This is a genomic window from Psychrobacter sp. NPDC078501 (assembly GCF_044900935.1).
Lineage (GTDB): Bacteria > Pseudomonadota > Gammaproteobacteria > Pseudomonadales > Moraxellaceae > Psychrobacter.
The window spans coordinates 57,672-288,357 of the sequence record NZ_JBJDOS010000003.1 but is presented as its reverse complement, the minus strand read 5'-3'; the positions used below and the strand labels follow the sequence as shown (position 1 = coordinate 288,357).

The following is a 230,686-nucleotide window of genomic DNA, read 5'->3' as shown; positions in this document are numbered from 1 at the left end:
CGTGGCATGTGAGACAGATATTTGACCGCCATTGGCAAATGATGTCTGCATACCTGCTGCTGATTCTCGCTCAATCACAGTCACATCATAGCCTGCCTGACGTAGATACCATGCGGCGGTCACGCCCACCACTCCTGCTCCGAGTACCGCAATATGTGTCATAGGATTCTCTATGCTCATGTTAGTCATGACGGTCGCGCTGTATTGAACGACCATCACCTTCGCTACGTCGCTTGCTTGATTCGATGTGCTTTTATTTTGGACGCGCAACATCTACTTGTAGTGCGGTTGGTAAGTCCAATATGCTCAAATCACTTTCTGCCAATTGTTCAGGACGCGCCACGACCAAAGCGGTAAAGCCATCATCATTTTTCATCGCATTGACCACTTGGATTTTATCAATTTTGTCACCTGCGCTTGGTGCTTCACCGGTACCTTGCACATAGTGTAAAAATGCTTTGGGTGCAGATTTAAAGTAGATACGAGCGATGACTTCTTGGCCTAAGTAGCAGCCCTTATCATAGTCCATGCCGCCGCGCTGATGTAGACGCAGCTCTTGCGGTTGGAACTCACCTTGAGTCGCGGCCACAATCCAATAATTACCAGTGGCAATACTGTCTGCCATCCAAGCCTGCGTATCGTCAGCAGTATTATGGTCGTCTTTATGGCTAAAAGTTGGCTCATTTGCTAGCACGCAAGGATAGATCGCTGCTGGTGCACTGGTCTCGAATTTAGAAAACGCCCCGTACTTATTAAGGTGTGCCTGAAAAGACTTAGCACAGTCGCTACTTATGACCACATCATAATGTTTTTCTGCTTGTTTTTTGATCCAGATGCCAAACTCAATACGACCTTTTAGGTTACCGATAGCGGCTGCCTGATAGCTAAGCCCGAGCTTGGTAACGTCACAAGTCAATTGCCCTTGCAAGAATTTTTCGGCATCTTCGCCTTGGATAGTTAATTGCGAAAACTGCGGTACGGCTGATAAATTTGAAGACTGAGTCATTGTTATTATCCTTCTGGTGAGAGCTTACTTATTAGGGCATATCCCTAATTCAAATGTTTATGACTAAATGGGCTAAAAATGGATATATCTTTAGCAAACGGCGTCAAATAGCTGGCCAATAGCTCGATATTACCTGCGCTATTTTCCTTGTTTGCCTGCGATTTATCTCATTTTTAAAATAGGGACACGCCCTAATATAGAGGGTAAATCGAAGTGATAAAAAATTATATGGGCGCTTTTATCATTGACAGCATCTGTGCACATAAATCTAAATGAGGCTAAGAAGAGTACCACAAAAAACCCTGTCATAAAAAACGTCATCAGTAAGCGATGAGTTAAGTGTTAAATTGGGCATAGCGTTTGATTTTCAAGCGTACAAATTGGTTAAAGATGGTGAGTTACGGTACAATATCAGCTCTACAATTAACCTAATGTACGATGGCTGCCGAGGAAATAATGAGCTTACCAAATTGCCCTAAATGTGATGCTGAATATACGTATGAAGATGGTGCGTTACTGGTATGTCCTATGTGTGCTCATGAATGGACGGCGGCTGAGACTGATGCAGCGCAAGCTGAAGACCAAGACGCAGTTATTCGTGATGCTGTTGGCAATGAGCTACAGGACGGCGATGCGGTGACGGTCATTAAAGACCTAAAAGTCAAAGGCTCTTCACTCGTGATTAAAGTAGGAACGAAAGCGAAAAGCATTCGCCTGTTGCCAGATGCTACTGACGGTCATGATATCGACTGTAAGCTTGATGGCTATGGCCCGATGAAGCTTAAGTCTTCTGTGGTCAAAAAAGCTTAAATTGTAAAAACTTCTTGAAAGATTCGATAATAAACAAATATAAAGCAGACGTTTAATCACAAAACATTGTCGTTATAAATGTCGCTATAAGTAGAGAATAATTATGAGTACTAAAAACGAACAGCTCTTTGCACAAGCACGTAAACATATCCCAGGTGGTGTCAACTCACCAGTCCGCGCTTTTGCAGGGGTCGGTGGTACGCCAATCTTTATGCACCGTGCCAATGGCAGCAAAATTTACGACACTGAAGACAATGCTTATATCGATTATGTCGGCTCTTGGGGCCCAATGATTTTGGGTCATGCACACCCAAAAGTCATTGATGCAGTTAAAAAAGCTGCTGATGATGGTTTGAGCTTTGGCACACCAACGCCGTTTGAGACTACGGTTGCTGATAAGATTTGTGAAATCGTGCCTAGCGTTGAGATGATTCGTATGACCAGTTCTGGTACAGAAGCGACCATGAGCGCGATTCGTCTAGCACGTGGTTATACTCAGCGTGACAAAATCGTTAAGTTTGAAGGCTGCTACCATGGGCATTCAGACAGCTTGTTGGTAAAAGCTGGCTCTGGAATGCTTGATATTGGTGAGCCAACGTCTAAAGGCGTGCCAGCAGACTTTGCCAAGCATACGATTACGATTCCTTATAATGATCCGCAAGCGATTAAGGACTGCTTTGAGAAATGGGGTGAAGAAATTGCCTGCGTTATCTTAGAGCCTATCGCTGGCAACATGAACATGGTTATCCCAACACAAGAATTCCATGATACGTTGCGCGCAGAATGTACGTCTAATGGCGCAGTATTGATTTTTGATGAAGTGATGACGGGCTTCCGCGTTGGTCTTGGCGGCGCGCAAGCCCATTTCGGTATTGACCCTGATTTGACCTGTTTCGGTAAAATCATCGGTGCTGGCTTACCCGTTGGTGCTTTCGGTGGTAAAAAAGAAGTTATGTCTTGCATCGCGCCACTTGGCGGCGTCTATCAAGCTGGTACGTTATCAGGCAATCCACTAGCAATGCGCGCTGGTATCGCTATGTTTGAAGACTTAACGGCAGAGGGTTTCTACGATGAGTTAGCAGCGAAAGTTGATCACCTAGTGGATGGTTTCCAAGCAGCAGCTGATAAACAGGGTATTCATCTACGTACCAATAAGCTTGGCGGTATGTTTGGTATGTTCTTTGTTAAAGACGGCGCAACTGAAACACCAAAAAACTTCGATGACGTGACAGAGTGCGATATGGACGTATTTAATACTTTCTTCCACGGTATGCTAGATCGCGGTATCTATTTGGCACCGTCAGCTTATGAAGCAGGTTTTATGTCTATCAAACATAGCGATGAAGATATTGATGCGTCAATCAAAGCAGCTGATGAGATATTTGCAGAAATGGCAAAAGCATAGTTTATGCCATGTAAGTTATTAGCTAACTAAAAAGTTGAAGCTTAAAAAACCAGCGAGATCATCCTGTGGTCTTTGCTGGTTTTTTTGTTTATCAATATCTTATTTATAATCGTATTGGGAAGAATACAAAGTATTTTTGAAGATGGTTTGTATAGCCGTTAACGTGACTGATGCTTATACAGTTCTTGCCTGCGCATCCGAAAAACAGACAATAAGTTATGATATTCTGAGTTAACCCCGGACAATTAAGCAAGGATGCAAACGAATGAGTATCAGCACTTCTAGCAATACCGCGCCACTATGGCAAGCCACTTACGACCAATACGGCCTAGACAATCATTTGGATGTATTGGAAGGTAAGCACAACCTAATTGACTTACTGCAACCAAAGATTGAACAGCATAGTGAATTGCCAGCTTTTAGTATGGGTGCGGCGACGCTCACTTTTGGACAGTTAGACATTGCCAGTCGACGTTTCGCGGCTTTTTTACAAGCGCAAGGTATTGAGAAAGGCGACCGCATTGCGGTACAACTGCCCAATATACTGCAGTATGCCGTGGTGCTATTAGGTTGCCTACGTTCAGGTGTGGTATTGGTCAATGTCAATCCCATGTATACTCAATATGAATTGGCACATCAGCTTACTGACGCTCAAGCCTGTGGTCTAATTGTGCTAGATGGTATGAGCACTGCTTATGAGCAATTAGATGACACAGTCAAAGCGCAGTTGAAATGGGTGGTCAGATGTTCCATTGATCCTAGCATTGCTGATAACGACATTGCCTTGCTCAGTCAAATTGGCACAGCAAAATCTGCGAACACAGATGAGCAAACACATTCCTCGACCGAATTATCAAATGAATCATCACAGCACAACATAATGTTTGCACATATTATGCAGGCCTATGGTGCAGAAGCGTTCAAAACAGTTACGATTGAACGTGAAGATTTGGCGCTACTGCAATATACAGGCGGTACGACTGGCAAGCCAAAAGGCGCCATGCTAACTCATTATAATGTCATGGCCAATGTCTGCCAGTGCTACGCGATGTTTGGTAAAACGATTGAAGCCAATCGTAGCGAGCAGATTAAAATACTTAATCCCTTACCGCTTTATCATATTTTTTCGTTTACGGTCTGCGGCTTGCTAGGTCTTTATGGCGGCTGGGAAGATATATTGGTCACCAATCCACGTGATATCGATGGTCTAGTGAATACCATTGAACAGCACCGACCTCACGTTATACCTTCAGTGAATACATTATTCATTGGCATGTTGCATCATCCAAAATTCGCTAGTCTAGATTTTAGTCGTTTAGCCTTATCTATCGGTGGTGGCACAGCGATTATCAAAGCGGTTTCTGATCAATGGCAGCAAGTGACAGGTATGATTATTAGCGAAGGTTATGGAATGTCTGAGACGGCGCCTGTTATTTCTTTCAATCCGTCTGGCATTACAGAGTTCAATGGTAGCGTCGGACTACCACTGGCTTTGACAGATATCCATATCATTGATGAAAATGGGAATACTTGCCCAGTAGGTACAAGGGGTGAGGTCTGTATCAAAGGGCCACAGGTCATGCTCGGTTATTGGCAGCGAGACAATGCTGATACTTTTACCCCAAATGGCTATTTTAGATCAGGTGATATCGGCGTCATGAATGATGAGGGGTTTTTGACACTCGTCGACCGTAAAAAGGACATGATACTGGTATCAGGATTTAACGTATATCCCAATGAAGTAGAGGCTGCGCTGACTGAACATCCTAAAGTGCTCGAAGTCGCTGTAGTCGGGGTGGCAGATGACCATAGCGGGGAAGTGCCAAAAGCGTTTGTGGTCAAAAAAGACGCGGATCTCACCGTAGAGGAGCTAAAAGACTTTGCAAGCAAGCGTTTAACTGGTTATAAGCGCCCACAGTCCTACGAGTTTATCGATGAGCTACCTAAGACTGCTGTTGGCAAAATATTACGCAAATCCTTACGATAAAAAATGTGTCACTTTGCTTATAGAAATGAGCTGATATCAACGAAGCTATCAACATAATTAAAAACTGGGCTACTAAAATAGTAGCCCAGTTTTTTTTGTCATTTAATTTATATGACGACTAAACGTTATCGTGCTTTATCAAACTTGCGATCTCTCAAGCTTAGATTGCCTCGTAGCACATCGCTATACATACGAAAATCGCTGACAAAGCTTTTCAATGGAAACTTAAAAGAAGCGGGTTTGTTCTTTTCAAAGAAAAAGTGTCCAACCCATGCACAAGCATATCCAGCGGCAATGCCCTTTACCAAAGGTTTGGCTGACCCAGTTTTGACAGACTTTGCCAATCCTAGTAGGCCAAAGCTACTGCCTGCGAAATGTAGGCGGCGACAGGCTATGTTTTGATGCTCATCTAAGTAAAAATCATAAAATGCCTGTTTGGGCGAATTTTCAGTTTTTACCATGTCTTTTTTAGCGCTACTGATAGGGGTCTCAGTATTTTGGGTAGCGTCTTTTGTGGTAGTCTGTTTCATGTGACTAGCTTCCTTGCTGGTGGGGTTGATAACTACTAATTGCGGATGATTTTTAACCGATTAGCTGGTGACTTTTGAAGTAAATTATACGGATAAAAATTCTGTAAATAACGGTTTTTTATTATGATATTGATAGCTTTCAATGTAGCAAACCGATATGAGTAACACAAGCGTTAGATGCTGATCCGATACCTGTCAGCTCATAGGTTGGTCTTCGATGTTCCCACTACAGTTTTGCATCGCTTGCGAGTGTTTGGCATAAATGCTTTAATGACAAAATTGCCCTGATTTTTGTGGTTACTACTTTTTTCTATACATGTGATTTTATAACTATATAGCACGTGATTTTGGTAAACTATCCACTCTCTCTAACACGGTGACGACTTGTCCTATGCCTATTGACTACCTTACGAATCCGCCAATTGGCGATGATGAAATGATGGCAGCCATCGATATTGGTTCCAACAGTTTCCATTTAGCTATTGCTCGTCTTGACCATGGGGAAGTGCGAAAAGTAGTCTCGATGTCTGAAAAGGTACAGCTCGCCGCCGGTCTGGACGAAAATAATATTTTAAGCGCAGCTGCTGAACAGCGCGGTCTTGATTGTTTAAGCCGCTTTGTGGCGCGCTTGGATTCAGTACCGCCAGAGCGTATTCGTGTGGTCGCGACCAATGCGTTGCGTCAAGCCAAAAACGCCAACGACTTCATCTCCCGTGCCAATAAAATCCTGCCAAAACCGATTGAGATTATTGCTGGCCGCGAAGAGGCGCGATTGATTTATTTGGGCGTCTCACATACCAATGAGAGTAGTGATAAGCGCTTGGTCATGGATATTGGCGGCGGTTCGACAGAGTTTATTATTGGTCAAAATTTCGATCCATTATTGACTGAAAGTTTACAAATAGGCTGTGTTTCTTTTACCCAAAAATTCTTCGCGGACGGCCTGATTACTAAAGAAGCTTTTAATAGTGCGATTTCAGGTGCACGCAAAGAAGTATTAGCCATTAATGGTCGCTACCAAAAGACAGGCTGGAGCAGTGTGGTTGGCTCAAGCGGTACGATTAAAGCGGTGCGTAACGTCCTAGTGTCAAAGGGTTGGGCCGATGAGCAAGAACGCATCACTTACAAAGGTGTCAAAAAATTAGAGAAATTGCTGATTAAGATTGGCAATATTGATGATATCGAGTTAGAAGGCGTCAAAGAACATCGTAAAGCCGTATTTCCTGCTGGTGTGGCAGTGCTGCGCGCGGTAATGAAAGTATTGGGCGTTGAGACCATTACCTACTCAGATGGTGCGTTACGTGAAGGCGTTATGTACGATATGCTCGGGCGCTTTGCTAGTGAAGATGTGCGTGACCGCAGTGTATTGGCATTAATCAAGCGTTATTCAGGGGACAAAAAGCAAGCCAAGCAAGTGGTGAAAACCAGCCGTCATTTATTTGAACAAGTAAAAGATAAGCTTACGCTGTCCAATGATGATTGCGACTTGCTCAGACGTGCTGCTTTCTTGCATGAGATAGGACTGGCAATCAGTCACAGTAGCTATCACAAGCACAGTGCGTATTTGCTTGAATACTCGGATATTCCAGGATTCTCGCAAGTCGATCAGAAACGCATGGCACAGTTGATGCTCAACCATCGCCGCAAGCTCAAAGCCGATATGCTAGAGCAGACTTGTCAGATTGGTGGCGATCAGCTGGTTTATCTCTGTTTACTGTTACGCCTCGCCGTACTGGCACATCATAGCCGCAGTGATTATGCGCTACCAGAGCTAGAACTAAAGGTAGTCGCTGAAAACAGCTGGCAAATCACTTTGGCGGATAGCAGTGAGCATTATGCGTTCTTGCTCGCAGATTTACGTACGGAGATTGACCAGTTTGCTAAGTGGGGCGTGCAGCTTAGTGTGATTGAAGCCCAAGAGGTTGAGCAGTTACCATTGTAAGTATTGAGTTAAAGATTAACGTAACAAAAGCGGTGTTGTCGATAATGTCATGCTATTTAAGATGTGCTACTATAGCTCCTATTGAGTTTACAACTGTACTTTCATTATCTGAATACGGATAACGATATTATTCTTAAACATAAATACATTAAGTATAATTATTAAAGGGAAGCGTCTATGAGCACTGTCTGGGATAGTGTGCAGCTTGCACGACACGCCAAGCGTCCATTATTTATGGACTATGTTAATCAGCTTTTTACCGAATTTGACGAGTTGCATGGCGACCGTGCTTTTGCCGATGACAAAGCCATTCTAGGTGGTCTTGCACGTTTTGATGGTCAGCCTGTGATGGTAATTGGTCAGCATCGTGGTCGTAGCACCCGTGAGCGTATTGCTCATAACTTTGGTATGGCCAATCCTGAAGGCTATCGCAAAGTGATTCGTTTGGTCAAAATGGCTGAGCGCTTTAACATTCCTGTGATGACCTTTGTGGATACTCAAGGTGCCTATCCTGGTATTGGTGCAGAAGAGCGCGGACAAGCGCAAGCGATTGCAGAAAGCATCGCTGTATTTTCTAGTCTGAAAGTGCCTGTGATTGTGACTATCATTGGTGAAGGCGGCTCAGGCGGTGCATTGGCAATTGGTGTTGGTGATAAAGTAAATATGCTACAAAACAGCATTTACTCAGTGATTTCGCCAGAAGGTTGTGCTTCTATCCTATGGAAGACCGCTGAAAAAGCACAAGATGCTAGTGAAGCACTAAAATTAAACGCCATTAACCTTTATCAAATGGGTTTGATTGACGCTGTCATAGAAGAGGGCGAAGGCGCACATGTGCAGCCACAACCTGTGATGAATGCACTGAAGGCACTGATTACGGAACAGCTTGATGAGATCAAAGATTTAGATCCTCAAGAGCGTTGTGAGCTACGTTATGAAAAGCTAAAGTCTTTCAACTCAGAAGTGATGTTGCCTGCTTAATTGGTTGCTATGGCGCCTTTATTGTTAAGTCGCTATTATTAATAATAGGCTTTTCATATTAGAGTCTGAGTCTTAATGATAAAATAAAAACGTGTCATTTAATGGCGCGTTTTTTTATGGCTGTTAGTATATGAAGCATCTAACGTAACTAAAAATAAGGCTGAATATGACCAGCAGCGCAATCATCTCACATCCTATTAAATCAATTGCCAATTTGCCAGTTGATGAGACTCTGGCGACAGCTTTCTTGAGCAGTATGTCTGCGTATAGTGATCAGCTGCATGGTCGTCGTCTTTGGTTGGCATGTAGTGGTGGACGTGATTCATTGGCACTTGCGGCGCTGTGTGTGCAGCTCTACCGACAAGGTAAATTGCCATGTCTGCCGCAGCTGTTACATGTCGATCATGGCCTACAAGCGGATAGTCAGCATTGGGCTAAGCATGTTGCCAATTGGGCAGCGGCTCAAAAAATACCTTGTCGCATTTTACAGGCACAAGTGAATGGACATGATGAGCAAGCTGCGCGACAAGCACGCTATAATGTTATGCGTGCTCATATCAACCAAGACGATGTATTACTATTAGCGCATCACGCTGATGACCAAGCTGAAACGGTATTAATGCGATTGATTCAAGGAGCAGGAGTCAATGGTCTGTCTGGTATGCAGCCATGGCGAGTGCAAACGCAGGGCGCACAGCGTAATATCCTGTGGCGACCTTGGCTCACGATACGACGAGCCACTATTAGCGCCTATGCCAAGCGCTTAGAGTTGCCTTATATAGATGATCCTACCAATGACAGTGGCGACAACGTACGTAGTGGGCTACGCCGCGATATCATGCCAATACTGGCTACATACAATCCTAATGTCATTGATAATATTGCTCGCAGTGCGCAGCTGTTAAGTGATGCACAGGAAACAGTCAATGCTCAAGCTATGCAGGATATGCAGCAGACAGAAAATACAGACCTGCAACTTTCACCCGCACAGCGTGTATTAAATATTGATGCGTTGCAAAAGCTACCCATGTATCGTCAGCGGCAATTATTGCACTATTGGCTCGGTCAAGATGAGCCATTACCACCTGCTAAGCAACTCGTCGATGACGTACTAACTCTCAGCCAACGTGATAACCAAGATCACCAGACAGAACTGTTTTGGCAAGGTCGTAAGGCGTCTTATACCGTTCGCCGCTATCGTCAGCAGCTCTATCGTATGAGCAGCGAATGGCTGTCTTGGCTAAATGTACCACTGATCGAGCGAGTACTACCATTATCTAGACCGACTTTATCTAGTAACTCATCTAGTCGTTCAGCTAATAATTTAACATCACTCACCATGCGTAGCAGTGATCGTTATACTTGGCAGTTGCAAGTAAAGCCAGATGCGCTGGTACGATTGTTAGAAAATAGTACGGACGGTGTAGCACAGCAGGTAGTGTTAAAAATAGCGCCGTTAGATCGTAAGCAACGGTTAAAAACCGAGATGGCTACGCGCCCACAAGCAGGCAAAAAACTATATCAAACGCTTGGGATTCCACTATGGCTGCGAGACAGCTTAATGGTAGTTAGCATTACCTTTATAAATGAATCCGAAGATGGAAGAGACATACAAACTGATATTCCTCTATTACTAGCGTCGCCATTTGAGAGTTGGCTCTTGAGTTCTGAGCAAACGGATAGCGATGCTAAAAGCAATCAATTGGCTGAGTACATCAAAAGTGAGCTTAGTCTAAAATAGAAAGCATTAAAAGTTTAATATCCGTTGGCTGACTCATTGATTTTTATCAGGTTGATGTCAGGCGCGACATTTTGAATTTATCAAACGGTGATAGTGGCAGTATGATAAACTGAGTGTCGTTTTACATATCAGTATGTTAAGTTGAATACCTTTGAATTTTGTGACTAGGAGACAAGTATGTCGGTATTAGATAATAAAAAAATCAGTTTTATTGGTGGCGGAAACATGGCACAAGCGCTCATTAGCGGGCTTGTGGGTTGCGGCATCAAACCAAATCTAATCACGGTCGCCGATCCTAGCAGCGATGCACGTGAGCAATTAGCCGCCAAAGGTCTAAATACTGTTGATCCAATGGCTGATCCAAAGTCTGCTGTGATCGGTGCAGATATAGTGGTACTCGCAGTCAAACCACAAATGATGAAAGTAGTGGTAAGTGCTTTCGCTGATGTACTAGACAATCAATTGGTCATTTCAGTGGCGGCGGGCTTATCGACCGATCTTTTATCAAACATGTTGGGTGGCTATAGCAATATCGTCCGTGCAATGCCAAACACGCCTTCTATGATTCAAATGGGTGCAACTGGCCTTTATGGTACAGATAACATTTCAGCAGAACAGAAGCAGCTAGCAACGGCTGTTATGGAAGCCTCAGGTTTGGTCATGTGGGTTGATGACGAAGAGCATATGCATGCCGTTACAGCCGTATCAGGTTCAGCGCCAGCGTATATGTTTTACTTCATTGAATCGATGGTCGATGGGGCAGTTGCATTAGGGCTGGATAAAGAACAAGCCTCAGCGCTTGCTATGCAGACCATGTTAGGTGCTGCAAAAATGGCGATGAACAGTGATGATGCACCAGCTGAGCTACGCCGTAAAGTTACTTCACCGAACGGTACTACTCAAGCAGCGGTTGAGTCAATGCAAGCCAATGAGATTGGTCGTCAAATCAGCGAGGCCATGCAAGCTTGCTATGATCGTAGCCAAGCGTTAAGTGAAGAGATGAGCAAGTAAACACTGACAAGGTGTGCTGTGAGTCACCACTGACGACACACCTTATGTAATCATCAGCATCTGATAATGACATTTGTCATCCTAGAATCTGTTAATAATGTCACATTGAGTAGCACTTCATGAACAACATGTTATTTCAAATTTTTGATTTGGTCACCACATTCGCTATGATGCTGGTGTTTATTCGTTTTATGTTACAGTTTGCAGGAATGGATGCGAGCAATCCGATGATTGCACCTGCCTATAAGGCGACGCATATCGTCGATGTATTCGGGCGTATTTTCCCGACTGTTGCACAGGGTCGTATTAGTATTGCCGCTATCGTACTAATGTTTTTGATTCGTCTAATCGACATCTCTGGAAAGGCAGCATTAACGCATAAAGGTATTGCCCCTGTACCGCTATTCTTTACAGGTACCACTAGCTTACTGTTAGACTTTTTACGCATGTGTCGCTATTTAGTGATTGGTTCTATTATCGTTAGCTGGATTGTGGTGTTTACCAGATCTGAGCATCCGATTATTGGCATTATTATCAATTTGGCTGAGCCTATTTTGGCCCCTTTTCGTCGTATCACGCCGAATTTAGGTATGCTCGATTTATCGCCAATGGTTGCTTTCTTAGCATTTTATTTGTTGGAGATATTTATCGGTGGCTTGGCTGCGAGTGTGTTGCCAACCTTGGGTTAATCCTAATAGAATTAAATCTGAAAACTGTCATGAAAAAGGCGTTCTATAAAAATATAGAGCGCCTTTTTTGCATCTGTTACTTGGGTAAGCTATGGCTTTGTAAATATGCTAAAAACGAACAAAGCGATTAGGTATGAGCTGAGCTTGAGTATCATCAGGATGCGGTGCATCAGCTGCCCGCAATGTCTGGGTAATCCAACTATCTGCCGATTGCACAGCATCAATGAGAGCATCGCCCATTGCCAAGCGTCCAGCGATAAAGCTGGCGAGTGAACATCCTGAGCCATGGAACTCACCGTCTAAGCGCGGCAAAGTACTTTTATGGACCATTTCCCCCTGTATATATAAGTACTGCTCGATATCACCACTATCAAAATCATGTGAGGTTTTTACCAGTACGGCATGAGTACCTTGAGCACATAGCTTTTGTGCACCGACATGCAAGTCTTGCTCACCGCTAAGCGCTCGTAGTTCATGAGTGTTTGGAGTGATTAAAGTGGCGTAGGGCAGCAATTGTCTAAAGGCGCTAACCAGTGTTTTCTCATCGCCCAAGCTGCCACCGCTATTTGCAACTAGTACAGGGTCTAAGACAAATGGCGTGTTGTTATCGATAACTTGATCAGCAAATAGTTTGGTCAACATTGCGATATTATCAGTAGTGCCAAGCATACCTGATTTGATAGCACTAACAGGTAGATCATCAAGCACCGCAGTAGCTTGAGCTTTTACCAATGATGCTGCGCAAGCCTCAAAGCCAAATACCTGCTGCGAGCTTTGGATAGTGACCGCCGTACACGCGATGGCTGCATGTGCCCCTGATTGTCCAATGGCCTCGATATCCGCTTGTAATCCAGCACCGCCTGAAGGGTCTAATCCTGAAAAACACAGTACGACAGGTCGCATAATAGCTCCTTTTGAGATGTTTTGAAATAAGTGACAAATACTATAGCCACCTACTACTAAAAAATCTATCATAGTCTTATGCTTGTGGATGAGGTATAAGACGGTAGAGTGAGTAGGCCTAATATTAGTGAGCAGTTTGGTCGTTATATTTAGCGATGATATGTCGCAATTTTCTTTATAAAAATGCAATATAAGTACTTATATCTATAATTTTGATAAAAGCCGCATTAAATCTGTAGACAACGCTTGCAATTCGTTTTGGCTTTGTTATAATACTCGCCCACGACATGAGACGTATTGTTAGCATCAATACTATGTTTATAGATTTTTTATAAATGTCTTGAATCGTTAGGTGAAGTGGGTGAGTGGCTGAAACCAGTTCCCTGCTAAGGAACCATACGTGTAAGCGTATCGAGGGTTCGAATCCCTCCTTCACCGCCATTTATTCAGTTGTTATTAGAGTAATAACGCAATATACTGCGTTAAACATTTTAATAATTAATTCAAAAAATAATTTGTTTTAATTAAAAAAGATGTTGACACAAGCGATATTATCTATATAATGACCAACCTAATTTACTGCAAAAGATATTATCTTCGCAGTGGATAAAGTGCAAAATACGCGCCTGTAGCTCAGTTGGATAGAGCACTTGGCTACGAACTAAGGGGTCGGGAGTTCGAATCTCTCCAGGCGCACCATTTGCATAATAGCTTAATACAAGCTGATAAAACATTAAAATAATCGCCTGTCTTATGACAATTGGCGGTTTTTTTATGTCTGTAGCTTTTACCCTTCTACTTATTTATTCTACGACCATCTCTTGTATGTAGCATGATCGGATAGCCAACTAATAATATTAAAGAGCTATCTAAGATATTGAGGAGTAATCTATGATATTGGACAGTCATCTACGATGTTAGGCCATCTACGATGTTAAATAGTCATCTAGGATAATGTACGATAGCCCCACCATTTACGGTACAATAGCGTTACTATTCACTGCTTGCTATGAGCTTGTACCATGTCAAAAAGTCCATCTAAACGTCCGTTAAAAACGACTCAAAAATCAAAGCCTCAATCGAGTGCGCCTGTACAGCAAGATCCTAACGAAGAGCCAACCATCGCTAAGCCTATGATTCGTGTCGTGGCGATTCTCTATGATGGTATGCTGATTTTGGCGCTGTTGTTTTTGGTCGGGACGATACTAACCGTCGTTGGTACGCTGTTGACTATGGAGACGGGTACCGAGTCATCACAAGCTCAGTCACTGCCGCTTTGGTATCAGAACGCCATTATGACGCCGTCATTTGTACTGACACTCGTGGCATTCTATGGAATCTTTTGGCGCCGTGGTGGTCAGACATTGGGTATGCAGACATGGCGGTTAAAAACGATCAATGATGCGGGTCAATGGCTAACGTGGGGTCAGTCGTTTAAGCGTATTTTGGCCGCTTGTCTGATGCCGCTGATTTTTGGCATTATTGGTAGTCTTATTGATGGATCACGCGCCGCTTTATTGGCCAGCGCATTTCTTGGTTTAGTATTCAACTATGTGTTCTGTCTGTTCAACCCTCGCGGTCTGGCGGTACAAGATATGCTGTCCAACACCATCACCCTAAAGATGCCAAAAGTGGCACATGAAGGGCTATGGCGCGGTTTTAAAAATCGTAAGAAAAAATCGTAGTCTGATTTTATTGACGTAACAATTTTTATTGAACTAGTAACTCTTATCGACGTAATAATTTAGTTGTACCAATGCTCAGTTGGTTCAGTCTAAACAGTTACATACTAACGCTTTGGATCAGCCATGCGGTGTAGCCCATAAAGAACAACACTAATGTGGCACCTGACGTACGACCGAACTGGCGTTTTGTTTTAAAGGCAAATACGCATAGTGTCACTAGCAATATCGTCAAGACTCCCATTGCCATCACATCACGCGATAGAATCACTGGGTCGGCTGCGATAGGAGCAATGACGGTCGCTAAGCCGACAACTGCCAAAGTATTGAAAATATTAGAGCCGATGATATTGCCGAGCGCCATATCATGCTCGCCTTTACGGGCGGCTGATAAGCTCGATACCAGTTCAGGCAGTGAGGTCCCGACTGCGACAATCGTTAGACCAATGATAAGCTCACTAAGACCCCATAGCGTTGCTAACTCGACAGCGCCCCAAACAATAGCACGTGAGCTAGCTACTAGCATCAGCATACCGATAATTAAACTGACAAGACCACGCGTTACGCTTGGTTCTAGCTTTTCTAAGCTCTCTGAGTTATTTAAATGCTCTAAGTTATTTAAGTCCTCTGAGTCAGCATTAGCCACGACTATATCGTCTTCGTGCCCATGATAGCCTTCGCGTATACTCATTATGATCTGTAGTCCTAAAACTGCGACCAACAAAATCAACAATACGATACCATCAGCTTGGCTCAGTGTTCCATCACGTAACTGCCAAGCGGCGATGACAGTAATCAGTAGCAGTAAGGGTAAGTCGCGCTTTACGATGCCTCTACGGATGATAATAGGGCTAATTAATACGGTTGCACCAAGTACCAATGCGATGTTGATGATATTTGAGCCATAAGCGTTCCCTAGAGCCAGCTCAGGACTGCCTTCTATCGCTGCTAGTACTGATACCACCATCTCAGGCGCTGACGTGCCTATACCCAATATTAAGACACCAATTAAGAAGCTAGGCACACTAAACTTCTTTGCTAGTGCTGTCGCCCCATCAATAAAGACATCGGCACTCCAAACTAAAATTGCTAACCCAATCAGTATTGCAAGCGCGGCCAACCACATCAGTATGTTTCCTTGTATATGATGAAAAATGTGAATTTGATAAATAAAAGTGGCATAAAAAAAGCCGAATCTTGATTTAGATTCAGCTTTCCCTTTAGCATCGAGATTTTTAGTAATAATAGCAGCTAATTCAAAGATGTAACTTTGTGTTTATCTTAAATTTACCAAAACCTCACCATCCTGTCATATTAAGCAACTTGTACAGGAATGATATTTGCTGTGTCTTTTACGGTGTTGTCTTCGTTGCAATAGACCAGTTTTGGCTGATACGTTGACGCTTCAACTTCATCAAAATGCGCGTAAGCACAAATGATAACGATATCGCCCAAATCTGCCATATGAGCCGCAGCACCATTTAATGAGATAATACCAGAGCCCGCCTCAGCACGGATAGCATAGGTGCGAAAGCGCTTACCGTTGGTCACGTTATAGATATCAATAGATTCATTTTCGCGTAGACCAGCAAGATCTAATAGATCGCCGTCGATACCGCAAGAGCCTTCATAGTGAAGCTCGGCATGGGTAACACGGGCACGGTGTAATTTGCATTTAAGCATATTAAGTAGCATAGGTTGGTTCCTTGGCGTAACTGATATTAATTAACTAAATCAAAAGGTTAATGGGGATAAAATTACCAAAATAAAAGGTCATTATCATTGAACGACTATATTATTCTGGTAATTTAAAGCCATTAATTTGTGAACGTGCTTTTTCGACATCACCATCTAACAACAATGGGAGCGCTTCAAAAGCAGCTGTCAGCGCGCTATCAATCGCAATCTGCTCATCAGGAGATGCTTTAGAGAGAACGTGTCCACTAACTTTAGACTTGTGACCAGGATGGCCGATACCCACACGCAGGCGATGAAAATCATTGCCAATATGCGGCGTGATATCACGTAGGCCGTTGTGACCACCATGTCCACCGTCTGTTTTGAGTTTGATACTACCAGCTGGAATATCGAGCTCGTCATGAGCAATCAACAATTCATCATTTTTGATGCCATAGAAATTTACCATAGGCACCACTGACTGACCAGATTTATTCATAAACGTCAGCGGCATAAGTAAACGCACATCAGACCCATGAATTTGCCCACGCCCTGTCACTCCATGAAACTTCTTATCAGGGGAGAGCGTGATATTAAACTGCTGAGCCAAATGATGGACAAACCAAAATCCTGCATTATGACGCGTAAACATATACTGCTGACCAGGATTACCAAGACCGACAATAAGCTTTATGGCCATAAAAACACCCTGCTTGAGTTTGATAAATAGGGGTAAGGTGTGAAGTACTGATAGACAGTTTATTTTCAAACCTTACTTACAAAAACAGCAGGAGATTTTAATCACCTGCTGTCTTATTGACTAAACGAATGTATCACTAACCAGCACAAAATAATGCACTAGTTAGAAATAGTTATTACTCGCTGTCTTTGTTTTCTTCAGTACCGTCGTTTTGCTCAGTTGCTGGTACTTCATCAGCATCAACGTCAGCATCAGCATCAACTTCTTCTACTGTTGGTGGCTGCATGTTAACGATAGTACGGTCATGGCCGTCTTCTAGCTCAAGCTCATGAATAACAACGCCTTCAGGAAGTTTGATGTCTGATAGACGGAACAAATCACCGATTTCCATGCCAGATACATCTACTTCTAGGTATTCTGGAAGTTGTGATGGTAAGCAGATAACTTCGATATCAGATACTAGAGTAGATAGTACACCAGCAGCAGCAGTACCAGGCGCATCTTCACGACCAGTGAAATGAACAGGAACGTTCATGTGGATTTTCTGACCTTTTACAATGCGCTGGAAATCAGCATGCATTGGGAAGCCTTTAGCTGGATGGCGCTGCAAGTCTTTGATAACTGCTTGATGCTCTTCACCGTCAACGTTGATAGTCAAGATGTGTGAGAAAAACGCTTCGAATTCTAGTGATTTTACTAGTTCGTTAAGCTTAATAGAGATAGCTGTTGGCTCTTCGTTACCACCATAGATGATAGCAGGAACTAGGTTCTGCTTACGTAGGCGGCGGCTCGCACCTTTACCTTGTAGTTCAGCAGCACGATCAACGGCGTTTAGTTCAAAATGATTAATGCTCATGGATATAATCCTATAAAAAAAATGATGAAGTGTCTGGTCATAAAAAAGTGGATTTGCGACCAATCCACTAATACGTGATGATAGCTAATATTATCGTTACGAATAAAACTCGCAATGTCTAAGATTAGCCATTTGCTTATAGCAGCGCTCGCTACGATAATGACCATAACGATAGTTGCTGTTAAGCATGATCAGCACTTTTGATAGTGCCAGCCTAATAAAAACAACGAAAAGGTCAGCACAGGCGCGCATTATACGTGATTCTGTAGCAATAATAAAGACCTACGCAAAACGCCTACACAAAACAAAGCGCCAAGTAAGGATACTTGACGCTCTGTTTTTTAACTATTTGAGATGTCTTACTACAGTCATTGCTACTAAAAATTACCGCAATAGCTGTTTTAAAAATAACTGTATCAGATTAAGCGTCAAACATCGCGCTAATAGATTCTTCGTTATTGATACGGCGTAAGCTTTCGGCCAGCATCGGTGCAATGCTTACCTGACGGATTTTGCTACAAGCTTTGGCTTCAGCAGATAGTGGAATCGTATCGGTCACAACCACTTCATCCAATGCAGATTCGCTGATGTTTTTCAGTGCGTTACCTGATAGGACAGGGTGCGTGATATAAGCTAAAACGCGACGTGCACCATTTTCTTTCAATGCTTCAGCGGCTTTACACAATGTACCTGCAGTATCGACCATATCATCAACGATAACGCAATCACGGTCACGAACATCACCAATGATATGCATTACTTGTGACTCATTGGCACGAGCACGGCGCTTATCAATAATTGCCATGTCGGTATCGCCTAGCTGCTTGGCCATCGCACGTGCACGAACCACGCCACCTACGTCAGGTGAAACAACCATGATATTGTCATAGTCTTGCTTTTGTAGGTCGTTTAGCAATACAGGTGTGCCGTAGATGTTGTCTACAGGAATATCAAAGAAACCCTGAATCTGATCTGAGTGCAAATCAACCGTCATTACGCGATCGATACTGACGATGTTTAGCATGTCAGCGACCACTTTAGCCGAGATAGGTACACGAGCTGAGCGTGGACGGCGATCCTGACGAGCATAACCAAAATATGGCATGACAGCTGTGATACGACCAGCACTAGAGCGACGCAAAGCGTCAGCCATCATCATGATTTCCATCAAGTTGTCGTTGGTCGGTGCACAAGTAGGCTGCATGATAAACACATCTTTACCACGTACGTGTTCTTTGATTTCCACGGCAATTTCGCCATCAGAAAAACGCGTGATGTCAGCTTTACCAAGAGGTATGTGAAGATGATCGGCTACGGTTTTTGCTAATTCTGGGTGGGCATTACCCGTAAAAATCGCCAAATAAGGCATGACAGAAGTCCTATTGATTGACTCAAGCAGCGACCGCTAAGCAGTGTCAAACTGCTCAAATTAAGAAAAGAGTGGTGAAGGTGTTGAAGTATACTATTACAGTAAAAAATGGCAGGGGTAGCTGGACTCGAACCAACGGATGTCAGGATCAAAACCTGATGCCTTACCAACTTGGCTATACCCCTGTAATGTCTAGGCTATGAACAACCGATATATAATAGCGACTAAATAGTCGTTCTTAATATGGTGTCATGACCTGTCAGTTATCTAAAAAACGGATAAACCGTTTAAAACATAACTTTTCCCTAGCGGTGTCCATTGCGAACTATACCGAAACTGGGATAACGTTGTCAATGACAATAAGATAAGTGGCTGTCTATAAACCGCTTATACTCGATGTATCTCTAACGCTTCGTACTAAAAAATGGCAGGGGTAGCTGGACTCGAACCAACGGATGTCAGGATCAAAACCTGATGCCTTACCAACTTGGCTATACCCCTATTGTGGCGACCTATTATAAGTAAATTTTCAGATTTTGCAAGTCATTTGCGGCTTTTTCTGGTATTTATTCATCATAGGTTACTGCTGGCGCTATTTTAGCAAATTAAAATCGGCAATCCTACCGTTGTCATTATTTAGATGATAAGAAATCTAAAGGTTATATGTGCTATTTTAAGTTTCCAACGATATACCCTGCACAAGGCGCATTTGCAATCCACTTCGCCACAAGTTTTTTGTTAGTAGCCACACTCGCATCTAGAGGCAAAAATACCGCACTGCCAGAGCCAGTCATGCGTGCTATGCTCAGTGCTTGCGCTTCTAACCCCTGCAAATAATTCAAGGCATCTGTAACGGCAGGAGCGAGGCTAGTCACTACTGACGTAAAAACATTGTGATAGGGTGCATTGAGCGTTTGTACATAATTAGCGTATTGGTTTTTGATAGTTGCAACCGATAGAGGTGCGATATCTCGCTGTAGTTTAGGATGGGCAAATAGTTTGGCAGTATTTACATGAGCGTTAGGCGTTAAGATTAAATATTGCTGGTCAGGCAACTCAATCGTAGTCAGTTCTTCACCAATTCCCATGGCAATAGCGTCTTGCCCAAAGATAAATATAGGTACATCCGCACCCACAGTCGTGCCAATCTTTATGAGCTCAGCACAAGTAAAGTTAAGCTGCCAAATCTCATTGAGCACTAGCATAGTCGTTGCTGCATTAGATGAGCCACCGCCTAACCCTGCACCCATTGGCAAGTGCTTGTCTAAAATGATGCGCACTTGTGCTAATTGCTCAGGTAAAGTGTTTGACTGTATGGCAAATGCTAGCAATGCGCGTGCCGCTTTGAAAATTAAATTGTCTTCTATATTAGTAGTGATAGCCTCTGCACTATCTAGTATCAGTAGCTGATGACAGAATTGGTTAGCACTTAATTCACTAGCTATAGTAGAAATCACAGCATCATCACTGACCGAAAAATGCAAGTAATCGCCCCAGTTAAGCAGGCGAAAAACCGTTTGCAAATTATGATAGCCGTCGGTACGTTTACCCGTGATGTGCAAAAATAGATTGAGTTTTGCAGGTGATAAACGGGTAATCATAGAAACAGATGGTTCGGCTATATTTTCAGTCATATTTTTTTATCATAAGGTGCAGTTATAAACAGCTATCTTAATTAGCAATGATGGTTTTTAGCAGGCTTTCTGTTGTTAATGAAAGATGGATTAATGATTGATCGTCATTACAACTTTGTTGCCTTGTGGCTGTACTGCACTAATTTTACTAGGTAGCTTATCCGTACCTTTATAAGTAAAGCTGGCTGTCCACTCACCATTGACTGAGCTAACTAAACGGCTCTGATCATCCAGCTGTGGCGCACTATCTGAAGGCGCTGGGCGACCAGAAATCCAGTAAGGCATTTGTGAAATTGGGGCTTGCCAACCAGTGGCTTTCTTTAGCAAGGTTTCGGGATCATCAGCGGTCAATGTACCTGTCTTTTCGCTAACTAGAGTAGCGGTCTGACCATTGTATTCGATGTTGGTTTTACCAATACCAAGTGCGCCAATCAGCTCAATGGCAAATCGGTCATTTTGCTGACCCCATGCATAGAACGCACTACCACCTTGGGTACCGGTCGAATCATTCGCAGGTGTCGTCACTCCAATCTTGCCCGTGATATTAAAGCTCTCTAGCTTTTTGGGTTGATCAGCGTTTTGACCTTGTACAGTAGTCGTTGGCTGGTTGGTCGCGTTGGCCGTTTTTAATGACTGACAGCCAGAGGTTATGACCATTGCTGCAGTTATAGCAGTAAATAGAGCCAATTTATTTGGTTTAAAAGAAGTGATGGATGCTGACATAATAGTTTCTCAAAAATGGAAAGATGAACAAAGATATTAGCTTAAGCGTTATTTGTTGCTCGGTTATGCACGGCTGTTAGCTTCTTATAACGACCTTGTAATTTATAAATGCTTCGTTATTTATAAAAACCTTATCAACTATCATATCTCTGTGACTACAAAGCTCGAATAACATATCCAAAATCAGCGCTATTAATATAGCTGTATGCGGTCATTGATATTATGCTGTCCAAATGAGAAGCGCTGCTGCAAATCTGCGAGTAATGCCTCAACTTTGTCATTGTTACCTAAGCCTTGATAGGCGCGCAATAACAGCGTGCCTGAGCGCAGAGTTGGCAGCACATCATAAGGTGTCTGTAGATAGTCGATGACCTGCTGATAGTTCTCTTTGGCCAATGCATTGCCCGCCAAGACATTTAAGGCTTGCAGATGTAGGTCGTTATCATAACGTGGGTCATCATAGCGAATCTGAATAATTGCGGTAGCTAGCGCTAGACCTTGCTCTGAGCTGCGCTCATTTGCCAGCAGTAACTGTGCATAGCTCAACTGATAGGATAAATTGCTAGGATCTAAAGCCTGCAAATGGTTGAGCAGGGTGCGCTTAACAACATAGTCTTCTTTATCATCTAAAAGCTGAGCCCGTGCAAAGAGTAGCATCTCATTGTCAGGATATTTACGAGCGGCACGGGTTAGTAGACGCAGCGCTTCATCCGACTCGTTTTGTTGCCATAAGATATCGGCTTGCATGACAAAAGTGTCAGGCGCGAATACTGTGAAGTCTTTGCGCAGCTTCTCTAAAGTCGCGATTGCCCCATCGACGTCGTTATCGAGTAATTCAAACGCCACTACCTTTCTACGCGCTTCTAATACCAAATCCTCTTGCATGACGCCATTGAGATAGTATTTGGCTTGATCGAACAACTGCTGACGCTCAGCACTGATACCCAGATAATAATAGGCTTGATCAAGATAAGCTGGACTCTTAGCAAGCATATTGAGTAGCTCATCGGCACTAGCGTACTCTTCAATATCCAAGCTCACTAAGGCTGCGAGCAGAGTAATCTCAGAATCATCGCTGAAGCGGCTATGCGCTTCAAGTAGTAACTTCCAAGCTTGCTCGCTTTGCTTTAAATCTAAGAGATAGCGAATCTCATATAGATATAAGCTTTTACTATCAGGGTTACGTAGACGAGCTTGACTGACATAATTAATGACAGTTTCTGCGGTCACGATTTTACGCAATATATCGGCTTTTAAGGTAATAAAAGGCACATAGTCTGGCTGACGCTCTAGCGCTCGATTGATATGAACGATAGCCACTTCAGGTTCGTTAAACTGATAGAGTAAACCCGCTTTTAATACCGACAATGAGGCGTTTTGCTCACTATCTAATGGCTGCAACGCGGCAAGCAGCTCGCGCTTGTCATCATCATTATTTGGGTAAATACCTATGAGGATTTCGCTTAAGTCTGCGCGTGGGTCATAGCGCAAGATGCGGTTTAACGTTTCACCCGCTAATATATAGTCGTGGGCACGTAAAGCCAAATGCGCGACATAAAACCAAGCAGGTACGTGGTCAGGGTTTTGGTCTTGCCATGTCTTGGCAAACTGTAATGAATCTTCAACCCTTTCGTTACGCAAAGACAGGCTAAGCGCTCTCTCAAACACCGCTGTCGCATCTTCTTTAAAAGACTGTTGCTTATAAATAGAGACCGCACGTCGTTTGTCATCGCGATCAGCAGCAAACTCGGCATCCAGTAGAGCGTACAAGCTTGGTTCACTAAGCTCAGGTTGCCATAGACTGGCTGGCGCTAGGCCATTAATATTTTTTACATTCTCTATGGTGAGTGTATCTTCATTATAAGGTGTATCGAACAGAGTACTATCATTATTTACTTTATTGCCATTTAGCTTATTGTTAGCTGCTTTAGTATCGGTAGCAACGGCTACTTTAGGAATTTTTGTTTCTAGCAATACATCGGGATGGCTAGCATGAACAGGGGCTGCCAAACACAGGCACACGGCTAGAGGCAACGCTAGCTTATACCGTTGACACAGGCGCTCAATAGCGACATGCAATAAAGCACGGAAGCTAGAGTATTCGCTATAGGGATGTGGTGACCGAAGTAATGACCCAAAAAAAATCATAGATAGCCGTATTCGCCCATGGTTTACCTACACAGATAAGGCAAGTTTGTTTTAATCATTTCAAGTTAGTTATTGGCAATATGTACCCATGACAAACATTATAAGAGTAGACCGATGAGATAAACAATAGCATCCGTGTTACTCAGGTATTGGCATGTCTGGCTGTATGAATATGCTACTAGTAGCGAGCACGTTGCCAAAGAACGATACTGAAGATAATTAAATATAGATATGTTTGTCGAACTGAATATTATAGAAATATAACAAGTTAAGATAGAGTAAGCGAATGATTTAACATTATATTATTGACCATAAGTCAAAACCCAGCTATTGATTTTATAAATCGTATGAGTAGTTGATTTGTTACATTTGCGACCAGATACAGAGATATGGTTATCATAGATGGGTGAGTGTTAATTAAAGCCCGCAATAATGATATAATAGGCGGTTTTTAGGGTCTTCCTTTTTAGCGCTGTCGTCAAAAACTGTCTTTTAAAAATAATAAGATAGCGTAAGGGGCAACTGAGCGTCATGTTTATGGTCTATCGATAATGAGATTAGTGGTCATTGGGGTCAATCACAAAACTGCACCAGTCGCTCTGCGAGAGCGCTTGGCGCTTGTGGGTGACGATGTAAATGTCGCGCTCAAACAAATAGAAGCCTTTACTGATGGTAGCGTGATCGTCTCTACTTGTAACCGCACCGAAATCTATGCGCTAGTGCCACAAACGTCAACGTCGCAGCACGCTAATGACCAATTATCTGACTCACAATTACCCAATTTGCAAGATGTCAAATCTGCTGGCCAGTCATCCAATAATGCTTTTAGTAGTAGCATGAATATCTCGTCTGCTGCGATTAGTGCGCATATTACCAAAATAAAAACGTGGCTGGCTGACTTCAAGCAACTACCACTCGTTGATATTGATCCTTATCTCTATGTACATCGTGATACTCATGCATTGACTCATTGGTTAAGAGTAGCGGCTGGTCTCGACTCTATGATACTGGGTGAGCCGCAGATTCTCGGTCAAATCAAAAACTCTGTGCATCTGGCTCAAGACCAAAAAGTACTCAGTAATCAGCTAGGCTGGATCATCGATCAAGTATTCGCTGCCGCCAAACGAGTGCGTAATGAGACACAGGTTGGCGCACAGGCTGTATCGCTTAGTTTTGCTGCAGCTAAACTGGTCACACAGATATTTGATGATTTACCCAGTCGTACGCTTTTGGTCGTTGCGGCAGGTGAGATGAATCGCTTGGTTGCCACCCATATCGCAGGGTTAGGGGTCGGACGAGTCATTATCTGTAACCGTAACCCCGAACGTGCCGAAGCATTAGCGGCTGAACTACGTGGTGCTAATCGCCGCGTAGACGTTAGACCCTTACAAGAGTTGCCGCAAGTATTGGCGGAAGCCGATATCGTTAGCAGTTGTAGTGGTAGTATGGATTTGCTGATTGATAAGACAATGACTATACAAGCGTTAAAGCGTCGCCGTTATCAGCCAATGCTTATGATAGATTTGGCCGTACCGCGCGATATCGATTCGACTATTAGCCGCATTGATGATGTTTATCTGTACTCTGTCGATGACTTGCAGCATGTGATTGCAGGTAATATCGAGCAGCGTCGCCAAGCCGCAGTGGATGCTGAACTGCTAGTGAGCCAATTGGTGGTTGAGATAGACCGTCGCTTTCAGGTTCGCCAAGTTGGCAAAGACATTCAGCAGTATCGTGCGTGTACTCAAGGTCAGGTGGATAAGCTGCTGCATGAATCTATTGCTAAGCTGCAACAAGACGATGTCAGTCCAGAAGATATCATCACTGAGCTATCACGACGTTTGACTCAAACACTGACCCATGCGCCATCGAAACTGATGCGCAAAGCCGCACGCGAAGGCGACAGTGAGTTGCTAGACTTCGTGGTGTCAGGACTACAAGATGCTCATCGAGGGCACTGATGCTTTCATCGTGGCTTTATAAATCAAAATTTATCAATCAATACCTACCAATAAATGCTCAATAGCGCAAGTCATATCGTTGCCTGAGCGTATCGTTGTCAACCTTCAGTATCAGTGCTAATATCAAGCTCTCATGGATGGCTTAGGTCAAGATATGTGCTGGTGTTTGCTCGTAATATGACTATAAATATATTAACTTCACGTTAGTAGACTTCACCAGTGTTCTTTGGTTTTTATTTGTTTAAAAACAACGCATCTCTAGACAGCGCAAGACCTCACCATCAAGAATAATAGCACTTGATTATAGTGCTATCTAATCCATGTCGCATATTATCTAACCATACACTAGGAGTGTTCAATGCCTGCATTACGTCAAGATATCGATCCAAACGGCTTATTAGAGTATTCAGTGGTTTACACCGATCGTGCGCTAAACCATATGTCAAAAGCCTTTCAGCAAGTGATGAACGACCTATCTAGTGACCTAAAATCTGTGTATAACGCGGACGCCGTGGTGATCGTTCCTGGTTCTGGTACTTATGGTATGGAAGCAGTCGCTCGTCAGTTGGCAAATGATGAGGACTGCCTAATCATTCGTAATGGTTGGTTCAGCTATCGTTGGACGCAAATCCTAGAAAAAGGCAAAATCGCCAAGTCATCTACAGTCCTCACGGCCAATCGTGCTGATAATAGTGAGTCGCCAAAGCCGTTTGCTCCAGTCGATATCGACGTTGCCGTAGCCAAAATCAAAGAAGAAAAACCAGCAGTTGTATTTGCCCCGCATGTCGAAACCTCATCGGGTATCATCTTGTCAGATGACTATATCAAAGCGTTGAGCGAAGCTGTGCATAGCGTTGGCGGATTGTTAGTCATTGACTGTATTGCTTCAGGTTGCGTATGGCTAGATATGAAAGCATTGGGTATTGATGTGCTGATTAGCGCACCGCAAAAGGGTTGGAGCAGTACGCCGGGCGCTGGCTTGGTCATGCTAAGCGATGCTGCTGTCAAAAAAGTGGACAGCACTGAATCTGATAGCTTTAGTATCGACCTAAAGCAATGGTTGAACATCATGCGTGCTTACGAAAATGGCGGTCATGCGTACCATGCGACTATGCCGACAGACAGCTTACGTCAGTTCCGTGATGCTGTGAATGAAGCCAAAGCAATCGGTTTTGATAAACTGTGTGACGCGCAGTGGACACTTGGCAAACGTATCCGCGAAGTATTAGAAGCCAAAGGCGTTGAGAGCGTTGCTGCCGAAGGTTTTAAAGCACCTGGCGTTATCGTCTCTTATACTGATCGTGATGACATGCATAAAGGTAGCGCGTTCGCTGAAATCGGGGTGCAAATCGCGGCTGGCGTACCATTAAAAGTGGGCGAGCCTGATAATTTTAAAACTTTCCGTTTGGGTCTATTTGGCTTGGATAAATTGACTGATATCGATGGCACAGTAGCGCGTTTTGAAACGGCACTTGATAAAGTGCTGGGCCAGTAAAAATAACAATTAAGAGGGCTGATAAAGATAGTAATGTGATAGCTTATTAAGTCTTTTTCACTGCCTTTTTTGAAGCCTTTGCGGTACAGTCCTAACAGTTATAAAAAATACTGAACTATTAGCATTATGCTAGGTTCAGTATTTTTTTACCTTTTTATTATATTTTATAATATAATGTATTTTTATAAATTAAAACTCAAACACGTATTTAATAAACTTAATTAGGTAGTCCGTTATGAGAATACAAATAGACTGGCAAGCATTTACGCCGATCTCCTTAATTGGTGGTCTAATGCTAGGCGTAGCGACGGTTATCTTACTGCTAGGTATTGGCCGTATAGCAGGTATCAGTGGCATTTTTTCAAGCTTGCTAAAACCCAAGCGTGTAGAGATGTGGCAGGTGCTATTTATACTGGGTTTGGTCATCTCACCGCTGTTATATCAGTTGGCAAGACCACTACCTGAGGTAGCTATCAGTAGCTCTTTGCCATTATTGATTGGAGCAGGGTTACTGGTCGGTTTTGGCACGCGTTTAGGTTCTGGATGCACGAGTGGACATGGTATCTGTGGTAATGCACGGCTGTCTCCACGGTCATTGGCAGCGACTGTCACCTTTATGCTGTTTGGAATTGTGACCGTTTATATCGGTCGACACGTACTAGGCCTACTATAGCGAACTCATGGCATATTGCCAGATGAAGATTGATAGCTGGGCTAACGCGCTAACGACATATGATGGTTAATAAAAAATAATAATAGCGAGATACGACGATGCTAAAAAATATAATCGGATTGCTAGCAGGATTGCTGTTTGGACTGGGACTACTGGTGTCAGGTATGACCAATCCTGTTAAAGTACAAGGGTTTTTGGATATCTTTGGCGCATGGGATATCTCCCTTGCACTGGTGATGGGTGGTGGTCTGATCGTCGCTTTCTTCGGTGTGCGATTGGCAAAGCGTCAACAGAGCAGTTGGATTGGCACACCAATTGATATGCCGAGCAAAACTGTCATTAATAAAAAATTGCTTATCGGTGCGATGTTGTTCGGTATCGGCTGGGGGCTAGTTGGTATTTGCCCAGGACCAGGAATTGTGTTGCTCGGTACTGGTCAATGGCAAGCCTATGTCTTTATTCCTGCCATGATTATAGGAATGCTAGTTTATCAGTGGTTTGAGCCTAAGCTTGGCTAATATAGTCAGTTTTATATAAATAGACGAGCGCTCAAAAAAGGTCAGCTATATGTAGCTAACCTTTTTGATGAATGTTAATTGACGATATGACTTAACAAGTCGCCGCTCTATTTCGCACTGGCGGTTACTTTTGGCGTTTCGTGTGCCAATGATTTTGCTGCTTGGCGTAGCTCAAATTTTTGCACTTTACCAGTACTGGTCTTCGGTATTTCAGCAAAGACAATATATTTGGGCACTTTAAAGCCTGCTAGATGCTGACTGCAATGCTCCATCACCGTATCACGTTGCAGCGTGCTACCAGCGTGAATCTCGATAAAGGCAACGGGCACTTCACCCCATTTATCATGTGGCGCGGCGACGACGGCACAGCTCTCAATCGCAGGTAGTTTATACAAGACGTTTTCTACCTCGATACTAGAGATATTCTCACCGCCTGAGATGATAATATCTTTTAACCTGTCCATGATTTTGATATAGCCATCAGGGTACTTAACACCCAAATCGCCTGTGCGGAACCAGCCATCAGCGAATGCCTCTTCGGTAGCCTTGCGGCTTTTTAGATAGCCTTTCATCACCATATTGCCACGTAGCGCCAGCTCACCCATCTCTTCTCCGTCAGCGGCGACTGGCTCGGTAGTACCTTGTTTAAATACCTCAAACCCTGCCATCAAGTGAGAAGTCATGCCTTGGCGTGATTTCTTTTGGGCGCGTGTGGCTACATCAAGCTCATTCCATTCTTCCTGCTCAGCGCAGACCGTCACTGGCCCGTATACTTCAGTGAGGCCGTAGACATGCGAGATATGAAAGCCCATTGCTTCCATTGCAGCCAGCATGGTTTCAGACGGCGGTGCACCAGCGACCCAGCCTTTGACCGTATGGGTGATAGCGTCTTTATACTCAGGTTTGCCGCCTGCAATCATATTGTGTACCACAGGCGCAGAACAATAATGAGTGACCTGATGCTTGGCAATCAGCTGCAATATCAAATCAGCATCGATTTTTCGCAAGCACACATTGACCCCAGCACGCTCGGCAATGGTCCACGGAAAGCACCAACCGTTACAGTGAAAAAGCGGCAGCGTCCATAGATACATGGGGTGTTTGGGCATGTCCCAATCCAAAATATTAGAAACAGCATTGAGGGTCGCGCCGCGATGATGATAGACCACACCTTTGGGTTTGCCTGTGGTGCCAGAGGTATAATTCAGTGCAATCGCATCCCACTCGTCTGATGGTTTTTCCCAGTTATCCAAACTGTCTGAGCTGGCTACCAATGCTTCATAACTCATGTGTCCAAAACGCTCGACATCGACTGCTTTGTCCGTTGAATGAATGACGATTAAGTCTGGAAAAGTCTCATCGATAATCTCAGCATGCTCAGCAAATTCACTATCTAAAATTAATACCTTCGCTTCGGAATGCTGCAAACAAAAGGTAAGCGCATTGATATCGAGTCGGGTGTTCAAAGTACAGAGGACACCGCCTGACATCGGCACACCAAAGGCGCATTCGACCATCGCTGGCGTGTTCGGTAGCATCACGGCTACAGTGTCGTTTTTATCAATACCCAGTTTGCGCAGGCCATCAGCCAGTTGGCGACAGCGAGTATAAGTCTGTTGCCATGTCTGAGTGAGGTTATTGTGTTCTAGGTCGTCATAAATGATGGCAGTCTTATTAGGATAAACTTGCGCGCTACGAATGATGAAATCAATAGGAGTAAGTGGTTGATGGTTGGCGGCATTTTTGCCAAGACCTGTATGGAAATCTGTCATGATGATAGTCCTTTATCGTATTTCTATAATGCGTCAGTACATTAACGTCAGTATGTTCTTTAGTACAGTAATCTAGCATAGAAATTATAGGTATAAGTCGATATTTATCGATTTATATCTTAGTCTAATCTCTAAGTGACATTAAACTAACGGTATATAATCTACCTCAAAAGTTGGCTAGGTTTTGTGGTGTTTGCTTAACCATATGCCACAGTACCGCCTGATACACCGTCCCGCTCGTTATAGCAATTAATATAGTGCTCACTCATCAGTCGCTTGTCTGCATAGCTGACAATAATCGCGGTGTGTTACGATATCGATGATGCTAAACCCCTTAGGCCCACTAATTCTAAAAAGCCGTTTTTAAAAAGTAGCCTCATAAACTATTCATAAGGAAAATGATATGTCTGCCAGCCATAGTGCCAATACGATCCAAACCGCTAGCACCAATGAACACTATCCACATTTATTTGAGCCGCTAGATTTGGGCTTTACTACGCTAAAAAACCGTATGGTGATGGGCTCAATGCATACTGGGCTTGAAGACCGTTTTTATAATTATGGCAAGCTGGCGGCGTATTTTGCAGAACGTGCCAAGGGCGGCGTGGCAATGATGATTACTGGCGGTATCTCGCCCAATCGCGAAGGTTGGTTGTTGCCTGCTGGCGGAACAATGAATACTAAAGCTGACGTTATCAATCACCAGCGCGTTACCCGTGCTGTGCACAAGCACGATAGCAAAATCATCATGCAGATATTACACAGTGGTCGCTATGGCTATCATCCATTTGCCGTATCATCTAGCCCGATTAAATCTCCAATCTCACCGTTTAAGCCACGCAAGATGAGCATCAAAAACATCGAGCAAACGGTAAAAGACTATGCTCGCTCAGCCAAACTTGCCAAGCAAGCAGGCTATGATGGCGTCGAAATCATGGGTTCTGAGGGCTATTTGCTCAACCAGTTTTTATCAAGTCATGTGAATAAGCGTAAAGACATCTATGGTGGTGATATTCATGGTCGTATGAAGTTCGCTGTCGACGTGGTCAAAGCGGTACGTGAGGCGACTGGCGAAGATTTTATTATTCTATTCCGTTTATCAGTGATTGATTTGGTCAAAGACGGTAACGTCATGGATGAAGTCATCACCGTGGCTAAGGCACTAGAAGAAGCGGGCGTAACCATCATGAACACTGGTATTGGCTGGCATGAAGCGCGTGTGCCGACTATCGTGACTAGCGTACCACGAGCCGCTTTTGTTGATTTCACTGCTGAAATCAAAAAGCATATTAGTATTCCGATGATGGCGGCTAACCGTATCAACATGCCAGAAACAGCAGAAGAAATCGTTGCGACTGGTCAAGCAGATATGATTCAGATGGCGCGTCCATTCTTGGCTGATGCGCACTGGGTCAATAAAGCCAAAAACGGTCAGACAGATCGCATTAACACCTGTATTGCTTGTAACCAAGCCTGCCTCGACCATACGTTCGAAAACAAACGCTCGACTTGTTTGGTCAATCCGCAAGCCTGTTATGAGACTGAGCTGGTCTATAAAAAAACCAAAAAACCGAAAAAAGTCGCCGTCATCGGCGGCGGTGTCGCTGGTATGTCAGCCGCTCATGTGGCAGCCTTACGTGGTCATGACGTAACTCTGTTTGAAGCAAAAGACGTGCTAGGCGGGCAGTTTAACTACGCTAAAGTTATTCCTGGTAAAGAAGAGTTCTTTGAAACTATTCGCTACTATATCAATGAGCTTGAGCACTTGGGTGTTGAGATTAAACTGAATACCAAAGTCGATAAGGACATGCTCGAAAAAGCTAAGTTCCATCATGTCATCGTGGCAACGGGTGTCGTACCTAGAAGTCTAGAAGGTAAGCTCGAAGGTGCTGAGCTGCCACAAGTCATGAGCTATGCTGAGCTGCTGTCTGGCGAAAAAGCAGTGGGTAACACAGTAGCGGTCATCGGTGCTGGTGGTATTGGCTTTGATGTAAGTGAGTATCTGACAGCCAATCATGGTAAGTCACTGGATGAGATCGGTCCTGAGGGACTAAAAGATCCAAGCTATCGTCCTGAACCACAGTCTATCAGCGAGTGGCGCGAAGAGTGGGGTGTGACCAATGATACCGACTATCAAAGTGATGGTGGTCTGGTCAGACCACATGCGATCAAACCGATTCGCCAAGTGTATTTGATGCAGCGTAGCAAAGGCCGTTTGGGTAGTGGTCTGAACAAAACCTCAGGCTGGGTACATCGTGCGCATATTAAATCTCACGGCGTGATCCAAGTTGCTGGCGTGCAATATGACAAAATCACCAACGAAGGTATCTGGGTGACTAACCCACAAGGTCAAAGCCAGTTATTACGTGTCGATAGCGTCGTTGTCTGTGCCGGTCAAGAGTCAGTCGTTGAGCTGATGCCAAATGTTGGCGATGCGCCAGACGCGCAATATCACCTAATCGGCGGTGCTAAGCTAGCAGCTGAACTAGATGCCAAACGTGCGATTCGTGATGGTGCTGAAGTCGCCGCTCAGATCTAAACTCTTTAGCATGAATGTTAAATAATGGACGGCGAGGGTATATCTCTTGCCGTTCTTTTTTATTTAGATAGGCTGTATTTATATGTATAGCTCACCTGCTGATGCTAATACACTGAAATCAGCAGAAACAAAACTTTGCCATATTAAAAGGATTTTACGATGGCTATATTAAGAATGTTATTTAAATGGATAGTGCTACCTATCATAGGACTACTGATAGTTATTAGCCTAGGTTTAGTGGTGACTGGCAATGCCTATATTTTCCGAGGCATACAACTAACTTATTTCAAAGGTGAGACCACTGCTAATATAGATGATTACAAAGATTTCGATAATCGGATTATTAGCACAAAAGGTCCTATAGAGTGGGATAAGGATACCAACTTCGGCAATATCTCCCTGACACCTACCTTACAAAATGCCTTAGATACCGACCAAACCGTGGCCTTTGCTATTATCAAAGACGGCAAGCTACTATATGAGAACTACTGGCAGGGCTACAGTGGCGACTCGCACACCAACAGCTTTTCTATGGCAAAAACCGTCACCACCATACTGTATCTCAAAGCGGTAGAAGATGGTTATATCTCTAGTATCGACGAACCAATTACTAAGCTGCTGCCTGAGTATGCAGACAGTGAATATGCCCAAAACTGTACGCTTGCGGATTTATCGGCGATGACATCAGGCTATGATTGGACAGAAGATTATTATTTCCCAGTCAATCCCACAGCAAAATCCTACTATGGGAATGACCTAGTAAAGCATATTACCAGCCGACCTTTTGTAGAGCAGTGCGGTGGTCAGTTTGATTACTCCTCTGGTGATACTCAGCTGCTAGGTATTGCGTTATCACGTGCATTAGAAGCGCATGGCTATACGATTTCTAGCTATTTAGAAGAGAAGTTTTGGCAGCCGCTAGGTATGAAAGGTGATGCTTATTGGTCGCTCGATGGCTCACAAAATATCGAAAAAGTGTATTGCTGCTTAAGCGCTAGTGCACTAGATTTCGCGAAATTCGGACAGCTGCTGTTGAATGGTGGTGAGTGGCAAGGTGAGCAATTGCTGAGCAAAGCGCATGTTGATTTTATGGTTACGCCAAATGCAGCAGCATTCACAGAAGGGCAAGCGCAAATATACGGACACTCGGTATGGACGGATATGGACAGTCCAATTCCATTTTATGCGATGCTTGGTCACTTAGGTCAGCGAGTGTTGGTCTTACCCGAAGAGAATGCAATTATCGTTAGGCTAGGCAAGCAAAAAGGCTTACCTACGTCGGTAGCAGGTTTTCATTTAGAGCCGGACTTGGGTCAGTACGTTACCGAAGTCAAAGCTATTTTGGATAGTTTGGCTGATTTAGATGATTTAGAGGGTTCACCTAAGTTAGCTAATGAATAATGGATTGTTAAATAGAATGTTATTCGAGCAATCCGAACAGATAAGTCGTCTCTATTGCAAACACACTTACGAAGATATCAGGTAGCAAAACTATCAGGCAGTCAGGTTAGCCATTAATCCTGCTATCTTTTGTCTTCGCAAGTGTTCTTACAAGTTGTTGTTCTTAATTTTTGAATCAAAATTTTGCTATGTTTGAAGGCTAACTTTCCATCTCGCCAACCAACCACTGCTCAAAATCACTAACTTGCGCTGCCAACTCAGGTTGCGCTTTTGCTAATTCATCGAGTTTATCTTGAATTTCTTTCTTGTTATATTTAATACCAGTCAATGTATTCTTAAGCAGGTCGATAAGCTCAACATTTAGCGCGTCAGAGAAGATAACAACCTCTGTAATTATGGCTTGCTTCACATCCATATGTACATCCATCATGCCCCAATCAAAGCGCGTCTCGATATGATGGGTGAACTCAGGCGTTTTACCAAAGCGCCAATCCCAGTCTGCCATCTGCTGATAGTAAGCGTTTAGCGTCGGTTGCTTAGCAAGGCTGGCCTCATCTAATTGCTCGACCTGTGCAGTCTCTCCATGATATTCACAGAACGCTTCGATAATCGCATTAGACAAGGTCTCGTGATTGATAGCCTCATTAAAATCTACCAAGTTTGCCACGCGAGCACGCACAGATTTGATGCCTTTTGCTTTAAGCTTTAGTGGATGCGGGTTTAGATAGTCGCCAAGCTTTTGCATATTGGCATTGACCAGCAATGTGCCATGATGAAAGCTGCGATCGGCTGCATGTCTAAATGCGCTGCCCGATATTTTGCGGTCGCCGACCTGCATGTCATTGCGACCAGACAGCGTGGCGCCTATGCCGAGTTTCTGAAGCGCATTGATGATGATAGTGAAGTTTGCTTCTTGGTCGTAAGCATCACTGGGCGATAGAAAAGTAAAGTTGGTATTACCCAAGTCATGGAACACAGCGCCGCCGCCGCTCTGACGCCGCGCTAAAAATACATCGTCTGCTTCCATCTTATCGGTTTTGCACTCTACCCATGGATTTTGTGAGCGTCCAATAACCACGGTCTCAGAGTTACGCCATAAAAATAGAGTATGAGAGTCGGGATTGAGCGTATTAAATATCCAATCTTCGGTGGCAAGATTAAACCAAGGATTGGTCACAGCAGATTTTAGAATGCGCAGTTTCATGTATTTGACTCGTTAATAAACTGGGTTGGTGAGCAGGTTTTATGAATAAGTAACACCATTCTTACCGATGCAGGGTTGTAATTCAATGGCTGTCCAACAGGGAGGTTGATTTTACAATTTGAAGACGTTGAGCATATTTTTAAAAACTAAGATTTATAGCTTAACAAACTGGTAAAGTAGTTGAAAATTGGGCCTGACCTACTAACGTTAGCTTTTTGGAAATATTTTCATGCAAATAGAATGGGTGAATTGGGTATCTGTATTTATGGCGTTGATAGCAACAGCGTCGACTATTATTACTTATGCTGTATACCGCTCCTCAACTGATCCAGAAGTTATAGTTTACGCTGATACAGATAAGAAACGCCCATCAGTTATAATTCTAATTATTGAAAACATAGGTAAAGGCCCAGCAGAAAATATAAGTTTTAAGACATCAAGGGAATTACCTGAAAAAGCGTTCGGTATAAAAGAGCCTGATGATATGCCGAAGGCAATGAGTTCTGGTCCTATAACAACCGGAATACCCTATTTAGCTCCGAGTCAAAAAGTAATTATTACTTGGGGCCAATATGGAGGATTAAAAAAATATATTGGTAGAGACAACATTGTAGTCAAGGCTCAATACAAAAGAGCAAATTCTAAGTTTCGATTTAAGGAGTTAGATAGTTCATCTCAAATTTTTGTTGAAGCATTCTATCAGACAGATATTTCTGACTTGAATTGGGATAGGAAAATCTCAGAAACTCTAATAAAAACCAATGAGCAATTACAAAATATTGATAAGGCTATTAAGAAATTAGGTTCAGAAGAGGTTTGAATCTCGTCTATAAATGTCAGATATTTTGCACGAGTCATTGGTCATTAGTCATTGTCAACACTCATAACTACTATTTAGCACAAATCTCCCACTGCGATTTTGTACTAAGATAACATTGCATAACCGCTTTACCAGACTGCGCATAGGCATCACTGACAATACGCTGATTGGTTGGCAGACGATATCTGATGATCGCTGGCTCGTCATTGACAGTGGTCGTCCATCCAGTCACTTCATTACGGTCATTATAGTTTGCACTGGTAGAGGTTGCCATTTTGCCAAATCCTGGCAGGTTATAGGAGACCTGTCTAAAACTATAACTCATCGCTGCACCCTCAGCGCCCTCATACTGACAGTTTAGCTTTTTTTGCAGTTTATCTTGTTTATAAACATAGCAAGTAGTCTCATCTGAGAACTGACCAACCCCGCAAAAACCTGCCGTTGCAACTGATATCATACCGATAAATAACGCTATCCTTTTCATAATCATTCCTCAATAATTTATAAATCCTACTAATGATGTTTGTCATCTATTGTTTGTATTGCCAAATACTAACCAATACCTTTTAGATAGTAGAAAATTAGTAAACAAATATCAACTAATATATTTTAAGAAAATCTTGAACTGATGTATTAAAGCTACTTTTAACATCAGCATTATTAAGAATAGCTGACGTAGAACAGGGTTATGAGAAGGGTTTGCTATGACTGTAAGTCTGTTTTTATAGGTATTGAACGGATGACTTACTTAAGGATGACTTTGGAGTTCTTTAGTATGTGAATAGAAAGGTGCTGGAATAGGCTAAAGTATATGAATAATAGGATTAGCGCTGCTTGCTATATGCTGCCTAATAAAAGGGATTTGTCCAAATTTATAAATTATTAAAAGGTGAAAACCTTGAAACTGTGCTAGAAAAATTAATAAGTAGATAAAAACTGACTATAAATTTTATAAAAAATTACCCATCAAACAATTAAAAAGTTATCATCATGAGTTTTTAATCACATGATAATTTTCCCAACGCATCAGACGCTTATGACCGACACGAGTTGGTAAACGCAGTCTAAGCGCTTAATAGGATTACCCAATGACCAACCGTGACCTCATCATCTTTGTGACGCTCTCTTTTATGTGGTCACTCTCCTTCGTTTTTTATCGTATCGGCGTGCCTGAGTTTGGCTCATTGGCATTTGCCAGTTTGCGTGTGATATTTGCCGGATTGGTCATGTTGGTCTTTGTATTATTAAATAAGAAAAACAGAGTAGGCATCAAGGAGCATTGGAAAATGCTAGCGCTCGTTGGCTTGTTTTCAGCAGCGCTGCCTTTTGTGTTGTTCTCATTTTCCGCGCAATCAGTGAACGCAGGCGTGCTAGCCGTACTAAATGCCTCTGTGCCGATGATGAGTGGTTTTATCGCTAGAGTCTTCTTTAAAGATAGATTATCAAAAAAACAAGCACTTGGTTTGGTCATCGGAGTGATTGGGGTAATCATACTGATGAGCGAAAGCTTATTTAGTGGCGGTGAGCCAGGCAAAGGGTTGGTCGAAGGTCTATTACCGATGGGTTACGCGCTACTGGCCTGTGTAGGTTATGCGCTTGGGGCCAACATCACCAAAAACTATCTGTATGAAGTATCGCCAGTCGCTATCACCGCAGGTTCGCTCATTATCGGTAGTATCATTATGCTGCCTGTGGCTTTTAATGAGTTCCCTTATGGTAAAGATATCAGCATAAAGGCGTGGGTATCAGTGATATGTATCGGTGTATTTTCGACAGCCATTGCGCTTATCTTTATGAATCAGCTGATTAAAAATATTGGCCCGACGCGCGCCACCAGTATTACTTTAGTCATTCCGATTTTTGCCATCATTTTAGGGTATCTACTGCTTGGTGAAGCCCTAAATATCCAAGCCATCATTGGTTCAATAGTGATATTGTTTGGTACATATCTGTCATTAGAGCTGTCTATTAAAAAAATGCTACAACCAAAGAATCCCACGCGGACGACGTGAGTTTAAGCTACGGTAAACTGTCTTCGTAGCCTTTAATTATAAAGATTCGAATATCTAAATATTGGTGTTTCTGTTTGTAAATATTGCTTGGAATAATGGCATTTGCCCCCTATAAAGAACTCGGCTTATGAGTAGCGTACTTCGCAAATTATAGAACGATAGCTAAGTGCTACCTACTAATATAAGTGCTATTTATTACCAATAATAGTAAACCTGATAGTAAGGTTTAAAACAATAAACAGGGCTTTTTATGGCACACGATAATTTATTTGAAACCGTCAAAATGGGTACTCAAACCCTAAAAAACCGCATCATTATGGCACCGTTGACGCGTCTACGTTCGGTTGAGCCAAGTGATGTACCGACAGCACTTGCAAGCGAATATTACTCACAGCGTGCAGGTTCTGGTTTGGTAATCACTGAGGCAACGCAAGTATCTTTCCAAGCGAAAGGCTATGCTGGCGCGCCAGGTGTTCATACCAAAGACCAAATTACTGCGTGGAAAACCATCGTAGATAATGTCCATGCTAAAGGCGGCAAAATCGTCGTACAGCTATGGCACACGGGCCTAGTTTCTCATGAGAGCGTACAGCCAGACGGCAAAGCGCCTATCTCTGCTTCTAACGTTGATGTTGGTGTACGTACCTCGCTACGTGACAGCGACAACCAAGCCATTCGTGTAGATGCAACGCCGCCACGTCCAGCCACGCTTGAAGAAATCAAACAAGTTATCGCTGACTTTGGTCAAGCAGCTAAGAACGCTAAAGAAGCGGGTTTTGACGGTGTAGAAATCCATGGTGCCCATGGTTATTTATTGCATCAGTTTTGGGTTGAGCAAACCAACCAGCGTGATGATGAATACGGCGGTAGCCGCGAAAACCGTGCGCGCTTGACGCTTGATGTTATCGATGCGTGCGTAGACGCTTGGGATGCAGATCATGTCGGTATTCGTATTTCACCACTTGGTACGTTCAACAACGTAGAAGCTGGATATAACGAAGACGAAAATATCTGGATGATTGAGCAGATCAACAAACGCGGAATCATGTATCTGCATCTGTCAGAGCCAGATTGGGCAGGTGGTACGCCGTATAGCGAAGACTTCCGTAAGCGTGTGCGTGCTGCTTTTGATCAAATGATTATCGCAGCTGGTGGTTACACTGCCGAAAAAGCAGAGCAAAATGTAAAAGCGGGTTATATCGATGCAGTCGCCTTTGGCCGTGACTATATCGCCAACCCTGATTTGGCTGAGCGTATCCAAAAAGGCGCGCCTCTTAATGAGCAGCATCCAGAATCTTTCTATGGTGGCGGTGCTGAAGGTTATACCGACTATCCATTTTTAGACCAAGCGTAATAGTTAGATTTTTAACTAAATAACGCAACATAAAAAAGCCGCTTAACTATCAATAGTTGAGCGGCTTTTTTTATGCATAAATTTTCATTATTTGCCGAAAATACCTATTTGATAATCACGAAAGGTTTGACGTAGTTCTTCTTGAGTATTCATGACAAAGGGACCGTGACCTGCGACTGGTTCGCCGATTGGCTTGCCGCTTAGCAGTAGCAATTTGATAGGGGTATCGTCATCGGTAGTTGCAGGGTAGGTCAATTCGATAGTATCGGTCGTAGGTAATGATGAATGTTCAGATTGAGTGCCTACATGATTTCGAATAGGCGCTGAAAACTCAATTAGGCTGCCTGCGCTGATGGCTGTACCGTTGACCAATACTTGACCTTCTTGTACCAGCAGTAGAGTGTTGTGTGTTTTCGGTACTTGTAGCGTGGTTGTACCTGCTGTATGTAGCTCGATATCCCACATATTGACAGGCGTAAATGTCGTTGCGGCACCCGTTATTCCATGCCAGTCACCGGCAATAATGGCAGCTTGACCGATGATAGTTTGCTCGTCGCTATTATCTATCAGATCAACGATAGGCATGTCAGCACGTTTGATAGATTGATATTTGGGGTCGGTCAGTTTGTGGGCGCTTGGCAAGTTGACCCATAACTGCACCATACTAAATATACCACCACGTTGCCCAAAAGCTTCAGAGTGGAACTCTTCGTGCAGAATACCGCGACCCGCAGTCATCCACTGTACATCACCTTCTAAAATATCGCCGCGCCCACCTGTCGAGTCTGCATGACTAATCTCACCTGAATAAGCGATGGTTACGGTTTCAAAACCTTTGTGTGGGTGCAGTCCAACACCATGCGGTTGCAGCTTATAATCAGGATTGGGTAAAAAGGTCGTAGGCTTACCGTAGTCAAATAATAAAAAGGGATCGGTATGGCTATAGTTAAAATCAGGATTATTATCGAGATGATTGATTAGGGTTTTTACAAAAAAACCGTCACCTACCCAATGCGGCTTTTTATCACCATGAATATGCTTGATTGGACGCATGGATTACCTCATAAGTCTAAGTGGCATTACTATCAATAGGATGAATGCCTTACGTTAATTCTACTATAAAAATAGACTTATGTTGTGTTTATTCTCATCACTCTCTAATACTACTGTCTAAAACCATTCAACTATCATCAAACATACTGTCAGCCATTATCTGAGTACTGATCAATTATCCAAATGCTGACAGTCATTAAAGCCACTATTATCGCTATAGATAGGGAGGCTATTGAAGTTATTAAACGACTTCACCACTGACAAAACCACTGGCCCAAGCCCATTGAAAATTATAGCCGCCAAGCCAGCCAGTCACATCGAGTACCTCACCGATAAAGTACAAGCCATCTTGCAAGTTGCTTTGCATCGTTTTGGAGGATACTTCATCGGTTGTGACGCCGCCGCGTGTGACCTCAGCGGTACGGTAGCCTTCTGTACCAGAGGGCTTGAGCTGCCAGCCATTGAGCGTAGCACCAAGTTCTGTAAGGCGTTCGTCTTTAATGTTGGCCAGTTCTGTATCTTTGATGTCTTCCCACAGATGCGTCTGTAACGCTGCCAATAGCTTCTTGGGTAATGCGTTATCTGTATTTTCTGCCAATACTGTACGAATCAGTTGGCGTGGGTGTGATTTTTTGCGAGCAATCAACAACTCAGTGACATCAATGTCAGGCAACAGATTGATACTGATGGTTTCGCCAGTCTGCCAATAGTTGGAGAGCTGTAGCATAGCAGGGCCAGAGAGACCGCGATGGGTAAATAGGACAGGTAATTTAAAAGAAATCCGCTCGTTACTGGCGATAACTGGCAGACTAATACCAGCCAAGGCACGGATAAGCTCGCCTGTTTTATCAGTGAAGGTAAACGGCACAAGACTGGCATCAGTAGGCACGAGCGTATGCCCGAACTGCTGTGCCAACTCATAGCCGATACCACTTGCTCCCATGGTCGGGATAGACAGACCACCAGTAGCGACCACCAAAGACTCACAGCTATAGCGTGTCTGCGCAGATTGAGCACCGCTCGCGATGTCTTTTTTACCAAGCTTTTTGCTCGTCGTTAAATAAAAGCGTTCGCCGTTATCATGAGCGGTAGTTTTAACATGATCAATTTGAGCGTTAAGTTTTACTTGTACGCCTACGGCCGCGCATTCATCTAGCAGCATAGACAAGATATCTTGTGCCGAGTCATCACAGAACAGCTGACCATGTTCGCGCTCATGGTAGGCAATCTTATGCGACTCTACCATGCCGATAAACTCCCAACTCGGGTAACGACTTAGCGCTGATTTGCAGAAGTGGGGGTTGGCACCGATAAAATGCTCAGGCTCCACAAAGTAATTGGTAAAGTTGCAGCGACCACCACCCGACATCAAAATCTTTTTGCCAGCTTTATTGGCATGATCCAACACCAAGACACGGCGACCACGGCGACCAGCAGTCAGTGCGCAATACAATCCTGAAGCACCAGCACCGATGATAATGACGTCATAGTGGTTATCAGTAGATTTTTTGGCTGACGATGGATTACCCGCTGATGAATTGCTTGGCTTAACTGGCTTTGCTTGTTTTGGCATTTGGCTCATGATGATGACTTATAGAATAGGTTTGGATAGACGATATAAAGTAGCTAATTATACCATGGCAATAATGGCGGTGTTTTTAGGGAAGTAATATAAATAGCTTTTGCCGCTTGCTATAAATCATTGAATAACTTTGATTTTTCTATAGACAATAATTCGTAGTTGGTATAATGTGAATATATGAATATTATTCGCTACTACTGCTGCCATGTTGATTACTTACTAAAACGCTAGTCGTTTTGATATGAAGAAAATGAATTTCTTTACAAGTAGTTGATGAAAAAGTCAGTCGATTGAACCGCTTATTCAAACATTGTCACGGATGATAATGTTAAGACAAAAGGGACTTTATGGATATCCTACAACTGCTCATTAGCGGGATTGCTAATGGTTGTATATATGGGCTGTTAGCGCTGGGTTTTGTACTCATTTACAAAGCCTCAGAAGCGGTCAATTTCGCCCAAGGCGACATGCTTATGCTCGGTGCCTTTTTGGGCATATCTTTCATCAATGCCGATCAGGCAAACCTTCCCTTCTTATTAGGCATCACCTTTGCTGCTGTCATCATGGGTGCATTTGGCTACTTACTCGATCGCTTTATCCTACGTGGTATTTTTGGTCAGCCGCAATTTGCGATGGTCATTCTTACCATCTCGCTTGGATTTTTAATGCGTTTTGTCGCTGGTGTCATCTGGGGACATAGCCCAGTCTCACTACAGACGCCGTTTTCAGGCAAGATGTTGGCATTAGGCTCGCTCAGTATCGCTTATGTTGACATCATTATCATCATATCTACTATCGCATTAACCTCCATTTTGTACTTCTTTTTTGCCCACACGCGGCTTGGTATTGCGATGCAAGCCAGTAGTCAAAATCAAATGGCAGCCTACTATATGGGTATTCCTGTAAAGCGGGTCAACGGTATTGTTTGGGCATTGTCAGGGGTGGTTGCTGCGCTTGCTGGCATATTATTTGCGGCTAAAGGTGCGATCGAACCCTCTGTCGGATTACTATTCGGTATCAAGGCCTTTGCTGCTGCGGTAATCGGTGGCTTAGGCTCCTTGCCTGGTGCGCTGGCAGGCGGACTGCTAGTAGGGGTTATAGAGCCCTTTGCTGGTCGTTATCTACCGCTAGGTCTTAGTCAAATTGCGCCTTATGTGGTTATGTTGATCGTACTAATCGTACGTCCAGGCGGTATTTTTTCTCAGGTCAAACAGAAAAAAGTATAGAAGCTTTGATCCAAGGCAGCTTTGATTCAAGGATGACAAAGCGGCCTCCAAAAATTTTCAAGGATGAGTACTGCCCATGAAAGCTCAGTTTAAACACAGCTATGATCAAGATATCAATATCTTCGATGACAAAAGCCAACTCATAAAGTATGGCGTGCTCCTCTTGCTACTATTAATGGCGCCTTGGTTGTTGAGCAACTATTACATCAGTGAGCTTAGCGCCATATTGATTTGGTCTATCTCTGGACTGGGTCTGATGCTCTTGACGGGACATACCGGACAGGTCAGCTTAGGGCATGCCGCCTTTATGGCGATAGGAGCATTTAGCCATATGGCACTGATGGCTCGAGGGTGGAATTTTTTCCCTGCTTTGGTTGCCTGTGCACTCATCACTGGGGTTATCGGTGCGATCATCGCCAGACCAATCTTAAGAACCAGCGGTATCTACTTAGCCATCGCAACCTTAGCACTTAGTATTATCGTTGAGGACATCGCTATCGTAGCTGAGCCTATTACGGGCGGTATCTCTGGCACCTTTGCCTCTCCTATCAATCTGTTTGGCTACACCATCGATCGCTACATCACGCCAAAAGCCTTTTATTACTTGTGCCTTGCGCTCGTGGTGTTGGTGACTTTAGGGTATATCAACTTGCTCAGAAGCGGCACAGGGCGTTCGTTCTTAGCCATCAGAGACAGCGAAGTATCCGCCCGCGCGCTTGGCGTCAATGTACCGCAAGCCAAAACGCTAGCTTTTAGCATATCTTGCGCGATTACCGCTATTGGCGGCGCTATGTACGGGCATTTTGTGCAAGCGGTCAATTATGAAAGCTTCACCGTTATCATCTCTATCACCATCCTACTGCAAATTGTCATTGGCGGTTTGGGCTCCATACATGGTGCGTTTTTTGGTGCTGTCGTCGTTGTCTTATTGCCACAAGTGATTGCTATCTTGGGCGATATGGTTGGTCAAGGTGCGGGCTCTAGTATCACCAGTATTCCTGGTATTGATACGGCGCTGTTTGCCTTAGTCATTGTCATCATGATCATCTATGAGCCACGCGGTATATACGGTATTTGGATCAAGATACGGACTTGGTTTCAGATGTTTCCGTTATATCGAAAAGGACTGTTTCGCCGTTCTAAAACTTATCTTAAAACGGAGCGTATGCGATGAGCTTATTAAAAGTTGACTCCTTATCTATTGCGTTCGGTGGCGTCAAAGCTGTTGATGATATTAGCTTTGAGGTAAACGAGGGCGAGGTATTTACTATCGTAGGACCTAATGGTGCTGGTAAATCTACGATTTTTAACTTAATCAGTCGCTTGTACGAGCCGCTTAGTGGTCGTATTACTTTTGATGGCACTGATATTACCAAGCTACCTGCTCACGATATCGCAAAATTGGGTATTGCCCGTACGTTTCAAAACATCGAGTTGTTTGATCATTCAAGCGTATTACAAAACCTGCTTATCGGTCGCCATTCGCAGCGTAATACGTCATGGATACAGGACTTGCTGTTTTTACCAAAGGTGCGCCGTAGCGAGCGCGAGCATCGTTTGCAAGTTGAGAAAATTATCGATTTTTTAGAGTTAGCCCCTTATAGAGATAAACTAATCGCAGGTTTGCCTTATGGTATTAGAAAGGTGGTTGAGATTGCGCGTGCATTAGCTGCTAACCCCAAGCTTATTTTGCTCGATGAGCCGGCATCAGGCCTTAGCGTAGAGGAGACGTCCGAGATGGCATGGTGGATCGAAGATATGCAAAAAGATCTTGGTTTGACTATCTTGATGGTAGAGCATGACATGAGTCTTGTAAATCGGGTGTCAGATCGAGTACTGGCCGTCGCTGAAGGTAAGTTTTTGGCTCAGGGTACAGCAGCTGAGGTGCAAGCCAATCCACAGGTCATTGAAGCCTATCTTGGACAGGAGAGTGTGTAATGTCATCTATCAAAAAATCACTATCCTCTGCCGCGCCAGCTACTGAAATGAATTTGGTCGACTCTGAAGTAAAGAACAATGTGCTTGAGGTGCGAAATCTAGAATCCGCTTATGGTCCAGTGATGGCATTAAGAGGCGTGAGTCTAGAGGTGCCGGAAGGCAAAGTGGTCACGATTTTGGGCGCTAACGGTGCGGGTAAAACAACGTTAATGAAAACCATCTCGGGGGTTATCAATCCTCGCAAGGGCGCAGTATGGTTCCACGGAGAGCGTATCGATGGTACCGAGCCTGATCGCTTAGTCAAAAAAGGACTGTCGCACGTACCCGAAGGGCGCGAAGTGTTTCCCTTTTTGAATGTCGCCGAAAACTTAGCGATGGGCGCTTATACTCGGCGTGACAAGTCTGAGATACAGCGTGATGTCGAGATGATATATGAGTATTTTCCTATTCTAAAAGATCGCCGTACACAAGCAGCTGGCACGATGTCTGGTGGTCAGCAGCAGATGCTCGCTATCGGTCGAGGACTAATGTCACGACCCTCTCTCATGCTGCTCGATGAGCCGTCTCTTGGGCTGTCTCCACTATTGGTACAAGAAATATTTGCCATTATTCGACGATTAAATAAAGAGCAAGGCGTAACAATTCTACTGGTTGAACAAAACGCTAGAGTTGCCTTGGCAGCAGCGGATTATGGTTATGTGTTAGAAACAGGGCGTATTGTCATGGCAGGCTCAGCAGACAAACTGATGCACTCTGATGATATTAAAGAGTTCTATTTGGGACAAACCAAAGACAACACTGCGGAAGCCACTCGGTGGAAACGCAAAAAGACTTGGCGATAATAATCATGACGACCTCTATTGATATTGATGTTAATACTGAAAACAATACTTCACTTTCTCCTATTGATGCGGCGGTCACGAAAGACACATCTGCTGCGCCAGTATCGTCTCACGATCGCTCTGAAAACCATGCTAAAAGTTATGATTACGATACGGGTCGAAAGATACACAATGCGCCTTTCGATCATGCACCTCAAATCCTAGAAGGGTGTGATACGTTGAGCAAACTTTGGCGACAAGTTTGCTTGAGCCGAGGCGATAGGATTGCTCATCGCGAAAAGAGCTTTGGTATTTGGCAAAGTTATAGTTGGCTAGACTATTATCATCATAGCTGCGATATCGGCATGGCACTCGTCGAGCTTGGTCTGAATAAAGGCCAGACTGTTTCTATTTTGAGTGAAGATAATAAAGAATGGCTTTATTTTGATATGGGCGTCTGCGGCGTAGGCGGGATACCCAACGGTGTCTATACGACAGACAGTCCTGAGCAGCTTGCTTATATATTAAATGACAGCCACTCAAAGTTTCTGATTGTAGAAAACGATGAGCAATTGCATAAGTTTTTAGAGATTCGTGAGCAGACGCCTCATGTTAAAAAGGTAATTGTCCTTGACCGTAAAGGTTTGCGTAGCCTAGAGGATAATCAGGTTATTTTCCTCGATGAGCTATATACGATTGGTCGAAGTGTTGATAACGCAAGAGAGCGTTTTAGCGATCATATCGATCAAGGCACACCTAACGACATACGTACTTTAATCTATACCTCTGGCACGACAGGTAACCCAAAAGGCGCTATCTTAACGCACGCCAATGTCCTCTTTGAGCTAAAAACAAGTATTGATATCCTTCCTATTTTACCTACTGATGAGCAGCTCTGCTTTTTGCCTTTATGTCATGTACTCGAACGTCTAACGTCAGTAGATCTGCCTATCCATCGAGGCTGTATCGTCAACTTTGCTGAGAGCACAGAGACAGTATTTGAGAATATGAAAGAGGTATCGCCTGATACTTTTACCGCTGTGCCTAGACTATGGGAAAAAATGTATGCCTCTATCAGTAATATGCGGAGCGACGCCAGTGCACTCAATGGCTGGGCATTTGATCAGGCCATAAAAGCAGGCCATGACTATGCTGATATCGTGATGGCAGGCAATACTCCTACGACAGGTCAGCGACTGCGTTACGAGTTTTGGAACCGACTGGTGCTATATAAAATTCGTGATCTGATAGGCATGAGTAATATTCGCCGTGCCACTACTGGCGCTGCGCCCATATCGCTAGATATTATCCGCTGGTTTCATGCGATAGGGGTGCCTATCTATGAAGGCTATGGCATGACCGAAAGTGCGGGCGTGATATCGGTCAATACGCCTGAAGCACAGATGGCTGGCAGTGTAGGCAAGGCACTACCAGACTCTGAAGTCCGTATCGCCGACAATGGGGAGATACTCGTAAAAGGGGCTAACGTATTCGCAGGCTACTGGAATAAGCCAGAAAAAACGGCTGAGGACTTACGTGATGGCTGGCTACATACGGGTGATGTCGGCGAGATAAGAGACGGTTATATATTTATCACAGGTCGTATCAAGGACATTATCATCACCGCAGGCGGCAAAAACGTCACACCAGCTGCGATTGAAAGCAAACTTAAATTTTCACCTTATATTTCAGATGCGGTCGTCATTGGTGATAAGCGGAAGTATTTGACCTGTCTGATCATGATAGATCAAGAAAACGTCGAAAAATATGCACAAGACAATCAAGTGATGTTTTCTGATTTTCGCTCGTTGTGTCATGCGCCAGAAGTCATCGCCTTGATAGATGACGTCGTACAGTCTGCTAATGAGACCCTAGCTCAGGTAGAAACCATAAAGCAGTTCAGGCTTATTGATGTGCTGCTCAGTCCTGAAGATGATGAATTGACCGCGACGATGAAACTGAAAAGAAATTTGGTTGAGAAAAAGCATCATTCTCTCATCGACTCTATGTACTGATCTAGCTCTTTATCACAGTTTAGTTTAGCACCGTTCAGCTTTTTTGAAGTCGTCTCAACCTCGAAAGTATTAATCTCAAGAGCATCAAACTAACAGCGACGGAGTCGCAAGGAGAAAGGCAATGAAATGGACATTCAAGACCACGCTACTAGCACTCACAGTCGGTACGATGGGTCTAGTGGGGTGTAGTGATCCAGAAACGACCGCAGCGACGGGCACTGATACTGAGGCTGCTACATCTACTTCCACAAGCGATATGCCAGTACAAGGTGTGACCGATACTGAGATTATCTTAGGCGGTGCAAATGATTTATCGGGGCCGTTTGCTGGATTTGGTAATCCTGCAGTCGCCGCAGCCAATATGTATTTTGATGAGGTGAATGCCGCAGGCGGTGTCAATGGACGAAAGATTCGTTACATTGTCGAGGACCATTCTTATCAAGTACCAAAGGCCGTACAGTCTGCGAACAAATTGGTCAGCCGCGATAAAGTGTTTGCCATGCTGATGTCGCTCGGCACTCCGCACAACTTAGCGAGCTTCCCTATTATGGATCGCGCCAATGTTCCTAGTATCATGCCGCTCACCTTTGCGCGGGCTATGCAAGAAGAAGGGGATTTCAATCGTCGTTATACCGCTGGTAGTACCTATTATGATTCAATAAAGCTAGGTATGGAGTACCTTATTGCCGAAAACAAAGTTAGCAATTTATGTGTCATGTATATCCCATCAGACTACGGTGAAGAGACCAATGAGGCGGCTAAGGATATCAGCGATAGCAATCCTAACGTCACTTTAGTTCAGTCCAGCTCACATCGACCTGATGAAACCGACTTTGCTGGGGCGATGGCCAAGTTAAAAGACGCTAAATGTGAGCTTATTGCCTTATCTTTAACCATTCGCGGTGCTATCACCGCGGTAGGTACGGCAAATGCTATGGGCTGGAGTGATGTGAAGTTTATCGCTCCTGTCACTGGTTTCCATCCTGCAGTTGCAGCGGCACCAGGCGGCGCAAGTGAAGGCCTATACTCTGTGTCTTACTATAATGATTTGGCACTAAGAGCCAATGAACCTGAGACTAAAGCTTGGGTTGAGAAGTTCGAAAAAGCCACAGGAGAGGAAGTATCAGCAGGTGCTATTCTTGGTTATCTAGCCGCTAAAGTAACCGTTGATGGTCTAACCGCAGCAGGTCCTGACTTAAATGCCGACACTTTCAACAAGGGTCTAGAGACCGTTAGCTTTGTCGATGGCGTTACAGGATCTACAGTTGCCATCACGCCTGAGAGCCATGTCGCGATTAATGATATCTATTTATCGCAAGTACAAAATGGTCAGTGGAAAACGGTGACGCAGCTTAAATAATACATCCTAGATGTTTAGGGAGCTTTCGATAGCAGCAAGCCATACATAAGTATGGCTTGTGTCGTTTATAAAATATGGGTTTGACAATAATTTCATTTATATTTTAACCGTTTTACGATTATCCATAAGTCCAAAACCCTTCTCAATACAAAATAAGTCATAGACAATAAAAATTGACTAGAATGCTGAGTTAATTTCGCTTATAGCAACTAGATTATTTGTGCCTAAAGATACAGATGTACAGTGAAATTGTTATGTTTGGCTTTTGATGTCTTGCAACCGTCACGCTTATTTGTCAAACTAACGATGAGTGTCACACATTATGGAAGATGACTCTTATCGCTTACATGGGGCGCGTCATAGACGTTTATCCGTGTAGGTCATAATAATTAAAAGGGACCCAACACTATGACTCAGAAATCATTTCCTATCTCAGCCGAGTTTATGTCTGCTGCCAATACTACACCTGATAAGTACCTTACAGACTACCAGCAATCTATCGAGTCAGCCGAAGCAATTGATGCTTTTTGGGCGAAGCGTGCTGAGCTAATTGATTGGATAAAAAAGCCAACTAAGGTTAGTAACGTCAATTATGACTTAGATGATTTTCGCATCAAATGGTTTGAAGATGGTGAGCTAAACATTTCAGTCAACTGTCTCGACCGTCACCTCGAAGAAAACCCATACAAGCCGGCTATCATCTGGGAAGGTGATCACCCTTCGTTGCACAAAATTATTTCTTTTAAAGAATTGCATGAAGCTGTCTGCCGTTTGGGTAACTCATTGCGCAAGCTTGGCGTTGTAAAAGGTGATCGCGTAACTTTATATATGCCGATGATACCGGAAGCCATGGTAGCGATGCTGGCATGTGCGCGTATCGGTGCGGTGCATTCAGTGGTCTTTGGTGGTTTTTCTGCCGAGAGTCTGGGTAATCGCTTGATAGACAGTCGCTCAAAAGTTGTTATTACCGCTGATGAAGGTTTACGCGGCGGCAAGCACACACCGCTAAAAGCCAACGTCGATCACGCACTCGATATGGATGGTACTGAGAGTGTCGAAAAAGTCATCGTCGTTCATCGTACGGGTAACTCTATACCGATGAGTGGCCGCCGTGATGTTTGGTATCACAATTTGGTCGATGGTCAATCAGAGATCTGTGAGCCTGAAGTCATGAATGCTGAAGATCCGCTATTCTTGTTATATACCTCTGGTTCGACAGGTAAGCCAAAAGGTGTAGTGCATACTACAGGCGGCTATATCACCTATGCTATCTCAACGTTCCGTGATGTTTTTGATATCAAAGAAGATGACGTCTACTGGTGTACGGCAGATGTGGGCTGGATTACCGGTCACACGTATTCAACTTATGCACCACTGGCCAATGGCACGACAACGGTAATGTTCGAAGGTGTGCCAGAGCACCCAACATGGGCGCGTATCGGTCATATTATTGATAAGCATGACGTGACTATTTTATACACTGCACCGACAGCCATTCGTGCAATGATGAAAGAGGGCGATGCTTTTGTTCGAGAGTCGGATCGCTCAAGTTTGCGCCTGCTAGGTTCGGTCGGTGAGCCGATCAACCCAGAAGCGTGGGACTGGTACTACAATGTCGTCGGTGATGGTAAATGTCCTATCGTTGATACATGGTGGCAGACCGAGACTGGTGGTATCTTGATGGCGCCAATACCAGGGACGGTCGATCTCAAACCGGGCGCGGCCATGACACCACTATATGGCGTCAAACCAGAAGTCGTCGATAGTGATGGTGCGATTTTAGAAGGCCCTGCAGAAGGCAACTTGGTAATCAGTAGCGGCTGGCCGGGGCAGATGCGTACTATCTATAATGATCATCCACGCTTTTTGAAGACTTACTTTAGCGATTATCCGGGTCATTATTTCACGGGTGATGGCGCTCAGCGTGATGAAGATGGGCATTACTGGATTACTGGTCGTGTCGACGATGTACTCAACGTTGCAGGGCATCGCTTGGGCACAGCAGAGATTGAGAGCGCCGTGGTTGCGCATCCTGCAACTGCTGAAGCTGCGATTGTCGGTATGCCGCATGAGATACGCGGTACAGGTATCTGTGCATTTATCATTCTAAAATCGGGTGAAGAAAAGACCGACGATCTAAAAGCAGAACTAAAACGTCATGTGCGTGCTGAGATTGGACCAATTGCGACTTTAGATGCCATTTATATGGTTGATGCACTACCAAAAACGCGCTCGGGAAAAATCATGCGCCGTATCTTGCGTAACCTTGCAGCAGGTCAATATGTGGGACTGGGCGATCTATCTACGCTTGCCGATAGCTCGGTAATTAATGACTTGGTCGAAGTAGTAAAAGCAGGCCGTGGAGAGTAATTCAGCCTGATAATGAACCTGCAGAATTAAGGATAGTGACTCAATACTAGCCATCAATATTTGCATATCAAAGTTAAATAAAAGCCATGTTATCGAGAATAGCATGGCTTTTTTACGTAGACTATATTGATATTGAGTCACTTTGAAGGTTCAATAATACTAACAAGACAACATCGCTACCATTTTAATTGAGGATTAATTGACGAGTCACTCGGTACTTACTAGGCTAACTAATTAATATAGTAGCGACTCATAAATACTTTATAAGGTCTACTGTCATCATGACTGATCATGCTTTGTGCTCAACTGTTCTATCTGCTCCAAAAATTGCCATCATCGGTGGAGGCCTAACGGGTTTGCTCACAGCAACACTATTAGAGCGCGCGTCAAACCAATCAAGCTCGTCATCTAACACCCCGCAAATCACTATCTTTGAAAAATCACGTAGTGTAGGCCGTTTAGCGACCCGCTATCGTAGCGATAGTGAGACTGATAAAAACTGGCAATGGTCATTCGGAGCGCAGTTTTTTACTGCGAAAACTGCTGACTTTCAACAGTTTATCGCGCCTTGGTTAGATACAGGGATGCTACAGCCGTGGTGTGCCGAAGTGGTTGAATTAACACCTGCAGATGACAATGAGCAGTCGTCTAATATCCAAAGCAAAGAGCAATGGGACGCAGTGCATGCTCGCTATATCAGCACACCGAAAATGACCAGTTGGGGTCGTGAATTGGCCGCTGTGCTCAAGCACACGACCATAGTATTTAAGACCCGTGTTGCACCGCTCGCTCAGTATTTGCAGTCTCACAACCAACAGCAGTCTCAGAACCAGACTCATAATCAAACTTTTAATCAAACTTTTAATCAAACTTTTAATCAAACTTTTAATCAAACTTTTAATCAAACTTTTAATCAAAACAGCAAGCAAACTGAGCTGTTCGACGAAACTGGAGCCAGTCTGGGTTGGTTTGATTGGGTTATTTGCACAGCGCCAAATGGTCAGGCGATAGAGCTGATGTCAGATAGTGGCTTTGCTCAACAAGACAAAATTACTAAACCACGAATGCAAGCCTGCTATACGCTGATGCTTGGCTGGGATGATGTCCAAAAACTACCTGAGACATTAAAGGGTCAGCTAACACCGCAATGGGATGTCGCTTATTTAAATAGCGTTATTCTTGATAGGATATTTATTGAGCATCAAAAGCCTGCTCATGATGAGCTACTACCAAGTGTCACCATTCATGCACGTAATGACTGGTCAGAAGCCCACGTCGATGATGATATAGAGTTGGTAAAAGAACAGTTATTACAGGCGGCAAAACAAGCATTAAATTGGAATGAAGCTAGTGCACCTAGCCAAACAGACTGTCATCGTTGGCGCTATGCAGCTACTATCGTAAATAAGGATACTGAAGAGTTGGGCATCTTAATCGATGCAACTAAGCAGTGGATCGTCAGTGGTGACTGGTGTGCAAAAGGTAATATTGAAAGCTGCTATCGGATGGCCCAGCAAACCGTTAAGGCAATTATGCAAACGCAGTAAGCGGAATATCCATGCTCATTATTTTACATTGTTTAGAACTGAGGCTTATTTCAAAGCTAATGTTCGAGCGATATTTGGGAAGTATAAAAACTCGATATTTAGCAAAATGTAAGCAAAAAAAGGCCCACAGAGGAGGTACTGTGGGCTGAGGAAAACGGGTCATGTATTAGCTACACAGGCCGTGGTCAAGAGTTGTTGTAATTATTGGTGCTCTCTACTGTTATTTATAAGGGTAATAATTATCAATACAATAGGTGGAGATATTTACTTAGCTATTTACATCTACTGATTTAAGTGTACAAGTGTTCTGGTACAGTCGCTATGATAGCGCAATTGAGTGCTGTCTGGCGGTTTTGGTTACAGTATATTACGTTGTAAAAATCCAAAAGACGCAAAGACTGGTATGAAGCACTGATATTTAGAGTAAGTAGCGGAGCTTTATGGTGAAATCATTCATAAAGGCTCTCAATAATTTCAATACCTTATGTCGATAGGAGGGCATCTAGTCGATCTTGATACCTTTCTTGATATCTTTGATAACTTAATCGCTGCAGAGATGGCATGACGCCTTGTCCGAAAAATGCTAAGCTATCTGCCATTATTATGTTCATATTAAACTGGGTTTGCCATGACTGACAGCACGCATTTGCATACGCAGGAAGAACCGCCAAGTTCGCAAAATACCAAGAGTATTTTTAACTTGCCTAACAACCTTACGATTGCGCGTATCTTGATGATTCCGCTATTTGTTGCGATTGCCTATTGGCCGCCAGCCATGGGTATTGGTATGCCTGCGATTTCAGACAATGTCATTGCGCGGGTTGGGATGAGCGAGTTTAGTGATAGCTTGTTGCGCCATTTATTATTGACTGGCGTTTTTATCATTGCCGCAATTACCGATTGGCTTGATGGCTATTTTGCTCGTAAACTTAATGTCATGTCAGCCTTTGGTCGCTTTTTGGACCCTGTTGCTGATAAATTGATGGTAGCTGTAGCGCTCATCGTTCTTGTACAGTGGCATCCCAATATCATTATGGCGATAGCGGCTATCGTCATTATTTCGCGTGAAATCGCAGTATCAGCATTACGCGAATGGATGGCAGAGTTGGGCAAAAGCACTAGCGTCGCGGTATCTTATGTTGGCAAACTAAAAACCACGTTCCAGATGGTAGCGATTACCGTACTACTGCTTAATTGGCAGTCGCTTGAAACCATCGGTTATGTATTAATGGTCGCTGCTGTGATACTTACCTTATGGTCTATGATGATTTATCTAAAAGCTGCTTGGCCTTATTTAAAGCAAAGCGGATAATTCCATAAGACAAATACAATAAGCTCAAAATTTAGACAATAAAAACGCCAGTCGCATTAGCCACTGGCGTTTTTGTTTTTACTGCCTATAAATTAGACGACTTATAGTGTCACTGAGTTGTTTTCGCCTAAGTTGGTCGCTTTCTTACCGTCCATTACTGCAGCAGTAGTCATCTTAAACATATTAACTACTGAGCTACCGCTTAACCAGTATTCGGCACCATGTGGGACGACTTTGATTAACTGGACGTTTGGATCTTCTTTACCTTGCTCATAAAACGCATTGTAAATTGGCGACCATAGTTCATCTAACTTTTCTTGGTCTTCTACCAATTCTGCTTTACCGTTAATTGAGACATAATCTTTTGAGTCTTGACTGACATAGGCCAAGTTTACTTGTGGGTCTTTTTCGATATCTTTGATGGTTTCGGTAGTCTTATCGCCAATGAACCAAATTTCTTTTGCGCCAATGCTTGTCTCGCTAGTGGTCATCGGGCAGGCATGTAAATGGCCTTCGTGAGTACGAGTGGTCATCATAGCAAATTTCACTTCTTTTACCAGTGCTTGTACTTTATCGATATGGTCTTGCCTACTCATAATAAATTTCCTTTTTTATAGTGTTTTAATTGGGCTTATATAGCGTTGTTTTAATTAGCCGAATTGAACAGTTGATTATTTATAGTAATTTTTCTTTAGGCTAGATATGTCTAACTATTAAATAAATCTAAAAGTTAAACGTCATCGTCGCCTTAACAACTGAGACTAGAATACCTAGTTGTCACCCTACATTTATATAGGTTCCCAGTAATGCGATGTGAGTGTTTGTAAGGAATATGAAGGTTAGGTAAAAATTGTGACAGCGTAGATTTGAGCGTTCTATTTTTCGATGGATAATTCAAAAACGACTTAAAAAGATACTTTTTTGAATTATCGATTCGCAAATAGTAAGTCGCGATAGAATGCAACTTATCGGCAATTTATCTTGGTTTAGACCTGCTTATTATAGGTCTTCTTGTTATAATACCCAGACCATTTACTTAGCATGGCAGAGATGCCTTGATCTTACGGATTATGCCTTTATGATGACCATCGCCGGACAACCGTTTCTTACCGATTTTCAGACGCAGCAACTCATCAGTCAGTTCCAGCAAAAAACCGAGCTAAATGTTAGTCAAATAAGTACTCAGCAAGTCTATGTGCTATCTCGCGAATTGAGCGGTGATGAGCATAAAAAAGCGCTAGATTTACTGGCGGTTGACGCATCAACAACGCTGGATGCGCCGCAAGACAACCAACGACAAGTCATCGTTGCGCCACGTTTTGGTACCATCTCACCATGGGCAAGTAAAGCGACCGATATCTTTAATAACTGTGAAATCGAGATCAATCGTGTTGAGCGTGTGGTTGTTTATACGTTAACCCTTGATGAAAAAACAGACGGTGACGCAGGCGAAAAGCTACCAGTAGACGCTGAGCAGTTGTTGTTTGACCGTATGACTCAGAGCTTGGTTTATGACTTAAGCGATGTCAGTAAGTTGTTTGATGATCAAGCGCCAGCTTCATTGAATCATATCGATGTCATCGGACAAGGCCAGTCAGCGCTAGAGTCTGCCAATACCGAGTTCGGCTTTGCATTATCCAGCGAAGATATTGACTATCTAATGAATGCGTACGTCAATGAATTAGGTCGCAATCCAACTGACGTTGAGCTGATGATGTTTGCACAGGCAAACTCAGAGCATTGCCGTCATAAGATCTTTAATGCCCAATGGACAGTTGATGGTGAAGTACAACCAAAGTCACTGTTCCAAATGATTAAAAACACGTACCAGTCGAACCCACAAGGTATCTTGTCAGCGTATAAAGACAATGCTGCGGTCATGGCAGGGTCTGATGGCATGCGTTTTTATCCTATTCCAACCGACGCGATGGATGCCAATTCAATCCATCCTTACGACTTTCATCAAGAAAACATCGATATCTTAATGAAGGTTGAGACGCACAATCATCCAACGGCAATTGCCCCGTATTCGGGTGCGGCAACAGGTGCTGGCGGTGAGATTCGTGACGAAGGCGCGACTGGTCGTGGCGGTAAGCCAAAAGCGGGTCTAACAGGATTCCACGTGTCACATCTGCATATCCCAGAGCTTAGCGAAAAGTGGGAGCAGTCAGGTCAATTGAGCACGCAGGATTATGGTACGCCAGATCGTATGGCAACGAGCCTTGAGATCATGACCGAGGCGCCATTAGGTTCAGCTAATTTCTCAAACGAGTTTGGTCGTCCAAATCTATGCGGTTACTTCCGTAGTTTTCAGCTAGATACCTCTGCGGCAAAAGACGGTAGCGAGATGCGCGGCTATCATAAGCCAATTATGTTGGCAGGTGGTTATGGCAATATCAAACGCAACTTGATTGAAAAAAATGCAATCACAAAAGGTGATTTGCTCATCGTTCTTGGTGGCCCTGCGATGCAAATCGGTCTGGGCGGCGGTGCTGCATCGTCGGTCGATAGTGGTGACCTTGATGAAGGTTTGGACTTTGCCTCAGTTCAGCGCGATAACGCTGAGATGGAGCGTCGTTGCCAAGAAGTCCTTGATCGCTGCTGGGCACTAGCGGGCGATGATGTCGATGTAAGCAATAACAGTAAAGACGGCAACCCAATTGTCTCACTACATGATGTAGGGGCAGGTGGTCTGTCTAATGCGATGCCAGAACTGGTCAATGACCATGAAATGGGCGCGCATCTGAACTTGCGCAAGATTCCATCATTAGAAGCTGGCATGTCACCAATGGCCATCTGGTCAAACGAAGCGCAAGAGCGTTATGTGCTAGCGATTCGCCCAGAGAGCAAAGATCAGTTCGATGCCATCTGTGCCCGTGAGCGCTGCCCATATGCCATCTTGGGCGAGGCGACGGATATCCGTCAGCTAATCGTTGATGATGAGCTATTAACTGAGCAACCAGTCGATATGCCGATGCAAGTACTGCTCGGCGGCACACCAAAAATGCAGCGTAGCTTTGAGCGTACCGAGAGCACATTGCCAGCATTAGAGCTTGGCGAAGTTAATCTAGCTGAATCAATCACCGATGTATTGCGTCACCCAACAGTAGCGAGCAAATCATTTTTGATTAGCATTGGTGACCGTTCTATCACGGGTATGGTCGTGCGTGATCAGTATGTCGGTCGCTATCAAGTGCCTGTATCGGATTGTGCGGTGACTGCTTCTGGCTTAGTGGCGCTAGATGGTCAGCCAATGACTGGCGAAGCAATGAGTGTCGGCGAGCGTACGCCTGTTGCACTTATCAGTCCAAAAGCCTCGGCGCGTCTAGCGGTCGGTGAAGCGATTACCAACATCGCTGGTGCGCGTATCGCTCAGTTGTCTGATATCACGATGTCAGCGAACTGGATGGCCGCGTGTGGTGATGACGTAGAAGATGCGGCATTGTTCGACGCTGTCCATGCCGTTGGTGAAGAGTTATGCCCAGCACTCGGTATCGCTATCCCAGTCGGTAAAGACTCGCTATCGATGCGTGCTAACTGGACAGATAATGATAATGGTGAAAACCAAGACAAATCAGTCGTGTCGCCAATGAGCTTGGTCGTGACGGCATTTGCCCCTGTCGTTGACGTAGCAAAAACGCTAACCCCTGAGCTAATCAATGGCGATAGCGCGTTTTACCGTATTGACTTGTCTAAAGGCAAATTGCGTCTAGGTGGCTCAATCCTTGCGCAAACGCTTAGCCAATTGGGCAACGACTGCCCAGATTTAGCGCAACCAAGCGACTTGATCGACTTCTTTAACTTTATCCAAGCGGGTAACGCGCAAGGCGTCATCAGCGCTTATCACGATATCGGTGATGGCGGTCTGTTGGCAACTATCGCTGAGATGCAGTTCACCAGCCGTCAAGGTATCAAGCTGTCATTAAATGACGACAACTTACTCGGTCAGCTGTTCAGCGAAGAGTTGGGCGCAGTCATCCAAGTATTGCCAGAAAACGTTGCTACTTTGATGGAGCTAGCAGATCAGCATAACGTGAGCGACATGCTAAGCCTCGTTGGACAAAGCTCTGAAGAAGACAGCTTACTAATCCAAACGCCAACGCTCATGGGTGATGACACCTTACGCTTTAGCCGTGCTGAATTACAGCAAGCATGGACGCAGGTCAGCTATCAAATCGCGCGTCGTCGTGATAACCCAGCGTGCGTACAGCAAGAGTATGACTTGATTAGCGACGCGAGCCATAAAGGCCTGATCGCTGCGCCGAACTTTGATCTCAATCAAAAGGTCGAAGAACCATATTTAGCCAGTCGCGAGAATAAACCAAGAGTCGCTATCTTGCGTGAGCAAGGCGTCAATGGTCAGACGGAAATGGCAGCAGGCTTTACCCAAGCTGGCTTTGAAGCGGTCGATGTACACATGAGCGATCTACTGAATGGTCGCATCAATCTACGTGACTTCGACGGTCTGGTCGCTTGTGGTGGCTTTAGTTATGGTGACGTACTCGGCGCAGGCTCTGGCTGGGCAAACTCTATCTTGTTCCATGACGAGCTTCGCATGCAGTTTGTCCGCTTCTTCGCCCGTCCTGATACCTTCTCACTAGGTGTCTGTAACGGTTGTCAGATGATGGCTCAGTTAAAAGACCTCATCCCAGGTGCAGAAAACTTCCCACGTTTCGTCGCCAACCAGTCGGCTCGATTTGAAGCGCGTACGGTCAACGTAAAAGTCGAGCGTACCAAGTCTATCCTGTTCAAAGGCATGCAAGACAGCATCTTGCCAATCGCTGTGGCGCATGGTGAAGGCTATGCCACGCTAGACAACAACGAAATCGACGGTATGGCAAAACACGGTCAGCTTGCGATGCGTTATGTCGATAGCCAAGGCCATCCAACCGAGACGTATCCGCTCAATCCAAACGGTTCGCTTGGCGGTGTCACGGGTCTATGTAGCACCGATGGTCGCGTCACTATCATGATGCCGCATCCTGAGCGTAACCTAAAAGCCTATAACCACAGCTGGAAACCAGAAGAGTGGGACGAAGACGGCGCGTGGATGCGTATGTTCCGCAACGCTCGCGCTTGGTTGCGCTAGTCGCTACTCAGACCTCTAGTAATTGTTTATAGTTTGAGATAGCTGTTTTTTAAAATAAAAAGGTGGGCTTATGCTCACCTTTTTTGTGTTTAAGAGTTGAGTGTTTGGAAATAAAGACTAGCGTTTATACCGTGCTTTCACGAGTATAGGTAATGACGCCCATGCTAAAATTGTGGTTAACAAAGACTCAAATTAAGCAAAATAAGGAAGAATAAAATGTCAGGAATTACAGATATCAATGAGCTATTGGGTTCTATGCAGCCAGCACTGGTTGATGAGTTATTTGTGTTTTGTACTGTAAAAGGGGAACTAGCAGAATACGTAAACTTAGTGCCAATCGCGACGTTTATGGAGACAGAAGGGTTGACTCTGGTTTTAACAAAAGACAAAGCTGACGAGGCAGGTTTACAGTACGAGGGCGTGTTTCGTCAAATCACTTTAACAGTGCATTCAAGTTTAGAAGCGGTAGGTCTAACCGCAGCCGTGTCAACCAAACTGACTTCAAAAAGGATCAGCGCCAATGTGATCGCTGCCTATTATCATGACCATATATTTGTGTCGAACGATAAGGCGGAGCAGGCGCTATCGGCGTTAAAAGAGCTGAGTGATATATAAAGTTTTTGGCGTTTTCAATTGCTTCGCTAAGATCAACTGAGTTAGTTTGTAATACTGTTCTATATAACTGTTCTTTAAAATAAGAAGGTGGGCTTAGGCTCACTTTTTCTATGTTTGGGTTTCGGGTTTTTTACAAATAGGGAGCTAATCCTGCTTTTCGCTACTATCTTGGTCGTCCACTGGGCCAGTGGCTAAGGCTATAGGCATTCCAACATTCGAGTGACCACCCTTAGCCAAGCTCCCGAAACCCTGTGCTTCAACAAGTATGTCCGCTTCAACTAGGGTTGAACTGCAACATATATAATAAAATATTATTTAGATATTCTTTATTGAAATCAGCTAATGTTTTTATATCTAGTTTTGATATGATTGAGAGGTTCTTTTCTTTTAAAATATGTTAGTCAATTCGCTAAATATCGCTTACTTCATAATTTTCATCAAAATATGCTTTCTAATTTAAGGAAAATATAATGGCACTAACTACAGAATCTAAGGATTTAAATCTCTCTGATGTTATCGATGGCATTTTCGATGGTGACTACCAGCTCCCAGAGTTTCAGAGAGACTATGTTTGGAAGGATTCTAATATTAAAAGCTTATTTGAGTCAGTACTTTCTTCTCATCCAATAGGTACTGTACTACTTCTCGAGATTGAAAAAGAAAATCCTTTAATGGCATGGACTAGTTTTTCTGAAATTATCCCTACCGAAAACAGAACTCTGGATTATGAAGGTGAGGATAAAAATCCACCCCAATATTTAGTACTTGATGGCCAACAGAGGTTAACTTCTTTAAGTCATTTAACAAGGGGTACAAATAATCATATATGGTATCTAGACTTAAATGGCGTAAAGCAGAGGTGGGAGGAAGTTGAGGCACCGTCTAATAAGGACGAGATTAAAAACTTTATTGAACAAGATTTAGACGTATTTGCTTTTATCAAAAAGAAAAAAAGAACTGATGATCCCTTAAAAGATTTTAGAAGTAAAGCTAAGCTTCTTCCTTTAACGCTTTTAAAGGATAGGAATACTTTAACAAAAGCTATTACAGATGTAAGGGATGCTATTAGTGAAAAAATCCATGAGAAAAATTATGAGTTAAAGAATTATGAAAAATTAACTGTCAAAGAAAGTAAGGAAGAGCTAGAGGAAATTATAAAAGAGGAAGGAAAGTGGAAAACCTTCTTAGCAGAACTGTTACCTTTTATTCTTGATAACTATTTCGATTTCAAGCTTCCAACAGTAGTAGTGTCTAAAAAGATGGGGATAAGTGGGGTTTGTAAAGTATTTACAAAGATAAATACTACGGGGATTCAGCTAGGTGCTTTCGATTTATTAGTTGCAGTTCTTTATCCTAAAAGAATATCACTCAAACAAATGTTTGATGAAGTTGTATCAAATTATTCTTTAATTGATAGTTTAGACGGTAAGCCTAAAAGATACTTATTACAAACTTTAGCTCTTTATAATAAAGTTTCCCCTAAGACTTCCCACCTCCCAGAAAGCTTGAAAGCTGAGATGTTTGATGAGGGTTGGAATATTTGTGTTAAGAATTTGAATGAGGCATGTGAGCAATTAGATAGAAATTGTGGAAGTGCTTTAATAACAGGTAGCGATAAATATTTAGCATATTCACCACTTCTACCAATTATCGCAAATGTTATTAATGAACATCCTTTAGGTGTAAAAGACCATAGCTTAAGACTAATGAGATTAGATAAGTTAAGAGCTTGGTATTTTGGTGCGGGTATATCTTCTCGCTATGGTGAAGGGTCAGATAATAAGCAAGTGAAAGATTTAGCTGAAATGAAAAGATGGTTTTCTAGTCCTTCATTTAAAGAAGAAATGCCGACATGGTTAAATAATATTTATGGCGAAATTAATACTTCTAAAAGTGGGGCAGTAGGTAAAACAATTGTTTCACTGTATAATTTGAAACGAGCTAAAGATATATATCTGGATAATATGGAAGTTTGTGCAGAAGTCAATGGATGTGATTTACACCATATTTTTCCTAAAGCAGCTATGCGTAAAAAAGTTATGGAAGAAAATGGAATTAGAGATAAAACAATGGCTGATAAGCTTTTGAAAACACAGCATAATATTGACTCAGTATTAAATCAGACATGGTTATTATCTTCAACTAATAGAGATATAATTAGTGATAGAATGCCTTCTAATTATATACACGAGCTGATTCAAAAAAATGGCGGTGGTGGAAATGCTGAACAAAAAGTTCGAGACTTATTTAAACAGCACTGTATAAATGACTCAGCTTTTGATAAATTGATGAATGATGATTATTTTGGTTTCATTGAAGAAAGAAAGAAGAGTGTGCAGTTTGAGTTAACAACCACTTGTAAAATTCCAAACTTCTTAGAATCTGAGCCGGTCGACGACTAATTATTTGAAATTTTGATGCATTTGAACATTACTTATAAAGGATGGTTAGTAAATATGCTAACCATCTTCTACTGAATGCTTTTTAGCCTCAGCAATCAATTCATGAATCTTAGCACTTTCCTTTAGTACACAACCATCATAAGCAGAGAGCAGCTTAGGTTCTTGCTGCTTTTCCTGATCTTGCTTGGCTTTTTCTTCTAGATATTTTTGCAGATCGTCTTGCTTAAAATTATCCATCCTTTATCCATCTCATCACTCTTTATTATCCAAAAAAAACGGCACTGAAATCAGTACCGTTTTATAAGTCGTGACAATATAAAAGCTAACCATGACTTCTCAAATACTAAATCACCAAAATCAATCCCAGCTTAAAATAACCTTACCACATTGCCCACTTTCCATGATATCAAAGCCTTCTTGAAAGTCATCAATGTGCATGCGATGGGTAATGATTGGTGTCAAATCAATACCGCTAATCAGCATTTGCTCCATCTGATACCACGTCTCCCACATCTCACGGCCATAAATACCCTTTAGGGTTAACGCCTTAAAGATAATCTTGCTCCAATCCACCGTGGTAGTGTTAGGCAAAATGCCCAAGAGCGCGATTTTAGAGCCGTTATACATATTACTAATCATTGAATCAAAGGCCTGAGGCGAGCCTGACATCTCAAGCCCAATGTCAAAGCCGTGCATTTTTAGATCCTCGATAGCGCCTTCGATGGTTTCACCCTTGGCTGGGTTGATGGTCATTGTCGCGCCCATTTTTTTGGCAAGCTCTAGACGATAATCACTGATATCACTGACCACAATGTTACGTGCTCCGGCAAAGCGGCAAATCGCTGTTGCCATCGAACCAATCAATCCTGCACCCGTGATTAGCACATCCTCACCAAGGACAGGGAAAGACAATGCGGTATGAGTAGCGTTGCCAAAGGGGTCCATAATGGCTGCCATCTCATCGCTGATACGCTCATCGAGTCTGATGACATTATCGGCAGGTATCACCAAATATTCGGCAAACGCGCCATCGCGGTCGACGCCCACACCGATGGTGTTTTCGCACACATGTAGCTTACCACGGCGGCAGTTACGGCAATGCCCGCAAGCGATATGGCCTTCGCCTGTAACTCGGTCACCTATTTCAAGATGCTTGACGCCATCACCCATTTCACTAATGACACCGACGTATTCATGTCCGATAATCATCGGCGTTTTTATGGTCTTTTGTGACCACTCATCCCACTTATAAATGTGCAAATCTGTGCCACAGATGGCAGTTTTTTTAATTTTTATTTTAACGTCATTGATACCGACTGTTGGTTCTGGCATGTCTTGCATCCAGATGCCTTTTTCGGCATGAGCTTTAACCAGTGCTTTCATAGTTTTCTCTTATTTAACTGTATTTAATTATTGAATCTAGGGTGTGTCCTCATTTTAAAAATGGTGATAAAAATGAGATAAATTGCCGTCAAACGAGGAAAATAGTGCAGATAATATCGAGATATTGACCAACTATTTGACGATGTTTGGCAAAATTTAGCTATTTTTAGCCCATTTAGAGAACACTCGTTTGAATTGAGGACACGCCCTAGATAAATACCGAACGACGCTTAATCAATCACCTTCATTTGCTTGGCGACTTTGATAAAAGCGGCGATACACTGGTCGAGCTGCTCGCGAGTATGGGCGGCAGAGAGCTGGACACGAATGCGAGCCTCGTTTTTGGGTACGACAGGATAGAAGAAACCAATCACATAAATGCCTTCTTCAAGCAGTGCGTTTGCCATTTGCTGCGAGACATTGGCGTCATACAGCATCACCGCACAAATGGCCGATTCGGTAGGCTTGATATCGAAGCCTGCATCTTGCATTTGCTTCACAAAATAGGCGGTATTTTCATGCAATTGGTCTTGTAAGGTATTGTCTTGCGACAGCATTTCAAACGCTTTTACCCCAGCGGCAGCCACCATAGGAGGAATAGAGTTTGAAAACAGATACGGGCGTGAGCGTTGACGCAGCATCTCAATCATTTCTTTTTTACCCGTGGTGAAGCCGCCAATAGCACCGCCAAATGCCTTGCCTAATGTACCAGTGATCAGCTCAATATCGCCACGTAGATCATACAATTCAGTCACGCCGCCGCCAGTGCGACCGACCACGCCTGCTGAATGCGATTCGTCAATCATGACCATGGCATCATATTTTTGTGCCAACGCATAAATCTCATCCATTGGTGCCACATTACCATCCATTGAAAACACACCGTCAGTGACAATCAAACGAAAACGCTGTGCTTGCGCCGCTTGCAATTGCGTTTCTAAATCTTGCATATCTGCATTGGCGTAGCGATAACGCGCCGCTTTACATAGGCGCACACCGTCGATGATTGAAGCATGATTTAACGAATCAGAAATAATGGCATCTTCGCCAGTTAGTAGTGGCTCAAAGGCACCGCCATTGGCATCGAAACAAGCGGCATAAAGAATCGTATCTTCGGTATTAAAAAACTTAGAAATCGACGCCTCTAATTGCTTATGCAAATCTTGCGTACCACAGATAAAGCGCACTGATGACATGCCGTAACCTGAGTCTTCGATGGCTTTGATAGCCGCCTTTTTAATCTCAGGGTGATCAGACAGTCCAAGATAATTATTGGCACAGAAGTTAAGCATCTCACGGCCATCGGCGATCTTGATGAGTGCATCTTGCGGAGAAGTGATAACGCGCTCGTTTTTATACAGTCCTGCTGCGCGTATATCACTGATTTCTTGTTGTAGGTGTTTTTGAAAGGCTTGATACATAAATATTCCTTTTTTAGTATTATTGGTGTTCGTTTGATAATAGAGATATTGGGACTGGTAATAGAATCAAGTTATCAAAGCCAAGCTGTCAAATCTACGCAGCATCTTAGCCATCATTAAAATCAACGATAAAACTAAAGAGGCGGGAAGCCAACGAGATGGTGCGAGCAGTGATACTATCTATAACCCTGTGAGCGGTGATTTTATCATTAGCCTATCGCAATAAATAGCCTAAATAGCTGGTAGATAAGCCTTCTTTTATAAAGTGATATAGCATTGTTTAGTTGTGGTATTGGTTTCATAGCGGCTTAGCTATGTCTCAAAACATAAGACATCAACTTGCGCATCTTTATCATCTTGATTGTTAAGTATTGGTAAGTACCGCCTATCCAGTTAGTCATCTTTGGGGCGCTTCTGAGCTTCAGCGATCAACTCATGAATCTTGGCGCTTTCCTTTAGCACACAAACATCATAGGCAGAAAGCGGCTCAGGTTCTTGTTCATCTTTCTTTTCCTGCTCTTGCTTGGATTTTTCTTCTAGATACTTTTGTAGATCGTTTTGCTCATATTTTTGAGAGTTATTCATGGCTTATGTTTCCTGATAGTTTGTATTCTTTAATAAAAGTCATCCCGACCAGCATACTTTTTATTTAGTGCCTGCAATATCGCATAGGTTTCGCTATCCATATTACCCGTTGGCTGCTGCGCTCTAAAGTGCAGTTGAAACGCATAGATTACATCACGACTGGCTTTGTCCCACGTATCGGTATCGTTGATTTGATAGCCATATTTGCGAAACGCTTGCTTGATCTCAGGTATCGTGGCCGACGCAAATCCATCTTGATTCATAAAGAACTGCTTATCAAATTCATCATACCAAGCGCCGATACCGTAATCGAAATATAGTCGCTCCCACGGGAATTTGGCACCGGGGTCTATCTTGCGCGAGGGTGCCATGTCCGAGTGACCGATGATATTCTTTGGTGAAATGTCATAGCGCGCGGCGATATCTTGCACCAGTTGTGCGACTTTTTTAATCTGCAACTCATCAAATGCCACATAGTGCTCATAAGGATGATAGTCGAGCGTGCCATTTTTTAACGCGTCTCGATATTCAGGCTTGATGCCGCTATTGACGATCTCAATACCGATAGAGGTATCGTTTAATATCGTCCGTCCTGCAAAGCCGCCATCACCTGCATGCCATGCGCGCTCGCTCTCTGGTACTAGGTTATAGATTTTATTGTCATCATTGTCCAATACTAGATAGTGCGCGCTCACATTGCCCGTGGTCAATGTCTTTATCGAGCGCTCATTATCAGAGACTGTATAGTGCAAGACAATGGTTTTGATGCGTTCGCTTTTGCCAGTGGCTTGATAGCTATCGCTGTCGATGATATAACGCGGCGCTGTCGTTGATACGCAGCCAACGAGCGATAGCATGGAACATGATATTAATACTGATGCCAATGCAATCGAGGAAATGTTTTTTGCCATGAAATGCTCTGTGTGGGAATAGTTGCGGTTAATTAACGTTAGAATGAACTGCGATTTTTTTATAACCAATTGCCCCGAGCAGAATAAAGAAACCTAGCAAGACATAAGCATTGAACGACAGCGCCGCTGGTGAAAATGGTAGCAGCAATAGCGATATGAAGACCACACTGATCAATACAGAGAGATAATTTAGCAAGCCTGCTTGTTTCTTTTTTCGCTCATTGATAAGGTCGGCGGTCGTGACATAAGCAAAGCCAACGGTGATGCCCAAGGACGCCATTGTCACGATATCAAGTAGATAGTTTCTACCTAGCCAAGGAGAGAATAGACACACCAAGCATATCAATATAACGGTTTTTTTCTTACTGAATTGGTTGTATTTATCTGTAAATACGCTAGGCAATAACGACGTGTCACCCATAGATTCTAAGAGCTTAACTGATGACAATATAAAGCCATTGATACCGCTCATTATCGAGCCAATCATAGCGATTGACAGTAGCCAGATGCCGATACTGCCAATCCGATTGTCTATGCCTTCACCTGTTGCCCAGTGGCTGTCTTTAATCGCTTGATAGTCAAAGCTCATGTTTAGCGCGGTAAAGTAGTTGATTAAAAAGTAAAACAACACACCGGCGATGAGTGAAATTAGGATAATACTTTTGGTCTTGGTTTTTGAATCACTAATCGCCTTTGAAATCTGCGGTGTGGTCTCAAAACCGACATACGCCCATGGCATAACGGCCAAGATAGGTAACCATGCCAGACTGGTAATAGAGCCGCTAGACATATCAGTTGGCAAAAATGCTTGGTTCGTTGGTGTCATCCAAAGCGAGGCAAAAAACAGCGCGGTGACTGATAGAATCATAAAGAGGGCGATATAGAGTTGAATTTTTGCGCCGACTCGTACGCCTTTTAGGTTGATATAACTGAATAAAATAATAGCCGCGCTGCATAGGAAAACTTCACTGGCGTAGACTTCCCAACCAGCAATCGTATACAGATAGCCTAATTGTAAGCCGCTAGGTAACAGATAGCGCAGTAGCAAAGCGACGGCTGATATATTGAGCGCGATAATAGAAATATAGCCTATCGTGACACCCCAACCATAGATATAGGCATGCTTGCGATTGATGTATTTTTCAATCCAATAGATACCGCCTGACTCGTTCTCTGGCGTTTGAGTCAGCAAATTAATATAGGCACGCGCAACCATATAGATGGCTAAAGTACCGATAATAATAGCAACAGAAGAGCCTAATAGCTGTGACTGCGGCAAAAACAAATCGCCTGGCATGACATACGCACCCCAGCCGATAATCGCACCAACGCTAATCGCTATCGCTTGTAGGTAGCTGATACTTTCTGTCTTTTCACTCATGGAGTGCTCCTTCACGATCAAAAATGGAGAAAAAGAAGGAGAGAGTGTTTATTATGGAGCTGACATAGAACATGAAAAACCTTGTGACGCCATTACGCAAGGTAGTGGCTATCTTTTATAAATAGAAAAGTCATATTAAAGGTTTTTGTTGAGTGTTACCTTTTCAATCCTGTTGGATTTTTTTAGCCAGAACCTTTTTCCAACTGTCCTCTAAACAGTCAATCGCGAGCCACGGTTCAATCACATTAGCATCAAACTTTTCTTTTGAGTTTGCCAGTTGCCATAGCATCTCTAATGTCGCAAACGGATAAGGGCGCTCAACCAAATATACGGGTAAATCAGCGTCTATAACGCCATCACGTACAACTTGGAAATACCAACCAGAGATTCCTTGCTTGCTAACCCATGCTGCGATATTTGGTACTTTGGTAAATTGGCCGATTTGGTCGTTGATTTTGTAGCAAGGACGGCGTGGTTGGACGATACGTAGCTGAACGCTAGCACCATCATTACTAGTGTCTTGACCGTTTTCAAAATGTCCACCGTATTGAAAAATATCACCAATGCAAACCGTAGATTCGGTCATTTCAGGCAAACCACCGACAGCTTCAGTCGTAAGGTTTTCGCCCAATGTACCGACGCGAACTTTTAAACCGAACTCTGCATTAATTTTTGCATACGTCGCAGGCGCTAGCTGATGCACGGCTTTGAGTGGGCCACCATGATGCTTGCGATCAGCCTGTTCATCAGTGGTTAAGCCCATAAAGTTGACGGCGACAGGAGATTTGATAGGTGCTTTATCAATGGCGCTCATTTCTTCACGAGCAAATGGCATAGACTTACCAGCGCGAACACAAGTGAGGGTAGCGATATGTAGGGGCAAGTCTTGGTTAAAGTCTGTTGAAGTTTGCTCAGGTGATGACGTGTTCGATTCTGCGCTCATAAAGTTTCCTAATAGGTAGAATGAATAGGCTAAAGCGGTTTAATTTTAGTGGCTAATAAATATTGATACGAAATGAGCTTATCTGTACTCAATGATGTATCTGATTATACTGGTTCATCACCATAAAATTTACATAAAAAAAGACCAGAATAAGTATTCTGGCCTTTTTAGTGGAGCGTTTCTTAATTTTGAACAAATATCGTCACTGACGAGCTTATTTGTTTTTGTTACGACGACCCGCAGTTTTCTTTTCGCGCGGCGTAGCAACTAGCTCAGCCAACTGTTCAGGTGATGACCATAGGCCTTCTAGGTCATAAAACTCACGTGCTTGCGGCGTCATCATGTGGACGACAACTGCGCCCAAATCAATCAACGTCCAGTCAGAGTCGATGCCGCCTTCACGGCCAAGTGGCATAAAACCAGCTTGCTTAGCTTCAGCGCCGACGCTATCAGCCATCGCACGTACATGACGCTTTGAGGTACCATCAGCGATGATGATGCGCTCTGTTACGTCAGTCAAATCTTCTACATTCATTACAGTGATGTTCTTTGCTTTCATATCATCTAGAGCGCTTTGTACTAGGGTCAAGCATTCTGTTAGGCGTTCTGCAGTCATGGTGTTGGTCATAAATTTTAATCTCTTGAATCGTAAATATGTAAAATAAAGGGGTAAAACGTCAATTTGTCTTATCCGACTGATCATATGTTGTCAGTCACGTATAGAGACAGGATAGGCAAAATGACATAGATAAGGCGATTTTAACGGAATTGAGCAGCAGAATATAGCTGATGGGCGATAATATATTGATAAACAGCAGGATTTAGCCATTTAGCTAATGGATTAGATTCAGTATTGCTAATGATATCATTTATTGATGCTATAGATGCGATTTGCCTCTCAGCGACTGGCATTTTATTTGTTTGATCGTCTATTCTCTGTAGTTGTTCACGTATTTGTGTGCTTGATACCGCAGTAATAGGGCGCGAATCTATATAAATGCGTCCTTGATTGGCGTTTTTCAAGTCAGGGCTGTTTAAGTCAGGGCTAGTCGGATCAGTGCTGTTTGAGTTCGAGCTATCTGTCGAGTGATGAATTGTTGGAGTTAACAGCTCGATAGGTGAGTCTGTTATATGTGCTTGTAACGCCAACGGCAGTTGTGTCTTTAAGACAGCAAGATTTTGTACGGACGCTATTTTCTTTTTAGGAGAGAGAGTATTATCAGAAATGCCATCGCTAATACCATCACTCACATTGGTACTGCTCTGACGATTAAATACCCATAGGTTGACATGGTCAGTGAGACGTAAGCCATCTTTCCATTTATCCAAACTTTGGGCGCTGTCCATACCCATAATAAATATTAAATTATCATTAGGATATTGCTGTCTTAATGTGCGTACGCTGTCGATCGTATAGACAGGCGGCGCTTGCCACAGCTCCAGCTCATTAATCTGTATCAGCGTATTCTCTGTCGCCAGCTTTAACATCGCTAAGCGATGGTTAGGGTCTGTACTTTGTGTCTTAAATGGTGAGCGCGCATTGGGTAATAAAGACACATGCAGTGTGCGCTGTAGCCGCGTTGCAATTGGTAGTAGGTGCTGATAGACAGACATCGCTACTTCTAAATGACCATTATGTACTGGATCGAACGAGCCACCAAGGTAGGCACGAATGGCAGGTGCAGGTGTTTTCTCTTGAGGGCTGTTGCTCGTATTTGGCATAAATAAATGTATAAAAGTAGATAGGGCGCACGTGGTCGTTGATGCACCTTGCTCTTTTACTGTCTGGCCTTTTTAAGGTAAATAATTTGATGATAGCGCTATTGTAGAGGGCAGATGAGCATCTGTCACCACTGTCTGTCATAGAGCACCAATAAAAAACCGACCATCATAATGATAGTCGGCTTTGTATAGGAATTTAACGGTTAAGTCTTATAGCGATTAAATCAAATCGCTATACGCTTGGATAGCGGTTAACGCGATGGTATAGACGATATCGTCGACCAAGGCACCACGTGATAAATCATTCACTGGTTTATTCAGACCCTGTAGCATAGGGCCAACACTGACGACGTTGGCGCTACGCTGTACTGCTTTATAAGTGGTGTTACCAGTGTTGAGGTCAGGGAAGATAAAGACATTGGCTTGTCCAGCGACAGGTGAGTCAGGTGCTTTTTGTTTACCGACGCTCATGACAGACGCTGCATCATACTGTAGCGGGCCGTCGACTTTAAGGTCTGGTGCGCGCTCACGAACGATTTGGGTTGCACGGGCGACTTTTTCGACATCTGCACCTGCGCCTGATGAGCCAGTAGAGTAGCTGATCATCGCAACTTTTGGATCGATACCAAAGGCAGCAGCAGACTGTGCTGATTGAATGGCAATCTCAGCCAGCTCTTCAGCGTTAGGATCAGGGTTGATTGCACAGTCACCATAGACGACCACTTGCTCAGGCAACAGCATAAAGAACACTGATGACACGAGTGAGTATTGCGGTGCGGTCTTAATCAACTGGAATGCTGGACGTACTGTGTTGGCAGTGGTATGAATCGCACCTGAGACCAGACCGTCGACTTCGTCTAGTTGGAGCATGATAGTACCTAGATAGACCGTGTCTTTTAGGTACTCAGCAGCGACTTCTGCAGTGGTTTTACCTTTACGGCGCTCTACGACAGCAGCGATATATTTGCTCATATCGAGGTTATCAGGATCGATGATCTCTAACCCTTCAGGCAACGTCAAATCACGGTTTTTGGCCACTTGCTCAACTTCACTACGCTTAGCAAGTAGTACGCAGTTGGCGATACCGCGACTCTGACAGATACAGGCCGCTTCGACTGTACGTGGCTCCGCGCCTTCTGGCAGCACAATACGTTTTTTAGCATGCTGTGATTTTTTGACCAATTGATGGCGAAATGCTGATGGTGACAGACGCGGTTCATGATTGCGGCTGAAGTATTCTTTAATCCAGCTTAGATCCAAATGCGCCGCCACATAACGAGCGACTTCATCAGCACGTTCTGTATCATCACTTGGAATCTCAGAACTCATATGCATCAGGCTCTGTACCGTCTCGTAGCTGTCGCTTTCGACACTCATGACAGGGATGCCAGTTTTGAGCGCTGACTGCCAAAGCTCAGCAACTGTATCGCTTGGGGTAATGCCACCTGTTAATACTAGACCTGCCAATGGAATTCCATTGATACAGGCTAATCCCGCAGCCAATAGCAAGTCATCACGATCGCCAGGCACCACCATTAACGTACCACGCTTAAAGACTTCATTGACGCGCGCCACTGAACGTGCGGTTAGGCTGATACGGTTGATACGACGTGTCTTTGCTTCGCCAATATTTAGCCAAGTCGCATCAAGCTCCGTTGCGATATCCCATGTGCGTGGCACAGATAGAGAGTCACTAAAAGGGACAACCCCGATAAGGCGGAATACTTCGGTATTAAACGAAGGCGATAGACGCTGAACCTCTTGTAGGAAGTTTGGATCTAAGCTGACAACGGCCTCACCAGGCGCGACAGGTTGATTGTCAAAGGTGTTCGGCACGTCTTGTACCCGCATCAATATCACGCCTAGCGTACGTGAATCGATGACCCCACCAAACTCACGGGCATGGACATCCAGTTTGTCTGCTAAATAAGCAGGTTTACTGATGTCAGCAGTACTGACAAATATAATTTTGGCGTCTAGAGCGTGAGCAAGTGCACGGTTGATTTGTGAAGCATAAGAGGTCTCAGTGGTTGGCACCAGACCTTCACAGATAATCACGTCATGACCATCATCGATCGTATGAAAATTGGCAATCACTTCTTCCATCAAGTCATCAAGATTGTCATCGCCTAGCATACGCTCGACGTGTTGACGGCTGATAGAGTCAGGAGGATTTAGGCCAAATGCGTGCATGGTCAATGCGCTTGAGCTGTCTAAGCTATGCTGTTTGTCTAGCGTATCATCTTGCAAAAATGGCTTCATAAAGCCCGCTTTGATACCGTTGTAATCAAAGGCACGGATTAGCCCTAGCGCGGCTGATGTCACACCGATACCGCGACTAATGGGAACAAGTAAAATGGTTTGCATAATATGTCCTACAATTTATTTTATTTTAGACGTCGAGTCATTTTGAGCAGCATAAGCAGTGCAGTATAGAAATGCCAAGCGCTTTACCTTATTCGTTATCAGCTTTTTATAAGCGTCTAGAACGATAAGCGCTAGGTATTATAATCAATAGGCTTATACTAATTTCAATGCTTGACGAGTCTCTTGAGCGATGCGGTATTCTTCATCTGTAGGAATGACCCATAGCTCGACACTGCTACCTTCTGCTTGGAAGCTGCCTTCTTGGCCACCGTACAATCCAGCGTTCTTTTCAGCGTCCATTTTGATACCGAAATGACGCATGACGGCTAAAATACTTGCGCGCGTGGTGACAGAGTTTTCGCCGATACCACCAGTGAAAACAATACCGGTAAATTCAGGCAGTGCACAGCTTAAGCTGGCGAGGTATTTACCAGCGCGGTAGCAGAACATCTCGATGGCGAGCTGCGCATCTTTATGGCCTTCGCTCGCAGCTTGTTCAATAGTACGCAAATCATTTGATAGACCAGAGATACCAAGCAGACCGCTCTCACTATTCAGCATCTTATCCGTTTCTTCTAGACTAATACCGAGCTGACGCTTTAGATGCATATGTAAGCTTGGGTCGACATCGCCGCTACGTGTGCCCATCATCAGTCCCTCAAGCGGGGTCAGGCCCATGCTGGTATCAAGACTTTTGCCATCATATACGGCGGTTGCCGAGCAACCATTGCCTAGATGCGCGGTTATCCAGCCATGAGGACCTTTTACTTCAGTAACTTGGCTAGCACGTTCTGAGACGTATGCATGAGATGTACCATGGAAGCCGTAACGACGGATTTTGTGCTCTTCGTATAGATATTTTGGCAACGCATAGCGGAAGGCAACGGGTGGCATGGTCTGGTGAAAGGCGGTATCAAATACCACAACTTGTGGGATATCAGGATAAATAGCTTGAACCGCTTCAATACCCAAAGCATTTGCAGGATTATGGAGTGGAGCTAGTATCTTTAGACGCTTTACTTCTTCCAACGCATGCTGATCAACACGAACAGCTTGAGAGTATTCACGGCCGCCATGTACCACACGGTGCCCGACTGCGATGAAGTGATATTGCTCTAGTAGCTCTAGGATTTTTTGCAAGGCTAGTTTGTGACTACCACCAGGAATAGAGATCTCTAACTTATCGCCATTTAGCGTGGTGTGTTTGATACGGGCTGTATCGAGACCTAAGTTTTCGGCAAGACCGGTGATACGAGTAGAATTGTCATCGCTAATCAACGCGTATTTGATAGAAGACGAACCGCAGTTGAGGACTAAAGTGGGGCTGGTTAGGGTTGATGTTTCGCTATTCTTATCATCAAATGTGGTGCTTAGGTTGGCGCTCATACTCTATCCTTAGATTGGTTTTTATAAAGGGCAAATCAATTATATCGTTCGTTCGATACAAAAAAGACGTCTATTGCCACGTCCTGTTTTATTATCATCAAATGCTACATCGCTGATATCTCAAGTGCTGTAGTAAGGGTCACTGAGACATGATGTCATTATTATATGGAATTGATGAAGTCGATAACCGCCGAGTGAATGAAAATCAGCTATATATATGCCGATAATCTCCAGCAAATATATTGGCGATTTTGTTTATACTTGGGCTACTATTTCTGACATTGCTATGCATCCATGCTCATGAGGTAATGCGTCTGCATCTCAGGCTAGCATCCTATTGCTGCCGCAAACTGGGAATATAATGTAACACATTTTTGTTTCTACACCACGACAGGGGCAAGGTTTGAAATGTGTGATTAATAAATGGCTAAATACAGAATAAATCAATTATATTCAATGAGTTATAGAACTATAAATGGATAACTTATATGGGTGGCATAACAGCGCTATTGCTCACGAAATTGTAAGAAATATTGTCGAGACACCCATATGTCATACATTCATATCTAAGCTCGCAGACGATATTACTATAAAAATTCGACTAATGTTTTAGAAAATATCCAACATCACGCAAATTTATTCACCAATCATATTCAGTATCCGTACAGCTTTATGTAATAATGCTATGATTAAAATGGTCATAACGACAGTGCTTTCGCTGTCGGTTTGGCTGTCCACTTATTTTTTATTTATCACGATTTACTATCGCTATTATGCCGTCGTAAGCTCACAGGTTATCTATTATATGTCTACTATACACAGCCCCTCAGCAGCCAAGCATGCTAGCTCGTTCGCTCGTACCAGTCGTCAGGCTGTTGCCACTTTATTTATTGGCAGTGTGGTTATGCTAGGATTGTCAGGCTGCGGGCAAAAAGGAGATCTATATTTGGCAGACTCTAGTAGTCAAACGATAGAGGGCAGTGCGTCTGTACTCGATAGTACTAGCCATCCACAAGACGCAGCCTTTGCAGGTATCGATGATGATAACTATCAAAAAAACCGCTACCTAGAAGAGCAAATGGTGCTACCTGAGCCTAGTACTGATCCCAACGACTATTAATTGCTAGGCTATTAATTACTAGGCTAATAGTTGTTAAGCTGAGCCAATAGATAGTGGTCAGATGCTTTTTAATTGACTGTCTAACTAACTGTCGATTCTTTACTGCCTGATTGACTAAATAGCTTTGCTACCTAAATTTAATTTTCACCCTTGATAATCTGATTATATTAGAGATGTTTATATGAGTCATTCTGAACTACCTGCTGACTTAACCGATTCTACTACTGGCGAATCCGTTACTATCCAAACTGAGCAAGGGCTATATGTTGACCCGAAAGCGTTGAGTGCTCACTTGCCAGCGCTAAGCTATCGCGACGATACATTGTATATGGAGCAGGTCAGTATTGATGAGTTGGCAAAACAATATGGTACCCCTTGCTACGTGTATTCAAAGCAAGCAATATTGGACGTTTATCAAGCTTATACCGATAGCTTTGCCAGTCTGAATCATCAAGTATGCTATGCCGTAAAAGCAAACTCTAACCTTGCCGTGCTTGGTGTCTTGGCACAGGCAGGCGCTGGGTTTGATATTGTCTCTCGCGGTGAGCTTATGCGTGTGTTAGCGGCAGGTGGTGCAGCATCACGTGTGGTATTCTCAGGCGTTGGCAAAACATACAGTGATATCGAGTATGCGCTGACTCAAGGTATCGGCTGCTTCAATGTTGAGTCTATTAGCGAGCTAACCCTAATTAATGAGGTAGCAAAATCACTCGATAAGCCTGCGCCAATCTCGTTACGCGTCAACCCTAACGTCGATGCCAAAACCCATCCATATATCTCAACAGGTCTCAAAGACAACAAGTTTGGTATCACTCACGAAGACGCATTAGCGGTTTATCAGCAAGCGGCTGATTTATCACATATCGACATCGTTGGTATTGATTGTCATATCGGCTCGCAGTTGACTGAAGTAGAGCCATTTGTTGCAGCGTTAGATAAAGTGATTGAGCTGATACATAGCCTGCGTGACGCTGGTATTGAGTTGCAGCATATCGATTTGGGCGGCGGTTTGGGTGTGCGCTATATTGATGAGACGCCTGTATCTATCGATGAGTTTGCTCAAGCCTTATTGCCAAAACTTAGCGGGCTTGGTTTGACTGTGTTCTTTGAGCCAGGTCGTAGTATCGTTGCCAATGCTGGCGTACTTTTGACCAAAGTTGACGTACTCAAGCCGACTGAGCATAAGAACTTTGCTATCGTTGATGCCGCTATGAATGACTTGATTCGTCCTGCTTTATATCAAGCTGAGATGGCGGTGATTCCAAGTGTACTACCTAGTGCCGGTATCGATACAGATGGTACACAGCCATGGGACATCGTTGGCGCGATTTGCGAGACGGGTGATTTCTTGGCAAAAGACCGCCTACTATCATTGGCCACAGATGATGTATTGGCCATCACGGGCGCAGGTGCTTATGGTTTTACCATGAGTAGTAACTATAACTCACGCCCGCGTGCTAGCGAAGTGATGGTGTCTGGTGATAGTCATCAGCTTATTCGCAAGCGCGAAACGATTGAATCATTATATGAAAATGAAACATTGTGGCAGGCGCAGTAAGGTTATTAAAGACGAGCCAAAACTATCGCCGTATTTGATGATTGAAGAGAACCCATTGTGATAATGACAATGGGTTTTTTTATGACTGGATTTTGAGGAAAGTGTTTTTTAATTAAAGCTGATTCTTAATTGAAGGCATGCCTTTAGTTGAAGGCAACACCATTCACAAAAATTAGAGTAGCAAGGAAAACGAGGGCAAGTACTACTCACTGTAGACTAAACAAGTTTGACACCGCTAATCGTATTTTTTGGGATTGGTATTATTATGATTGTATCTGACAGCGTGCTAATATAAGGCATACATAAAAATAGGATAGGACATCAAAGATATGCTAATAGAGTTTACTAAAATGCATGGGTTGGGTAATGATTTCATGGTCATTGATTTAGTGACCCAGCGCTTAGATTTGACCAAGGATTTGGTGCAGTTATTGGGCGACCGTCACCTAGGCATTGGTTTTGATCAGCTGCTCGTAGTCGAGCCACCCATGCGCCCTGATGTTGATTTCAGTTATCGTATCTTTAATACTGATGGCACCGAAGTCGAACAATGTGGCAATGGCGCGCGTTGTTTCGCGCGTTTTGTGCAAGCACGTAAACTGTCATTTAAGCAGCGTCTACGCGTTGAGACGGCTAGCGGTATTATTTCTCTGACCACTGATCGCTACGGTTGGGTAGATGTCGATATGGGCAAGCCCAAGTTTGAGCCAGATGAGATTCCATTTAGTCCAAGAGCGACGACCAAAATCCAAAACACCTATCATCTTGATGTAAATGGTACGCCTGTACAGCTGTACGTTGCCAATATGGGCAATCCGCACGCTGTGATAAAAGTCGACGATGTACTCGATGCCGAAGTTGAGACTTTAGGCAAGGCAATTGAGTCGCATCCGGCATTTCCAGACCGCGTCAATGTGGGCTTTATGCAAGTGATGAATCAGCGCCACATTCGTTTGCGTGTGTACGAGCGCGGTGTAGGCGAGACGCAAGCTTGTGGTACGGGCGCGTGTGCAGCAGTGGCCGTTGGTATACGTGAGGGTTGGCTCGATGAAGGTGAAGAAGTTCGCGCGCAGCTCTATGGTGGTAGCATGATTATCAAGTGGCAGCCAGGTTATTCTGTCACGATGACGGGTCCGACCGCTTTCGTCTACGAAGGTGTATTTAGTCCAGATGGCCTGATGGCACAAGCGGGACTTAAACCCAATGCTGAAGGCTGATAACTGTTGTTAAGCCAATCGTATAAATGCCAAGGATGGTTCTAATATGGTTATGTCTACCAATAAAGACAGTCAGGCAGCGAACTCGGCACCTTGGCTGTCTATTGAGCTAGCCGCCACTATAAAGTCAGATGCTGCATTACGAGAGCTACTCGCACCTGTGCATCGTTGGCTCAATATGTTGTCTGTGCGCAACCATTCGCCGCATACTCTGACCGCTTATTTTGCTGGTTTAAATCAACTGGCGTTATTTTTACGTGGTAAGCGTCTAACGTGGACACGCTGTGATAAACGGCAACTTGCCCAGCATATCAGTCAACGTCTTGATGAAGATAAGTTGGCGCTTGCCAGTGTCCAGCAAGAGCTGTCTGCGATTCGGCATTTCTATGGTTGGATGATTGAAGAAGAGCTAGCACGTATCAACCCAACCACTGGCTATCAGCTTAAGCGTAGTCCTAGACCGCTGCCTTCTATCGCTGATGTCGATTTACTGACTCAGCTACTCGATCAAGAGATTCCTGATACACCAGAGCAAGCGCGATTATGGTTGCGTGACAAGGCCATGTTTGAATTGCTTTACAGTAGCGGCTTGCGTGTTGGGGAATTGGTCGCACTCGATATGGCAGATGTAGATTTATCTGAGTTACGGGTACGAGTCACGGGTAAGGGGAGTAAAACACGCCTAGTACCATTAGGGATAAAGGCAGCAGAAGCGATTAGTCGCTACCTACCGCATCGTAACCTGTGGGTAGAGCAGATGGATAGCGCATTTTTCATCAGTGAAAAGCTCGGTACCAGATTATCAACACGGGCAGTGCAGCAGCGTTTAAAAGTTGCTGCCACCCGCGCAGGTATTGCCCAAAACATGTATCCACATCTACTGCGTCATTGTTTTGCATCACATATGCTGTCAGGCAGTGGTGACTTGCGCGCCGTACAAGAGATGCTCGGGCATAGTGATATTAGCACCACGCAAATTTATACCCACGTTGATTTTGCAAAATTAACGCAGGTTTATGATCGTGCCCATCCACGAGCAACTCATGCTCAAAATGAAGACTTGTCCTAGCAGTTAGGCACGAAATCCACTGAATTCCATGATCTATGCCAAACGATGGCAATCAAAAATAGGTAGTTTTTGGCGACCTTGCTCTTGCGCTTGTTTGTCTAATGACGCCATGATGACGGCATATTGTTTATCCAGTCCACTATCGTCATAGCTTGCGATAACACTACTATCAAACGCTGTAATAGCTGCATGTCCCCATGTCTGACGGGTATTACCATCTTTGTAGAGATGATCGCCACCTTGCGCTGCGCCAATGACCATACATTGACTATCTAGAGCACGAGCACGTAACAACAACGACCAATGCGCTTGCCCAGTCAAGTAAGTAAAGGCAGAAGGTGCACTCAATAGTTCGGCACCTGCTTGTCGCAGACGCTGCGCCAATGCTGGGAAGCGCAAATCAAAACATACCATCATGCCGAGCTGATAGACTGTATTGCCTACTGCTAGTGGCGCAATTACAGTCTGCGTACCCGGCTCAAAGGTCGCTGCTTCGTTATAGCTGCCATGCTTATCAGCCACAGTTGCGGTAAACAGATGAATCTTATCGTAGCGTGCGACACGGGTACCATCTGGTGCAAACAGCTGGCTCACTTGGCGCAATCTACCATCAGGAACGACAGTTCCATCAGGGCGATAATGGCAGGGTAACGAGCCTGCTAGTACATGTATATCAGCAGTGCGTGCGTAGTCTGCTATCGTCGCTGATAAGTCATCAAAACGCTCAGCAGTAGCAAATTGCTGCCCCATACTACAGCAGTTCTCAGGCAATACAACAAGCTCAGCCCCTTGGCCTTGTGCGTCCGTGATGGCGGCTTTGATATCTGCTAGATTATCCTCAACATTCTGCTGACTGCTCATTTGAATAGCAGCGACGTTAAGTTGATGGTTACTTGAATTCATGACAATATTCCTATTGGGTGTGAGCTGTATTAGTCATTCACCGTAATTTATTTATTATAATATTTTCGCGGTAATAAACAGACTGCTCGTATTTATGGATTGCTCATCTTTGCCAAGATGATAGTCTGCTATCGATAGCAAACCAAACGTATCCGGACAAAACATAAATTATCATAGCAAAATTGTGGCAAAAAATGCTATCGTCATGTCCTGATAAGATTTATGTCGTTACCTTTACTGACAGAATAAACACAATATCACTAAGATCGGAGTGCAATAAGCCGCCCATGAGTATGTCGTTCGGATTGGCGACCACGCTGAGCAACTCACAAAAGCTAACCCCGCAAATGCAGCAAGCTATAAAATTGCTGCAGCTCTCTAGTCTTGAGCTCGCACAAGAGGTTCAGGCAAAACTAGATAGTAATCCATTACTTGAACGTATCGAAAATGATGACGAATACGACAGTGGTGATGATGAAATAGAGGAGTGGAGCGAGCCGCTGACGCTTGATAGCTGGAATCAAAGTAGCAGTGACTCATTCGACTCAGTGCCGAATACCAGTATAGAGTACAGCGGCGATAGTAGTGATAGCTTCAGTGATAGTTTGGATAAGCTTCAACAGCCTAATATCGATGATAGTGCAATAGATGTAGATAGCTACAGCAGTTCTGATGCCGATAGCTTTGATATAGGTAGCTTTGACACGGGTAACTATGCCTCTACCGCAACGGGCTCTGGCAATAGTAGGGGTGATGAAGATTTCGATAGTTATCAAGGCGGTACATCGTCCACCATTCAAGATCATGTGCGCTGGCAGCTGAACTTTAAGCGTTTATCAGAGGCCGATACGCTGATTGCAGAGTATTTAATAGACTCCATGGATGATATGGGCTTTATTCGAATTGATATAGATGAGCTGCTGCAGAGCTTTGATACGATGGCAAGTTTCTATCAATGGGATGAGCGCGTTGAAAAAGAAGAAGTCTTGACGGTATTACGTATCATCCAGTCCTGTGATCCAGTTGGCGTAGGGGCGCGTCATTTAAGCGAATGCTTATCGATTCAGCTATCCAAGTTAGATGCCCACACCGAATACCTACAAGAAGCTCAAGCGCTGCTATCAGCAAGTGAGCATTTAGTCAGTAATAACATTAAAGCACTGACTGAACGCACAGGGCTTGCACCAGAATACATCACACCTGCGCTTACGCTACTACGTACCTTAAACGCTTCGCCAGGGCTGCTGTTTCAGTCTAGCCAGCCTGACTATGCCCAGCCGCCTGAAAGCTACGATATTCCAGATGTGTTGGTCACACCTGTTAGAAACAATAAGGCGACAAGTAACTCTGAAGTAGAAGAGGATGGCTGGTATGTACGCCTCAATCCAGACACCTTACCAAAACTACGCGTAAACCAAGAATATGCCAACTTGGTCAAGCGTGGCGATGACAGCCCTGACAATCAATATCTACGCGAAAACCTCACCGATGCTCGACTGTTTATTCGTAGTATCGAAGAGCGCAATCAAAACCTACTCAAAGTAGCGACCAGCATTGTACGCTATCAACAAGAGTTCCTGCAGCATGGTGCAACCGCTATGCAACCCCTAATATTAAAGGCCATTGCTGAAGAAGTTGACTTGCATGAGTCTACGGTCTCACGCCTTACCACCAGTAAAACCATCTTGACGCCGCAAGGGTTGTTTTCTTTGAAACACTTCTTCTCCTCTCACGTAAGTAGTGCTGATGGAGATATTTCATCGACCGCTATCAGTGCCATGATTAAAAAGCTCATCGCTGACGAAGATCCCAAAAAACCATTATCAGACAGTCGTATCAAAGATGAGCTGTTAGCAGATGGTATTGATATAGCCAGAAGAACTGTTGCCAAATATCGTGAAGCAATGAATATTGGCTCATCTACTCAGCGCAAACAGAAATACTAATTGTCTAAGCTCATCTTTCTATAAGCTTAATGGCTACCTATCTGTACAGTATAAACCAGATATAAAAAATAAAATTTTTTGATTATATAGAAACCAAATAGAAATAATAGGTATTGTTACACTTAATTACAATTTAATGGCTTGCTACTGGGCGATTTTCATGACAAATTAGAGTCATACCAACAACGAAAACCAAGTGCCGATTTATAGTATTTATTTACAACTAATAAAGGAGACGATAAAAGGATACGTCGACACATTACTAGAGGCATTGGTGTAGTTAGTGGTAAGGCAAGATGATAAGAGCAAGAATGCTACCTCATCTGTTGATTGTAAGTTACAAATAAAAGGACAACAATATGAATGTTTCTATCAGTGGTCATCATATCAGCGTTACCGAAGCTATGGACACAGCAGTACGCGAGAAGCTTGAAAAAGTAGAGCGTCACTTCGATCAGATACAAAGTATTCAAGTGATTTTATCGTTAGACAATAGCGGTGCTAGCGACGGCGGTAAAAAGAGCCATAAAGCTGAAGCAATTATGCGTGTCTCGGGTCAAGAAATGTTTGTCCAAGCGTATGAAGATGATATGTATAAAGCCATTAACGAGATGGCAGACAAGCTAGATAGACAAGTACGTAAATATAAAACCCGTCAAGAGCGCAAAAAGACTCAGGGTGCAGGACGCGATAGTCGCTATCAGGATCTAACCCCTGCAGAAGCAGTACCAGCAGCATAGTTCGAGTTTAAAAATTTGAACACTATCGTTACAAGCTAGTGAAAGTAGACTAAGAGAATAAAAATTTATAAGTAGCTACTGCATTAGTTTGTAATTGACGTAAAAAAAGACCTTAACGTGTAATACGTTGAGGTCTTTTTTAGCATTAGTAAACTTAGAACGAAAATGAACTAGCTATCAGCTCAAGCTTATCTGTCTAAACATTATTAACCACCGCCGACGGCTTGTACTACTTCGATATTCATACCTTCTACGATATGTAGTTGAGCAAGCTCGCTCTTTGGCATCAGCTCACCGTCTACTTCTACAGCGTAACGACCCTGACTAAGACCAAGCTCATTGATAACCAGTTGTACAGTCTGATGAGTGGTTTGCAAGCTTTTACCATTGACAGTAATGGTGCTCATAATAAATACTCCCTGATATTTTGAAATTCCTGTTTATCTGCTATTAACTACGAATCTTTCATTATATTAATAATGATTCGTTGCAGCTGATGCAAAGAGCTAAAACTTACAACAACTACAACTATTAAACAGCTCAGTTAACTGATTCTTTTAATCGAAAGGCGGAAACGGCCAACCATAGCCAACCTGCAATCATAAGAACGCCGCCAATAGGCGTAATCGCACCGAACCAACGCGATGCACCAAGCGTCATAGCATATAAGCTACCAGCGAAAATGATAATGCCAATTTGTAGTAACCAAGCGGTCGTCTGAGTAATATATTTCAAACGAATCATTAAACCCACAAATAGTAGTCCAAGCGCATGTACAAACAAATATAGCGTTGCCGTATGCCACCACTCGAGCTGCTGCATGCTGACATGACCTTCTAGACCATGCGCACCAAATGCACCTAAGGCCACAGCGATAGCCATATTAATTGCTGCAATACCGATCCAATTTAACATTGAACAACTCGTATCATCTTAAGGCTACTGAATATCATCTGGCAAAATTACACTATCAATGGTCATCGCATCACGGATTTTGTCCATGGCATTTTTCTCAATCTGACGGACGCGTTCGGCTGAGATAGAGTAAACTGCGGCTAACTCATGCAAGGTGGATTTTTGCTCAGATAACCAACGTTGTTCGACGATATCACGTGAACGATCATCCAAAGTACCCATAGCAGCGATGAGTGCTGATGAGTTGTTTTCTTCCCAATCCGCTTCCTCTAACTGCTCAGCTGGATCGATGCCATCTTCCAAAAATAGCTGAGGGGCGTAGCGACCATCATCATCGTCGCTTGATTGCGCCTCAAACGAAGCGTCATAAGAAGTCAGACGTGATTCCATTTCTAACACTTGCTTGCGCGTGACATTCAAGTCATTAGCAATAGCATCCGCTTCTTCTAGTGTCAGCTGATTATTGGTCTTCTTAAGGCTACGCAAGTTAAAGAATAATTTACGATGAGCCTTGGTGGTCGCAACCTTCACAATACGCCAGTTGCGAATCACAAACTCATGAATTTCAGCTTTAATCCAATGCACAGCAAACGATACCAAACGTACGCCTTTATTTGGGTCAAAACGTTTGACCGCTTTCATCAATCCTAAGTTACCTTCTTGGATTAAATCTGCTTGCGGCAATCCGTAACCCGAGTAACTACGTGCGATATGAATTACAAAACGTAGATGCGACATCACCAGTAGTCGAGCGGCTTCAACATCACCTTCATCATAATAGCGATGCGCCAACTCTTGCTCTTGTACCGGCGTCAAAATCGGGATTTGATGGACAGTATTGATATACGCACCCAAGTTGACCCCTGGCGCTGACAGGTGAGTTGGCATAGCTGGTACTAAGTCGCGCGTACTGGTATTGCCCAATGTACTCGCGTCATAGGGCGGTCGCTGAGCAGCGGCCTTTAATGCAGCATCGCGTGCATCGTTTTTTATAGGAGCTGAGCCATCTTTTTTATTTGTATTTACAGCATCAGTAGAAGTATTAGCCATATTCTTGACCTTGGTTAAATAGTTAAGCAAATAGTCAGATAAAAATCTTTACGATTTAATTGTAAAGGATAGCAGCGCTTAGTTGCTATCAGTTTTGGTAATGATGAAGTGATATATTGTAGCGAAACGCTGTAATGATGTGCCATCAACTGACGAATGGTCAGTAACTTCATTGACCACTAGCTCTAAACAATCTGCCGACTGTGATTGCTGACTTTGTCGACAAAACGCTGTGATATCAGCCTGCGAGTTAGGATCGGTTGCAACCATGTACAGCGACTCACCAACTGTTACGTCACGTAATGCGACCTTAGTTTTTAACAATGGCATCGGACATGCAAGACCACGTCCATCAACGAAACCTTTTATATTTAGTTCAGATTGCACTGTCGCTATATTATCTGAGTTATGACCTTCAGTCGGTAGCAACTCTAGTAAACTCGCAATGTCATTCTGCTGTGTATCAGTCAAATTCGCTGATAACTGTATAGAGTGCGACACACGTTCGATGACTAATTCACTGGCAGCGGGCATAACTTAAACCTTGTAGATATCTATATTTTAATTTGTTTTATCAGCGAGAGGCTCTGATATTGAGTACGAACATAATCCATCAATCATAAGTTATGAGGTCGTCATCACAGTCATCTAAACCTACTATCATTGTTGCTTATTATACCAAATAGACAATGTATAGTTGCAGTTGAATATAATCAACGCTGTGTTCGGTTCACTAGAATCACATAACCAAGAGTTGCACGATTAGCAATTGGCCTATTAGTAGTTATAAGTTTGAGATTTACTGCATAAATAATAACCCAATGAATAATTACACAGCCATGTTGCGCAATCGTGACGGGTGGCTAAGTTATTGGTAGTTAAGTTCAATGTAGAATTGACCTTGGTTAAACAAGCTCGTATAGTCGAAAAGACGTCGTCAATTATCTTATAGGATATGCACTTGTACCACGCTAATAGAACGAAGCGACCCGACAGCAACAACTCTTTAGTAGCCAAAAGCTCTGCAGGCTTACCAATTATATTGTCTAAGCAAAAAGGTAAACGTCATTTTATGAGTTTAACTTTGCTAAATAACGTCAAGGTAGGGTTGTCAGTAATGCTACTAGCCATGGCTAGTGGTGCGCATAGTCGTGAGAGTCAAACGCTGCCATTTGCTGGTAGCTCGTGGCAAGACACAGATTCGCAAACGCTAGATCTACCAAACCTGCGTGGACAAGGCTTGAGCTTTGCTGAGCAATATCAGAATAAAATGCTTGGCGAGTGGTCATTACAGAATATCAATGGCCGCGTCAGAATGGAACATGATCCTTGGGTACAAGAAACGATAAAAGACATGACGTGGCGTCTCAATGCCCAAGCTCGTCAGCAAGCACCACTTGGTGTCGTTATCATTGATAATCCTAGTATTAATGCCTTTGCAGCGCCTGGTGGCGTAATCGGTATCAATACTGGGACGATCCTGTCAGCTAGTAGCATGGATGAGCTGGCAAGCGTCGTCGCGCATGAAGTCGCACATATCAGTCAACGACACTACGAAAGCGGCGCTGACGAACGTAAAAAAGCATTGCTGATGCAGCTAGGCGGTATGCTAGCTGCGATTGCTGCCTCAGCTGTCGATGGTGATGCCGCTGCGGCTGTGATGATGGGCAGTCAAACGGCTTCTATGAATAGCAGCATGGCGTTTAGCCGTAGTAATGAACGCGAGGCTGACCGAGTTGGGATGCAGATTATGACCCAAGCGAGTTATGATCCTCGGGCGATGCCACGGTTCTTTACTACGATGAATCAACAGAGTCAGTTAAATCAAGTTGAGAATCAATTCTTACCGAGCTTTGTACGCTCACATCCTCTGAGTAATGAGCGGTTGAGCGAGTCACAAAGTCGCGCTCAGCAGTATCCAGTGCTCTCATTGAGCCAGCAGCAGCGCCATCAAGCATTGTTTGATTTGTTGTATTGGCGTGTGCAAGTGACTGGTAAACATGCATCCGAAGTCACACTGACAACGGCCGCTAAAAACAGTCTTGGGGCCAAACTTGCGCTAATGCATTGGTATGGAGAGCAGCAGCGCTTTACAGATGCTAATAAGGTATTGGCCGAGATAAATGCGTTATCAAGCACGCAGCGTCAAAATTTAGAGCCTCTATTGTCGATTACCCACAGTCAGCTACTAAGTGAACAAGGTAAGTGGCAACAAACTGTAGATGTCTTAGAGAGCCAACAGCGCCTATATCCTGAGCGCCGTGACTTACGCCTCTATCTAGCCGAAGCGCTGACTAATAGTAATCAACCGATAAAAGCCCAAGCGCTGTTGAAGCCACTAACAGAACAGCAGCCAAGCGATCGTTATGCATGGCAAAGCTTACAACTTGCCAATGAAAAACTTGCTAAGACCACCACCTCACCACAGTTAGCCAATATCGCGACGATTAATGCATTGCGCTATCGCAGTTATGATCAGCTATGGAATGGGCGTTATGAGAGTGCGCTGACCTCTTTGACACAAGCCAAACAGTTGACGGAAAATCTGCAAACCACAGATCAGGCCAATAGTGCGCGTCCGTTATTGGCCAATATTAATGCAGAACTCAAAGCAATAAAAACCGCCAAAGACTTTAAGCCCTAGGCGGTTATTTGTACAGATTAGCCTGCCAATCAATAGCAAGTGCTAGCCTTGTAGCGCGTCTTTGACCATTTTAGAAATCAAAGCAGGATCAGCACGGCCAGCTGTTTTGTTCTTTAAGACACCCATGACGCTGCCCATATCGCGCATAGACGTAGCACCTTGCTCAGCGATTTCAGCATTTACCAATGCCATGATCTCGTCTTGATTCATTTGCTGCGGCATAAACTCGTTGATAATATCAATCTCAAACTGCTCCTTGGTGGCCAAGTCATTACGGCCATTTTCTGTAAAGATAGTTAGTGACTCTTGACGCTGCTTTAGCTGTTTTTGCAAAACTTCTAATACTTGCGCATCATCAAGTTCTGTCTGACGGTCAATCTCGATTTGTTTCACTACTGACTGTACATTGCGCAGTACTTTGACGCGCTCAAGCTCACGAGCTTTCATTGAAACTTTGATATTATCTGATAACGTCTGTTTAAGTTGGCTCACTGCTATTATCCTTATCGATCTGTTAAATGCTATTCGTTAGAGGTCGTTTGTTAAATTTTAGAACAAAACCTGCTGATAGTGGTTTTAATAAAAAATTATGTCAGCAGTAATAACAAAAATTGTAGCATAAAAAACGCCACTGATATCGATTGATAACAGTGGCGTTAGTGTAGCGCTTGTACTTAGCTAATCAGATTACTGATTAGTACATACGAGTGGTACGAATAGTTTCGCGTTGTAACTTCTTCTTATAACGCTTTACGGCAGCAGCTTTTTTACGCTTACGTACTTGCGTTGGTTTTTCATAAAACTCACGCTTACGTACGTCTGATAATACACCAGCTTTTTCACAAGCACGTTTGAAACGACGGATAGCGATATCAACTGGTTCGTTTTCTTTAACCTTAACTGCAGGCATGAAGACTCCTCGATTAGGATGAGATATAAGGGCATTAGTTTGGCTGTGTATTAGTATTTAGCCGTAATATCTCAAGATTACAGGCATCAGCTCAAACTAGGACAATTCTCACGCATTAGCGTAAGGGCAGATATTTTAATAAAAAATATCAACAAAGTCAATGATTTTAAGCATTTATTGCTGATAAGGTGTTCAATTAGATAGCTATTTGAATTTGGCTCTCAAACTATGAATTCGACATATATACAACGCTTTATCAATAAAAAATCCCTACCGTCTATAACGGTTTGATTGGAGTTTATGCTATGATAATTCCCATATTATAGGGTCTATCGAACATTCAAATATTAGGGCTGCTGATGGCTAAAGTTACACCAAACTAGGCGAAAACCGACGATAATGTCGAGACCTTAGCCTAGATTTTCAACAACGGTTGGGGTAATTTTAGCATCAGCCTTGAGAACGGATCGAGCAAAGCACTGCTTTGCCCGTTCGCAAGGCAAGAGCTATGCTCGAGTGGAGGGCAGTACTCTTTTTTGTCAATATATGGCGAAATGGTTTAACCTAGAATGACTAGGCTTCAACAATTTCACCATATATTGTATAAAAAATAATGACTGCCAGCACCACATTTGAAAGTTCAATAGACCCTAGTAAGCCTATGAACCGTTTTGTGTGTATTTTATTGAGGATGTTGGAATGAAAAAAACAGTATTTAACACGGCATTAAGCACCGCACTTATCGTAGCTTTAGGTGTGAGCGTGAGCGCTTGTAGTGGCGGCGAAGAGCATGAAGAAGTAATGGCAATCGATCGCGTTGACGAAGCTGCTGAACTTGCCATCAAAAATGCGCCACCAGCTGAAGAAATGGAATTCCCAGAGACAGCACCAATGCCAGCGGCTGATGCTGCGGGTACAGAAGCTGATGGTACAGCTACTGCCGAAGCAGGAACGGCTGACGCTGATACTGCAGAAGCAACAGCTACCGATAGTGCGGATACAGCCGCTGCTCCTACTGACAGTGCTGATATGGCGGCTACTGAAGATACAGCTGAAGCCACTGCCGAGTAAACTAGAATCTAGTGCTGAATTGACTATTAGCTCAATGGGCTATTAAACAGTCGTTGGTCGTATATGTAAGTACTTTAAGCTTATATAACGTATCTCTAATTGATTGCAGACTGACTAAGTAAGGGTAAAACCATGATTGATATACAACCGTATATGAACAAGCTGAAATTGTCTGTGATCGGCATGAGCGTGGCATTTGCTGTGAGTGCTTGTAGCGGTGATAACACAGCTACGGAAGAGTCTGCAGTAGCCGATGAACCTGCTACCGCTATAGAAGAAACAGCTGTAGCCGAAACCGAAGGCACGACGTCTGAGTCTGTGGTTGAGTCAGAAACAGATACAGAGTCAAAAGCAGCAACAGAGTCTGCTGACATAGTAGATGAGGCAGTGGCAACACCTGAAACTGATTCTGAACCTGAAATGTTGGCAGCAGATGCAGGTGCTAAAATGTATGAATCAAACTGTCAGGTGTGTCATGCTGCAGGTTTGCTCGATGCGCCAAAGTATGGTGATACAGCGGCTTGGACAGCTCGTCTGACCAAAGATAAAGAGACGCTGTACATGCACTCGGCTAAAGGCTTTAATAAAATGCCAGCACAAGCGGTGAATGGTGTGACCGAAGCACAAGTTAAAGCAGCTGTTGATTATATGCTAGCGTCGGTAAGTTGATACGGTATATATAGAGTATGTCAGCTATTGAAATTTGCTAAACTGGCCGTCATTGTGACTGACAATGACGGTTTTTTTATGCACGTTTTTTGTCATGCTAGTCTAAGAATATACAGCTGTATCAAGCGAATTCGAGATAGTGTGTGGCTGATTGTATTATAGTCGGTGAACTACTAAACCGCTACGGCGTTACCCTCCTTAGATGTACTACTTGTACAATCTGCAGTCGGCTGCCTTGTACTCATTTTAGAGTTCTTTGACTATAGTTATCCAGTTTCTCAAAATGATGTAAGATAAAAGTGCGATAAAAATAGCACGAAAACGAAAGTATAAAGGCAAAAGTATGAAAGTATTGGGCTTAGAGACCTCTTGTGATGAGACGGGGCTGGCGATTTTTGATAGTGAGCAAATAAATAGCGACAACCAAGGTTTGGTCGGGCAGGTACTGTACTCTCAGATTGAGCTGCACGCCCTTTATGGCGGCGTTGTGCCTGAGCTTGCTAGCCGCGATCATATTCGTAAGCTCGTGCCGTTATTGAACGAGCTGCTAGAACAGTGCGATATGAAAAAAACCGACATTGATGCGATTGCTTATACCAAAGGGCCTGGTCTTATTGGTGCATTGATGACAGGCGCACTATTTGGACGTAGCTTGGCATATGGTTTGGATATTCCAGCGATTGGTATTCATCATATGGAAGGGCATCTTTTGGCGCCGCTTATGGGCGCGAACCCTCCGGCGTTTCCTTTTGTCTCGCTACTAGTATCCGGTGGGCATACGTTACTGATTGCTGCTCACGGTGTTGGACAATACGAGATATTAGGCGAGTCGATAGATGATGCGGCGGGTGAATGCTTTGATAAAGCGGCTAAGATGCTAGGCCTGCCTTATCCTGGCGGCCCTAATATTGCCAAACTGGCAGAAACTGGTAATCCTGACGCTTACGCACTCCCAAGACCAATGCTACATCGGGGTTTAGACTTTTCGTTTAGTGGTATGAAAACAGCCGTACATAATCTGATTAAAGATACGCCACATTCAGGAGGGTCGGGTAATGGCGCTGATAGTGATCCACAGATTCGTGCTGATATTGCCGCGAGTTTCCAGCATGCAGTGGTCGACACGCTAGTGAAAAAATGTGTCAAAGCACTTAAGCAAGCAGATATGAGCCGCTTAGTAATTGCGGGCGGGGTCAGTGCCAATACCCATCTGCGTAAGATGTTAGAGGCTGAACTGGCTAAGATCAATGCGACGGTTCATTATGCACCGCCTGCGCTATGTACGGACAATGGCGCGATGATTGCTTACGCAGGTTTTGAGCGCTTGCAAGCTGGACAGTCTGATGATTTGGCTGTTAGTTGTATTCCGCGTTGGCCGATGACAGAATTGCCAGCCGTATAAATGAGCATTTGGTCCAACACGTTTACATGAATTAAGGACAGTCTATGCAGTGGCTTGCTATTGGTTTGGGCGCAGCATTCGGTGCTTGTCTGCGAGCTTGGCTATCGCGTTTCAATGCATTGCACGGTTGGGTGCCACTCGGTACCCTGAGCGCCAATATCTTAGGTGGACTACTGATAGGGCTGGCACTAGTGTGGTTTGAGCGCATGGGAAGCAACTTATCTGATCATGTACGCGTGTTTGTGATAACTGGTTTTTTGGGCGGGTTAACTACCTTTAGTACGTTTAGTGCAGAGGTATTTGGCTTTATTCATGACGGGCGGTTGCTAGCAGGTTTAGCGCTCATCGGTTTGCATGTTGGGTTAACGTTACTGGCAACCGCGCTTGGCTTTTATTTCTTTAAGGTCGTGCTTTGAGCTTTTATCAATACTACCTGCTTAATCAGGGGTCTGATTTAAGTAGTTACCGAAATACAGTCTGTTTTAAGTAGTCTATTAATAGGTTTTTGGAGTGAAATAGCTGGTTCCTTTGGGGTATACATTAGGATGACCAACCTCTTATGGCGTCCAATCATATCTAAACAGGAAATTACTCTATGTATGGAATATAGTTATCAAACTCCCAATGAAAATATTTTGATAAGCTAGTCGACTGTTCATCTGAATTTTTATTAGAAGTATTCTCTTTCACTAAAGTTTTAACGAAATTAAGCAAACTATACTTATCAAATACCTTCGTTACGAATACACCCTTTTCTCTAAAAAAAATATCGTTTTGCTCGATAACTGCTCTATCAGATTTTTCTCTATAATCATTTACTAAATTGAAATAGTATATGTCACTCCCAATTTCATTACCTAACAGTAGATTAACTGTTAAATTGAAATAATCGTCACCTTGTAGTTCAAGATCATCAAAATCTTGATGATCTTCAAACGATATATATTGTACTGTGAGCATTTCTTAATCCCTCACTTTAAATGGCCGTTTACGATAAGAAGCTTTTATTCAGATGAACTAGAAAACACATAAAATAGTATTAGAACTAGTGACAAAGGCTACGGTTCGATGCCTGTATAGCGCACCGAACACGATTTAATGTAAATTAGCTCAATCGACAGGAATCTAGGATTTATGAAGCTTAACGACTAGCCTCACTAATACATACTTCTTGTGTACTATAGGGGTTTGTTATGCCACTACATTTTTTAGCTTTTACTAGGTAGTTACATTAGGCTTGGGGTATATTCACCTTTGAGTTGGATGCCAATACTTGTTGATGAAAGTAAAAACTATTAGTACTGATGAAACTATAGTGCCTAATATAAGAAATATCACGATATCTCGTTTAAGCGTCTCTAAGATAGCCTCGTCTTTAAATATGCGTACTAAGGTTAATAATATAAATACGACAAATCCAACATAGTATCCTTTTAAAAAACTCGTCCAAAACGGGTGGTCCTTTATATGCCAAGACAAAAATATTCCAATCGCTATCTCCCTAATAAAATCCGTCACTTTTTAAGATCCTTTTATGATTGATTTTTAGTCCATTATAAATATGGAAGAGCCTATACCATGGAGAAAGTTTTTTTAAACTATTATCAATCCAATCTTGGCGTAGAGATTTAGCTTGGGTGCATTTCATCTCGATAAGTACACTACCGAGTACACTGTGACCGCCTAAATAAGTAAGACCATTGATGTCAGCTCTACACAGCCGAACCTTCAAGTCCTCACTAGGGAACCATCATTTTCCCCAACGCCTATCATAACGTAAGAAAGCAAACGATATTTATAACCAAAAAATGTAATAAACAGTGGAGTATTAAACTGGCTTCACTATCCCTTCCAATAAGCTCGCAAATCCCTGCATATACGCCGTATCTCGACTTGAGGTACGCGTCGCTGCGTACAGCTGACAATGAACCCCTTCTCCTAGTGGTCGTGATACGACCCAGCCTTTTCTCTCGTATTCAGCAACCACCCAATCAGGCAATGCTGCTACGCCGCGTTCACTGGCAACCAACTGAATTAGCATCGCGGTCAGCTCTGTCGTACGAACACTCTCAAAGCTTACCTGTGCTGGCGTCATAAAATTGGCAATGATGTCGAGACGCTTAGCCTCTACTGGATAGGCAATCAATGTCTCGTTAATCAAATCATTGGGGTCAATAAATTTTTGAGCAGCTAAATCATGTGTTGGTGACAGCACCAAACGACTCTCATATTCAAACAATGGCTGATAACTGATACCGTCGAGCGGTAAATCACTGGTAGTGATAAGCAGATCAATATCACCTTCCATGAGTAGATGATGCGGCTCAGGTTCAAACCCTGTGGCAAAGTCCAGCTCGACATCTGACCATTCACGGCGATAGTGGTTAAGTATCGGCATCAGCCAATCAAAGCAGCTGTGGCACTCTGATGCTAGGCGTAATCTACCTGCTTGACCATGTGCTAAGCGTTTAAGGTTAGATTTGGTGCGAGTTACTTGCGGTAGGATAGTGTCTGCCAATGCCAATACTGCTTTACCTGCTGGCGTAAAACTAAGCGGGCGCGTCCGGCGATTGACCAAGCTGATGTCGTAATAGTTCTCAAGCTCTTTTAATTGATGCGAAACGGCAGAGGCGGTAACGTGCAGTTCATCGGCCGCTGCTGCAAGTGAACCATGCGCCCGTAGCGCGGTTAATGTATTAAGATGACGTAGCTCAAGCATAATATAACCTAACCGCTAAGGTGAGAAAAATTCATTATAGTCAATATAGCGCTGACTTTCACTCATAGTCCATTATTAATAAGCAGTTAATAAGCAATTAGTTAGCAATCAACATCTAGCGCTTGCGTAACAACAACTGTGAGATAACCACCAATACTAGTGAAGCAACCAGCAATAACGTACCAATGGCGTTGACTTCTGGCTTGAGTCCTACGCGCACCATAGAATAAATGCGCAGCGGTAAAATCTCATAGCTAGGCCCTGTGACAAAGGTCGACACCACTACATCATCTAGCGATAAAGTGAAAGCTAGCAACCAGCCTGCCATGACCGCAGGCAAGATAACTGGGATCAATACGGTGCGCACCATGGTTGATTCGTTAGCACCCAAGTCGCGTGCCGCTTCCATTAAACGCTCATCCAAGCTACTCAATCGCGCAAAGACGGTAATCACAACAAAGGGCAGGCAAAAAGTAATGTGCGCCAATAGCAGCGAGACAAAGCCCAATTGCAAACCAATCAGTAAGAACAATGCCAATAATGAAATAGCCAATACAATCTCAGGCGACATCATCAGGACAAACAGCAGCCCATTTAGTAAGCCTTTACCACGAAAATTATAACGGTGTAACGCCAGCGCTGTAAGCGTGCCTATCAAAGTTGAGACGGTGGCTGCCACCAACCCTAAGACAATCGAGTGCCAAAATGCATCGAGCATCGCTTGGTTATTGAATAGTGACTCGTACCACTTTAAGCTAAAGCCGCCCCAGTTATAACCGATTTTTGACTTATTAAAGGACATTACCACTAAGACAATGATGGGCAGGTACAACAAGGCATAAATCAGTCCGAGATAGCCTTTAGCAGCGATACTACCAATCTTGAGCGGACGAGTTTTTTTGTTCGGTGAGCTATAAGACATTAGGCCACCTCGTTAAAGTCGGTCTTGCCAATGCGGCGGCTACTGGCACGGTAGGCCAGTAATAATACCGCCATTGCCAGTGTCAATAATACGCTGGCTGCTGCGCCAAAGGGCCAATCACGCGCATCCAAAAATTGGTTTTTGATGATATTACCAACCAATAAATTACGAGAACCACCCAAGATATCTGCCACATAAAACATGCCCATCGCAGGCAATAGCACGAGCAGTACACCAGAGATAATCCCAGGGGTCGTTAATGGCAGTACCACATGCCAAAAGGTCTGTGTTTTAGTTGCGCCCAAATCCTGAGAAGCCAGTAGCATGTCATTGCGTAAGTCAGTAAATACGGCATATAGCGGCAGTACCATAAACGGAAATAACAAGTAAGTTAGTCCTGCAATCACCGCACCTTGCGTGTATAAAATATCGATTGGCGTATCAATCACGCCGATGGCAAGCAATGATTTATTAATCAAACCATTATTGGCAAATAGTAACTTGAGCGCATACGTCCGTACTAAGGAATTGGTCCAAAATGGCAGTATCAGTAGTAGCATCAGTAATGGCTGCCAACGTACTTTTGCTTTGGATATTAGCCATGCAAAAGGATAGCCAAGCAGCAGACAGATAACCGTTGTAATACCTGCCATCCATAATGAGTGGACAAATACCTCAAAATACAATGGGTCAATCATCCGAACATAGCTGTCGATGCTGACAGGTAAGCTGATAAAGGCACTACTATCACGGGTTAAAAAACTGACAGCGATGACTAGGATATTTGGTAATAGTGCAAATATCAGTAGCCAACCCCAGATTAGCCAAAGCGTGGCGGTACGAAATGGACTTTTATTGCCTAAGTGGTTGCGAGCCATCAGCTACCATCCTTTTGTACAGTCGTGTCTGGCACAGCTTCAGAGTCTTCTGGCAATACCCATTCCCAGCCATCTACCCATGAGACTTTGACGCCCTCGTTTAGTTTGTAATCAAAGCTCGGGTCATCTTCATCAAAAAATTCAGAAGCCTTAATTATATGACCATTTGCTAGCTCAATAATCGAATCTAAGGTGCTACCTTTATAGTTACTCTCGATGACACGGCCTAACAGTCCGCTATGTTCATTGTCTTTTGGATCGTAGATACGCAGGTCTTCAGGACGCAGCAATAAATTGACGATATCGCCCACTTGTACATCATTGGCAAAATTGGGACGACGTAAGTTACGTAATGTGGTTGGTCTTTCTTGCGCTTGTGCTTCACAGACTTCGACCTCGATGCGTCCGTTGGTCACTTTACCATCGCGATCTGGCTGGTCTGGATGGACACCTTTGACCTCAGCTCTAAACAGATTGGTCTCGCCTATAAATTTTGCAGTAAACAGATTGGCAGGGGTTTCATAAATCTCGATAGGCGTACCGATTTGCTGGAACGTGCCATCTTTCATCACGGCAATACGGTCTGACATCGACAGCGCTTCTTCTTGGTCATGAGTCACGAAAACGAAGGTAATACCTAGCTCACGCTGCAGACGCTTTAACTCAGATTGCATTTGCAGGCGCAGTTTATGATCGAGCGCGGATAATGGCTCATCAAGCAATAGTAGTTTAGGACGGTTAATCACCGCACGAGCAATCGCAACTCGCTGCTGCTGACCACCAGATAGATCTTGTGGCTTACGGTTGGCTAAATGCTCTAGCTGTACCATCGCTAGCATCTCACTGACGCGTCTTTGGATTTCATCTTTTGGGACTTTTTTTAGCTTTAGGCCATAAGCCACGTTTTGGGCAACGCTCATATGAGGGAACAATGCATATTGCTGAAATACGGTATTGACCGGACGTTTATCAGCGGACAAGCCTGCCATCTGTACGCCATCCAAATATATCGCCCCAGCATTCGGCTGCTCAAAGCCTGCAATCAAGCGTAGTAATGTCGTCTTACCACAGCCTGATGGACCAAGTAACGTCAAAAACTCACCATGTTTAATATCAAGGTTGATGTCTTTTAGGACTTCGGTTTGATCATAGGTTTTTTTTAGACCAGTCAGTTGCAGCAGCACCTGATCATCATGAGGTGACGCAGAGGTGTTATGCGTATTTTGAGATAAATCGGTCATAATATCTGTTCCTAAGCGTCCAATAGCTATATACAGCTGGCTGTCATTATAGGGATTGGCATAAGCGTAAGCATGTTCGGATTGCTGCCTGAATGCTGCGTATTATAACAAACCCTTGATATAAGTCAGTGCAAGTTCGTTATAAGTTACGCGAGTCATACTATCGTAGCAGCGATATATACAGCTGTATTTTTAAATGTGACTACATTCACCTATCGATATTTAGACAAATTTTTTTACCGTTTTTTGGTTTTTATTCCTATACAATCACGTTATGGCTGACAAACATAACTAGCCTGATAGTTTGGCGATAATTAGCCAATCTGTGCTTGAATACATGTATGCGAAACAGCTTATAACTCTAATATTATTGATGATAAAGGATCTCTCATGCCTACCGATATACGTCCAACCACAGGTCAAGAAGCGCTTGAGCTTTTAAAAGCAGGTAATGCACGCTACGTTGATAGCCTCACCAGTACCGATGAGTATATGCAGCGCCGTCCAGAGTTGGTCAAGGATCAAAATCCATTGGCCATTATTTTGGGTTGTTCAGATGCACGAGTACCAGTTGAGATTGTTTTTGATCAAGGTTTGGGAGATTTGTTTGTTATACGAGTTGCGGGTAACGTGGTTGCACCATCGCAGATTGGTTCAATCGAGTTTGCAGCCGAAGCCTTTGGCACACAGTTAGTGGTAGTACTTGGTCACTCAAAATGCGGCGCTGTCACGGCTTGCGTTGAGACATTGATTAACCCTGAGCAGAACTATTCACCTAACTTGCAATCTATCGTTGACCGTATTCGCCCAAGCGTTTATAACTTGCACGAACTAGCAACTGCCAATGGTCAAGACGTCGATGCAGACGAGTTGGTCGATCGCTCTATCCGAGCTAACGTACGTATGTCAGTCAGTCAGCTAAAGCATGGCTCACGTGCATTAGAGGACTTAACCAATAGTGGTCAGCTATTGGTAGTCGGTGCTGAGTATGATCTTGAGACAGGAAAAGTGCGTTTTTTAGATAGCTAGTCAGTCTTAGATAGACTTAGATAACTAGATAGTTAAGGCACAAAGACGAACATACCTTGTTCATATTCTTACAAAACCCTATCAGTTATTTGGCCATTTTTTATTATGATAAGAGAACAACGCAAATCACGACAATCGTGATTTGCGTATCTATGCATTTATTTTTTGAATTATATTAGGATAATTATGTCTACTTCATCTAACAACAATAATGACTCAATAGACCAGCCTGCTAGCAGCGTTAGCACGGATGGCGTTCAGCCAATTTCATCACAGACGACCGGTTTTACTTTTAACCACACCATGCTACGTGTCAAAGACCCTGTTAAATCGCTAGAGTTTTACACTGGTGTCTTGGGTATGACCTTGCTTGCCGTTAAGAAGTTCCCTGACATGGGATTCGACTTATATTTCTTGGCTAAGTTGACCGAAAGCGAGCGCGAAAACTTGCCAACTGGCGATAATCTAGAAATCTTTGCCTTCCGTCAGCGTGGTATTTTGGAGTTGACGCATAACTATGGTACCGAGACAAAAGCTGATTTTAGCTACCATGATGGCAATCAAGATCCACAAGGCTTTGGTCATATTTGTTTTAGCGTTCCAAGCTTGGATGAAGCGGTTGCTTGGTTCGATAAAAACAACGTCGAATTCAAAAAACGTCCAGAAGATGGCAGCATGAAGAACATTGCTTTTATCAAAGATGTAGACGGCTACTGGATCGAAATTGTTCAGGCCGATTTGATGGGCTAAGTGTCATAACGATAGCACCTATTAAGATAAGTGCGTTAATAGGAATAAATAGAATAAAGGAGTATCACCCATATGCCTACCTCTGAGGCAGACACGACACTGAGTGCTGAGACAGCTGCGCAGTCTACGACAACGGATGGATTGACTTATCAAAGCATCCTTGGTTCGGCAAATGAGATATGGATTGGCTTTGTTGAGCGCATCCCATATTTTGCCGCATCAATTATCGTTATCCTAATTTTTTGGTTCTTATCGATTGTCTTCAAAAAAATCGTTCACAAATTATTAGGCAGTCGTAGTCGGCATCAGAACTTGGTTAAAGTGTTTCAGCGAGTAGGTGGGGCGCTTATTTTCTTTATTGGTTTTATGATAGCGATGGTTATTGCGGTGCCAGGGTTCACTCCTGCTAAGTTGATTGGCGCGCTCGGTATTGGTTCCGTTGCTATCGGTTTTGCTTTTAAGGATATCTTCCAAAATTTGCTCTCTGGTATCTTGCTACTAATTTCAGAGCCGTTTCGTATCGGTGATCAGATTGTCTCAGGCGACTATGAAGGAACAGTTGAAGATATCAAAATCCGCGCAACTACCATCAGGACTTATGATGGCAGGCAAGTAGTGATTCCAAATTCAGATCTCTATACTTCAGCATTGACCGTCAATACCGCTTATAAGCAGCGCCGTCTGCAAGTCGCAGTTGGTATCGGTTATGAAGATGATATTGAAGCGGCCAAAGCTGAGATTATAAAAGCATTAGATAAGATAGAGAGTGTCTCAAAGAAAGCAACGCCAAGCGTGATTGCTACTGGTTTCGGGGGTTCGTCCATTGATCTAATGGTACGCTGGTTTATCGAAGATGGTACGCAAGCCAATAAGGTTGCCTCGATTCATCAAGTAATTGTAGGTATCAAAAACTCGTTGGATGCAGCGGGCGTAAACATTCCATTCCCAATACGTACGATCGATTTGAGTGATCCTTCAGTAAATGCAATCGTTAATAAGATGAACGAGCAGCAAGACATTGTGGATGTGAATAAAACAGTAGCAGAGTAGCGCTCGGTGAAATATTCAATTAGTGTCAAAAACGTGATATCTAATAATATTTAGAAAACTAAAAAACCGCCACATCAATTGATATGGCGGTTTTTTATACGTATCTACTTGCGATAAATACAAAGCTTTATTCGTCTTTTGCTCTAAAGTCGGTATGGCATGATTTACAGCTTGCACCAACTTGTCCAAAGGCAGGTTTAACATCGTCCATGCTAGTGGCGTTTTGGGCGGCGGCGTTTAGCTCAGCAGTGACTTTTTGAAAGTTTTCAGCTTCAGCACTGAAGCCATCAGCATTAGACCAAACCGCTTCAGTAGCATTACCTACCGCTTCTGGGTCTTCAAAATGACTCCAAGGCTTGGCAGCATCTTCTGCCAAGAACGCCGCTTGCTCTTTAAATACATCGGCATCAAATGTATCAGGTGCTTTTGCCATATCACCCATGACGCCCATTGCATCGCCCCAGTTTTTCATGGTGTCTTGACGCGCTTGCACGTCAGGGTTAGATCCTGTTGAAGTGCTACAGGCCGTTAGACCCAGTGCAGCCGCCATCAAGGTAACGCTAAACAGAGATTTGAAAGATTTGTTGGTATGAACCTGTGCCATATGACTTACTCCTTTAAACTTGGCTAATAGTAAGCGCGATTACAAACGCTCGCTTCGTCGTAAAATATAGTTATACAAAATACTGCCTAAAATTCTTTTGAGCACAGTTGCTAATAAAGAACGTCTTCTATTGTAACGGTTATCTGCGCGTTGGGAATTATATAGTTGTTATATCCTCGTAATATTTTAGATAAGCATAACTTAACTTGGTTGTGGCTACTTATGGTTGGTTACGATGATTTTATGGTAGTTATACAACGTATTCTTTACGATAACAACGTGAGAAGCAACGTGAGAAGAGCTCTTTTGAATGGTACTGACAATAAAAAAGGCCAGCGAATAGTAGCTGACCTTTTTAATATTTTCCAAAAATATGAATGCCGTGATATTTACGAAACTTATAGTGCCAACCAATCACGCGGCTTTAGATAATAATCGGTCAACTCAAATTCTGGCGTTCCTTCAGCAGGCTCAAAACGATAATGCCAGCTGGCAAGCGGCGGCATACTGACTAGAATGGATTCAATACGTCCGTTGCTCTGTAGCCCAAATAGCGTTCCACGATCGTAGACCAGATTGTACTCGACGTAGCGACCACGGCGATAGAGCTGAAACTCGCGCTGCGCTTCAGTATAAGGCGTATTTTTACGTTGTTCAAAAATCGGCATGATACCGTCAAGATAACCGTTGCCAACTGCTTTCATAAAATTAAAGCAAGTCTCAAAGTCCCAGCCGCGACTCTCAGTACTGACGTCATCATAAAACAGACCACCAATACCGCGCTGCTCATCACGATGGCGTAGATGGAAATACTCATCACACCACTGTTTAAAATCAGCGTAAATATTGTCCCCAAAAGGCGCACACAAGTCATGACAAACTTGATGCCAGTGTACACAATCAGCGAGTACTGGATAGAATGGCGTTAAGTCAAAACCACCGCCAAACCACCAGATAGGTGCTTCGCCTTCCGCTTCTGCTACGAATAAACGCACATTGGCATGGCTCGTAGGCACGTTTGGATTTTTGGGATGGACAACCAGTGATACGCCCATTGCTTGGGCTTTACGCCCAGAGATATTGGGGTGACGCGCGGTCGCCGAGGCGGGGAGGTTATGTACATGAATATGGCTAAACATGACGCCCGCTTTTTCGATGACCTCGCCATCTGCCAATACGCACGACCGACCGCCGCCGCCTTCAGGACGTTCCCAGTCATCAGGTACAAAGGTCGCATGCTCATTGTTATTAGTACTACCATCACGCTCTTGTGCTTCTAGCGATTCACAGATACGTGCCTGTAAATCAACCAAAAATTCACGCACTCGCATGATGTCGTTATTGGTTGGCGTCGTCACGGACGCTACCGTTGATAAGTCCGTTTCGTTATTTGTATTTGTAATACTCATAAGATATCTATTTATTCAGGTGTATGGCGGTATTTAGGTCTGTATCGAGAGAGGCGTCTATATCAAGATTGATATTTTTATCAAACAAGTGGCCCATGCGATCACGTTTGGTTGCTAGATATTCCGCATTCATATCATTGACACCGACCAACAATGGTACCCGTTCGACAACATCAATACCATGCTCAGTCAGATAAGCGACTTTGTTTGGATTGTTGGTGATGAGCCTGACAGCGTCGACACCGATATGGGCAAGCATCGGACCACACATATCATAGATACGCGCATCGGCAGGTAAGCCTAACATGAGGTTTGCATCCAAAGTATCATGCCCTTGATCTTGGAGGGCGTACGCACGAATCTTATTGGTCAAACCAATACCGCGACCTTCTTGACGCAAATATAAAATTGCACCGCAACCTGACTCTTGGATGGCTTGCATGGCAGTATTGAGCTGCGGACCACAGTCGCATTTCAATGAGCTAAACGCGTCGCCTGTCAGACATTCAGAATGAATGCGAATGAGCGGCACTTGCTTTGCTATAGATTCGTTCTTTTGGTTTAATATCATGTCGTCTGAGGGTTGGCTAGCCATGACATCTGTCTGTTGATCGACCACAGCTAGACCAACGGTCAGCATGACATGCTCTTGACCTTCGCTATTTTCAAAGATATGAATATCAAACTCGCCGTGACGAGTGGGTAATTTGGCACTAGTGATAAATTGATATGACATTGCTGTCCTACATAAGCCTAAAGTCGTGGCGGTGAAAAGTATGTTATTGCTGTTCGAGATGAGCGCTGTTTGAGACGGTTACTGTTCGAGATAACTATTAGTAAAGATGAGCATATCACCCAAACCTTACTGCTAAGATTGGGATGATACCAGTATAACCTGTTCATAAAGACAGCGTGCTCATTGTATTTTTTATAAAAACACACAAAGTTCACAGACGACGCACGATGATTAAAGCGACAATTAAAAAAAAATGCTATTATGCCATACTATTTTGACGGATACAGTGACAAGTCTTTACCCTTACATTACTATGTCGTCACTAACATCCGCTATTGATGCAAAATAATAGGGCATAATGTCACCCCTCAGTTGTCAATAGTATGAAAGCATCAATATTTTGATATAAAAATGTTGGTATTGACGCGCAGTCTATTGTGCTAGCGTGTCTACTGTCGTAAGTAGCGCAGCTATACAAATACGAAAGTTGCATGAATAATTATATGGTCGATTACATCAATAATGATGTAGGTATTATTGACGTCTTTTGATTATAGTCACCGCTATATTTTAAAGACACATCTTGTCAGCAGATTGGTAGGTATCGTACGGTTTATGCAGCAGTCACCTCATTCTCCAAAGTCTCAGTCCCTATCTACATCAGTGCTGGATTCTGCTGCTCAGCTATCGAGCTTACAGCAGACCTATACTGTGATTCCACGCGTGCGTCCTCATACGCCATTGCTTGATGCAATTGATACACCCACTGACCTTAGCACGCTTTCGGCTGCTAAGCTTATTACGCTGGCTGATGAATTGCGCCTTTTTCTATTGTATTCAGCTGGTCAGAGCGGTGGGCATTTTGGTGCCAATTTGGGCGTGGTTGAGCTGACCATCGTATTGCACTATTTGTTAGATACGCCGCAAGATCAAATCGTCTGGGACGTGGGTCATCAAGCCTATGCTCATAAAGTACTGACAGGTCGCCGTGAGCAGCTAGGTACTATCAGATCTAAAGACGGTTTGACGGCATTTCCTGAGCGTGCAGAGTCTGTCTACGATACATTTGGCGTTGGGCATTCATCGACCTCTATCTCAGCTGGTCTGGGCATGAGCCTCGCCCTGCGTTATCAAGGCCGCGAGCAAACGGTTGCTTGCATCATCGGTGATGGTGCGATGACAGGCGGCATGGCATTTGAAGCCATGAATGACGCAGTACAGCAAGATGCTGATTTGCTGGTTATCCTAAACGATAATGATATGTCGATATCATGCTCCATTGGCGGATTTTCACGACATTTAGCGATGCTTTGGGAATCAGGTTATCAAGTTGATATCTCTGAGTCAGGTGAGCCAGTACTCTGCCACCGTCCTGATATGCAGGCGTTCGATCGCCGCAAGCGTCATAAAGAGATGCGTGATGTTCCGCAGCTAGAAGACAACTTATTCAAAGCGATTGGTTTTACCTATTTTGGTCCATTTGATGGACATAATATTCCTGAGCTACTGCGCGTATTGTCACTGGCGAAGCAAGTAAAAGGCCCAGTATTGGTACATATCTATACCACTAAAGGTAAAGGCTTTGCACCAGCAGAGTTAGATCCAGTGGGCTATCATGCAATCAGTAAATTGCCAGTCGAAAATCATAAAGAGCATGAAAAGTCTAAAGCTGACTCTGTAGAGCAGCTAAAAAAACAACCAAGTACAAAGCCAGCGTTAAAATATTCGCAAGTGTTTGGCCAGTTCTTATGTGATAAAGCGGCCGAAGACGATAAGCTACTAGCTGTCACCCCTGCCATGGAAGAAGGCTCAGGGATGACGGACTTTGCTCGTCACTTTCCAGAGCGTTTCTTTGACGTGGCCATTGCTGAGCAACACGCTGTCACGCTAGCGGCTGGGATGGCAACTCAAGGCGTCAAACCTATTGTCGCGATTTATTCAACGTTCTTGCAGCGTGGATATGACCAGCTGATTCATGACGTGGCTTTACAGAATCTCGATGTTATGTTTGCCATCGATCGAGCGGGCCTAGTCGGTGAAGACGGTGCCACGCATGCTGGCGTGTTTGATTTTGGATTTTTACGTTGTGTGCCTAATATGGTGATTGCAGCGCCAAAAGATGAGAACGAATGCTACCATTTGCTCAATACTTGCTATGAATACTCAGGTTGCACGGCAGTACGTTATCCGCGTGGTACAGGCACAGGTGCTGATATTGAGCAGCCAGCCCAAACTTATAAAGTTGGCGAAGCAGTTGTCGAGTCAGTATTAGGTAAAGCTGATGCACCTTACAAATTGGCACTATTGGCCTTTGGTACGATGGTAGCAACTGCTCAGCAAGCAGCAGAAAGCTTAACAAATAACGATGCAGCGTTAGATTGCCAGATACAGGTGGTTAATATGCGCTGGGTAAAACCGCTAGATACCGCCATGCTTGAGACGTTATTAGTACAAGGGGTCACTCATATAGCAACCCTAGAAGAGCACATGATTATGGGCGGCGCGGGTAGTGCAGTGAATGAGTATTTACTCAACGAGTCGGCAGCCTTTAAGCAAAGTCGTCCAGCTATTGCTAATATCGGTATTCCTGACCGCTTTATTGCACATGGCTCTCAAGCAGAGCAATTGGCTGACTGTGGTCTAGATGTCGAGGGCGTGACTAAACAGCTTAAAATGCTTTTATCGTAAGCGTTACAATATTATTTTAAAAAATTAATGCGCTAAAAAGGCATGAATTAAAACCGATATAAGCTCCTTAAACAGAGCAAACACCTGCTAGCCGTAGGTGCTTACTTTTTTACAACTTGCGCAGTTTAGAGGATCGCCAAAGTACTGGCTTGGTCAGCGTGACGGTTTTTTCGTTTTTATTGAACAATTTTAGTATAATGCGGGTGTCTTTTATAAGTTTTCGTTGATAAGAGACACGTTTTTAATCGCATAGATGTGGTGTGATGCGGCGGCTGTTTGGCATGTTGTGGGCACAGAGTTAGTCTTATTTTTTATATTCATTCATCAAGCAAATAGGTTATTTATGGAACCCATGGTCGTCATCGCAGCGCGTACTGCTGAAAAAGTTGGTAAAGAGATTTTATATGCGCATCAAAATCGCCACAAAATCGAGTTAGATATTGAGTCTAAAGGACTTGATGGTCTGGTTACCCGCATTGATCGCTTTAGCGAAGAGCTCACGATTGAGACGCTAAAAGCCAGCTATCCTAATCATTCATTTTTGGGTGAAGAGTTTGGTATGCAAGAAGGCCGTGGCGAAGATGCTGACTGGTGCTGGATTATCGATCCACTAGACGGCACTAAGAACTTTGTCCACGGTGTACCGCAGTTCTGCGTATCTATCGCTGTACAGCATAAAGGTGTTACCCAACACGGTGTGGTCTATGATCCTGTTCGTGATGAGATGTTCTCAGCGAGCCGCGGTAAAGGCGCGCGCTTGAACAATCGCCGTATGCAAGTGAGCGAGCGCAAAACCATTGATGGCGGTTTCTTTACGACCGGTCATCCGCTTGAGCGTAAGCGCAATGGCGAAGTTATCTCTTATGCCAAACAGCACTTTGAGAGCTTACAGAAGGTATCTGAGGCAGGTGGTCAGGTACGTCGTATGGGTTCAGCTGCGCTTGATTTATGCTATGTTGCTGCTGGTCGTTTTGACGGTTATTTTGAGATGTCTATCAAGCCTTGGGACATCGCAGCGGGCGAGCTTATTGTAACTGAAGCACGCGGTGTGGTGGTTGATCATACTGGCGCGCACAATTCTATGACATCAGGCTCTATCTTCGCTTGTAATGTGAAATTGCTTAAGCCATTGATGCAAACAGTTGTACCAATCTGGGGTGACGCAATCTAAAAGTTAACCTTAATGGTATCAACGTTTAGCGCTTTCAGGATTTAAATTCAAGTAATATCTAGATTGAGTATGAATGAAAAAAAGCTGGTTCCATTATGGAGCCAGCTTTTTTGTTTTATCATTACCCTTATTGTCAGCTTTATCTTCAACAGTGATGCCTTTGAATGCTAGCTCTTTACTGGTAGTTTCTAGCAGCTGCAACTCTTCTTCTATCAGCATCAGCATATCTTGTACGCGAGGCAGCGCCTTGCTACAAGCGGTGATGCCAAACTCAATCTTATCTAGATAACTGGCTAAGGTGATATTCATCGCTTGACCATTGAAGACGATAGAAGCAGGGTACAGCGATTGTAGACGTGCACCATTCCAGTACAGCGGTTTTTCAGAACCGGGTACGTTAGAGATAATTAGGTTAAATGCCTGCTTTCTAGGAAACAGTCCTGTCGCCAAATTAATGCCTTGCCACGCGTATGAGACGATACTGTAGTTAATGACCTGCGCTTGGTTCATGCGGCGAAAGCGACGTTTGCCGTTATTCATACTACGATGGATAAGCTCTATCCTGCGCAGTGGATTGTCCAAATGCGTACCCAAGTTTGCCAATACAAATGACAGCTGGTTGCCCGAGATACTATTATCTGTACGCAGGGACATCGGTACAAATGCAATCAACGGTTTGCTTGGTAGCGCATCCATTGAGATTAGATAACGGCGAATAGCACCTGCACAGACTGCTAATACCACATCGTTTCTACTAATTTTGAGCCTTTCAGCAATATCGTTAAACCGCTCTATATCATAAGACTGTGCGGCTATACGTCGTGAGGCTGATATACGTTTGTTCAAGATACTCATCGGGGCGTCAAAAGTACCGACGTACCCTTCATCACCGTAGTTTTTTACATTATCTAGCAGTTCTGTGAATACAGGTTTGATGGTAGATATCTGCTCTTTTATGATGCCTCTGATAGATCGTTCGGCAGGTAATATAGCGTTTACTTGGTTACGATGGCGCGCCATCAACGACCAGACAGGCAGGGTAACTGGCTCTGTTGGCGATTGAGATAAGGATTTTTGAACCAAACGCATCGCTGCGATACCATCAACCAAAGAGTGATGAATCTTAAAATACCACGCAAAACGTTCAGGTCCACCTTCGACTTCTGGCTGGATACCTTCGATAACATGACATTCCCACAAAGGCATGGCACGATCTAATAAACGTCCATGTTCTCTTGAGACGTACATCAATAGTTCACGTACGCGTCCAGGACTTGGTAGCGCGACATGATGCAAATGATGCTCAACATCAAAGTCTTTGTCTTTTTTCCAAAAGGCTAAATGCTCAAGTACTTGATTAAAAGGAAAGCTGGGCGGCACATCAGACTCTTGCATTTGTTTTACCAATTGATAGACAAAATTGCTATCCGCATTATCTGGTAATTCAAATACAAACAGTCCACCAACGTGCATGGGCTGTTTACGCGACTCAAGAAGTAGAAACAACTGGTCGACTGCTGTGAGAAGTCGCATAATAAATCCTTTTATGACGATAAGTGTTATGTGAAAATTATAATAAGTAGATATTCAATCAAATAACATTTTTTTATTATTTTATAGAGCGTGTTAAGCAATCAACCATAGCACTGACAGCACTATACGTAAATACTCAACACGCTCTATTATGATATGTCATTTATACTTCAATTTATTGAAAGAAATACCCAGTCTGTGGTGAGCTGGCAGTAGCCATCTTACGCATAGGCATACGACCTGCCAAAAACGCAGCGCGGCCTGCCCACATAGCATGTTTCATTGCGTGTGCCATCATTACCGGGTTTTGTGCATTGGCAATGGCTGAGTTCATCAGTACGCCATCACAGCCAAGCTCCATCGCAAGTGCAGCATCAGACGCAGTACCGACACCAGCGTCAACCAATACGGGTACTTTAGCGTTTTCGATTATCAAGCTAAGCGTATGACGATTGAGTAGACCAAGTCCTGAACCAATCAAGCTGCCAAGCGGCATAATAGCGACACAGCCCATGCTTTCTAATTCTTGTGCGACGATAGGATCATCTGACGTATAAACCATCACTTCAAAACCATCATCGATCAATACTTTGGCGGCTTTTAAGGTTTCCATAACATTTGGATATAAGGTTTTTTCATCCCCCAATACCTCAAGCTTAACCAAATTATGCCCACCCAATAACTCGCGAGCAAGCTTACAAGTGCGAATGGCTGTTTCGGCGTCAAAGCAGCCAGCAGTATTCGGTAATATCGTATATTTATCAGGTGAAATCACATCTAATAAGTTAGGCTCATCACTGTTTTGTCCAATATTGACACGGCGAATGGCGACGGTCACGATTTCGGCTGCTGAAGCGGCAATGGCTTCTCCAGTCTCTGTCATGTCTTTATACTTACCGGTACCAACCAGCAGACGTGAAGAAAAGGTACGGCTACCGACAGTAAAGGTATCTTGTAAAAGTGGCGTTGGATGAGTAGTGCTAACGTTCTCTGACATAACGGAAAATCCTAATATCGAGCGGGAGAAGGGGACAGACAAAATATGATTGGTAATCTAAGCAATCTAAAAGGTGTAATAGACAATGGCAAGCGGTCTGCAAAAAAAGGCATGATATGCTAACTTTGATAGTAATAACATGTGCTAGGCGATAGGTATAAAGCGCCAGTCACATAAAATAATACCCGTCTAAAACAAAATGCTATTATAACAAACTCATGCAACCTTACTGGCAGTCTTTTTTGATTCGAACTGTTAAGGACAAGGCATCCATCATGTCTTGGCGTGCGTACTTCTTATCTTCTCCTCACTTATTGGGCCGTCTTTATGATGCAGTTGCCATACAGCTTTGCGAAACGCCATCAGATTTTGGCCATACTTGCGATAGATCCAGAATTGCCGCCAACATTGGTACTTACCAAAGCTACCCCGTTGTCAGCGATCAATGAAGCGGTACGGTTTTTACAGCAGCAAGGCAGTCGCGGTGTACCGACTTACGAAAGTGTTAGCGCGGATGATTTTGAAAAACGTATAAACGCAGCTTATGCTGGCAATACAGGAGAGTCGCAGCACATTGCTGCTGGACTTGAAGACCATCCTGATCTCGATAGCTTGGCAGATAGCGTCCCTGAAACTGAAGATTTGATGGATCAACAAGACGATGCGCCTATTATTCGCCTGATCAACGCATTATTGTCCGAAGCCATTCGCTTAAGTGCCTCAGACATTCATATTGAAACCTTTGAAAAGCGATTAGTCGTCCGTTTCCGAGTTGATGGTGAGCTAAAAGAAATCATCACACCAAAACGCCAACTGGCTCCACTGTTAGTCTCGCGTATTAAAGTAATGGCTAAATTGGATATCGCCGAAAAGCGAGTGCCGCAAGATGGTCGTATCAGTTTAAGACTGGCAGGGCGAGAGGTCGATGTGCGTGTATCGACCTTACCATCGAGCTTTGGTGAGCGTGTAGTGATGCGTCTATTAGACAAGCAAGCTGGTCGTTTGAATATGACGTATTTGGGGTTGTCTGATAGTGACTATACTGAGCTAAAGCGCTTAATTCATCGTCCGCATGGCATTATTTTGGTGACAGGGCCGACTGGCTCGGGTAAAACTACGACGCTATATTCTGCATTGACCGATCTCAATGATCAAACTCGCAATATTTTGACCGCTGAAGATCCGATTGAGTTTCAGCTTGATGGTATCGGGCAGACGCAGGTCAATAATAAAGTAGACATGACATTTGCTAAAAGTTTGCGTGCAATGCTTCGTCAAGATCCCGATGTGGTGATGGTTGGTGAAATTCGTGATTTAGAGACAGCAGAGATTGCCGTACAGGCCTCTTTGACAGGGCATTTGGTACTATCAACGCTGCATACCAACACTGCTATTGGCGCGGTTACTCGCTTACAGGACATGGGTGTTGAGCCGTTTCTGTTGTCGTCGTCGCTTATTGGCGTAGTAGCGCAGCGTTTGGTGCGTACCTTATGTTCACATTGTCAAAGCTGGCAGGCTGCTGATACTGAGCAAGCCAAACTATTTACCGAAATTGGTATTGGGTCAGGGTTGAAAAGTGATGCCAAAGATATAGCAAGTGAGTCGATTCGTTTGCCCAAGCCAGTAGGCTGCGATAAATGTAATCAGTCAGGGTTTAAAGGACGTACTGCTATATATGAAGTCGTGCCAATCGACGATACATTGCGCCGTATGATTCATAGCAATACGGCTGAGTATGAGCTGGAAGAATATGCTCGCCAGCAAACACCGTCGATACGTGCAGATGGTTTGCGTAAGGTCATAGAAGGGCGTACGACATTGGAAGAAGTGCTACGAGTGACGAAAGAGAGCGCATTAACGGACGAGACAATACTGGTATAAATTTGCAGACTCGATATTGGGATAGCAAATAAAAAACAACTGGCGTAAATAGCCAGTTGTTTTAATATTTTTCTAATTTTGGAGCTTTAGAGTTTTTAGCCGCTATTATTTTGCAGCCATACACTCAATCTCAACGCTTGCTCCAGCAGCCAGTTCTGATACACCAAAAGCTGAGCGTACAGGATAAGGCTTTATCATCTCAGCTTTATAGACTTTGTTAAAGTCATCAAAGTCATCCATATCAGTCAGCATGACCATACATTTAACGATATCAGACTTACGGTAGCCATATTTTAATAGCGTGCTATGGATGTTATCGAGCACTTGCTTGGTTTCAGCTTTGATACCGCCTTTGACCAGTTTGCCATCTTTAAAGCCAATTTGTCCCGACATATATAATGTATTGCCCACGCGTACAGCTTCTGAAAAAGGATAAGTCCCGCCATCGCCCAAGAAAGTAGGCCCAGATTTAGCAACGCTGGCAGCCGTCGTCGTATTAGCATTAGCGCTATGAACAAAACCCAATGAGCACAGAGTGGCTAGCGCTAGCGTAGATAGGCAAGTACTAAGTTTGGACATACTGTTTCCTCATTGGGTTTGTTATCAATTTTTATTAACTACTTATCAGTACTATTATTTTGAGTAGATGAGGCATTACTTTCTTCGATTGGTGCCTCGGTTTCAGTTTCATCTTCTGCAATTTTTTCAGACGCTTTACCTTGGCGGCGTGCCTCTAGCTCCGCTTTTGGTATCCATGCCCACGTCATTTCAACCACAATTGGATCGCGGTCACTGTCAGACTCACGATCTTTGATGACACAAGGAATAATCATCTCACCTTTTGGCGTGTTTAGGATATCCAAACGCTGTTCGTCAGACAAGCTTGCAATAGCAGCAATTTGACCTTTTTTGATTGGACGATGGAAATTTACCGAGTAAGATTTAATCAGCAGAATGCGATCAGAGGGCAAGTTTAAACCCAAAATAAACCCCGTAGCCGTCTCAGCCAGTAATGTGATGGCGACTGCATGAATAGAGCCGATATGGTTTTGGACGGCTTTATTGTTGTTTAAACTAACGACGACTTGGTTTGGTTCTACCGTCTCATAATAAATGCCAGTTGTGCCGACATAGGGAACGACCTTGCCAAAGGCTTTAGATAAAATACTTGAGCGTGCACCAGCAGGCAGATATTTGGTGACGGATAACAGTTTGGTAAATTGATTACTAATTGGTTTTAGCGTGCTACTGGGTTTTTCAACTGAAGGTTTTGTGCTGTCAGATACTTTGGCTGGCAGTTTATTGGTCAACTTGGCGGGTAGTTTTTTTAATAATCCTGACATACAAAATTCCTTAACGTAAATGAGTTGAATGACATTCTTAGCATAGCTTTTTATGATAGCGACACAAATATAGATAATGAAAGTCGCTATAAATACTATGGTACATCAACCATTGCCTTCCTACTATTATTAGCATGAACTGCTGCGCTTACAAAACTATAGTAGCGTGGCTATGTTGCTAGGTTATGTCATCAATTTAGATCGCCACTTAAAGTAGTCTAGGTATCTTATCTATCAGCGTCATTTGGGCATTGGTATTATTAAGTGATTGGTATAGTCAGTTCAATATAATTTGGATACAAGGAAGCCGAGAGACAGTGCTACAAATAGTAGACTAAGCGAGACTGACACCGTATCTAATTTATAGAGGGTTGACTATAGTTACCATGCCAATAGGCAGCCGCGTTATAATGACAAAATGTTAGCATGTCTATTTCAAACCTGTTTTCAATGCCGCTGGATAACGTTATGCCTGATATGTCTGCTCATGAACCGACCAATATTATTTATACGGGCGTTGCTGGTACAGGTAAAACCTATAGATTGCTGCAAATCGCGAAGCAATACACCGACTATCTACCCAAGACTGAAAATGAAGATTTATTAGAGCACCTGCTGCAAGGTTTAAGCTGGCGCGAAGTATTGTGTCTGGTGTTTTTAGATTTACGTGCTGAACAACAGGATTTGTTAAAGGTACGAGAAATTATTGATCATCCTTTTTTTATGACCAAAGCTGCTCAGAACTCACGTGATAAAAATCTAGATAGTACAGCTTGGTTAGAGCTACGCAGACATAGTCCTACAAACTCTCAAACAGTCAGTTTTGATAACCGCGCTAGCCAAGCTTATTTTGATAAGGACAATAGTGGGGCATGGTATTTATTGCCAGAGAGTATGGTGCTACTAGAAGATTTATCGCAGCAATTAGCAGAGTTTCAGCAGGCACAGCGTGACAACCAACCCCATCAAAATCAAAACATCGGTCAGCAACGTTTTAGTATGGTGAGCTTCCATCAAGCCTACGGCTATGAAGAGTTTGTAGAAGGTATACGGCCTGTCATGAGTGGCGCTTCACCAGCAAATAACAGCCCTTCTAATCAAACTCAAATGAGTTACGCGGTACAAGATGGAGCATTCCTGAAGCTATGTCAACGCGCAGCCCGTAACCCTCAGCAGCGTTATGCCATGCTGATTGATGAGATTAACCGTGCTAACGTGTCACGAGTGTTTGGTGAGCTTCTCAGTTTGATAGAGCCTGATAAACGAGCGGGCAAGCCAAATGCGATGACAGTAAGTTTGGCGTATTCTAGGCGTGCTTTTAGTGTGCCTGCCAATGTCGATATTTATGCCACTATGAATACCCAAGATCATTCTTTAGCGCCACTTGATATGGCGTTACGTCGACGTTTTCGTTTTATTGACTGTCCACCGCAGCCTAATTTACTATCGACAATTCGAGCCAGCAATGACACCGACACTGGACTGTCTGAAGACTTAGAAGCAGGTGCGATAGATTTGAGTAAATTACTAACAGGCTTGAATAGACGTATCGTGCAGACACTGGGAGTAGAAGCACAGTTGGGGCATGCGTTTTTATTCGCAATCACTCAGTTAGAGCAATTACAAACGGCGCTCGTTGAACAAATTATTCCTCAATTGGCTCAAGCAGCTGGTGGTCAAATTACGGTGCTGCAGTATATCTTTAGAGATGAGCAGCAACCGACGAGTAAGCAGTTCGTACAGGATAGTCAAGCATTGATGAATGACGACTTGTATAATCCGCTGGGCAACCAAAACAATGCTTTCGCTGAACACCAAATGTTTGCAGAGCAGGGTTCTTTTCTTGGTCAGTCTATGAGTATGAATAGCTATACTATCAATGCCGATCTGATCGCTAGGGATGGTGAGTTTAATAATGCTGCTATCTATCAGCGTTTGTACTAGCAGGGTGACTGTTCAGTGATAACGAATAATCAATATTACGCCAAGCAACACGCTATTAGGGTAAGCAGTCGCCAGACTCGTATCCCTAACAGTAGTGTCGCTACCATGAATGTTATCACCGTGTTTGAGCATCAACGTTTGACCGTGCATGATTTTTTGCACACGTCTGATTTCGATTGGCTAATAGCGCAAGAATTTGCAGCATTTACTATCAGGCGTAAGCGAGGGCAATGGCAGCTTAAGGTTGGGCACTACATTGGGATTATTCTACTGCCCAGTGGCATGACGCTGGAGATATTGCCAAAGCTCAATCAGTCTACTCAGTCTAGCGATACCGTCCAGACTCGTCATTGGGTACAGGGTATGCTATCGGATTTGATACATCTAGATGCGCATAACAATCGTAAGCTACCCAATACGAAAAACTTCGGTCAGTTTAGTTCCCAGTCCACTCCTTTACCGTTAAAAGTATTGCCCATATCAGACTGGCTGATTGAGCAGTTTTTGCAGCGTTTAATTGACTATCAACCAACCAAGCATTATCAGGCTCAGATTGAAAATCAGGCATCCCTGCAAGGTCGACTGCTTATCAAAGAGCAACTGCGTCATAATAGTATGCAACCGCATAAGTTCATCTGTGAAAGTAGCGTATTAAGTCACAACATGTTGGCCAATCGATTGATTAAGAGTGCATTGGTTTACTTGATGCCTTTATTGCCCCAGTTTATTTCTTCAAAACTGTTGCAGCCATGGCAGCAAGTGCCTACGCTAAACAACCGCGAAATGCAGCAGATAGCGGTAATATATGCTCAAGCAAAGCGTCAGCTAGACGTTCAGCCACTCCAAAAGCAAAAATTGCATGCCGCGCAGCAGTTAGTAGACTTGGCATACTGGTTATTGAAACAGACGACAGCTGCGACAGGTAACGGTATTGATCCAAATAGACAAAACTGCTCTCAGCTAAGATTGTGTTTGTTAATTGATATGAATCAAGCTTTTGAGCAATGGGCAAGTCAGCGTATCGCATCGATGTTTCAACAGATTAGTAGTAGTTACCGTCCTTTTTATCAGACCCAAAGTGTCTGGCTAAACGATGCTGAGGGACTAGCATGCTTATCTATACGGCCTGATTTGCTAATATTTAAAACTGCCTCTGATGATTGTCAAAACCAGAACGATATAGCAGCTAATCAAACTAAAGCCAAAAACAAAACCAAAGGTCGCTACAGTCATGTCATCGACATTAAGTGGAAGTACTTACCGCATGCTGCTGCAATTAGTGCGAGCGACGCTTATCAATTGACTAGCTATGCACAAGCTTACTTGGCGGGGCAGGTCTGGTTGGTTTATCCGGTGCTAGGTCGTGATAGGCAGCCAGTAGCGCTCAAGCAGCAAACTCATTATGGTAGTAATGATAGCGTTAGTAGCGATAATATTAAAAACAATGAATCAGCCGATGCCCATTTATGGTTGATGCCGTTTGATGTTTTGACAGGTACACTCAACGGTGAAGTACTGCCACATTTGGACAAAGCTTAATATCATTATCAATGACAGCGTGAATGACTGACTAATTGATAGGTAAATAATAAAAGGGTCTTGCTATCACTATTTTGGTGAAATTGACGTAATTTTAAAAAAATTAGCGATTATTTGAAATTAATCGAAAATAGGTGTTGACACAATCGCCTTTACCCCTTAATATGTGCACCTCGATAGCGAGGAACATTAACAAGTTAGCGGCATTGCCAACAACGAGTTGATTAACAAACTATCGTGATAATAGAGAATTTCGGAGTGTGGCGCAGTTTGGTAGCGCATCTGGTTTGGGACCAGAGGGTCGTAGGTTCGAATCCTATCACTCCGACCATCTATTTTAAGAGCCTTACAGGCTTTTTTTTATGTATAACGGTTTAGTTTCTGATATAGTAAAATATATCGTAAAGTAAGCTTAGTATATAAAAGTCCTCTAAGAGCGCCTGTAGCTCAGCTGGATAGAGCATCTCCCTTCTAAGGAGGTGGCCGCAGGTTCGAATCCTGCCAGGCGCACCATTTAGCCTGCAAATCTTGCCTATTCTTTGGCAATAGTTATGGCGGTTGTAGCTCAGTTGGTAGAGCCCCGGGTTGTGATCTCGGTTGTCGTGGGTTCGAGTCCCATCAGTCGCCCCATATTTTATTCTGTATGTATCTACATACAAATCATATCTTAATCTAAAAATATATCAGTAATAGCACTCGCCCTTGATGGCGATTTTTTTATGCCTATTCGATTTTATCTCTATATTATCTTTATAAGATTAAACAGATAGAGTTTGATAGCATCTTCAATACTAGATAATCCCCCAAATTTTTTATCAACATTGCTTGTAGGTTTTCCTTGAGGCCTAGCGTGAATGTGTCTACTCTATTATTGTTTAGTAATTCTAATAAGTAAATAGACATGACGTTTTAAATGATGCATTATGCTTAAGTGTTATCACATCCATACTATTCAATAAAAATTATTTATTGGAGCAAGCATTGGCATAGAGCAAACCGACAGAAATTGGCATAGAGCAAACCGACAGAAATTGTTATTAAGAATACTATTATTTTTTTAAGATGAATCGTTATTAATCTGTATTATTGAGGAATTGATTGATGGACGCACTAAGTGTATTGCTGCAAAACGTGCATTTATTTGAGACTAAGTATTATCGTCTAAATGGCACTGGCAATTGGTCTTATTCTATTACTAGAAAAGACACCATTTTATTTTACTTAGTAATGTCTGGCGGTTTTTGCATTGATGTTGGTAATGGTCTACGAGAAGCTCGCGCTGGTGACATGATCATGATTCCGAATGCGCACAAGCATGTGAGTTACGCACTCAATCACCATGGCGATGTTGCTGAGTCGCTTGATGAACTATTGAGTAATTGTACCGAGCGTACACTTGATATTGATGGCGATGGAGACCCCAATTCATCTTTGATACTGATCGAATGTAAGTACGACAAAGAGATGATTAATCCTCTGTTGTCAGTACTGCCACCGATATTGCCTGAACTCAATGATGCTGCTGACGGTCGGTTTGAAGTGATTGATGTAGAGATAAAGCTGCTAACACTAGAAGCTGAGCGTGAGCGTATGGGCAAAACGGCCGTAATCAATCATTGGGCAAGCATCATGATGATTGAGTGTTTGCGCGTCTATATCGAAAGCTTGCCTGAAGCTACAGAAAACTGGCTTAAGGCCATGAAAGATCCATTTTTGACCAAGGCGCTAGCCGCGATGCATGGGGCACCGAGTGAGAGCTGGACCATTCATCAGCTTGCCGAAGTCGCAGGGATGTCGCGTTCTAGCTTTGCACAGCGTTTTAAAGACACCGTTGGCATGCCGCCACTAACTTATCTGATCGATTACCGCTTACGACTGGCGGCTCGATATTTACGCTTACAGCAAAATAGTATTAGCCGTATCAGCGAGATGGTGGGCTACGCCTCAGATTCGACTTTTAGTCAGGCGTTTAAACGTGTGTATGGCGTCTCGCCAAAAGCATACCGTCAGCAGTATCGACAGAACAATCTTGCATAGTTCTAGTTGTTGTTTATTTAAATTATTCAAGTAAAATCTCGATTAGAAGCGCTAAGGTCATTTATATGTCCTTGGCGCTTTTTTTAATTTATGAATACATATTGTTTATAAACGTTGAATCACTTATATCTATAATACCTTTGGTAACTTGCTATGGCTATTTTAGTTAAGGGCAGCTGACATTGAGTCTGTGTTCAGGTACTATGGGTTGATGAGTCGTCGAGACAAAAGCGTTGGCGCTATAACGCGTTATATGTCCTTATACGATAGGCATATAAAAGGATCGAGACGATGTTTATCTTCGCTGCTGATGGTATGTTATGACTGAACCGACCGCAAAGCTAAATGCAGGAAGCAATGGCCAACAAGAGGCTGCTGCAACTGCTAAAACAGAAAGTAATGTTGATAAAAACACTGCTATAGAGAACCCGCATGTCAGCAAAAATGCGCCGAAAAATGAGTCGGTAGAGACACCTGATAAGGCGGCATTATTGACGATGTTTACTTTGTCAGATATCGAGGCGGTAGCAACTGAAGCAGTAATATCTGAATCATCCGATAGTCTTACAGTAGCTGCAAAACCTGTGGCTCAAGAAACCAATATCGCTACGCAGCGTGTTGCGCTTTATCGTGCTCAGCATGAGCGTACTCGACTGTTATATATGGCATCTGCCAATACGCGTCCTACTTACTTAGTACAAACCCTGAAGCCGCAATTCGCAGAATATCAGCAATATTTACTTGCGCAGCAGCTTGATAAACGTGGGTTGATGGATACGGATACGCTCGAAAGACTCTGGCAGCAGCTGCATGTGGTCGATGACATTATTGCAGATATCGTGCGTCATATGCCTGCACAGCAGCCCGCCGGTTGGCAGCTGACGACTCAAGATGGTCGCAATCCATTGTGCTTTGCTACGGTCGGTAAGTTAAAGCACGGCAAGCCAATTCGCGACCAAGGTAGCCTCAATAGTTATGTACTTGGGCATTTTGGCGTGAGTAGTTTTACTTACGATCGAGGCTATTATATCGGTCATGTGGTTGGTTATTTATTCAGCTGTTACTATTGTGCTCACTTGTCGATTACTTATGGTGTCACAGCCCTTGGCCAGCAAGTCGTGGCTGACTATGATTACGCCAGTCTTGAAACCCCGCATATGGTTAGATTATTACAAGGTCTTGACGGTTATTGCAAAAAACGTATTTATCAGTTGGCTGTCATCTGTGCGCGCTTGAGCGTTTTTGCGAGTGATAAACGTATTGAAAGAATGCTAATCGCTGAGGTTAATGATTTTGATAAAAAGCTACAGCAGCAGCATCTGGATGTCTTGTTATTGCAAGGTTTGATGCCTGATAGTAATGACTCAACGCCACTTTTCTAAGCGTCGCATGTCAAATTAATAAATTTCTATTAAGTCATAAATTATAACTGTCTACCTGTAAGCCTCTTAGGATATCTGCTGCCATGCCTGCCTATCATTTCAAAGCGCTTGACGACCATGGCGTTGTCCAAAAAGGCTTGCTAGAAGGAGATTCTGCGCGGCAAATTCGCCAGCAGTTGCGCGATAAGCAATGGACACCAGTTGAAGTCAACCCGGTCAATGACAGACAGAGTCAGAGCAAAAACCGCTACAAAAAACCGTCTGCATACGAGTTGGCATTGCTGACACGTCAGTTGTCTGTATTATTGGCAGCGGGTATCCCACTTGAGGAAACCTTGGCAGCGGTTGCTAAGCAATCCCCAAAGACTCATATTAAGTCCTTAATGCTTGCAGTGCGCTCACATGTCTTAGAAGGGCTCAGCTTAGCACGTGCTCTGCAACAAGCCGCTAGCTTTCCGCCGTTATACATCGCTACGATTGCCGCAGGCGAAAAATCTGGCCATCTTGACCTTATCCTCAATCAGCTAGCAGACTACACCGAAAACCGCTTTGCGCTCCAAAAGAAAATCCAAGGGGCCATGGTCTATCCGATTGTCCTGATGGTAATGGCAATTGCGGTAATTATGGGACTGATGAGCTTCGTTGTGCCCAAAATTGTCAAAGTCTTTGAACAGTCTGAGCAAGCGCTGCCTTTAATTACTCAAATCGTTCTCACGCTATCGAATATCATTACTCAGTGGTGGTGGTTAATATTATTGGTATTGGTAAGTACCGCATTTTTATTCTACCGTTTTGCCCAAACGCAAGCAGGTAAATTAACTATCGATAGCGTGGTGCTTAGATTGCCGATACTAGCTAGATTGTCCAAAGGTCTGAATGCCGCGCGATTTGCCAGTACCCTTGCGATACTAGTACGATCAGGGGTGCCACTGATTGAGGCATTACATATTGGGGCTGCGGTCACGACCAATTTACATATCCAAAAAACGATTATTACTGCGGCTGATAGGGTCACAGAAGGCTCCAGCTTGTCTAGTCAACTAGAGAAATCTACTTACTTTCCACCGATGATGGTACAGATGATAAAAAGCGGAGAAAACTCAGGCGAGCTTGAAAATATGCTGAGCCGTGCCGCCAATATGCAGGAAGCAGAAGCAACCAATTTTATCAGCACCTTATTATCATTACTTGAGCCTTTAATGCTGGTGCTAATGGGCGTAGTAGTCATGATTATTGTGATGGCGGTTATGCTACCTATCGTTAATATGAACGATTTAGCAGGCTAAGTTAATTCGCTAGCCGATGATTTATCATTCTTTATGTATAGCTAGCTGCCAATCTCCAAAACCTCTATTTAGTTCTCTTTTACTCTATTCATATCACCTAACTTACTTGCTAAACCTTGGACTAGCTTTCTTAAGGTTTGCTTACTGTTGTATATTGTTGAACGAACGCTATTTTTGCTATGGCAAACACCAGCGCCGCGCTATAGTAAGCACGGTTTAATAGTCATACATTTAGAGTCTGCTAACATTTAGCTTCGGCTAAGATAGTAAATTCAAACTAGGTCCAGCGCTGGATAAAAATAAAACCATGGTTTATAGTGACAATAGTTTCAGAACTCATTGATATATCATTGATGAGAGCCACAATAGAACGCCACTTTTACTATTTACATAACTGTGATGACCAAAGCGATGACTATGACTGACAAATTCCAAATAAATATGACGCCAAAAAGTGCTATTCAGAATACGCAATCCCATTCAAATATTGTAAATGACCATAAGACCGCTTCTTCAGCTATGCAGCGCAGTGCGACAAAAAAGTCTGGTCAAGCAGGATTCACTCTTATCGAGATTATGGTCGTTATTGTGATCCTAGCCATTCTTGCTGGATTAGTGGTGCCAAAAGTAGTTGGTCAAAGTGATAAGGCCCGTGTTAAAACAACTGAAACGGCGCTTGCCACTGTCTCAAATGCGCTAGATATGTATAAGGTTGATAACTCGCGCTATCCAACGACTGCACAAGGGTTAGAGGCGCTTACGACACCGCCAGCTGATGCAAAAAACTATCCTGAAGGTGGATATATTAAAGGTGGCTATCCAACCGATGGCTGGGAAAATGAGATGCAGTATATAGGTCCTCCAGAAGCCCAGCCTTATAACTTATTCTCTTTAGGTGCTGATGGACAAGTAGGCGGTGAAGGATTAGATGCAGACATTCCTGTAAAACTATAAAGCTTAATAACAGACGTATAGTGAACAAATTCTGATACTGATATAGCTTTGTAGCATGAAACATTCGTTCATCGCTGCACTTTCAACAATTTATAAATATCAACCAATATTCCCTTATTGGTTGATATTTTTTATCAGTAGATAAACTGCCTACTGTTCAATACAAGTTTGATAGCCAATGCTATAAATATATCTAGGCGCTCAGCAAAACAGTCATCGCAAACTGCAATTAAAGGTAATCATCTATGTTGATCCAACAGTCTAATAAATATTTTTCTAAAAACCTTTATAAATTGGTTCTAACCGTTGCAAGCACTTCATTGGTAACGGCCTTGTCAATGACATCGGTCAGTGCCCAAGCAGCAGGTCTAAACGACTTATTTAAAAATAGCTCCTCAGTAAAATCAAAGTTCTTACCAGTGGATGAAGCCTTTCAGGTGGTCAGTAATACCAAAGCGACTTCCAAAGGCACGCGGTTGTCGATCAGTTTTGAAATTACGCCAGGGCATTATGTCTATAAGGATAAGCTTACGTTGAGCTTCCCTAAAGGAATAAACGCCACACCGTTCACTTTCAATCAAGCATCAGTATCAATCAATGATCCGACCTTTGGTCAGGTTCCTGTATTTACGCAAAGAAGCGTCATTGCAACCACGACGCTGACGACCAGTAATGGTAAGGGCGCCAAAAACGCGCCTATTATTATTGGTTGGCAAGGGTGTGCAACAGCAGGTCTATGCTATCCACCAGAAAAAGTCAAAACCAAGATAGATATTGCTGCGACCCGCAAATAAATAGCGAGCAGATTGATTAAAATATCGGTAATAATAGGTAGCCATTCATGTCCATCAAGACATCACCAAAGTCCTCATCATCTAGCGTATCTACCCATTCGAAAAAATCCCATATCTTAGCGCTTGCCATCGCTAGTGGCTCATTGCTGACAGGTTTATCAGCGACATCGACGGTACAAGCGGCAGGGTTAGGCGACCTTTTCGGTAGTAGTGAAAGCTCATCGAAGTCAAAGTTCTTGCCAGTAGATCAAGCGTTTCAGGTAAGTACAGATAGTACCCCTGTTAAAGCGGGTACGCGGTTATCTGTTAATTTTGATATTACTCCTGAACATTACGTCTATAAAAAGCAAATCAAACTTACGCTACCCGCTGGCGTGACGGCGGCACCTTTTACCTTTAGCCAGACACCATATTCGATAGATGATCCAACATTTGGCAAAGTACTGGTATTTGACCAAGCAAATATGGTCGCTACCACCACACTGACGAACGATAGTGGCAAGAATATAGAAGACGGAGCTATCGTCGTCGGGTGGCAAGGTTGTGCAAAAGCAGGACTATGCTATCCACCTGAAAAGATTAATACGACTGTCAATATTGTAGCCGCATCGATGCAGGTATCAGCAGATAGTGAGAGTAGTGCGAGCTCGGCCGATTCAGAGAATAGTGCTACGGCGACGTCAGAGGAAGCAAGCTCAACAGCTCTTGATAATACTTTGCCTGATGAGGCGCAAGCACTGACAGACGATGGGGCTATTGACTATGATCTCATTGATGACAGCGCTGTAGAGTATGATTCTTTAGATAGTAGTGCAGCGACGAATACGATTTCTGCAGCAACTAGCAGCGTAACAGGCGAGACGGCCAATAGCGAAAGTACCTTGAGCAACAGTTTCGTTGATAGCGATCCTTTTGGTTTGGCTTCTCACCCTTGGCTGGCATTAGTACTATTATTTTTAGCAGGCTTAGGCTTGGCCTTGACGCCATGTGTGTTACCGATGTTACCTATCGTGGCCAACATTGTAGCCCGCGAACAAAACCCAACGGTCAAACGCGGTGTCATCTTGACCACCAGTTACGCGATTGGGGTAGCGACTGCTTATGGTATTTTGGGCGCTGTTATCGCAGTATTCGGTGAGTCTTTAGGTATTATTGGTTGGCTGCAGAATCCAATTATTCTCATTAGCTTTGCTATTGTTTTTATACTTCTCGCACTATACATGTTAGGTCTTTTTAGTATACGTTTGCCGCATACAATCAGTCGTAAGATGCAAGGCTTAAGCCAAGCTGGTGACAGTAAACTTGGTAGTACAGGCGGCAGTTTGATCGCTGGGTTTTTATCAGCGCTAGTCGTGTCACCTTGTGTTTCTGCGCCATTATTTGGGGCATTATTGGCGGTCTCTACCATTGGTAGTCCGTTGCTCGGCTTTGCCGCTTTATTCATGCTGGGTTTTGGTTTGTCCGCGCCGCTTATCCTAATTGGTGCTACTCAAGGCAAGATTATGCCAAAAGCAGGCGAGTGGATGAATTGGGTCAAGCAAGGCTTTGCTTTACTACTGTTTGCCGTGGCACTGCTATTGATTGAGCGCGTCTTTATATCGCCAGTCATGCTGATGGTATGGGCATTATGGTTTATGGTTGTGGCAACATGGGCATGGAGTTGGCTAGGTAAAGGTCGTATGCTGACCCAAGCACTAAGCCTTATCGCTGGTATTTGGGCGGCTTGCCTAATAGTTGGCGCTGCGTTGGGTAATGACGATAGCTTACATCCACTAGCGTCATTGGGTGCAGCACCGATGATGGTACAGTCAACGTCTGGTCAACCAGCGAATAGTGATAGCACCACTGATAAGACGATCACGACGCTTGCAGAGCTAGATGCCATTGTCGCAGCCAATCCGAATGTCATTGTTGATCTGACAGCAGAGTGGTGTATTGAGTGCCGCATTATGGACAAGAACTTGTTTCATAATCGTCCAGAACAGATGCAAGATTGGCAACTAGTAAAGCTCGATATCACTGAGACGACAGCAGACTCAAAAGCCGTGTTGTCTCGTTATCAACTCTTTGGTCCACCAGCGTTACTGTATTATGTTGATGGTCAGCTAGTAAATCAGCAAGTTGGTGAGATTGGTCGCTCAGAATTTGAGCAAACATTATCGGCGTTGAACAACTAACATTTAACAATGAACACTTAAGAAACCATTGTAATATTTCGAAAATTCTTAAGAATTTTAATAAGGTCAGTATACTAAGAAAAGTATGCTGGCTTTTTTGATGCCATTAAATTCATACTATAGAATATTTATTAAGTATTTGTTATATAAGCAATTATATTGATAGGTGGTTATTTTAACTATCGATAAAGCTAGTATCGTGCTTATATTTTCATTACAATAAAGAAACAATGCAGCAGGGGCACTAATTGTCATTTTTTTCGCTCCTAATATCTGCGATTAGCTGATAGTCTCAGTCAATTCTATTTTAGCGATAACGCTAATGGCTATATTAATTACCTCATATACTCTGCTAGCGCTAATGCTAGTTAGATAAAGGACACTTATGTTTGCCCATACCATTACTCAGCGTCACCAACAGCCGTCTTACCAGAATGCGCATATGCCTCTTCGTATTGCAGTTGCTCTTGCGTTGAGTTGTACCGCGATACAAGTACAAGCTGCTGATGATTCTCAGACTTATAACGAACTGCCAGCACCCGAAGCTGCGTTTGAATACGAGGATCTTGACCTATCACAGAGTCTTGATAACAGTGCGATATCTTCTGATATGAGTACACAAAATGGCAAAATAATTAGCAAAGAATTTATTGCCCAGCAAGCCAAGCTATTTTCTGAATGTACGCAAGTCCAGTCTAGTGCTGCTCGCCTCGCTTGTTTTGATAAAGTAGCTGAACAAGGTAAGACACCAAGCTACACCTCAACCAAACAACCAATTGATTTGGCAAAGACCTTTCAAAGTACGGTCTCAGGTAATCCAAAAGTGATATTGGCTGAATCTCAAACGGCGATGAGTGGGACGACAGTTGAAGATGCAGATACCATCTTAATGACCAATCAGCAAACAGCTGCTAGCAAATTGAAGGCAAATGGCAACGTAGAAATAGATGCTGAAACGAATAGTGAGGCACAGATTTTAGAAAATGTAGGTGTCACTCAAACAGACATCGAAAAATTCTCGCCACTCAGTCTATCTTATGACCTAGACAAAAATAGTGAGCGTGGTACTTGGACGGTTAGACCATATCGACCGACGTATCTGTTACCATTATTTTATACTTTCGATCCCAATTTAAATCCAAGCACACCATCACAAGAAACAGATCCTTTTGACTCTAATGATATACGCGAAACTGAGCTAAAATTCCAATTATCCCTAAAAACAAAAGTCGCAGAAGATTTGTTTGATACCAGTGCTGATCTATGGTTTGGTTATACCCAAGAATCACATTGGCAAGTTTATAACGAAGACAACTCGCGTCCATTCCGTGCTACCGATTATCAACCTGAAATATTCTTAACCCAACCTGTGACAGCAGATCTACCTTTTGGTGGACGTCTACGTATGTTGGGCGCAGGTGCTGTCCATCACTCGAATGGACAAGATGATCCATTATCACGTTCATGGAATCGTGCTTACCTCATGGCGGGTGCAGAGTGGGGCAGACTCTCAGTCATACCGCGCCTATGGGCTCGAGTAAATAATGAAAGTAGTAGTGATGACGATAATCCAGATATCGAAGACTACATGGGCTACGGTGATATCAAATTCTTATATGATTTGCCGGCTGATCAGAGTATTAGCGGTACCTTGCGCTACAATCCAGGTACCAATAAAGGTGCTGCGCAAATCGACTATATTTATCCTATCTCAGAGAACGTTAATGGTATGGTTCAGCTATTCCAGGGATATGGTGAGTCAATCATTGATTATAATCATGAAAATACCTCTATCGGCTTTGGTATTGTACTGAATGATTGGAAAGGGCTTTAATTCGGAAAGGACATCAATTTGAGAAAGGCTCTAATATAGGTGGAATTTATTATAAGTTATGACAAATAATAGTTTATGCGCCGCTTAGCGCCTTATCGAACTGGACTGTGGTTGGCAGAGTATATGGATATGCGCTGCCAACTATGTCGTATTTATCGTAGTACACCACAATCTCAACTACTGCATCATCAAATACAATCTAGCCTAGATAATATAACGAATGCGCCGCCTACACGGACAGCCTTAAAGAAATACTCTTTTCTTACTAATATCATTCATCAAGCAAATAGCTATTTGAGCAGTGGTTTACTTTGTGATCACTGTCACAATGATATTACTTGGTTGCCAAGACCTTTTGAAGTGGATATCGCTCCTAGTATATCTTTATCTATCCAAGCCTCTACTTACTACGAGTATCCAATACGTCAAGCTATCCGAGCATTTAAGCATCAAGAGGATATGACGAAATTGCCGTTACTATTACATACCATACGTCAATTACCGCGTCCACACGGTTGTCATCGCAATAACAGTGTGATTGTTGCTATGCCAACGACAAGTCAACGATTGGTCAAACGTGGGTTCGATCCTGTCAGTATTCTATCTGCTCAATTGTCTAAACATTGGCAAATTCCTGTATGGCAAGGCGTCGAGCGTATTGACAATACAGTTAGTCAGCAGGGACTGACTCGTGCCGAACGTCTTAGCAACCTAAATAACGCCTTTGCTCTAATCGAAAAGCCTCCTACAAAACGCTTATTACTATTTGATGACGTATCTACTACAGGTGCAAGCTTACAAGCATTAGCGCGAGTCTTTTCTCCACCTACAGCAGTAAAATCAGTAACAGATATCAGCCATAATATTTATCAAATTTCTGCTTACGTATTAGCACATGGTAGCAAATCCTAAACTCAATTTATCTTTATCGGTAATATCTAATTATTGCTAATATATTTCCTTAACGCTATATTGTTATAGTTATGTATATTAATTTTTTGCTATGAGCTAAATGTCTAAGCAGTTTTTCGGCGAACTAACATATGAGTAAAGGATACTGGAAAGCACCTATAGTCATTTCTAGATATGTTTATTAGATATCATGGAATGAAAATTGCATGTTATTAAGTAGATATATGTAGAAAGTCATGGTAGTAAGACAACAATATAAGATACTCATAATCAATATGACGTAAATAAAAGACAGATAGTCGCAGTTTTAAATAGGAACACGATGTGAATGCATCTTTGAACACTTCACTACCTAAGCTGAAGAACATAAGCTCAGGTTTTACCTTGATTGAGCTAATGGTAACCATTGCTGTTATTGCCATTATTATGAGTATTGCAGCGCCGAATATTAGTACCCAACTTGCAAACCAGCGGGTTAAGTCAACAGCTGCGACGCTTGCTAATGCGTTAAAAGAGGCTAAGGTAGAAAGTGTTATTCGTCGTCAACCACTAACGATAAGCTTTGATAATACTAATAAGGTAATAAATATTCAGTATATAGTGTCAGGTAAGGTAGATAGCACTGTAGAAAGTTATAGGTATGATGTTAAAAGTACAATTAAGTCAGATCGTAGCAGTAATGAATTTAAACCAAATAAAGTCGCAGAAGTTACCACATATACTATATGCGATAGCAATAGTGCAGCTAGTCCTATAAAAATCTTAGTTAGTGCTACTGCCGTTATTAGTAATAGATCCGAAGGAACGTGCCCGTGACTAAAATTATTAACCAACAAGGTGTGGGTTTGGTTGAGGTGCTAGTTGCTCTGTTACTACTAGCAGTTGCAGTATTGGGATTTAGTGCACTCAATATGGTATCTATAAAAGCAACAGATGATAGCGTGCTAATAGCAAATGCTAATACAGTAATGCGTGGCTTGTCTGAAGACTTGCGACTAAATTCTAATAATATACTGGCTTATCAAAAGGATATCCAAAGTGTATTAAGTAAAGTATCTGCTTCAAAGAATTACTGTGCAGCTGTCGAAGACTATAAAACGAGTACTGTCACAAAGAACTGTGATAGTGAGTCATGTACCGAAGAACAGCTAGGTCAATACAATAGCTGGAGTACGATGAAACAAGCATGTGAAAACGGCATTTTACTAAATATGATTACTTGTCCTGATACTGCGGACAAACAGTTACGTCAATGTATTATCACTTCATGGAACGGAACAGAGCCAGTGTTTGGAGTCAGTTCAGCGAGTAGTAAGGCTTGTGCCGATGCGTTTGGGATATATCATGCAGGTTCTGATTGCTTGATTATGGAGTCTTACTAATGAATATTAAATATACTCAGGACGGCTTTTCTTTAATAGAACTAATGATCTCTCTCACCTTAGGTCTTTTAATCTCAGCAGCGGTCATGCAAATTTATTTGACCAGCGTTAAAACCAGTAGTGTACAGGCTGGTGGTACCGATATATTAGAAGCGAGTATTTTTGGCATTCAAAATATAGAAAAGAGTATAAGGCTTAGTAATTTAGGTATGGCGGATACTAACAATCCTTTTACTCCTACGGCAGGTCTGGTTATGACCAGTGACAGTAGTTTGGTTAGTACTACCCAGACAGACAAATCTAAGAATAATATGAATGGTATTAAAATGGGAGGAACCAAGTCGAGCGCTGGTGCTGAAGAGATTACAGATGGCTATCTAACCAGAAGTGGAAACCAAAGCACAAGTAGCGTTAACAACGCTTGGAAAGCAGGGAACAGTAACATTACAGGCTTAAAAAGCTCCCAACTCACTATACAGTACGAAGCACCGCAGAATATGTACGATTGTGAAGGCTCCTTAGTTCGGGGACCTGTAGAAATAGATCGGGATGGGCGTTTGACGATGATACCAGGACAGGTTGTTATTGAAAGGTATTTTCTTAACGAAGTTACTCAGAGTAATAAGTCTAATTATGAATCAAATATAAAAAGTTATGAGCTACGTTGTGACGCTGGACGTTATATCAAAGAAGACTTAAGTACAGCAGAACTTGCAGCACAAGAAATCAGTGGTAAGGATAGTACTAAGTTAGTGGCTACTCGGAATATAAGAGATTTTGGGGATGCTGGAGAAGTCGTTATTCCAAGAGTTGATTATTTTGGTGTCTTGCTAGGAGTAGAGGTTGTCGCTACCAGTCCAACTAATACTTCGGTTAGTTTAAGGTATTTTACTCCTGAACAATACATGAGTTTTTTGAAAACTGTTCAACAGGCAGAATCTTCAGCTAGTATGTCTACTATAACGACGACAGATATTATATCTGTAAAACTATCTGTTTTAGTACGAGCTGATCGCCCCATTACAGGGGAGAGTGGAGCATCTAGTTTTATAGTATTTGGAGAAAAAAGAGATTTGTCTTCAGATACTTCCAGCGCTTTTATTCGCAGAGTATATGAGTCGAATATTATGTTGAGAAACTCAAGAGCTGTTAAAGAAAGCTCTATACCCAGTATCTAGTTGATGAAGCGGATAATCTGACTGAAAGAGGATAAATGAGATGACTAGACAATCACAGGAAGGCGTTACTCTTATCGTAGTATTGATGTTTTTAATGCTCATTACTTTAGTGGGTATTATTGCGGTTAAGAGAAGTACAACAGATTTAAAAGTAGCCACTGCTGATCAAATAGACACGTTTTTATTAAACTCTTCAGATAGCGCAAATAAGCGTATTGAGAAAATATTTGATAACGATACAGATCAAGATTATGTAGATGCAGTGATAGAAGGGACGGGAATGTTTGGCTATTATCTTTCTCAAGCAGGTAGTACAAATCGCGATGATCAATATATTTTTTGTTATAACGCGCGACTAAATAGTTTTGCTAAATTGAATCAAGCCAGCATCGTAAAACCTAATGGGGGTACGGTGATGACAACGGGTAGTGGATACTGTGATATATCAAAGACGGAAAGCTACTCTAGTGCTCGTAGTAACTCAGTAACACAAATTAATATTACTCGCCCATCGCGTGTAGTTGTAGGACAAGGGGGCTTTAAATCAGTAACACAAGGATCTGGTATACAAGCTAATGAGCCAAGCAATGAGTCTGCTGTTTTTAATATTCGTTCTACTTCTATATTACCTAGTCTATCGAATGCTAGTAAGGAAGATATAAACGACTGTCTTAAAAAACCTATTGACCCTAATGATGGTAGCACTGAATCACTGGATGAATGTATGAAAGGCGAGGGGGTTGCGACTAAAACACTAGTTCAGCAAGCTTATGTTAAGAACGTCATAGACAATACGGTTTGCTATGGGTTTGGTGTAGGAGACGGTAAAATAGATGAAGATTGTCAGAAACTGGTTGGCATTGATGTCAATGGTAACCGTAAGACAGCCGCTAACAATTAATTGATAGATAAATAAATAAGGCATCCATTAGCCCTTTTAACAGTTGTAGTTAAATAAGAGTACTCATCATGATTTTAAAAAAGCTCATACCTAATCAGTTACGATATTCTAAGCTTAGCCAGACTGTTAAGCCTTTATGCTATGCCGTTGCACTAACTATGGTGGCCTTACCCGTTAATGCGGGTAGGAACAATCTGGGTGATTTGGAGATTTATAAGGCAGCAGAATCGGGTGGTGCTGTACTAACGCTAATGCTTGATACTTCGGGATCTATGGGTACTGTAGATTTTGGTACTGAATCCAGATTGACCATATTAAAAAGGGCTTTGACAGAGTTGCTATCAAAAAAAGATGCCAATGGTAACTATACATTATCAAGTGACAACATAATTGGTCTGGGTCAATACTCTGTGGACAAAGACGGTAATGGATCGGTTGATGGTAAAGCAGGTAGTATTTTAGTGCCGGCACGTAAGCTTGACGAAGCACAACGCACTAAACTTATTGCTACTCTGACAGGCTTCCGCGCAAGTGGTAATACGCCAGCGGCCAATGCTTATGCGGAAGCAGGCGCCTACATGATGGGTACTACGACCGTTGAGCTAGAAGATAAAGAGGAAAAAATTTACAAAGTTTTAGGTCGAGTTGTTGAAGAGTATTCTGGTAATAATAGCAAACCCTATAGATACAGGCTCCAAAAGTGTACTAATAATGATTCTTACGTAACACCTTTTGATAGTAAAGACTGGTACTTTTGTAATACCTATAGTGATGTTGAGTTAACGGGCAACAAGAAAAAACAAAAGAAACTCTCAACTTTTGACGGAAATGCAAATTCTAAAATATCTAAAAACATTGATGACGGTTATGATCTTGGAAACGTACGTTATTTCTATCAGATAGTAAGTAAAAACCAAAATGGTGTTACGATAAAAGATACTGATGAAAGTGGTTATACTGTATCTACTCAAGACGCGAAAGATTCGACAAATGATTATTTGAACTATAATGCCCCCGTCTCGGATTCGCAGTGTAGTGGCTATGGTATTTACTTTTTAACAGATGGTGTGCCTAATGGCTCATCTAACTCGATTGCTTCTGGTTTAATGAACTTAAGTCTTAAAGGTAAAAGTAGCTCTTTAAGTCTGGATGGGACTTGTAATGGTGGTTTAGTCAATAACGGTGGTAGTACGGGCTGGGCATGTATGGGTGAATACTCTAAAAAACTGCGAGACGTCACCAATCCTTCCAAACGATCAATACTAACCGCCACAGTCGGTTTCGGTAAAGAGTTTGCTGGCATTAAGACTTCGGTGGATGGCGCTGGCAAAACGGTTTATCATTGCGATGAGTCAGCATCATCATCATTCACTCCCTCTACACATGTCAAAAACCTATGTAAGTTAGGTAGTGAAGCATATGGCGGTGGTGGTTTTTACTACACGACAGATGCAGACAGCCTGGCTGCTAGCGTGTCTAGCTTTACAGCCAAACTGACTCAAATTATCGAAACAGCCCCTTCAGGTACCATTACTATCCCCAATGATCCACTAAGCTCTACTAATTTGCAGCCGTTTGCTTATTTACCTATGCTCGAGCCAAAAGTAGCTGGTTCTCAGTATGTATGGCCTGGAAATTTAAAGAAATACAATGTCTATCAAGGTACGCTATATGGTAAATCGACTTTCCCATTTAGTGAGTCTAGTAGATTATATGATGATGATGATGGTGATGATTTTCCAGATGATTTAAGCACAAGTACTCAAGATCTTTGGAGTACTACAGATTACAAAAATGATAAAGGTGAAAGTGCGAATAATTCGATTTATGCAGGGGGCGCTTATGCACGTTTAAAGGCACCGACTGCCGGAACTAATGCTAGTACTACTCGTAATGTGTATGTTGAGAGTGGTACAGGTAGTAATGCCAAGCTAGTAAATATTAAAGTCACAAATGGTACTGTGATTGGGTTTGATCAGTTAGATACAGATTATGGTGTAGCAGAAAAGTTGTATCTACTATCCTTTTTGGGATACAGCGTGTCCACAGATGCTGCAGCAACTATTACTGCTTTGAATACAGCCGCCAAACAAACAACAGCATTTAATGACATCGTAAAAAATCCACCAACTCAAGAGGTGAAGGTATTAGGAGGCGTAGTACACTCTAAACCAAAGCAAGTATCCTACGGTGCAGACTTTACAACTGATGGTGAGATATCTAACGATGAAAAAGATCGTGATGACTATATTATGTTTGGCTCTATGGACGGAGCACTACATTTAGTATCATCAGAAAAAGGCGAAGAAACATTTGCCTTTATTCCTAAAACTATTATCAAACAGCAATTAAAAGCGCTAAAAGTAGACAGTGAAGGCGCTGTAGGCAGAACTGTATTCGGCGTTGACGCACCATGGACAAGTAGTTCAGTACTAGAATATGACTTTTCAGGAACGCCTAAAAAAGTAAAAGCGACGTCAGTAAAAGCGTATGGTGGACTAAGAATGGGCGGTAAAGGCGTATACGGCTTGGATCTAACTACGAAAGATAAACCAACCTTCTTATTCTCTAAAAATACGACTGATGCTGGATTTTCTCGTTTAGGACAAGTTTGGAGTGAACCTACAGTCGCAAAAATTAGAATGAAGAAAGGAACAAAATACGAGTCTAAAGATGTGATTATCGTTGCTGGTGGTTATGATACTTGTTATGAAAATCCAAGTTTCAAATTACAAACTAGTGGTGACAATACAAGTTGCGATAAAAAAACGCAGGCAGAAGGTAATGCAGTTTATATATTAGATGCTAGTGATGGTAGTATTATCTCGTCTATATCTGGTAGCGATAGTGATAGTGGTACAAACCACACTCAGGTTACAAGCATGAAGCATAGTGTTGTAGGTGGAATTACTGCTTTGGATCGAGATGATGATGGTAATATCGACCACCTCTATTATGCTGATTTGGGCGGTAGTGTCTATCGCGCTGATCTAAACTCAGGTGCTACAAATACCAGTTTGGTGAAACGAGTGGTTAGAGTGTTAGATGCTAGCTCTGGGCAGACGCTGCCATATCGGTTCTACGAAAGACCTATCGTCAGTTTCTATACTAGCCCTTATCAGGAGATATTTGCGTCGGTAACTGTTGCATCAGGAGATCGTAGTACACCGCTTTCTATGCTCAGAGATACTGATAACCCTAACTATTTATTTAATATATTTGATTATGATATCGCTCAATCCAGTATATTTAGCTATACAAATGACAAACTAATATCGAAAGATAAAACAGTTAATGATCTCGTTAGTCTTCCATTTAAGCAAAATAATGCCTTGAAGAACTTAACGAGTCGCAAAGCGGTCTTACAGACGATAGCAAAAGGAGCGTACAACGATACCAAAAAGCGTTATGTCTACGACTATGCAGGATGGCGCTATCCACTAACCTATTTTGATGGGTATAGCGGTGTTGAAGGGGTGAAGTCAGTAGGAGAGCCTTTAGCATATGGTAATCGGTTGTTTACAACTGTCTATAGTCCAGAAATGGTTTATGATCAGACAAATAACTGTTCTGCTAGAGTGGTAGGTGGCTCGGAACGACAAGTATACTGTATGCCTTATGGAGTGTGCGACGATACTGAGTCGCTTGATGGAACAGCTGGATATACTCGGGCTGGTAAAGGAATACAAGAACTGACATTAGGTGCTTATAGTAAAGACCAGCGTAATGTCAAAATGCTGATCGGTCCACAGTCACTGGCTGACCAAGTTAAAATTGCTAATCGAAATAACAATAATGTTGGTTCAGGGGGATTAAACCAAACCGATGAGGCTGGCTTGCAAGTAACAAACAACACTATTGTGAATGATGGTACAACTGGTAGTGGTGGTAAGTCTGATAATGTAGTCGCTACAAACGGTAAGGCCACAAGCGACAGTAATCTTGGGTATGAAAAATATAAATTCATACCGAAAAGATGGTATGAGCTTTATGAAGAGGAAAAATAGAGTGCATGCTTCAGCTAAGAGCCACGGTAATAACCCAAAGCTTCAATCATCAGGTTTTACTTTAATAGAGTTGATGATTGTCGTGGTCATTGTTGCCATACTAGGTGCTATTGCGATCCCAAGCTATCGTCAATATGCGATTATGAATGCTGAACGTGATGTACAAGCTAAAATGCTGCAGTTAGAGATACAATTAGAGCGATGGCGGGCAACAGCGCTAACTTACAAAGGTTTTAGACCAAAAGTAGTTAGCAGTAGTAGCACTGCTACGTACGCCTATGATGCTAACAACACAACTATCTATGTTCCTCAGGGTAGTGATTCGACCAATTATCGTTATCAGATCACATTAGTGGATGGTGCCAATACTGCTAGCTCATTAGTACCAGCGACTACGACAGGTATTGACAATACAACTGGTAGAAGCTGGAAGATGCTAGCTGAACCAAGGGGTTCGGGGCTTACAGAATATGCTAGCTATTTTATGATATCTAGCACAGGTCTAAGCTGTCAAAATAACAGTAAAGTGAAAATAGGAGATAGTGATTGTGGTACGGGTCAAGGAGAGTGGTGATGTGGATTGATTCGGACACGACAGTCACCGTCTTTAAGAAGCAGTCTGGTTTTACATTGATCGAACTAATGATCGTCATTGCTATTATTGGAATCTTAGTGGCTATAGCTTATCCAAGCTATCAGCAATATGTTATCAAGACTAAGCGTACCGATATGATGAGCGAGATGCATAATATTGCGTCTGAAATTCAGAGTCGCAAATTGGCACAAGGTTCGTATAACAACGCTCTGATTACAGGGTTGAGCGGCGCGTATCCTAAGCAAGGTGACGCTCTGTATACAGTCAGCTTTACTCCTAATCCGCTCACTTCGGATTGGAGCATTATAGCTACGCCCAAGAATGGTAGTCAAATGGCGAACGATGGTACATTGAGTTTGAATTTTCAAAATATAAAATGTCGTGGAGATGATCCGAACAAGAAATGCGGAACAGGTGATGAATGGAGATGAACTGTTAATGACATGCTTATGTTTATCTGACAAAAAATGTCATGTACAATTACTCTAAATCCTATAAATTACATAAACTGACAATTTTTAGTAAGTAGTGAGTAACATTAATAACAATACATAAGTAAAAATAGTAAGTGAGTGACAATATTTAATATATTGCACATTTTATTTGTTAATTTAGAAATAATGATCCCTATGTTTCTGAATTGGCACGATAAGTGCTTCATTTAGGTTAAGAAGTAAATGAATTATATAACTGAAAATAAGCTGGCAATTAAGCTATCTTCTTATTACCTCAAAAGGAGTTCTTATGAACACTGCTCAAAAAGGTTTTACCCTAATCGAACTAATGATCGTTATCGCTATTATTGGTATCTTGGCTGCAGTTGCATTACCTGCTTATCAAGATTACACAGTAAAAGCTAAAGTTTCGGAAGTCGTATTAGCAGCATCTTCTTGTCGTACTACTATTACAGAAACAGTTCAATCATCTCCAGCGGTAAATATAAGTACAGTACTACCTACTGCTTGTGCTTTTAGTCCTACTAAATATGTCAAGAGTGGTTCGGTGAATGCTAATGGTAAAATTTCTGTTGTAGCTGATGAAGCAAAATTGACTGCTTTAACGTCTACAACGAATACATTAACACTCTTACCTATTCAGACAGGTACTACGGCTTTAGTTGGTACAACAGACGGTGGTAAAACTATTGCAGGATGGCGTTGTGGTTTACCAGCTGATGGTACGACTATTCCGGCTAAGTACTTACCTGGTTCGTGTCAAGGTACTTACTAACATATTAGTAAGTTAGATTAATAAAAAAAGACTGGTTTGCCAGTCTTTTTTTTTGCTCTAAATTATAGTTAGCTCTGATTGTTATTCATCATCAAGCCATAGCTACTTGATGAAAAGCAATTAGATCTATTTTATTAGGTTTTATTAAGGTGGAAGTATGTCACCACGTATTAAGTTTTTTATAAAGCATTTGATTGCTTCTTTGATTGTCGCTACTATAGTTTTGGGCTGGATATTTACTGTATGGTATCCAGCACCTTTAGCTAAAGCCACTGGTGTTACCCATATTGTACTTATTATGCTAGCGACAGATGTGATCGTAGGACCGATATTAGGGCTTATCGTATATAAGGCACATAAGGAATCATTAAGTTTTGATTTGATGGTCATAATACTGTTACAGATATCGGCATTGAGTTATGGTATATACAGCTTAGCTGAGGGTAGACCAGTCTGGATGGCGTTTAACGGTAATCGCTTCGAGCTAATAAGAAATAATGAAATGCTTGATGTTAGTGTAGATGACGAATATTATTACCCCAGTCTACTGGGGCCTAAGTACGTAGCCGTAAAAATTGCTGAGGATAGCTCTGAGAGAGAACAGAATATGTTTGATGAGGTGCTGGGTAATATATCACTGGCTCAACGACCAGAGCGTTATATCAATATTACAGAAGCAAAGAAACAAATTATAAAAAATTCTGAATCAATATCTGAGCTCAATAATTATAATTCGAAATCAGTAGTTTTGAATACAGTAGACCAATATCCTAATGCAAGAATCTATTTAGGTTTAAAAGCAAGCAAGGTTGATATGGTTGTTTTATTAGATGTTTCGGGAACGCCATTACAGATAGTAGATTTACGTCCTTGGGAATAAATTTGAAATAGCGTACCTAGTTATATCATTATGATTTCACCTCACAATAAATACTAAAAGAGCCAAACATGATGTTTGGCTCTTTTAAAAACTTAAGTTAAATTTGTCGAATCAGCTACCTCTCTAAATACTGAATCTTACCTTCCACGCCATCCCATTTCTCAGCTTCTGGCATTTGCCCTTTCATCTCGGTGATATTCGGCCATTTTTGCGCCAACTCTTCATTTAGCTGAGTAAACATTTCTTGGTCTTTCGGTACTTCATCTTCTGAGAAGATCGCATTGGCAGGACATTCAGGCTCGCATAGCGCGCAGTCGATGCATTCATCAGGATCGATGACTAGGAAGTTTGGGCCTTCATAAAAGCAGTCCACAGGACAGACTTCTACACAGTCGGTGTATTTGCAAAGAATGCAGTTATCTGTAACGACAAAGGTCATAGTGAGGTCTACCTGTTATTGGATTGGCTGATATAGTCAATCTCTTTCAAAAGAACTACTGTGTCAGCCTTGCCTGAAGTATTATTTCTACCTCTGCGCTCAGCTGCAGTGCAATTCTTTCAAATTAAATCAACTATAAGGGCTACATAGAATAGTTGGAAAATAAAGCGTATTTTAGCGCCTTTACTACGCTTTGACAATTCCCTTTAATGACTAATGATTTTCTTTAAATGATAAAGTAAATCATGCGCTTGCTTAGGTGTTAAGCTATCAGGATCAATTATATTTAGTTCATCTTGTAGGCTAAATAGCTGATTTTGTTTTGAATTGTCCATTATGTCTGCCGCTTGAGCAGTATGACTTACTTCTTGATTGAGAGTAGCATCATTATAACTCTCTTGCCGTTTATCCTTTACTGACTTAGCTAATTCATTTTTATCATCAATAGGTCTTGCTCTATCTACGGTTAAATGGTCTAACTGTAAGTTGTCTGCTAAATAGCGCTTAGCATCTTCTAGCACTTGGGTGGGAATACCAGCCATTTTTGCAACATGCAGCCCAAAGCTAGAACTCGCTGCGCCATCTTTAATTTGATGCAATAGCAATAATTGACCATCGACTTCACTGGCTGCTACATGGACATTACGGATATCAGTATGATGCTTGCCAATATCATTCGTCAATTGTGTCAGTTCAAAATAGTGAGTGGCAAATAATGTCAGGCAGCCAATCTCGACTAGGCGATTGACACAGGCATGAGCAATGGCAAGACCATCAGTAGTGGCAGTGCCGCGGCCGACTTCGTCCATTAATACCAGTGATTTATTGGTAGCTTGATTTAAGATATTGGCCGTCTCAATCATCTCTACCATAAAGGTCGATTTGCCACCTGCCAAGTCATCAGCTGAACCAATACGAGTAAAAATGCGGTCGATATCACCAATATTCGCATGCTCAGCTGGTACAAAGCTGCCGCAATGAGCGAGTAGGACTATCAAAGCCGTTTGGCGCATATAGGTAGATTTGCCACCCATATTAGGGCCAGTAATCAGAAGTAATCTTTCTGGGTGTCCTTCATCAGCATTGGCGCTACCTAATTCGCAGTCATTGGCGACAAAGTGGTTTGTACTTAGTGAATTACTGTTCCTGCTTTTCGCATTCGTTTGATTCAATGCCGCTTCAACCACAACATGACGACCTTGACGAATATCAATGTTGGTTTGACTCTTGGCTAGTGATTCGCTTTGGTCTTTTGTATGTAGACCCATGATTGGGCGCTGCCAGTTATACGTCATGGCAAGCTGGGCCCAATTGCTTAGCACATCTAATTGGGCAATGGCCGCGCTAAGCTGTTGTAGATCAGCCAAATGTTGGTTTAATTGAGTGAGTAGCTCTTGATACAGCTGCTTTTCACGAGCTAACGCCAAGGACTGGGCACTTAGATATTCTGTCTCGACTTCCTTGAGCTCATCAGTGATAAAGCGCTCGCTGCTTTTAAGCGTTTGTCGACGGATAAAGTGAGGAGGGGCATTCTTTGCTTGCATCTTAGGCAATTCAAAATAGAAGCCGCTAACTTTATTAAAGCCGACTTTTAGACTCGGTAGTTGGTTGTCTTGACGTGAGCGCTCTACCATCTCGTCTAGCGTCGATTGGATATTGTCATGCAAATGGGTAAGACGATCAAACTCTTCATCAAAGCCCGCCGCTAGCATTCCGCCATCACGGATATGAGCAGGCGGTTCAATGACAATAGCGCGCTCGATTAATTCGGCGATGGATTGAACAGCAGGTAACTGAGCTGGTAATTGCTGTATCAGCATTGGTAATAAGCCCGCGTCTTCATGGCTGATACCGGATTCTATCAATAGAGTAGTAAGCTGTGCGCTACTAGCGATACCATCGACAAGCTTGCGTAAGTCACGAGGTTTGGCACTCATTAGCCCGATTCGACTGCTGATTCGTTCGATATCGCCAATGGTATTCAGCGTCTCTCGCACACGTGTAACCAGTAAGCTATCTTTTACATCTTGGTTTGATTCAATTGGGTCACTCTTTGAGTTTAGCAAACAAGTTATCGCATCTAGACGCATATTGATACGTGAATGCTGACGCAGTGGACGCTTCATTTGCTGCACAAGTAGGCGTTTACCCATTGGAGTCTGACAGTGATTCAGCACGGATATCAAAGAAGTGCCGTTGCTACTAACAGGCGTAAATAGCTCGAGATTTTGTTGGCTATTGGCATCGATAATTAGGTAGTCATCACTATACTCGATAATGAGTTGGTTCACTTGTGGTACATGGCGTTGCTGAGTTTGACGCGCATAGTGGATAAGCGCAGCGCAGCTGGTTTGCGCAAGTGGAGCCTCATGAATGCCCAACCCATCGAGATGCTGGACTTCGAACTGCTGACAAAGCGTGTCACTGGCATGCTCACGATGAAAGTCATTGGCAGCGACTTCTATAATAGGGCAGTCCAGATTTTGTCGTAACCACAGTAGCCACTCTGTATCATTGCTTCCAATGCTGTCGCCAACGCTATCAATAAGCGCTTCACTAATGATACATTCACTAGGCGCAAAACGTGCTAATACAGTAAGCATTTGAGTTTGCAGACCATCTATATCGTTTTTATCTGCTATCAATGTCTGGGTAGTCAGTGTACCTGCAGCCAAATCTATCTGGCTAACGGCTGCTTGTAACGTCTGGCTATGGTCTTGCGTTTTCATAGTCGCTATATCGATGGCAACCACAGTCGGCGTATGATTGGGTGCAATCAATGCGTCATCGGTGATGGTCCCAGCTGTAAGTGTTTTGACCACTTCGCGGCGCATGATGCTACCAGCAGCAGATTTACTTTTGTCTTTCTTTTGCTTGTCGCCCATTGCAGGGACATTGGACTTATTGCTAGCACTACCAGTTGTTGATTCGTCAATTTGTTCGCATACGACCACTGTCTGACCAGCAGCGATCAAGCGTGCCATATAGCTATCGGCTGCATGAAACGGCACACCTGCCATGGCTATCGTGTTGCCTGCCTTATCCGTACCACGGCGCGTCAGTGTGATATCTAATATTTGCGCCGCTCGCTTAGCATCATCAAAGAACAGCTCGTAAAAGTCACCCATCCGGTACAAGAGCAATGCTTGTGGATAGTTGGCTTTCATGGTTAGATATTGCACCATCATCGGTGTATGGTCTGCTAGGTTATAGACGGTATCGCCTATACTTAAGCAGTCAGAGGTCTCTTGTTTTGATAAGGGTTTTTCTGATGAATTAGGCGTTGACGACTGATTTTGTACAGATGGTTTTACGGTCATGCAGAGTCTCTTATAGTGCTTTAATGAGTGTTAATAAGTATTTTGTAATAGAGATACTAAAGGGTTATTTGTCTTATGTACGAATTTGATAGATAGCTTTGGCTTTATTGAGAAGCTAGTCACTTGTAGATAAATGGCTCCACGACAAATTTTGAGCCAAGATGCAGTGGTAGCAAACGTATAAAAATCAAACCGCGACAAACAAATAAAGTCGCTAAAAAAGCTAAGAAATTTAAGAAGGTATTCGCTATTTTAACACGTCCTACTAGGTTTTTACTGTGGCAAATATCTACTCGCTGCCCTTGTATCCATCAGCGTCATAACCATATATAATGACGGCACACTTAATTGGGCGATACTAAATTAGGTAGTACTTAGTCGGGTGATGACAAGGCAGAGAGCTAAGCTTTGGCTAATGCGCACTAATTATCGAATATTCCATAGGTCAAAAAATTATGTTATCAAAGATTATAGGCAGTGTGGTTGGCACCAAAAATGACCGCGAATTAAAACGCATGCGTAAAGTGGTCAGCAAGATCAACGCACGAGAGGCTGAAATACAAGCCCTGTCTGATGAGCAACTACAACAAAAAACTGAAGAATTTAAAGCCAGACATCAAAAAGGCGAAAGCTTAGATGCATTATTGCCAGAGGCGTTTGCTGTCTGCCGCGAAGCATCATTACGTGTCAACGGCATGCGTCACTACGACGTGCAGCTGATTGGTGGTATCACCTTGCATGAAGGTAAAATCGCTGAGATGAAAACTGGTGAAGGTAAGACCCTAATGGGAACCTTGGCCATGTACCTAAATGCGATCAGCGGTAAAGGGGTTCATCTGGTCACGGTCAACGATTATTTGGCTGCACGTGATGCTGAGCTAAACCGTCCGTTGTTTGGGTTTTTAGGTATGACTGTTGGTGTGATTTACTCACAGCAGCCGCCACAAGAAAAAATCGAAGCTTATCAAGCCGACATTACCTATGGTACCAATAACGAGTACGGCTTCGATTATCTACGCGATAATATGGTCTTTAGTCTTGCTGAGAAAAAACAGCGCCCGTTAAACTTTTGTATTATCGATGAAATTGACTCAATCTTGATTGATGAGGCTCGTACGCCACTTATTATTTCAGGGCAAGCTGAAGATTCATCACGCATGTATGCACTGATTAATACGATTATTCCTGTGCTAATCCGTTCAAAAGATGAAGAAGCGAACAAGAATAACGAAGAAGAAGACTTCTGGATTGATGAAAAGAATCGCCAGATTGAGATCAGCGAAAAAGGCTATGAAAAAATCGAGCGCTTCTTAATCGAAGTGGGCGAGCTGGGTGAAAATGAAAGCTTATATAGCCCAAGTCGTTTGCCACTTTTGGCTCACGTTCAAGCGGCCATTCGTGCGCATCACGTATTTGTCAAAAACGTTCACTATATCGTCGATGAAGGCGAAGTGGTCATCGTTGATGAAAATACAGGTCGTACCATGCCTGGTCGTCGTTGGTCAGAAGGCTTGCATCAAGCAGTAGAAGCGAAAGAAAACGTTGAGATCCAAGCAGAAAACCAAACGCTTGCCACAACGACCTTCCAGAACTACTTCCGTCTATATGACAAATTGTCTGGTATGACGGGTACCGCTGATACCGAAGCTGCTGAGTTCAAATCTACTTACGATCTAGATGTCATTGTCATTCCAACGCATGAGCCAATTGCTCGTATCGATATGGATGACCAGATTTTCTTAACTAAGTTAGGCAAATACAAAGGCATCATTCGCGAAATTAAAGAAATTCAAGCCAAAGGCGCGCCAGTACTGGTTGGTACGGCGACAATTGAGGCCAGTGAAGAGTTGTCTTACTTGCTTGACCAAGAAGGCGTTAAGCACAACGTTCTAAACGCCAAGCAGCATGAGCGTGAAGCAGAAATTATTGCACAGGCAGGTAGCCCAAAGTCAGTCACAATCGCCACCAACATGGCAGGCCGTGGTACGGATATTATCCTTGGTGGTAACTGGCAGTCGTTTATCGAAGATATCGATGCGGTGAGTCCAGAAGAGATGCAGCGTCTAAAATCTCAATGGCAAGTCAAACATGACCAAGTTGTAGCAGCTGGTGGTTTACATATCATCGGCTCTGAGCGCCATGAGTCACGTCGTATCGATAACCAGCTACGTGGTCGTGCTGGTCGTCAGGGTGACCCTGGCATGTCACGCTTTTTCTTATCGCTCGAAGATGATCTGATGCGTATCTTCGCAGGCGATCGCGTGGTCAATATGATGCGTGCGATGGGCCTCAAAGAAGATGAAGCTATCGAACATAAAATGGTCTCTAAATCGATCGAAAACGCCCAAGGCAAAGTTGAGAGTCGCGATTTTGATGCCCGTAAAAATCTATTGAAGTATGATGATGTTGCCAACGAGCAGCGTAAAGTTATCTATGGTCAGCGTGATGATTTATTAGCAGAAATGGACTTATTAGAAGCCATCGAAGTGATGCATCATGAAGTATATAACGCGATGATCAATCAGTTTATTCCGCCTGGATCTATTGATGACCAGTGGAATATTGACGGCTTAGAAGATGAGTTAGAAGACGAATTCAAAATCTCGATGCCGATTAACGATTGGTTGGATGAAGATCGTCGTCTGGATGAAGAAGGGCTGCGTGAGAAAATCGTTCAAACGGCGATAGATCGTTATCATAGTCGCCGTGAGCAGATGGGTGAAAAAGACGCCGCTCAGCTTGAGCGTCATTTCATGCTACAGAGTCTAGATAAGCATTGGAAAGAGCACTTAACGCAAATGGATCAGCTACGTAAAGGGATTCATTTGCGTGGTTATGCACAGAAAAACCCTGAGCAGGAATATAAGCGTGAGTCGTTTGAATTGTTCCAGATGATGCTGGGTGCGATTAAGTCTGAAACAGTACAAGATTTGTCACGTGTTCATATCCCAACCAAGGAAGAACTGGAAGCATTAGAAATTCAGCAACGTGAGAACGCTGCCCATATGCAAATGCAGTTTGAGCATGACGATGTAGATAATTTGGATAGCAATGCGAGTGGTTCAGCTGCTCAGCCGCAACCACAAAGCCGCACTCTAAACAGCGGTGCTGCGGCAGCTGGCGTTGGTGCTGCTATAGCAGGTAACGGTAGTAATGCTAATGAACCAAACCCATATGCAGGTATGAATATCAGCCGTAATGCAGCGTGTCCTTGTGGCTCAGGTCTTAAGTACAAGCAGTGTCATGGTAAAATCTAGTCGTTAATCATAGCAAGTTATTAGCTATTTACTGAACTGCTATTAGAGACAGCCTTTACCTGAAAAAGCCCTTATCTTAAGTAGATAGGGGCTTTTTCATATCTGTTAGATAACTTATGCAAACTTAAAACTTGCTAGACTAAGACCAACAAACACTTTGTATTGATTACTTACAAATTCAGCATAGGCGTGAATTTATGGACACGCTATAGTGTTTAACATATTTATTTGGGAGAGTGTCATGAGTGTAGAATTCTTAAAAAAAGTACGCAGCTCAGTAGTTTTATCAGGTTTGTTGGCTGGCGCCTTGACGGTCAGTGCTTGTCAGCAACAATCAGAGCCGGAGTCGGGCATGGAAGAGGGTGCTAATGCAGAAGAGTCTGTTCCAATGTCAGCGGAGCCTGCTGAACCTAGTGATGTCGTCGTCGATACCGAAGACGCTTCACTTAACGAAGTAGAAGGTGATACCACCGCTTCAGTAAACAGCGGTGTGATGCAAATGTCATATCTATGTACACCTGAACTAAAAGTTGAGGCGACTTATAAAGAAGATGCCAATCAAGTTGTTGTCGCAACCGACATGGGTACAGTAACGTTGAACCAGACCAATGAAGGTAGTAATCCTGAAGTGTTTGAAGTGGCGACCGCAATTGATGGTGGTCAAGGGTTCACACAATGGCGCGTAGGGCATGAAGCTCGTAAAACTGGCGTCATGCGTACTGCGGGTGCAGATGAGTCAAATGTTAATACATTCGAGTGTAATGAAGCTTCGTAATTTGTCTTCAATATTTAGTAAGTGATAGGCATTAAAAAAGCAACGCTAAGATAGCGTTGCTTTTTTATTTTGTGAAATAATCTTTATCAATCATACAAGTTCGTAGTGGTTAAACTATAAGCGCTTATTTTAACGGAGTTGTATCAGAACCATGAGCTAATAGACCTTCTTCAGTCACATCTAACTCTTCATGCTTGAGCTCTACTTGAATGCTGTCAGTATGTACATGAGTGCTCTTATTGATTTCGATGTCCTGAATAGCGTAGGTATCTTTGGTAATGGTAGCCACTTGGCGAGATAGCACAATATCAATTGGTTCATCGCCAATTTCTATTTGCTTACCGTTAATGGTCACTACAGCTTTGCTATCCAAAGAAGGCTCAACGTGGCGCAGTATGTCTTTGTCATCGTAATTACCAGAGAGTAAGTCTTGGCTCTCTGCGTCATGGTACTCAGTACGAATGGTGATATATTCTTCTACTAATTCAATTGGCACTTCGATAGTTTTAGTACGTGAATGCTTGGTGACGGTTACTTTACCCACATCCAAGCGTTCTTTGTTAATCACAGGACGTTCTTCTAATAGCTCTAAATGTCCAACATTGATAGTATTGTTCGTCTGCTTCGTTGAGATATTTTGTTCCTTATCCAAGTTATCTTGGTAAAGGCTGTTTCCATTTTCAGTAGTCATTATTATTCCTTTATAATTATAAAATGATGAATTTCTAATAATTTCAAACGTTATATGTTAATTAACCACATATATTAACTAGCTACATTGAATACTATAAACCATTCGCTCATGTTATGAATACAAAAAAGACCAGAGACATGCTCTGATCTTAATGGCTAAACATATGAGCTTAGCTACTTACTATCATCATATTTAACTGACGGTATAGGAAGCTTACGTCGTTAAACTATGACGTATTAGCATATTACATGCCACGAGCACGGCGTACATCTTCTGCTGTGATACCATCACGGTCTACTAAGTTACCTTCACGGTCAACCACGTTGCCGTCTCCATCAACATCTAGCTCTTCGCGTTGAATGGTCTCAATTAAAGTTTCAGTGTGATGATCGGTCGTCTTGCCAACGTTTACTTCTTCAGAAACATAGGTTTCTTTGCTGACACGAGCACGTTCAGCTTGTAGTTCAACTTCAACTGTTTCGGTAGCATCGAGGTCACCAATACGACGGTCTGTTGGACGATCTACGCTAGTACGTTGAATATTGGCATGTTCTTCTTCTAAGTCTACATCGACATTGCGCTCTTCAGTGACGACATGCTTACCTACTTTTACTAGACCAGCAACGATACGGTCTTTATTTACCGTCAGACGCTCTTCTAATAGCTCTAACGTATTTGGTGCGTCATACGAGTGATCTGCAATATCAACGCGATCTTCTACAGGGAGTGTATCGGCGTTAAACGCTTGACGATCTCTTTCATACTGCTCTTTGTAGCTGTACTGGTAATCGTGATCGTATACTTCCATGGCTTCTACTTGTGTTTTAGTCAAGCTATCAAAGAAGACATCATCACCAACGATACGGGCTAAACCTGCTGGTACCAGTACTTCTTTTGAGCTAAACCAGCCACCTGCGTCTACGATTAAGTAACGAATACGACCAGTGGTGTCTTCTACTAAGGCACCTTCAATCTTACCAATTTTTTCTTCGTTAATACCGTAAGCAGTTTTGTGCGTTGGATCATAATAGTCATCACCAATTAAATCTTGATGAGTGGCTTGAATATCTTTTAAACGGATTAGTTGACTCATTGTTATATTCCTTTTTCGCGAGTTTATTTTTTATAATGTAATGGTTGATGTTGTTATTAATTTTTAGTAAAACCATATCTATTACAGTTAACGGTAAGCTAAATGAGTAGCTTCCCTATCAACTTGTAGCTATCCTAACACCGTGATTTTTGATGAGATATATGAGCAAGGTAGCAAAGTGTGCGCTTGCAGTAATTGCGTGTAATAGGCTGTAAGTGGCATAACATAGGAGGGGGTAGAAGTTAACGAGACTTTACACAGAGTAATATTCAACATTCATCGAAAGAAAGGAGACACAAAAAAAACCGCATTACCATTAGCAATGCGGTTCCTCAATAAACAATAATTATCTAAGTATTATTTAGCTAACTTACTTTAAGTCAGTTAGACCTGCTTTATTTAAGCAAGTTCAATAGCAACAGCTACCGCTTCACCACCACCGATACATAGCGTTGCGACACCTTTTTTGCCGCCAGTACGTTTTAGAGAGTTGATAAGCGTAATTAGAATACGAGCACCTGAACAGCCTACTGGATGGCCAAGGGCACATGCACCGCCTTCGATATTTACTTTGGCATGGTCAAGTTTTAACTCGTCGATCGCAGCCATAGTAACCATCGCAAAGGCTTCATTGATTTCCCATAGATCTACATCATCTACTGACCAACCAGCACTTGATAGTACTTTTTCAATGGCACCGATTGGCGCAATAGTAAATTCGCTTGGGTGACGTGAGTTTGAGGCAGTAGCAACAATGCGAGCTTGATAATCAAGGCCTTCAGCTTTCGCTTGTGACTCTTTCATTACTACGACGGCTGCAGCACCGTCTGAGATTGAGCTAGCGTTTGCGGCAGTAATCGTACCGTTTTTAGCAAATGCTGGACGTAGAGTAGGAATGCGATCAGCATTAGCAAGGGCAGGTTGCTCATCGGTATCAACAGTTTGCTCGCCTTTGCGCGTTGCAAACGTAACAGGCTCAATCTCATCTTTGAAGTGGTTGTCTTTGATAGCAGTCAGCGCACGGTTCAATGACTCAATAGCAAATTCATCCATTTGCTCGCGTGTATAGCCTTTTTCATCAGCCATTTCTTGAGCAAACATACCCATAAGCTTACCAGTATCAGCATCTTCTAGGCCATCTAAGAACATATGGTCTTTGACTTCTTTGTGACCCATACGATAGCCGCCACGTGAACCTGGCATGATATACGGTGCATTGGTCATTGACTCCATGCCACCTGCAACAGCGACGTTGAAGCTGCCCGCTTTGATACCATCATGCGCTTGCATGACCGCTTTTAGGCCTGAACCACAAAGTTTATTGATTGTGACAGCACCAGTCGCATCCGGTAGACCTGCTTTGCGCATGGCTTGACGAGCAGGGCCTTGACCCAGACCTGCCGTCAAGATACAACCCATAATGACTTCATCGACACTGTCAGCGCTAACACCTGAGCGTTCGACGGCAGCTTTGATAGCGGCGGCGCCCAGCTCGGTAGCACTCATGTCTTTTAGTGCGCCTTGAAAGCCACCCATTGGTGTACGTGCGCCGTTTAGAATTACAATTGCATCATTTGACATCGTTATTATTCCTTGTTGTGTGTTTTGATTAAGTATCTACCAAGAAATCAGATGCCGATTGGCTAGCTTTTGCTTATATTATAAGCATCTGTCTTCTTCAGTATGTGGTTTATGCTAGCTCATCTAATCGTATGCGTACCACTTTATCAGTAATGGTCTCTAACTTTTCAATTTTTTCGATAGCAAGATTCATCTGACTCTCGACCACAGGTAGCGTCAGAATAATCACCGGCACTTGACCTACTTTATGCGCAGGCTTTTGCAAGATTGCATCAATATTGATACCGGCATCACTTAGGATGCGCGTGATATCTGCCAATACACCTGGGCTATCATAAGCATGCACACGCAAATAATAGCCAGTTACCATCTGATCAGCGCGCAATATAGGCGTGTCTGATAGCTGGTCAGGGATAAATGCTAAATGCGGGACATGATGTCCAGCGTTGCTCTGATCGTCGCGGTCTTTACTACCCAGTACACGAACCAAATCCATGACATCGGCCATCACTGCAGAAGCAGTTGCACCAGCACCAGCACCATCGCCGCAATAGAGAGTCTGACCAAGTGGATGTGAGTTGACCAGTACTGCGTTCTTCACCCCATTGACGTTCGCCAATAGCGCATCTTGTGGAATAAGTGTCGGGTGTACGCGTAATTCAACCCCTGCATCACCATCATTTTTACTATCGCGGCGTACGGCAAACCCTAAATGCTTGATACGGTAGCCAAGCTCTTCGGCATAGTTCACGTCTTGTAGAGTAATATCAGTGATACCTTCACAGTAGACTTTATCAAATTGTAACGGAATACCGAAAGCGATAGAGGCGAGTAGAGCTAATTTGTGAGCGGCATCAATACCTTCAACATCAAAAGTAGGATCTGCTTCTGCGTAACCTAACTCTTGCGCTTCGCTTAATACGTCGGCAAAAGGACGACCCTTATCACGCATTTCGGTCATAATAAAGTTGCCAGTACCGTTTATGATACCCGCGAGCCAGTCGATTTTGTTGGCGGCAAGTGCTTCACGCATTACCTTGATAATCGGAATACCGCCTGCAACCGCTGCTTCATAAGCAACGTGTACATTGTTTTCTTCAGCGAAAGCAAAAATCTCATTACCGTGCTCAGCGAGTAGAGCCTTGTTTGCCGTAACCACATGCTTGCCGTTTTTAATAGCCTGCATAATGACGTCTTTGGCTAAGGTAGTACCACCAATCACTTCGATAACAATATCGACATTGTCGCTTGCGGCAATTGCCATCAGATCGCTGTTTTGCATGATATTGGTATCAATATCATCACGCTGACGACGCGTACCGACTTCAGTAATAATAATGTCGCGTCCGCTACGGCGTTTTAGCTCATTTAAATTGTCATTGATCAGATTGATCACGCCCGTTCCGACGGTGCCCAGACCAAGTATCGCTAGTTTGATGGAATTACTCACAGTATCCTCAAGAGGTTAAATATAATGAAGTCAGTATAAGCGATGACAGTGTCAAATGAGTCTGCGACATCAAACATAACGTCTGTGCGCATTGTCTAGTACTGCCTGCCTATCTACTTCATCATAGTTGAATAAAAAAAGCTCAAATAAAAAGGGTGTTGCTCATTTTGCATCGCGCTTTATCGTATCATACCGACAAGGCATTGTGACGTCTATACAATCTCATAAAGAGCAATGTTCTAAAGGCTAATACCATAAAAGCCAATGTTATAAAGACAACGTCATCAAGGTTATATCAGCTTACGATTATAAAAAAGCGGTAGCTTCAATCTTGTTTGGCATATGTATATGTCATTTATGCTTGGTTACCAGTATTAGTTAGCGCCTACTGCTTGTGCCAATTCTGCTGCAGGTAAGTAGCCGCCTACTTGTTGTCCTGTTTCGGTAAACACCGCCGGCGTACCGCGCACACCAAGTCTTGAGCCTAGAGCCATATGTTCTTGCACAGGGTTGGCACAGCTAGGGCCTTGTACATTGGCACCGATTTTTGCTTGATCCATTGCAGCTTTACGATCCTGACTACACCAGATCGCTTCCATCTTTGGTACAGACTCTTGACTGCGTGGCCATGCCAGATAACGAACCTCGATACCGCGTGCATTGATATCATCCATTTCTGAATGTAGTTTGCGACAGTAGCCACAATCTGCATCGGTAAAGGCATAAATAACGGCTTTGGTTTCACCTTTTGCTGGATAAATCACCATGTCTTTTTTATCGACGGCTTTTAGCGCTTCTTGTGCTGTCGTAGCAACTAGGGCAGCACTGATATCAACTGGAGCGGCACCACCCACAGCAATGATCTGACCTTGAATAATATGCTTGCCAGCTTTATCAGTAAAGAAAGAAGGTAGACCTTCAGCGGTCACCCAATAAATACCATCCATATCTGTCGGTACAGCTGAAACGATAGTTTCCTCGATACCAGAGCTTTTTAGGTTCGCCTGTAACGCCTTCACCACGGTTGCATCATTACCAGCTGAAGGCTTAGTAGCAGTGGCATTTGTCTGTGCAGCGTTTACAACACTGGTATTGCTAGTTGCATCAGCGGCATTGTTTGAGCAGCCAGCAGCGATACCAACTAACAGCGCACTCATCACAAAACGAGATAGAACGGTACGAGAAAGAGGATTACGCAAGGTGGTATTTTTGATAGTGGGGAACGGCATATGGGTTTCCTATAGGCGTCGCGCCTAATCATGAGTTCGTTATAAAAAACGCTATAAACTTTTCTATATAGTAATGTGTCTTGGCAGTGTTTTAAAGGTCTAACATTGAAGAAGTTTTTATAACTTATTGATAATAAAAGATAGGCAGTAATAGCCTGCATATTACCATATTTATGCCAAATAATAGCAAAGGGAAGGCAGCCAAGAAGTATCAGTAGAGCCAACTTTAAAGAATGGCTATCAACATAAATTCAAAAAATAAGATACATTTGTGCTATTTAACATAGTTGCTTGAACTTGTAGTCTAGGGCTAATCGCATTGTTTCTATAAAAATCTATATAAAATGCGTTGTATAAACCATTTGAGAACGACTTACTTTAACAAATTTGCTTTAAGGAGCACACATGGCAGGTGCCAGTTTATTAACCTTACTCGATGACATCAGCGTCTTAATGGATGATGTGAGCGTCATGACCAAAGTTGCCGCCAAAAAAACCGCGGGCTTAGTTGGTGATGATTTAGCACTCAATGCCGAGCAGGTCACAGGGGTTAAGCCAAATCGTGAGCTCCCCGTCATTTGGGCAGTTGCCAAAGGCTCTGCCGTGAACAAGGTGATTTTAGTACCAGCGGCACTATTGATCAGTTATTTTATACCGTGGTTGATTACTCCGCTATTGATGATCGGAGGGTTATATCTGAGTTATGAAGGAGCTGAGAAGGTCATTCACAAGTTTTGGCCGAAGTTGTTGCCTCATGATGAAGAGCAAAATGCTCGTTTAAAAGCCAACGCAGATGAGTCGGTAGATTTGGTCGCGTTTGAAAAGGACAAAATCAAAGGTGCCATACGTACAGACTTTATCTTATCAGCTGAGATTATTGTTATCTCTTTAGGCGCAATTACAGCAGCTGGTGGTGATATTGTCCAAAAGGGCATCGTACTTTCGATAGTGGCTGCTGTCGTGACCGTCGGTATTTACGGCTTAGTTGCAGGCATCGTAAAGATTGATGATGCGGGTCTGCATTTGATTGAAAACTCACAAGCAGGTGATAGTAAGCGCAAGTTTGGCGAGTTTATGCTTGCAGCTGCGCCAAAGCTTATGAAGTTTTTATCCATAGCGGGCACGATTGCGATGTTCTTGGTGGGCGGCGGTATTATCGTGCACGGTATCGGCTTTTTGCATCACAGTGTAGAAGACATTGCCCATCTTACTGGGGTATTTGAAGGGTTAACCGCGTCATTGTTAAATGGATTGGTCGGACTGATTGTTGGTGCTATTGTGGTAGCTATTGTTACTACTATTGGTAAAATGCGTGGTAAAGATGACACAGCGTCTTCTGCACATTAAGCTTATCTGCTTTCTATTGTCTCTCGTTTGAATTAGCAAGTAAGTTTGACTGTATCAAAATAAAAAGCCCCATAGCTACGAATAGCTTTGGGGCTTTTACATTTGAGCTTATATGACTAGCTGTCGCTGTCTACATCATCAGATGCGAGCTTTTCAGCCTGCGTCGGCTTCTTATGCTCCGTCTTAGGCTTACGACTGCGCGCCTTTGGTACTTTTGGCGTAGTCAGATTGAACATACCGGTCTGTGGTAGCAATTGCTCAGCCACATTTTCGATCATGTTTTTATAGCTGGCTATGGTCGTCTTAGACTTAGCTGCCTGACTGTCTTCTTTGCTAGCCTCTTTAGTAGATTCTTCTACTGCCGAGTCAATCGTCTGCTCAGTCTCTGCAGCTATGTTTTCTGCAGCATCTTCTACCTCATTGACAGTTTGCTCTACAGGAATTTCGACTTCTGCATCCTTAGCTTCTGACTGAGCACGCTCGACTTCTAGCAATTGCTCACTATCAGCACTGACGTTTTCTGTCTGTGTCTGATTGGCGAGGGCAGTTGCTTCAACGTCATGCGCATCGAATTCGCTATCGGCTTGCTCAGTGATAGCTGGTTCCGCGTCACTTACTTGTTCAGCAGCTACGCTCAATACGGCTGGTTCCTGATAATCAGGGTGCTGACCGCGTGGATCATTGCTAGCACGCTTAGTGATAGCACGTGGCTCAACGTCTGTCTTACCTTGCGCGGCTGCGAATTGACTGACCGCTCGGGTCATCGCTTCAAAGCGTGCAAGGTAGTCGGCAGCCAATGGTTGATAGCCATAATTGCTAAAGTCAAAGCTCTGGCTAGCAGCATTAGAACTGTTATCAGTACTCTGAGATTGCTCATTATGCAACGCAATAGTCGCGATAAAGCAGTTGATAATGCCTTCTTCTGCTAAGCGCGTTTGCGCCTCTGGTAGCGTGGCACGAATAAACTCACCAACCGTGCCGCGTATTGCTGGCACATTAGTAGCAGCTGGCTTGTCCGCTTGAGCGGCTTGCTGAGCGAGTACTACACGTGGATCGTTACTCGCTTGACCGAATTTCTCAGCAGTCACGTAACGTGCGCCAAATAGTGCTTCATGAGTTAGCTCAAGTGCTGAGTTATTCACATTACTTGTGCTTGCACTATTACTGTCAGCCTGAGTACTTTGAGCTTCATCACTCTTACTCACATTTTCGGCAGTCTTGGTTTCCTGCTGTTTTGGAGTCTGAGTTTCTTTAGTTTCTTCTACGTCAGTAGTTACCGACGTTGGAGCTTCCGCTTTACTTTCGGTGTTACTCGTAGAGGTCGATTGAGCTTCTACAACTACAGGTGCTTTTTTCTCTTCAGCAGCCTGCTCATGCTTAGGTACATCGTTTTGTACCTTAGCTTGTACGGTAGATGCACGCTTATCATCATTTACCTGATTAGCATTCACTTCCACCGTACTTTTTCCGTTATCATTTTTCTTGTCAGCATTCGGAGCACTGGTGTTTTGCTTGCCAGTATTCTGCTCATTGCTACTATGCTTATCAGTAGGTTTTTGAGCAGCGGTTTCGTTTGAACGCTCATCTTTTGCTACGTTATTTGTTGCGCTTCGCTGCTCGCTAGGCTGATTTTTAGCCTGTGTGGATTTGCTATCATCTAAAGATAGATGAACCACTTCAGGCGCTTTTAGCTCAGTTGGCGCTTCATTGACCTGTAGCACGACCTCGTTAGGGTCTTGATTGCGACGTGCACTATGTTGATTTTTGCTACTGGCAGCATCATTGTTTCTAGCGTTCTGCTGTTTGCCCTGCTTAACGTTGTCAGCCGTTAGTGTCTCACCGCGCTCTAGCTTACCGCGTGAGCCGCGTTGGCTATGCGATTTACGCTTAGTACGAGTTTGCTCATCTGCTTTAGAGCTGTTTTCGTTATCAGCATCACTGCGCTCACTTGCGTTACGATTGCTGCTCTGTTGATTGCTATCTTGGCGGTTATTACGATTGCGATCGTTCGTGCGTCTGTTATCGTTCTGGCGCTTGTCTTGCTGTCTTTGGTCTTGAGTATCAGACGATTTGTCATCAGCATTATTTGAGTTAGCACTTTCTGAGCTACTGTTTACGTTGCCAGCAGTCTCGTCAGTTGTCTCTTTTCTTTGACGCGGCTTAGAAGATCTAGACTTACGCGGCTTACGTCTTCTTCTGTCTTCATTGCTGCTGTCGTCAGTATCGCTGTCATTACGACGCGCCTGTTGGCGATTAGCGTTGTTATCTGACTGTTGGCCGTCGTTTTTCTGACTGTTGCTTTGTTGAGTTGGCTGCTCACCAGTTGCAGCGGCACTATTCAGTGCATTGCTATCAATTTGACCAAACGAGCCTAAGCTTTGCGCGCCAGTGTTTACTAGCGCTTCGATTGCTTCAGCGGCATCTCGGCTACTGACACTAGGCGTCGTAGTAGCTTGCGGTGCTTGAGCAAATAGGTTTGATAACCACGCAACGGCTTTTGGTTGAGCAGTAGCTTCGACACTCTGTGTCTGCGGCGCTATTGGAGCGGCAACACTAGCGGTTTTATTAGCTTGCGGTGCATGTGCAGGCGACACATCGTTGGTATTTTTATGATTACGACGATCATTGCTATGATTTACCGTATCGTTCTGTGCTTGCGTAGCTGCATTTGGTTGAGTGTTTGAGCGGCTCTGCTTATCATCTGCAGTTTTACGAGGCTGGCGAGTAGGCTGCTGTTCAGGACGCTCTTTTTCAGCAGTCTGCCAGTCAACGTTGTAGCCAAGGTCACTGTGCTCTTGCTGCTGAGTATCAGTAATACGCTCATAGCTCGATGGTGCAAAGCCATCACGGTTGAAGTGCAGCTTGAAGTTTGGTGATTCTAAATGCGCGTGTGGCAAAATAGTGATACGCGTGCCACTGTCTTGCTCAAGATAAACCAAGCTATCGCGCTTTTCATTTAATAAGAATGCAGCGATGTCTGTCGGGACTTCAGCTTGTACTTCACCTTGACGTTCTTTAAGAGCGATTTGCTCAATTTGACGCATGATAGATAGCGACAATGAACGCAAGTCACGAATCATACCGTTGCCATGACAACGTGGGCAGATATAGCCAGTTGATTCTTCTAACGAAGGACGTAGACGCTGACGGCTCATTTCCATTAGACCAAACTTAGAGATATCGCCGAACTGAACGCGCGCACGGTCATATTTGGTCGCGTCGATTAGACGTTTTTCTACTTCTTTTTGGTGCTTATTGTCATTCATGTCAATGAAATCAATAACGATCAAACCACCCATATCACGCAAACGAAGCTGACGAGCAATCTCATCGGCTGCTTCTAAGTTGGTATGGTAAGCGGTCTCAGCAACGTCTGAACCTTTGGTTGACTTAGCTGAGTTAATGTCGATAGAGACTAGTGCTTCTGTTTGGTCAATAACGATTGAACCACCTGATGGCAGACGAACTTCACGCTGATAAGCAGTTTCGATTTGTTTTTCGATATTGAAGCGCGAAAACATCGGTTCATAATCGGTATATTTGCGTAGCTTTTCGGCTTGTTTTGGCATTACCGCATCGATAAACCCAGCCGCTTCAATGTAAGCGTTTTCGTTATCAATCCAAATCTCAGCAATATCATCACGCAGATAATCACGAACAGCACGTGTGACAACGCCCGCTTCTTGGTGAACCAAGCGCGGTGAAGGATATTTTTGGTTTTGTTCTTGAATGGCTTGCCAAATGTTGAGCAAGTGATTTAAATCGTGCTGTAAATCTTCTTGAGTTTTACCAATACCAGCAGTACGAATGATGACACTCATGCCTTTTGGTAAATCAAGGTTGCTCAGCATACGCTTCATATCTTCGCGCAGTTTGCCCGAAATTTGACGTGAGATACCACCACCGCGAGGGTTGTTTGGCATTAATACCAGGTAGCGACCTGCTAATGACACATACGTCGATAGGGCAGCGCCTTTGTTGCCGCGTTCTTCTTTTTCAACTTGGACGATTAGCTCGTCGCCTTCTTTGATCAGTTTTTTGATGTTTTCGTCGCGTGGGTTGCCGCTTAGGTATTCAGCAGAGATTTCACGAATTGGCAAAAATCCTTGACGCTGAGAACCGTATTCGACGAATACTGCTTCGAGCGATGGCTCGACACGGGTCACATGACCTTTATAGATATTAGATTTTTTTTGCTCGCGAGTACGGTTTTCTAGGTCGAAATCGTACAGATGGTTGCCTTTACATAAGGCGACACGAATCTCTTCGTTTTGAGTGGCGTTGATCAAAATGCGTTTCATATTTGTATCCTATGAGTACGCATGACAACGATAAGACAGTCTTTAAGACATAGTGGCAAGTGTGGCTAATATTGTGATTAGCGTGTGTAGATGTTCATTAACGGTAGAACGTAAATCGTGGGTTTATAAAGCACATGGGCTTTTTCAATGGCTTCTTTTTACCTGAAGTAATGAGCGGTGCTCACGTTAATATCAGTAATATAGGGTATAAGGCTACGGTACTTATATTTTATCATTAGTAAACTTGGTACATATATGATTGGGTCAGCGAGTCAAAGCGCTCTTATTCTCAGTACGTTCTATTGGTAGTGATTTCAGCGCACGTTGTAAGCGTGGGCGAGGGTCAGTTACAGTTCTAAAAAATACTGATATTAAAAAGGCGTGGTGCTGTTGCCATTCATCCATCAAAGTCTAACAATAATATCGCGGTCATGATTGCTACTATATAGTGGCGTCATTCAGCGGTTGTTTATTCAGGCGAAGCAATTGGTTACTCTTTGTTTATCGTTCTTTGTCTAACGTCAATAATATCTTGGGTGTCTCAAGGTTAGGTGTCGCAGCTTTTGTTATCAGCGGGGCGTACTTGGCAAACAGAGTAATGGACCAGCTTGTCAGCGTGGTATCGTATTTACATTGTTATCGTCATCTGTTTGACCACCAATACTTAGGCAGCTATCGATATACTTTTCGATCCTAACGCTAAACTACCCATACTTGCTCAACTATGCTGGCATAAAGAACCATCAGATAAATAGTCATTAAATAATGATTGGTTATCGAGTACGGTCGTTGTCATGCAATTAGTGAGTCAGTGTTGTGTTGTAATCGGTTAATAAGCTGATTTATTATCAGAGTGATTAACGCGATGGTATTTAGTGTCACTATTTATTTTATGGTACCGAATAACATTCAGTACAGTATTTTTAATTTGTAGGGCTATATTTGGTAAGTAGTACCTCTAAATAAATAACGCGCCCTAAAATCAGATGAAACGTGTCAGGTCAGCAGGATAAATAGTGTCAACCTCTTTACTGGCAAGTAGTGGAAAACTAACAAGCAATAAAATGGTGGTCAACTATTTGTAACAACAATGATTATTGCTGTCGCCTCTGCTTAATTGTCGCTCAACATGCTAAACTATAGCAAATCTTTGTGTAAATACCTAACTAAAAATGACAAACTCAAAAATGACTGACGACGCTACTACCCATGAAGCCCCTGCTATTTTTAATAGCAAAACACGCCCACAAAGCGCTGACGATGAGATTAGCAACTTCGGTAAGGTGAACTACCTCGAAGTAACGCGCCATCAACACGACCAGCGTTTGGATAATTTTTTGTTAAACCGTTTAAAAGGTTTGCCAAAATCGCATATCTACAAAATGATTCGCTCAGACGAGATACGCGTCAATAATAAGCGCTGCAAAGCACACGATAGAGTGCAGCGTGAAGATGTGGTACGTATTGCTCCTGTAGAGCTAGCAACGCGCGAAAAACCAATTATTAGTACCGAGTTCGCCAAAAGTTTGCTGGCTCGTGTGGTCTATGAAGATGACGGTTTGCTAGTGCTAAATAAGCCTTCTGGTATCGCTGTGCATGGCGGTAGCGGCTTGGACTTTGGGGTTATCGAAGCCATGCGTGAAGTGACGGGTAAAAAATACCTAGAGCTGATCCATCGCATCGATAAAGACACATCAGGGCTACTGATGATTTCCAAAAAACGCTCAACGCTCAAAGTGTTGCAGCAGCATTTGGTAGATAAGACCATTCAAAAGCACTATCTATGTCTTGCCAAAGGACAACCTGCGCTTAATGAGCAGCGTATCAATGCGCCATTGCTACGTTACACGCTTGCCAGTGGTGAGCGCCGAGTGAAAGTAGATAGCCAAGACCCACAAGCGAAAGAGAGCCAGACTGATATCATTATCCATGATCGCTTTATGATTAATGGTCAGCCAGTCAGCTTAATTGAAGCCAAGCCATTGACGGGTCGCACGCATCAAATCCGTGTGCATTTAGCGCATATTGGTCATGCCATCTTGGGTGATGACAAATATAACGTCCATGATAAATCAGGCGTCCATCGTCTGTGTCTACATGCATGGCGCTTAGACATTCCAGGCTATAAGACGATTACTGCGCCATTGCCAGACGATATGGCAGATTGGTTACCAGAAACAACGAAATTGCCTGAATAATTTTTCAAAATAAATTCTTAAGCCAAACTATTTTGTATTTTCCTAAACGTCACGATATCTTATTTTTACGAATAAGCCACCGTGACGTTTTAGTATCTGCTATTTATTATTGATATTCATTAAGGTAAATCCATGACCAAACCAGCTATAACTTCAGAACGCATCATAAATGCTCAACTATCGGTAGAACACAATCTGTCTGACAAAACGTTGATTATTTTTGATTGGGACGGCACGCTAATGGATTCAATCGGCCTGATTGTTGATTCTATGCATGTGGCTGGCGAAGCACATGGGTTTGAGACGACTGATAAAGCTGTAAAAGATATCATTGGTCTGAGCTTAATGAATGGGATTAAGATTTTATATCCGCAGGCAAACGATGCGCAGTTGCTTGAGATTCAGCAAACCTATGCAGAGTACTATATTGCCAATAGTCACAGTACGCCGCTATTTGAGCCGATAGAGCATATGTTAGAAACTTTGCAGCAGCAGAGCAAAACGCTCGCCGTAGCAACGGGTAAAAAAAGAAAAGGGCTAGATCGTGTATTAGATGCCTCAGATAGCCATGATTATTTTGCGATTACGCGTTGTGCTGATGAGTCAGGCTCCAAACCTGCTCCGCAGATGTTGACCGATATTTTGGACTATACGCAGCAGCAGGTTTCTGATGCTGTATTTATCGGCGATAGTATCTATGATATTCAAATGGCAACAGCATTAGGCATGACCAGTATAGCGGTGAACTATGGTACGGCAACGAGTGCAGAGCTTGCTGCACAAAACCCAACCTATCAAGTTGATACTCCACAAGCGCTAGCGGCTTTGCTATGCGGATAGAGCTACTTTTATAATTCTTATTATTTTAATATCACACCGATGATAATAATGAGTGAATAAACAGGCAATAAAAAAGGGTTTATCGTAATAGCGATAAACCCTTTTTGTTAAAGACAATGATATCTATTTGTTTTCTTTATCAACGCTTTCTTTTTCAATAGCGTCTTCTAACTCATCGCCTTCTAGCAATGCAAAAGAAGACTCAATGATTTTGTCTGCATCAAGCTGATACTCATACCAGTTGCCCATTATTCCAGCCAACTCATCGAGCCCTTCTTTTCTGAGGGCCGAAAACAACTGAATGGTACAGTTTAAGCCCAGTTTTTTCAGGCGTTTACGAGTCTCAAGGAGGGCGTTCTTAGAAGCACCGTACTTCAGCTTATCTGCTTTAGTCAACAGAATATGTACTGGTAGTTCACCATCGTTTGCCCAGTGCAGCATTTGCTCATCAAAAAACTTAAGCGGATGGCGAATATCTGTCATTAGTACCAAGCCTGCAAGGCTTGAGCGTGATACCAAGTATTCTTCTAGCTCAACCTGCCATTCTTTTTTCATCTCTAGCGGAACAGCTGCATAGCCGTAACCAGGCAAATCAACCAAACGTCTGTCAGTATCACCGATACTAAAAAAGTTAATCATCTGCGTGCGTCCAGGCGTTTTAGACGAGCGAGCCAATTGACGCTGATTGGTTAAGGCGTTGATGGCTGACGACTTGCCAGCGTTTGAACGACCTGCAAAAGCGACTTCCAATCCCATGTCAGGCGGACAGAGACGAAAGGTAGGTGCTGACATCATAAACTCAGTTTGCTGAATTTTCTGACGAGATTTGGTATTGAACAAGGCATGTTCAGCGGCGACATCGTTAAACGGGGTACTCATAAATGGCTCATTAATCTTAAAAAATTGGATGCGATTATAAAATTTTAGTCAGCTGATGACTCAAGTCATCGATACAGTTAGGTAATTGGTCAAGCGATAGGTAAACCAAGTTAAAAGGCGGTTCTTTATCAATACAGTTATGTGCAAATCGTAAAAGTAGCTATTTAATATAACTGGCTATTCTATACTATTCCGCGCCTTACTTATTGAAATAACTGCGATTAGCATCATATAAATAGTAGGATAACATTAAAGTTGGTTAGTCATTAAGACAAGTTCTCAGCTTTAACAAAGCCATATCCAAATTCTCTATGTTTATATGACATATATTGTTACAATGTTTAACGAGAGATGTTTAATAGAACGATTGATGAGACACGTGAAATATCACGAGGAGGTGTTCTATGTTTTCAATCAGTAAACTTCTTAGCACGAGTTATCGCGCTATAATGGCTAGCAGTGCTGCACTATTATTAAGTGGCATGATGATTAGCAGCGCAAGTGCGGCGGATATCGCCACTACCTATAATAACTCATGTGCAGCCTGTCACGATAGTGGGGCGTTGAATGCCATTAAAAAAGGTGATAGTGCTAAATGGCAACAGTTGATTGAACAAAAAAGTATGCCGACGCTTATCAAGTCTGTCAAAGGTGGTATGCCGCAGATGCCAGCAGGTGGTCTTTGCGACAAATGTAGTGATGACGACTATCGTAAACTTATCGAATATATGAGCAAATAATCGACTTATAAATAAAATTTAAACATATAAAATGAAGCGCTGGGTCAACAACCTATCTGCGCTTTTTGTTTTTGCGTCATATTGTATATTGTGTTGCCAGAAAACTGATGGATACTATGATTAAGTAGGCAAATGATACAAAGTCTTGCTATAATAATCGAAAATAAACCCTGATGTTAGTAAGTACTTTCAGACTGCTTGTGTCCAAGACCTCAAAATATACGCCATTTTCATGATTAAAGAGGTGGCTATATCAGGTATCTTACCAGTGCAATCACTCTAAATAATGCTTACGCCGAGCTAGTAGGATTTGTATCAATGAAAAAGTTAATCGCTGCTGCCAGCTTATGCGTTGCAAGTTTCAGCGTACAAGCTGCTATTATTGTTCCTGAATATGACGTCAATGCAGGTCAAAAAGTTGCAGAAACCGTTTGTGCCGCTTGTCATGGTCTTAATGGCGTCAGCATTGTTCCTGCACAGCCAAACCTTGGCGGCCAAAACGTAAAGTACCTATATAAACAGCTAGTCAACTTTAAAGCAGGTTATCGCAAAAACGGTATCATGCAGTCACAAGTTGCTAATCTGTCTCAACAAGACCTAGCCAACGTAGCAGGTTATTACGCCAGTCAAGCGCCTTGGGGCGTTGGCTATGGCAATCCTGCAACCAACCAAGAAGCGACTAAGTTATTCTTGGGCGGCGACAAGTCGCGCGGCGTCATTGGTTGTGCCGGCTGTCATGGTCCAGATGCTGCAGGTAATACTTGGGCTGCATTTCCAAAGCTAGGCGGACAGCACGCTCAGTATATTGCAACTCAGCTAAAACTATTCCGTGCCGCTGGACGTGTTGATGATATCGATAGCGATGATCAAAAACGAGTCAATGATGCAGCCAAAGAAGGCGAGATGGGTATGATGCAAACGGTTGCATCGAAACTATCAGATCGTGACATTCGTATCCTGTCAGACTATGTAAGTGCTATTCACTAATTGAGTCGCACTGATTCAATATCTGATACATGCTTTGCTTTGCATAGAAGGCCATTGAGTAAAGCCACTGAGTACTGAATCGCATATTGATTATATCTGAATGAATAAACCCCGATTTCGGGGTTTTTTTATAACTGTTTGTCCCTTATATTAAGACAGTATTTAGATGAATTCATTTACAGAGGCCAGTCGTTGCTCTGTATAATTATAAATTATCGTTATTCACTTTATACCAATTTTCAAAATATGATTAGCCTTGTCAAACATGTTCGGTCTGCTATGTGTGGTACTTGCACTTGTCTTGTTTGCTAGTCCAGTTTTTGTAAATGGTATTAGATCGTTTGGATTGAAATTATGATGATCCGTTATGCTTCTTATTTTATTGCGGCGCTACTACCGTTATTGCTATTTCGTTGGTTTGCACCTGCGTCAATTGGTGAGATTGACTTTTGGTTACTATGGTTATTAGCCATGGTATTGGTTGCGCTGCCAGTTGTTTACGCTGAGATAGCATTGGCCTATCGTAGCGTTGAAGGCCCTCTAGCGGGTATGCAAAAGCTCACTCGTGAAGCAGATGTTAGTCCGATATGGCGTAGCTTTGGTTGGTTAGCAGCGTTGGTTTCTATAGTGATTGCAGCGTTGGTTATATCTGGCGCAAGTACGGGTATATTGTCTGCATTAACTGAGCTAAATAGCGTACCCGATGTACCTAGCTTCGCAGTTGCTGCAGGTCTGATGGTCATTGCAGTACTCTTAAGCTTGCTGGGTGTTGCGCCCCTACCTATTGGTTTGGGATTGATGGTAATAGGGCTGCTGCTAGGGTTCGCAAACGGTGTGCCAAATGCTGGTTTTGCTATGACTGATGTCAGTTTGACTGAATGGGCTCGCGCAGTCGCGTTAGCATTAGTCAGTGTTGGTGCGGGTACAGGGTTATACTGGTTCGGTCAGAACTTGGTGAGTAAGCAGACAGTCACAGCGGTAGAAGCAAACAATCAGCAAGTAAAAAACAGAGCGGCTACTCGTGAGTACCGTGCAACCAAGCTAGTGTTACCGATTTGGGTATTGCAACTGCTGATAGGAGTAGTGGCTTTATTTACCAGTGGTATGTCGCTACCACCAATTGGACAGCTGTTATATTGGGGCGGGGTGTTATTTGTGGCCAGTTACTTGCTACATTACAGCACGCAACAGTTAACACATAAGTTTGGATTATTAGTTAGTTTGATAATCACTTTTGCTGTAGCGTTATTACTAGTGGTTGCGATTCCGACAACATGGTTAGTTGGCATATTGGTCATTATTAGCAGCATTGCTGTACTATTATTATCAGTATTTGCGGGTTGGCAGATGAAAATCAGCCATCTACGCAAGTCGTTAAATTTCAGCAATGAAGCAGTTTATAACTTGTGGCGAGTGGCGATACGTTTAGTCGTACCATTAGCATTGCTGCTAGCATTGGTAGGTTGGGTGATGCAGTGGTTGAGCTAACAGTTGAAGGTCGTGACAGCAGCGTGCCACAGTCTACGCAAGCCAATCTAATGACCGTATATCTGGCGTATGCTGAAGATGAGCAGCGCCAGCATTATCTAGCTTTGCAGGTCAAACAAGGTACTAGTTTGCATGAAGCATTGGCACAAGCGGGATGGCTTGAGAAATTTGCAGAACTGGCAAAGTGGTGTGAGCAAGTAATAGATATCACCACGCCAACTGCGAAACGTTGGCATGTGGGAATTTATGCACAGAAACAGCCATTAAGCTATTTGCTACAGCCTTTTGACCGTATCGAGGTATATCGCAGTTTAAGCGCTGATCCTATGTCTCAGCGCAAAAATAAATCTCGTAGCTAAACCATTAACTATCTAAGCTAATAGGTTTCGCTAACTATGACGCTGGCAGACTCTCAATACCTTCGATGCGCGTGACCAAACCATTATCATCAAAATAAATGACTAAATGCTGGCTGGCGTTTTTGACATCTGCGATGCCTTTACGGCTACCTTCAGTGCCTGCTTTGTAGTCATAGATATAATCCCAGCGTTTAGGCTCAAGAGTATCTCGAATCGCAGGGCTGCCAAGAGTATAAAGAACTTGGTTTTGATTCATACCCACTTTTAGCTTTTGAGCTTGGGTTTGCGTAATCGCTGTGCCTTGTGGCAAATCAATCTTATAAACACTCAATAATGAGCAGCCAGACATAGCAACAGTAGCGCTAAGCATACTGGTGATAACGATCTTACGTAATGCGCTTGTGTGGCTTAACGGACGGAAATTTAATGTCTTTATCATGGTAAGATGACTCATAAGAAATGAATTAGGTGTGGCCAGCGTTAGGTCGTACCAGTCTGACCGACAATCTTGGACAAATGATACGTCATTTACTTGCAATTGCCTACCACTTACGACATTATTTACCAAACACAATCTGAATAGTTAGATTAATTATATTTTAAATTCATAGGCTTGCATCTCGATATTTAGAAAATAATAAGAGAGATGTCTGCGTAAGTTTCATCAGTTTATTATTAATCATTTACTTTATATTAAATAAAAATAATCTTTGTTGATTATTTATCTCATATTTTCTATTTGTTAAGACTGTCACAGTCAAAAGGGATATTATGGCTTCTTTTACCAATCAAGATTTACGTAGAGCAGGACTCAAGGTCACGTTACCTCGTATCAAAATTTTAGAGCTATTAGAAAGCGCAGAACTGCATCACATGAGTGCAGAAGAAGTGTACAAGGCGCTTATTGAGCAAGGTGAAGACGTAGGTCTTGCCACTGTCTATCGTGTCCTAACACAGTTCGAACAAGCAGGTATTGTTGAGCGTCATAACTTCGAAAATAATCTATCTGTATTTGAGATTACCCAAGAAGAGCATCATGATCATCTAGTTTGTGATGTGTGTGGCAAGATTATAGAGTTTCATAATGAAGTCATTGAAGAAGAACAACTAAAAGTGGCAGAAAAACATGGCTTTAAACTGTCTGGGCACTCTCTTGTGCTATACGGCATTTGTGCGGATCAAGCCTGTAGAGATAGCGCGAAGTAATTGTCTAGCGTATAAGTAGAAACGCTTATTTCTATCAGTACTACGATATCGAACAATAAAAAACCCTCGTTATTTATAACGAGGGTTTCTTTTTATATATCTATTATGTCTAGAAAGCGCAATAATTTAGCTCACATCTAACGATAAACTATCAGCACCTTCATCTAAATTAGCTTTATCGTTTTTGCTACTGAGCTTAATTTTGAGGCGTAGATCGTTAGGAGAGTCGGCATGTAGAATCGCTTCTTTATACGTTATCTCTCCTTGTTCGTACAAATCAAAAAGTGCCTGATCAAAGGTTTGCATGCCACTGTCTCGTGAGCGTGTCATCACATCTTTGATTTCATGGACTTCCCCTTTACGGATATAGTCACTAATTAGCTGCGAATTTAGCAAAATCTCAATAGCAGCGCGTCGTCCTTTACCGTCAGGCGTGGGGATAAGTTGCTGGGCGATAATAGCTTGTAGGTTCAATGACAAATCCATAAACAACTGATTATGGCGATTGGTTTCAAAGAAGTGAATGATACGATCGATTGCTTGGTTAGCATTGTTTGCGTGCAACGTTGCAAATACTAAATGACCTGTCTCAGCATACTGAATAGCATAACTCATGACTTCACGGTTACGAATCTCGCCGATTAAGATGACATCGGGTGCTTGGCGTAGCGTGTTTTTTAGGCCTGCTTCAAATGAATGGGTATCGATACCAACTTCACGCTGGGTAATAATACAGCCACGATGCTTATGAACAAACTCGATAGGGTCTTCTATCGTAATAATATGACCATGAGAGTTTTGATTGCGATGTCCTATCATTGCAGCAAGGGTAGTAGATTTACCTGTACCCGTTGCGCCAACTAATAGAACAATACCGCGTTTTTTCATGGCCAATTCTTTTAGCGCTGGCGGTAAACGTAACTCTTCGACCGTTGGAATGTTGTTTTCAATTTTCCGTAAAATCATTCCTGCCATGTCGCGTTGTATAAATGCACTGACTCGAAAGCGTGCTTGCTGCGCTTCATCAGAGATGGCAAATTGACACTCGTTGGTTTCTTCAAACTCTTTTTGCTGGCTTGGCGTCATTACACCTTTGACCAATCTCATGGTTTGCTCAGCACTCAAAGGTGTTCTACCGACAGGCAGTATCTTTCCATTCACTTTCATGGAAGGTGCTACATCAGCAGTAATAAAAAGGTCAGAGCCATTTTTGCTGATCATTAATTGTAATAGTTTATCAATGTCCATATCGCACCTGCACCAGATGTAAGTCAATTAAAATCATATTTTAAATACGTCAGTAAAAAGTAATAAAAAAAACAGAAACCATAAGTTGTTGGTTATTTTTAGTGATATCTGTCAGTACTATCTATCAATACTATAAAAATGCCTCAGGCTGCTTGGCATAAGGACGTGCAACGTCTTTACTAATGGTTCCTTTACTTACCAAGTTCTTTAATGTTTGATCAAGGGTGATCATGCCATCACCTGCACCTGTTTGGATGGCAGAATACATTTGAGCGATTTTGTTCTCACGTATCAAGTTACGGATAGCAGGGGTACCTATCATGATTTCATGGGCAGCTATACGTCCACCCGCTTGACGACGTAACAGAGTCTGTGAAATAACAGCTTGCAATGATTCTGACAGCATCGCGCGGATCATGTCTTTTTCAGCGGCAGGGAACACGTCGATGACACGGTCAATCGTTTTAGCCGCTGAGCTGGTATGCAAGGTGCCGAATACTAAGTGACCAGTTTCAGCTGCTGTCAACGCTAAGCGGATAGTCTCAAGATCACGTAGCTCACCAACTAAGATAACATCGGGATCCTCACGTAGGGCAGAGCGCAATGCTGGCTCGAAACCCAAAGTATCACGGTGTACTTCACGCTGGTTGATCAAGCTTTTCTTAGATTGATGCACAAATTCAATCGGATCTTCGATAGTTAAAATATGCTCTTTACGGCTTTCGTTAATATAATCAATCATCGCCGCAAGTGTTGTCGACTTACCTGAACCTGTTGGGCCTGTGACCAATACCACACCACGCTTAAAGTCTGAAACGCGTCTAAAGACATCGCCCATACCTAAGTCTTCCATCGTTAATACTTTGGAAGGAATGGTACGAAATACAGCACCTGCACCGCGGTTTTGATTAAAAGCGTTGACACGAAAACGTGCTAGATTAGGAATTTCAAAAGAAAAATCCGTTTCAAAAAACTCCTCAAAGTCGGCACGTTGCTTATCATTCATGATGTCATAAATAAGCTGATGCACGACTTGATGGGTCATCTCTGGCATATTGATACGTGTCATTTCACCATCGACACGTATCATTGCCGGCATACCCGCTGAAATATGTAAATCTGACGCCTTATGCTTAACCGTAAAGCGCAGCAAGTCTTCGATATTAAGATTATTTTTTTCGGCCATAATTTGATATTCCTATCACTTAGTCTAGGTAAGACAAAACACTATAAAAGTACGTGGTAAACTATTTATCGATAGCCTTAGTATAATAAGAGACGATAAGAGACTCACTAGTACAGGTCTTTACTATCACTAGCATATTCAGCAGCATATGTTAAAGCATGTAACAATATCATAACAAGACTGTGTGTATTTAACCATCTACTAAATTAAGAAAAAATAGAACTGGATCGTTTTAAAATAATTCTTATAGGAGTTATTTCTAATTTACTTTTAAAAATCGGATAGTTATGTTTTTTTATAATAAAAATTACAGAAAAAAATTTCAAAAAATTAATCAAGCAATAAGGGCAAAATATGAAGGAAATGAATGGCAATATTGATGAAGTGACACTTATCGATAACTGGCAACAAGTTAGTAAGCAGATGAAGCAAGCGTGTGATCATGCTGACAGACAGGCTGATAATGTTATGCTGCTGGCTGTTTCGAAAACGAAACCTGCCGATATGATCGCAACTTTAGCAGAACAAGGACAGCGTAATTTTGGTGAAAACTATCTACAAGAAGCCATCGAAAAAATTACTACTCTTAAAGCTCAACCTGTAGGCGAAAGTATAGTTTGGCATTATATCGGTAGTATTCAACGTAATAAGACACGTGACATTGCAGAGCACTTTGATTGGGTGCAAACGGTTGAGCGCGATATCATCGCCAAACGATTGAACGACCAACGACCAGCTGACCTGCCACCATTGAATGTGTTGATCCAATTAAACATCGATAACGAAGACAGCAAGTCAGGATGTCTGCCAGCCCAGTTGCCAGAGCTGATAACAGCGATCAAAGGGCACGAGCGTTTGCAACTACGTGGTCTGATGGTTATTCCTGCTAAAGCAAATACGGATGCCTTTGCTCGAACTAAGCAGTTGTTTGAAGAGATTAAAGCTGACCATCCAGAGCTAGATAGCTGGGATACGCTTAGCATGGGTATGAGTGATGATATGGCAAAAGCGATAGAAAACGGCACAACGATGGTACGTGTCGGAACCGCTATCTTTGGTCAACGTGCTTGAAAAAATGTGAATAGGCTAGTTAAGCACTCTTTAACTAGCCAGTAAATTAAATGATATCTGCTAATTTGGTGACTAGCATCTGCGTAATTTTAAGATTATCAGTCGCAATAATCTCAAATCGATAATTGGCATACTCAATCGTATCGGTCTTTTTAGGGATTTTTCGGAGCATATACATCATAAATCCACTGATAGTCTCGTAATTCTGACTGCGTGGTAAATCAACGATATCTAATGCACGAATCACATCTTCGATAGGGGTCATTCCATCGATTAACCACGAATTGTCAGTGCGCTGGACAATAGGTTGTTCCTCGAGCGTTACCAACTCACCCATCACAATGCTCATCACGTCTTTTAAGGTGATAACACCAACGACTAGGGCATATTCATTCACGATGACTGCAAAATCAGCGCCAGTAGATTTAAACATTTCTAATACTTCAAATAGAGATAAAGTATCAGGCACGAAAAGTGCTGGTTTCAATAGAGTCTTGTTCGTTAAGCTAACTTCTTGTTGGTTCAAAACCAACGCTAAAAAGCTACGAGATTCCACATAACCAACGATATGCTCTAAATCGTCATCATGGCAGACCAAGAACTTATTGTGTGGTTGCTCAATCATGATATTCACGACTTCTTCGGTACTTGTCTTGGTATCAAAATAAACGATATTTTCGCGAGGGTTCATTACTGAGGTGACGGTACGCTCCTGCATATCAAAGATGTTTTCGATCAAGTGATGCTCTTGCTTCTTTAGTACACCTGCTTCGGCACCAGCATCCATCACTGCATAAATATCTTCTGGTGTCATATCATCTTGACGTATGGTTGAGATGCCAAAAAGCTTAAACAGGATATTTGCGGCGCCATCGAACACCCATATAATAGGCTTTAGTATAAATATCAACAGCATCATTGGGCGTACGAGCCGTACCGCTATCGTCTCAGCATTTGACATGGCCAAACGCCTAGGCATTAGATCAGCAAGTAGTGAAAACAAACTCGTGATAAGTACAAATGATATAACTGATGCTATCGTTTCACTATTAAATAACTGCTCGAGATAAGGGCTGATGGCTGATTCACCCACGGCACCAGCTGAAATAGCGACCGCATTTAGCACTATTTGTACGACGGTGATAAAACTACCAGGGTGCTCTTGCATATTAAGGACATCAAGCGCGCGAACATCGCCTTCTTTTGCCATAATTTGGAGCTTGATTTTGCGGCCTGCAGCGATGGCAATCTCAGCAGCAGAGACAAAGGTGCTTAAGGCAAGCAGTAAAAGAAGAAAAACACTAGCGGTTAGCAAACTCATGACGTACTCGAAAAAAAATAAAGATAATTGAGGCAAAATAGTTAGTGAAACTGTGTGGAAAAGAATATGGTTAGGTGTAAAAATTTTTGGCGGATAAAAACCAAAAAAGCTGGGCAAGCACCCAGCTAATAGTAAAAATTCGATATCTTGTAGAACTGGCTAACTAGTACCTCTCAACTTATAGATAGTAGAAGTTGAGAGGTATGTAGTAATTAACCTTTGATTGACCACTTATTAACCAATGGATAACGGCGCTCACGTCCGAAAGCTTTGTGGCTAATCTTCGTACCGATAGGAGATTGCAAGCGTTTGTATTCGCTGTTGTCTACCATTTTGATGACTTTAGCGACCATCTCAGCATCGAAGCCTTTATCAATAATCTCTTGATAGCCCATATCTTCATCGATATATGACGTCAAGATACTATCTAACACATCGTAGTCAGGCAAGCTGTCTTGATCTTTTTGATCTGGACGTAATTCAGCTGATGGCGGACGAGTAATAACGCGCTCAGGAATAACAGGCGTATCTTCTAAACGGTTGCGATAGCTCGCTAATTTATATACTTGAGACTTATATACGTCTTTTAGTACGTCAAAGCCACCAGCCATGTCGCCATATAGTGTTGAGTAACCAACTGCCAATTCTGACTTGTTACCAGTCGTGATAACTAAATGCCCGAATTTATTAGACAAGGCCATCAAAATGACACCGCGAGCGCGCGCTTGGATGTTTTCTTCAGTAGTGTCCGCTGGCGACTTATTGAATAACGGCGCTAGCGTATGACGGATACCTTCGACAGCATCAAAAATAGGACAGACGGTATAAGAAACATTTAAGCGGCGCGCCTGTGCTTGAGCATCTTCTAGACTGATTTGAGAGGTGTACTCGTATGGCATCATGACTGCATATACCTTGTCAGCGCCTAACGCATCAACAGCGATACAAAGTGTCAATGCTGAGTCAATACCACCTGACAACCCGACAATAATGCCAGAGAATCCTGAGTGATTGACATAGTCGCGTAGACCGACGACTAACGCTTGATACATTTCAGACTCGCGGCTCAAGGTTAGAGGCGCTTTGGTCTGCTCGTTAAACTTCGCAGTTTTTACATCTAACGTGGCCAGTAGCAACTGGTTCATAAAGCGCGGCGCTTCATGAGCAATGCTGCCGTCAGCTTGTACAGCCATAGAGCCACCATCAAACACTAGATCGTCTTGTCCGCCCACTGCGTTGACATAGACGATAGGTAGCTTATTCTCACGGCTACGCTTGGCTAGCATGGTTTTGCGATTGTCTTGCTTTTCAATTTCAAAAGGTGAGGCGTTTAAGCTTACGATTAAATCAGCACCTTGTTTTTTAAGCTCAGAGATAGGACCTTTTTCCCACAAATCTTCACAGATAAGCAGACCAATAGTAATGCCTTTATAGTCAAATAAAACTTGATTACGACCTTTATCGAAATAGCGACGCTCATCAAATACGCCATAATTTGGCAAAATTTGCTTATGATAAAAGCCTTTTTGATGACCATTATGTAGGATGGCAGCAGAGTTAAAAGTACCGTGATGATCGACGTGCGGATAGCCGACAATCATGACGATATCATCAATATCACTCAAAGTAGATAAAGCGCTTTTAACACGGCCTGATAAGCTTGGGCGTAGCAATAAATCTTGTGGAGGGTAGCCTAGTAGCGCTAACTCTGGGAATACAATAACGTCAGCACCCTGTTCGCGTGCTTGTAATGCTAGGGTACGCATTTTTTCGACGTTGGTTGCGATATCACCGACCAAAAAATGTGATTGAGCTAAGGCAAAAGTGACAGTATCTTGTGGTTTATTGGTCTTACTGGCTTCGTTTGAGGTGTTAGAGTTGGGGTTATCAGTGTCTTTTGACATTGTTATTGTTCCTATCAATATATTATTAAAATTTGGTGTGTCTGTATTGATTTCAAATAAAATCAAAGTAAATCCGAAATTAACTCAAAACTGCGCTCTGGCATATCAAGCTCGAATATTGAGCTGATATGCTGAGTCTAAATCTCGTATAAGCCTTTATAAAAGACTTATGATTTTGCTCAAGTAACTCACTCTAAGTGATAGCGACACCCTAAAATTAGAACTTATGATAGTCTAAAAGAAGACGATATAAGCGGGTGTTGAAATCTGGCTCAGAGGATTCGATGTCTGTACGACGATGTAAATAAATATGTGCAAATAAACTTAACTACACTGAAAAGCTTAAAATAATTGCTTTAGTATAACATCAATTGTCGCGACAAATAGAACGCACCAGTGGATTCCCTTATAAGATAACAGTTTAAAAGCTGAACATAAAAGCAGTTTTCAATACATCATTTTTACACACTAAATTCATGCATTATGCGCTAGTCATTATCGTCGTCATCTAGTAAGCTTGCATAGACAAAGTTGTAAGTAAAGATTACAACAACGCGTTATATAATTCACACGCTTTATTGCATAATAAAGTGTGCTAACTGCATTTTTATTATTTTATCTATAATAATAAATGGCTATAAATTTGTAGTATGGAGCTGAACACAGTCACACTATTTAACTGTCATATTACTTAGTCTTCATGTGAATTTATAAGTCTGTAGCAATATAAGTCCGACACAATGATTTTTTGTACGACTCGCAACTCTCGCTAATGGATATGGCTTACAGACAGTGTCTAAGAGCTGATATTCATCACACATTTATAAACTCGCCAGCAAAACTATCGTTTGCTGTCCGCTTTTGGTTTATACGCTATGATTGAAAACTGGACAAAAGAATTTATTATTCAGCGCTTATTAGCAATTACGTTGCTAGTGGTGCTGTTCGTATTGTGTTTTCAAGTGGTGCAATTTTTTATTGTGCCTGCGCTGTGGGCAGCGATTTTGGCCTATGTAACTTTTCCTATTTATAATTTCTTCCATGAAAAGGTGAAGCTAAGCCCAGACTTTAGCGCCGCTATTATGACGGTGAGCATCTCACTGATAATAGGCGTGCCACTGGTCATCGGTGTGTTTATCTTGCAGCAAGAAGCTTTGAGTTTAATCAGTAATTTGATTTACCGTATCAAGGTAGGTTACTTAGATGTGCCTGACTCCCTCAAAGATTTGCCTATCATTGGTCAGCAAGTCAAAGACGTGCTATGGCGTATTAATAAAAATCCAGAAGGGACGCTAGAAGCTTTTCGCATCTGGGTTCAGTCGCATTTATATTATGGCAAAATAGCATTCGATGTGGTGTTCAGTAGTTTGGCCAAACTCGGTATGGCATTAATGACGCTCTTCTTCTTTTACCGAGATGGCACTAGTCTGGTTCGGCAGATTCGTCAAGCGCTGCGTAACATTATCGGCAATCGCATCGATGGCTATATTGACTCTGTGGGTACAACTACGCGTGCCGTGGTATACGGCATCGGGCTGACGGCGTTGGCTCAGGCTTTATTGGCTGGTATCGGCTATTACTTTGCTGGTGCACCAAGTCCTATCTTATTGACCATTGTCACGTTTATTATTGCCTTGATTCCCTTTGGCACACCATTCGTTTGGGGCGGTGTATCGATTTGGCTGTTGAGCCAAGGACATACTGCAGAAGGTATTGGCTTGGCACTATGGGGTGTATTGGTGATTAGCTGGGTGGATAATTTGATTCGTCCTATCGTCATTAGCGGCGCGACCAAAATTCCTTTTATCATTATTTTTATTGGTGTACTGGGTGGTCTAACAGCGTTTGGCTTTGTCGGTTTGTTTATCGGGCCTGTCGTGTTGGCTATTGGGCTTGCGGTATGGCGCGAGTGGATATCGCAGCATAAGAATGAGATATTTGCTCAGCAAGAGGTGATGCTTTCTGACTCCCGTGCGATAGATCCCGTGCACGAACCAGAATAATGAGTCGCTAGCAAACATGACGTAAAAAATTATTGATAGAGATGATGGCAAATGATAAATAAGAATATGGCAGAATCGACGAGTAATAAGACCGATAAATTAAGTACAATTAAAAATATCATTATTTTAGCGGATAGCAACATCGCCAGTCTTAATGATTTTTTTAATGACTCTACGCTTGGTCAGCTGACTGAGCATACGGTTGATATCATCACTGTCGCTGGTCGAGATATCGATGCAGCGCTACTTGCCGATGTGCAGCCAGATGTGCTGCTGATACGCTCTGTGACGAAAGTAAACGAAGCGCTATTGGTTAATAATAACAGTGTACAGTTTATTGGGTCTGCGACTATTGGGACCGACCATGTAGATCAAGATTACCTAGCGTCTCGCAATATCACTTTCGCCAATGCGGCTGGTTGTAGCAAGCATTCTGTGGCTCAATATGTATTAACGGCTATCTTAACTTTGCGTCCACAGTATTGGCAGCAGTCGGCGTCATTAACATTAGGCATCATTGGTCTTGGTAATATCGGTAGTACACTTGCTCAATATGCCTATGATTTGGGTTGGCAGGTGCTAGGTTATGATCCCTTGTTGCCAGCCTCTAAAACTAATAATGCTAGCTTGGAGCAGGTACTTAGCCAAAGTGACGTGGTTAGTCTGCATGTGCCTTTAACCAATGAAAAGAATGCGACGAATCCTAAAGGTAGTGATTACCCAACACGTCATCTTATCAACGCAGCTGCATTAGCAATGATGCCTGCTGATACAATGCTGATTAATAGTGCGCGCGGGCCTGTAATTGAGGAAAGTGCGCTTGAAACAGACATTGAGCGTACTGGACGTCAAGTGGTGCTAGATGTGTTTGAGCATGAGCCAAAGATTGCAGTAAGCTTGCTATCCAAACTTGCTATTGCCACACCGCATATCGCTGGCTATACGCTAGAAGGTAAGCTACGTGGCACACAAATCATTTATGATGCCTTGTGTGAAAAATTATCGATACCTCCCACTCAATCTATGTCCAATCTGCTACCGCTAAATATGTTCTTATGGTCTGAACTAAAATCACATTCAGACAGACTGCCAAAGTTTTATGACATTATGCAGGATGATACCTCGTTGCGAAATAAAGCAGTGGATGGGCAAGTAAATGGTGCTGACTTTGACGGTCTGAGACGTGATTACCACTTGCGCCGTGAGTGGCAGTTTTAATTAAACAAGATACTTAGCAACCAATTATTCATCAGTCGCAGTAGAGCCCAATGACTCAAGCAAACAACATTTCTTCGCAGCTTATTAATTCTAAGCCTAGCTATGCACCAACCATGACACTTGCGATGGCACAACAACGCGCGCAATTTATCAGTAGTATTCGGCAGTTTTTTACCAGTCGACAAGTGCTGGAAGTGCAGACACCGCTATTATCCCAAGCAGGCAATACAGACACTTTTTTGCAGTCTGTAGCAGCTCATGTGACCTATCAAGACCGTCCACGCACTTATTATTTGCATACCTCGCCTGAGTTTGCGATGAAGCGTTTATTAGCCAGCTGGCAAGTACCTATTTATCAGATTTGTCCTGTCTTTCGTGATAACGAAATAGGCACGCGTCATAATATTGAATTTACGATGCTTGAATGGTATCAACCGAATTATAGTTTGGACGAGATGGCAACTGAGCTTAATGAATTGTTGGAGGCACTTTATGGTCATTCTGTTGTGATGAGTCATTATCGCTATGTCGATGCTTTTATGGATTATGTTGGCATCCATCCGTTGACAGCGAGTTTAACTGCATTGCAAGCTGTAGCAGAAGATATAGGTTTGACAGGATTTGACTTTAATAATGCTGATGATAGCGAAGAAAACCGTCGCCAAAGCTGGTTGGATTTGTTATTCAGTCATGCTGTAGAGCCAAGCCTAGGTCATGATTTACCGACATTAATTATAGAGTATCCACCTGCGACCGCTGCGTTAGCGAAGACCGCTATGGACAAAGACGGTAATAAAATTGCTAAGCGTTTTGAGCTATACATTAACGGCATTGAGATTGCCAATGCTTATGATGAGCTGGCAGATGGTCAAGCATTGCGTGACCGTTTTGAACAGGACAATCAATTACGTGCGCGTCATAACTTACCTCAAATGCCAATCGATGAGCATCTATTAGCCGCATCCAATGATTTGATGCCATGTAGCGGTATTGCAGTCGGTATGGATAGATTGCTAATGGTTTTAACAGGTGCAAGCAGCTTGGAAGAAGTTATTTCTTTCCCCAGTGGGCAAGCATGATTGAAAGAGCTTTTTTCGATTAGTTGTAATCTAAATATATAATAAAAAGGTCGTTGCCGATTTACCAATTAGATATTGGCGAATCGACAACGATCTTTTGTATTGGCTGCTTCTAAAATTTAGCAGACACAACCACCTCTGCTAATACTAAATCTACTTATACCGTAGCAACTGCTTCATTAATATCAATGTCGCCATTGTGTAGATTGAAGACTTTGCCTACCGTGTTATCTGCGGTTAGCACCGCGGCTAGCGTTGTCGCTACATCTTCGATTGCATTCTCACCAGAACTTGTATCATTAATAGTGATTTTGCCGGTACCAGCGCGTTCTTTTAGGGCGCCTGGCTGTACGATAGTGTAATCAAGTGAGCTGTTGTTCACTAACCAGTGATCGGCGTAGTGTTTAGAGATATAGTATTCTTTTAGATCTGCAATACCAGGGTTTTCATCCCATTTGTCAGTTTCTAATGAAAAGACCGAACTCAGCATAATATAACGTTTGATACCTTTATCTTGTGCAGCCTGCATCGTTTTTACCGCACCGTGCAAGTCAACTTCTAAGACGTTTTTACCACCAGACCCTGCAACAAAGTAAACAGCCTCGATATCCTGATTCAGTTGTTTTTCAATAGACTCTTTACTGGCTGTAATGTCTAAATCTAGCTGGGTGTAATTGTCATTATCAAATAGTTTTTCTTTCTGACGAGTCGTGCCAATAACTTGATGGTCATCAGCCAATAACTGCTTAACCAAATCACCGCCCACTCGACCACTTGCACCAACGACTAAAATTTTCATAATCATTCCTATTCTTATTTAAATTCTATTGTTTGAATTATTCAGTAAGTTTGTTTATCTTAAAAACCGAATATAGAGTAACAAAGATAGATAGCACGCTTCGTTATAAAGCGTGCTGATTGAATAGTGTTTGGTTATAGAGTGTATACAGTTTGCAAGGAAGCAAACGTTGGCTAGATAATGTTACTTACTAGAAGACAAAATGGGTAAGCGTCAGATAGAGCGATAAAAAGCACTAACGAACCAAGCGATTAAGCCCGTCAGCAAAGGCTTTTTTATCTCGATCACCGTAGGGCTTTTGCCCGCTCATTTCTTGCAACTCTAGGACACCAGTACCGCGCATGGTGTCCATAAAGTCGCGCATATTGAGCTTTTGCTTGATGTTGTTCTTATCGTAGACCACGCCGCGCGTCGTTAGTACCATACCACCTTTGTCCAAAATGTCATTGGCCAAAGGGATATCGCTAGTAATAGCCAAGTCACCAGTCTGTATCTGTTCAACGATATAATCATCAGCTTTGTCGAATCCTGATGGTACGACAGTCATAACAAGTAAGGGCGACTTGCGTAGCTTAATCGGCTGATTGGCCACAAATATTGCCATGGTCTTGGTACGTTCAGCCGTCTTAATAATCAAATCTTTGGCAATCAATGGTACCGAGTCTGCGTCCACCCAAATTTGCATTATTTTTTAGCCTTCTCAGGTTTTGATGGGGTAGTAGTCAGGCTGTCTTTATTGTCTAGGTCATCAGCTTTGGCATCATTTTGAATACTGTTCTGAGCACTGTTTTTAGCATTACTCTTAGTATCGACGTCTGCTTTACTAGGCTGAGTATCCACGCTTGCATATTCTTTATCTAGACCAACCTTGTTTGGCAAGATAGCAACCAATTTTGTCATAGCAGGCTCTAAATCTGTCACGTCATTAGGCATCAAGGTGATATGAGCAATCTTGCGATCGTCACGCTCAGCCTTATGATAGCTATGGTAATGAGCGCCATCGATGTTTAGCACTGCACTAATATCAGGATATTGACCTAGCACATTTACCATAATCGCAGGATGCACGTTATCTGTATCGCCTAATGGCAAGTTAACCACAGCACGGATATGATTCTCAAACTGACTAGTAATAGAGCCTTCGATACTCCAGTGCCCAGAGTTGTGTACCCGTGGTGCGATCTCATTTGCTAGTATCGCGTTATGACCACGAGCATCTTTGGTGACGAATAATTCAAGCGCCATAACGCCGACATAGTCCAAATGATTCATGACTTTGGTGATAGCGTCTGTTGCTTGTTGGAACAGGTGACTCGTGCCAACAGCAGGTGCTTGAGTTTTGGCCAAAATACCATGGTGATGATGATTTTCGACCAAATCGTAACAGCGTACCTGACCATTTTGCGCTCTTGCTGCAATGATAGACACTTCACGGCTAAAGTTAATAAAACCTTCAGCAATTAACGGCGCAGGTGTTGGCGTTAGTGAGCCTTTACCACTGACCGCGTCCTTTAAATCTAGCCAAGCAGCTTTAATATCACTGTCTTGCTTGATAACGAACTGTCCTTTGCCATCGTAACCACCTCGGCTGGTTTTTAGAACGATAGGCAGTCCTAACTCTTTACAAGCGTGCTTGAGCTCAGCTTCAGAATTGACTTCCATAAATGGCACGGTTGCGATATCAAGCGTGTTGAACATCTGCTTTTCTTTAAGACGATCTTGAGCGATATCAAGCGCAATCAGTGGTGGGAACATACCTTGCTTGCTGCCAGATTTTGACAAGCTAACCAGTTGCTCGACCGTAGACGTTGGCGTGTTTTCAAACTCTAACGTAAAGACATCCGCTGCTGCGATAAAGTCTTCTAATTGATCGCTATGAAAGACACGACCGTATAAGCTGGCAGGGCATTCTGGATTGTCTTCTAAGAATACGCATTGGTAACCCAATGGCATAGCGGCTTCGGCAAGCATCATACCAAGCTGACCACCGCCTAAAATACCGATGGTACGAATGGTTTGGGTAACAGGATAAGCGTTTGCTGTAGTCATGGCAGGCTCTTTGAATAAAAGTGAATAAGGTGTTTGGTCTATTAAAATCTAAAACTCAATGGGTGAAAATAGGAAAAGGTGCACTGTATGCACCTTATCTCTACTCGGAATTGCTTAAAAATATACAGTAATAGCTTCAATCGTTAAGCCTTCAATCTAAAAACTCTGCTATTTATATTTACCTAAGGATTGATAATACCTGGTGTTGGGCTAGCGAGAATGGTCTCAGTCTGGGACTGGCGCATCTGATCGAGCTTAGTAGCAATCGTATCATCATGCAATGCTAATACTTGAATTGCAAGTAGGGCGGCGTTATAAGCACCAGCAGCACCAATCGCTAGAGTACCAACAGCGACGCCTTTAGGCATTTGTACAATAGACAGTAGACTATCCCAACCGCTCAGCATAGATGACTTTACGGGGACACCAAAGACAGGTAGCGGCGTTTGACTGGCACACATACCCGGTAGATGAGCGGCACCGCCTGCACCAGCGATGATCACTTGTAGACCATTATCTTTTGCGTTTTTGGCATAATCAAATAATCTATCAGGCGTACGGTGTGCAGAGACCACTTCACAATCAAAAGCAATGTCAAAGTCTGCAAGCAATTGCGCAGCAGCACTCATAGTTGCCCAGTCAGACTGCGAACCCATGATAATGCCAACTTTTGGCTGACCGGCAGGGGAGGTGATTGGACCGTTCTGGTTAGCAGCAGTATTCGTGGTGCTCATGATTGGATATCCTCAAAAAGACCATCATACAAAAATTTTGCTACACTCGTAAAGCCAAGTTTGACTTTTAATACTGGTATGGCGCTAATTGTATTGATATCACGATTTTATATATGTTTTTCATCGTGATAATGCTGAACAAAGTGATTGGCTGTCAATGGTAATGGTTGTTCGGTATCCAGTTGATAGCATGTTAGATAGCCGCTATCCACTGCAGCAGAGTAGTCGGTACAGGCAACTTGTGGACTGAGTGGCTCAGGGGCGCCAGTGAGCCAATAGTGCCCAACGAACACAGGTTTATGAGTTTTTAGCGCAAACTCAATATTTTCAGCCAACGCATCAGGCGGTATCTGCGCCAATGCGGACGATGGAGCACGAGACACTTCACGCAGGGTACGTGTATTTAACTCATCTAGCCACCAGCGTACTCGTACTCGTGTACGCTCGGTACCTTCTTTATCTACCATCACAATGCCATCAGGCAAGCCTGTTTCAACCCCTTTTAACACCCGCTCCAAAGCGTCAAAGGCAACGGTATTTTCTTTAGCCGTTGCGATTAGGCCTGCTGGAGTCAGACAGTTATCGTTAGTCAGAAGAGGCTTTAGTATTGCCATGCTATCTGTATCCCAACAAGCATGTACAAAACACGCATAGTCGGTCTCAATCCATAATGGAATTTCGTATAGACGCTGCAACCAGTACTCATGTTGCTCTGAGCCAAATGGTATCTCTGCCAAAAACGCCTCGTGTTGGCGTCTGTGGATATCATTGTGCGAGCGTAAATACTGGCTAGTATTATCAGGATCGCGCGTGGCATATGCCAACGCATTATATTCATGGTTGCCCATCACTGCATCGGCAACATCGGCATCTAGCATCGCAAAAACAATCTCTAGCGTGGCTAGTTGCTGCGAACCACGATCGATCAAATCACCGATGAACAAGGCCCTATGACCTGTTGGTGGCACGAAATGCTGACCGTTATGCTCATAGCCTAACTGATGCAGTAGGCCGACCAGTTTGTCTGCATAACCATGTATATCACCGATGATATCTATAATCATAATGTATTACTAAATCTCAAATGTAGAAGTGTACCCTGCGCAAAATAGAGTTTATAAAGTATAGCTGTCTTTAAAGTGCTAGCTTTACTATACGTAAAAATGTCTAAAATCCTGGTGATAGCAACGCATTGATAAAATGCGGTAGTACTTTTGGTTCTAAAACAATCGTAGCTATAACGCCGAATGCGCCGCCCCACATATGAGCCATATGATTGATGTTTGAACCACCGCGTCGATCCGCATAGATACTATAAAATATATAAGCCACGGCAAATAGTATCGCAGGAATAGGAATCACGGCAAATAGATAAATTCTCTCCCATGGTGCTAGCAGAATAAAAGCAAATAACACAGCCGATACACCGCCTGATGCGCCTAAACTCAAATAACTGGCGTTGTTCTTATTTTTCACGTAACTTGGAATCATGGCAACGATAATTGCCAACACATAAAAAACCACAAAACCGTAGCCGAATAAAAACGGCTGATATAGTCCTTCGATAGCACGCCCAAAGAAATACAAAGTAAACATATTAAAGAGCAAATGCATACTATCAGCATGAATAAAGCCGTGGGTCACAAAGCGATCCCACTGCCCATTGTTGACTGCTGGCGGGTAAAAAATCAGTCGATTAAATAGCGTCTTGTTTTGCCAAGCCAATAAGCTGACAATAACGGTAATAATGATAATAAGCGTCGTATGGTTTAACAAAGGAAAATCCTTAGGCCGTGCCTGATATGTGACAATGTTACAAATGACAAGCTACAAATGACAATATTCAAAGCCTAAGCGTTACGGCTGAGTAAAAAATAAGTTTGACGTCTGATCCGTATTAAGTACTAACCATTAGCAATAGACTAATACTAACAGCAGTTGCGATAACGCGAATACCTATTGTGTGACAAAACGATGCTTTTTTATGCGGTTATAGTGAATAATGTAGCAGTGTACCATGCAACATAAGTGAAACTTTTAAAGCAAGGTTAAAGACGAGAGTAGTGTTCATTCATCCGCGCTGCAATAAATCTTTTAGACAAAGAAGCAAAATACACAAGTGACATGGATAAAAATAAAATAAGTGCTCAATTTTGCACATTCAAATAAGGCTGATAGAGGCAGTGGAATATGAACATTATTGACCAGCTAGAACAAACGGTAACCCCAGCTGTAATGGGTAATGATGACAGCAATAATGTCGCCTATGTCAGTTTACTTGAGCAGTTTTATGCTGTTTTGGCCGCGCGCCTAGCTGTGCCACAAGTTTACTCACAGTTGCTGCGTACTGATCAAGTAATTACTAGCAGCAATAATGACAGCCCTTTATTTGAACAAATATGGCAAGATAAAATCCTGCAAGAGACTATTGTGCAAGAGTTGTCAGTCACCCATCACATTGATGAACAGACAACTGAGCAACTACTAATTAGCGCTACCCCATTGGCATATCGTGAGCTAAAAGTATTGGCCAATGGGCAGTTTTTGCCAGCATTTCTACAAGACAAACAGGCTGCTTTACGATCATATTTGCCTATCTGGGCAGAAGCTGTGATTACTGCTACTCAAGGCGTTAGTCAGCAAATACAAAGAAGCTTTGGTTCAGATGATGACCATGTGCCAGTATATGTGCCAGTAAGTGACGACATATCGAATAGACTTGACGACTCTACTTTAGATACTGGCATAGCTGGCATAGTCGCACCAATAACAAATAATGATGCAGAAAGTATAGAGCAAATATCAACTGCTGAGCGTGCAAACACTGAAGCATTAGATGACAATACGATTGCCAGTAGCGATGCTATTCATGCCAATCCAGCAGCTTATCATCTGGCAGAAAACAGTAATTTGAAGCGTGCACAGGTGCGCACTCGTAATCAACGAAACGATCTACTAATACGCGTATTTTTATTAATAGTAGCTTTGGCTGCGCTTGCCCTAGCAGCATGGGCATTGTTAGTGAAACCCAATAATGAAATACCAGTAGAACCTGTGGCCGCAGCACCTGTTGAACCACCGCCAGCACCCGTGCCTCCTGTAACAACAACGACTCCTGTTGAGCTTATTGTCGGTGTAGACAACGGCGGTAATTTGTACACTTGTAGTGCGACCGTTGGCGATGCTGCACTGCAAAGCACGTTGCAACAGGCACTTAATACAAGTTTTGGCGAGCAGGCAAGTATTTGTGAATTAAACATACAGGATGGAGTAGCAACCACAATCGCTAATATGCCTGCAGAGACACTGCCCAATGTCTTGACGATGCTGAGATCAACACCATTTGCACGTTTGCATGTGCAAAACGACCGTCTCATTCTGGAGGCGCCAGACAATATACTGCTACAAAAACTGGTCACAGAAGTACGCAACTTAGTACCAGCGATGGTAGTCGAGAGTACAGCGCCACTGCCATTGCCTGATAATAGTAATATTGGTGATGCTACGAATAACATGGCAAACGCAAATAATCAGTTTGTAGATGATGGGGCGGGGATTAATAATCAATTCAACAACAATGGGGTAAATAGTAACTCTGGCGAGTACCAAGCATCAGATGATGATACTGGAGACCGTGTGATACCAACTCCTTTGCCTAACAATAATAGCTTTAATAATGCGCCCAACAATCTACCTACTAATGGCGCGAGTAATATTCCCAATAACTTTCCTTCGAATAATCAAACGACCAGACCGCCAGGACCTTTTTCACCTTCAGAAGTAGATGAGATGGCAAACACGGTTATCGTTGCTGAACCAGCTCAAGTTAGATAGTTTTTATAAGGCACGCTTTTTTATATGGCCTATGATTTCATGTAGCTTGGCTACAGTTACGTGTGCCAACCGAAACATTACTTACTGTATCATTTGCACAACAACGTACAGACTGTGAATAGCAGCTTAAGAATTTTATAATAATCAAAACCAAACAAAGTAGTTTGATGAATTTATCGCCACCATGACTACTACTATGATGATTTAATACAAAAGAATGATACAGCTGCTTTTTGAGTGAACGAATAATATAAATAAAAATTAAGGGGAGAGCCATATTATGGATATTATTAGCCATTTGACACGCACCGTCAGCCCAGCCGTATTGGAAGATGACCGTAGCCCAGCTAAGAAAAATCTATTAGAGCAGTTTTATGCCATTTTTGCTGCTCGTCTTGCAGACAATGATACTTTTAGTCGCTTCGCTAATGAAAACATCGCCCGCGATGACAACGCTTTTTATGACCGTGTATGGACAGAAGGAGCACACCGCGACCAAATTTCTCGTGAACTGGCAGGTAAACACAACGTCGATGCAACTGCCTCGCGTGGTTTGATTGCGATGGCAGCGCCATTGGCTTTTCATGAGATCAAAAGCTTAGCAGGTACCACGCCCGTTCCACAATTTTTGAATGACAACCTGAACAGTTACCAGCATCATATCCCTGCATGGGCGGGTACTGTTTTGCCTGCTAGTGCAGTCGCTGCCACTTCTACTACGGCTAGCACACCGATTTCTGATACCACCAGTACAGCGCCATTGCAAAAAGAAGAAGAGCCAAAAGAGAGTTTTATGAAAGCGCTGCTACCTATTATTGGTTTGATTATCTTGGGTGCATTGGCTTGGGCACTACTCAGAGGCTGTCAAGAAAACCCTGAACCTGTAGCAACGCCAGCGGCTACAGTGCAGCAAGGGGCACAAGGTAATGAGGCACTAGCGGTTGCAGGCGCGATTGAGCCTGCATCACTGAGTATCGCAACTGGTGAAAATAGCGAGCTGTATGCTTGTCGTATGAGCGTAGGTGATGAGACGTTACAAACCAATGTTATGAATGCTTTGACTGGTGCATTTGGTGACGAAGCCAATAAATGCCGTGCTGACGTTGATGATAATTTTGCAGTAGATATGCCAGCATCTGCTCAACTGGCGACGATATTACCAATTATCAAAAATGTACCGAATGCGAGCATGATTATCAAAGGCGATAACATCACTGTCAACGCTCCTGATAAAGCTGCGTTGGACAAGTTGGTTGCTGACCTACAAGCAGCTGCTCCTGCCATGACGGTTCAAGCTGAAGGTCCATTAGATTTACAAGGCGAGATTGATGATAGTCTAGCTGCTGCAGATGTGGCGATGACCAATCTAGGTGAAAACCCAGATCCACGTGATGTTGCTCGCGCTTTAAGTATTCAGGTGATTAACTTCCAAGTAGATGAAGCGGTTATACCTGAAGTCAATAAGGCGCTGCTAGACCGTGCTGCAGAAATCATCAACAACGTACCTGATATGGAGCTGATGATTGTCGGTCATACGGACAGTCAAGCCTCTGATACCTATAATATGGAGCTGTCTCAGGAGCGTGCTGAGTCAGTGAAAGCGTACCTAGTGTCTAAAGGGGTTGATGCCAGTAAACTAACCACCAAAGGCATGGGCGAATCAGAACCAATCGCGGATAATTCAACCGAACAAGGTCGCTTCCGCAATCGCCGTATTGAATTTATGGTCAATGACGAAGTGGTCAGCGCCAATGATGGCATGATGATAAACAGTGATTCGCTAGATCCAGATATGAACCCATTAGATAGTAACAACGACGATTTGTTACCAGATGACGATGATGCTACCCAAGGTACTGCGGTAGACCCAACCAATTAATCTATTTGTTCTTATTTTGATTATAGTTACGCAGTAGTAGTTAAATGACAAAAACCGCATCTTATAAAGGTGCGGTTTTTTCGTATGCTGCTTGATGATAGTTAAGTAAGCTATTACTTATACAGAGTAGGATCTGTTGATTCTTTGGCAATTTGAGCATCAGCTTGCGCATTAAAAAAAGTCTGAGTAATATTTTGCTTGGCTTGCTGCCAGTATTCAAACTGCTGGCAGGTAGATTCAAGATCGCCTTGCCATGTTGGGATGTTGCCGCGCATGGTTTTGATACGTTGCTGGTTAGGGTAAGGCAGATCTTGCGCAGCTTTGGCAGCCTCATGAGCAGCCACACGGTCGTTGCACACGAGAGCAATATCACAACCAGCATCAATGGCCGCTTTTACGCGGGCACTGACATCACCAGCCGCCTTTGCACCTGCCATCGATAAATCATCAGAGAATAATACCCCATCAAATTTAAGCTCATCTCGAATGATATCTTGTAGCCAAATTTTAGAGAATCCTGCTGGCTTGTCGTCTACTTGCGAAAATATCACGTGTGCTGGCATAAGAGCGTCCAGACTATGTAGCGTTTGAGCAAAAGGTTGCATGTCGCTACTGATAATCTCATCCAAGCTACGCGTATCGATGGCTTCTGATACGTGAGAGTCAGGAGCGATGGCACCATGACCGGGAAAGTGTTTACCAGTAGTGGCCATACCAGCGGCTTTCATTCCGCGCATAAACTGTGTTGCAAGCGCAGTGATGGCTTGCGGCTCATGATGAAAGCTGCGATCACCGATAACTTGGCTAATACCATCTCTATCTAGTACGGGTGCAAAGCTCAAATCGATCCCTACAGCCAACACCTCGGCTGCCATCAGATAACCGCAATCGTAGGCACAGCTGAGTGCTTGGCTCGGGTCTTGATTGAATAGCTCACCCAATCGACCCATAGCAGGTAGGGGCGTGAAACCTTCACGTAGCCTCGCGACTCGTCCACCTTCTTGGTCCACACCGATAAGTATGTCTTGATTGTGATAACGTATATCGTCGCACAGTGCTCTGACTTGGGACGCATCTGTGACGTTACGACCAAACAATATTACTCCGCCGACCTGTGCTTGTTCAATCAAACTGACATCTTCAGCGGTCAAAGCGGTACTATCGATATCTATCATTAAAACGCCGTACATCGTGTGTTCCTTATTATTTTATATATGGTTATATTATGAGGGTGAATGATTATCTATGGCTATCTTATTATGACAGCTATTATTAATTGAGCATAATGTGGTCGATTATTGGGGTCAAATCAATTTTCTAATAGCCAGTAGGTTCAGTCATCAAATCGATGTTGATAGCCCTCAATTACTATGTATGATAAAAATGCTAGAAAGTTTGGTATGTACAGGTGTAGCGTGTAAGATTGCTTATACAGTTTGAGACAGTTCAGTATTTATGCGCATGATAATATTGATTGATTTTTGACTATATATCAGTATTTAATGATGCATAAAGTATAAGAATAAAACACAGCATTTATAGGTCATAACAGATTCGAGCATTTCTAATTCTGATGAATTACCCAATACTATTAACTTCAAATAACTAGGTACATATGATGAAAAAACAACCAGCACAGTGGTTACTCAGTGCAGCGTCAGTGGGCATCGCCGGTATTATCTTAACCCAAAGCTACGGTACCGCAGTCGCCGAGACCAATACGGGAAGTTTCGTTCAGACCCCTGAGCAAAAGGTCACCACCCGTCAAGTAGCCGCCTTGCTGGATCGCAGTCATTATCTCAATCAGCCTTTAGATAGCAAGACCGGTAGCGAAATCCTATCAATGTATATCGATAGCCTTGACCCAAACCATACGTTATTTTTGCAATCTGATGTCGACGAGCTGAAGAATAAACACGCTGAAGACTTTGGTGCTCGCCTAAAACAAGGTGATCTATCTGCAGGGGTAGAGGTGTTTGATCGTTACCGCAAACGCTCAAACGAGTACTTTGCGATGGCCACCAAGATGCTCAAAACAGATATTGATTTGACAGGTAACGACACAATCATTCTTGATCGCGAAAAACTCGGCCATTTTAAAACCAAAAAAGAGCAGCGCGATTACTGGGAACGTCAGTTAAAGTTTCAGTTGATGAGCATTACCCTCGGTCAAGAAGACGAAAAAGCCAAAGAGAAAGTATTTTTAAGCAATCCAGATATCACACGTGGACAAGACTTGGTACGTAACGATGAGCGTACGCCAAATGAAATTTTACAAAATCGTTTGTCGCGTCAACAAGAGCAGTTTAAGCGTCTCAAAGATGATGAAATCATGGAAACCATCTTAAATACGGCTATGCTCACTTATGACCCGCACAGTAATTACTATGCACCGATTCAAGCGACTGAATTGCAAATCCAGTCTAGTCTTCAATTAGAGGGCATAGGTGTCTCTATTCGTCCAGATCGCAAAAATCCAGACTATACTCGTATTGTGACTTTGGTCGATGGTGGTCCAGCCGCCAAGTCAGGTCAAATCAAGCCCAATGATTTGATTGTTGGTATCGCAAAAGATGGTGAAACCATGACGGACGTGGTTGGTTGGTCAACGCGTGAAATTGTCAGCTTGATTCGAGGAAAACGCGGTACATCGGTCACACTGAAATTACGTCAACCTAACACGCCGGATGCTAGCGCCCGTACAGTCACAGTGGTACGAGACATCATTCAGCAAGAAGAGTCAGGCGTCACTCAGCGAGTGGTAGAAGTGCAGCGTCCTAATATTGATAAGACACCAAAGCGTATTGGCGTACTTGAGATACCAAGCTTTTATTTAAACTATCGTGCGCGTCGTAACGGAGAAGACTACCGTAGCGTCAGTATCGATACTGAAAAAGCACTAAAAGAGTTGAATAAACAAAATATCGATGGCCTAGTGGTGGATTTGCGCAATAACCCTGGTGGCTCATTAGATGAAGTTGCTAAGATGTTAGGTTTCTTTATCAAGAGTGGACCATTAGTACAGATTCGTGATAATCGCGGCAATATTCAAGTGTATCGCGACAATGATGGTGGTGAGCAGTTGTATGATGGCAAAATGTCAGTCATTACCAATTTAGCATCGGCCTCAGCCAGTGAAATCTTTGCCGCTGCTATTCAAGACTATGGTCGCGGATTGGTAGTTGGTAGTACGACAACTGGTAAAGGCTCTGCGCAGATTCAGCTCGATAGCTTAGCTTTAGGCTCTGCCACCTTAACTCAGCGTAAGTTTTATCGTGTCACTGGCGGTAGTACGCAAAATAAAGGTGTCGTACCAGACGTTGAGTTAGTCAATATCTATGATGATGCAACCTTTGGCGAGCGCGCTCAGAAAAAAGCATTACCTTGGGATACGATCAGAACGGCGCCTTACAAGCCTGAAGGGAAGTTTACCAGTGATACGTTGGCGACGCTCAATCAACAGTCTAAGATTCGCCAACAGAAAGACCCGCAATTTACTTATCTGTCGACGCTAAATGATATTCGTAACATGGATGATGAAAAGAAACCTGTTCGTTTAGATATCAATAGCCGCCGAGCTAAAATGCAGCTAATTGAAAAACGCTCATTAGAAGCAGAAAACAAGCGCCTTATCGCAACTGGCGAGCGTCCGTACTCTAACTGGAACACTTATCAGGCAGCGATGGACGCAAAATTTGAAGAGCGTAGCCGTATGAAAGCAGTTGAACGTCCAGAGTTACCAGAGGATGAAGCATTTATCAATGAGGCAGCTTACCTAATGCTTAGCGCTGAACCTAAGACGATGCTTAGCCCTGAAGAGAAGCTATAATGTGAAGTTATTATAGCGTTACGTAATCTATGTAAGCATATGCTTACATAGATTGACGTTTAGACCTCTTACCAACGAAGGGTCAATCTGCGATTATAACTGTACGGCACGATTGAACGAAACGGTTCATTGATACTAGGGATTGGTATCTTAAAGGTCGCACTAGGGATAAGTAGTTTGCTGATTAAGGATGATAAGGCTGGATGCCTGTCAGTTATGAGATGCCCCGGGATTAGGTATCACGTAACGCTAACATGGATGGTTGGTAATAAAAGCCGCATGACGCTTGTCGTTATGCGGCTTTGTTACGTCTGGAAACTAGTAATTTTTATGGCGGATTTTCTAAGTAGATAGTATTCAAGTTGAGCCGCACTGTATACTGAATTAGCACTTAGTTTATGGGTGAGCATATTTATATTAATTTAAAATTCACCATGAAATAAGCACAAAAAAGGCCAGTAACCTTATCGGCTACTGGCCTTTTATATTAGAGAATAAATTTAATAATTTATCATCTAACTATTGTCACTATACTCTAGAAGAGATTAGTGCTCAACGCCGCCTGCACCATGTACATGGCCATGGTTTAGTTCGTCTTCAGTTGCTGCACGTACTTCTTGGATTTCAACATCAAATGTCAAACGCTTGCCAGCCAATGGATGGTTTGCATCAACAGTAACTTCTTGATCGTTTACAGCAGTCACAGTAACCAACATTACTTGGCCGCCAGCTTCTGACTGGAACTGCATACCAGGCTGAATGTCATCAACGCCTTGGAAGTTGTCACGTGGTACGTGCTGTACTGCTTGCTCTTGGTATTCGCCGTAGCCATCAGCAGGTTCAACGACTGCATTAACTTTTTCGCCAGCAGACTTACCTTCTAATTGTGCTTCTAAGCCTGGGATAATGTTGCTGTGACCATGTAGATAAGCAAGTGGCTGACCTTCTGGTGACTGGTCAAGGATATTGCCTTCGTCGTCTTTTAGTGTGTAATTGAATTTGACGGCAGTGTCTTTTGCGATAGTAGTCATAAAATATCCTAAATATATCTATGTAAAAAATTAAATACGGTTGCAATAAACCTAAAAAAGCCAATCTGCAAGCCAAAAGGCCACGTCATTAGTCAATTATCATCAGTTTATTAAAGTAACTTTAGCAGTTAGCATCTTTAATTGAGATGGCCCACAAAACTTTCAAGGCAAAAAACATAAAAAATGCCAATTAATGCCACAATTTACAATAATAACTGCTATTTTCTATAGTTAATGCATAGCTATTGGCTATTCATGGTTTGGGAGTTGCTTTTTTAGAGTAGGACTTCTAGCATAATTATAAAAATAAGGATGAGAGAGACGATGACTGCATTTGCCAATACCACTACTAAACAACCAGCGAGCAATGTTTCAACCAATCTTGATGATACTAAGGCTAAAACGATAGCTGATATAAGCTATCAATTTGATTTTGCCCGTTTCTTTGAACATTTGGTCGATGTATCATTAAGCTTTACAGCAGTATCCGACGCTCCGCAGCTTTGGTTGCCAGCATGGATACCAGGCAGTTATCTGATGCGCGAGTTTGCTCGGAACATCACTGCGGTACTTTATCAAATAGTAGAGGCTCAAACAGCGGATAATGACGAGCAGCCAGAGACTTATCGCGCGCAGAAAATAGACAAAAATACATGGCAGCTGCCAGCGGTGCAAGCAGGGCAGACGGTCATCGTCGAGTACGAAGTCTATTGCTATGACCTGTCTGTGCGTACGGCCTACGTCGATCAGCAACGACTTTATGGCAATTTCACTTCACTTGCGCTCGCCATCGAAGGGCAAGAGCAAGCACCTGCCCAAGTTAGCTTAATCGTTCCTGAGACATTTTTTGTAGACAAAGAAAGTAGCAGAGTACTGTTAGCCTGTGGTTTGGACGCTACGCACCTGCATTTTGATCAGCAGCAAAAAGGCAGTCAGCAAGCGAATAGTCAGCACATTTATAAGTTACAGGCAGCTAATTATCACGAGCTGATTGATTATCCATTCGAAATCGCGGAGCAAGAAAAGTTTGATTTTATTATTCATGATAATGAGCATCAGACGCTACATCATAGCTTTTACCTGTCAGGTAAGCAGAATGCTAACCTAGGTCGATTGCAGCAAGATATTACTCAGATTTGTCAGACCTACGTAGATTGGTTAGGCGATGCGCCGTTTGACGATTATACTTTTATGACCTTTGCCAGTGGTCAAGACTATGGTGGGCTTGAGCATATTAACTCTACTAGCCTTATCACCCCGCGCAATGACTTACCCAGCACCAATGAGCCAAAGTTACCAAGTACAAATTATCAGCGATTTTTAGGATTATGTAGTCATGAGTATTTTCACTCATGGTGGGTGAAGACGGTACGTCCTGATGTCATGATCGATGTCGATTTACGACGTGAGGCATTTACGCCATTACTTTGGGTATTCGAAGGGTTTACGTCTTATATCGATGATTTTATGTTGCAAGCGTCAGGTGTGATTGATAAAGCCAATTATCTGCGACTGCTAGCCGAGCAAATCAATCGCTACTATCAAACCCCAGGGCGTGGCAATCAAAGCGTTGCAGAGTCGAGCTTTGATGCTTGGATTAAGCTGTATCGTACCGATGAAAATACAGGCAATGCGGGTATAAGCTACTATAATAAGGGCGCGTTGGTAGCTCTATGTCTGGATCTAATCTTACTCAAAAATAGCGACGGTCGTTATCGTTTATTTGATGTGATCAAAGCTTTTTATACTCAAGCTAAGCAGAACGACAGTAAGCGAATTGGTATCAGTAGTGCCGATATGGGCTCCGTCATTGAGCAGTTTATGCCGCTAGCAGAATGGGAAGATTTTGAGCGCCGTTATGTCAACGGGGTAGAAGAGCTGCCAATTGAAGCGTTGCTAATTGCAAACGGTGTCAAAATACAGGCGAATACTAAAGAAACGGCTGACAAGCATGTGCCTTGGGGTATGCGATGTAACGAAACGCCAGCTGGGCTCAAAGTCAATCGTGTGATGCGAGATAGTCTGGCGGCTAGAGCTGGTATTTCAGCGCATGACATCATCATCGCGATTGACGGCATCAAAGCAGATACGAAACAACTTACCACTTTGGTTAATACAGCGCACCCTGTTGAATGTTATTTGTTCCGCCGTGATGAGCTGATGTGTGTTCAGGTTCAACCCGAAACGACAACTAAAGTGAAGCCGCAAGATGAGACAACTGGCATGACTGGAGCAGTACCTCCTCATAAAGTAAGCCTACGCTTAGCAAAAGCAGATAAGACTCTAGAGAATGATAATGAGCAATTAAAAGGTGAGGCAGGTTGGGAGACATGGCTTAATGTTATGAAACGGTAGCCTCGATGCTATATAAAAAACCCTTCCATATAAAAAACCCTCTTCCGAGCAATACTGCTTAGAAGAGGGTTTTTTTAATAACTTTTAATATTTTAGATGTGTCCAAGCAACTTAAATGCTCGATAGGTCAGAGGTTGGCGAGATATACAATTACTGCTCTTTAACTTTATTATCTGGGTTCTTATTACCGGTAGTTTCAGGCTCAATATTTTCATCTACAGAGCTATCGTCTTCGTCGCTACTTGCAGCCTCAAGCGCAGCAATCCAGTTCTTCATCACATCAATTTCAGTTTGCTGGTTATCAATGACGTCTTGCGCCAACTGACGCATCTCTTCATCTGTCCCATATTCGAGCTGAACTTTTGCCATATCAACAGCGGCAATATGATGAGGTAGCATACCGCGTGCAAATGCCATATCAGGCACGGGATCAGCCACACCCAAAGTCATTTCGCCATGCATATTTTCCATGCTCTTAGCATATGCTTGCTGCATTGCCACAGTATTTGGCTTAGGTTTGGCAGCATCAGGATGGCTAGCCAGCCACTTGTTTAAGACATCGATTTCAGCTTGCTGTGCCGTGATGACGTCTTGAGCAAGTTGGCGCATCGCTTCGTCAGTACCATACTTGAGCTCTATTTTTGCCATCTCTACCGCGCCGCGATGATGTCCCAACATGCCTTTAGCGAAAGCGGTATCAGGATCGTTATAACCCATCCCAATCATCATCTCGTCATGCATTCTCGTCATTGATCTCGTATAGTCTCTGAGCATATCGCTCATTTGAGACTCATCACTGACACTGTTATCACTGTCATTTGTTAGAGTATCATCTGCCATATCGTCATGCTCAGCATGTGGCATATCAGTCACTGGCGGTGAGGTTTCTTCCGCAGGATTTGATTGGCTGTCCTCTGTCGTTGGCTGACAGGCACTCAATACAAGCGCCGCAGAAATGCTAGTGACCAACGAAAGAAAACGACGAGAAGCAATCATGACATATCCCTATTGTGAAAAGACCAAACGATAAATGGATAATACCTATTATACATAATCAATTACGTGCTGAATGTTAGCAGATAAACCTTACCCATTCGAGACACTATGTTTAACAGGTCGTAATATATTAGTGTCAGAGCTTTATGTTAGGGAATAAACAGCCAAACAGTGTGAATTAATCAATAGTATTTAAACTTAAAACCATCTAAACTAGTTAGAAATACCTAGCTGACGACAGTGTTCGCTAGTTAGATGAACGCGTACAAACTCCCCAACAGCTAAATCACCTAGCTCAAATCCTGCCATTGACCAACGTATCAAACGCAGACAAGGCAGACCGACATGCGCTGTCATACGTCTAACTTGACGATTTTTACCTTCGTATATTGTCAGCATTAGCCATGAGTCCGGTACGCTTTTGCGCTCACGTATTGGCGGATTGCGCTGCCAGAGTACCAGCGGTAGCTCATCTTCACTGACGTGTTTGACCTCGGCAGGTAGCGTTTTACCATCTTTTAAAACCACGCCACGTTTGAGCTTATTGATTTGCTCAGTAGTAGGCGTTCCTTCTACTTGCACTAAATAAGTTTTACCTTGTTTGCGCCCTGCATTGGCTTTTGGCGGATGAGTAATTGCTTTATTAACGCGACCATCATCGGTCAAAATCATCAAGCCCTCCGAAGTAGCATCTAGCCTACCAGCAACTCGCAAAGCTTTATCGGTAAAGTATTGCGATAGGGTGGTGTGATCGTTATTACTGTCATCTCTAAACTGACTTTGCACGCCATAAGGCTTATTGAATAAGATGAGACTAGAAGTAGACATAAAACGGTGTTTCCTAGTGTTTGATGGACAGTGAATCATTGTAGCGTATGTTTTGTAATGTAGAGCTAGTATTAAGCGGCAAGACTAAAAGCGATATATTTAATGTGCTGTATGCTACATGACCTGCTACAAAAGTAGGACAGCGCTTGTATAGATTTACTGTTATCCTAAATCCGCATTCTGATAGTGGTATTTATATTTCTGATATAGAAATATCTACTATCTGCAAGCGACAATCATTGTTTGGGTCTTTATGTTCATCTTTTAGCTTCGAGCTATTTTTAACGTTGTTCAAATCAATGACGCAAGTGTCGTACTCATCAAAGCTTTGCTTAGCCGATAAGCGCCCAAAGCGTTATAACTATAATAAAACGGTTAGCATAACAAAGTGTCTAGTTCGCTTGCGACGTCCAACATACAACCAAGGAGTATCATCGATGTCATATGATAAGGTTATCGTGCCAAGAGACGGCGAAAAAGTGACCGTAAACGCAGATTTAACATTAAATGTTCCCAATCATCCGATCATTCCGTTTGTGGAAGGTGATGGAATCGGTGTAGATATCACGCCTGTCATGATAAAAGTAGTCAATGCTGCGGTTGATAAAGCGTATCACGGCAAGAAGTCTATCATTTGGATGGAGACTTATCTTGGTGAAAAGGCAGCGAAAGTATATGACGGCGATTATTTGCCAAGCGAGACGCTAGAGATTCTAAAAGACTACGTCATTAGTATCAAGGGTCCATTGACCACGCCAGTGGGTGGTGGCTTTAGTTCGTTAAACGTCGCAGTGCGCCAAAACCTCGATCTGTATGTCTGTCAACGCCCCGTACGCTGGTTTGAGGGCGTACCAAGCCCAGTGCAGCATCCAGAGCTGACGAACATGGTTATTTTCCGTGAAAATACAGAAGATATCTACACGGGTATCGAGTGGAAAGCGGGCAGTGATGATGCCAAAAAAGTTATCAATTTCTTAAGAGATGAGATGGGTGTGACCAGTATTCGCTTCCCTGAAGACTGCGGCATCGGTATCAAGCCTGTCTCAAAAGAAGGCTCTCAGCGCTTAGTACGTAAAGCGATTCAGCATGCCATTGATAATGATCTGCCAAATGTGACCCTAGTGCACAAAGGCAATATCATGAAGTTTACTGAAGGCGCATTTAAGGATTGGGGCTATGAGCTAGCAGCAGAGCGTTTTGGTGCAGAGTTATTAGATGGCGGTCCATGGATGACTATGAAAAATCCAAAAACGGGTAATGATATTATTATTAAAGACGTCATCGCTGATGCGTTTTTGCAGCAGATTTTGATGCGTCCTGCAGATTATTCTGTAGTGGCAACGCTCAATCTAAACGGTGACTATATCTCTGATGCATTGGCCGCTGAAGTAGGCGGTATTGGTATCGCACCTGGTGCAAATAAAGGCGGCGCGATCGCTGTTTATGAAGCGACGCACGGTACTGCACCCAAGTACGCTGGTCAAAATAAAGTGAACCCAGGCTCATTGATATTGTCTGCTGAGATGATGCTTCGTGATATGGGCTGGGCGGAAGCAGCTGATCTTGTCATTAGCGGTATCCAAGGGGCGATTGCAAATAAAACAGTCACGTATGATTTTGAGCGTCTGATGCCAGATGCTACCTTATTGAGTACTTCTGAGTTTGGTAAGGCGATTATTAAGCATATGGAAGCCTAAGACTACTTAAGCTCTCAGCATTCTATTTTATTACTATGTATCAAAAGCCGCCTGATTATATAGGTGGCTTTTTTTATTTCACTCTTTATAAAGATTTTAGAAAACATAAAAAAACACCTCAACGTTCTAAGACGGTTGAGGTGTTTTTTACCAAGACTTAAACTTGCTTAATCGCTGCTAGGTATAAAAACCAAAAGCGATTAGGCTTAATGGTTTAAGAGCAGTTACTTAAAATTATAGCGATGCCAAAGTCTCGTTAAACAAAGCGCTTGGACGCATTGCTTTCTTAGCCAATTCTTCATCAGCATAGTAGTAGCCTTTGATGTCTACTGGCTTGCCTTGAGCTTGGTTAAGTTCTTTAACGATGGCTTCTTCGTTCTCTTTTAGCTTTTGCGCGAATGGTGTAAATTGCGCTTTTAGCTCGCTATCTTGATCTTGCGCTGCAAGCTCTTCTGCCCAGTACATCGCTAGATAGAAGTGGCTACCACGGTTGTCGAGCTCGCCAGTTTTACGTGATGGCGACTTATCGTTTAGTAGCAGTTTTTCTGTTGCTGTATCTAGCGTGTCTGCCAAGATTTGAGCTTTAGCATTGTTGTCGTTGTTTGCTAGATGCTCCAACGATACCGTCAATGCCAAGAACTCACCAAGTGAATCCCAACGTAGATGGTTCTCTTCTGTCAGCTGCTCAACATGCTTTGGTGCAGAACCACCAGCGCCAGTTTCAAACAAACCGCCGCCTTTCATTAGTGGTACAACTGATAGCATCTTGGCACTGGTACCTAGCTCTAAGATAGGGAACAAATCAGTTAGGTAATCGCGTAGAATGTTACCAGTCGCAGAGATAGTATCTAGACCACGAGCAACGCGCTCTAGGGTATAACGCATCGCACGAACCTGAGACATAATCTCGATATGTAAGCCAGTAGTATCATGATCTTTTAGATACGTTCTAACTTTTTTGATTAGCTCGTTTTCATGTGGACGGTATGGGTCTAACCAGAAGATAACAGGCGTATCTGATTCACGAGCACGGCGTACGGCAAGTTTTACCCAGTCTTGGATAGGCTCATCTTTAACCTGACACATGCGCCAGATATCACCTTTCTCAACGCGTTTTTCGAGTAGTACTTCATCAGTATCAATATCGACGATACGTGCAATACCAGCATCGCTAGACTCAAAAGTCTTATCATGCGAGCCATACTCTTCAGCTTTTTGAGCCATTAGGCCAACGTTAGGAACGGTGCCCATGGTTTTTGGATCAAAGTTACCATGCCATTTGCAGAAGTTGATCATTTCTTGGTAAATACGCGCAAAGGTAGACTCTGGCATGACGGCTTTACAGTCATACATTTTGCCATCAGCACCCCACATTTTACCGCCTGAACGAATCATCGCTGGCATAGAAGCATCAACGATTACATCACTTGGTGAATGGAAGTTGGTGATACCTTTTGAAGAGTCAACCATTGCCAGACGTGGGCGATGCTCTTGACACGCATGTAAATCACGCTCAATTTCTTCACGCTTTGAAGCTGGTAGCGTTGAGATCTTGTCGTATAGATCTGCCATACCGTTGTTGACGTTGATACCTAGCTCATCAAAGAAAGCGCCATGTTTCTCGAAAGCTTCTTTATAGTAGATTCTGACCGCATGACCAAAGACGATAGGATGCGAGACCTTCATCATAGTCGCTTTCACGTGTAGTGAGAACAAGATACCAGCTTCGCGGCAATCTTCCATTTCACGCTCATAAAACTCTAATAGTGCTTTTTTGCTCATGACCATCAGGTCGATGACTTCTTTATCAAGCAAAGCAATTTTAGGCTTTAATACTTTTTGAGTACCGTCATCAAGTAACAACTCCATACGTACCGTACGAGCTTTATCTAATGTCATAGATTGCTCGCCATCGTAGAAGTCGCCACCATGCATGTGTGATACGTGCGTGCTTGACCACTGCTTCCATTCACCCATAGAGTGTGGATGCTTGCGTGCATAGTTTTTAACTGCTTTAGGAGCGCGGCGATCTGAGTTACCTTCACGCAGTACTGGGTTCACTGAACTGCCTAAGCTTTTGCCATAGCGCTTGCGTAGCTCTTTTTCTTCGTTAGTTTGTGGATCTTCTGGGAAGTTAGGGATGGCATAGCCTTTGCTCTGTAGCTCTTTGATAGCAGCTTTTAACTGCTGTACAGAAGCACTGATGTTTGGCAGTTTAATGATATTGGTGTTTGGATCTTGAGTCAGACGACCTAGCTCAGCTAAGTTGTCAGGAACACGTTGCTCTTCGGTCAAGTATTCAGGGAATTCAGCCAAGATACGCGCTGCAACAGAGATGTCGCTGGTTTCAACTTCAACGCCTGCTGTTTTGGTGAATGCTTCGACAATAGGTAAGAACGACAGAGTCGCCAGCGCTGGGGCTTCGTCAGTTTTTGTATAAATAATTTTTGACATTTTAGTTAGATCTTCCTTTAGGCTGTAGTTAATAATAAAGCTTAAATATAGTGTTGAATATGCGTCAATGATACTATGCAATAATCCATGATATGGTTAGAACAAGTACTTCATATGTAGCTTCTTAGAAATTTTTAAGACAGGTCAGACATTTTCTTTTAATAATATTCACGAAAAAAGCATTTAAAGGCAACACGTTAACAGTCGGTGCAAAATTGCCTAAAAGTGAATCACTGACGCTACATTATAATCAATCCACTATAAATCCGATAGGATGTCAATCGTATACCATGAACTAAGTATACTGTTTTAGCTCGTATCCTATGGTTTCGAATTATACTAAGCTAATAACAACCTTATTCTACCAGTCATCGGCTTCGATATCATCTTTTCCATACAACTACTGTTTTTTCATGACGTTTTATATTGATCTTACTGCCCATGAGCGCAGTCATGCAAACCACTCGCGTTATCGTTGGTGGTTTTTTATTGGATGCAGATAAGTTTTTGCAAATTGTGACAGCAATGACGTAAAAATTTGCTAGTCTAGGTCATCAATAGATTGGTTATCGATAAATATATCGCGATTATAATAGTGACGGTGAATATGAGTTTAGAGTATGCGCTGATTAATGATACCAGCTGGCAGAGCCAAACAGAGTGGCAGACGCCAGATACCCCTTTTATGTCATTCGCTTTTTGGCAAGCACTGACTGACACCGGAGCAATTGGTGAGCAGGCAGGGTGGCTACCGATATTTATTTTGGTACATCGTGTCACAGACTATGCCGATAGTGAAAATAGCACCGATACCTTAGCAAATAGCGCGGCAGAAAATACATTGCAGCCTGTGGCCGTCATGCCAGTATTCATAAAAGGTCATCATCGCGGTGAGTTTGTATTTGATCATGCATGGGCTGAAGCTTATGCGCGCTATGGCGTTGATTACTATCCGCGATTGGTCACTAGCGCACCATATACACCGATTACTGGTCAAAGGATTTGGTTGGCAAAAGGTGAAGCCTTGAATGAAGATATCCTCAGAACGGCCATCGCAGGTATTGATGATATCGCTCAACAAGTAGGCGCCTCAAGCTGGCATGGACTGTTTGTGATACCTGAGCTTGCCTCTATCGCCACCACATCTATGCCAACTGAAATTGATGTAGAGCTTGCCATAGCGGCTCAAGAAAGCGGCGTAAAGTCAGCTGGTATTGAGATACCGATATTTGAGCGTCAAGGTTGCCAGTTCTTATGGCAAAATAAAGACTTGCTTAATGATAGTAAGCCATTTGCAGATTTCGATGCTTTTTTGATGGTCTTAAAAGCCAAAAAACGCAAAACCATTCGGGCTGAGCGCCGTAAAGTTGCCGAGCAAGGCATTAGTTGCCAGCGAAAATGCGGAGATGCTATCAGCAATGCTGACTGGAAAGCTTTTTATCACTGTTATGTGATGACCTATGCAGTACGCGGACAGCAGCCTTATTTGTCGATAGACTTTTTTATGGCATTGGCAGCGAGCATGCCGGAGCATATAATGCTTGCGCAAGCACTCGATGCCAGTGGTGAGATTATCGCGAGTAGTTTGTTCTTATATGATAAGCCTGATAGTGACAAGGCTGATGGTAGTGGTGATAATAATGCTACCTTATATGGTCGTTACTGGGGTGCGCTAGGTGAGTATGACAGCTTGCATTTTGAGCTGTGCTATTACCAAGGTATCGAGTTTGCTATCGAGCAAGGGTTGATGTCTTTTGATCCAGGTACGCAAGGCGAGCATAAGCTGGTACGTGGTTTTATCCCAACGACGACACATTCTATCCATCGTATCTATGATCCGCGTTTTGTACCAGCGATTGGCGATTTTTGTGCTAGAGATCGGATGCATATGGCGCAGTATCGTCAGCAGGCCTTTGAAGCTTTGCCTTTTAATGCAGACAATATGCCTGAATTTGATGGCAGTGCTTCATAGCAGTGCTTCATAGCAGTAACCAGCTTTGACTCACTCTGCTTCTATCTGCAAACACTTTCTAACTATCAAACATCCTATAAAAAATACTAGCCATAAACTATGACCAGCAATTCTTCTAATTCTACCAATGATTTACCTCCTAATGAACTCTTACCTTGGCTAAATGCTGAAGGCTCTCTCACTGCGATATTAGAAGAGAAGGCAGGGCAGCCGCTGTGTGTAAAACGCAGCTTTGAGGGCTATCGTTCGCTGACTTTAGGTCAAAAAAAGCAGCTGGGTATACAAGGCATGATGATAAATCGTCCAATGCTGGCATGGGTACGGGAAGTGCAGCTATATGGCAATGATGAAATGCCATGGGTGCAAGCACAGAGTGTCTTTCCTTTAAACAGTTTAAAAGGTCAGTCGCATCGTTTGCAGCATTTGAAGAACACACCTATCGGCTACGTATTGTTTAAGCGTTGCCGTACCTTGCCAAATGAGCGTTTTATCAGTCATACCAGTGACGGTTGGCAACGACAAACGCGTTATGACTGGCATGGTCGTAAGATAATGATCAGTGAAACGTTCCTACCAGCGTTCTTGTAATCACTTCACTATAATAGTCACTTCACTATAAAAGTATTGCTGTGTTAACCTCGCTTGAGGTATTTAATATAGATCTACACTCGGCTGCCTTGTATTACTTTTAAATTGAATCGACTATATCTAGCCACATTTAAAAATATTTTATGCCTAAAACAGCATAAAAGGGCGGGCAAGAGAAAAAATTCAGCGGATAAATCCTTTATTTTATTGGCTATTTATCTGTGTTATATAGTCATTTAATTCGCTCATCCTAAGGTGAGGTTTTTTTGCGCTCACAGCACAAATTTTCATGTTACACTTAATCTTTCGCGATGGTATCGATGCAAATGTACATCGATTTTATTGACGAATCAGTCAAGTTAATAACAGGTCAGTCGCCTGTATTTATTCTTATTTCAATCTTTGCTAATAGACTCCATTCACAATAATGGTCGTACCATAAAACAGACTGCAGAAAAACAGCGTGCAGAGGTATTAATAGTACTTCAGCGACGTTGACGCAGTAGTTGTTTTATTGTGGGCAGGCTATAAGCTTCTTTTCAATGACGTTTTTTAATGACAGTCACTACTTAGGACATCACTATGTTTAAAGATATTTCTATCAAAGATTTTGATCCAGTACTTGCTGAAGCGATGGCCGCAGAAAGCGTTCGTCAAGAAAACCATATCGAGCTTATCGCCTCTGAAAACTACTGCTCACAAGCAGTGATGGAAGCACAAGGTACCGACCTTACCAACAAATACGCAGAAGGCTATCCTGGCAAGCGTTATTATGGTGGTTGTGAGCATGTGGATGTGGTTGAGCAATTGGCTATTGACCGTGCTAAAGAGTTGTTCGGTGCAGAGTATGTGAACGTTCAGCCGCATTCTGGTAGCCAAGCAAACTCAGCCGTATTTTTAGCATTGCTAGAAGCAAATGACACTGTACTAGGCATGAGCTTAGACGCTGGTGGTCACTTGACGCATGGCGCACATATCAACTTCTCAGGTTTGAACTACAATGCCGTACAGTACGGATTGGTAGATGGCACTGGCCTTATTGATTATGACCAAGTAGAGAGCTTGGCGCGTGAGCATAAGCCAAAAATGATCATCGCGGGTTTCTCAGCATATTCACAAGTAGTTGATTGGCAGCGTTTCCGTGACATCGCGGACGAAGTAGGCGCGTATCTATTGGTCGATATGGCTCACGTTGCAGGCCTAGTTGCTGGCGGTGTTTATCCAAACCCAGTACCTTTCGCTGATGTGGTCACAACGACGACGCACAAAACCCTACGTGGCCCACGCTCAGGTATGATTTTGGCGCGTGATGAAGTATTGGCTAAAAAGCTAAACTCAGCTGTATTCCCAGGCAACCAAGGTGGCCCGTTGATGCATGTTATCGCTGCAAAAGCGGTTTGCTTTAAAGAAGCGTTAGAAGATAACTTCAAAACGTATCAGCAGCAAGTAGTGAAAAATGCGCAAGCCATGGCAAAAGTGGTTCAAGAGCGCGGCTATGAAGTCATCTCTGGCGGTACTGAAAACCATCTGATGCTGATCAGTCTCGTTAAGCAAGAAATGACGGGTAAAGAAGCAGACAAATGGCTTGGTGAAGCACACATCACTGTCAATAAAAACGCTGTACCAAACGATCCAAAATCACCATTCGTGACTTCTGGTATCCGTATCGGTACGCCAGCGATTACTACTCGCGGTTTCAATGAAGCACAAGCGGGCGAGTTGGCAGGTTGGATCTGTGACGTACTAGACAGTCGCGGTGATGAAGCGGTTGCTACTGAAGTACGCGCTAAAGTAGAAGCTATTTGTGCAGAATTACCAGTCTATGCTAAAAATCAGTAAACTTTAGAATGGTAATAAAAAAAACCGCTAAGCTTTTGCTTAGCGGTTTTTTTGTTATTGCTCTCTATAAATATTAGAGCATTTAACGCAAACCTATATTGGTATTGCTATTTAGCTCTTTTAATTATATTTAAGTCTATTGTTTAACCTGAAGATTACTACCGACATTTTTCGATAAATGTAGTGATCTTGACTGAGTTTTGGTATTAGTTTCAAGGAGCTAAGTTGATGTTTAATTAAGAAAAATGTGTAAATCTCTTTGTTTATACAAAAATATTAGTATATAGTCAGTATTGAACATTTAGTAATAATACTAATACAAATTATAATAAATAGTTACACTTTGTATTAGTATCGCTGTAATTGATTGAATAATTATATAAATATTATTTTCAATAGAGGGATTTACATGAAAAAACAATCTTTAGTCGCAACGATGCTATTACTCAGCACGACTCTTGCGCAAGCAGCAGAACAATCAGGTTTAGCAGCATTTGGAGCAGGTCTCGATGGCTTTATGGCCAATATATTCGGCTGGTTCGTCGACCTTATTTTCTTTTCAGTACCTCTTGGAGACGTCAGCTTCCCGCTCATTGTGGGTTGGTTATTAGTTGCCGCACTCGTATTCACTTTTTACTTTGGATTTATTCAGTTTCGCCAAATAGGCTTGTCTTTAGATATTGTTAGAGGCAAATATACCGATCCCAATCCCGCCAACAAAGAAGAAGGCGAGGTCAGCCATTTTCAAGCCTTAGCTACTGCGTTATCAGGTACTGTTGGTCTTGGTAATATCGCAGGCGTTGGTGCAGCACTTGCTATTGGTGGACCTGGTGCTACCTTTTGGATGATTATGGTCGGCCTATTCGGTATGGCGACTAAGTTTGTAGAATGTACGCTAGGTGTTAAATACCGTACGGTACTACCCTCTGGCGTCGTATCAGGTGGACCTATGTACTACCTAAGCCGCGGTATGGCTGAACGTGGTATGGGCGGATTAGGTAAGTTTCTGGCTGTTGGTTTTGCACTCATGTGTATATTGGCGACCTTTGGTGCTGGTAACATGTTCCAAGGCAACCAAGCCTTTGCAGTCATGAGCTCTACGTTTAGCATTCCAACGGACTACAGTGTATTCTTTGGTATTGGCTTAGCATTTTTAGTCGGTATGGTTATCATTGGTGGTATGCCGCGCATCGCAACCGTTACCGAAAAAGTCGTACCCTTTATGGCTTTGTTATACATTACTATGGCGGTAATCGTACTGATTGCTAACTTTAATCATATCGGTACTGCATTTGGCGAGATTTTCTCGGGTGCCTTCACTGGTGCTGGTGTGGCTGGTGGCTTCATTGGCGCATTGATTCAAGGTTTAAAACGTGCAACTTTCTCTAACGAAGCAGGTGTTGGTTCAGCCGCTATTGCTCACTCAGCAGTAAAAACCAAAGAGCCTGCTACTGAAGGTCTAGTAGCGCTATTAGAGCCTTTCATTGATACGGTTGTTATCTGTACGATGACGGCGCTTGTTATTACTATCTCTGGGGTCAACACTGCCGCAAACTTACAAACCCAAGCGCTTACTGGTGTGGATCTAACCCGTGCAGCCTTCATGGAGACGGCGCCTATCTTCCAGTATTTCCTAGCTGTCGCGGTATTATTATTTGCTTTCTCAACGATGATTTCATGGTCATACTATGGTCTAAAAGCTTGGACTTACCTCTTCGGTGAAGGTAAAGGCGGCGAGATGATATACAAACTTATCTTCTTAATCTTCGTTGTTATCGGTACCATCGTACAGTTCAGCTTTGTTATCGACTTCTCAGATGCGGCTCTGTTCGCTATGGCTATCTTTAACATCATCGGTCTGTACTTCTTGATGCCAATTGTGAAAAGAGAGGTTAACTCTTTCATAGCGCGTGTGAAAAGTGGTGAAATTAAAAAGTATAAATAATGGGTTCGATTGAACACTCTGTTATAACTTGATAATTAAAAAAGCCCGCCAAGATAAGTCTTGGCGGGCTTTTCGATGGCTAATATTTGTTATTTGTTAGATATCTATTAAGTTTTGATCTGTAACAGCATCAGCCTACATAAACGGCAGCTTCGTAAATATCTGTAGTATCGTGGCATTAACGATATCAACGAAGAACGCACCTACCATTGGCACAATCAAGAATGCTTTAGGTGAAGGCAGATAGCGATCAGTGACTGCCTGCATGTTCGCAATCGCTGTCGGTGTCGCACCCATACCAAAACCACAATGCCCCGCTGACAATACAGCCGCGTCGTAGTCTTTACCCATAATTTTAAAGGTAATCAGGTAAACGTAGATAATCATAATGATGGTCTGTACGACCAATATGACTAGTACAGGACCTGCCAAATCGGTCAATTGCCAAAGTTTTAAAGACAATAATGCCATCGCTAAAAATAGGCTTAAAGAAGCATTACCAAGTACATCAATTGAGCGGTCAAACATATCAAAATTGAAGACCATCGTCAGTACATTGCGAATGATGACACCGCCTGCCAGTGCCCATACGAAAGTAGGCAGCTCAAACCATGTACCTTCAGCAACGATGGCCATCACATCGGCAAAAGCCAAAGCACCTGCGAATAGTGCCAAGGTTTCGATAGTAGAAGAAGCGGTGATAAAGCGCATGCTATCAGGTCTTTCAAAGATATCTTTATTACTACCTGCAGACTCTTCATCATGTTTGGTGCTATATAACGACTGTGCACCAGCAACTTTTTCGATATCGCTAGGATCAGGGTTGGCTGGTGTTGGTTTTAATCCAAGTCGATTAATCAAGCGACGAGCAACAGGACCGCCAACGATACCACCCGCGACCAAACCATAAGTAGCAACCGCGATACCAAGTGTCGTCGCACCGACCACACCGTAGTCTTGTTCTAGCGTGATTCCCCAAGCGCCTGCTGTACCATGACCACCCGTTAGAGCGATAGAACCTGTCACTAGACCGAGCAAAGGATCAAGTCCTAATGCACTTGCCATAGCCACACCAACGACGTCCTGCAATACAATGAATACTGAAACAACGATAGTAAAAATCAGTAATGGTGTACCGCCTGCTTTTAATCGACTAAAATCAGCGCTCAGACCGATGGATGCAAAGAACATCAACATAGTGGCGGTCTGTAATCCTTGATGAAAGTTAAAACTATATCCCCAAACCATATTGAGAGCATAGACAACAATTGCCGCGACCAAACCACCAGCAACAGGTTCTGGAATATTAAAGTCTTCTAAAAACTTGACCCTTCGCACCAAAAACCGCCCAAGTAGCAGCACTAAGGTGGCCAATATCAGGGTGTAATAACCGTTTAAGGTAATCTCCATAGGTTAATCCTTTCTATAAAATAAATTAACCTGAATTCGGGATAAATATGGCTTTATCTCGAATTCAGGTTTCTATGATGACGAATAATTATCGGTGACTATCGGCGGTCAGGCTTGCAATATATAAGCTGTTAGCGACTAACTTTCTAAAGCATAAGCTTCATCCTCAGATGGCACGATGATCCACAATTGTGGTTTGCCAAATTCTCTAAAGGCATCCTCAATGATGCTTTTAAAGACATTGAAGTCCTCAGTGTTTATCCTTTTGACGTCTGTTAAATCAAGCCTTAAATGAATTGCCTCACTGTCTGTTAGACAATCCCATGCACTGTCCCAGTTGTGTGAAAAATAACTAGGGAAGTCACAGGCCTTGGCCAAACTCGTCAATAGCTCAGTTTTTTCGAGCGTGTCACCTACGGCTATAGTAACAGCCTGCGCAGGAATGCTAGTACCCAGTGCTGTACCGTTTTGGTTAATGTGGTCTTGATTAACATGGCTTTGATTAACGTAGTGGATTGCTTGGTTTATACTTTCTCGATTCGTATCGGCTTTGTCCGTATTCTCTTGGTTCATATTTTCTTTTTTCATATTAAGGCACCTGTAGTCTTTGGAAGCTATCATAATGGTCGACAGTCAAGTAATAGACGGTAGGTGGGTTACCACCTGTGACGATACGCCGTGCGCCGCGATGAGAGACACCAGGGGTGGGCACGGTATATTCGCGGTAGTAGCCTTGTGACTGGACGGGTAGTCTGCCTTCACGGTTATAAAAGGTCGTACCATCTTTATTTGGATAAGGAAACGGGCCGCCTTGCTGAATAAGCGCAATCGTATTATCGACCTGTGCATCACCTGTTATACCAGCACGGGCGACTTGGCTTGTATTATTATTTACGTCCTGCGATACCGTTGTCGACTCGATGCTATCAGCAAACAATGTCGAATTTAAATCGCCAAAAAAATAGAAAGCGACGGCGATTATAGCGATAAGGCTAAATAGCGTAGAGCCTAAGCTTCTTTTATTGGGTTTGCTATTGTGACTGCTACGATTTGAGTTACGAGTGCGTTGATTGCTATTTCTATTAGCATTAGTAGGGGTATAGCTTGGAATATCTGATGCAGTATCTTGGTCAAGGCTCAATGAAGACGAGGTCACTTCAGTGGCTCTCAATTGGTTTTTGTCGTTACGGGCACTGTTAAAGTAGACACTTTGACCAACCGTTATAGGCTTCGCCAGTCTTGCTTTGCTAATATGAAAGAACACATCTTCACTTTGATTATCTACATCGATAAAGCCGTAGCCTTTATCTTCATTCCAGTGCTTAATCTTGCCACTTTGCATGGTCGTACCGCTCCCTATAATTTAAATGCCTTAACTAAAATACTTATGATTCAAACGAAGAAACGCCAGCATAATTGCTGACGTTTTTGATTACTCGTTTTGATAGTGAATGCTGGTATGATTAAGCACGGGTTTCGCCATGCCCATAAACGATCCATTTTTGCGAAGTCAGACCTTCAAGACCGACAGGACCACGCGCATGGATTTTGTCCGTTGAGATACCAATCTCAGCACCGAGACCGTATTCGAAACCATCAGCAAAACGGCTAGAAGCGTTAATCATGACGCTAGCCGAGTCCACTTCACGGATGAAGCGCTGCGACTTGGTATAGTTATCAGTGATGATGACATCGGTATGATGGCTGCCGTGCGTATTGATATGTTCAATCGCCTCATCAATACCTGCGACCACTTTTACCGCTAGGATAGGAGCTAAGTATTCAGTATCCCAATCCTCAGAGGTGGCAGCTGATAGATGACCTTTAAGCTTAGCATTTTCATTTAGGATAGCTTGTGATTTGTCATCAAGGCGTAGTTGCATTGCGTCATCAGCCGCGACGATGGCTTCTGCTATTTTAGGTAATAGCTCATTAGCGACTGCTTCATCGACCAGTAGCGTCTCCATTGTATTACAAGTGCCGTAGCGATGTGTTTTGGCATTGACACTGACTTTAATCGCAATCTCAGGATCTGCATCACTATCGATAAAGGTATGGCAGTTACCGTCTAAATGCTTAATTACAGGTACTTTTGCATCGTTACTGATACGCGCAATCAGACCTTTACCACCACGTGGGACGATGACATCGACGTATTCAGTCATGGTAATCAGCTCACCAACGGCTGCACGATCGGTCGTCTGTAGCACTTGCACGCTATGTTCCGATAGATCAGTATGGCTAAGTCCTTCGATGATGCATTTGGCAATGGCTTGGTTAGACTCAAAGGCTTCAGAACCACCGCGTAAAATAATGGCATTGCCTGATTTGAGCGCCAGTGAGGCAGCCTCTAAAGTCACGTTAGGGCGCGACTCATAAATCATACCGACCACACCAAGTGGCACGCGCATTTTGCCCAAATGAATACCCGATGGCTGATAGGTCATGTCAGTGACTTCACCGATTGGATCAGGAAGGCTAGCGACATCTTTAAGGCCTTGTAGCATACCGTTAAATCGTGCTTCGTTTAGCTCCAAGCGGTCGAGGAGTGCGCTATCAAGATTGTTTTTTTGACCGTTGTCCATATCGATTTTATTGGCAGCCAAGATGTCTTGTTTGGCATTGACCAGCTCATCATGAATGGCTAATAGTGCTGAGTTTTTATCGCCGGTGTTGGCAGCAGCCAGCGCGCGAGAAGCGGCTCGTGCTTGCTTGCCGACAGACTGCATATAGGCCGTAATATCCGTAGTATTCGATTGACTCATAAATTATTTTCCTTATGTGATACAGGTTTTTTATAACTAAAAGCGCCCAGTTTTATATAGGTAAAAGTACCTAAAAAGGCGAAAAATGTCGCAAAAGAAGAAGTTTTGAATGCCTACTTAGATAGCGGTAGGTCATTATGCTATTTAACATAGAGTAGATTGAGACGATAGTAAAGATGATTTTGTGAACAGAATCCGCTTTGCAGCGCTCTTGTAGGGGCTTATTTAAAGTAATATTGCTGATGCTAAGCGGTGTTTATTTAAAATAAGCGCGTTATCAGTACTACACTATATCTTTACGTGTTTTTAACAGAATTGCGCTGTAAATACTAAGGTAGCTGCGAGATATCCTCAGTATAGTAAGCATTAAAACAGCAAGGCTATCAGTAGGTAGTACTTAATCTTATTATAATGAGTGATGGAGAACGAACATGGCTACGAAAAATACAACTTATAAAAATTGGTTAACGGTTGGCTTGGTAGCAGGTGCTCTGGCATTAGGCGCTTGTAGCAAAAAAGATGACACACCAATGGAGACTGAAGCTGATACTACTGTAGACGCTCAAACCTCTGTAGAAGAAAGTGCAACAGCGAGCGACTCTGATGATGTGGCCGTTGCTAGTGCCGATGATGAGGGTATGGACGTTACCAATAACGATGATGTGGCAGTGGCGACAGCAGAAGATGCAGATATGATGGATGGTACTGAAGACTCAGAGCATGTATCGACGTACTAATCGCATGCTATAGAATGCACTAGCGCCATATTAAATGTACTAAGCACATACTATAAATAGGCAGTTATCAGATAACACAACGTCTCGTATTCTAAAGTGATAAAATAAAGCCCAGAGCGATAAATGCAGTCTGGGCTTTTTTGTACTCGCGGTTTGTTAGAAGCTGATTAACCCGTTGGTTAAATACAATATTTGCCTTTTTACTGCGTAATAAGAGACAATATGGCATTTTTCTCTTTGCCTCATCAGGCATATTACGATAATGCATCTAGATGCTTGTACTATATATAGATATAGCTCTTATTTTATTCGTGTTTTCACTCATATTTATTGGAAGTCTGCTGAACCATGCTTGATACTGCAAAAAACCCGACTCGGCCTATCGCCCTAGACTTACAAGACATCCATAAAAGCTACGGCTCATTAGAGGTATTGAAAGGGGTATCCCTGACTGCCTATGATGGCGATGTTATCTCTATTTTGGGCTCATCTGGCTCAGGTAAGTCGACGTTGCTGCGTTGTATTAATCTTCTAGAAAACCCCAATCATGGCCGTATCTTGATTGGTAATGAAGAGCTAATGCTAAAACCTGCCAAATCAGGTGAGTTACAAGCAGCAGACGTGAAACAGCTAGAAAGCTTGCGTGCTCGCGTCGGGTTTGTCTTTCAGAACTTCAACCTATGGCCGCACAAGACAATTCTACAAAATATTATCGAAGGGCCAACGCAGGTCTTAAAGATTAAAAAAGACCAAGCGATTAGCGATGCAGAAAAACTGCTTGATAAAGTCGGCCTGCTCGACAAAAAAGATGCTTATCCTGCTAACTTATCTGGCGGTCAGCGTCAGCGTGTCGCAATCGCTCGTGCACTTGCTATGCAACCACAAGTTCTATTATTTGACGAACCAACCTCTGCGCTAGATCCTGAACTGGTCAACGAAGTGCTTGCAGTAATGCGCGAACTAGCAGAAGAGGGGCGTACGATGCTTATCGTTACTCACGAAATGCGCTTTGCCCGTGAAGTATCAAGCAAAGTCGTCTTTTTACATCAAGGTGTGGTTGAAGAAATTGGCACACCTGAGCAAGTCTTTGATAACCCTACCTCTGAGCGTGTCAAAGACTTTATGGCATCACACCGTCCTACTTAGTTGTTAACTATTAGTTTTTTGCTTAATATCATGTCCAATACAGATGGTGGCAACGCTCTTGCCATCATTTGCCCTGCCATATTTAAAATCACTGTAACGTAACCATTGTTGACTGTTTATTGCCCAATGATAACTATGAGTATGCAAAACGTTTGTTTTTGATATTTTACTCAGGTATTATCAAAAGGTTTATAGGCCGTCACGTCTCGTGGCTGTCTGTTATTCTGCTATCTATATTGCTTGTCTGGCAGGGACGTCAGAGAACAAAATATCAGAACCCTAAGTCAGAAAATCCTGTCAAAAACTTATGTAAAACCCATCAGAATTTAAGGAACGTATGATGTCGAATTCTCGCCTATTGTGGTCATCGATGACCGTTACTGCTGCATTGATGTTGAGCGCTTGTAGCCAACCTGCCGATGAAACTACCGATACCAACGCTGATGCCCCTGCAGCAGAAACCACTGGTAAAACCATTCGTATCGCTACCGAAGGCGCTTACCCTCCATTCAACTACACCAATGCCGACGGTAGCTTGGCAGGTTTTGATATCGATGTTGCCAATGCCTTGTGTGATCAAATGCAAGCCAAGTGCGAAATCGTTGCACAGGACTGGGACGGTATCATCCCTGGTCTATTGGCACAAAAATATGATGCGGTGATTGCAGGTATGTCTATTACTGCTGAGCGTCAAGAAAAAGTTGATTTCAGCGAGCCGTACTTTGCCAATACAATGGTATGGCTGACCAATACGAATGGTGGTTTTGATCCTATGGCGATTAAAGATGCAACGCTTGGTGGTCAACGCTCTACTACGCCAGGTGCTTATCTACAGGATAACTACGAAGGCAAAGAAGGCAACACAGTTCAGCTATATGACAACTATGACAATGCCTATCTAGATTTAAAATCTGGTCGTAGCGATGCCGTATTGGCTGAAAAAGTTTCTGCCAAATCATGGTTAGCAGAAAATGCAGCGGGCTTCGGTATCGTTGGTGATGAAATTGATAACGATGACAATATTGCCATTGCTGTACGTAAAGGTGACTCACTCAAAGCTGACTTTGACAAAGCATTGAGCGAAATCCGTAGTAACGGTGAGCTTGCACGTCTTGAGCAGATGAACTTTGGTCAATAATGACTCACTGAAGATTTATGCTTAGAACAAGTAACGTTTGATGCGAATAATGCTTAAAACCAAGCATGTTTCAAATAAACGGTGTTTATAAGCATAAATCAGCAAGCAGTGATTGACGATACAGCTGGTAAATATATTAAGGAATAAAACTTATGACAATTTCAATGACATCATCAATGAGCAAAAAAGCATTGTGGCTAGCACCGCTTAGCGCAGCAATGCTAATGCTGGCAGGTTGTAACAATAGCTCAGCACCAGCAGAAAATGCTGAAGCTGATACCGCTACTGAAGCGCCTTTAAATATCAAAATCGCGACAGAATCAAGCTATAAGCCTTTTAGTTATACCGATGCAGATGGCAAACTGATTGGTTACGAGATTGAGCTGGTTGACGCATTATGTGCACAAATGAAAGCTGAGTGTGAAGTCATCTCTCAAGATTGGGATGGTTTGATTCCAGGGCTTAACGCACAGAAATTTGACGCAGCTATCGCAGGTATGTCTATCACGCCTGAGCGTAAAGAAGTGGTTGATTTCAGTGACCCTTACTTCCATAGCGGTATCATCTTGATCGGCAAAAAAGGTGATGACTTAAGCGTAGAGTCGCTAACAGGTCTACCAATTGCCTCACAGCGCTCAACTGTTGCCTCGCAATACCTACAAGACGAGCATGCAGATGCTGATATCAAACTATACGATACGCAAGACAATGCTTATTTAGATCTGACCTCAGGTCGCGTGCGCGGTATGATGTCTGACAAAGTAACGGGTATCGACTGGTTAAAAACAGACGCAGGCAAAGGCTACGAAGTTAAAGGTGAAGAAATCAGCACCAATGATGATGCAATGGGTATTGCCTTCCGTAAAGGCGATCCGTTAGTTGCTAAGTTCAATGCAGCATTGGCTGAGCTAAAAGACAACGGCACCTATGATCAAATCACGGGTAGCTATTTTGGTACTAGCTCAACGGCTGCAGCACAAAAAGCGGTGGCAACAACTGATAGTGTCGAAGAAGTAATGGTCGCTGAAGAAGAAGCGCCAGCTAACTAATACTATATCTAGCAGTTTGACTGCTGTTGTTTGAAGACGTGTTGTTTACTCAAGAAAAAACCAAGGATGATCATGAGCAACCATTGTGCCCCAATCTGTACCACGACTGGCAAATTTAACATTAATGTAGCCAGTCGTCTGTCTATGTCATTGTTTGCACTAGCGACGGCCTTTACTGTTGCTGGCTGTAGCAATAGCCAAGAGAATGCCGCTGATACCAATCCAGAGGCTACCGAAACAACGGCAGCCTCTACAGGTGATGTATTACGTATCGGTACAGAAGGGGCCTATGCGCCTTTTAACTATACCAATGCCGATGGGACACTGGGTGGTTTTGATGTTGAGATAGCAAATGCACTCTGTGCGGATATGCAGGTGACCTGTGAGATTGTGGCGCAGGACTGGGACGGTATTATCCCTGGTCTAAAAGCGGGTAAGTACGATGCAATCGTAGCCGCGATGTCTGTTACTCCAGAGCGTTCGCAGCAGGTGAGCTTTACCGATCCGTACTTTAGCAATGCCTTGGTTTTTTTGGCCAAAAAAGACAGCAGCTTTGACCCTAGTAACAACAGTGATATCGACTCGCATTCTATTGCTGCACAGCGTTCAACTATCTCATCACAGTGGCTAGAAGACACGTATCCAAAAGCCGATATGAAGCTTTATGATACGTTGAGCAATGCGTTTTTGGATCTCGGTTCAAACCGTGTCGATGCGATGATTTCTGATAAGCTGCCTGCGATAGAATGGCTGAGCTCAAATGCTGGTAGCAAATATGCGCTAAAAGGTGATGAAATCGATATTAATGATAACTTTGCGATAGCGGTACGCCCAGGCGATCCGCTACAAGCAAAGATTAATCAGTCTCTTGCCAATATAAAAGCTAATGGTACTTACGATAAAATCAATCAAAAGTACTTTGCGGTGCCAGCATCTGCAACGAGCACAGTTGATGAAGACGCAAATACAGGCGCAGATACAAATACTGCCGAGCAACCAGCGACAGAAAACGCTAGTTAATAGCGAACAGGAATTAAAGATAGCAGTCAAAAAATATTGTTTTGATCAATAAAAGGATATCGCCATCATGGTGATGTCCTTTTTTATTTGCCGTTATATCAAAGAATATACATAATAGCCGCCTATCAATTTTGCTCAAATTTAGTCGGCTTATTGTATGCCTCTAGAGGCAAGTGTCTGTTTAAGTACGGTTTAGGCGCAGCTTTTACGCGTCAGTATTAACATCACGGCGAGTGAATATGATAAAATCAGCGCTCATTTCTACTGTGTCAATTATCGCAGCGTTAATCGTATTCTTCTGACGTCATTTTTTGATGCCGACCATCCCTATTGATTTGGTATAAAATACGGTGTTTCGCCGCGTTCAGCTATTGATGCTGATTCTTTTAACTCATATTTTGCAAATTGCTAATATAAAGAGACTGAGTGGATAATCGTGTTTGACTTACAAGGATTTGGCGCGCTTTTATTAAGCGGCGCTACCGTCACCATACAGCTAGCTGTGACCAGTTTAATTATTGGTTTGGCTTTAGGCTTGCTCGGCGCAACCGCAAAGATGTCCAATATCTGGTTGCTGCGTAAACTTGCGACTGTCTATACTGCGACGATGCGCGGTATTCCTGAGCTGCTATTGGTGCTCTTTATTTACTATGGCGGCTCTATTTTATTGATGAGCATCCTCAAAAAGTTCGGCTATAACGACTATGTCGAGATTAGCGCTTTTTGGGGTGGTGTCATGGCGCTGTCTATTGCTTTTGGTGCGTATGCGACTGAGATTTTTCGCATGTCCATTCAAGAGATTCCAGTAGGGCAGCGAGAGGCTGCGCAAGCGATTGGTATGCGTCCTTTTCAGACTTTTTATCGCATCACGTTGCCGCAAGTGTGGCAGATTGCTTTGCCAGGTCTGGGAAATTTATTTCTGGTACTGCTCAAAGATACCGCATTGGTATCGGTCGTGGGTCTCAAAGACATCATGTATCAGTCATCGCGTGCAGCACAGTCTACACAGCAGCCGTTTACCTTTTATATGGCAGCAGCGATTATTTATTTGGGTCTGACCATGTTGATTACTGGCTTTATGATGTGGCTTGAGTGGCGCGCCAATCCTGCGGCACGCTATGCCAAAAAGATAAGCCGTCAATCCACTCACAGTCAATCGACCATAGGGTAGAGGAGAGATACTATGGATTGGAATTGGCAGGTCATTTTTGACCATATCCCTGATTTACTAGGTGGCGCGGTATTGACCGTACAGCTGGTTTTGTTTTCAGGTGTGATTGGATTGCTGTTTGGTTTGGTTTTGGCGTTATTACGACTGTCTAAGAATTGGGTGGTACAGATACTACCATTCCTGTATATCTTCTTTTTCCGTGGTACGCCGCTGCTGGTACAGATATTCCTGATTTATTATGGTTTAGGTCAATTTGAGGCCGTACGCGAGTCGTTCTTGTGGGAGCCAGTACTTAGCCAAGCATATTGGTGCGCCATCATCGCCTTTACCCTGAATACCAGTGCTTATCTCGCAGAGATTATACGCGGTGCGATTCAGACGATTCCGATTGGAGAGCTTGAAGCTGCTGATGCGCTTGGTATGTCAAAATGGCAAAAGCTAACACGCGTTACGCTGCCGCGCGCATTTGGTATTGTGATTCCAGCGTACAGTAACGAAGTTATCTTTATGCTAAAAGGTAGTGCGCTCGCTTCGACTATTGCATTGATGGATATCACAGGTGTGGCTCGTACGATTAGTGCGCGTACCTATACCTTGATGGAGCTATTCTTTGCCGCTGGTATCGTCTATCTACTGCTGTCATGGGTTATCTTGTTTAGCTTTAGAATGTTTGAAAAACGTATGAACCGCTACGCCAGTTATGTACCACCAGATGTGGTGACCAATACGATTCCATAGTTAGCAGTTAGCAGTTAGCAGTTAGCAGTTAGCAGTTAGCAGTTAGCAGTTAGCAACTAAAAATCGTCAAAGTCACTGTAGACAATATAGTATGGACTGCTGATAAAATAGCCATCATTTACAGGGAGAGTTTAGTATGAGCCAATCGCCACACGAGTCATTAGCGAACGCCATTGCAGCTGGTGTCAATGCCGAGCAGGGCGCTATCAATCATAATGAAAGATTACGTGCTTCTATTGGTAAAGTCGTCTGTGTCGGTCGCAACTATGCGGCACATGCTGCAGAGTTGGGCAATGAAGTACCAACCACACCGATACTGTTTATGAAACCTGCGTCTTCAGTGGTCTCTATCCGTGGTGATGTGGTTCGCCCAAGTCCAGAGTTATTTGGCGAGACTCACTACGAGGCCGAGCTATGTATTCAGCTATCAGCTGATTTATCTAGGGCGACGATTGAGCAAGCTAAGCAAGCCATTGGTGGCGTGACATTAGGACTGGATTTGACCTTGCGTGATTTGCAAAGCAAGCTAAAAGAAAAAGGTCATCCGTGGGAGCGTGCTAAGTGTTTTGACGGAGCTTGCGTCCTTGCTGATTGGCTCGACCCACAAGCGTTTGGCAATCTGCAAAGTGTACAGTATCAGCTATCTATCAATGATAAGTTAACGCAAGATGGCGATAGTGCCTTAATGCTATTTCCTGTCTATGAATTGCTGGTCAATATTAGCCACGCCTTTAGCTTGCAAGCAGGTGATGTGATTATGACTGGTACGCCAAGCGGCGTTGGTGTGTTGCAAGCAGGTGATCAGTTGAAGCTAAAACTGGGTGCTCATGAATGGGTATCACAAGTACAGTAAGCTTGATTGCAATAACAAACGCATATTAAAAACCCCGAGCAATTGCTTGGGGTTTTTACTTTTAAGCCTTTATATTTATTTTTTAAATTTGCTAACGGCCAAACAATTCTATCTTAAAATTATTTTGTTTCTCAAGAATCATCAGTACAGTCGATTGTCATCAGTTTGTCACCTATTGTTCAGCGTAATGTCATAAAGGTTGAGTAGACTTAAGCGGAATTCGTATTTTTGTGGTCGTAATGAGAAAGCCGCGATCAACTCTCTGCCAATCTAGCCTAATAGCAAGGTGACTGATAATGACATTATTGAACAATGAGCGAACGCTTGCCCACGAAGTGGTTGAAGACTCAAATCCTACTAATAATACTGACTTTCAGACGATTATCAATCGTCGATTGAACCGCCGTAGTATCCTAAAAGGTGGCACAGGGTTGACGGCTGCTGCGTTTTTTGGCGCATTACCTTTGGTCGGTTGTAGTGAAGACGACGATAGCAGTATTGTTGGTGATGACGATAATGCCGCTATCCCTGCACAAGGTGATTTAAAGCGTCCTGATACCTTAAAGTTTGAGGCAGTCGCGCATTCAACAGCAGAGACAATGACCGTAGCAGCAGGCTACAAGGCAGAGATGATATTACCGCTTGGTACGCCGCTGAATTCTGGTATCGAGGATTGGAAAGACAATCGCGAGCAATCAGCAGAGTCATTTGAATGGCGTATGGGTGACAATCATGATGGGATGTGGTTCTTTGGCAAAAACGGTAACGCTTACGATGCCAAAGCGTCAGAAAACAGCTTGCTAGTCATGAACCACGAATACGTCAACAGCAGTGAGCTTAGTCCATTTGGCTATTACGTCACTCAAGATAACGATGCTGCGCCTATTTTTCAAAACCGCCGTCTCGCAAGCGACGTCCGCCGTGAAGTCAATTGTCATGGCGTCTCGGTGGTTGAGTTAACTCGCCGTGCAGATGGTATGGGTTATGAGATGGTACCTGATTCTAAATACAATCGCCGCATTACCAGTAGTACAACAGCACAATTGGCTGGCCCTGTGGCAGGTTCTGCTCTGGTCAAGACCAAGTTTGATCCGACAGGCTATCAGACTCGTGGTATCAATAACAACTGCGGCGCAGGTCTGTCACCTTGGGGTACTTATCTGACTACCGAAGAGAACTTCTTAGGTGTGTTTGCCCGTGGACAAGATGCCAGCCAATTGAGCGCTGGTGATAACTATGCGCGCGAGCGCTACGGTGCGGTGGAGGACTTCCCAGGTTGGGAGTATTTATGGCATACCCCAGAGGCAAAGGATGCCAAAATAGCAGACGAGTTCTCACGCTGGGATATGACCGCAGTCGGTGCCAGTGCTGCTGAAGATTATCGCTACGGCTTTAACACTTTCGGTTATATTACTGAAATTGACCCATTTGACCAAAACTCTATACCGCAGAAACGTACCGCACTGGGCCGATTCGCTCATGAAAACTGCGCGTATGCTCCTGTCGAGCAAGGTAAGCCAGTAGTCTTCTATATGGGTGATGACGCCCGAGGTGAGTACATTTATAAGTTTGTCTCCAAAGCGATGTGGTCAAACTCGGACATAGGCGGTGGACTAAAAGCAGGTGACAAATATCTGAATGACGGCACGCTATATGTGGCGGTATTTAACGAAGATGGTAGCGGTGAGTGGAAAGCTCTCGTCCACGGTCAAAACGGACTGGATGTTTTTAATAGTGTACTGCCGTTCAATGGACAGGATGAAGTATTGGTCTTTGCTCGTGCTGCTGCCGATGCTGCTGGTGCTACTAAGATGGATCGACCTGAATGGGTATCGGTCAGTCCCATGACGGGCGATGTCTACGTGACATTAACCAATAACAAATATCGCGGCGTACGTGACGACCAGCCTGTCTCAGCTTCCAATCCGCGTAGCTATCAGTCAAGCGGAAAAGCGCTTGGTAATGATAATGGCCATATTATTCGCTGGGCAGAAGCAGGCGGTGACCATGCCGCAACAAGCTTCGAATGGGATATCTATCTGTTTGGTGCGCCAAGTGATTTATCAGCAGAAAACCTCTCTCAGTTAAATGACAATAATGACTTCTCTTCACCTGATGGGCTATATTTTGACCCGCGCGGTGTCTTATGGATTCAGACAGATGACGGCGCTTATACCGATACCAGTAGCTGTATGTTGCTCGCGGCTCTACCGGGTAAGGTCAGTGATGGAACGATGACGACCACATCGGCAGGGCAGTCAACCCGAGTCGGCACATCTGCTAGCAATGACAATATTAAACGATTCTTTGTTGGTCCTGAAGGATGCGAAGTAACAGGTATTACCATGGCACCAGATTTCAAAACGCTGTTTATCAACATCCAGCATCCTGGTAACACATGGGGCGCTGTCGCTGGCGGTAGTATTCCTCGCTCAGCGACTGTGATGATTACTCGCGAGGATGGCGATGTCATTCTGGCAGAATCATTTGATACGGCTGATAGTACGACGTAGATGGATAAGCTGTAGGCGTATATTAGACACAACCAGAGTACTCATAACCATAAGAATCCCAAGTGAAGGCTTGGGATTTTTTATTATTATATTGATTTAATAGTTAAAGAGACCGTCTATCACTCATCTGGCTCTGCTAGTCGTCATCCCGCTCTAAAGTCAAACCATTCGCTTCTATTTGCTGCCGTTACAGGATAATATAGACCATTACTTTTCTCGCTGAATGTGCAAATATTATGAGCAGTCCAAAGATGTTTTATAACGACAGTGTTAGTGACAGCGACGCTCAAAACGATAGCAGCTATACTCGTACTCATCACGAGCTCGATGCGCATTTTGTCCCAGACGCGAGTGTACCGCTACACAGTCATCTATATGAGCAAATCGACCAACTCGAAGCCATCGATATGGATGAACTGGTTAAGCTACTAGCAGATTCGGATGACAGTGATGAAATCAACAAAACACCTGTATCTTTGGCTGATTTTTTTGAAGGATTGGCGCAGCTTGCCACCATGGGTGTGGTTGAGATTACAGAAATCGTAGAAGCTATTCACCGTGAAGTTATTTTGCGTCCGCTAGGCCGATTCAATGACAAACATTTAAATAAATGGTCGCGCGGATTTACTGGACGTATCTATGGCACGATACGTCATGTCATGCAAATGGTCGGTAACAATCTGGCGTCTGTACTACGCATATACAAAAACCTAATTCTCCAAAAGTCAGTGCAGCCACTACCAGACTCACTAAAAAAGCTGGTCAATGTACTCAATGGTGTCATGGGTGATCATCTTGTCAACAATCAAAATGCGCTCGCCATTCCAATGATGTTATACACTCAGGACGGCAAGCCACAAAATGAAGTGCTATCAGGCCGTATCGTTATTTTGTGCCATGGTCTATGCATGAGTCATTTAAGCTGGCAAGCCCAAGTGGATAATAATTTAGGTGAGGCCATTCATATCAGCCAGCCTGATACCACGGTGCTGTATTTGGATTACAATACGGGTCGACGTATCTCACGTAGCGGTCGTAAGTTCTCTCAATTGCTACAAGCGCTGGTCGATGACAACCCAAATATCAGTCAGATAGATCTGGTTGGACATAGTATGGGCGGTTTGGTTTCTCGCAGTGCACTGTTTTATGGTGAGCAAGATCGCCTAGACTGGATAAAACGCGTGGGCAATCTCATCACGCTAGGTTCGCCGCACCATGGGGCAGTCCTTGAGCGTATCGGTAATTATGTGCAAGACATCATTGCCAAGCTGCCATTTGCAGGCTCACTGGCCAAGCTCGGTGATATGCGCAGTGCCGGTATCATTGATCTACGTCATGGCAGTATTCGTGATGCAGATTGGAAAGCATTAGAAGGACGTAGTGTCCTACCACAAGACTTCCGCCATCCTGCACGGTTGCCAAGTGGTATCAAAACTTACTTTGTCGCTAGTGCGTTGCTTGAGACGCATTATGATTCTAAAGTGACTGATTTGCTAGGAGACAGTTTGGTATCGGTAGCTTCAGCCTTAGGTGAGGATGACGCTGAGCATGCTTTGTTTGTGCCAGATGGTCACAAAGCGGTATTCTACGGCGTCAATCATATGAACTTAATTCATAGTAGAAGAGTACGCGAACAAGTGGTTGAATGGCTACTTGATAATGGTCGAAGTGACTATGCTGGACGTCCGCGCATACACTCTTATCCTAGAAGTTTAGATGTAGCGGTGTAGTGATTTAATGTGAAAAACAAAAACCCTCAAGCATGACGCTTGAGGGTTTTTTTATAAAAACTGATTTATAGCAAGTAAGAAAGCTTACTCAGCAAATATTGCTGCTACATCATCTTGATTGAACTTATAGACTTCACCGCAGAATCCGCAATCCATTTCAAATGTACCGCCTTGCTCTTCGACGATATCTAATGCTTCCGCTTCGCCGATTTGCTCGATTGCTATTTCACACTTCTCGCGTGAGCAAGTGCAGCCAAATGATAGAGGCGCAGGCTCAGGTGCCACGATGTTTTCTTCATGATACAAGCGATAGAGTATTTCGTTAGCGTCCAGCGTTGTTAGTTCTTCTGGTTTGACCGTACGCGTCAATACAGACAAACGCGTCCATAAATCATCGTCGATACCCGCATCTTGATTTTGCTCGACTTCAGACGTTTCTTCAGCAGTACGCGGTAGCATTTGTACCAAGATACCACCAGCTTGCAGGCCATCAGATGCCAAGTTAATCAACGTTGGAATCTGTGCTGATTGCTTTTGATAATGCGCTAAGCAGTCCGCTAGATTGTCGTGGCTACGCTCAACGATACCTTGGTATGGCTCACCGCCATTAGGCTGAATATTGATAAACAATACGCCTTGTCCCATCGCACCAAGTTCAGCAAACGCTTCTTTGGCATGGGTCATATTGTCCCACGCTTGTACCTGCTCATCCGTCTCGCCTTTCCAGCTAGCAAGTGCACGAATGATACCGTCTTGATCGCATTCTGCCATTGCCCAGTTTAGTAAGCTGTCACTGTCTGATGACTGCAACTGAATAGATAGGCGGCCGTTGATTTTTACCGTACTGATTAGCAAACTCGCTGCCGTCAGCATCTCACCCAATAAGCGTTTAATGGCTTCAGGGTAGGGCTTTTGTGCAATCGTGCTCGCGTAGCTGCGTGATAGGCGTACCACATCACCGCGCACAGGCGAGTCTTCAACGAAGAAACGTTGGCGAATGTCGTTGCTGCCATGATTGCCAGTAGTTTGGCTGTCCGTATTTGGGACTTGGATATCTTGAGTCATAAGTCATTTGTAGTATAGAGAAGTTGTTTGCTTTATGGGGATTACTGCCGATTTATCAATCTCACTTAGTAGACTGTTTTGATGATTATAAGCAGCAAAAGTTAATAATAGGCTTAAAAAACCAAGCAGCTGTCTGTACAAAACTCTGAGTAGATAACCGCTATAAGCCATCATCTTATAGTTAGAATATAAATATATTCATAAATATGTACTCTCTCAAAAAAAATTCACCCTCTACTGCAAATTTGTTGTACAGTAACATTAAGTTGCATTGTGATAAACAACAGCAACAACCGTACGGATGCGGGGCAGTCGGGTCAATCAGACCTATGTCGTCCAAGCACTCACTCAATCTTGCGATAAAAGGATGTATTTCATGACATACTCATTTTCCAAACCGTTGACTTTAGCTGCTGTTATGGCATTAGGCTTAGCGGGATGTAATAACAGCAGCCAGACCAGCACCGATGCGCCAGCAGATGATGCAGCGACGACAGAAACCACCACCAACGGTACGCTACAGAAAATCAAAGACTCTGGCACTATTGTCGTCGGTCACCGTGATTCCTCTATTCCTTTTTCTTATATCGCTGATGATCCTAATCAGCCGATTGGCTATGCGCACGACTTGGAAATGAAAGTGGTTGAAGCCGTTAAGCAAAAGCTAAACATGCCAGACCTTAACGTTCGCTATAATTTGATTACTTCGCAGACTCGTATCCCATTGGTACAAAACGGCACGGTAGATTTTGAGTGTGGCTCAACCACCAATAACGAAGAACGTCAAAAGCAAGTCGCTTTCTCAAACGGTTTCTTTGAAATTGGTACGCGTCTGTTGACCAAAAAAGACTCTGGTATTCAAGATTTTGAAGACCTAAAAGGCAAAACTCTGGTAACGACAGCAGGCACGACTTCAGAGCGTTATATCCGTCAGTATAACGATGATAATAAAATGGATACCAATATCATTTCAGCAAAAGATCATGGCGAAGGCTTCCTAATGCTAGAAAATGGTCGCGCTGATGCCTTTATGATGGATGATGTATTGCTCGCGGGCGAAAAAGCCAAAGCAAAAAATCCTGATGAGTGGGTCATCGTCGGTACGCCGCAATCGTTTGAAATCTATGGTTGTATGATGCGTAAAGATGATCCTGAATTCAAAGCTGTGGTCGATGAAGCACTTGCTAATGTCTTTAGCTCAGGCGAAATCAATAGCATTTATGACAAGTGGTTCTTGAACCCAATCCCACCAAAGAACGTCAATCTAAACTTTGAGATGTCAGACAACTTAAAGGCCTTGATTGCCAATCCGCATGACAGCGCTCAGCCTAAAGAAGCAGCAGCGCAGTAACGCTCATTGTCCCTCAACATAGCTTGCCTATACGTTCAGATAGCCAGTAATTTTATTTGACGTATAGGCTTATCAATCGTTGCTCGGAGAGACAACCATGAATTATAGCTGGAACTGGGGTGTGCTCTTTGAGCAGACTGGTATTGGCAACGAGCTCTATATCCATTGGATGATCACTGGTCTTGGCTGGCTGCTATTAATTGGCAGTATCGCATGGGCCATTGCGATGGTCGTCGGTACTATCTTCGGTATCATGCGTACCTTGCCAAACAAGACCGCTCGTGCAATCGGTACGGCTTATGTGACATTTTTTCGTAATATTCCACTACTTGTTCAACTGTTCTTTTGGTTTTATATCGCCCCTGGTTGGCTCACGCCGACGATACAAGAATGGTGGTATAAGGATTTGTCTCCGAATACCTCAGCCATGTTATCAGCCAGTATCGGTCTTGGCTTATTTACTGCTGCTCGTATCGTGGAACAGGTACGGACGGGTATTGAGTCATTACCAGATGGACAGATTAACGCGGCCTACGCATTAGGGTTTAGCATTCCACAAGTCTATAAAGAAGTACTGCTACCGCAGGCATTTCGTATTATCTTGCCACCGCTCAGCTCTGAGCTGACTAACTGCTTTAAAAACGCCTCTGTGGCCTCGCTAGTGGGGGTAATGGAGCTGATTAGCCAAACCAAAACCATCAGCGAATACACTCAAAATAGTATCGAGATATATACTTACGCGACGATTATTTATTTGGTTTTCAATTTATCCTTGATCGCTATTATGGGATTGATTGAACGTAAATTGCGTGTGCCTGGGCTTATTGCGGGAGGTCAGAAATGAATATGACCGAATTGGCAACAGCCTATCCAGGTTTGATGGGCGGCATGCTTACCACCTTAAAAGTGCTGTTTTTGGCTATTTTGGGCGGTATCAGTTTAGGAACTGTACTGGCATTGATGCGTTTGTCAGGTATCAAAGCGCTTGAGATTCCAGCAAAGCTATACGTCAATTACTTCCGCTCTGTACCTTTGCTATTGGTATTACTGTGGTTCTACTTTGCTGTACCGATGATTTATCTTTGGGTGGCGGGTAAGTACCTGCAACTCGATGCTGCGTTTGCCTCTTGTGTGGTTGCCTTTATGATGTTTGAGGCCGCTTATTTTTCAGAAGTGGTACGTGCCGGTATTCAATCGATTGGTAGCGGGCAGGTCAATGCGGCAAAAGCGCTCGGTATGACTTATGGGCAGACCATGCGTCTGGTCATCTTGCCACAAGCCTTTCGTAAGATGCTGCCACTGATTTTGCAGCAATGTATTATTTTATTCCAAGATACGACACTGGTATTTGCCATTGGTTTGACCGACTTTTTCCGCGCAGCCTATGTACGCGGTGAGCTAATGGGCTTACTCACTCCTTATATCTTAGGTGCTGGTGCTGTCTATTTTGTAATTAGCTTAAGTGCTTCTATTGGTGTGCAACAATTACAGAAGCGTTTGCGGTTTTAATATAGCTATTTTGATATGCCTATCGCTTGCGCTTTTGAATGTTGAGAGTTTGAGTATTTGATTTACCTTTTTAAATAATGATTATCGAAAATAATGTGGTTAGGAGCCAGTGATGAGCAATGCTGATACGTACTTAAATGCCTTTGGCGGGCTGGTTACCAATAGTGGTCATGCTAGTGATGAGATGGTCATTGAGATATCTAATGTCAGTAAGTGGTATGGAGACTTTCAAGTACTGACTGACTGTACGGCGCATGTACATAAAGGTGATGTCGTCGTCGTTTGTGGTCCATCGGGTAGTGGTAAATCAACTTTGATTAAGACAGTGAATGGACTTGAGCCTTTTCAAAAAGGTGACATTATGGTCAATGGCATCTCTGTCGGTGACCCAAAGACTAATCTACCCAAGTTACGCAGCCGTGTCGGCATGGTGTTTCAGCACTTTGAGTTGTTTCCCCATTTGACTATTATTGATAATTTGACCGTGGCACAAATCAAAGTGTTGGGTCGTAAAGAGTCTGAGGCCAAACAAAAAGCGATGGCCTATCTCGATCGTGTTGGTCTGACGGTGCAAGCGGCTAAATATCCAGCGGAGCTCTCTGGGGGTCAGCAGCAGCGCGTCGCGATTGCACGAGCGTTGGCCATGGATCCCGTCGCAATGCTGTTTGATGAACCAACCTCCGCGCTTGATCCTGAGATGATTCAAGAGGTGCTAGATGTGATGGTCGAGCTGACTCGTGATGGTATGACTATGATGTGTGTGACGCATGAAATGGGCTTTGCCAGTCAGGTAGCCAATCGTATTATCTTTATGGATGAAGGGCATATCGTAGAAAACTGTAGTAAAGATGAGTTTTTTGAAGGCGCGAAAAGTGACCGTGCGCAGATGTTCTTGTCGAAGATTTTAAATCATTAAATACACTTTGATTTACGATTGTTTATAGCAGTATTTCTAAGATAAAGACATGTTCTAAAGCTTACTTTTCTTTCCACTGCTAATGATTATACAAAGCGCCCTATTAAAGACAGTTCAACGCTATCTTTAATAGGGCGCTTTGTATTCAGTTTCTTTTGTATAACTATTTGAACAATAATTTGGAGCCTATGATGTTTACACATAAGGAATTTAAATAAGATAGCTTTGAGACTATAAAGCCGCTGAAAATAGAGCGGGAATAGTCACAGGGTTAGAGAAATCGCAAACGGCAAAGGCAGATGAAATGGCTCATCTGATTAATCAAATAAATTTAAAAAGGTAATAATCGTAATATAGATGAGTTTAATTTAATTTAACGCTATCAACTGAATTAGGATTGAATATGACGCTAAAACGAACCGTCGGCATACTACTGTTCAATGAAGTAGAAGTATTAGATTTTGCAGGACCTTTTGAGGTATTTTCGTTGGCTGAAAATGCTGCCAGTTCTAGTGATGATAAGCACTTTGACGTTATCACTATTGCCGAGAACCAAGCAACGATATCCGCTAGGAATGGTCTGCAAGTCATTCCTGACTATAGTTTTGCCAATCATCCAGACATTGATGTATTAATCGTCCCTGGTGGTTACGGTGCCGAAAAAACAGAAATATATAATAAGGTGGTAATTGATTGGATTATCACTCAAGCAAGTTTGGCAGAGCTGACGCTTTCAGTGTGTACAGGAGCGTTGCTGTTGGCTAAGGCAGGTTTGCTAACTGGTAAGTCAGCAACCACGCACTGGATGGATTTGGATAATTTAGCATCCTATCCTGATATCGATGTAATCTCGCATACTCGTTTTGTAGATGCTAGTGATGATACTGGTAATATCATCACATCAGCGGGGATAAGTGCAGGCATCCATGCAAGTCTATACTGTATAGAAAAATTAATAGATAGTGAAACTATGCGTGCAACAGCACATCGCATGGAATTCGATATTGATTAAGTGAATTGCTAGATAGGTGAGTGAATGGCTGTTTACTGATACAATAGCGGTCAATATTTTTGATAATTAAAATAATTCATAAACCATCTTGGAGTTTATATGAGCGTAGAAAACCTATCTGTAGCATCGAGCACAGCATCAAAAAAAGGTGTGGTTATTATTGGTGCAGGACTGGCAGGCTGGCATGTCATTGATGCCATTCGTGCCAAAGACACAGAGGTTCCAATTACCCTAATCACAGCTGATAGTGGCGACCGTTATCATAAGCCGATGTTGACGATGGCAATCAGCCAAAACAAACGCGCATCAGATTTGGTACGGGCATCTGGTAGCGAAGCGGCTAACACAGCAGAAGTAACGTTGCTAGCCAATACGCAAGTGACAGATATCGATCCAGTGAGCCAAACTGTACAGGTGCGCTCTAATGCGCAGTCAGATGATGCGCTGACGACTATTGGCTATGAGAAAATGGTGCTAGCGATGGGCGCGCATCCTATCTTCCCTAAAAGTCTGCCGCAAGATTTGGTCTGGCATGTTAATCACATTGAGCGTTTTAGTCAGCTACAAGAAAAGCTAGCAACCGGTAGTCAGCACGTTGCGATCGTTGGTGCTGGTATGGTGGGTACAGAAATCGCAGAAGACCTACTTAAAGCTGGCCATAAGGTAACGCTTATAGATTTAAACGATGCACCGCTTTCGCAGATGCTACCAGCCAAAGCGACCGCACGTATAGCCAAAGCAATCGAATCACAGGGCATTCAATTCTTAGGTGGTTATCAAGTATCAGCTGTCACTCGTGTTGGCAGTAATGAAGACGACAGCGACGATGCCGAGAAGCTACAAGTGGACTATGCCCCGTTATCATCGGATGCAGACAATGCTGATACTCAGCCGCTCGAACCATTGATTGTAGATCATGTGATTGCCAGTACAGGTCTGACAGTCGATGAGCAACTACCTGCGGCGGCTGGTGTGGAATTCGATCGCCGTACAGGTATCGTGGTGGATGCAGCGACGTTGCGTACCAATGCAGCGAATATCTATGCCATCGGCGACTGTATGTCTATCAATGGGGTTGCTTGTCGTTACGTTGCGCCATTACGCGCGCAGGCTGCGACCATCGCTGATGATATCTTAGGACACGAGCATAGTGGCTATGATCATAAGCCGCCAATGATTCGCCTGAAGAACAAAGCCATCTCTGTGATGGTGACGGGCGTACCGCAAGCAGCGGGCAACTGGCAAGTAAAGACTGAAAGCGATGATGAGCTAATCATGGATTTGCTCAATGATAATGAAGCCGTTAGCGCAACAGTAACGATTAAAGCGCCTGCAGTTCCTAAAGCATAACGATTGCAATACCGTTTTTTGAAAAACTAATAAAAGCACGTCATTTATAAGTAACGTCCTTTATTAGATGCTTTCCAGAGGAATTAGTTAAACGACAGTATTGATGATTGAGCCAGCCCATTTCTTATAATGTGGCTGGCTTTTTTGTGTCAAATATTTGCCATGATTCTATGCTACCTTTTACTAAGTAGAAAGGTAGACTGCCTAATTAAATGATACATACTGTATTGATATTGTTGACAGGCTTTCATTGATGGCGTTATAGTAGCTGAATGCTATGTAAGACCTGCCCAAGGAAGAAGGTTTGCACGCAGGCTATTAATAAGTGCTATTTATAAATAATATAAAAAGTAAAACGAAAGGACTCGTTATGACTCAAACTCTTGATTTCGATTCGACTCGCGTTGACTTCGACACTATTTTAAACAACATTCCTAGTATCAATATGGGCGCACGCTCAGCCAATGCACCACTTACGCAAAGCTATGACAAAGGTCCTGATGTACCGCTGATTGAAGCGACAATCGGTGACTTCTTTGATGCTATTGTCTCCAAATACCCTGAGCGCGAAGCACTGGTCGTCCGCCATCAAAATATCCGCTGGACATATCGTGAGCTACAGCAGCAAGTGAATCAGCTAGCCAGTAGCATGATTGAGATGGGACTAGAGATTGGCGATCGTATCGGTATCTGGTCACACAATAATGCTGAATGGTTACTCATGCAGTTAGCCACGGCAAAAGTCGGCGTTATCCTCGTTAATATCAATCCTGCCTACCGCACTTTTGAATTGCAATATGCTTTAAATAAACTGGGCTGCTCAGCGCTCGTACTGATGCGTCATTTCAAAACCAGTGACTATGCCAGTTTAATTCGTGAGCTATGTCCTGAGATTTACCACAAAGACTACACTCAGCTTGATTTGGTTGAGATTCCGACGATTGAGCGCATCATCTGGATTGATGAGCCAGAGTCGGACGAGACATTTGGTTTTATGCAAAA

The 230,686-nt window shown here is 43.1% G+C and carries 184 protein-coding genes and 7 tRNA genes (2 of these 191 only partly in view); 111 read left to right on the top strand and 80 right to left on the bottom strand.

Features of this window, described 5'->3' with window-relative positions; genetic code table 11:
* Both ACI2IW_RS07000 and ACI2IW_RS06995 read right to left on the bottom strand, forming a co-directional pair.
* Positions 1-162, bottom strand: partial view of a D-amino acid dehydrogenase gene (locus ACI2IW_RS07000; protein WP_404693159.1) — the beginning only. It extends 1,164 nt beyond the left edge of the window; the window shows 162 of its 1,326 coding nt (coding positions 1-162); it begins with the start codon at positions 160-162; the stop codon falls past the left edge of the window.
* A 91-nt stretch (positions 163-253) separates the two neighbouring features.
* Positions 254-1,006: a YgfZ/GcvT domain-containing protein gene (locus ACI2IW_RS06995; RefSeq protein WP_404693158.1), complete on the bottom strand. Its 753-nt coding sequence runs from the start codon at positions 1,004-1,006 to the stop codon at positions 254-256.
* A 456-nt stretch (positions 1,007-1,462) separates the two neighbouring features.
* On the opposite strand from ACI2IW_RS06995, the gene ACI2IW_RS06990 reads away from it, so the two are divergent.
* The 3 genes from ACI2IW_RS06990 (at position 1,463) to ACI2IW_RS06980 (ending at position 5,208) form a co-directional block, all read left to right on the top strand.
* Complete coding sequence (locus ACI2IW_RS06990) at positions 1,463-1,816, top strand: zinc ribbon domain-containing protein YjdM (RefSeq protein ID WP_101211332.1); 354 nt, start codon at positions 1,463-1,465, stop codon at positions 1,814-1,816.
* Positions 1,817-1,919: 103 nt separating this feature from the next.
* A complete protein-coding gene (hemL, locus tag ACI2IW_RS06985; protein ID WP_404693157.1) occupies positions 1,920-3,221 on the top strand; it encodes a glutamate-1-semialdehyde 2,1-aminomutase in 1,302 nt (433 codons plus the stop codon).
* 265 nt (positions 3,222-3,486) lie between these two features.
* The gene (locus ACI2IW_RS06980; protein WP_404693156.1) at positions 3,487-5,208 is read left to right on the top strand and encodes an AMP-binding protein; all 1,722 of its coding nucleotides are present in this window, start codon (positions 3,487-3,489) and stop codon (positions 5,206-5,208) included.
* 125 nt (positions 5,209-5,333) lie between these two features.
* Here ACI2IW_RS06980 and ACI2IW_RS06975 read toward each other — a convergent pair whose 3' ends face one another.
* Positions 5,334-5,669 carry an Mpo1-like protein gene (locus ACI2IW_RS06975; protein ID WP_394124734.1) on the bottom strand — a complete coding sequence of 112 codons (336 nt, stop codon included), beginning with the start codon at positions 5,667-5,669 and terminating at the stop codon, positions 5,334-5,336.
* A gap of 460 nt (positions 5,670-6,129) precedes the next feature.
* Here ACI2IW_RS06975 and ppx point away from each other — a divergent pair, with 460 nt between their 5' ends.
* The 5 genes from ppx (at position 6,130) to ACI2IW_RS06950 (ending at position 12,102) form a co-directional block, all read left to right on the top strand.
* Positions 6,130-7,680, top strand: coding sequence for an exopolyphosphatase (ppx, locus tag ACI2IW_RS06970; protein WP_404693155.1), 1,551 nt, complete (start codon positions 6,130-6,132; stop codon positions 7,678-7,680).
* 177 nt (positions 7,681-7,857) lie between these two features.
* The gene (locus ACI2IW_RS06965) at positions 7,858-8,661 is read left to right on the top strand and encodes an acetyl-CoA carboxylase carboxyltransferase subunit alpha (RefSeq protein ID WP_102078709.1); all 804 of its coding nucleotides are present in this window, start codon (positions 7,858-7,860) and stop codon (positions 8,659-8,661) included.
* 166 nt (positions 8,662-8,827) lie between these two features.
* Positions 8,828-10,402 carry a tRNA lysidine(34) synthetase TilS gene (gene tilS, locus ACI2IW_RS06960; RefSeq protein ID WP_404693154.1) on the top strand — a complete coding sequence of 525 codons (1,575 nt, stop codon included), beginning with the start codon at positions 8,828-8,830 and terminating at the stop codon, positions 10,400-10,402.
* Between the two features lie 177 nt (positions 10,403-10,579).
* Positions 10,580-11,413 carry a pyrroline-5-carboxylate reductase gene (proC, locus tag ACI2IW_RS06955; RefSeq protein WP_296209212.1) on the top strand — a complete coding sequence of 278 codons (834 nt, stop codon included), beginning with the start codon at positions 10,580-10,582 and terminating at the stop codon, positions 11,411-11,413.
* A 128-nt stretch (positions 11,414-11,541) separates the two neighbouring features.
* Positions 11,542-12,102 carry a YggT family protein gene (locus ACI2IW_RS06950; protein WP_224737825.1) on the top strand — a complete coding sequence of 187 codons (561 nt, stop codon included), beginning with the start codon at positions 11,542-11,544 and terminating at the stop codon, positions 12,100-12,102.
* A 108-nt stretch (positions 12,103-12,210) separates the two neighbouring features.
* Here the strand turns inward: ACI2IW_RS06950 and ACI2IW_RS06945 are convergent, their stop codons facing one another.
* Positions 12,211-13,005, bottom strand: a complete 795-nt coding sequence (locus ACI2IW_RS06945) for a hydroxymethylpyrimidine/phosphomethylpyrimidine kinase (RefSeq protein WP_404693153.1) — start codon at positions 13,003-13,005, stop codon at positions 12,211-12,213.
* 351 nt (positions 13,006-13,356) lie between these two features.
* Between ACI2IW_RS06945 and ACI2IW_RS06940 the strand changes: the two genes are divergently transcribed.
* From ACI2IW_RS06940 to ACI2IW_RS06930, 3 genes are all read left to right on the top strand, one after another.
* A tRNA-Ser gene (locus tag ACI2IW_RS06940) sits at positions 13,357-13,446 on the top strand.
* Positions 13,447-13,627: 181 nt separating this feature from the next.
* Positions 13,628-13,704, top strand: a tRNA-Arg gene (locus ACI2IW_RS06935).
* Between the two features lie 323 nt (positions 13,705-14,027).
* Positions 14,028-14,690, top strand: coding sequence for an RDD family protein (locus ACI2IW_RS06930; RefSeq protein ID WP_404693152.1), 663 nt, complete (start codon positions 14,028-14,030; stop codon positions 14,688-14,690).
* Positions 14,691-14,787: 97 nt separating this feature from the next.
* Here the strand turns inward: ACI2IW_RS06930 and ACI2IW_RS06925 are convergent, their stop codons facing one another.
* The 10 genes from ACI2IW_RS06925 to ACI2IW_RS06880 all read right to left on the bottom strand — a co-directional run bounded on the left by ACI2IW_RS06925 (position 14,788) and on the right by ACI2IW_RS06880 (position 23,794).
* A complete protein-coding gene (locus ACI2IW_RS06925; protein WP_404693151.1) occupies positions 14,788-15,813 on the bottom strand; it encodes a calcium/sodium antiporter in 1,026 nt (341 codons plus the stop codon).
* A gap of 188 nt (positions 15,814-16,001) precedes the next feature.
* The gene (gene panD / locus ACI2IW_RS06920) at positions 16,002-16,382 is read right to left on the bottom strand and encodes an aspartate 1-decarboxylase (RefSeq protein WP_010196068.1); all 381 of its coding nucleotides are present in this window, start codon (positions 16,380-16,382) and stop codon (positions 16,002-16,004) included.
* Between the two features lie 100 nt (positions 16,383-16,482).
* On the bottom strand, positions 16,483-17,064 hold the full coding sequence (gene pth, locus ACI2IW_RS06915) for an aminoacyl-tRNA hydrolase (RefSeq protein ID WP_101205142.1): 582 nt from the start codon (positions 17,062-17,064) through the stop codon (positions 16,483-16,485).
* A 175-nt stretch (positions 17,065-17,239) separates the two neighbouring features.
* Positions 17,240-17,920, bottom strand: a complete 681-nt coding sequence (locus ACI2IW_RS06910) for a 50S ribosomal protein L25/general stress protein Ctc (RefSeq protein ID WP_057758040.1) — start codon at positions 17,918-17,920, stop codon at positions 17,240-17,242.
* 421 nt (positions 17,921-18,341) lie between these two features.
* Positions 18,342-19,289, bottom strand: a complete 948-nt coding sequence (locus tag ACI2IW_RS06905) for a ribose-phosphate pyrophosphokinase (protein WP_057758042.1) — start codon at positions 19,287-19,289, stop codon at positions 18,342-18,344.
* Between the two features lie 109 nt (positions 19,290-19,398).
* A tRNA-Gln gene (locus tag ACI2IW_RS06900) sits at positions 19,399-19,474 on the bottom strand.
* Positions 19,475-19,714: 240 nt separating this feature from the next.
* Positions 19,715-19,790, bottom strand: a tRNA-Gln gene (locus tag ACI2IW_RS06895).
* Between the two features lie 167 nt (positions 19,791-19,957).
* Positions 19,958-20,923 carry a 4-(cytidine 5'-diphospho)-2-C-methyl-D-erythritol kinase gene (ispE, locus tag ACI2IW_RS06890; protein WP_404693150.1) on the bottom strand — a complete coding sequence of 322 codons (966 nt, stop codon included), beginning with the start codon at positions 20,921-20,923 and terminating at the stop codon, positions 19,958-19,960.
* A gap of 90 nt (positions 20,924-21,013) precedes the next feature.
* Positions 21,014-21,646: a lipoprotein insertase outer membrane protein LolB gene (lolB, locus tag ACI2IW_RS06885; RefSeq protein WP_404693149.1), complete on the bottom strand. Its 633-nt coding sequence runs from the start codon at positions 21,644-21,646 to the stop codon at positions 21,014-21,016.
* 192 nt (positions 21,647-21,838) lie between these two features.
* Positions 21,839-23,794 carry a hypothetical protein gene (locus tag ACI2IW_RS06880; RefSeq protein ID WP_404693148.1) on the bottom strand — a complete coding sequence of 652 codons (1,956 nt, stop codon included), beginning with the start codon at positions 23,792-23,794 and terminating at the stop codon, positions 21,839-21,841.
* Between the two features lie 551 nt (positions 23,795-24,345).
* Between ACI2IW_RS06880 and hemA the strand changes: the two genes are divergently transcribed.
* The 4 genes from hemA to ACI2IW_RS06860 all read left to right on the top strand — a co-directional run bounded on the left by hemA (position 24,346) and on the right by ACI2IW_RS06860 (position 28,441).
* Positions 24,346-25,755, top strand: coding sequence for a glutamyl-tRNA reductase (gene hemA, locus ACI2IW_RS06875; RefSeq protein ID WP_404693147.1), 1,410 nt, complete (start codon positions 24,346-24,348; stop codon positions 25,753-25,755).
* A 358-nt stretch (positions 25,756-26,113) separates the two neighbouring features.
* Positions 26,114-27,250 carry an aminotransferase class V-fold PLP-dependent enzyme gene (locus tag ACI2IW_RS06870; RefSeq protein WP_404693146.1) on the top strand — a complete coding sequence of 379 codons (1,137 nt, stop codon included), beginning with the start codon at positions 26,114-26,116 and terminating at the stop codon, positions 27,248-27,250.
* Between the two features lie 235 nt (positions 27,251-27,485).
* Positions 27,486-27,923, top strand: coding sequence for a YeeE/YedE family protein (locus tag ACI2IW_RS06865; protein ID WP_404693145.1), 438 nt, complete (start codon positions 27,486-27,488; stop codon positions 27,921-27,923).
* Between the two features lie 98 nt (positions 27,924-28,021).
* Positions 28,022-28,441, top strand: a complete 420-nt coding sequence (locus ACI2IW_RS06860) for a DUF6691 family protein (protein WP_404693144.1) — start codon at positions 28,022-28,024, stop codon at positions 28,439-28,441.
* 107 nt (positions 28,442-28,548) lie between these two features.
* On the opposite strand, the gene ACI2IW_RS06855 is transcribed toward ACI2IW_RS06860, so the two are convergent.
* The gene (locus ACI2IW_RS06855) at positions 28,549-30,213 is read right to left on the bottom strand and encodes an AMP-binding protein (RefSeq protein WP_404693143.1); all 1,665 of its coding nucleotides are present in this window, start codon (positions 30,211-30,213) and stop codon (positions 28,549-28,551) included.
* A 403-nt stretch (positions 30,214-30,616) separates the two neighbouring features.
* On the opposite strand from ACI2IW_RS06855, the gene ACI2IW_RS06850 reads away from it, so the two are divergent.
* Complete coding sequence (locus ACI2IW_RS06850) at positions 30,617-32,752, top strand: FAD-dependent oxidoreductase (RefSeq protein ID WP_404693142.1); 2,136 nt, start codon at positions 30,617-30,619, stop codon at positions 32,750-32,752.
* A 159-nt stretch (positions 32,753-32,911) separates the two neighbouring features.
* Positions 32,912-34,153 carry a serine hydrolase domain-containing protein gene (locus ACI2IW_RS06845; RefSeq protein WP_404693141.1) on the top strand — a complete coding sequence of 414 codons (1,242 nt, stop codon included), beginning with the start codon at positions 32,912-32,914 and terminating at the stop codon, positions 34,151-34,153.
* A 199-nt stretch (positions 34,154-34,352) separates the two neighbouring features.
* Here ACI2IW_RS06845 and ACI2IW_RS06840 read toward each other — a convergent pair whose 3' ends face one another.
* Complete coding sequence (locus tag ACI2IW_RS06840) at positions 34,353-35,357, bottom strand: lipoate--protein ligase (protein ID WP_404693140.1); 1,005 nt, start codon at positions 35,355-35,357, stop codon at positions 34,353-34,355.
* A 229-nt stretch (positions 35,358-35,586) separates the two neighbouring features.
* Between ACI2IW_RS06840 and ACI2IW_RS06835 the strand changes: the two genes are divergently transcribed.
* The gene (locus tag ACI2IW_RS06835) at positions 35,587-36,177 is read left to right on the top strand and encodes a hypothetical protein (protein WP_404693139.1); all 591 of its coding nucleotides are present in this window, start codon (positions 35,587-35,589) and stop codon (positions 36,175-36,177) included.
* Positions 36,178-36,247: 70 nt separating this feature from the next.
* Here the strand turns inward: ACI2IW_RS06835 and ACI2IW_RS06830 are convergent, their stop codons facing one another.
* Positions 36,248-36,661, bottom strand: a complete 414-nt coding sequence (locus tag ACI2IW_RS06830) for a hypothetical protein (RefSeq protein ID WP_165597771.1) — start codon at positions 36,659-36,661, stop codon at positions 36,248-36,250.
* A gap of 604 nt (positions 36,662-37,265) precedes the next feature.
* Here ACI2IW_RS06830 and ACI2IW_RS06825 point away from each other — a divergent pair.
* Both ACI2IW_RS06825 and ACI2IW_RS06820 read left to right on the top strand, forming a co-directional pair.
* The gene (locus ACI2IW_RS06825) at positions 37,266-38,189 is read left to right on the top strand and encodes a DMT family transporter (RefSeq protein ID WP_404693138.1); all 924 of its coding nucleotides are present in this window, start codon (positions 37,266-37,268) and stop codon (positions 38,187-38,189) included.
* A gap of 250 nt (positions 38,190-38,439) precedes the next feature.
* Positions 38,440-39,543 carry an alkene reductase gene (locus tag ACI2IW_RS06820; RefSeq protein ID WP_404693137.1) on the top strand — a complete coding sequence of 368 codons (1,104 nt, stop codon included), beginning with the start codon at positions 38,440-38,442 and terminating at the stop codon, positions 39,541-39,543.
* 87 nt (positions 39,544-39,630) lie between these two features.
* Here the strand turns inward: ACI2IW_RS06820 and ACI2IW_RS06815 are convergent, their stop codons facing one another.
* A complete protein-coding gene (locus ACI2IW_RS06815) occupies positions 39,631-40,596 on the bottom strand; it encodes a pirin family protein (protein ID WP_404693136.1) in 966 nt (321 codons plus the stop codon).
* 241 nt (positions 40,597-40,837) lie between these two features.
* Positions 40,838-42,178, bottom strand: a complete 1,341-nt coding sequence (locus ACI2IW_RS06810) for an NAD(P)/FAD-dependent oxidoreductase (RefSeq protein ID WP_404693135.1) — start codon at positions 42,176-42,178, stop codon at positions 40,838-40,840.
* 347 nt (positions 42,179-42,525) lie between these two features.
* On the opposite strand from ACI2IW_RS06810, the gene ACI2IW_RS06805 reads away from it, so the two are divergent.
* From ACI2IW_RS06805 to pgsA, 9 genes are all read left to right on the top strand, one after another.
* Positions 42,526-43,404, top strand: a complete 879-nt coding sequence (locus ACI2IW_RS06805) for a branched-chain amino acid ABC transporter permease (RefSeq protein ID WP_057758078.1) — start codon at positions 42,526-42,528, stop codon at positions 43,402-43,404.
* 76 nt (positions 43,405-43,480) lie between these two features.
* Positions 43,481-44,578: a branched-chain amino acid ABC transporter permease gene (locus ACI2IW_RS06800; protein WP_404693134.1), complete on the top strand. Its 1,098-nt coding sequence runs from the start codon at positions 43,481-43,483 to the stop codon at positions 44,576-44,578.
* Positions 44,575-45,342, top strand: coding sequence for an ABC transporter ATP-binding protein (locus tag ACI2IW_RS06795; RefSeq protein WP_296209273.1), 768 nt, complete (start codon positions 44,575-44,577; stop codon positions 45,340-45,342). Before ACI2IW_RS06800 ends, ACI2IW_RS06795 begins: the two co-directional genes overlap by 4 nt.
* Positions 45,343-45,389: 47 nt before the next feature.
* Positions 45,390-46,184: an ABC transporter ATP-binding protein gene (locus ACI2IW_RS06790; RefSeq protein WP_037032897.1), complete on the top strand. Its 795-nt coding sequence runs from the start codon at positions 45,390-45,392 to the stop codon at positions 46,182-46,184.
* A 5-nt stretch (positions 46,185-46,189) separates the two neighbouring features.
* Positions 46,190-48,178, top strand: coding sequence for an AMP-dependent synthetase/ligase (locus ACI2IW_RS06785; protein ID WP_404693133.1), 1,989 nt, complete (start codon positions 46,190-46,192; stop codon positions 48,176-48,178).
* A gap of 121 nt (positions 48,179-48,299) precedes the next feature.
* Positions 48,300-49,538, top strand: coding sequence for an ABC transporter substrate-binding protein (locus tag ACI2IW_RS06780; protein WP_404693132.1), 1,239 nt, complete (start codon positions 48,300-48,302; stop codon positions 49,536-49,538).
* Between the two features lie 408 nt (positions 49,539-49,946).
* Complete coding sequence (gene acs / locus ACI2IW_RS06775; protein WP_404693131.1) at positions 49,947-51,908, top strand: acetate--CoA ligase; 1,962 nt, start codon at positions 49,947-49,949, stop codon at positions 51,906-51,908.
* 281 nt (positions 51,909-52,189) lie between these two features.
* Positions 52,190-53,455: an NAD(P)/FAD-dependent oxidoreductase gene (locus ACI2IW_RS06770; RefSeq protein ID WP_404693130.1), complete on the top strand. Its 1,266-nt coding sequence runs from the start codon at positions 52,190-52,192 to the stop codon at positions 53,453-53,455.
* 628 nt (positions 53,456-54,083) lie between these two features.
* The gene (pgsA, locus tag ACI2IW_RS06765; protein ID WP_057758088.1) at positions 54,084-54,767 is read left to right on the top strand and encodes a CDP-diacylglycerol--glycerol-3-phosphate 3-phosphatidyltransferase; all 684 of its coding nucleotides are present in this window, start codon (positions 54,084-54,086) and stop codon (positions 54,765-54,767) included.
* Between the two features lie 101 nt (positions 54,768-54,868).
* Here the strand turns inward: pgsA and ACI2IW_RS06760 are convergent, their stop codons facing one another.
* Positions 54,869-55,363, bottom strand: a complete 495-nt coding sequence (locus ACI2IW_RS06760) for a pyridoxamine 5'-phosphate oxidase family protein (RefSeq protein WP_201606952.1) — start codon at positions 55,361-55,363, stop codon at positions 54,869-54,871.
* A 482-nt stretch (positions 55,364-55,845) separates the two neighbouring features.
* Between ACI2IW_RS06760 and purL the strand changes: the two genes are divergently transcribed.
* The 3 genes from purL to ACI2IW_RS06745 all read left to right on the top strand — a co-directional run bounded on the left by purL (position 55,846) and on the right by ACI2IW_RS06745 (position 62,873).
* Positions 55,846-59,856: a phosphoribosylformylglycinamidine synthase gene (purL, locus tag ACI2IW_RS06755; protein ID WP_404693129.1), complete on the top strand. Its 4,011-nt coding sequence runs from the start codon at positions 55,846-55,848 to the stop codon at positions 59,854-59,856.
* 216 nt (positions 59,857-60,072) lie between these two features.
* Complete coding sequence (locus ACI2IW_RS06750) at positions 60,073-60,471, top strand: ACT domain-containing protein (protein ID WP_404693128.1); 399 nt, start codon at positions 60,073-60,075, stop codon at positions 60,469-60,471.
* A 470-nt stretch (positions 60,472-60,941) separates the two neighbouring features.
* Positions 60,942-62,873: a DUF262 domain-containing protein gene (locus ACI2IW_RS06745; protein WP_404693127.1), complete on the top strand. Its 1,932-nt coding sequence runs from the start codon at positions 60,942-60,944 to the stop codon at positions 62,871-62,873.
* A 57-nt stretch (positions 62,874-62,930) separates the two neighbouring features.
* Here the strand turns inward: ACI2IW_RS06745 and ACI2IW_RS06740 are convergent, their stop codons facing one another.
* The 11 genes from ACI2IW_RS06740 to ACI2IW_RS06690 form a co-directional block, all read right to left on the bottom strand.
* Positions 62,931-63,110, bottom strand: a complete 180-nt coding sequence (locus ACI2IW_RS06740) for a hypothetical protein (RefSeq protein ID WP_404693126.1) — start codon at positions 63,108-63,110, stop codon at positions 62,931-62,933.
* A 120-nt stretch (positions 63,111-63,230) separates the two neighbouring features.
* Complete coding sequence (tdh, locus tag ACI2IW_RS06735; RefSeq protein ID WP_404693125.1) at positions 63,231-64,256, bottom strand: L-threonine 3-dehydrogenase; 1,026 nt, start codon at positions 64,254-64,256, stop codon at positions 63,231-63,233.
* Positions 64,257-64,486: 230 nt separating this feature from the next.
* Entirely contained in the window at positions 64,487-65,677 is a 1,191-nt protein-coding gene (kbl, locus tag ACI2IW_RS06730) for a glycine C-acetyltransferase (protein WP_404693124.1), read from the bottom strand.
* A 393-nt stretch (positions 65,678-66,070) separates the two neighbouring features.
* Positions 66,071-66,262 carry a hypothetical protein gene (locus ACI2IW_RS06725; RefSeq protein ID WP_404693123.1) on the bottom strand — a complete coding sequence of 64 codons (192 nt, stop codon included), beginning with the start codon at positions 66,260-66,262 and terminating at the stop codon, positions 66,071-66,073.
* Positions 66,263-66,291: 29 nt separating this feature from the next.
* Positions 66,292-67,173: an N-acetylmuramoyl-L-alanine amidase gene (locus ACI2IW_RS06720; protein ID WP_404693122.1), complete on the bottom strand. Its 882-nt coding sequence runs from the start codon at positions 67,171-67,173 to the stop codon at positions 66,292-66,294.
* A 28-nt stretch (positions 67,174-67,201) separates the two neighbouring features.
* On the bottom strand, positions 67,202-68,554 hold the full coding sequence (locus tag ACI2IW_RS06715) for an APC family permease (protein WP_404693121.1): 1,353 nt from the start codon (positions 68,552-68,554) through the stop codon (positions 67,202-67,204).
* Between the two features lie 163 nt (positions 68,555-68,717).
* Positions 68,718-69,497 (bottom strand): MOSC domain-containing protein, encoded by a 780-nt coding sequence (locus ACI2IW_RS06710; RefSeq protein ID WP_404693120.1) that lies wholly within the window; start codon positions 69,495-69,497, stop codon positions 68,718-68,720.
* Between the two features lie 214 nt (positions 69,498-69,711).
* Entirely contained in the window at positions 69,712-70,125 is a 414-nt protein-coding gene (gene rsfS, locus ACI2IW_RS06705; protein ID WP_102094660.1) for a ribosome silencing factor, read from the bottom strand.
* Positions 70,126-70,256: 131 nt separating this feature from the next.
* Positions 70,257-71,219, bottom strand: a complete 963-nt coding sequence (locus tag ACI2IW_RS06700) for a nicotinate-nicotinamide nucleotide adenylyltransferase (RefSeq protein WP_404693119.1) — start codon at positions 71,217-71,219, stop codon at positions 70,257-70,259.
* Between the two features lie 219 nt (positions 71,220-71,438).
* Positions 71,439-73,586: a phosphate acetyltransferase gene (gene pta, locus ACI2IW_RS06695; RefSeq protein WP_404693118.1), complete on the bottom strand. Its 2,148-nt coding sequence runs from the start codon at positions 73,584-73,586 to the stop codon at positions 71,439-71,441.
* Positions 73,587-73,739: 153 nt separating this feature from the next.
* Positions 73,740-74,972, bottom strand: coding sequence for an acetate/propionate family kinase (locus ACI2IW_RS06690; protein WP_404693117.1), 1,233 nt, complete (start codon positions 74,970-74,972; stop codon positions 73,740-73,742).
* Between the two features lie 805 nt (positions 74,973-75,777).
* Between ACI2IW_RS06690 and ACI2IW_RS06685 the strand changes: the two genes are divergently transcribed.
* From ACI2IW_RS06685 to ACI2IW_RS06670, 4 genes are all read left to right on the top strand, one after another.
* Positions 75,778-76,092 carry a lipoprotein gene (locus ACI2IW_RS06685; RefSeq protein ID WP_057758119.1) on the top strand — a complete coding sequence of 105 codons (315 nt, stop codon included), beginning with the start codon at positions 75,778-75,780 and terminating at the stop codon, positions 76,090-76,092.
* Between the two features lie 181 nt (positions 76,093-76,273).
* Complete coding sequence (gene lysA / locus ACI2IW_RS06680; RefSeq protein WP_404693116.1) at positions 76,274-77,650, top strand: diaminopimelate decarboxylase; 1,377 nt, start codon at positions 76,274-76,276, stop codon at positions 77,648-77,650.
* 329 nt (positions 77,651-77,979) lie between these two features.
* Positions 77,980-78,867: a diaminopimelate epimerase gene (dapF, locus tag ACI2IW_RS06675; protein ID WP_057758121.1), complete on the top strand. Its 888-nt coding sequence runs from the start codon at positions 77,980-77,982 to the stop codon at positions 78,865-78,867.
* Positions 78,868-78,913: 46 nt separating this feature from the next.
* Positions 78,914-79,936, top strand: a complete 1,023-nt coding sequence (locus ACI2IW_RS06670; RefSeq protein ID WP_404693115.1) for a tyrosine recombinase XerC — start codon at positions 78,914-78,916, stop codon at positions 79,934-79,936.
* Positions 79,937-79,969: 33 nt separating this feature from the next.
* Here ACI2IW_RS06670 and ACI2IW_RS06665 read toward each other — a convergent pair whose 3' ends face one another.
* Positions 79,970-80,839: a nitrilase-related carbon-nitrogen hydrolase gene (locus ACI2IW_RS06665; RefSeq protein WP_404693114.1), complete on the bottom strand. Its 870-nt coding sequence runs from the start codon at positions 80,837-80,839 to the stop codon at positions 79,970-79,972.
* Between the two features lie 287 nt (positions 80,840-81,126).
* Between ACI2IW_RS06665 and rpoN the strand changes: the two genes are divergently transcribed.
* Both rpoN and hpf read left to right on the top strand, forming a co-directional pair.
* The gene (gene rpoN, locus ACI2IW_RS06660; protein ID WP_404693113.1) at positions 81,127-82,785 is read left to right on the top strand and encodes an RNA polymerase factor sigma-54; all 1,659 of its coding nucleotides are present in this window, start codon (positions 81,127-81,129) and stop codon (positions 82,783-82,785) included.
* A gap of 359 nt (positions 82,786-83,144) precedes the next feature.
* Positions 83,145-83,525 (top strand): ribosome hibernation-promoting factor, HPF/YfiA family, encoded by a 381-nt coding sequence (gene hpf, locus ACI2IW_RS06655; RefSeq protein WP_057758130.1) that lies wholly within the window; start codon positions 83,145-83,147, stop codon positions 83,523-83,525.
* A 206-nt stretch (positions 83,526-83,731) separates the two neighbouring features.
* On the opposite strand, the gene thiS is transcribed toward hpf, so the two are convergent.
* The 4 genes from thiS to ACI2IW_RS06635 form a co-directional block, all read right to left on the bottom strand.
* Positions 83,732-83,932 carry a sulfur carrier protein ThiS gene (gene thiS / locus ACI2IW_RS06650; RefSeq protein WP_404693112.1) on the bottom strand — a complete coding sequence of 67 codons (201 nt, stop codon included), beginning with the start codon at positions 83,930-83,932 and terminating at the stop codon, positions 83,732-83,734.
* 133 nt (positions 83,933-84,065) lie between these two features.
* On the bottom strand, positions 84,066-84,440 hold the full coding sequence (locus ACI2IW_RS06645) for a DUF423 domain-containing protein (protein WP_404693111.1): 375 nt from the start codon (positions 84,438-84,440) through the stop codon (positions 84,066-84,068).
* Between the two features lie 24 nt (positions 84,441-84,464).
* Positions 84,465-85,328 (bottom strand): RNA polymerase sigma factor RpoH, encoded by an 864-nt coding sequence (gene rpoH, locus ACI2IW_RS06640; protein WP_197099889.1) that lies wholly within the window; start codon positions 85,326-85,328, stop codon positions 84,465-84,467.
* 240 nt (positions 85,329-85,568) lie between these two features.
* Complete coding sequence (locus ACI2IW_RS06635) at positions 85,569-86,024, bottom strand: sulfurtransferase TusA family protein (RefSeq protein ID WP_404693110.1); 456 nt, start codon at positions 86,022-86,024, stop codon at positions 85,569-85,571.
* Between the two features lie 538 nt (positions 86,025-86,562).
* Here ACI2IW_RS06635 and ACI2IW_RS06630 point away from each other — a divergent pair.
* Positions 86,563-88,134, top strand: coding sequence for a M48 family metalloprotease (locus tag ACI2IW_RS06630; protein ID WP_404693109.1), 1,572 nt, complete (start codon positions 86,563-86,565; stop codon positions 88,132-88,134).
* A 42-nt stretch (positions 88,135-88,176) separates the two neighbouring features.
* Here the strand turns inward: ACI2IW_RS06630 and ACI2IW_RS06625 are convergent, their stop codons facing one another.
* Both ACI2IW_RS06625 and rpsU read right to left on the bottom strand, forming a co-directional pair.
* Positions 88,177-88,626 carry a GatB/YqeY domain-containing protein gene (locus ACI2IW_RS06625; protein WP_404693108.1) on the bottom strand — a complete coding sequence of 150 codons (450 nt, stop codon included), beginning with the start codon at positions 88,624-88,626 and terminating at the stop codon, positions 88,177-88,179.
* Positions 88,627-88,828: 202 nt separating this feature from the next.
* Positions 88,829-89,044, bottom strand: coding sequence for a 30S ribosomal protein S21 (gene rpsU, locus ACI2IW_RS06620; protein ID WP_010195908.1), 216 nt, complete (start codon positions 89,042-89,044; stop codon positions 88,829-88,831).
* A 699-nt stretch (positions 89,045-89,743) separates the two neighbouring features.
* Between rpsU and ACI2IW_RS06615 the strand changes: the two genes are divergently transcribed.
* The 4 genes from ACI2IW_RS06615 (at position 89,744) to crcB (ending at position 92,602) form a co-directional block, all read left to right on the top strand.
* Complete coding sequence (locus tag ACI2IW_RS06615) at positions 89,744-90,115, top strand: hypothetical protein (RefSeq protein WP_404693107.1); 372 nt, start codon at positions 89,744-89,746, stop codon at positions 90,113-90,115.
* A 132-nt stretch (positions 90,116-90,247) separates the two neighbouring features.
* Positions 90,248-90,784, top strand: coding sequence for a c-type cytochrome (locus tag ACI2IW_RS06610; protein WP_404693106.1), 537 nt, complete (start codon positions 90,248-90,250; stop codon positions 90,782-90,784).
* A gap of 343 nt (positions 90,785-91,127) precedes the next feature.
* Positions 91,128-92,186: a tRNA (adenosine(37)-N6)-threonylcarbamoyltransferase complex transferase subunit TsaD gene (gene tsaD / locus ACI2IW_RS06605; protein ID WP_404693105.1), complete on the top strand. Its 1,059-nt coding sequence runs from the start codon at positions 91,128-91,130 to the stop codon at positions 92,184-92,186.
* Between the two features lie 44 nt (positions 92,187-92,230).
* Positions 92,231-92,602, top strand: a complete 372-nt coding sequence (crcB, locus tag ACI2IW_RS06600; RefSeq protein WP_093067408.1) for a fluoride efflux transporter CrcB — start codon at positions 92,231-92,233, stop codon at positions 92,600-92,602.
* A gap of 172 nt (positions 92,603-92,774) precedes the next feature.
* Here crcB and ACI2IW_RS06595 read toward each other — a convergent pair whose 3' ends face one another.
* From ACI2IW_RS06595 to potA, 5 genes are all read right to left on the bottom strand, one after another.
* A complete protein-coding gene (locus tag ACI2IW_RS06595) occupies positions 92,775-93,146 on the bottom strand; it encodes an Imm8 family immunity protein (protein WP_404693104.1) in 372 nt (123 codons plus the stop codon).
* A gap of 868 nt (positions 93,147-94,014) precedes the next feature.
* Positions 94,015-94,905 carry a LysR family transcriptional regulator gene (locus tag ACI2IW_RS06590; protein ID WP_404693103.1) on the bottom strand — a complete coding sequence of 297 codons (891 nt, stop codon included), beginning with the start codon at positions 94,903-94,905 and terminating at the stop codon, positions 94,015-94,017.
* A gap of 115 nt (positions 94,906-95,020) precedes the next feature.
* A complete protein-coding gene (gene potC, locus ACI2IW_RS06585; RefSeq protein WP_404693102.1) occupies positions 95,021-95,827 on the bottom strand; it encodes a spermidine/putrescine ABC transporter permease PotC in 807 nt (268 codons plus the stop codon).
* The gene (potB, locus tag ACI2IW_RS06580) at positions 95,827-96,705 is read right to left on the bottom strand and encodes a spermidine/putrescine ABC transporter permease PotB (RefSeq protein WP_404693101.1); all 879 of its coding nucleotides are present in this window, start codon (positions 96,703-96,705) and stop codon (positions 95,827-95,829) included. Before potB ends, potC begins: the two co-directional genes overlap by 1 nt.
* Positions 96,705-97,946 carry a spermidine/putrescine ABC transporter ATP-binding protein PotA gene (gene potA, locus ACI2IW_RS06575; RefSeq protein WP_404693100.1) on the bottom strand — a complete coding sequence of 414 codons (1,242 nt, stop codon included), beginning with the start codon at positions 97,944-97,946 and terminating at the stop codon, positions 96,705-96,707. The genes potB and potA overlap by 1 nt, the downstream gene beginning before the upstream one ends.
* A gap of 390 nt (positions 97,947-98,336) precedes the next feature.
* On the opposite strand from potA, the gene ACI2IW_RS06570 reads away from it, so the two are divergent.
* From ACI2IW_RS06570 to ACI2IW_RS06560, 3 genes are all read left to right on the top strand, one after another.
* The gene (locus ACI2IW_RS06570) at positions 98,337-98,975 is read left to right on the top strand and encodes a carbonic anhydrase (RefSeq protein WP_057758161.1); all 639 of its coding nucleotides are present in this window, start codon (positions 98,337-98,339) and stop codon (positions 98,973-98,975) included.
* A 186-nt stretch (positions 98,976-99,161) separates the two neighbouring features.
* Positions 99,162-99,725, top strand: coding sequence for a lactoylglutathione lyase (gene gloA / locus ACI2IW_RS06565; protein ID WP_404693099.1), 564 nt, complete (start codon positions 99,162-99,164; stop codon positions 99,723-99,725).
* A 72-nt stretch (positions 99,726-99,797) separates the two neighbouring features.
* Positions 99,798-100,775 carry a mechanosensitive ion channel family protein gene (locus ACI2IW_RS06560; RefSeq protein ID WP_404693098.1) on the top strand — a complete coding sequence of 326 codons (978 nt, stop codon included), beginning with the start codon at positions 99,798-99,800 and terminating at the stop codon, positions 100,773-100,775.
* 127 nt (positions 100,776-100,902) lie between these two features.
* On the opposite strand, the gene ACI2IW_RS06555 is transcribed toward ACI2IW_RS06560, so the two are convergent.
* The 3 genes from ACI2IW_RS06555 to ribA all read right to left on the bottom strand — a co-directional run bounded on the left by ACI2IW_RS06555 (position 100,903) and on the right by ribA (position 103,524).
* Complete coding sequence (locus ACI2IW_RS06555; protein WP_057758167.1) at positions 100,903-101,379, bottom strand: cytochrome c; 477 nt, start codon at positions 101,377-101,379, stop codon at positions 100,903-100,905.
* Positions 101,380-101,777: 398 nt separating this feature from the next.
* Positions 101,778-102,788, bottom strand: coding sequence for an oxygen-dependent coproporphyrinogen oxidase (hemF, locus tag ACI2IW_RS06550; RefSeq protein WP_404693097.1), 1,011 nt, complete (start codon positions 102,786-102,788; stop codon positions 101,778-101,780).
* Positions 102,789-102,795: 7 nt separating this feature from the next.
* Positions 102,796-103,524 (bottom strand): GTP cyclohydrolase II, encoded by a 729-nt coding sequence (gene ribA / locus ACI2IW_RS06545; RefSeq protein WP_404693096.1) that lies wholly within the window; start codon positions 103,522-103,524, stop codon positions 102,796-102,798.
* A gap of 615 nt (positions 103,525-104,139) precedes the next feature.
* Between ribA and dxs the strand changes: the two genes are divergently transcribed.
* Together dxs and ACI2IW_RS06535 are read left to right on the top strand one after the other, a co-directional pair.
* A complete protein-coding gene (dxs, locus tag ACI2IW_RS06540) occupies positions 104,140-106,212 on the top strand; it encodes a 1-deoxy-D-xylulose-5-phosphate synthase (RefSeq protein ID WP_404693095.1) in 2,073 nt (690 codons plus the stop codon).
* A 343-nt stretch (positions 106,213-106,555) separates the two neighbouring features.
* Positions 106,556-107,383 carry an inositol monophosphatase family protein gene (locus ACI2IW_RS06535; protein ID WP_397476559.1) on the top strand — a complete coding sequence of 276 codons (828 nt, stop codon included), beginning with the start codon at positions 106,556-106,558 and terminating at the stop codon, positions 107,381-107,383.
* Positions 107,384-107,476: 93 nt separating this feature from the next.
* Here the strand turns inward: ACI2IW_RS06535 and ACI2IW_RS06530 are convergent, their stop codons facing one another.
* Positions 107,477-108,916, bottom strand: a complete 1,440-nt coding sequence (locus tag ACI2IW_RS06530) for a wax ester/triacylglycerol synthase family O-acyltransferase (protein WP_404693094.1) — start codon at positions 108,914-108,916, stop codon at positions 107,477-107,479.
* A 175-nt stretch (positions 108,917-109,091) separates the two neighbouring features.
* Positions 109,092-109,913: a thiazole synthase gene (locus ACI2IW_RS06525; RefSeq protein WP_101205496.1), complete on the bottom strand. Its 822-nt coding sequence runs from the start codon at positions 109,911-109,913 to the stop codon at positions 109,092-109,094.
* Between the two features lie 327 nt (positions 109,914-110,240).
* On the opposite strand from ACI2IW_RS06525, the gene gspE reads away from it, so the two are divergent.
* Positions 110,241-111,794 carry a type II secretion system ATPase GspE gene (gene gspE, locus ACI2IW_RS06520; RefSeq protein WP_404693093.1) on the top strand — a complete coding sequence of 518 codons (1,554 nt, stop codon included), beginning with the start codon at positions 110,241-110,243 and terminating at the stop codon, positions 111,792-111,794.
* Between the two features lie 105 nt (positions 111,795-111,899).
* Here gspE and ACI2IW_RS06515 read toward each other — a convergent pair whose 3' ends face one another.
* Together ACI2IW_RS06515 and ACI2IW_RS06510 are read right to left on the bottom strand one after the other, a co-directional pair.
* Positions 111,900-112,373 carry a RidA family protein gene (locus ACI2IW_RS06515; RefSeq protein ID WP_404693092.1) on the bottom strand — a complete coding sequence of 158 codons (474 nt, stop codon included), beginning with the start codon at positions 112,371-112,373 and terminating at the stop codon, positions 111,900-111,902.
* A 38-nt stretch (positions 112,374-112,411) separates the two neighbouring features.
* Positions 112,412-113,137: a DUF4442 domain-containing protein gene (locus tag ACI2IW_RS06510; protein ID WP_404693091.1), complete on the bottom strand. Its 726-nt coding sequence runs from the start codon at positions 113,135-113,137 to the stop codon at positions 112,412-112,414.
* A 426-nt stretch (positions 113,138-113,563) separates the two neighbouring features.
* On the opposite strand from ACI2IW_RS06510, the gene ACI2IW_RS06505 reads away from it, so the two are divergent.
* The 22 genes from ACI2IW_RS06505 to tfpZ all read left to right on the top strand — a co-directional run bounded on the left by ACI2IW_RS06505 (position 113,564) and on the right by tfpZ (position 138,169).
* Complete coding sequence (locus ACI2IW_RS06505; RefSeq protein WP_404693090.1) at positions 113,564-115,081, top strand: McrB family protein; 1,518 nt, start codon at positions 113,564-113,566, stop codon at positions 115,079-115,081.
* Positions 115,082-115,096: 15 nt separating this feature from the next.
* Positions 115,097-116,620, top strand: coding sequence for an McrC family protein (locus ACI2IW_RS06500; protein ID WP_227522936.1), 1,524 nt, complete (start codon positions 115,097-115,099; stop codon positions 116,618-116,620).
* A 254-nt stretch (positions 116,621-116,874) separates the two neighbouring features.
* Positions 116,875-116,951 (top strand) — tRNA-Pro (locus tag ACI2IW_RS06495).
* A gap of 105 nt (positions 116,952-117,056) precedes the next feature.
* Positions 117,057-117,133 (top strand) — tRNA-Arg (locus ACI2IW_RS06490).
* Between the two features lie 41 nt (positions 117,134-117,174).
* Positions 117,175-117,250: transfer RNA gene (locus ACI2IW_RS06485), tRNA-His, on the top strand.
* 471 nt (positions 117,251-117,721) lie between these two features.
* Positions 117,722-118,657, top strand: coding sequence for an AraC family transcriptional regulator (locus ACI2IW_RS06480; RefSeq protein ID WP_102094695.1), 936 nt, complete (start codon positions 117,722-117,724; stop codon positions 118,655-118,657).
* Positions 118,658-118,977: 320 nt separating this feature from the next.
* Positions 118,978-120,039: a hypothetical protein gene (locus ACI2IW_RS06475; protein WP_404693089.1), complete on the top strand. Its 1,062-nt coding sequence runs from the start codon at positions 118,978-118,980 to the stop codon at positions 120,037-120,039.
* Positions 120,040-120,122: 83 nt separating this feature from the next.
* The gene (gspF, locus tag ACI2IW_RS06470) at positions 120,123-121,325 is read left to right on the top strand and encodes a type II secretion system inner membrane protein GspF (RefSeq protein WP_404693088.1); all 1,203 of its coding nucleotides are present in this window, start codon (positions 120,123-120,125) and stop codon (positions 121,323-121,325) included.
* 519 nt (positions 121,326-121,844) lie between these two features.
* Entirely contained in the window at positions 121,845-122,279 is a 435-nt protein-coding gene (gene gspG / locus ACI2IW_RS06465) for a type II secretion system major pseudopilin GspG (protein WP_404693322.1), read from the top strand.
* A 245-nt stretch (positions 122,280-122,524) separates the two neighbouring features.
* The gene (locus tag ACI2IW_RS06460) at positions 122,525-123,073 is read left to right on the top strand and encodes a protein-disulfide reductase DsbD domain-containing protein (RefSeq protein WP_404693087.1); all 549 of its coding nucleotides are present in this window, start codon (positions 122,525-122,527) and stop codon (positions 123,071-123,073) included.
* A 47-nt stretch (positions 123,074-123,120) separates the two neighbouring features.
* Complete coding sequence (locus ACI2IW_RS06455; RefSeq protein ID WP_404693086.1) at positions 123,121-125,250, top strand: protein-disulfide reductase DsbD domain-containing protein; 2,130 nt, start codon at positions 123,121-123,123, stop codon at positions 125,248-125,250.
* A gap of 385 nt (positions 125,251-125,635) precedes the next feature.
* Positions 125,636-127,084, top strand: coding sequence for a phospholipase A (locus ACI2IW_RS06450; RefSeq protein WP_404693085.1), 1,449 nt, complete (start codon positions 125,636-125,638; stop codon positions 127,082-127,084).
* 75 nt (positions 127,085-127,159) lie between these two features.
* Complete coding sequence (locus tag ACI2IW_RS06445) at positions 127,160-127,996, top strand: ComF family protein (protein ID WP_404693084.1); 837 nt, start codon at positions 127,160-127,162, stop codon at positions 127,994-127,996.
* Positions 127,997-128,320: 324 nt separating this feature from the next.
* Positions 128,321-128,812, top strand: a complete 492-nt coding sequence (locus ACI2IW_RS06440) for a Tfp pilus assembly protein FimT/FimU (RefSeq protein ID WP_404693083.1) — start codon at positions 128,321-128,323, stop codon at positions 128,810-128,812.
* Complete coding sequence (gene pilV / locus ACI2IW_RS06435) at positions 128,809-129,378, top strand: type IV pilus modification protein PilV (RefSeq protein WP_404693082.1); 570 nt, start codon at positions 128,809-128,811, stop codon at positions 129,376-129,378. Before ACI2IW_RS06440 ends, pilV begins: the two co-directional genes overlap by 4 nt.
* Positions 129,378-130,556, top strand: a complete 1,179-nt coding sequence (locus tag ACI2IW_RS06430; RefSeq protein ID WP_404693081.1) for a PilW family protein — start codon at positions 129,378-129,380, stop codon at positions 130,554-130,556. Before pilV ends, ACI2IW_RS06430 begins: the two co-directional genes overlap by 1 nt.
* A 40-nt stretch (positions 130,557-130,596) precedes the next feature.
* On the top strand, positions 130,597-131,457 hold the full coding sequence (locus ACI2IW_RS06425) for a PilX N-terminal domain-containing pilus assembly protein (RefSeq protein ID WP_404693080.1): 861 nt from the start codon (positions 130,597-130,599) through the stop codon (positions 131,455-131,457).
* A 68-nt stretch (positions 131,458-131,525) separates the two neighbouring features.
* Positions 131,526-135,464 carry a hypothetical protein gene (locus ACI2IW_RS06420; RefSeq protein ID WP_404693079.1) on the top strand — a complete coding sequence of 1,313 codons (3,939 nt, stop codon included), beginning with the start codon at positions 131,526-131,528 and terminating at the stop codon, positions 135,462-135,464.
* The gene (locus ACI2IW_RS06415) at positions 135,448-136,038 is read left to right on the top strand and encodes a type IV pilin protein (protein ID WP_404693078.1); all 591 of its coding nucleotides are present in this window, start codon (positions 135,448-135,450) and stop codon (positions 136,036-136,038) included. Before ACI2IW_RS06420 ends, ACI2IW_RS06415 begins: the two co-directional genes overlap by 17 nt.
* Positions 136,038-136,490 carry a type IV pilin protein gene (locus tag ACI2IW_RS06410; protein WP_404693077.1) on the top strand — a complete coding sequence of 151 codons (453 nt, stop codon included), beginning with the start codon at positions 136,038-136,040 and terminating at the stop codon, positions 136,488-136,490. Before ACI2IW_RS06415 ends, ACI2IW_RS06410 begins: the two co-directional genes overlap by 1 nt.
* Positions 136,491-136,803: 313 nt before the next feature.
* On the top strand, positions 136,804-137,289 hold the full coding sequence (locus ACI2IW_RS06405) for a prepilin-type N-terminal cleavage/methylation domain-containing protein (protein WP_404693076.1): 486 nt from the start codon (positions 136,804-136,806) through the stop codon (positions 137,287-137,289).
* Between the two features lie 157 nt (positions 137,290-137,446).
* Positions 137,447-138,169 (top strand): TfpX/TfpZ family type IV pilin accessory protein, encoded by a 723-nt coding sequence (gene tfpZ, locus ACI2IW_RS06400; protein WP_404693075.1) that lies wholly within the window; start codon positions 137,447-137,449, stop codon positions 138,167-138,169.
* Between the two features lie 115 nt (positions 138,170-138,284).
* Here the strand turns inward: tfpZ and fdxA are convergent, their stop codons facing one another.
* The gene (fdxA, locus tag ACI2IW_RS06395) at positions 138,285-138,608 is read right to left on the bottom strand and encodes a ferredoxin FdxA (RefSeq protein WP_101205516.1); all 324 of its coding nucleotides are present in this window, start codon (positions 138,606-138,608) and stop codon (positions 138,285-138,287) included.
* Between the two features lie 206 nt (positions 138,609-138,814).
* A complete protein-coding gene (gene mutS / locus ACI2IW_RS06390) occupies positions 138,815-141,928 on the bottom strand; it encodes a DNA mismatch repair protein MutS (RefSeq protein WP_404693074.1) in 3,114 nt (1,037 codons plus the stop codon).
* A gap of 455 nt (positions 141,929-142,383) precedes the next feature.
* On the opposite strand from mutS, the gene secA reads away from it, so the two are divergent.
* Entirely contained in the window at positions 142,384-145,185 is a 2,802-nt protein-coding gene (secA, locus tag ACI2IW_RS06385) for a preprotein translocase subunit SecA (protein ID WP_102090801.1), read from the top strand.
* Between the two features lie 241 nt (positions 145,186-145,426).
* Positions 145,427-145,960 carry a hypothetical protein gene (locus ACI2IW_RS06380; protein ID WP_404693073.1) on the top strand — a complete coding sequence of 178 codons (534 nt, stop codon included), beginning with the start codon at positions 145,427-145,429 and terminating at the stop codon, positions 145,958-145,960.
* Positions 145,961-146,084: 124 nt separating this feature from the next.
* On the opposite strand, the gene ACI2IW_RS06375 is transcribed toward ACI2IW_RS06380, so the two are convergent.
* The 5 genes from ACI2IW_RS06375 to ACI2IW_RS06355 all read right to left on the bottom strand — a co-directional run bounded on the left by ACI2IW_RS06375 (position 146,085) and on the right by ACI2IW_RS06355 (position 151,935).
* Positions 146,085-146,651, bottom strand: a complete 567-nt coding sequence (locus tag ACI2IW_RS06375; RefSeq protein WP_404693072.1) for a YsnF/AvaK domain-containing protein — start codon at positions 146,649-146,651, stop codon at positions 146,085-146,087.
* A 247-nt stretch (positions 146,652-146,898) separates the two neighbouring features.
* A complete protein-coding gene (locus ACI2IW_RS06370) occupies positions 146,899-147,747 on the bottom strand; it encodes a DUF2382 domain-containing protein (protein ID WP_404693071.1) in 849 nt (282 codons plus the stop codon).
* Between the two features lie 399 nt (positions 147,748-148,146).
* Complete coding sequence (locus tag ACI2IW_RS06365; protein WP_404693070.1) at positions 148,147-149,328, bottom strand: thiolase family protein; 1,182 nt, start codon at positions 149,326-149,328, stop codon at positions 148,147-148,149.
* Positions 149,329-149,437: 109 nt separating this feature from the next.
* The gene (locus tag ACI2IW_RS06360; RefSeq protein WP_404693069.1) at positions 149,438-150,778 is read right to left on the bottom strand and encodes a homoserine dehydrogenase; all 1,341 of its coding nucleotides are present in this window, start codon (positions 150,776-150,778) and stop codon (positions 149,438-149,440) included.
* Positions 150,779-151,152: 374 nt separating this feature from the next.
* Entirely contained in the window at positions 151,153-151,935 is a 783-nt protein-coding gene (locus ACI2IW_RS06355) for a DsbC family protein (protein WP_404693321.1), read from the bottom strand.
* Positions 151,936-152,412: 477 nt separating this feature from the next.
* Between ACI2IW_RS06355 and ACI2IW_RS06350 the strand changes: the two genes are divergently transcribed.
* On the top strand, positions 152,413-153,354 hold the full coding sequence (locus tag ACI2IW_RS06350; protein ID WP_102090795.1) for a DUF808 domain-containing protein: 942 nt from the start codon (positions 152,413-152,415) through the stop codon (positions 153,352-153,354).
* Positions 153,355-153,470: 116 nt separating this feature from the next.
* Here ACI2IW_RS06350 and ACI2IW_RS06345 read toward each other — a convergent pair whose 3' ends face one another.
* On the bottom strand, positions 153,471-157,655 hold the full coding sequence (locus ACI2IW_RS06345) for an Rne/Rng family ribonuclease (protein WP_404693068.1): 4,185 nt from the start codon (positions 157,653-157,655) through the stop codon (positions 153,471-153,473).
* A 1,187-nt stretch (positions 157,656-158,842) separates the two neighbouring features.
* Here ACI2IW_RS06345 and ACI2IW_RS06340 point away from each other — a divergent pair.
* Both ACI2IW_RS06340 and ACI2IW_RS06335 read left to right on the top strand, forming a co-directional pair.
* Complete coding sequence (locus ACI2IW_RS06340) at positions 158,843-159,853, top strand: RluA family pseudouridine synthase (protein WP_201548536.1); 1,011 nt, start codon at positions 158,843-158,845, stop codon at positions 159,851-159,853.
* A gap of 132 nt (positions 159,854-159,985) precedes the next feature.
* A complete protein-coding gene (locus ACI2IW_RS06335; protein ID WP_404693067.1) occupies positions 159,986-160,693 on the top strand; it encodes an HAD family hydrolase in 708 nt (235 codons plus the stop codon).
* Between the two features lie 123 nt (positions 160,694-160,816).
* Here ACI2IW_RS06335 and yihA read toward each other — a convergent pair whose 3' ends face one another.
* The gene (gene yihA / locus ACI2IW_RS06330; RefSeq protein ID WP_404693066.1) at positions 160,817-161,572 is read right to left on the bottom strand and encodes a ribosome biogenesis GTP-binding protein YihA/YsxC; all 756 of its coding nucleotides are present in this window, start codon (positions 161,570-161,572) and stop codon (positions 160,817-160,819) included.
* A gap of 404 nt (positions 161,573-161,976) precedes the next feature.
* Here yihA and ACI2IW_RS06325 point away from each other — a divergent pair, with 404 nt between their 5' ends.
* From ACI2IW_RS06325 to ACI2IW_RS06310, 4 genes are all read left to right on the top strand, one after another.
* A complete protein-coding gene (locus ACI2IW_RS06325) occupies positions 161,977-162,312 on the top strand; it encodes a c-type cytochrome (RefSeq protein ID WP_404693065.1) in 336 nt (111 codons plus the stop codon).
* 318 nt (positions 162,313-162,630) lie between these two features.
* On the top strand, positions 162,631-163,299 hold the full coding sequence (locus ACI2IW_RS06320; protein WP_101205531.1) for a cytochrome c: 669 nt from the start codon (positions 162,631-162,633) through the stop codon (positions 163,297-163,299).
* Positions 163,300-163,653: 354 nt separating this feature from the next.
* Positions 163,654-164,787, top strand: coding sequence for a hypothetical protein (locus ACI2IW_RS06315; RefSeq protein WP_404693064.1), 1,134 nt, complete (start codon positions 163,654-163,656; stop codon positions 164,785-164,787).
* Complete coding sequence (locus tag ACI2IW_RS06310) at positions 164,775-165,146, top strand: RnfH family protein (RefSeq protein ID WP_404693063.1); 372 nt, start codon at positions 164,775-164,777, stop codon at positions 165,144-165,146. The genes ACI2IW_RS06315 and ACI2IW_RS06310 overlap by 13 nt, the downstream gene beginning before the upstream one ends.
* A gap of 34 nt (positions 165,147-165,180) precedes the next feature.
* Here ACI2IW_RS06310 and ACI2IW_RS06305 read toward each other — a convergent pair whose 3' ends face one another.
* The gene (locus ACI2IW_RS06305) at positions 165,181-165,600 is read right to left on the bottom strand and encodes an outer membrane protein assembly factor BamE (protein WP_191114664.1); all 420 of its coding nucleotides are present in this window, start codon (positions 165,598-165,600) and stop codon (positions 165,181-165,183) included.
* A gap of 317 nt (positions 165,601-165,917) precedes the next feature.
* Between ACI2IW_RS06305 and fur the strand changes: the two genes are divergently transcribed.
* Entirely contained in the window at positions 165,918-166,352 is a 435-nt protein-coding gene (fur, locus tag ACI2IW_RS06300) for a ferric iron uptake transcriptional regulator (protein WP_057758249.1), read from the top strand.
* A gap of 126 nt (positions 166,353-166,478) precedes the next feature.
* Here fur and ACI2IW_RS06295 read toward each other — a convergent pair whose 3' ends face one another.
* Positions 166,479-167,600 carry a PilT/PilU family type 4a pilus ATPase gene (locus tag ACI2IW_RS06295; protein ID WP_404693062.1) on the bottom strand — a complete coding sequence of 374 codons (1,122 nt, stop codon included), beginning with the start codon at positions 167,598-167,600 and terminating at the stop codon, positions 166,479-166,481.
* 130 nt (positions 167,601-167,730) lie between these two features.
* Positions 167,731-168,786 carry a type IV pilus twitching motility protein PilT gene (locus ACI2IW_RS06290; protein ID WP_057758253.1) on the bottom strand — a complete coding sequence of 352 codons (1,056 nt, stop codon included), beginning with the start codon at positions 168,784-168,786 and terminating at the stop codon, positions 167,731-167,733.
* A gap of 354 nt (positions 168,787-169,140) precedes the next feature.
* Here ACI2IW_RS06290 and ACI2IW_RS06285 point away from each other — a divergent pair, with 354 nt between their 5' ends.
* Positions 169,141-169,857, top strand: a complete 717-nt coding sequence (locus tag ACI2IW_RS06285) for a YggS family pyridoxal phosphate-dependent enzyme (RefSeq protein ID WP_404693061.1) — start codon at positions 169,141-169,143, stop codon at positions 169,855-169,857.
* 46 nt (positions 169,858-169,903) lie between these two features.
* Here the strand turns inward: ACI2IW_RS06285 and ACI2IW_RS06280 are convergent, their stop codons facing one another.
* Positions 169,904-171,178, bottom strand: a complete 1,275-nt coding sequence (locus ACI2IW_RS06280) for a hemolysin family protein (protein ID WP_404693060.1) — start codon at positions 171,176-171,178, stop codon at positions 169,904-169,906.
* Positions 171,179-171,390: 212 nt separating this feature from the next.
* The gene (locus tag ACI2IW_RS06275; protein WP_404693059.1) at positions 171,391-173,082 is read right to left on the bottom strand and encodes an NAD+ synthase; all 1,692 of its coding nucleotides are present in this window, start codon (positions 173,080-173,082) and stop codon (positions 171,391-171,393) included.
* Positions 173,083-173,957: 875 nt separating this feature from the next.
* Here ACI2IW_RS06275 and ACI2IW_RS06270 point away from each other — a divergent pair.
* The 3 genes from ACI2IW_RS06270 to epmA all read left to right on the top strand — a co-directional run bounded on the left by ACI2IW_RS06270 (position 173,958) and on the right by epmA (position 177,382).
* A complete protein-coding gene (locus ACI2IW_RS06270) occupies positions 173,958-175,085 on the top strand; it encodes an AI-2E family transporter (RefSeq protein ID WP_201548554.1) in 1,128 nt (375 codons plus the stop codon).
* A gap of 108 nt (positions 175,086-175,193) precedes the next feature.
* Positions 175,194-176,303 carry a 4-phosphoerythronate dehydrogenase gene (locus tag ACI2IW_RS06265; protein WP_404693320.1) on the top strand — a complete coding sequence of 370 codons (1,110 nt, stop codon included), beginning with the start codon at positions 175,194-175,196 and terminating at the stop codon, positions 176,301-176,303.
* A gap of 50 nt (positions 176,304-176,353) precedes the next feature.
* The gene (gene epmA / locus ACI2IW_RS06260; protein ID WP_404693058.1) at positions 176,354-177,382 is read left to right on the top strand and encodes an EF-P lysine aminoacylase EpmA; all 1,029 of its coding nucleotides are present in this window, start codon (positions 176,354-176,356) and stop codon (positions 177,380-177,382) included.
* A gap of 157 nt (positions 177,383-177,539) precedes the next feature.
* Here the strand turns inward: epmA and ACI2IW_RS06255 are convergent, their stop codons facing one another.
* From ACI2IW_RS06255 to ACI2IW_RS06230, 6 genes are all read right to left on the bottom strand, one after another.
* Positions 177,540-178,181 carry an NAD(P)H-binding protein gene (locus tag ACI2IW_RS06255; protein WP_404693057.1) on the bottom strand — a complete coding sequence of 214 codons (642 nt, stop codon included), beginning with the start codon at positions 178,179-178,181 and terminating at the stop codon, positions 177,540-177,542.
* 235 nt (positions 178,182-178,416) lie between these two features.
* Complete coding sequence (locus tag ACI2IW_RS06250; protein WP_201568371.1) at positions 178,417-178,866, bottom strand: DUF188 domain-containing protein; 450 nt, start codon at positions 178,864-178,866, stop codon at positions 178,417-178,419.
* The gene (locus ACI2IW_RS06245) at positions 178,866-180,230 is read right to left on the bottom strand and encodes a 5-(carboxyamino)imidazole ribonucleotide synthase (RefSeq protein ID WP_404693056.1); all 1,365 of its coding nucleotides are present in this window, start codon (positions 180,228-180,230) and stop codon (positions 178,866-178,868) included. Before ACI2IW_RS06245 ends, ACI2IW_RS06250 begins: the two co-directional genes overlap by 1 nt.
* Positions 180,231-180,412: 182 nt before the next feature.
* On the bottom strand, positions 180,413-180,964 hold the full coding sequence (gene purE, locus ACI2IW_RS06240; RefSeq protein WP_404693055.1) for a 5-(carboxyamino)imidazole ribonucleotide mutase: 552 nt from the start codon (positions 180,962-180,964) through the stop codon (positions 180,413-180,415).
* A 107-nt stretch (positions 180,965-181,071) separates the two neighbouring features.
* The gene (locus ACI2IW_RS06235; protein ID WP_404693054.1) at positions 181,072-182,028 is read right to left on the bottom strand and encodes a metallophosphoesterase; all 957 of its coding nucleotides are present in this window, start codon (positions 182,026-182,028) and stop codon (positions 181,072-181,074) included.
* A 103-nt stretch (positions 182,029-182,131) separates the two neighbouring features.
* Positions 182,132-182,740 carry a rhomboid family intramembrane serine protease gene (locus ACI2IW_RS06230; RefSeq protein ID WP_165598370.1) on the bottom strand — a complete coding sequence of 203 codons (609 nt, stop codon included), beginning with the start codon at positions 182,738-182,740 and terminating at the stop codon, positions 182,132-182,134.
* A gap of 414 nt (positions 182,741-183,154) precedes the next feature.
* Here ACI2IW_RS06230 and ACI2IW_RS06225 point away from each other — a divergent pair, with 414 nt between their 5' ends.
* Complete coding sequence (locus tag ACI2IW_RS06225) at positions 183,155-184,798, top strand: hypothetical protein (RefSeq protein ID WP_404693053.1); 1,644 nt, start codon at positions 183,155-183,157, stop codon at positions 184,796-184,798.
* Positions 184,799-185,078: 280 nt separating this feature from the next.
* Positions 185,079-186,677 carry an OmpA family protein gene (locus ACI2IW_RS06220; RefSeq protein WP_404693052.1) on the top strand — a complete coding sequence of 533 codons (1,599 nt, stop codon included), beginning with the start codon at positions 185,079-185,081 and terminating at the stop codon, positions 186,675-186,677.
* Between the two features lie 113 nt (positions 186,678-186,790).
* On the opposite strand, the gene nagZ is transcribed toward ACI2IW_RS06220, so the two are convergent.
* A complete protein-coding gene (nagZ, locus tag ACI2IW_RS06215) occupies positions 186,791-187,867 on the bottom strand; it encodes a beta-N-acetylhexosaminidase (RefSeq protein WP_404693051.1) in 1,077 nt (358 codons plus the stop codon).
* Positions 187,868-188,295: 428 nt separating this feature from the next.
* Here nagZ and ACI2IW_RS06210 point away from each other — a divergent pair, with 428 nt between their 5' ends.
* Complete coding sequence (locus tag ACI2IW_RS06210) at positions 188,296-190,506, top strand: carboxy terminal-processing peptidase (RefSeq protein ID WP_404693319.1); 2,211 nt, start codon at positions 188,296-188,298, stop codon at positions 190,504-190,506.
* A 545-nt stretch (positions 190,507-191,051) separates the two neighbouring features.
* Here ACI2IW_RS06210 and ACI2IW_RS06205 read toward each other — a convergent pair.
* Positions 191,052-191,537, bottom strand: a complete 486-nt coding sequence (locus ACI2IW_RS06205; protein WP_057758283.1) for a peptidylprolyl isomerase — start codon at positions 191,535-191,537, stop codon at positions 191,052-191,054.
* Between the two features lie 324 nt (positions 191,538-191,861).
* On the opposite strand from ACI2IW_RS06205, the gene ACI2IW_RS06200 reads away from it, so the two are divergent.
* Positions 191,862-193,892 (top strand): M61 family metallopeptidase, encoded by a 2,031-nt coding sequence (locus ACI2IW_RS06200; RefSeq protein WP_404693050.1) that lies wholly within the window; start codon positions 191,862-191,864, stop codon positions 193,890-193,892.
* A gap of 150 nt (positions 193,893-194,042) precedes the next feature.
* Here the strand turns inward: ACI2IW_RS06200 and ACI2IW_RS06195 are convergent, their stop codons facing one another.
* Entirely contained in the window at positions 194,043-194,888 is an 846-nt protein-coding gene (locus ACI2IW_RS06195) for a DUF305 domain-containing protein (protein WP_404693049.1), read from the bottom strand.
* Between the two features lie 213 nt (positions 194,889-195,101).
* Complete coding sequence (locus ACI2IW_RS06190; protein WP_404693048.1) at positions 195,102-195,716, bottom strand: pseudouridine synthase; 615 nt, start codon at positions 195,714-195,716, stop codon at positions 195,102-195,104.
* Positions 195,717-196,153: 437 nt separating this feature from the next.
* On the opposite strand from ACI2IW_RS06190, the gene icd reads away from it, so the two are divergent.
* A complete protein-coding gene (gene icd, locus ACI2IW_RS06185; RefSeq protein ID WP_404693047.1) occupies positions 196,154-197,413 on the top strand; it encodes an NADP-dependent isocitrate dehydrogenase in 1,260 nt (419 codons plus the stop codon).
* A gap of 234 nt (positions 197,414-197,647) precedes the next feature.
* On the opposite strand, the gene ACI2IW_RS06180 is transcribed toward icd, so the two are convergent.
* On the bottom strand, positions 197,648-199,867 hold the full coding sequence (locus ACI2IW_RS06180; RefSeq protein WP_404693046.1) for an NADP-dependent isocitrate dehydrogenase: 2,220 nt from the start codon (positions 199,865-199,867) through the stop codon (positions 197,648-197,650).
* A 607-nt stretch (positions 199,868-200,474) separates the two neighbouring features.
* On the opposite strand from ACI2IW_RS06180, the gene ACI2IW_RS06175 reads away from it, so the two are divergent.
* The 4 genes from ACI2IW_RS06175 to ACI2IW_RS06160 all read left to right on the top strand — a co-directional run bounded on the left by ACI2IW_RS06175 (position 200,475) and on the right by ACI2IW_RS06160 (position 206,211).
* Positions 200,475-201,839 carry a GNAT family N-acetyltransferase gene (locus ACI2IW_RS06175; RefSeq protein WP_404693045.1) on the top strand — a complete coding sequence of 455 codons (1,365 nt, stop codon included), beginning with the start codon at positions 200,475-200,477 and terminating at the stop codon, positions 201,837-201,839.
* Between the two features lie 99 nt (positions 201,840-201,938).
* Complete coding sequence (locus ACI2IW_RS06170; RefSeq protein WP_404693044.1) at positions 201,939-202,427, top strand: chorismate--pyruvate lyase family protein; 489 nt, start codon at positions 201,939-201,941, stop codon at positions 202,425-202,427.
* A gap of 582 nt (positions 202,428-203,009) precedes the next feature.
* Complete coding sequence (gene glyA, locus ACI2IW_RS06165; protein ID WP_057758295.1) at positions 203,010-204,266, top strand: serine hydroxymethyltransferase; 1,257 nt, start codon at positions 203,010-203,012, stop codon at positions 204,264-204,266.
* A 409-nt stretch (positions 204,267-204,675) separates the two neighbouring features.
* Positions 204,676-206,211: a sodium:alanine symporter family protein gene (locus tag ACI2IW_RS06160; protein WP_296209558.1), complete on the top strand. Its 1,536-nt coding sequence runs from the start codon at positions 204,676-204,678 to the stop codon at positions 206,209-206,211.
* Between the two features lie 135 nt (positions 206,212-206,346).
* On the opposite strand, the gene gltS is transcribed toward ACI2IW_RS06160, so the two are convergent.
* From gltS to ACI2IW_RS06140, 4 genes are all read right to left on the bottom strand, one after another.
* Positions 206,347-207,621, bottom strand: coding sequence for a sodium/glutamate symporter (gene gltS, locus ACI2IW_RS06155; protein ID WP_057758303.1), 1,275 nt, complete (start codon positions 207,619-207,621; stop codon positions 206,347-206,349).
* Between the two features lie 138 nt (positions 207,622-207,759).
* Complete coding sequence (locus ACI2IW_RS06150) at positions 207,760-208,209, bottom strand: barstar family protein (protein WP_404693043.1); 450 nt, start codon at positions 208,207-208,209, stop codon at positions 207,760-207,762.
* A gap of 1 nt (position 208,210) precedes the next feature.
* On the bottom strand, positions 208,211-208,963 hold the full coding sequence (locus tag ACI2IW_RS06145; protein WP_404693042.1) for a ribonuclease domain-containing protein: 753 nt from the start codon (positions 208,961-208,963) through the stop codon (positions 208,211-208,213).
* Positions 208,964-209,084: 121 nt separating this feature from the next.
* The gene (locus tag ACI2IW_RS06140) at positions 209,085-210,386 is read right to left on the bottom strand and encodes a glutamate-5-semialdehyde dehydrogenase (RefSeq protein ID WP_404693041.1); all 1,302 of its coding nucleotides are present in this window, start codon (positions 210,384-210,386) and stop codon (positions 209,085-209,087) included.
* Positions 210,387-210,817: 431 nt separating this feature from the next.
* Between ACI2IW_RS06140 and ACI2IW_RS06135 the strand changes: the two genes are divergently transcribed.
* The 10 genes from ACI2IW_RS06135 (at position 210,818) to ACI2IW_RS06090 (ending at position 222,481) form a co-directional block, all read left to right on the top strand.
* Positions 210,818-211,123: a hypothetical protein gene (locus ACI2IW_RS06135; RefSeq protein ID WP_165598284.1), complete on the top strand. Its 306-nt coding sequence runs from the start codon at positions 210,818-210,820 to the stop codon at positions 211,121-211,123.
* Between the two features lie 348 nt (positions 211,124-211,471).
* A complete protein-coding gene (locus tag ACI2IW_RS06130) occupies positions 211,472-212,269 on the top strand; it encodes an ABC transporter ATP-binding protein (protein ID WP_057758311.1) in 798 nt (265 codons plus the stop codon).
* Positions 212,270-212,606: 337 nt separating this feature from the next.
* A complete protein-coding gene (locus ACI2IW_RS06125; protein WP_404693040.1) occupies positions 212,607-213,407 on the top strand; it encodes a transporter substrate-binding domain-containing protein in 801 nt (266 codons plus the stop codon).
* Positions 213,408-213,559: 152 nt separating this feature from the next.
* Positions 213,560-214,456 carry a transporter substrate-binding domain-containing protein gene (locus ACI2IW_RS06120; protein ID WP_101205565.1) on the top strand — a complete coding sequence of 299 codons (897 nt, stop codon included), beginning with the start codon at positions 213,560-213,562 and terminating at the stop codon, positions 214,454-214,456.
* 72 nt (positions 214,457-214,528) lie between these two features.
* Entirely contained in the window at positions 214,529-215,476 is a 948-nt protein-coding gene (locus ACI2IW_RS06115) for an ABC transporter substrate-binding protein (RefSeq protein ID WP_404693039.1), read from the top strand.
* A gap of 436 nt (positions 215,477-215,912) precedes the next feature.
* The gene (locus tag ACI2IW_RS06110) at positions 215,913-216,647 is read left to right on the top strand and encodes an ABC transporter permease (RefSeq protein ID WP_057758316.1); all 735 of its coding nucleotides are present in this window, start codon (positions 215,913-215,915) and stop codon (positions 216,645-216,647) included.
* A 12-nt stretch (positions 216,648-216,659) separates the two neighbouring features.
* Positions 216,660-217,385 (top strand): ABC transporter permease, encoded by a 726-nt coding sequence (locus ACI2IW_RS06105; protein ID WP_404693038.1) that lies wholly within the window; start codon positions 216,660-216,662, stop codon positions 217,383-217,385.
* 136 nt (positions 217,386-217,521) lie between these two features.
* Positions 217,522-218,238: a fumarylacetoacetate hydrolase family protein gene (locus ACI2IW_RS06100; RefSeq protein ID WP_201568416.1), complete on the top strand. Its 717-nt coding sequence runs from the start codon at positions 217,522-217,524 to the stop codon at positions 218,236-218,238.
* A gap of 296 nt (positions 218,239-218,534) precedes the next feature.
* The gene (locus ACI2IW_RS06095) at positions 218,535-220,751 is read left to right on the top strand and encodes a PhoX family protein (RefSeq protein ID WP_404693037.1); all 2,217 of its coding nucleotides are present in this window, start codon (positions 218,535-218,537) and stop codon (positions 220,749-220,751) included.
* Between the two features lie 236 nt (positions 220,752-220,987).
* Positions 220,988-222,481, top strand: a complete 1,494-nt coding sequence (locus ACI2IW_RS06090; RefSeq protein WP_404693036.1) for an alpha/beta fold hydrolase — start codon at positions 220,988-220,990, stop codon at positions 222,479-222,481.
* 84 nt (positions 222,482-222,565) lie between these two features.
* Here the strand turns inward: ACI2IW_RS06090 and ACI2IW_RS06085 are convergent, their stop codons facing one another.
* Positions 222,566-223,546: an Hsp33 family molecular chaperone HslO gene (locus ACI2IW_RS06085; RefSeq protein ID WP_404693035.1), complete on the bottom strand. Its 981-nt coding sequence runs from the start codon at positions 223,544-223,546 to the stop codon at positions 222,566-222,568.
* Positions 223,547-223,922: 376 nt separating this feature from the next.
* On the opposite strand from ACI2IW_RS06085, the gene ACI2IW_RS06080 reads away from it, so the two are divergent.
* From ACI2IW_RS06080 to ACI2IW_RS06050, 7 genes are all read left to right on the top strand, one after another.
* Positions 223,923-224,897, top strand: a complete 975-nt coding sequence (locus ACI2IW_RS06080; RefSeq protein WP_180958124.1) for a glutamate/aspartate ABC transporter substrate-binding protein — start codon at positions 223,923-223,925, stop codon at positions 224,895-224,897.
* Between the two features lie 97 nt (positions 224,898-224,994).
* Complete coding sequence (locus tag ACI2IW_RS06075) at positions 224,995-225,741, top strand: amino acid ABC transporter permease (protein ID WP_057758328.1); 747 nt, start codon at positions 224,995-224,997, stop codon at positions 225,739-225,741.
* Positions 225,738-226,406 (top strand): ABC transporter permease subunit, encoded by a 669-nt coding sequence (locus tag ACI2IW_RS06070; protein ID WP_101205580.1) that lies wholly within the window; start codon positions 225,738-225,740, stop codon positions 226,404-226,406. The genes ACI2IW_RS06075 and ACI2IW_RS06070 overlap by 4 nt, the downstream gene beginning before the upstream one ends.
* 184 nt (positions 226,407-226,590) lie before the next feature.
* Positions 226,591-227,322 (top strand): amino acid ABC transporter ATP-binding protein, encoded by a 732-nt coding sequence (locus ACI2IW_RS06065; protein ID WP_057762314.1) that lies wholly within the window; start codon positions 226,591-226,593, stop codon positions 227,320-227,322.
* A gap of 403 nt (positions 227,323-227,725) precedes the next feature.
* Positions 227,726-228,334 (top strand): DJ-1/PfpI family protein, encoded by a 609-nt coding sequence (locus tag ACI2IW_RS06060; protein WP_404693034.1) that lies wholly within the window; start codon positions 227,726-227,728, stop codon positions 228,332-228,334.
* A gap of 99 nt (positions 228,335-228,433) precedes the next feature.
* Positions 228,434-229,684, top strand: a complete 1,251-nt coding sequence (locus ACI2IW_RS06055) for an FAD-dependent oxidoreductase (protein ID WP_404693033.1) — start codon at positions 228,434-228,436, stop codon at positions 229,682-229,684.
* 445 nt (positions 229,685-230,129) lie between these two features.
* On the top strand, positions 230,130-230,686 hold the 5' end (the start) of the coding sequence (locus ACI2IW_RS06050) for an AMP-binding protein (protein WP_404693318.1). The gene runs 1,144 nt beyond the window's last position; only the first 557 of its 1,701 coding nucleotides appear in the window; its start codon is at positions 230,130-230,132; its stop codon lies beyond the right edge, outside the window.

Bases quoted from the DNA above. Each gene is read 5' to 3' on its own strand.
- crcB (WP_093067408.1), top strand. From the start codon at position 92,231: ATGCAGTGGCTTGCTATTGGTTTGGGCGCAGCATTCGGTGCTTGTCTG.
- ACI2IW_RS06710 (WP_404693120.1), bottom strand. From the start codon at position 69,497: ATGAGCGCAGAATCGAACACGTCATCACCTGAGCAAACTTCAACAGAC.
- ACI2IW_RS06225 (WP_404693053.1), top strand. From the start codon at position 183,155: ATGAACATTATTGACCAGCTAGAACAAACGGTAACCCCAGCTGTAATG.
- icd (WP_404693047.1), top strand. From the start codon at position 196,154: ATGTCATATGATAAGGTTATCGTGCCAAGAGACGGCGAAAAAGTGACC.
- secA (WP_102090801.1), top strand. From the start codon at position 142,384: ATGTTATCAAAGATTATAGGCAGTGTGGTTGGCACCAAAAATGACCGC.
- ACI2IW_RS06930 (WP_404693152.1), top strand. From the start codon at position 14,028: ATGTCAAAAAGTCCATCTAAACGTCCGTTAAAAACGACTCAAAAATCA.
- mutS (WP_404693074.1), bottom strand. From the start codon at position 141,928: ATGACCGTAAAACCATCTGTACAAAATCAGTCGTCAACGCCTAATTCA.
- ACI2IW_RS06665 (WP_404693114.1), bottom strand. From the start codon at position 80,839: ATGAATTCAAGTAACCATCAACTTAACGTCGCTGCTATTCAAATGAGC.
- ACI2IW_RS06645 (WP_404693111.1), bottom strand. From the start codon at position 84,440: ATGTTAAATTGGATCGGTATTGCAGCAATTAATATGGCTATCGCTGTG.
- ACI2IW_RS06530 (WP_404693094.1), bottom strand. From the start codon at position 108,916: ATGCGACTTCTCACAGCAGTCGACCAGTTGTTTCTACTTCTTGAGTCG.
- ACI2IW_RS06280 (WP_404693060.1), bottom strand. From the start codon at position 171,178: ATGAGTTTGCTAACCGCTAGTGTTTTTCTTCTTTTACTGCTTGCCTTA.
- purL (WP_404693129.1), top strand. From the start codon at position 55,846: ATGATGACCATCGCCGGACAACCGTTTCTTACCGATTTTCAGACGCAG.
- ACI2IW_RS06420 (WP_404693079.1), top strand. From the start codon at position 131,526: ATGATTTTAAAAAAGCTCATACCTAATCAGTTACGATATTCTAAGCTT.
- acs (WP_404693131.1), top strand. From the start codon at position 49,947: ATGACTCAGAAATCATTTCCTATCTCAGCCGAGTTTATGTCTGCTGCC.
- ACI2IW_RS06335 (WP_404693067.1), top strand. From the start codon at position 159,986: ATGACCAAACCAGCTATAACTTCAGAACGCATCATAAATGCTCAACTA.
- ACI2IW_RS06505 (WP_404693090.1), top strand. From the start codon at position 113,564: ATGTCTATTTCAAACCTGTTTTCAATGCCGCTGGATAACGTTATGCCT.
- ACI2IW_RS06475 (WP_404693089.1), top strand. From the start codon at position 118,978: ATGACTGAACCGACCGCAAAGCTAAATGCAGGAAGCAATGGCCAACAA.
- ACI2IW_RS06910 (WP_057758040.1), bottom strand. From the start codon at position 17,920: ATGAGCATTAATCATTTTGAACTAAACGCCGTTGATCGTGCTGCTGAA.
- ACI2IW_RS06140 (WP_404693041.1), bottom strand. From the start codon at position 210,386: ATGAGTCAATCGAATACTACGGATATTACGGCCTATATGCAGTCTGTC.
- ACI2IW_RS06370 (WP_404693071.1), bottom strand. From the start codon at position 147,747: ATGAGTCAACTAATCCGTTTAAAAGATATTCAAGCCACTCATCAAGAT.
- fur (WP_057758249.1), top strand. From the start codon at position 165,918: ATGGCTTCTTTTACCAATCAAGATTTACGTAGAGCAGGACTCAAGGTC.
- ppx (WP_404693155.1), top strand. From the start codon at position 6,130: ATGCCTATTGACTACCTTACGAATCCGCCAATTGGCGATGATGAAATG.
- ACI2IW_RS06070 (WP_101205580.1), top strand. From the start codon at position 225,738: ATGAATATGACCGAATTGGCAACAGCCTATCCAGGTTTGATGGGCGGC.
- ACI2IW_RS06670 (WP_404693115.1), top strand. From the start codon at position 78,914: ATGGTTATGTCTACCAATAAAGACAGTCAGGCAGCGAACTCGGCACCT.
- ACI2IW_RS06255 (WP_404693057.1), bottom strand. From the start codon at position 178,181: ATGAAAATTTTAGTCGTTGGTGCAAGTGGTCGAGTGGGCGGTGATTTG.
- ACI2IW_RS06250 (WP_201568371.1), bottom strand. From the start codon at position 178,866: ATGCAAATTTGGGTGGACGCAGACTCGGTACCATTGATTGCCAAAGAT.
- ACI2IW_RS06880 (WP_404693148.1), bottom strand. From the start codon at position 23,794: ATGATTTTTTTTGGGTCATTACTTCGGTCACCACATCCCTATAGCGAA.
- ACI2IW_RS06320 (WP_101205531.1), top strand. From the start codon at position 162,631: ATGAAAAAGTTAATCGCTGCTGCCAGCTTATGCGTTGCAAGTTTCAGC.
- ACI2IW_RS06770 (WP_404693130.1), top strand. From the start codon at position 52,190: ATGACTGATCATGCTTTGTGCTCAACTGTTCTATCTGCTCCAAAAATT.
- ACI2IW_RS06995 (WP_404693158.1), bottom strand. From the start codon at position 1,006: ATGACTCAGTCTTCAAATTTATCAGCCGTACCGCAGTTTTCGCAATTA.
- potC (WP_404693102.1), bottom strand. From the start codon at position 95,827: ATGTCTTATAGCTCACCGAACAAAAAAACTCGTCCGCTCAAGATTGGT.
- ACI2IW_RS06295 (WP_404693062.1), bottom strand. From the start codon at position 167,600: ATGGACATTGATAAACTATTACAATTAATGATCAGCAAAAATGGCTCT.
- ACI2IW_RS06630 (WP_404693109.1), top strand. From the start codon at position 86,563: ATGAGTTTAACTTTGCTAAATAACGTCAAGGTAGGGTTGTCAGTAATG.
- ACI2IW_RS06205 (WP_057758283.1), bottom strand. From the start codon at position 191,537: ATGACTACTATCGCAAAAGACACTGCCGTCAAATTCAATTACACACTA.
- ACI2IW_RS06350 (WP_102090795.1), top strand. From the start codon at position 152,413: ATGGCAGGTGCCAGTTTATTAACCTTACTCGATGACATCAGCGTCTTA.
- ACI2IW_RS06990 (WP_101211332.1), top strand. From the start codon at position 1,463: ATGAGCTTACCAAATTGCCCTAAATGTGATGCTGAATATACGTATGAA.
- ACI2IW_RS06855 (WP_404693143.1), bottom strand. From the start codon at position 30,213: ATGACAGATTTCCATACAGGTCTTGGCAAAAATGCCGCCAACCATCAA.
- ACI2IW_RS06135 (WP_165598284.1), top strand. From the start codon at position 210,818: ATGGCTACGAAAAATACAACTTATAAAAATTGGTTAACGGTTGGCTTG.
- ACI2IW_RS06220 (WP_404693052.1), top strand. From the start codon at position 185,079: ATGGATATTATTAGCCATTTGACACGCACCGTCAGCCCAGCCGTATTG.
- ACI2IW_RS06760 (WP_201606952.1), bottom strand. From the start codon at position 55,363: ATGAGTAGGCAAGACCATATCGATAAAGTACAAGCACTGGTAAAAGAA.
- lolB (WP_404693149.1), bottom strand. From the start codon at position 21,646: ATGTCAGCATCCATCACTTCTTTTAAACCAAATAAATTGGCTCTATTT.
- ACI2IW_RS06160 (WP_296209558.1), top strand. From the start codon at position 204,676: ATGAAAAAACAATCTTTAGTCGCAACGATGCTATTACTCAGCACGACT.
- ACI2IW_RS06830 (WP_165597771.1), bottom strand. From the start codon at position 36,661: ATGAAAAGGATAGCGTTATTTATCGGTATGATATCAGTTGCAACGGCA.
- ACI2IW_RS06615 (WP_404693107.1), top strand. From the start codon at position 89,744: ATGAAAAAAACAGTATTTAACACGGCATTAAGCACCGCACTTATCGTA.
- ACI2IW_RS06130 (WP_057758311.1), top strand. From the start codon at position 211,472: ATGCTTGATACTGCAAAAAACCCGACTCGGCCTATCGCCCTAGACTTA.
- pgsA (WP_057758088.1), top strand. From the start codon at position 54,084: ATGACTGACAGCACGCATTTGCATACGCAGGAAGAACCGCCAAGTTCG.
- rpoN (WP_404693113.1), top strand. From the start codon at position 81,127: ATGAGTATGTCGTTCGGATTGGCGACCACGCTGAGCAACTCACAAAAG.
- ACI2IW_RS06340 (WP_201548536.1), top strand. From the start codon at position 158,843: ATGACTGACGACGCTACTACCCATGAAGCCCCTGCTATTTTTAATAGC.
- ACI2IW_RS06840 (WP_404693140.1), bottom strand. From the start codon at position 35,357: ATGAAACTGCGCATTCTAAAATCTGCTGTGACCAATCCTTGGTTTAAT.
- ACI2IW_RS06375 (WP_404693072.1), bottom strand. From the start codon at position 146,651: ATGACTACTGAAAATGGAAACAGCCTTTACCAAGATAACTTGGATAAG.
- yihA (WP_404693066.1), bottom strand. From the start codon at position 161,572: ATGAGTACCCCGTTTAACGATGTCGCCGCTGAACATGCCTTGTTCAAT.
- ACI2IW_RS06800 (WP_404693134.1), top strand. From the start codon at position 43,481: ATGAAAGCTCAGTTTAAACACAGCTATGATCAAGATATCAATATCTTC.
- ACI2IW_RS06510 (WP_404693091.1), bottom strand. From the start codon at position 113,137: ATGTCAGGATTATTAAAAAAACTACCCGCCAAGTTGACCAATAAACTG.
- ACI2IW_RS06085 (WP_404693035.1), bottom strand. From the start codon at position 223,546: ATGACTCAAGATATCCAAGTCCCAAATACGGACAGCCAAACTACTGGC.
- ACI2IW_RS06125 (WP_404693040.1), top strand. From the start codon at position 212,607: ATGATGTCGAATTCTCGCCTATTGTGGTCATCGATGACCGTTACTGCT.
- ACI2IW_RS06355 (WP_404693321.1), bottom strand. From the start codon at position 151,935: ATGAGTGCGCTGTTAGTTGGTATCGCTGCTGGCTGCTCAAACAATGCC.
- thiS (WP_404693112.1), bottom strand. From the start codon at position 83,932: ATGAGCACCATTACTGTCAATGGTAAAAGCTTGCAAACCACTCATCAG.
- dxs (WP_404693095.1), top strand. From the start codon at position 104,140: ATGCAGCAGTCACCTCATTCTCCAAAGTCTCAGTCCCTATCTACATCA.
- ACI2IW_RS06905 (WP_057758042.1), bottom strand. From the start codon at position 19,289: ATGCCTTATTTGGCGATTTTTACGGGTAATGCCCACCCAGAATTAGCA.
- ACI2IW_RS06275 (WP_404693059.1), bottom strand. From the start codon at position 173,082: ATGTCAAAAGACACTGATAACCCCAACTCTAACACCTCAAACGAAGCC.
- ribA (WP_404693096.1), bottom strand. From the start codon at position 103,524: ATGTCATATCAATTTATCACTAGTGCCAAATTACCCACTCGTCACGGC.
- gspG (WP_404693322.1), top strand. From the start codon at position 121,845: ATGCAGCGCAGTGCGACAAAAAAGTCTGGTCAAGCAGGATTCACTCTT.
- ACI2IW_RS06835 (WP_404693139.1), top strand. From the start codon at position 35,587: ATGCAAATAGAATGGGTGAATTGGGTATCTGTATTTATGGCGTTGATA.
- ACI2IW_RS06685 (WP_057758119.1), top strand. From the start codon at position 75,778: ATGTCTACTATACACAGCCCCTCAGCAGCCAAGCATGCTAGCTCGTTC.
- gspF (WP_404693088.1), top strand. From the start codon at position 120,123: ATGCCTGCCTATCATTTCAAAGCGCTTGACGACCATGGCGTTGTCCAA.
- ACI2IW_RS06740 (WP_404693126.1), bottom strand. From the start codon at position 63,110: ATGGATAATTTTAAGCAAGACGATCTGCAAAAATATCTAGAAGAAAAA.
- potB (WP_404693101.1), bottom strand. From the start codon at position 96,705: ATGGCTCGCAACCACTTAGGCAATAAAAGTCCATTTCGTACCGCCACG.
- gloA (WP_404693099.1), top strand. From the start codon at position 99,162: ATGTCTACTTCATCTAACAACAATAATGACTCAATAGACCAGCCTGCT.
- ACI2IW_RS06570 (WP_057758161.1), top strand. From the start codon at position 98,337: ATGCCTACCGATATACGTCCAACCACAGGTCAAGAAGCGCTTGAGCTT.
- hpf (WP_057758130.1), top strand. From the start codon at position 83,145: ATGAATGTTTCTATCAGTGGTCATCATATCAGCGTTACCGAAGCTATG.
- ACI2IW_RS06290 (WP_057758253.1), bottom strand. From the start codon at position 168,786: ATGGCCGAAAAAAATAATCTTAATATCGAAGACTTGCTGCGCTTTACG.
- ACI2IW_RS06845 (WP_404693141.1), top strand. From the start codon at position 32,912: ATGGCTATATTAAGAATGTTATTTAAATGGATAGTGCTACCTATCATA.
- tdh (WP_404693125.1), bottom strand. From the start codon at position 64,256: ATGAAAGCACTGGTTAAAGCTCATGCCGAAAAAGGCATCTGGATGCAA.
- ACI2IW_RS06425 (WP_404693080.1), top strand. From the start codon at position 130,597: ATGACTAGACAATCACAGGAAGGCGTTACTCTTATCGTAGTATTGATG.
- rsfS (WP_102094660.1), bottom strand. From the start codon at position 70,125: ATGACCAACACCATGACTGCAGAACGCCTAACAGAATGCTTGACCCTA.
- hemF (WP_404693097.1), bottom strand. From the start codon at position 102,788: ATGAGTATTACAAATACAAATAACGAAACGGACTTATCAACGGTAGCG.
- ACI2IW_RS06170 (WP_404693044.1), top strand. From the start codon at position 201,939: ATGACCAGCAATTCTTCTAATTCTACCAATGATTTACCTCCTAATGAA.
- ACI2IW_RS06305 (WP_191114664.1), bottom strand. From the start codon at position 165,600: ATGAGTCATCTTACCATGATAAAGACATTAAATTTCCGTCCGTTAAGC.
- ACI2IW_RS06745 (WP_404693127.1), top strand. From the start codon at position 60,942: ATGGCACTAACTACAGAATCTAAGGATTTAAATCTCTCTGATGTTATC.
- ACI2IW_RS06445 (WP_404693084.1), top strand. From the start codon at position 127,160: ATGCGCCGCTTAGCGCCTTATCGAACTGGACTGTGGTTGGCAGAGTAT.
- ACI2IW_RS06100 (WP_201568416.1), top strand. From the start codon at position 217,522: ATGAGCCAATCGCCACACGAGTCATTAGCGAACGCCATTGCAGCTGGT.
- ACI2IW_RS06405 (WP_404693076.1), top strand. From the start codon at position 136,804: ATGAACACTGCTCAAAAAGGTTTTACCCTAATCGAACTAATGATCGTT.
- ACI2IW_RS06715 (WP_404693121.1), bottom strand. From the start codon at position 68,554: ATGAGTGAAAAGACAGAAAGTATCAGCTACCTACAAGCGATAGCGATT.
- ACI2IW_RS06535 (WP_397476559.1), top strand. From the start codon at position 106,556: ATGGAACCCATGGTCGTCATCGCAGCGCGTACTGCTGAAAAAGTTGGT.
- tsaD (WP_404693105.1), top strand. From the start codon at position 91,128: ATGAAAGTATTGGGCTTAGAGACCTCTTGTGATGAGACGGGGCTGGCG.
- kbl (WP_404693124.1), bottom strand. From the start codon at position 65,677: ATGTATCAAGCCTTTCAAAAACACCTACAACAAGAAATCAGTGATATA.
- rpsU (WP_010195908.1), bottom strand. From the start codon at position 89,044: ATGCCTGCAGTTAAGGTTAAAGAAAACGAACCAGTTGATATCGCTATC.
- ACI2IW_RS06515 (WP_404693092.1), bottom strand. From the start codon at position 112,373: ATGTCCAAACTTAGTACTTGCCTATCTACGCTAGCGCTAGCCACTCTG.
- ACI2IW_RS06810 (WP_404693135.1), bottom strand. From the start codon at position 42,178: ATGAGCCAAATGCCAAAACAAGCAAAGCCAGTTAAGCCAAGCAATTCA.
- ACI2IW_RS06365 (WP_404693070.1), bottom strand. From the start codon at position 149,328: ATGTCAAATGATGCAATTGTAATTCTAAACGGCGCACGTACACCAATG.
- ACI2IW_RS06560 (WP_404693098.1), top strand. From the start codon at position 99,798: ATGCCTACCTCTGAGGCAGACACGACACTGAGTGCTGAGACAGCTGCG.
- ACI2IW_RS06270 (WP_201548554.1), top strand. From the start codon at position 173,958: ATGATTGAAAACTGGACAAAAGAATTTATTATTCAGCGCTTATTAGCA.
- ACI2IW_RS06060 (WP_404693034.1), top strand. From the start codon at position 227,726: ATGACGCTAAAACGAACCGTCGGCATACTACTGTTCAATGAAGTAGAA.
- ACI2IW_RS06195 (WP_404693049.1), bottom strand. From the start codon at position 194,888: ATGATTGCTTCTCGTCGTTTTCTTTCGTTGGTCACTAGCATTTCTGCG.
- tfpZ (WP_404693075.1), top strand. From the start codon at position 137,447: ATGTCACCACGTATTAAGTTTTTTATAAAGCATTTGATTGCTTCTTTG.
- ACI2IW_RS06210 (WP_404693319.1), top strand. From the start codon at position 188,296: ATGAAAAAACAACCAGCACAGTGGTTACTCAGTGCAGCGTCAGTGGGC.
- ACI2IW_RS06975 (WP_394124734.1), bottom strand. From the start codon at position 5,669: ATGGTAAAAACTGAAAATTCGCCCAAACAGGCATTTTATGATTTTTAC.
- hemL (WP_404693157.1), top strand. From the start codon at position 1,920: ATGAGTACTAAAAACGAACAGCTCTTTGCACAAGCACGTAAACATATC.
- ACI2IW_RS06075 (WP_057758328.1), top strand. From the start codon at position 224,995: ATGAATTATAGCTGGAACTGGGGTGTGCTCTTTGAGCAGACTGGTATT.
- ACI2IW_RS06965 (WP_102078709.1), top strand. From the start codon at position 7,858: ATGAGCACTGTCTGGGATAGTGTGCAGCTTGCACGACACGCCAAGCGT.
- ACI2IW_RS06450 (WP_404693085.1), top strand. From the start codon at position 125,636: ATGTTTGCCCATACCATTACTCAGCGTCACCAACAGCCGTCTTACCAG.
- ACI2IW_RS06805 (WP_057758078.1), top strand. From the start codon at position 42,526: ATGGATATCCTACAACTGCTCATTAGCGGGATTGCTAATGGTTGTATA.
- gspE (WP_404693093.1), top strand. From the start codon at position 110,241: ATGATGCAGTTGCCATACAGCTTTGCGAAACGCCATCAGATTTTGGCC.
- ACI2IW_RS06945 (WP_404693153.1), bottom strand. From the start codon at position 13,005: ATGCGACCTGTCGTACTGTGTTTTTCAGGATTAGACCCTTCAGGCGGT.
- ACI2IW_RS06925 (WP_404693151.1), bottom strand. From the start codon at position 15,813: ATGTGGTTGGCCGCGCTTGCAATACTGATTGGGTTAGCAATTTTAGTT.
- ACI2IW_RS06245 (WP_404693056.1), bottom strand. From the start codon at position 180,230: ATGACTACAGCAAACGCTTATCCTGTTACCCAAACCATTCGTACCATC.
- ACI2IW_RS06120 (WP_101205565.1), top strand. From the start codon at position 213,560: ATGACAATTTCAATGACATCATCAATGAGCAAAAAAGCATTGTGGCTA.
- ACI2IW_RS06180 (WP_404693046.1), bottom strand. From the start codon at position 199,867: ATGTCAAAAATTATTTATACAAAAACTGACGAAGCCCCAGCGCTGGCG.
- dapF (WP_057758121.1), top strand. From the start codon at position 77,980: ATGCTAATAGAGTTTACTAAAATGCATGGGTTGGGTAATGATTTCATG.
- ACI2IW_RS06235 (WP_404693054.1), bottom strand. From the start codon at position 182,028: ATGATTATAGATATCATCGGTGATATACATGGTTATGCAGACAAACTG.
- purE (WP_404693055.1), bottom strand. From the start codon at position 180,964: ATGAGCACCACGAATACTGCTGCTAACCAGAACGGTCCAATCACCTCC.
- glyA (WP_057758295.1), top strand. From the start codon at position 203,010: ATGTTTAAAGATATTTCTATCAAAGATTTTGATCCAGTACTTGCTGAA.
- potA (WP_404693100.1), bottom strand. From the start codon at position 97,946: ATGACCGATTTATCTCAAAATACGCATAACACCTCTGCGTCACCTCAT.
- ACI2IW_RS06200 (WP_404693050.1), top strand. From the start codon at position 191,862: ATGACTGCATTTGCCAATACCACTACTAAACAACCAGCGAGCAATGTT.
- ACI2IW_RS06635 (WP_404693110.1), bottom strand. From the start codon at position 86,024: ATGCCCGCTGCCAGTGAATTAGTCATCGAACGTGTGTCGCACTCTATA.
- ACI2IW_RS06095 (WP_404693037.1), top strand. From the start codon at position 218,535: ATGACATTATTGAACAATGAGCGAACGCTTGCCCACGAAGTGGTTGAA.
- ACI2IW_RS06380 (WP_404693073.1), top strand. From the start codon at position 145,427: ATGAGTGTAGAATTCTTAAAAAAAGTACGCAGCTCAGTAGTTTTATCA.
- ACI2IW_RS06780 (WP_404693132.1), top strand. From the start codon at position 48,300: ATGAAATGGACATTCAAGACCACGCTACTAGCACTCACAGTCGGTACG.
- ACI2IW_RS06820 (WP_404693137.1), top strand. From the start codon at position 38,440: ATGGCACACGATAATTTATTTGAAACCGTCAAAATGGGTACTCAAACC.
- ACI2IW_RS06980 (WP_404693156.1), top strand. From the start codon at position 3,487: ATGAGTATCAGCACTTCTAGCAATACCGCGCCACTATGGCAAGCCACT.
- ACI2IW_RS06795 (WP_296209273.1), top strand. From the start codon at position 44,575: ATGAGCTTATTAAAAGTTGACTCCTTATCTATTGCGTTCGGTGGCGTC.
- ACI2IW_RS06080 (WP_180958124.1), top strand. From the start codon at position 223,923: ATGACATACTCATTTTCCAAACCGTTGACTTTAGCTGCTGTTATGGCA.
- ACI2IW_RS06555 (WP_057758167.1), bottom strand. From the start codon at position 101,379: ATGGCACAGGTTCATACCAACAAATCTTTCAAATCTCTGTTTAGCGTT.
- fdxA (WP_101205516.1), bottom strand. From the start codon at position 138,608: ATGACCTTTGTCGTTACAGATAACTGCATTCTTTGCAAATACACCGAC.
- ACI2IW_RS06825 (WP_404693138.1), top strand. From the start codon at position 37,266: ATGACCAACCGTGACCTCATCATCTTTGTGACGCTCTCTTTTATGTGG.
- ACI2IW_RS06815 (WP_404693136.1), bottom strand. From the start codon at position 40,596: ATGCGTCCAATCAAGCATATTCATGGTGATAAAAAGCCGCATTGGGTA.
- ACI2IW_RS06700 (WP_404693119.1), bottom strand. From the start codon at position 71,219: ATGCCAAATACGAGCAACAGCCCTCAAGAGAAAACACCTGCACCTGCC.
- ispE (WP_404693150.1), bottom strand. From the start codon at position 20,923: ATGACTGAAAATATAGCCGAACCATCTGTTTCTATGATTACCCGTTTA.
- lysA (WP_404693116.1), top strand. From the start codon at position 76,274: ATGAGTCATTCTGAACTACCTGCTGACTTAACCGATTCTACTACTGGC.
- ACI2IW_RS06525 (WP_101205496.1), bottom strand. From the start codon at position 109,913: ATGTCAGAGAACGTTAGCACTACTCATCCAACGCCACTTTTACAAGAT.
- ACI2IW_RS06105 (WP_404693038.1), top strand. From the start codon at position 216,660: ATGGATTGGAATTGGCAGGTCATTTTTGACCATATCCCTGATTTACTA.
- rpoH (WP_197099889.1), bottom strand. From the start codon at position 85,328: ATGCCAACTCACCTGTCAGCGCCAGGGGTCAACTTGGGTGCGTATATC.
- pth (WP_101205142.1), bottom strand. From the start codon at position 17,064: ATGGCCATAAAGCTTATTGTCGGTCTTGGTAATCCTGGTCAGCAGTAT.
- tilS (WP_404693154.1), top strand. From the start codon at position 8,828: ATGACCAGCAGCGCAATCATCTCACATCCTATTAAATCAATTGCCAAT.
- nagZ (WP_404693051.1), bottom strand. From the start codon at position 187,867: ATGTACGGCGTTTTAATGATAGATATCGATAGTACCGCTTTGACCGCT.
- ACI2IW_RS06690 (WP_404693117.1), bottom strand. From the start codon at position 74,972: ATGAGCGCCAACCTAAGCACCACATTTGATGATAAGAATAGCGAAACA.
- ACI2IW_RS06870 (WP_404693146.1), top strand. From the start codon at position 26,114: ATGCCTGCATTACGTCAAGATATCGATCCAAACGGCTTATTAGAGTAT.
- ACI2IW_RS06115 (WP_404693039.1), top strand. From the start codon at position 214,529: ATGAGCAACCATTGTGCCCCAATCTGTACCACGACTGGCAAATTTAAC.
- ACI2IW_RS06455 (WP_404693086.1), top strand. From the start codon at position 123,121: ATGTCCATCAAGACATCACCAAAGTCCTCATCATCTAGCGTATCTACC.
- ACI2IW_RS06610 (WP_404693106.1), top strand. From the start codon at position 90,248: ATGATTGATATACAACCGTATATGAACAAGCTGAAATTGTCTGTGATC.
- ACI2IW_RS06090 (WP_404693036.1), top strand. From the start codon at position 220,988: ATGAGCAGTCCAAAGATGTTTTATAACGACAGTGTTAGTGACAGCGAC.
- ACI2IW_RS06850 (WP_404693142.1), top strand. From the start codon at position 30,617: ATGTCTGCCAGCCATAGTGCCAATACGATCCAAACCGCTAGCACCAAT.
- ACI2IW_RS06190 (WP_404693048.1), bottom strand. From the start codon at position 195,716: ATGTCTACTTCTAGTCTCATCTTATTCAATAAGCCTTATGGCGTGCAA.
- ACI2IW_RS06150 (WP_404693043.1), bottom strand. From the start codon at position 208,209: ATGAAAAAAGAAAATATGAACCAAGAGAATACGGACAAAGCCGATACG.
- ACI2IW_RS06315 (WP_404693064.1), top strand. From the start codon at position 163,654: ATGATGATCCGTTATGCTTCTTATTTTATTGCGGCGCTACTACCGTTA.
- ACI2IW_RS06950 (WP_224737825.1), top strand. From the start codon at position 11,542: ATGTTATTTCAAATTTTTGATTTGGTCACCACATTCGCTATGATGCTG.
- ACI2IW_RS06460 (WP_404693087.1), top strand. From the start codon at position 122,525: ATGTTGATCCAACAGTCTAATAAATATTTTTCTAAAAACCTTTATAAA.
- ACI2IW_RS06865 (WP_404693145.1), top strand. From the start codon at position 27,486: ATGAGAATACAAATAGACTGGCAAGCATTTACGCCGATCTCCTTAATT.
- ACI2IW_RS06055 (WP_404693033.1), top strand. From the start codon at position 228,434: ATGAGCGTAGAAAACCTATCTGTAGCATCGAGCACAGCATCAAAAAAA.
- ACI2IW_RS06725 (WP_404693123.1), bottom strand. From the start codon at position 66,262: ATGAATAACTCTCAAAAATATGAGCAAAACGATCTACAAAAGTATCTA.
- epmA (WP_404693058.1), top strand. From the start codon at position 176,354: ATGACTCAAGCAAACAACATTTCTTCGCAGCTTATTAATTCTAAGCCT.
- ACI2IW_RS06790 (WP_037032897.1), top strand. From the start codon at position 45,390: ATGAATTTGGTCGACTCTGAAGTAAAGAACAATGTGCTTGAGGTGCGA.
- ACI2IW_RS06345 (WP_404693068.1), bottom strand. From the start codon at position 157,655: ATGAAACGCATTTTGATCAACGCCACTCAAAACGAAGAGATTCGTGTC.
- ACI2IW_RS06325 (WP_404693065.1), top strand. From the start codon at position 161,977: ATGTTTTCAATCAGTAAACTTCTTAGCACGAGTTATCGCGCTATAATG.
- ACI2IW_RS06430 (WP_404693081.1), top strand. From the start codon at position 129,378: ATGAATATTAAATATACTCAGGACGGCTTTTCTTTAATAGAACTAATG.
- ACI2IW_RS06785 (WP_404693133.1), top strand. From the start codon at position 46,190: ATGACGACCTCTATTGATATTGATGTTAATACTGAAAACAATACTTCA.
- ACI2IW_RS06595 (WP_404693104.1), bottom strand. From the start codon at position 93,146: ATGCTCACAGTACAATATATATCGTTTGAAGATCATCAAGATTTTGAT.
- ACI2IW_RS06750 (WP_404693128.1), top strand. From the start codon at position 60,073: ATGTCAGGAATTACAGATATCAATGAGCTATTGGGTTCTATGCAGCCA.
- hemA (WP_404693147.1), top strand. From the start codon at position 24,346: ATGAGATTAGTGGTCATTGGGGTCAATCACAAAACTGCACCAGTCGCT.
- ACI2IW_RS06065 (WP_057762314.1), top strand. From the start codon at position 226,591: ATGGTCATTGAGATATCTAATGTCAGTAAGTGGTATGGAGACTTTCAA.
- ACI2IW_RS06145 (WP_404693042.1), bottom strand. From the start codon at position 208,963: ATGCAAAGTGGCAAGATTAAGCACTGGAATGAAGATAAAGGCTACGGC.
- ACI2IW_RS06720 (WP_404693122.1), bottom strand. From the start codon at position 67,173: ATGGCAAAAAACATTTCCTCGATTGCATTGGCATCAGTATTAATATCA.
- ACI2IW_RS06415 (WP_404693078.1), top strand. From the start codon at position 135,448: ATGAAGAGGAAAAATAGAGTGCATGCTTCAGCTAAGAGCCACGGTAAT.
- ACI2IW_RS06860 (WP_404693144.1), top strand. From the start codon at position 28,022: ATGCTAAAAAATATAATCGGATTGCTAGCAGGATTGCTGTTTGGACTG.
- ACI2IW_RS06285 (WP_404693061.1), top strand. From the start codon at position 169,141: ATGAAGGAAATGAATGGCAATATTGATGAAGTGACACTTATCGATAAC.
- proC (WP_296209212.1), top strand. From the start codon at position 10,580: ATGTCGGTATTAGATAATAAAAAAATCAGTTTTATTGGTGGCGGAAAC.
- ACI2IW_RS06480 (WP_102094695.1), top strand. From the start codon at position 117,722: ATGGACGCACTAAGTGTATTGCTGCAAAACGTGCATTTATTTGAGACT.
- panD (WP_010196068.1), bottom strand. From the start codon at position 16,382: ATGCTACTTAATATGCTTAAATGCAAATTACACCGTGCCCGTGTTACC.
- gltS (WP_057758303.1), bottom strand. From the start codon at position 207,621: ATGGAGATTACCTTAAACGGTTATTACACCCTGATATTGGCCACCTTA.
- ACI2IW_RS06590 (WP_404693103.1), bottom strand. From the start codon at position 94,905: ATGCTTGAGCTACGTCATCTTAATACATTAACCGCGCTACGGGCGCAT.
- ACI2IW_RS06175 (WP_404693045.1), top strand. From the start codon at position 200,475: ATGAGTTTAGAGTATGCGCTGATTAATGATACCAGCTGGCAGAGCCAA.
- pta (WP_404693118.1), bottom strand. From the start codon at position 73,586: ATGCAAACCATTTTACTTGTTCCCATTAGTCGCGGTATCGGTGTGACA.
- ACI2IW_RS06410 (WP_404693077.1), top strand. From the start codon at position 136,038: ATGTGGATTGATTCGGACACGACAGTCACCGTCTTTAAGAAGCAGTCT.